A 171048-nucleotide genomic window follows, 5' to 3' on the forward strand; every position below is an offset into this window, starting at 1 on the left:
GTCGTCGCGGGAATTGTTGGGATAACGCACCAATGGAGCGTTTCTTTAGAAGTTTGAAATCTGAGTGGATACCCGCCAATGGTTATGGGAATTTTACAGAAGCAGATAAAGAGATCACAAATTACATCACTGGATATTACAGTGAGACCAGACCCCATCAATATAATGGTGGGTTAACGCCAAATGAGTCAGAACGTTTATATTGGAATGACTCTAAAATCGTGGCCAATTTTACTTGACCACTACAAACTCATGAAATAATATCTCTTCGTTATCCTATTGGGGATATAGTTGGAGGCTCTGATATACATTTTTGCCTACATCGGAGTGGCGGGAAAGCCATGTAGATGGTCTCCATATATACTACAACCCCTTTGCGGAAGTGCCGCTCGATAGAAAGTTGCTCAATACCATGCAAATAACCCAAAACAGCTACGATACAAAGGCTAACCACTCAATTCAAATCCATCATGATGGGTGTTTGGTTTCTAGGCAAGTTTACACAAACGACGGACAATAATTCGCCTAACACAGAATTATGAACAGCCTCTTAGACAATGAATTTCGCGCGCTGTTGGGTGCCCGTTAACAAACGAACTGGAAACTCGCGGCGTTTCCAGTCCCATTGAGGCGTGGTGGTTGTTGTGTTTGAGTTTGGGGGAATGCGTTGTCAGTCCCTTAGGCGAGAGTTAACCCATAGAAATTTTTATCCGAAATTCACCTGATACAGTCGACGTCCTGACACGCTTTTGTCCCAAAGCGTGCTGCGTAACGCTTTTAAATCTACAGATTACGCGAATGCACGAAAGGTGAGCCATGGTGATTTGTGAGACGACCGTCCGCCCCATGGACGGGGCGGTCGAGCATCCAAGGATGGACTGGCTGCGAGTCGACGAGCGAATGCCATGGCAAGCCTGTGCGAGTGGATACCCGTAAACGCTAAACTTCTAACAACTGAAATTACTGCTCCCCAAACACTACTTTTCAACACATTTCTGTCCCAAAGTATGTTGCGTATGTCTTTAAATCTACAGATTACGCGAATGCACGAAAGGTGATCCATGATGATTGGCGGACTTGAACAACATCCATGCTTAACTGCCAGTTCGCCCTCCATGGCTCTCGTTCATAAACTTAGAATCCCTAGGCTTCTATTCACCCTGTCGACGAGCAAATACGATGGCAAGCCAATATGAGTAGGTCAAACCAATAAGCGCTCCACGATTTAAAATGGCTGGCCTAATTTATTACCCATCATTTTATCTGTCATATTAATTAGTTTTTATTGGCAATATATATCTATTAAAGCTATATCATTTAGTTTTTCACTGAGTCGCTTGGGACACTAAAAAATGAATTCTGAAGTTTTGAAGTATGTGAACGAGCATCAGCTTTCGTCTGTAATGAATAAAACAAAGTGGTGCGAGCTTGAAAAGGCATTAAATGGATCTGAAGACTTTATTCCCTATGTGCGATACAAATTGATTTATGATGAAAACCCTAATGCAGGTTTTACTGCTGTGTGGTGGCACGAGTTACTTGAAATAGCAGAAACCATTGAGTGGTTAGAAGTTAATCCATTCAAAAGAGAATGGCTAGGCCGATTAGTGGCGGATCGAGTGACGGACTTTTCTGATGTTGTAAGCGCACAATTAGCCCAATATTCAATTCCTTATTCGATAGAAAATGGCATGTTTCGGATTTGGGGTTATCTGAGGAGGGATGAATCTCCAGAATTTATCTAACTGAAGAGTTATATCTCTGTAAGTCACTTATTTTAAAGCTAAAACTACTCAAAACTGAGACCTCAATACTGATTATTGAGATTGGGCATAGAGACAAAAGACAGTAAAAAAGTGCTTTATTTTTCAATAAAGCACTCATTTTAAGCGAGTCAAGCACTCGTTAACCTATTGATCATATTACCGATTAAAGTAGCGGTCAAAGTACTATGTAGAGTGGCCAGCCGAGAAGGCCGACGAGACCTTCCTTGTGTTCGAATCTTTCTAAGCGTTCGGGTGAAGCGTCGCTGAGTAATAGTTCGCGGTAGCTTTTCGCAAAGTGCAGGGTACGCAGTAGGGCGGGGACAAAGTTTTTACCGAGATCTTTACTGATGGTTTCAGCGAGTTCTGCGGGTAATTCTGCTAACGCTTTCTGGGTTTCCAATTCAATATGCTCACGGGTAAACCACTCCTCTTTTAAGGTGATTTTGCCGATACGCTTTTTCAAATCTTGTCTGACTTTGGCGCCATCAAACAACAATCGATACAGTACCGCTTCGGCTAATACACTCTCTAGATTGAGAAAATCTAGCGGATCATAGCTCGATTGCGCGTAAAACTGTGCCAATAGGGCCGCAATTGACTGTTGGCGTTGATGCTCAAGCAGGGCATCTTGATAGGCTTCATAGCCTAACCATTCTTCCGCATCGGGCGGGCTAGACACTTGTTCTAGCAAGAACTTGTCGACATCACCGTACAGTGACTTGCCGTTGATGAGTTTATGCTTGCTGACAGTGCTGAGCATGCTCCAGCCTTTTTGAAAGCATTTGACTACGCCATCTGCGGTGATCAACAGGCGTATCGCCTGCTGCGGGTTTTGGTTTGACAATTCCATCAAACCAAGACTCACCACACCAATGACATCGTGCGCCGCTTGTTCGAGCAGGTGCATTTTATACTTGTTGTAAAACTTATCGGCCAGTTTGAGGCTCATCAAAATGGCTTTGGATTTGATTTGTGACAGCTGTTCACCGCTCAGCGTTTCGTCTGCTTGGCCTTGGACCAATACCTTGCTCAGGTAGGGTCCTTGATCTACATCACGCAGTACCAGTTGCATCAAATAATTCCTTAATCCAAAAAGCTAAACATATCATCGACTTCAGCGTATTCATCCGTCACTTGGTTTTTCTCTTTGGCTTGAATAACCAGCTCGTTGACAAACTTGCTGATGATCATTTCCCAACCTGAGCTTTCGTTTCGCAGCAGACTCTTAATGGCTTTTTCAACATCGGGCGCGAGCTCGTGGATCAAGGCCATTAGGCTGCGTGGGTCGTCTATGCTGAGGCTGTGTGCATCTTCACTAGCGACGCGGCTGTCATAGCCGATGGTTTCAGTGTCTTCTTCGTCATCGTAGAGATCTGTGTAGCCGTCTTCATCTTCATGTTTTTCGCCTAACATCATTTCGATGAAAGGGATCGACAGGTAGAAGAGGCCCGCTGGATCTTCGGCGATACATTCTAAAATCGCAGTTTGCTTTTCTTCGCTATCTTGGATGCGAATTAAATAGGTTAAAAAATCAAAGGTATGCTGAATAAGTTCTTCGGCATTGTTTTTGATTTTTTCTTCCCAGTACAAAGGTTGCTGACAGACGATGTCGCGAATTTGTTCTGGGGTCATGAGTTCAGACATGATCGAAGGACAAGAGATATCATGATGACTGTTGATTTGGGTCAGCGTGACGATATCCATGTGTTCGATAACTTCGACTAATTGCTCATCGCTCATGGTATTTGCAATGATTTCAAAGCGTTTGCTCGCTTGTTTTGGCTCTACGTCCGCCAACTCTTTAATTTCGGCGACGGTAATCTCAATGAGACTAGTGTTCATTAGCGGTCCTCATCATCGTAGTGATCGTAGTAGCCATCTTCCTCTTCGCCTTCATCATCCTCGTCGTTATCTGAGGTGCCAACATAATCGTTGTCATCATCTTCATCGTCGTGATGCTTCGCTGCTGGCGTTGCTTTACCTTGAGTTTCAAGTAAATACAGTACGGCGCAGCTTTCAATCAGTAAGGTTTCCGAGTAACCACGCACGGCTAACACTAAAGGTAAATCAGCATTGTTAAAGCCAATCGTGACTTTAAACTCATCCCACTCGGGTTGAGTAGCCGTGTTTATCCAATGTGCCCACTTGAGTTTGGCTTCGGCGGGAAATTTAATTCGACCGTAAAGCGCGACAGGCAGGTACTCAGGCACAGTATCGAGCATCTTAGGATCGGCTTCTAACACCTTTTTGATTTGGCTAGTAAATTGCTCTAGCGCTTTAGGTGTATCGGGATCGTCGTAGGACTCGATATTGTCGTAGGCATTATTTTTAAGCTCATTAATGCGTGAGATATTCAGTTTTTTGACCATTTGACACTACTCTAGAAAACGCTCAAGGATAAAATTGATCCCACAGCTCGCGCATGGCGCTCGCGGGATCGGTCACTATGACGTTATTGAAATCTTTGATAAACGCGTTACGTCGCTTAGGATCGGACAACACATCATAAGCATTTTTAACGCGTTCAAGTTGTACGGCGGCTTGCTGCTTTTCCTCTTCCGAGGCGCCTAACAACTTGTCGGGATGATATTTGTTTGACAGCCGTCGATAGGCTTTTTTAATGTCGTCTTCTTTGGCACTGGGTTTTATACCAAGCACACTAAAGTGGTTAATCATACTTGTACCTGCAGGCGATGGGGCTGATATCGCGAGATAAAAAGGGTTTGACTCTGATTATCTTTAAATTCGTGGAATTATGATTAGTCAGCCGTGGATGATAGCAGAAATCCCCACTCAGCGGCAAACGCGCGAGCAGGAATTTGTGCTTTAGTGAAGGGTTAAAAATCCTTTAAACTTTAATCTGTTGTGGCGCATGGATTAAGTCTACCGCTATGCTGTTGAAATCCCATTATCAAGCCAGATTCACTGCTAACTTAACCTTGTTTTTAGGCGAGATAATGGCCCTCGATTAAGGGCAATATTTTAGCGCCGAACAGTGCCGAATCCTCGCTAAACGCATTCACACAGAGCTAACCCACACTCGGCTCGGCCACGTTAGGCTGAGCTAACGCCGTAACCGCTAAGTCAGACTAGACACTAAACGTAGGTTCATTCCAAGGGTGAGCATTTGTTTTTGTTCTCGCTGTAAATCTTTCATAAACAAGCTGATTTTCCGCTTATGGCTTGGTAGTACTAGCATGAGTCCATCGGGGATCACTTTAATATGATCTAAGGTCAGCGTCTTAGCGATACGGCCAAGATTGAGCAAGACAGCAAGCCTAAGCAGGCAGAGTAGGCGATTGAGTGTGAGCTTATGGTTGGGATCGAGCTCAGCCAGCATTAATTCGTTAGGCTTTTTTCTGTGATTGGTGATAAGCCGCGCTAAATCCAGCTGTAATGCTTCGCTAAACCCAGGTAAGTCACTGTTACTGATAATGTAACCGCCGTGTTTGTGCAGGGATTTTGAATTAATGTGTAATCCGATCTCATGTAAAGTCGCGCTATAGGCGAGCAAGCGCGCATGGGGCCTTAATTGCCATTCGTCGGCGACTTGTTCAAACAAGGCCATGGCAGTGTCGCGTACCTTAGCCGCGTGGGCCATATCGATATGATAAAGCTGGGCAATACTGTCGACGGTGCGGTGGCGAATATCCTGATATTGACCAATCTTGGCCAGTTCATAGAGTACGCCTTCACGCAGTGCACCTGGGCTAAACTCAAGTTTTTGAATCGGTAAGCGCCTAAAAAAGCTGATCAAAATGGCAAGTCCGGCGGGCACTAAAGGAATGCGTTTATCATCGACGTTGGCAAATTGGATTTGGCTAATATGGCCACATTTGATCAACTTGATTTTGAGCTGTTTGAGTCGTGATAGCGTGATGGTTTCATCGCCGTGCTCTTCTTGAATTGCTTCGCAGATGGCTTTTACTGTGCCTGAGCTACCCAAGGTGAGTTCCCAGCCGCCCGCGAAATATTCCTTTGAGAGCGACGCGAACTGCTTATCGGCCGCACTTTGGGCATCGCGAAATGAGGCAGGGGTGATGAGCCCATCAATAAAGAAACGCTCATTAAAACTCACACAACCGCAGCGCAGGCTAGATAACTGAGTTGGGGTATTTTTCTGGCCGATCACCACTTCGGTAGAACCACCACCGATGTCGATGACTAAATTACTTTTCCCTAGCACTTGGCTTTGTGCAATACCGTTATAAATCAAACGCGCTTCTTCATGGCCCGAAATGACCTCCACCGGATAGGGCATGATGGCGAGCGCTGCCTCGATAAACTGATCGCGGTTTTTGGCGATTCTCAGAGTGTGGGTGGCGACTAATCGTACTTGCGCTTGGTCGAGATTGGAAAATCGTTGGTTAAAATCCCGTAGGCAATTGAGCCCACGTTCTATGGCGTCATTGTCGAGAATATTTTGCGCATTGAGCCCTGTGGCGAGCTGAACCTGTTGTTTTTCTTTATGTAAAATCTGTAAACTGCCATCTTGCTCGCGGGCAATGACCAGATGAAAACTGTTCGACCCCATATCGATGGCGACAAAGTGGCGCGATTTAGAGTTTGCGAGTACATTGCTGGGCGTAGCGTGTGACTGTGTGTGCGAATATGTGGTTACCAATCGGATTATCCTTAGGCAATCAAAGCGATATAAAGCCAGCGATTAGCTGGCTTTGGCCCGTAACTCAGGTGTTATGTCAGGCTGAGTTTTCACTTCTCGCTCAGCGTCACCCTCATGGGTGGACATACGTAAGGCATTAAATTCTTGCAGTTGGCGCTTCTCATAATTAATCAGATATTGATAAATGGCAATTTGAGAACGCACTTTTCGTTTGTTACCGCGATTCCGATAAGGATTACTTTGTTCCTTGTTGATGACACGTGCTTTAGTGTTGTCATTGAACTGTAAGGATAAAATATCCATTATCATCTGTTTTAGGCGCAGATCATAAATCGGCACACTCACTTCAACGCGATTATCTATGTTGCGGCTCATCCAGTCGGCGGAGCAGATAAAGAGTTTGTTCTCTCCACCCGCGTGGAACAGCATCACCCGTGAGTGTTCGAGGAATCGGTCGACGATACTATAGACTTCGATGTTGTCGCTGATCCCCGGAATTTGCGGGATAAGCGAACACATGCCGCGAATAAGTAACTTGATTTTGACCCCAGCGGCTGAAGCCTCATAGAGTTTTTGGACCAAGGATTCATCGAGTAAGTTATTTAATTTTAAGGTAATCGCCGCCTTCATATGGCTCTGGGCATTAACGATTTCATTATCAATTAAGTGACTCAGTTTTTGTCTGGCATCGTAGGGCGACACAATTAAATGCTGGAAGTTATCGCGACGATACGGATGTTCAATCAAGTCAAACACTTGCTCCACTTCACGGGCAATTTCTTGATTGGCGGTGAACAGTGACAAGTCGGTGTAAACCCGCGCCGTGCCTTCGTTAAAGTTGCCTGAGCCAACGTGACAATAGAGTTTGATTTCACCTTGTTCTTCGCGGCCAATCAAGCACAACTTGGAATGCACTTTTAAACTGGTGATACCGTGGTGAACTTTGACGCCCGCTTCGGCCAAGATGCGGGTCCATTCGATGTTGGATTGCTCATCGAATCTGGCCCGCAGTTCAATGACTGCGGTGACTTGTTTGCCGTTTTTCACTGCATCGATAAGCGATTGCATCACATGGGATTTTTTCGCGACTCGATATAAGTTAATTCGAATAAAGCGCACCGCCGGATCGTAGGCCGCTTGGCGCACCATTTCGGTAAAGTGGGAAAACTTATGGTACGGATAATTGAGCATGATATCGCCCATCCGAATCGCATCGAAACTGTTGGCACTGCGGCCGAAACCTGCACTATTGAGCGCCGGTAGTTTTTCGTTTTCTAGGTAGTCGCGGCTCGGGTTGGGGAAGGCGATAAAGTCTTTAAAGCTGTGGTAACGCCCGCCTGGGATCAAACATTCGGTCGAGCTGATGTTCAGGTTTTCTTTGAGCATCACCAACATGTGTTCAGGCATTTCTTTGTCGTACACTAAGCGCACAGGCTCTGCGGTAAGACGTTTTTTCAATCCCTTGGTCATTTTCTCAAGCTGGGTTTGTTCAAGCTCGTCAGTGATATCAAAATCGGCATCGCGGGTTAACTTCATCGAATACACTTCGATAGCATCGTACTCGAAGAAGGGACCAAAGAGTTCATCTACGCAGTGGCGAATAATGTTATCTAATAAAATCAGATATTTTTTCGCTTTACTCTTTTCGGCTGGGAGTTCGATAAACCGCGGTACATTTTTAGTCGGCACTTCGACTAAGGCGTATTGGCGGCGAGCTTTAGTGAACAAACACACACACAAATAGGTGGCGTCGTCGTTGATTTGCTTGATCAGATCGCGATTATTATTGACCATAAGCGGCGCGATATGGCGTTTGAAATGGTCTCTAAAATGCTTTTTCAGCCAGTCGCTGTGGAACTCGCTTAATTGTTTCTCATTGATTAACAAAATATTACGACGTACAAGTTCGCGCATTAAATCCGTGTATATGCCATCGAACCTTTCTTGCAATGCCATCACTTTCGATTGGATCTTGGCCATTAAATGGCGGCTATTACTGCGACCTTCCTGCAGGGATGACAGCAAAATGGAGCGTCTGACCGCAGCCACTCGCACCCTAAAAAACTCATCCATGTTATTGGAAAATATCCCTAAAAAGCGGACTCGCTCCACTAAGGGAACATTGTGATCGCAGGCTTCTTGCAATACCCGCTCATTAAAAGACAACCAAGAGAGTTCTTTATCAATCGAAAGTTTATCGGTATTCGGGAACACTGCACAGCTCCTTTAAGCAAGCGTCATGGCGCAATATACAATAGCATTCATCCGCCGTTGTGCAATCAGATTTACTGCCGACAAGTGAAGGAATTTCAATGATAAATATTGCGTACACGCCAAAATCAGTCTGGGATTTATCTGGGATAAAGATACGAGGGAAATATGTCAACTTGATGACGAGTGTGACAGAAATATGACCTTATGATGATCATCTTGGATTGGACTGAAACACTGCCCGTGCAACTGCGCTTTACGCAATGAGCCCGCTATACGCGATGCCAGTTTGCGAGTAAAGCCTGCAGTGTTAACTCCTTGGGCATTATCGCAAACTATGTTATCTTGCTCGGCTTTTTTATCGCGGGAGTAAAAGGTATGTTTGTTGGATTTGATTATGGTAGTGCTAACTGCGCCGTAGGGATCATGCAGGGCGATGATGTGCAGTTATTGGCGTTATCAGAGCAATCAGCTTATTTACCTTCGACCTTATATGCGATGGACAGGGAGCTGATCGCCGAGGCGGTTTATCGTGGTCTTCCCACTGAGTTAAAAGCCGATTACGCCAAAAAGCGCGCCGCACAATTGAGCCGTGCCCGTATGGTGCGCCATGAGTTAGATCTCGATGCTGACGTTCAGGCCGTGTTTGTCGGTGAGCAGGCGGTAAGCGCGTATTTAGAGATGCCGGAGGAGGGATTCTATGTCCGTTCGCCAAAATCCTTTTTAGGTGCGACAGGGCTTAGACCCGAACAAGTGGCCCTGTTTGAAGACATAGTTACCCTGATGATGCAGCACATTAAAGTGCGCGCCGAATCTGTATTAGTGGAAAAGCAGCTTGCTAAACAAGGCGCTGCGGCAACGATCACCCATGCGATTATTGGTCGCCCGGTGAACTTTCAAGGCATAGGCGGTGAAGAGAGTAACCGTCAGGCCGAATCCATTTTGACCTTAGCGGCAAAACGCGCGGGTTTCGTCGACGTTGATTTTCTGTTCGAGCCATTAGCGGCGGGGATGGATTATGAAGCGACCTTGACCGATAACAAAACCGTGCTGGTTGTCGACGTGGGCGGCGGTACAACGGACTGCTCTGTGGTAAAAATGGGACCCGCCCATAAACAAAAAGCGGATCGCAGTGAAGATTTCCTCGGTCACAGCGGCCAGCGAATCGGCGGTAACGATCTTGATATCGCCCTTGCAATGAATGCCTTTATGCCGCACTTTGGTTTAGGCTCTTTAATGACCAATGGCAAACCTATGCCCAGTAAAGCTTTTTGGAATGCGGTGGCGGTAAATGATATTAGCGCCCAGCGAGAATTCAGTACCTTAAGCAGCCGTAAACTGATTGATGAATTGGTGAAAGAAGCCGAGCAGCCTCAGTTACTCAACCGACTGTTAAAAGTGCAACAACAGCAGCTAAGCTATCAGTTGGTCCGTCAAGCCGAACGCGCCAAAATTGCCCTGTCGGATGCCGAGAATACAGATATCAATCTCGATTTTATCGAAGCGGCGCTGCACGCGGGTGTGAGCCGCAATTTGTTTGAGAATGCTATCGAGCCTTCACTGACAAAAGTAGAAGCCCTGATGCATCAAGCACTTGCGCAAGCGGCAAAAACCTTAGCGGCTGACGGCTTAGCTCAAGACTCTGTGAATCACGAGAATGTATCTGCCGACAATGCTGCAGAATGCAAACCCGATGTGATTTATGTGACAGGTGGCACGGCACGAAGCCCGGCGATTTACGCGAAAATCGCCGGTATTTATCCCGATATTCCAGTGGTGGTCGGCGATCACTTTGGTTCTGTGACTGCAGGGCTAACTCGCTGGGCACAAAAGCTATTTGCTAAGCATTAACGTATAAGCATTAACAAAAAATCACTAACATATAAGCACTAATGTAAAAGGATGTATGAATGAAAACTCTGTTGAAGTGTGCGTTTGCGGCCTCTGTAGGTTTATTGCTTGCGGGTTGTGGTGACGATGTGGGTAAGGTGAGCTTAGGGCTTTTTACCACTAAAGATGTGATTATTGATGCTAAAAACGATCCTAAAATACCTGGGGTGACTTGCCATATCAGTCGTATCGAAGCCAATTTAGATTTTGCTGATCCGTCCGATATGGGGATCAGTTGCCGTCAAACGGGGCCAATTACTGCGGCCGATCTGGCGAAGATAGACATGGGAAAACACGGCGAAGTGATTTTCACCGAATCCCTGAGTATTTTATTTAAGTCATTAAAAGTGCGTAGAATTTACGATGCGCAAAATCAGACTCTGTTGTATTTGTCCTATTCGACGAAAGAGACCAATGGTAGCCATAAACATGCGCTCTCAACAGTGCCGCTTTATGGCTCTGCGGCTTGGGTCGATCCTGCATTAAGTATTGGAGCGAAAGCGAATTAATCGCTGTAGAGTTTATGGTTTAGCGGTTTATTTGCGATAAGCATAATGATATTGCAATAAAAATTCGTATTTGTATCAGTATCGATAAGAGAAGGGGCAGAATATTTATTCCGCCCCTTTTATATATATTCTGCTAGCACTTAGCACATTAAATATCGTTACTTAGCTTTGGCCGCCAATACAGCGTTAAAACGTTCAAACCCAGCACTGAGATCGGCGATTAAATCAGCGGGATCTTCTAAACCAATATGTAAACGGATCAAAGGTTTGCTCGCATCCCATTGAGTTGCTGAGCGGATTTTTTCAATACCGAAAATGCCGAGGATTAAACTCTCGTAGCCGCCCCAAGAAAAGCCCATCTTAAAGTGACTCATATTTTCAACCAGTGCGGTGACCGCATCGCCATCGCCCTGTTTTAAGATAAAGGAGAACAAGCCGTTGGAGGCACTAAAGTCGCGTTTAAAGAATTCGTGCCCAGGGCATGTATCAAACGCGGGATGACGTAGATGATCGACTTCTGGCCGGGTTTTCAACCAGTTGGCCACTTGCAGGGCATTTTTTTCATGTTGCGCCATACGCACGCCTAAGGTACGTAGGCCGCGGGCAGCAAGGTACACATCGTCTGGCGATGTGGTTTGTCCCATCAAATAGCTGTGTTCACGTAATTGTGGCCAGTATTTTTCGTTGGCCGTGGCCGTGCCTATCATCACATCCGAGTGACCGACGATATATTTGGTCGCCGCTTGAATTGAGATATCTACACCCATTTCAAAGGGTTTGCTATTGATGGGCGAGGCCCAAGTGTTGTCCAGCATAGTGATCAACCCATGTTCGTGGGCGATGCGGCACAAGGTCGGTACATCTTGCACTTCCATGGTGATGGAGCCCGGAGACTCTAAAAACAGAACCTTAGTATTGGGGCGAATGAGGTCGCGAATGCCTGCGCCAATCAGCGGATCGTAATAGGTGGTTTCGATACCAAAACCGCCGAGAATATGGGTGCACAGATCCCGCGTTGGCTCATACACGCTATCAACCATTAACAGGTGATCGCCCGTTTTTAAAAATGACAGTAGCGCCGCACTGATCGCCGCAGCGCCAGAAGGATACAGCGCCGTACCGACGCCACCTTCTAGTTCGGCAATCGCGGCCTGAAAGGCAAAATGGGTTGGGGTGCCACGGCGGCCATAAAACATCTCGCCATTGGTTTTATTTTTCGCGGCGTGGCGCATTTCATCCATGGTTTCGAAGACAATAGTCGAAGCGCGAAAGACGGGCGGATTGATCACGCCTTTGGTCCATTTTTTGTCTCGACCTAAGCTGACGATTTGGGTGGCTTGATGATGTTTATCTGTCATTGGATCATTACCTTGGCATTTAGGTTGAACGAATAGGTTGAACAATTTGGGAGAATAATTGGCGTTTCTTATCGATTGTTATGGCGGTCATCTTAGCATCTGCACGCATAAATGACAGGAGGCGCGTGATGAGTTTGGCTCATGTTATTGGCCTCCTGTATTTTAGCTGTTGAGATTATGACGCAGGGCTTAAAAGCTGTAACACGCTTAACTTAAAGGCCGTATGTTCTTAATTTAAAGGTAAGGTGACAAGGATATCCACACCATTATGTTCGCTGCGATTACGGGCAAGGATTTGTCCTTGGTGGAACTCGGCGACCAATCGCGCGATATACAGACCTAAGCCTAGGTGGGGTTTATCTTGGGCTTGATTAATCCGCACCGACACCATGGAATCGAAAATCTGCTCCGACATATCAATGGGCAGTTCAGGCCCTAAGTTACTGATAAGCAGAGTTGCTTGTTTACCCACTTGGGTGAGCGTGACTTCGATAGCACTGTCTTTATGGCAAAACTCAATGGCGTTGGCGATAAGTTTGTCCATTAACTGGGCGATATATTCTGGCACACCTTGCATCATCAGTGGTTGCTCGGGCACTTTCACACTAAAGCCTTGTTCTGGATAGGTCATTTGATAACCTTGCATACAACCGCTGACCACTTGAGAGAGTGGGAACTTAGTGATATCGGCCTGCGTTAAACTCTGCTCTAAGCGTGTTGCCTCGCTCATGTTATTTAAAATCATGCTTAAGCGGCTGACACCTTCTTGGGCTCGGTCGACATATTTTTGCGTGTCTTTATCTAAGGTTTGCAGGTTTAAATGCTCAAGGGATGAACGCACCACAGCCACGGGCGTACGTAATTCATGGGACAGGCGCGATGACATGTTCTCCAGATAATGGGTATATTGGCCGAGACGGCCGACTATGCTCGAGAAGCTACGGGACAGATCGCCAATTTCATCCCTAGCCTTCGACGGTTTGAGGTGATTACGCACACGGCCTTGGCTATCGATGGCATTTTCGGCTTCATCGCGTAATTTACGAATGCGGTTAGAAATACTCGAGGCGAAGAAGAACAGCGCCAAGGTGCCCATACTCATTATGGTCAAAATCACGTTAAAGAGTTTTTCCAGCGCTCGGTTACGTAGAGTTCGAATTCCGTGGGTGGTTTCTTCGGCGACGACGGCACCCATCACATTGTTATCAATCCAAATGGGGCTCGCGGCGGCGAGTACCACAGCTTTGTTGTCTGGAGTTAACCGCCAAGTCGAACTTTGCTGACCCGCGAGGGCTTTTTGGATATGACTGCCGTCAAGCTCGGTGGAATCTTGTAAGGAATCAATAAAGTCTTTGGGCGGTTTAGTGAGAATTTTATAGTACAGCGGATGCAGATAATCACGCTTGAAGGTATCCCACAGCGCGGTACTCTTTTCATCTTCTAAGGTGCGGGTCCATACACTGTCATTAGCGCGAATGTCGCCGGATTTTGCCAGTACGCGACCGTGTTTATCGACTACCCAAATACGTGAGCTATAGTGGCTCATACCTTTGATAATACTTTCAATTTCCGGTGATGGTACCAGCACAGTGCCGAGATTGTCGACCGTATCTAAGGCCGAGGTGCCGACAACTGCAGCGACATCACGGTATTTGCTGTCGTTGACATCGGCAATGGCAAATCCGAGTTTGCTGCCGACCATGTCTAAGGGAATACGCAGTTCGACATTGTAGCCCACATCTGTCGTCGCCCATTGTCCTTGGATGCGCACCTCAGGTGTAACAGGCACCGTTTGCTTAGGATTAGCGGGTAATTCGAAGGCGCTGATCCAGCCGGGTTGAGTCGTGGCAACGATATAGCGTTTGAATTTATTGTCGGGCGCGAGTGTTGCAATCGAGAGATGATCGTTTCTATCGACACTTAGAGCATTTTTACCCCGCAGTACCACGGTTGGATCAATGACTTGAAAAAAAGCATACAGATAACCATCGTATTGGCCGACCATGTGGGTAAAGCTTAAGGTCAGGGGGGCGTTCGGATCGGCACGCATAATTTGGTGCGCCTCACCGTATTGGATAAATCTGTGCTGATATTCCTGCCATTCGTTGAGTTTGCCGTCGAGTAGAATCGCCCCCGCCAGTGGATAGGCGTATAGATCGCGGCTTTTTTCCACTTGCTTTAAAAAACTCGCTTGCCCATCGAACAATTTTGGCCGCTCGTGCAGCGCGGTGGCCAGTGCTTGAGTAGTGCCTTCTAAGGTGCGTTCTTGGCCGTGGCGAAGATACTTTTCCATTTCCCACACATATTGGTACCCCAGCCAAGGTAGGCAGAGCAAGAACAGGCTAAGGCCGATGACTTTAGTGCGTAGACCAAAGGGGAAACGTGTCATAAGTTAGGGATCAGCATTAATGGGTTTAAAAGTTCATTCATCCAAGGTTATCTGGTTCAACGCCGCGCGCTTAAAGGTTGGTTAAGCCATAGATCAGGCCAAGCTGTCCCAGCGATAACCCATACCATAGACAGTATCAATACAATCAAACTCTGGCGCGGTAGCGATAAACTTTTTGCGAATGCGTTTCACATGGGAGGTGATAGTGCTGTCATCGACAAAGATTTTAGCCTCTTGCATTAATTCATGGCGACTGCGTACATGGCCTGGATGTTTGGCTAACGCATGCACCATCCAAAATTCGGTCACAGTAAGCTCGATTGGTAACTGGTTCCAATAGACTTGCATGCGGTTGGCATCAATGGTCAGTGGGCCACGTTCGAGCAGGTTTTCCTGCGCTGTTTGGCTGGCCGCAAGTTCAGAGCGTCGAAATAATGCGGCTAAGCGTGCGGTTAAATGGGGGAAACTCACTTCTTTGCTCAAGTAATCATCGGCGCCTAAACGCAGGCCACACACAGTATCAAAGTCACTGTCACGGGCGGTTAAAAAGATGATCGGCAGCGTGCTCGACATGGCGCGCAATGACTGACATAGCATAAAGCCGCCGTCAATTTCATTACCTAAGCCGATGTCGATAATGGCTAAATCTGGTAAACGGGTATTAAAGGCTAGCATTGCCGATGGTCTGTCGGCGTAGGTTTGCACGCTGTAACCGTGTTGTTGCAGCACGTCCTTGTAATTCTCGCGAATGGCCGCTTCATCTTCCACTATGGCGATACGCTTCATAGAGCCGTATTCCTATTGACTTGGGGGAGTAAGTTTTCGTGACTATACAGGATTTTACCCGAGAAAAAAGGCCACAAATGCAATTGCCATTTTGTTGCCACAATTGATAGTTGTATTGCCATTTTCCATCCCTGCTCATGCCATTCCACTTGTGTTTAATAGCCCCATTCAGTTTTGTACCCGTTTGACCTGATGTGGTGTTGAGTGGATTGCTTCAGGTACGAGTCCAAGCTCAGCTAATAATCAAAAAGGAATGAGATGATGAAAAAGACACTAATTAATCTATTGGTTTTGAGTTTATTAAGCGCACCTGTAGCCAGTGTGTCGGCGCGGGTTTCACTGCAAAATCAAGTGATAGGACAAGACCTCACCCTAGAAAATGATGCCTATGCAAGCGGTATAGCGATGGATGACGAATACGCAAGCGAGGATGAACAACCCGAAGCCCTCATTGGCCTCGGTGGTGGAGCCTTAGTAGGGGCGTTAGTCGGTGGTCCAGTGGGGGCCATTATTGGTGCGTTCACAGGCACCTTAATTGGCAAATCGGTCAGCGATACAGACACATTGCATGTTCAGCAAAGACAGATCCATTTGCAAGAGTCCCAGTTATCCGAGTGGAGTGTAAAACAGCAAGCCGCCGAAAAACGGGCGAGCGAATATACCAAGGCGCAGCAAGAGCTTGATGAGTTGCTGTCAGCGCAACGTCAATTGCTCAGTGAACTTGCTTTGGGGCTTAGCGTACAGTTTCGTACCGGTTCCTCTGAGGTTGAATCGCATTTTTTGCCCCAATTAGATGATGTGGCTGAGGTGATGAATTTGTCACCAGAACTCAATCTTGAGCTGAAGGGTTATGCCGACCGCCGTGGTGATGAGAGTTACAACCAAGCCCTTTCTGAGCAGCGTCTACTGGAGGTGCGTGGCTACCTGATTAAGCAAGGCGTCACTGCCGAGCGTATGACCACTCAAGCCTTTGGTGCTTTATCGCCTTTGCAAGCCGACCAAGACAGAGAATCGGATGTGTTCGACCGCCGCGTGACATTAACACTACAGCCTCATTTGGCCTTGACGGCCAGGCATGCTGCTGACTAGCGGTCAATTTAAGTAGTCCATTTTACGTCGTTCATATTAACGACGACCAACATCAGTTCATATTTGTTAATAGAGGAAGCCTTTGTGATGATCACAGGGAAAAGGGTAAAAGAAGTGAGTGAAGCGGTAGCGGTATTGCTGATCAGCGCCGCCGTGTGTTGGGGTTTGCCCTTTGTGGCATTGGCTTCGTCGAATAGTACCGGCACATTGTCTGCGCCACAGAATATGGCTTCGGCATTGGTCGGGCAACATAACACAGAGTCACACATCATTAATTACGATGATATTACGCAGGGGCTGTTGCTTTATCGCCAGCCGAGCGGTGCTTGGGTGCCATCTTTGCCGCTCGATACACAAGTGTCGATGCAAGTCTCTGGCTTAAGTAATCGCGTGAGCGTGAAACAGGTTTTTCGCAACAACACTGAATTTGTGTTGAATGGGCAATATTTGTTCCCGCTGCCCAATGAGGCTGCGGTGGATTCGTTGCGATTACATATAGGCAAGAGAGTGATCGAAGGGCAAATTCATCCTAAGGCCGATGCCAAGCAGATTTTTGAGCAAGCGAAAGCTGAAGGCAAACGTGCCAGCTTAGTGAGCCAAGAGCGCCCTAATATGTTTACGACCGAAGTCGCAAACCTAGCACCTCAAGAGGAGCTGATTGTAGAAATCAGCTATCAGGAGACCATTAAATATGAAGATGGTTTGTTTAGTTTACGTTTTCCGCTGGTGGTCGCGCCCCGTTATATTCCGGGATTAACATCGGATTCAAGTGCTAGCGATTCACATGATCCTATGGCACAGGTGCGCCAATCAAGCCGAGTGACAAGTTCGCAGGTGTTTGATGCTGACCGGATTGTGGCACCTGTGCGGGACGGCGCCAGTGGACGCGATCCTGTGCTGAAGGCAGACATTCAAGTCTTACTTGCAAAGGGGGTTGATAAAGCGTCCATTGAGAGTCCTTACCATGACATCAAACTCAAGCAAGACAACAGCGGCGCGGTCGATGTATCGCTGGCGCAACGTGTGCCCGCTAATCGTGATTTTGTGCTGCAATGGCGAGTAAAGCAGGGCACGAGCCCAATGGCTTGGGTGTTTAATCAGCAAGGTAAAACCCATAAGCTCGATGGCGAAAATTTGTCTCAGGATACACTTGAGACAAGTAAAACTAGCGGCGTAAATGATGATAGTTACAGTCTCGTCATGGTGTTGCCTCCTAAGGTTGAAAAGAGTACTCAGCCGAGTTTGTCCCGTGAATTAATTTTAGTGATTGATACTTCGGGCTCTATGGCGGGGGATTCTATCGTTCAAGCTAAAAATGCACTGTTATACGCGTTAAAAGGACTGAAGCCGGAGGACCGTTTTAACATTATCGAATTTAACTCCAGTTTATCTCAGTTCTCAGCAGTACCATTACCGGCGACTTCGTCGAATTTGTCACGGGCCCGTCAATTTGTGAGCCGTTTACAGGCCGATGGTGGCACTGAAATGGCGTTAGCACTGGACGCTGCCTTGCCAAAATCCTTGGGCAGTGTATCGCTTGATGCAACGCAGCCTTTGCGCCAAGTGATCTTTATGACCGACGGCTCTGTGGGCAATGAACAAGCGTTATTTGATTTGATCCGCTATCAAATTGGTGAGAGTCGCCTATTTACTGTCGGCATAGGTTCGGCGCCTAATTCTCACTTTATGCAAAGGGCGGCTGAACTCGGTCGTGGCACTTTTACCTATATTGGCAAAGTGGATGAAGTCGATGAGAAGATCAGCGCCTTACTCAGCAAAATTCAATATCCAGTGTTAACCGATATTCAAGTGCGTTTTGATGATGGCAGTGTGCCCGATTATTGGCCATCACCGATTGCCGATCTGTACCGCGGTGAGCCAGTGCTCGTGAGTCTAAAGCGCAGCGCCCGTGAGCCACAGGAGTTAGTGATTTCAGGACGCCAAGGGCATCAAAACTGGCAACAGTCGCTCTCGCTGCAGGACAACTCCGCAGGATTGATGACCCATCAAGGTGCGGGTTTAGATTTGCTGTGGGCGCGTAAACAGATTGGTGCATTGGAGTTGAGTAAAAATGGTGCGAATGATGACAAGGTCAAACAGCAAGTGACGGCCTTATCGATGAATTATCACTTAGTCAGCGCCTATACCAGTTTAGTGGCGGTGGACTTAACCCCAATTGATTCAACTGCAATGAGCCGTGATGCCGTGGTTCGTCAGCACTTGCCCTTAGGTTGGCAACCTTTTGGAGCCTTGCCGCAAACCGCGACGTCAAGCCGTTTGGATATGTTATTAGGTGCGCTGACCTTGCTACTCGCATTGATTCTTACGGGATCGATTCTTCGACAAAGACGGGAAGAGAAGGCGGCCTTGGTGGCGCTTACCTGTGAACGATGAGCGACGAGTTAAGCGCGATGAGCAAACGCAGAACACAGCGATTTTTAGTGGTGGGATTATTTTTAATTGGCGCAACATTGTTAGGAAAGGGACTCTATATGCAAGCTAAAGCACACTTTGCCCAGTATTTGATTGAACAGGCGTGGACTAAAACCTTGGCTGATGGTCAATCCCATAAGCCTTGGTCATGGGCGGATACCTATCCCGTGGCAAAGCTGTCTATTCATCGTGAGCAAGTGGCGGCGAACAACAATATTGAAGCAGAGCTTAATGACAGTTTATATGTTCTTGCGGGGGCTTCTGGGCGAAATTTGGCCTTTGGTCCGAGTCTGGTGTTGTCCAGTGCGCCAGCGGGGCAAAAAGGCAATACTGTGATTGCCGGCCACAGGGACACGCATTTTGCGATACTTAATGGCATGGCGGTGGGGCGTCGATTATCGTTACAAACGCTTAAAGGCAATCACATTATTTATGAAGTGGTGGCGACTCAGGTCGTAAATGAAACCGAAACTCAATTTATGGCGCCATCCGATGATAATCGCTTAACGTTAATTACGTGTTATCCCTTCGATTCACTTCAAGGTGGTGCTGAACTGCGGTTTGTGGTGCAGGCGATACCCGTCGAAAATGAGTCGATGGAAACACACGGTACGAATGTATCCGTTTCAATAGGGAGTGGCGTGCAAGGGAATATTGGAACTGTTTCTCGCAGTTTCAAACATTAATCTGAAATCTCATTTAAATCCTTCATGTAGCTTTCAAAAAAATGCTCCTTTGTTAATCATCTTAGCCTGAAGCTGAATTATCGGCTTCAGGCTAAGTTATAACCATCAGTTACTGATAGGCAGCACACGATTTCGTCCTAAGCGTTTGGCTTCATAAAGTAATTTGTCTGCTGCTTCAATCAATTGCATACCCGTTTGTTTTTCTTGCCATTGGGCGACGCCAAAGGAAGCACTGATATTATTGATGCGTTCGTCTTTGCGTCTGTCTTTTAAACTGAGTTTTTCGAGTCCACGGCGCATAGCTTCGGCCAGTTGCCTTGCGATACGTAGCTGACTTTTAGGGACAATAATCGCAAATTCTTCACCGCCAAAACGATACAGTTTCGTGCCATCGCGGCAGGATTCCTGTAGTCGTTTCGCCACGGCGCGTAACACTTGGTCGCCGAGCTGGTGGCCATAGGTGTCGTTAAACACTTTAAAATGGTCGATATCGGCCAAGATCACACAAGTGCCTAAGGGGGCTTGGGCTATCATTCCAGCAAAATCAGTGTCAAAGGCGCGGCGATTAAAGCAGCCCGTCAGTGCATCGTAGAGAACGTCTTTTTCTGTTTGTTCAAGTTTTTTCTTTAGTGCGTCTATTTCGGTTTGAGCCTTCTGCAGCTGACCGGTAAAGAACTCTGTGCTCGAGCGAATATTGTCCGACTCTTTCACTAAGCTGCGGACCAGATCGAGTACTTGTTCGACGCTAAAGCCTTCGTCTTCGATGCGATTGAGCTTTTCAAAATTACTTTCGATACGTGACTGGAAGTCATTGGCATCTAGATTGGTATCTTTGAGTGATTGGGAAAGCTCAGTCACCATAGCATCCAGATTTTGGCGCATTTCTCTGACATCGAGTTCAACTGGGTCGGCAACATATTGGCGATACAAGATTTCGCTACTGACAGGAGGGCAAGTATTGTATTGGGCAATAACAGTATCGAGTTGTTGATTTAATTCGGGATTTTGTTCACCAACATAAGTGTACCAAAGCGCATAGTTAACGGGGGTGGTCGGAATTTTATGTTTGAGCATCAGAGGCACTGCTTTTTTGAGGTTCAGTGCAGCGGCTTGTAATAACTCTAGCGACATATTGTTACCTTACTCAATGAAAATACACGGATATTTTAAAATTTCGCTATTTTTTATTCTGTTGCAGTCAGGTTTAGGTCAACGACAAGAATATCGGTCAGATGGAGACATGATTACCGTTTACTCTTGGATGCAGCGACTCCGTTTGCGCTAAGACTTCCATCATAAATTAAAGATGATATGGTAAAGTCTATCCTTAAAACCAAATAATGATAATAACTTGGGAGAAAGTTGTGAAAAATTTAATCATAACCACAAGTCTGTTGGCCACTATCTCATTACCTGTTTTTGCTGAAACGGCATTTGTGAAAAGTCTCGATCTCGTGCAATACCGAACCGATGTTAAAACCTTAGCGAGCGATGCTTTTGGGGGACGCGCGCCCTTATCTGAAGGAGAGACGTTAACTTTAGACTATTTAGTGACAGCATTTAAAGATATGGGTCTCAAACCCGGATTTGGCGATAGCTATTTACAGGCGGTTCCTTTGGCGCAAATTAGTGCCGATCAAAACATGCAGCTTGATATCGGCGGACTTAAATTTGCTAATGGCAGTGAATTTACCGCGAGAACCCAAAGAATCGCTGACACCGTGAGCCTGAATAAAAGCGATGTGGTATTTGTTGGCTATGGTATCAATGCACCCGAATATGGCTGGAATGATTATCAAGGGTTAGATGTAAAAGGCAAAACGGTCATCGTACTCGTGAATGACCCCGGCTTTGCGACCCAAGATCCAACAATATTTAAAGGCAATGCTATGACCTATTATGGTCGCTGGACTTATAAATATGAGGAAGCGGCGCGTCAAGGCGCTGAGGCCGTGTTTATTGTTCACGAAACAGCGCCTGCCGCCTATGGCTGGGGTGTGGTGCAAAACTCCAACACAGGGACTAAGTTTACTCTGGTCGATGCCAATAATAACCAAGGTCAAGTGGGCGTGATGGGCTGGGTTCAGCACGAAACCGCACAAAAAATCTTTGCCAAAGCGGGATTGGATTTTGATACCTTAAAACAGCAAGCAGCCAAGCCAAACTTTAAGGCTATCCCACTTAAGCTGAGCGCGCAGCTCACGTTAAACAATAAAATTGAACGCGCCGAGTCCCATAACGTCGCGGCTTTACTGCCCGGTAAAACGCGCCCCGAGGAAGTGGTGATGATGCATGCCCATTGGGATCACCTTGGCACTGTGATTGAAGACGGTAAGTCAGAGATTTTAAACGGAGCTGTCGATAATGCCAGCGGTGTGGCGGGGGTTTTAGCGTTAGCGCGTTACTTCAAACAGCAAGCTAGCACGGCGCCACTGGATCGCTCGGTGCTCTTCAGTGCCTTTACTGCAGAAGAAACGGGTCTGATTGGTGCACTGCATTTTGCTCAGCATCCCAGTGTGCCAACCAAAAATATCGTCGCCTTTTTAAATATCGATGGCATGAATGTAAATAAAGGCGTGGATTACATTTTGCGCTATGGGGAAGGGGTATCTGAGTTGGAGCAATACTTAGATAAAGCCGCCAAAGCCCAAGACCGTTCGGTAAAAGCGGATCCAAGACCACAGAATGGATTGATGTTTAGATCAGACCATTTTGCGCTGGCCCAGCAAGGTGTACCAGGATTGCTATTTATGAGTCTTGGGGATACAGATCCTGACTATATTGCGCATAAATATCACCAAGGAGCCGATGATTATGATCCAAATTGGACGTTGGAGGGCGTGAGTCAAGACCTAGACTTGATCGCCAGTATGATAACCACCTTAGCGAATGGTTCAGATTGGCCCCATTGGCTTGAATCATCAGACTTTAAAGCCAAACGTGAGCAGGATGGCCGTAAATAGGTTTAATGGGTTGGATCATGAGGGCGTCCAGTAGGCGCCCTTATTTTTTAGCACTAATTTGGGCTAGGGTTTGGGCAACGGTTTGAGCGAGAAGTGGTGTTTAATACAATATGGGAAGAGATTTTTTATAGAATTAAAATTAAAAGGAATAACTGATAGAAAGCATAGGGCCAATAAAATTGTAATAGATGTTGTAATCGGCGATTTGAGTATCTTTATTCGGCGAATTTTGGGCGATATCAACGTCAACTTTATAGTAGTTATAGGCCACGCTCATTCGCCAGTTTGGGGTGATTTGTGCATTAACCCCCACTTTAATATCAACCAGTTCGCCTTTGACATCATTGAGTTTGATGTAAAAATACTGTGCATGGCTGGTGATTTGCCAACCGGGAACAAATTCATACTGACCATATATGCCAATGTCGGGCAGTGGCGCAGTGACATTTTCGTCAACAATGCGCGGAATTGCTTGGCTACCGCAGACATTATTGAGTAATTCCGATGAAGCGCAAACACCAATCACCCCTTCAAAACCTGTCTTGATAAACATAGTATGTAAACCAAGTGATAGACCGACATCATAGTTACTGCCTTGAAATACATCATAGCCATAGCCGAAGCGCAGTACATCAATGTTTAAGGTTGAATTTAGATTACCGCCTGCTTTGATATCGTAAATGGTGTCGTTAATCTCGAGCTGGAAGGGTTTGGTTAAGGCTTGGGTTTCGGCGTTACGATGAAGCTGTTTCCAGTCTAGGTAGATATTGTGCCGTTCGTTAAAGTGATAATTTAACTCGATAAAGGGTAAAAATTCGTTTTCTGCAAGTTGTAGATCGGACTCATAATCTAAGGTGAAATTATTACCCGAAACAGGGTTAGTGACTTCCATATTGGTGTCTGATTGCGAATAAAAGCCGCCTAACTGAATAGTAAAATCATCGGCTTGCACTTGAGTGCTGAGCAGTGACGCTATGATTAGGGGTAATAGGCGTATCGACATGTTAAGGAGTGACTCCTGCATTATTCTTATTATGTTTAGCGATAAGGTCAGAATTTAGTGCCATAAAAAAACAACATTTGGAGTTTAACAGCAAATTTTTCAATGTGAACAAAATGTTTTAAAAAATGCAAAAAATTGTGATTCAAAACAAAAGTAGGGTTGGTTCTCGTGAGGTTGAATGAAATTTGAGTGAGCGATCACATCAATTGTGGATTGAAAGACTAAGGGTAAGTGTTTCCTTCCTGAACGGCTTTAGGATTGTTGCGTTGTTGATGGGGCGAGATACAAATGGATATAGACACAAACATGGTGGAGAATCATCGATATTGAGAATATCTAGCGGTACGATCCCGCTAGATATTGATATGTCCTAGTACTTCTATTTCGCCTCGATAGAGGACGATAGAGGTGACGGGGTAGAAGTCTCAGCCTCTACGCTATCAGTCACGATTTTTGGGCTACTTGGTTCATCTTTATTAAACATGCCTAAACGGATGCGAATAAAATGCAAAATTTGCGCGGCAATATCCACATTCAAACAGGACTCTAAGCCCTCAAACCCTGGAGATGAGTTAGCCTCACAAATTTTGTAATGGCCGTTATCAAACAATAAATCGATACCTGCAACATCAAGATCGAGGATATTGGCTGTTTGGGTGGCAAGCCATTCAATTTCAGGAGTGATCTGAAATGGACGCGCTGAACCACCGGCACTGACATTGGCTTTGAAGCTGTCTTCTTGACCACGTCTTTCATAGCAACCCGCCACACGACCACCAATAGTGAATACGCGTAGATCGCGCCCATGACTGTTAGCGATAAACTCTTGCAGAATGATGTTAGCGTTTTTATTGGTCGCTTCAATCAACTGCATTAAATCGTCAAATTCACGCGCCTTATGGGATAAAAACACACCACTGCCCTGTGAGCCTGAAAGTGTTTTTATCACCACAGGAAAACCGAGATGGCGTTCTACGAGGGCGATATCGACGGGGAATTTAACCAACATGGTTTTAGGCGTAGGCAGATTCTTCTCGGCCAACAATTGTTGGGAGAATAACTTGTCTTTAACGATTTCAATGGCTTTAGATGGATTGAGGCAATATACCCCTAATCTTTCTAAGTGACGAATAATGGCTAAAGCAAAGTAGGTTGTGCCTGAGCCCATTCGCGGAATGATAAAATCGGGCAGCTCGACGGCTTGCCCATTCAATAAAATACTCTTGTTATCTTCTCTGGTGACAGTCAGATCAAATTCATCAGGTGCGTAAACTTCCAACTCTATGTTATCGGCTTTTGCTGCCGCCAGTAGACGCTCAATTTCATACCATTCAGGTTTTAGCTGAGTCGCGGTTTCTTTATATAAAATCCAACCACGCATTTAGTAGCAAACCTTAATCTTCATTCTTTATCCTCGGGTTCAGGTTCATCCTGAACATCATCTTCAATATCAAATACAGCCTCAGCCTCTATTTCTATCTCGGGCTTGGTTGCAGGCAAATGCACTGTACCAACCACGGCATAAAAGGGTTTCCCCATGGCGAGCCTGCGATACTTTACCCAGATCTGCTCTAACAAGCTACTGGGGGCGATATTTCCTTTGGCGACTTCCACAAATTGGGCTTCATCAGAGGTGCAAGGCAGCGTTTTTCCTTCCGCTAAATTCTTCATCGCATGACCATGCAATTCAAGGAGTTCAGCTTCTTTATTGGTAAAATCACCGCTTCGCTTAAAGCCTTTGGGGAAATTAGCATCATCGTAGAAACGTTTTTGAGAGACAAAACTGGCAGCAACTGAGCCGTTAAACGTCTCAGAACCCTTGTTAGCGTTAAAAAAAGACTGTTCAGACATGGCAGATACCCTCTAGTTTTTGATATACAAAGATTTGCAACTGGAGTATTGGCTAGTATTATTGATTTATAAATCAAAAAAATTTGCCTATGTTGGTCAAGAATTTTTATGGATACCGATTTACTAAAAACCTTTCTCGAAGTCTCCCGTACTCGCCATTTTGGTAAAGCGGCTGAGAATCTTTATCTCACCCGAAGCGCTGTGAGCTTTAGGGTGAAACAGCTTGAGAGCATTTTGGGTGTCGCCTTATTTGAACGGCAACGTAATAATATTCAGCCCACGCCAGCAGGCGAACGTATGCTTGGCCATGCCGAGGCGGTGTTAACAGCATGGGAGCGGGCTAAGCAAGATGTTTCCCTCAGCCAGTTACAGACAACGCAGCTTGCCATCGGTGCAGGGCCGAATATTTGGGACGCTTACTTGCAAGGTTATTTACAGGGACTGCATGTCGGTTTACCCGGCGTGGCGTTGCGCACGGAAGTACTACCTGCGAATGCAATGACGCGTCAGCTAATGGACCGTACCCTCGATATTGCGATTTCATTCGATCCGCCAAAGCTTGATCAATTTGAGATAGTACAACTGGGGCAAATTAATTTGTTGTTGGTGTCGAGCTTAAAAGGTCAAACGGTAAAAGCGGTTGTGCCGGGGCAATATGTAAAAGTCGATTGGGGGACGGCGTTCAATATTGTTCACGCGCAGGAATATGCCTCACTGCCTGTGCCAACGCTGCACACGAGTTCAGCACGTATTGCGTTAGATTTCATCTTGAATAATGGCGGCTGCGCATTTTTACCTGAGCATCTAGTGCAACATGCATTGCGCGGCGGCGAATTGCATCTCGTCAGCGGCGCGAATGCCATTTCACGAAATGTGTATCTTGCGTATTGGGCTGAGAATGACCGCTTAGCCCAGATCAAACAAGCCATCGACTTTTTAAGGGACGATGGCTCAATGGTTGCTCATGCGACGGTTTAGAGACTAAGAATTAAAGCACTAGCGGTGTTAATACAACCAGCCAAGTTAATCCACAAAGCGCAAGACTCATAAAGACGGCAGCCGAGGCAATGTCCTTGGCTTGGCCACTTAACGGGTGTATTTCACTGCCGACACGGTCAACCACAGCTTCAATTGCCGAGTTTAATAGCTCAACAATCAACACGATAAACAACGTGAAAATCAGCATAAGGCGTTCAATAGTGCTGATATCAACCCATAAGGCTACGGGTAACATGACTATCGTCAAGATTAATTCCTGTCTGAAGGCGGCTTCGTGGATCCAAGCGGCCTTTAGGCCCTTCATCGAAAATCCCGTCGCTCTGAATATGCGCTTAATACCGTGATTATTGGCTGGTTTCATAGTGTTTCCAATTGACGTTAGCGACAAAGCGCTGAGGTTCTGCTCATTCAAAACAGGGGGGAATAAACCCTACTGTTGTCTTTGTTAACATTTGACTGAGTCATAAATTTGGCCGCAGTATAGCCTGAGATGAAAAGTGCATAAACAATTAACTGAGCAAATTTGATCATCAACATTCGTTGTTAACTTAGGGAGTTAGTGACTTTTGCGGTTATTTTAGTGCAACTTTAGCCGTGCGGCCTAAGCTTGATGAAGGATATATTGCAGCGTGGGCAAGGGAATGACTCATACAAACCCGTTACGAAATTTAACATTTAATCATTTCATCCGTTTTAGTGCTTTTAAGCTCAGCTTGCTCATACTTTGCGGTTTAGCTCTTTCGGTTAACGCACAAACCTCACCACCTGCGATACAACTTGCTACCGAGTTTGATGCGACTCGAACTTCGCAAGATATTAATATTCAAAATTTTTTGATTAGTGAGAAACTCGACGGGGTTCGAGGTTACTGGAATGGCAAGGAATTATTCACTCGGCAGGGAAATGCCATCGCTACACCTATTTGGTTTACTGTAAATTTTCCGAATTATCCTCTCGATGGTGAATTATGGCTTGGGCGGGGCCAGTTTGAAGCGATGTCGAGTTTAGTTCGACAAGCCTCAGCGAAGGATGATGATTGGCGCAAAGTGCGATTTATGGTGTTCGATGTCCCTAAGGCGAGTGGCGACTTTCAGCATCGCTATCAATTTGCGCTGACTGAACTGAGTGGCAAATCGAATTATCTTGAAGTCATAGTGCAGTTCCAAGTAGAAAGCCTTGAAGCCCTGTATCAAAAACTCGATGCCTTAGTTGCAAAAGGCGCCGAAGGCTTGATGCTGCATCGCAGTTCTGCGACTTATATCAGTGGCCGCAATCCTCATTTGATGAAGCTAAAACCTTATTATGATGCTGAAGCTACTGTTATCGCTTATATCCCTGGTAAAGGTCAATTTGCAGGGCAGATGGGCGCATTAAAAGTGCAAACCCCAGACGGCCGAATTTTTAGTATTGGCACAGGTTTTAGTCTCTCTGAGCGCCAACATCCCCCCGCAGTGGGCACTATCATTACCTATAAATATCTTGGTCTTACTGTCAATGGCTTACCCAGATTTGCCAGTTTCCTGCGGGCACGCAGTGATGTCGAGCCAAGTAATAAACCCACCGCAAAGTAAACATCATCATAACGTTATTCATAGATATAACTTTGCTTGCTGTTTATTAAGCCTGCCGCGAGGTGTGCTAATACTGTGGACAACAGCGATGGCCGAGTCGTGTTTGCACCGAGCGCTAATCGAACTCTTGTTCAAGCATCTGGATTGCATAACTTTGATGTAGGCTGTAGTGCTGATGACAATCGCGATTTTGTAAGGGATAAGGATAACAAACTGATGTTTCACCTGTGGCGGTTTGACAATGTGAAGCCACTGCCAAGATTAATTGAGGATGTGAAAGTTGAAAAACGGTAACCCGTTACGGGCGAGTTTGACTGTGCTCCATCAATGGAGGGGGGATTAAATTAGCAACATAGTATTTTAAGTGAGATTATCGGGACATCAACCAAAGTCAGTGGAAATCGCAGTATAGTTTGACTACAAACATCAATGGTTGTGGGCTGCTTGCCTTGCAAGGTTAAGTTGGTAAGATGTTGTTCATAAAGAAAATCAAATCGTTGTACATCTAGGACATATATGGAAATTTCATTACTTGCCGATAATCCCTCTGCGATAGACACGGTAGCTAGTTGGTATTTCAACGAATGGTGCCAAGACAATGGTAGTTATACCAAGGAGGAAGTCGTTGAAAAAGTCTCTGCATCAATAAATCGAGATACCGCGCCTATTCTGATCATTGGAAAAGTAAATGGTGTTCTTGCTGGCTCAGCAGAGCTAAAAATTCGAGAAATGGACATTTACCCAGAATTTGAATTTTGGCTTGGTGGTGTTTACGTCACTCAGCAGGCTAGGGGACAGGGTGTCGCCTCAAAACTTGTGAAAGAGATAATATCGCTAGCACATAAAATAGGCGTGAAAAAATTATATCTTCAAACAGAAGATTTAACTGGAGGTTTGTACTTACATCATGGGTTTAAGCCTATAGAACAAGTGAATTATAAAGGTATAAATGTATTGGTTATGGGCACAAACATCGGTGAATAACAAGTTTGTGAAGGTACTCTGCGGCTCAATTGTGGGAAGCAAGTGGAACGATATGATCATATTTCACAGGACTACCTAAGTAGGTCAAAGCATCCCCAAATGGCATCATTTTTAATCTTAGAGTTTTCGTCAGTACAAGAAAATAGATTTCCTGTTTCAACAGTAAGAACAAGTTGTGTTCTGTTTCAGTCAAAGTGTTTATAAAGTCATTAGCAAGGCCATATAATCAGATGCTGAGTGACTCTTTACAGAATCTAATGATGAAAATGAGTCGAAATCTTCCAAACTTTGACAGTTATTGTTGAATCAATGGCTACCAAATAAGAATAGGCCGCGCGTAGTTGCGACCGATTTTACGATCGCTTAGTTAGTTCCTGTCCACGCTTGGTCCTCGCAGACTTCAGATCAATGTTGAACTCTTGATATCACATTATGCTTTTTACCGCTGTTATCGTCGTGTCGTGCGGCGAGCTTTTTTACAAATAAAATAAACCTCCTGCCTCACGCTTGACAATAAGTGAAACGTAAACAATCTTTTAACATAGAATATTTTCAGAAGGTTACTTTTCTTTCTGCAGAATAGAATTATTTTCACTACGGGAACACAGGAGTGTTTAACCCTTCCACTGAGATAACTAGGTTTCATTTGAGGTGATCATCAATGAATAATCTAGACTCAAGGTATCGTGATAAAACGCAATCATGAAAAGGAATTTCAATGAAAGACGTTAATATTTATCCGTATCAATCAATCTGTTCAGACTGGCTCAGTAAGCCAGAGACTGCGATCAAAACAGCAAACTTCAATTTTAATATCGAAACCCATTTATTTGGATTTGGTTGAGGTCAAGTCTTGTACGCTATTTGTATCGTGCCATCACGCCTGCAGTGGCGGGTGTTGTGAAAGCCCTGATTTTAAGTCGTTAAAGAAAGTGGAGTTGTAACGTTTTAAGCATTGAATAAGTCCCAATAACAAGGAGAGTTAATTTCATGTCTATCAAATCTTTTCGCTATAGTGCGTTGTTCTTGTGTATGAGTGCGACCGTGCAAGCGGAATCGCCAGCCGTTACCAAAGCCGCCGCAAGTTTACCAACCTTAAGCCCGGTTATACCATTGGAAATCGCTGCAAAACCGCCTTTCTCTCTTGAGAGTTTGCAACATGATTTTGATGATTTTTCTTGGCAATCCTTTATTGCACTTAACTGGCCAGCAAATGCCGATGGCACACCCAATACTATGTCTACCATTGGGCAAAAAACTAACCAGCCAGTCGTGTGGCTGCATTGGAAGGAAAGCCGGGAGATTTTTTTACCCGATGGCGTAAAACCACCTGGGTGGGATCAGTCCAATAATGTGCCGGATGTTTGCAAAAGTATTGATCCAAAGTCCATTCCTGAAGGGACTATTTATTTAACGCAAGTAGGGAAGACCCCGAATGTGTTGGATGAAAGTGGTGAACCTTTTACAACGGGTCCATTGATTGATCAAAACGGGCTTTATACCCGTTATGAAATATTAACCAATGAAACCATGTTCAATTTTATTTTGGACAATAACCTCTACAGTAAAAAAGGTCAGAAACAGTTTAATGCCGATGTCGACTTTACCGCGAGCGACAGTAAAACCGGGCAGGTAGGTTCTATCATGCTTAAAGCCTCATGGATAAAAATGGGCGGCAAGTTTGATTCGACGAATTACTATACAACTTACGCGCTTGTTTATAACAATCCCGAAGAGCAACACGGGGTCAAGCCCGCGTGTGCGCTTGAACAAGTCGGTCTAGTGGGGTTTCATATTGCTCACAAAACCGCAGACGAACCACAATGGATTTGGTCTACCTTTGAGCATGTCGCTAACGCGCCAACCCAAGGTGAGTCAGCATCATTGTCGGCATATAATTTTTACGATGCTAAATGTACTGACTGCAAAGTGAATGAACCCCCTGCACGCCCGTGGGATCCGGCAAACCCGCACACTAAACCAACTCAAGTGGAACGCGTTATTCCTATCACAGCCGACGCTAAAGCCTTAAATGCTAGTTATCACGCAGCACTCGACGCTGTAGTGCCGGGATCGGTATGGAAGAACTACGAATTGATCAGTACGCAATGGCCTACCGATGCCAAAAATCCCACCGATCCAACGGGCGTGCCTGCTCCCTCATTTTTAGCGAACACCACGCTCGAAACTTATATCCAAGGTTCGGTAAAGCAAACATCAAGCAGCTGTATGGCTTGTCACAATAATGCGGCAACCACTAACGGTAATTTTGCTGATTTCACTTACTTGCTGCAACGCGCGCAATAATTTACGAAAGGAACTCATCATGACTGATATTACAGGCGCGACTGCCGATACTATGAATCATTTTATTGGTTTGAGCGCGGTATTAACCGGCTTTGCGACCAGTATTATTGCCCCGACATTGGATCCCGTGGATATTAAATCCGAATACTTAGCCGTGTTTACGCAAAAAATAACCGAAGAATCGAAGGACCTAACTTTAGTTACAACTATTCTGCAAAAATTTGCGGCGTTAAAAGCGCAGCAATTATCAGATCAACAAATTGGCACGCAAATGCTGGCACCAGACAACGGGGCTAATTTTGTGTTGGCCTGTCGTAAATTGATTTTTATGTGGTACTCAGGTGCATGGCCAACCATTATTCCCTCGACGGATACAGAGCCGGAAACCACGGTTAGCGATATGATTTCGGCAAAAAGTTATACCACAGGTTTAGTTTGGCAAGTTATGCAGGCTCATCCGATGGGGGATTCAAATTATCGCTATGGCTATTGGGCGAAACAGCCCGCTGCACTGTCGGCATATACGGGTCATCAAGGAGGTGCTGTATGAGCACTCAAACCAATTACGATGTCATTATTGTGGGATCAGGTATTGCCGGTTCTATCATGGCTTATCAACTGGGGATGGCGGGGAAAAAAGTATTAATCCTCGAAGCAGGGCAGGAAGTGCCGGTTGACCGCAGTGGTTACATGGAAACCTTCTTTAAAGCCAATGCTAAAACACCTGAGTCACCTTATCCTCCAACCACACAAAATCCAGCGGCATCGACGGCGGATAATCCACTCGGATTGCCTGATCCTGCGAAGGAGAATGTGCCGCGTTATACCGTGTTGCAAATTGGCGCATGGCGCAATCCAAAGCAATGTTATTTCGATTACACGCCGCAGCCTGAACATTTGAAACCTGACAGCCCTGAAGCAAAGTTTGCTTTTGCGAGTTCCTATGAGCGTATTGGCGGCGGCACAACTTGGCATTGGCTAGGAACCAGTTTGCATTTATTGCCCAATGATTTTGAGTTGCAAACCCAGTATAAGCAGGGCGTGGATTGGCCCGGTGGAAAACAATTTTATCAGGCGCTGGTTCCTTACTATGAACAGGCGACCAATGAGATTGGCGTCGCCGGTGACAAAGAGGCGATGGATCAGCTTTATCGCGGATTTAATGTTTCACCTGATGGTGTTTATGGGCCGAATTACGATTACCCAATGCCTGGCATTGTTTCATCTTTAGTTGATCAACAATATGAACAAGCTGTGAGCGATATGGTGTACGACAATATTCAATTGTCAGTCACGCCAACCCCTCAGGGGCGCAATTCATTACCGGGTGAACGCCGTCAATGTGCGGGGAATACAAATTGTATTCCTATTTGCCCTATCCAAGCCAAATACGATGCCACTGTGACGCTCGGGCGAGCATTGCAAACCGGCAATGTAGATGTGTTTTATCGTCACGTTGCGACAAATGTTCAAGTGGATGAAAATACAAAGGATGTTGTTGGTATTGATTATGTGACCTATCAAACTCACGGGGGGATAGCGACGGGCGGCGGTACCGTTACGGGTAAAAAATATGTGATTGCCGCTCACGCGATTGAGACGCCTAAATTATTGCTCATGTCTAAGCGTAATAAAGCTTGTCCGAACGGTGTCGCCAACTATAGCGATCAAGTGGGGCGTAATTTGATGGATCACATTATGTATTTGGCCTGGGGTCTGGCGAAAGATCCTGTCTATGGTTTTCGGGGGCCTTTATCTACTGCGGGTATTGAAAGTTTACGTGATGGCGCCTTTCGTAAAGACCGTGCCGCCTATCGTATTGAAATCGGCAATGAAGGTTGGCAGTGGGCAGCGAATGATCCATTCACGACCTTAGCTGATTTTGTATTTGGGCAAAATAATTCGCAATTAAATGGGGATTCTGTCAATCAGCAGGGGATTCCATTACGGTTTGATCCCGCCATGTCTGCGAATAGCGCCTTATTTGGTGCCTCACTGGTGAATACCTTGAATGGTATTTACACACGGCAAATTCGTATGGGCTATTTAATTGAACAATTACCTGATCCGGAAAACCGTGTCGAGTTGTCGGAGACGCTGAAAGATAACTTAGGTTTGCCGCGCCCCAAATTAACCTATCGTGTACGGGAGGATTATGTGCGCAATGCGTTCGTGTCGGCTAAAGATATTTCGACCAAACTCTTTGACGCCCTTGATGCGCGGGAATATACCAAGGCTCCGCCTGCGCCGGTATTTTATGGTGATAAGAGTCAAGTAACGTCGAATAATTTTGAATATCAGGGCCATAATTTTACGTTTTACGGTGCTGGACACATTGTGGGGACGTATCGAATGGGGGACTGCAGAGATACGTCGGTGGTGAATCCTCGTCAGCAATCTTGGGATCATAGCAATCTGTTTTTAGTCGGTAGCGGAGTGTTTCCAACGGTTGCAACGGGTAATCCAACCCTCACTTTGGCAGCGTTGGCATTCCAGGCTGCAGATCATGTTTTGGAAGACCTTAAAATAAGTTAAAAAAGTTGTAATTATTCATTAGCTTGCTGTTAATTCCCATTGAAAACCGCGTGCAAATTGGCGCGGTTTTTGGCTAACTGAATATACCTTCATATTACGCTAACTGGCATTTTCCTACTCACAATGCAGTTTATTGTCATCGTATTTAAAATCAAAATATTACAGTTTTTATGCTGATAATTGGTTTGAAAACTGTGCATGCGTGTGTTGTCGGATAGTATGTTTGATAGAAAACTGATAAGTTTCATTCAAACAATGCGTTAATTGGGCGTGCTTTGATAAGCCAATAAGTTTAACGTTCACAAATACTTATCAAAAGGTTAGCTGAACACATGACTACTAAGAAATATATCGTTGTCAATCCACATGAAAGTGAGTTTCCTAACCCCATTACGTTCAAAAAAGGTGATCCTCTTACCGTTGGAGAAAAATATGCAGGTCCTGAAGGCTGGGATCTCTGGTTCCTTTGCACTACGCCAGGGCAAGATGCTGGTTGGGTTCCTGGTCAAGTGATTCAGCGCCTAAAAAATTCCAACGGGCTGGCGCTTGAGGACTATACGGCAAGAGAACTTAATGTGCATGAAGGGGAACAACTCATTGGCACACGAATGTTGAATGGCTGGGTATGGTGTATAAAAGCTGTCAGTGAAGAATCAGGGTGGGTACCATTAGAAAACTTGAAAGAAGTGGTAGATTCATCCCGCGACTAAAGCACCTTTGCTGTGTAGTCAAACCCAAGATGGCTCCTTGGTGTATTGTGCCAAGAGGATGATGACTGGCGGATATTGAGAGCTTATATCAGGCACGCAGAAGTCATTGGCGTAAAAGTGTTTTTTAACGCGAAAGTTTCGTTTCAGATAATAAAAAAGCCAGTATATTCAATATACTGGCTTTAACTTTAAACATTGATGAATGAGCGCCATAAGCTGGAATATAAAAGTCATCAGCGTCTTGTCTTTAACGTCTTTAACAAACTATGCGCCTTATATTCCAAATGCAGAGTGACTAGTCGTTATGACGTTTGCCTGAACGTTTAAGTCTCTCTGCTGCCAATTTGGCTTCTTTCTCTGCTTCTTTTTCGGCCATGATACGGGCGACTTCAATCTTTTCAAGCTCTGCCATCGCAGGCGTTTCTAGCGAGAGTAAGCCTATTTTTCCCGAGCGATATTCATGCAGTAATAACTCTGATGCTTTGTGCATATCGATGCGACCACCGGGACGCAGTGCACCACGTTTACGGCCTATTTCCTCGAGAAGTGCGACATCATCCTTTGGTAATTCACTTAAGTTATAGCGCTCACAAATCTCTTTTGGATAAGCGGTTAAGAAATACTTAGCGGCGAACAGGGCCACATCTTCATATTCCATCGCCGTATCTTTAATCGCGCCAGTGACGGCAAGGCGATAGCTGCTCGCTTCATTATCTACTTTGGGCCACAAAATACCTGGGGTATCCGACAGCACGATACCGTTACGTAAATTGATCCGTTGCTGGGTTTTGGTTACCGCAGGTTCGTTACCGGTTTTGGCGATAACACGGCCAGCTAAGGTATTGATGATGGTAGATTTCCCAACATTGGGTATTCCCATGATCATAGTGCGAATGTCTTTTTCGGTTTTATCGCGACTTGGCACTAGCTTACGACAGAGATCAGGGATTTTTTTCACCATTGCCGCTTGCAGCGTTGTGATCGCCGTGGCTTTGACGCCTTGTTCACGCTCTAAGTATTCAATCCATTGTGCGGTGATCTCTGGATCGGCCAGATCAGATTTATTGAGCAGTTTGATACAAGGTTTGTCGCCTCGAAGCTGAGCCACCATGGGGTTTTCGCTACTGTAGGGAATACGCGCGTCCAGCACTTCGATAACAAGATCGACTTGAGGCATTGCCTCTTCAATCTCCTTGCGTGCCTTGTGCATATGCCCCGGATACCACTGAATTGCCATGATAACGCCTTGTCCTAAATAACTTAAAGAACGGCTATTCTACCTTGAAGGTGGCGAATGTCATAAAAAAAGCGCCCTAAGGCGCTTTAATCGCTTAATCCTTGACTGTCTCTTGCGATTGTTGCTTGGATTAATAGGCTGAATTAAGGCTTAGATCACCCCGAGTTCGCGCAATCTTTCCATCAGATAGCTGTCAGCGGTATAGCGATCCGATAGCACTACAGCAGGGTTTGGATGTAAAAATAACGGCAAAGAGATCCGCGACTTGGTTTTATCCGTACCTTCAGGATTGATGACGCGGTGTGACGTCGATGGGAAATAGCCGCCAGAGGCTTCCTGTAACATGTCACCGATATTGATAATAATGTTGCCAAAATCGCTGGGAACATCTAACCAAGTGCCATCTTTGGCTTTCACTTGCAATCCAGGCTCATTGGCTGCAGGTAACACTGTGATAAGGTTGATATCTTCATGTGCTGCGGCGCGAATGGCGCCCATTTCTTCACTGCCCGTCATCGGCGGGTAATGCAGAATGCGCAGCAAGGTTTTTTGGCTGTTGGCGATCATTTCTGGCAATGGCATCGAAAACTTGGCTTTTACTTCTTCTGGTGAGTAGGTTTCAATCCACTCTAAAAGCTCAGCGGCCAGCGCGTTGGCTTTGTCGTAATAGGCGAGAATATTGGCACGTAGTGAATCGGGGATACGGCCCCAAGGGTAGACGTGGTAGTACTCTTTAATGTCTTTGACTGTGTTGCCTTTGGCAGTTTCAGAAATCGACGCAGGGAAGAAACCGTCGTGGGTTTCTTTTTTAAACATATAATCGTTTTTAGCTTCTGAGTTAAAAAAGGCTTGCCACTCGGTGTAGATGTCTTCAACTAAGCGCTTATCAATCGGATGATTAGATAAAACACCAAAGCCAGTTTCCCGAAGTGATTCAACGAATTGCTGGGCACTGTTTTCAGCGCGGTAATCAATGGTTTCTAATTTCATTTTGGTTTCTACTTGTTATATTTAGTTGTAAATTGACCCGCAGCAAGTGTAGCCGTGCGCTGATGTGGGTGCAAATACTCAGCGACTGTGATCTGGATCAACTGCCGTATTTTCCGTCATTTATGCAGTCGCTTATATGAGTACTTAATATGAGCACTTATATTAGTACTTACTTGAGTGGTAAGATTTTAGTCACCAAATCCGTTAGTATGGGCATTAGATTTGTTGTGATTGGATTGATGTCAGCCGCATTTTGAAGCCGAGTGCAAGAAATCTTGCTTGGAGTGGGTCTTATGTTGGCTTCCTTATAAATCAGCTTCTTAATCAAAGAATATCGAAATACACAACGACGTGAGTCGAAAGGGCATTAATATGAATAAACTGACCGATTTTGAACGCTATGTTATCGAAGAGAAAGGCACTGAACGCCCCTTTAGTGGTGAGTATTATGAGCACGATGCTAAGGGTTTGTATTTATGCAAAAAATGCCATGCCCCCTTGTATCGCTCTGAGCATAAATTTAATGCCCATTGTGGCTGGCCTGCCTTCGATGATGAAATTGCCGGCGCTGTAACCCGCCATATAGACGCTGACGGCCGCAGAACCGAGATTGTTTGTAGCCAGTGCGGCGGTCACTTGGGGCATGTCTTTGAAGGTGAAATGTTAACACCTAACAATATCCGTCACTGTGTTAACTCCGTATCTATGGTGTTCAAAGGGATGGATGATGCTGTTGAACCAGCACCTAATCACTTTGCGACTTTTGGTGCTGGGTGTTTTTGGTGCGTCGAAGCGATTTTTAAAAGCCTAAAGGGCGTGGTGAATGTCACTTCAGGTTATGTCGGCGGCGAAGCCCATGATGCCGATTATAAATCTGTTTGCTCGGGCCAAACCGGCCATGCTGAGGTTGTGCATATCGAGTTCAACCCTGAGGAAATTGATTTTACGACGCTATTACAGGTCTTTTTTGAGAGCCATGATCCGACCACGCTTAATCGTCAAGGTAATGATAAGGGGCCACAATATCGTTCCGTGGTGTTTACCCATAATGCTGAGCAGATAGAGCAAACTACCGCTATGCTTGCTCAGTTAGCAGTAGCCAAGGTTTTTGATGCGCCGATAGTGACTCAGGTTTCAGCGTTTGATACTTTTTATCCCGCTGAAAATTATCACAATGACTACTTCGCTTTACACGGTGAGCAGCCCTATTGTCAGATGGTCGTGCGTCCTAAAGTGGAAAAAGTGAAAGCCTTGTTTGCAAGATTGCAGAAGGCTTAAGCGATTTAGCACAAGGTGTTAAATACAAAAACGCCACCGATAAAGGTGGCGTTTTTATGGGGTTTCTAAAGTGCAAAACCTAGTTGTTCTCTTAACAAGCCGCTTAGCTATCGATTTAACGATTAGCGTAACTTTTGATTCGCTACCGACGCAACTATCGGCTTTCAGTTAACCATTGGGCGTATTGTTTAGTGTAATAGCTGACAATCAAATCTGCACCCGCCCGCTTTAAGCCGATAAACGTTTCAGTCACCACCGCACGCTCATCCAACGCGCCCGCAAGGGCGGCAAATTTAATGCCCGCATATTCACCGCCGACTTGATAGGCGGCGAGTGGCAAGTGGGTTTCTTGTCTTAAACGGCTGAGCACATCTAAGTAGGGGGTGCCAGGTTTAACCATCAGGATATCGGCGCCTTCGGCTTCATCTAATGAGGCTTCTAACAGGGCTTGACGACCATTAGCATAATCCAGTTGATATCCCTTGCGATTTCCGCTGAGTTCACAATCAACCGCTGCTCTAAAAGGACCGTAAAAAGAAGAGGCGAATTTTGCCGAGTGGGCCAGAATCGCCACATGTTCAAAACCTGCGGCATCGAGCCCTTGGCGAATGGCTTTCACTTGACCGTCCATCATGGCCGATGGTGCTAACATATCAGCGCCCGCTTTGGCGGCTGTTATCGATTGCTTAACTAAATTTTCGACTGTGAGATCGTTGCAGACTTCATTATTGTGCACCACGCCGCAATGGCCGTGATCTGTGTATTCACAAAAACAAATGTCGGGGATCACCATCATCTCAGGCACGGTAGCTTTAATGGTGCGCACCATACGGGCGAGTAAACCATTGTCGTCCCATGTATCGCTGCCTTTATCATCTTTAGTGTGCGAAATCCCAAAGGGCATCACATAGCGGATCCCTAGGGTGTAAAGCTCGCGAACTTCATCCGCCAGTGCGCTCTCAGGTAAACGGCTGATGCCAGGTAGCGTGGAGATAGGCACGGCATGGGTGATGTGCTCTTCAATGAACAGGGGATGGATAAGATCGCTCAGCGAAATATGGGTTTCGCGCAGCAGATCGCGCATTGCTTCTGAATTACGTAAGCGTCTTAAGCGACGCAATGGAGGCGTGTTTAACATGAAATGTCCTTATCGAAGGCGGGTTAAAGCAATCGTACAATACTAAGGGAATGGCAAGGGATAAATTCGCCCCTTACTTTTCTGCTCTGACAATCAAAGTTGAAAAAGTTTCCCCAAGCGAGCTATATTCATTAATGAGTTTATTGATCATTGACTTAGATCACATAAATCCATCTCGTCCAGATTTGCGACTGAATATCATGCGAGCGCTATTTTAGCTGAGTTGCTTGCTTAGCCCTTTGTTTTCGGGCATTTGATGTTATTATTTGCGCCAGTTTTCTCATGGCATATTCGCGCAATACAGATTATGTAAATTTGATGCGAAATCTTGCCCGCTAATCCGGTTTTGAAATGACAATAACACACGAACACTCTGCTTGTATTCTTGCCTTAGACACTTGTACCGAATCCTGCTCAGCTGCGCTGCAATACCAAGGTCAGATGTATGCTGAACTTGCCGATGCACCGCGTGAACACAGTCAACGTCTGCTGCCTATGGTCGATTCAGTGCTCAAGCAAGCGGGCATTCGCTTAGATAAAGTGACTGCGATTGCTTACGGACGAGGCCCTGGCAGTTTTACGGGGATCCGCATCTGCACTAGCATGACGCAAGGTCTGGCACTGGGGTTAGATTTGCCTGTGATTGGTATTTCAACCTTAGCGGCAATGGCACAAATGGCGATTAGCGAGCATCAAGCCGAGCAAGTTTTGTGCACCATTGATGCGCGCATGGGCGAAGTGTACTGGGGCCAGTTTGTGGCCGTTGACGGTATTGCAACGCTTGTCGGTAAAGAAGTGGTCAGTTCACCTGCGGACGTACAACTTCAGCTCGATACTCAAGCGCCAATTGTGGGCTGCGGCACAGGTTTTGATGCTTATCCCGATTTGCTGGCACTCGGCAAGGGGATTTTAGCTCTCGAGGCCGTGAAATATCCCGATGCAAAGGCTATGCTGATATTGGCTGAAGCAGGCATAAAAGCTGGACTGACAACCTCGGTCGATGAGCTTGAACCTGTGTATTTACGTGATACAGTCACATGGAAAAAGTTACCCGGTCGTGAATAAGCTGTTCTTTGCCTGAGTATCTGCGATAGAATCTCAGGCGACTGATACTAAGCATTCTTTACGATGAATGGCTTAACGATGGATAGTGCAAACTTAAGGCTTCTTGATGCAAGTTAATGTGAATCAAATGAGTTTGACGAATGCTGTAGCGAGTAATAGACCCGCTATCGCTCAGGGGCTGACTGCGCCTGAATCGTCACGCCCAGTGATTGAGCAAGATGCCGTCGAAGCCCTTAGTTTAGAAACTCAGCCTAAAAGTAAAAGTGCAGCGGGAAATTTACAGTCAAGGCTCGGCGCCCACCTCGAGTATGAGCAAGATACTCGCGGCCATCAGGGGGCGATTGCCCAATATTTACAAACCCAACATGCCGCCAAACGCGATGAAATTCAGCAAATGGTGGGTGTTGACTTGTATGCTTGAGCATCAAAAAACGTCTTCTAGTTCAACCTCGCGATTTTCCTCTTCTAAACTGACAGGCTTAGCCACAAGTGGTGTGCCAAGCCGTGGTTTGTTTATTATCGAGCTAGTTTTAGCTTTATTGATAACTCGAATTCCCTATTTGAGCGTGCCGTTTAAATGGCTTGAAAGCTATTTTCATGAACTGTCCCATGGCATTGCAACGATTTTAAGCTCAGGCGTGGTCAGCCATATTCAGTTGTTTCCGAACGGCGCAGGATTTTGTTTTAGCCAAGGCGGCTCGCCGATGTTTATTGGCTTTGCAGGGTATTTTGGTGCGGCCTGTTGGGGATATTTAATCTATTTATTAGCGACTTGGCCAAAGGGGATCCGCGTGAGTTTTGCCTTGCTAGGTGCCTTAGTCGTGCTAAGCGGCTTGCTTTGGGGCAGGGATATTCTCACGTTAGCGATTTTAGCTGTGCTGACTATTATTTTGTTGTTACCGCTTAAACTCAGTCAAAACAAAATGTTGACTCAGTTTTTGCGTATTATTGGCTTGATGATCATGCTTAATGCGCTTGCGAGTCCGACAGTGTTGCTCGGGCTTGATGGTCAAGGTGATGCAGTGATGTTGGCCGAGCGTTCTTGGATCCCCGCGTGGATTTGGGTGGGATTATGGTTATTAACCAGTGCCTGCGCTTTGTATTTTGCGTGGCGCCGTGTCGATAACGCTGCGAGTCGTTAGTTCTCAAGCTTGTTTAAGGCCTCAGTCGTCTAGTGTTTTCCCCATCGTTTTTCTGCTTTGAACTTTGTTGATTTAGGTAAAGGTGATTTTGCTCATCACTTTGAGCTATAACCACTTATGTCGCTTAAAGCTTAGTTTTCCGACTTCTATTCCTTGGATTTTTGGCCATTGGCTGCTAGGTTAAGCCTTCGGTATCCATGGAGAATTACAATGAAAAAAGTCACCTTAGTTGCCAGTCTGCTGCTTGCTGGTTTATGTTCGAGTGTTACCTATGCCGATGAAAGCTTAGATAAAGTCTTAAAAAGCGATTTTCGTCAGGCTAAAAATGCCAGTCGTGACGTTTATCGTCATCCCGCTGAAACCTTAACTTTTTTTGGCATTACCCCAAAACAGACTGTGATTGAACTCTGGCCGGGTAATGGCTGGTACAGTGAAATATTAGGGCCTTATCTTGCTAAAGAGGGCCAATATATCGCAGCCAGTTTCGAAACGGCTCCTGCGATAGATACTCCCGGAAATCGTTATCGCGCTAACGCGGGTACTAAGTATGCTGCGTGGATGACGGCCAATAAAGACGTCATGGGCAATGCTAAGATTGTTACCTTCGATCCTCCACATAAGATGGATTTAGGCGCTGACGGTAGTGCTGATCTGGTATTAACCTTCCGAAATCTACATAACTGGGCATCAACAGATCAGTTGGAAAACGTGTTTGCCGCGTCTTATAAAGTGTTGAAGGACGGCGGTATCTTTGGCGTGGTAGAGCATAGAGCTAACGAAGGAATGAACTTCAGCACTGGCTATATGGATCAAGCGGCTATGGTTGCTTTAGCCAAAAAAGCAGGTTTTACCTTAGTTGAAAGTGCAGAAATCAATGCGAACCCCAAAGATACGAAAGATTACGCCAAAGGTGTTTGGACGCTACCGCCCTCTTTTGCCTTGGGTGATACCGATAAAGAAAAATACCAAGCGATCGGTGAAAGTGACCGTATGACACTTAAATTTGTCAAAAAATCATCTTAATTACCTGACATCAGAGGCATTATGTGGCAATCTTTCGCCCCCAAAAATCAAATCGAATTTGTATTACCTCATATTACGGTCGCGGGCCGATTATGGGGGGCGAAGGATAAACCTTTATTGCTTGCCTTACATGGTTGGTTAGATAATGCCAACAGTTTTGAACCCTTAGCAGCGCATTTACTTGATTATCAAGTGCTTGCCATTGATTGGCCAGGACACGGCTTTTCTGCACATAGGCCGGGACACTATCCACTGCATTGGATTGATTATTTGTATGATTTAGACGCGTTGTTAACGGCATTACCGCAAAAGCCAGCGGCAATGATTGGGCATTCGCTCGGCGGTATTATTGCCTCAGCTTATACGGCGACGTTTCCCGAAAAGGTTAACAAGCTGGTATTGATTGAAGCGTTAAGCCCCTTGTCTGAGTTGCCAACGCAAGCTAAGGCGCGATTGAAAAAAAGCTTCTATCAGCATGAGAAGTATTTAACTCAGAAACATGGGCAGGCAAAGATTTACGACAGTATAGATACTGCGGTGCGGGCGAGGGCACATTTAACAGGACTTGCCGAACCTTGGTGTCGTTTGTTGCTCGATCGTAATATGCAGCCCGAAGGTGATGGCATAGGTTGGCGTAGTGATCCTCGATTAAGATTAGATTCACCCCAACGATTAACCTTCGCCCAAGTTGATGCCTTGATGCAGGACATCAATGTCGAAACCTTATTAATTTGTGGCAAACAGGGATTTAGCCAGTTGCAGAGCGCGATACCTAAGGCCAGAACGTGGTTCAAGCATTTGTTTGAGCACATAATTGAGGGCGATCATCATGTGCATATGGACAATGCCGAAGGCGTTGCACGTTTGATCCGCAAATTCGTTTAATAGGTTGCTTATATGGGTATAAAAAAGACGCTAGGTTTTTTGTTTTTTTTATGTGATGATGATCAAAATTAAAACGCTCGTATGATTTATGACGAGTAAATCAATAACTATAAAATGTAAGCCGGTATTTTAACTCGGTATTTATCGAGTCTTGACGCTTGTATGGATATTGTTTCCGCAGTTGTGGGGATTTAGGAGAGAGTAGTGGATCAGCCTTGGATTAATCATTTGCCAGAAGATGTGCCTGCTGAAATTAATGTGGAACAATACTCATCGCTTGTCGACATGTTCGAGACAGCGGTGTCTAAGTATGAAGATCAACCTGCATTTATCAACATGGGTGCCACGCTAACCTATCGTAAATTGGAAGAACGCAGCCGAGCATTCGCTGCGTATTTACAAAATGAATTAAAGCTTGAAAAGGGCGACCGTGTCGCCTTGATGATGCCAAACCTGTTGCAGTATCCCATTGCACTGTTTGGTGTTTTGCGTGCAGGTATGGTGGTTGTTAACGTTAACCCACTTTATACACCGCGCGAACTTAAACATCAGTTGATTGACTCTGGCGCTAAAGCCATTGTGGTGGTGTCAAACTTCGCCCGCACTTTAGAAGAAGTGGTCGATCAAACTCCCGTTGAAAGCGTGATTATCACCAGTTTAGGTGATCAATTAAGTGCGCCAAAACGCACCTTAGTGAACTTTGTGGTGAAGTACATTAAGAAGTTAGTGCCAAAATACGATTTACCCCATGCTTTATCAATGCGCGATACCTTATCAACGGGTCGTCGCATGCAATACATCAAACCTGAAGTCACTAACGATGATTTAGCGTTTTTACAATACACAGGTGGCACCACTGGGGTCTCTAAAGGCGCTATGTTGACCCATGGCAATATTGTCGCAAACGTGTTGCAGGCCGATGGTGCATATTCTCCCGCTTTAAACGATGGCAGTGAGTTTGTCGTAACGGCCTTGCCGCTGTATCACATCTTCGCCTTGACCGTGAATTGCCTGCTGTTTTTGCACAAAGGTAGTCAGAATTTACTCATCACCAATCCTCGCGATATCCCAGGATTTGTGGCTGAGTTGAAAAAGTATCCTTTCACCGCATTAACTGGGGTAAATACCTTATTTAACGCTTTAGTGAACAGTGATGATTTTTCCCAGTTGGATTTCTCACGCTTAAAACTCTCTATCGGTGGCGGCATGGCGGTACAGAAAGCCGTGGCGGATAAATGGCAAACCATTACTAAAACCCGTTTACTTGAAGGTTATGGTCTGACGGAAGCCTCACCCTTATTAACCTGTTGTCCATATAACTTAGACGGTTATAACGGTTCAATTGGTTTTCCTGCACCTTCGACACTGATCCAAATCCGTAATGATGACGGCAAGGTATTAGCCCAAGGCGAAACCGGTGAACTGTTCGGTAAAGGTCCTCAGGTGATGAAAGGCTATTGGCAACGTCCTGAAGAAACCGCCAAAGTAATCGACACTGACGGCTGGTTAGCCACGGGTGATATTGGTTACATGGATGAGAAAGGTTTCTTCTATATTGTCGACCGTAAGAAAGACATGATCTTAGTCTCAGGATTTAATGTATTCCCTAACGAAGTCGAAGAAGTGGTCGCACTTCATCCCAAAGTGATTGAAGTGGCTGCCGTTGGTGTGCCAAACGACGCCAGTGGCGAGTTAGTGAAGGTATTTGTGGTGGCAAAAGATAAATCTTTAACCGCTGAAGACATCATTAAGCACTGCCGTATTCATTTAACGGGATATAAAGTGCCGAAGCTGGTAGAATTTAGGGACGAGTTACCTAAAACCAACGTGGGTAAAATCTTGCGACGAGAGCTTAGAGACGAAGCTAAGCGCGCGTAAGATTGAAGCCGGCATTTGCCGGCTTTTGTTTTTATGGACTGTGATTGACCCACAGGATCTGGAGAAGAATTTGTCAGCGTTTCAATATGTGAGTGATGAAGTAAGCCTTAATGCCCTCGTTGCCCAATATAAACAGAGTAAGATACTCGTGTTAGATACCGAGTTTGTTCGTACTCGTACTTATTATGCCAAGTTAGGTTTGATCCAAGCCTATGATGGTAAAACCTTAGCTTTGATTGATCCGGTGGCTTTACCTGATTTAGCCCAGTTTTGGGCGCTGTTATCGGACCCGAATATCGTTAAGCTAGTGCATTCCTGCAGTGAAGACTTAGAAGTTTTTGCGCACTACGGTAAATGTCAGCCTACGCCTTTGTTTGATAGCCAAATTGCCGCCTCTTTGTGTGGTATGGGTCATGGGGTGGGTTATGCCAAGTTAGTTGAAACTTGTCTTGGTGAAGTGATCGATAAAGGTGAGTCGCGTACAGATTGGATCCGTCGTCCTTTAACGGAAGCCCAGTTAAGCTACGCCGCCAATGACGTCCTGTATTTGTATCAGCTCTATCCTCAACTGGAAGCGAAACTTAGCGCCCAAGGGCGTTTAGCTTGGTTATACGAGGAAGGGGAAAGGATGACTCTGGGCAGGCTTGCCGATCCTGATCTCGATACAGCCTATTTGAAAGTGAAAAATGCTTTTCAACTCACTGAAATTCAATTGGCTTACCTTAAAGTGCTCGCCAAATGGCGCCTCGAAAAAGCCTTAGTTCGTGATTTAGCCTTAGGTTTTGTGATCAAAGATCATGGTCTTATTGCATTAGCGAAGAAGCAACCTAAAACTTCGGCTGACTTGTTTAAGCTCAATGACTTGACCGAACAGGAAAAACGCATTCACGGCAAAGATTTATTACGTGTGCTACAAACTGCGGATTTGGTGAATTTACCCGAGTTAGTGGATGTATTGGCGTTAAAATCAGGCTACAAATCGGCCTTTAAAGCGATTAAAAGCTGTTTGGTCGAATTATGCGAAAAGCATGATGTGCCGCAGGAAATGCTCGGTTCTAAACGTCATATCCATGAGTTTTTGCAATGGCGTTGGGATAAGCAACAAGGGGATTTACCGGCAGTGTTATGCGGTTGGCGAGGGGAATTAGCAACTGAGGCTTTAGCAAAGCTTCAGGTCTAGTGCTTAATATTTCGTACTTGAATCAATTGCTGAAAAACATCCACACCAAAATGTCATCTTCAATTGAAGATGACATTTTTTGTATCATCGACTTATCTGTCAGGCAAAGTGACGTTAAGCTCGAGTACCGACAGGTTGGCGTCGTTTTGATCTAACTGCACAGAAACTTGATCATCAGAAATCGGCACATATTTGCGAATAACGGCAATGATCTCTTGTTTCATCTGTGGGAAATAATCGGGAGTGTCCCTTTGTCCACGTTGATGAGCCACGATGATCTGTAGGCGCTCTTTTGCCATTACCGCAGTGCTAGGCTTTTTCTTGCTTTTGAAATAGTCGAGTAAAGACATAATTAGCTACCAAATATCCGTTGTAAGAAACCTTTCTTTTCTTCCGTAATAAAGCGTACTGGTACATCTTCACCCAGTAAGCGTGCGACTGTATCACTGTAGGCTAACCCCGCATCACTTTCTTGGTCGATAATCACAGGTACGCCTGAGTTAGAGGCTTTCAGTACAGATTGTGACTCAGGAATAACGCCGAGTAACTCAATGGCCAGAATTTCTTGAACATCGTCAACACTCAACATTTCGCCCGATTTTACACGGCTCGGTGAATAACGAGTCAAGAGTAAATATTCTTTTATCGGCTCTAGATTCAGTTCTGCGCGGCGTGATTTGCTTTGCAGCATACCTAAAATACGGTCTGAGTCGCGTACTGAGCTGACTTCTGGGTTCGTGGTCACAATAGCGATATCGGCAAAATACAGTGCCATCATAGCGCCTTGCTCAATCCCAGCGGGAGAGTCACACAGAATAAACTCAAAGTCTTTGGCCAAATCGTCTAAAACACGGCCAACACCTTCTTTGGTCAGTGCATCTTTATCACGGGTCTGTGAAGCGGGTAAAACGAATAACTTATCGCAGCGTTTATCTTTGATCAGCGCTTGATTTAAATTGGCTTCACCATTGATCACATTAACGAAGTCATAAACAACACGACGCTCGCAACCCATGATCAAGTCTAAGTTTCGTAAACCTATATCGAAATCAATAACGACTGTCTTGTGTCCTTGCATGGCAAGACCGGTCGCAATTGCAGCACTCGATGTGGTTTTACCTACGCCGCCTTTACCTGAAGTGACAACAATAATTTGTGCCATGTTTCTCTCTATCCTTTGTTCTGCCATTTAGAGGGGCAATGATTCAACCATAAGCGACTCACCGTTTAGGCGAATGCAGCCGCTTTTATCTGAGCTATGTTGTTGTAGATTTTCAGCGAGCCAATATTGCCCTGCTATTGAAACGAGTTCGGCCTCCAGAGAGTGGGCAATGATAACGGCGCTGGTATCGCCCGCGGCGCCTGCCATGGCTTTCCCTCGTAATGCGCCATAGATATGAATGCTACCATCTGCGATGACTTCTGCGCCATTGCCTACCGCACCAAATATGATTAAATCACCATTTTTTGCGTAGACTTGTTGGCCTGAACGAATATTTTGCTTCACTATTTTAGTTTGGCGCGGGGCCGGCGGCGGGGTACTGCTCTGTTTTCCCGCTTTGACTATGGCAAGGCCTAAGTCTTTTGCTTGTTTACTGAGTACGGTTGTCGCGCCCGTTATGCCAACAATCACTAATTGACGTGAGATCAGCAGATCCTTTAACGCACTTAAATTCAAGCTGTCGTGCTGAATGGCACTCAGATTGACGACTAAAGGAGCACCCAGAAAAAACTGAGGAGCCTGTGCCAATTTATGGTCTAATTCAGTCATGACAGCTTGTAAATCGCTGCTATTAATATGAAGCACTGAAAGAGTAAAAGAAGCGCCTTTTAACTCTAAGCTAGGTTTTGACATCCCGGCACTATTCTCCAGAAATCATCAGTCGGTTCGCTGATTTTACAATTAAATTACTAGGCGACCATGTTATAGTGTGCCCCATTGACTGGCAAGTTTGAACTATTGGATATTTGATTCTTATGCTATGTGCCGTTTATAAAAGTAGCCGAAAGGCTGATACTTATTTATTTGTGAAGAAAAGAGATTGTTTTGACGATGTTCCAGTGCCTTTGATGGAAATGTTTGGCGTGCCAAAGTTGGTGATGGTGTTTCCTATCGCTAAACGCGACGCGTTAGGAATGGCAGATATACATAAAGTCAGAGCAGCAATGGCAGAAAATGGCTTTTATTTACAAATTCCACCACCTCAGGTGAATTTATTGGCTGAGCATAAGCTGAGCCTTGGGATCAAAGATTAACCAGGTAGCATCAAGACGCTGCTAATGAGCTCAGGCGCGTCAAACCACACTCGTTAATCTCAGTGGCATTGCGTATCTGACGACAAATTAGTGTAAAATAGCCCGCATTGAGCGGGTTTTTTATTAAGAAGATATAGTTAATCATGGCATTTTGGCAGAGTAAAACATTAGCGCAGATGAGCACAACCGAGTGGGAATCCCTGTGTGACGGTTGTGGTAAATGTTGTTTAAACAAGTTGATAGATGATGAAACCGAAGACTTGTATTACACCAATGCAGCTTGCCTTTTGCTCGATCATCAAACGGCAGGCTGTCAGCATTACAGTGACCGTTTCACCCATGTCCCCCAATGTACAGTGATCACGATTGATAATATCCATGAGTTAACTTGGTTGCCCGACAGTTGTGCCTATCGCCGCCTAGCGGCAGGGCGTGAGCTACCGAGTTGGCATCCGCTGCTCACAGGCTCCAAAGAAGCGATGCATTTAGCGGGTATGTCGATCCAAGGCAAGGTGGTGGATGAAAGACGCGTGAAGGATATTGAAGATCATATCGTGCTATGGCCACTTAAAGACGTGGATTAACAGACGTGAATTCATTTTGCCGTAGCGTTATCGATTGAAAATTAACTTATTAATTGAAACGACACTTGTTGATTGGAACGTGACCGTCAGAATGAAAACAACAAGGGAGCGATTATCGCTCCCTTGTGCATTTTGGGTGTTAAGTGAATTTAAATTCCATCAAATAATGCGCAGCTAGATTTTTAATCCCACCATCAACTGATCCAGTTGCCCCGCAGTCGCTTGCAGCTCATCACAACCTGAAACCGACTGGTTGGCCGATTGCTCCACATCGTGTGATTGGTTGCGAATTTCCATTAAGTTAGTCGCAATCTCGTTGGCCACTGCCGATTGCTCTTCGGCCGAGGTCGCAATTAGCACACTCATTTCAAACACTTTGTTGCTGTGGTGGGCGATAAACTCTAAGTCTTTACCCGTTTGCAGTACGTGTTGTTTACCTTCATTGGCTTGATTCACAGTACGCGACATCACTTGTGTCAGATTGCGAGTACCCGATTGCAGTGATTCGATCATGGTTTTGATTTCAACCGTTGCGGCCTGAGTTCTCCCCGCTAAAGTACGTACTTCATCAGCCACCACGGCAAAGCCACGACCTTGTTCACCGGCGCGCGCCGCTTCAATTGCCGCGTTGAGGGCCAGTAGGTTGGTTTGCTGGGAAATCGCATTAATGGTTGACACCACTTCATCAATTTTACTGGCGTTGTCATTGAGTACACCTACCGCATTTGAGGCTGCGGAGATTTCATCCGATAACACATCGATGGCCTTAACTGTGGTTTCAATATCCTTCCCGCCCGCGCTAACCTGTTGATTGGCTTCTTGGGTTTCGGCTGAGGATTGTTCGGCATTGCGGGCAACTTCTTTCACTGCGGCGGTCATTTCTTCCATTGCCGTCGCTAAGGAGTCCAGATGTTGTCTCTGGTTTATCGCCAAGGATTGACCTTGCTGCGCAGTGCTACGAAACGATGATACAACTTCGCGTATTTTAGCGGTCGATTCTGCGATTTGCTTTACTAAGGTATGTTGACGTTCTACTAAGGTATCTATGCTGATGGCTAAGATACTGAACTCGTCCTTCACTTCGAAGAAGTTTAAACGCCCCGTTAAATCACCCGATGCGGCCCGTTTTAATGCCATCACCGTCGTATAAAGTGCGCCGCCTACGAAGGTTGAAATGTAATAGCTGAACAAAAATAGCACAAACAAGAGTGCCGCCATTAGGCCATAAACCAGCAGGTTATCGTTGGCGAGCAAGGCATCAATTTCTTTGCTGTCTAGGGGAATAATCGTGATCAGGTTTTGATCGTTAACTCGACTCACTGCTCTTGGTTGCTTACCGCTATCATCGATACCACCGCCACTGCGAGCGATGGATTGCGCTTTACTGTCGGCTTCATTTACCGAAACAATGCTGACATTACCTTCAATTTCGCGACTTATCTGGCTAAGGATAGTTTGGCGTTCTTGCTCTGGTAGTTTGTTATATAAGCTGCCAGTGACTTGGTTGATTTGTTGTGAAGCATTTTGCAGACTGTTGAGCTGTCCTTGAATTAAGGTTTGCTGGGATTGGTTATCTAGGAAAAGCGCCAGTCCAACAATCATCAACATAGGAACGATAGAGAGAATAGCGAATTTAGTTTTTAAGGTCATATGGATAAGATATTGATCTATCCAGCGAAATTTTACTTCTTTCATGAGTGCCTCGATAAAATGGGCTGTGAACCGAATGTATATCGGTTAGTTTGCCATAGACTTTATAGTTTTCTGTTTTGTAATGATTTATATGGTTAATGTAGTCTAATTGCAGTCATTATTGTGTTGTTTGCTGCAATTTTGGCAAGGTACAGGTGTGAGTTTACAGTTTAGTTACAAATGCTGCTAGTGGCTGAAAGCGGAAGTTGTTTACGTCAGAATCGAGGTTTGGGTTTCCCCTTGAGCAAAACTCAGGCTCTGAACTGGGGTAACACATGAATTTGCATGATAAAAACCCCCAATAAGCCCTAGTAATATGCCGCTCGCTCGCGTAAAATTTCTATCCTTTTATTTCGTTATAGCTAGCAAAGCGTCTGGCATTAACGCCCGATAACCTGAGCACCCAAATAGCCTGAAAGTTTGGCGCCCATAGCACTTGTTTATCAAGCGCGACTATGCAATGGAAGAGAAAATGCAGCAGTTAACTGAGATCGTAGAACAAGCCTTAGTCATTATTGACCAGGCCAGTGATCTAAAAGCACTGGATGATATCCGTGTCGATTACCTTGGTAAGAAAGGTAAGATCACCGACATGATGAAAATGATGGGTAGCTTAAGCCCTGAAGAAAAGCCAGCCTTTGGCCAAGCGGTCAATGATGCTAAACAGGCGATTCAACAAAAATTAACTGAGCGCATCGATGGTCTGAAGAGTTCGGAATTGGAAGCCAAATTAATCGCTGAAAAGATTGATGTGACTTTGCCAGGCCGCACCCAAGAGATCGGTGGCTTACATCCTGTGACTCGAACCATTGAGCGCATCGAAACCTTTTTCGGGGAATTAGGGTTCTCGGTAAAGCAGGGGCCTGAAATTGAAGATGATTTCCACAATTTCGACGCACTGAATATCTCTGAGCACCATCCTGCGCGTGCTGATCATGATACCTTTTATTTCAATCCTAAACTGATGCTGCGTACCCAAACTTCGGGCGTGCAAATCCGTACTATGGAAACTGAAAAGCCACCATTACGCATTATTTCTCCGGGCCGTGTTTATCGTAACGATTACGACCAAACTCACACGCCTATGTTCCACCAAGTGGAAGGGCTTTTGGTTGATGAGCATGTGAACTTTGCCGAATTGAAAGGCATTTTGCATGACTTCCTGCGTAACTTCTTCGAAGAAGATCTGCAAGTGCGTTTCCGTCCATCTTACTTCCCATTCACTGAACCTTCAGCGGAAGTGGACGTGATGGGCAAAAATGGTAAATGGCTAGAAGTGCTTGGCTGCGGTATGGTACATCCGAATGTGCTGCGCAGCGTTGGCATAGATCCAGAAAAATACTCTGGTTTTGCTTTTGGTATGGGTGTCGAGCGCTTAACTATGTTGCGTTACGGCGTAAACGATTTACGTGCGTTTTTCGAAAACGACCTACGTTTCCTGAAGCAATTTAAATAACGGAGCTGTAATAGCATGAAATTTAGCGAATCTTGGCTTCGTGAATGGGTAAACCCTTCAGTCAGCCGTGAAGCATTATCCCACCAGATCACTATGGCCGGTCTCGAAGTCGATGACGTTGAAGCCGTGGCTGCCGATTTTAGCGGTGTAGTGATTGGTGAAGTGGTTGAGTGTGGTCAGCATCCCGATGCCGATAAACTGCGCGTGACCAAAATCAACGTTGGTGGTAGTGAACTTATCGATATCGTCTGCGGTGCACCAAACTGCCGTCAGGGTCTTAAAGTGGCCGTGGCTATGGTTGGCGCCGTATTACCTGGCGATTTCAAAATCAAGAAAGCCAAGCTGCGTGGCATGCCATCAGAAGGCATGTTGTGCTCGTACAGTGAGCTTGGCATTAACGTCGAAAGCGATGGCATTATCGAATTGCCATTGGACGCGCCACTTGGCACTGACATCCGCGATTATCTGCAACTTAATGATGCCGTTATCGATGTGGATTTAACGGCTAACCGTGCCGATTGCTTAGGCATGGCAGGTCTTGCCCGTGAAGTAGGCGTGTTAAACCGCCAAACAGTGGTTGAGCCACAGTGGCAAGCCGTTACGCCAACGACAGATGCACAGGTCACGATTAACGTTAACGCGCCTGCAGCGTGTCCACGTTACTTAGGCCGTGTGGTTAAAAACGTTAATGTGAAAGCGCCTACGCCATTATGGATGCAGGAAAAACTGCGCCGTAGCGGTATTCGCTCTATCGATCCTATCGTAGACATCACTAACTTTGTGTTGATTGAATTCGGTCAACCTATGCACGCTTTCGATCTTGCCAAATTAACAGGCGATATCCAAGTGCGTTTAGGCACTGGCGAAGAGAAAATCACCCTGCTTGATGGCAGCGAAGTGACCATCCCAAGCGATACCTTAGTGATCGCCGATGATGTGCGTCCATTAGCCCTTGCTGGTGTGTTTGGCGGCGAATATTCAGGCGTGAGCGACACGACCCAAGACATACTGCTTGAATGTGCCTTCTTCGCGCCGCTTGCCATTATGGGTAAGTCACGTCGTTTAGGTTTGCACACAGATTCATCACACCGCTTTGAGCGTGGTGTTGACCCTGAGATGCAACACAAGGTTATCGACCGTGCTACGCGTTTAGTACTGGATATCTGTGGTGGTGAAGCTGGCCCTGTAGTGGAGGCTAAATCAGAGGCTGATTTACCCAAACCTGCACAAATCGTTTTACGTCGTAGCAAGTTAGATCGAATTTTAGGCCACCATGTACCAGACACAGATGTGGTCGAAATTCTACAACGTCTCGGCTTCAGTGTGGTTGTGGGCCAAGATAGTTGGCAGGTCACTACCGCGACTTATCGTTTTGATATGGCGATTGAAGAAGATTTGATCGAAGAAGTGGCCCGTATTTACGGTTATAACAATATCCCGAATACGGCGCCTGTTGCTGCGCTGCGTATGTCAGATCATAAAGAATCTGACTTAAGCCTAAAACGCGTGCGTGCCTTATTGGTCGCTCGTGGTTTCCAAGAAGCGGTAACCTACAGCTTTGTCGATCCAAAACTGCAAAATCTGGTTCATCCTGGTTTAGACGCTATGGTGTTACCAAACCCAATTTCCAGTGAAATGTCGGCCATGCGCCTGTCAATGTTCACCGGTTTATTGGCCGCCGTTGGCTACAACCAAAGTCGTCAACAGAGTCGCGTGAGACTTTTTGAAACTGGCCTGCGCTTTGTTCCTGATATCAATGCAGAATCCGGTGTAAGACAGCAAGCAATGCTCGCTTGTGTCATTACTGGGCTCCAAAATGATGAACATTGGGCTATGGAATCGAAAACTGTTGATTTTTTCGACCTTAAAGGTGATTTAGAAGCAATTATCGGCTTGACAGTTTCCGCATCAGAATTTAGCTTTAGAGGAGCGACGCATTCTGCTCTCCATCCGGGGCAATGTGCTGAAATATTGAGAAATGATCGAGTGATCGGTCATATAGGTGCAATCCATCCTAGTTTGGAGAAGCCTTTTGGACTCAATGGTAAAACCATCGTTTTTGAGTTGGAATTGGATGCTTTATTGCATACCAGTTTGCCGCTAGCCCAAGCTGTATCTAAGTTTCCAGCTAATCGTCGTGACATCGCAGTCGTAGTAGATGAGAGTGTATCTGCAGGTGATGTAATGAAATTGATAAGAAAAGTTGGCGAAAATCAGTTGGTTGGCATAAACTTGTTCGATGTATACTTAGGTAAAGGTGTTGAACCTGGCAAGAAGAGCCTGGCGATAGCACTTACATTACAAGACACTACTCGTACGCTTGAGGAAAAAGAGATTGCTGAGACCGTTGGTTCAGTCGTTTCTGCCCTTAAGTCCGAGTTCAACGCATCGTTGAGGGATTAAAGTATGGCACTTACCAAAGCCGAAATGGCAGAACATCTTTTTGAAACACTCGGAATGAACAAACGTGTCGCCAAAGAGATGGTTGAGTCGTTCTTTGAAGAGATTCGGGGCGCACTTGAAAGTGGTGAGCAGGTCAAGTTATCTGGCTTTGGCAACTTTGACCTTAGGGACAAGAATCAAAGACCGGGAAGGAACCCAAAAACAGGCGAAGATATCCCAATTTCTGCTCGTCGTGTCGTGACTTTCCGTCCCGGCCAAAAGCTGAAAACTCGTGTAGAAGCAGCAAACACGGGTAAGTAATTTCGTTTGTTTGATGGGAAAGCCACTCCTTAGAGAGTGGCTTTCCTGTTTATTTTTTCGTGCAATATCTCCATTGTTTTTATCCACTGTCTGAGGTGAATTCTTTGTCAAGACAGCCCAAACATTTTGACCGTCGTTTTAAACTCGCCTTATTACACCCTAGATACTGGGCCACTTGGTTAGTGATTGGTCTATTAGTGATTTTCGGACTCATGCCCGCATGGCTGCGTGATCCCATAGCAAGATTATTGGCAAAAATAGTGATGCCAATTGCCAAAAAGCCCATTAGCGTTGCCAGAGCCAACTTAAGGGCGTGCTTTCCTAATCAATCCACCGCCGAGATTGAAGTGTTAATCCGTGAGAACGTGCAAAACTTCGTTTTGGTATTGTTAGCACAGGGCGAATTGCTGGTGCGCTCAAAAGCGCATTTACGTCGTCGAGTTAATTTAATCGGCTTTGAACATGTGACTAAAGCGCAGGCTGCGGGGCAACCGATCATTTTTATCATGCCCCATGTGTGGCCAATCGATTATGCTGGTTTACGCCTTAACCTTGAGTTGCCTATGGTGACTATGGCCAAAGCCCATAAAAACGGGTTATTCAATTGGTTTAGTAATCGTGTACGCAGCAGTTGTGGTGGCCATGTGTATATGCGCGAGGCGGGCATTCGGGCGTTATTGGCTGAGCTTAAGCGCGGTAACAGTTTCTTTTATCTTCCCGATGAAGACTTAGGTCCTGAACAAAGTGTGTTTGCGCCTTTTTTAGGCACAATGAAGGCAACGCTACCTGTTGTTGGGCGTTTAGCGCAGGCGGGGAATGCCCAAGTGTTGCCAGTAAAGATTGGCTACAATCAAACGTCACGCCAATTTGACCTCACTGTGATGACGGCCGTTGCGCCTGAAGACATGGTGGGCAAAGAAAACGAGGCGTTGGCACTGAACAAAGTGGTCGAGCAAGTGATCTTAGCTTATCCAGAGCAGTATATGTGGTTCCTGCGGTTGCTCAAGACGCGCCCAGAGGGTGAGGCTTCTATCTACAGCTGATGTAGCATGACTGAAATAGTGTGGTTTAAAATGGCTTTGAGCTCTGTGTGCTCGAAGCCATTTTTGTGTTGAAGAGCGTTCTTTATTGATAGTATTCTTTATTTATAGAGCGTTTTATCAATAGCGTTGTCGTTAACAATGCGTATCGTGGATGATTAATCCTCGTTCTGCTCCATCTCAAGTTGCATCAGTAACATATCTTCGCCATCGAGTACGCGAGTACGAAAGCTTTGACATGCAGGGCAGACGACCGTGCGCTCACTCAGTACGGATTCAGTCTGGCAGTCTTGGCAAAGTATCACTAGCGGCTGAATTTGCATATTGAGTAGGGCTTCTTTGCAAATCCCATCAAGCTTGAACGTATCGAAGGCCGTTTGTAGCAGGCTAGGTTCAACCCCGCTCATGACTCCCAGTTTGATATCCACTCGGGTGATTTTATCGGCATGATTGGCCAGCGCGTGCTGTTCGCATTGCTCAATCAGGGCACTCACAATCGAATATTCGTGCATCAGCAAATCCTTGGCAGCAGTTCACCTTGGGGAAGATCGAGATAACGCTTAGTATTCCAAGGCGTTCTTAGTACGACTTTCCCCACTAAATCATCACTCACAGTGCCGATTATCGCTGCATGCTCACAGCGCCCAAAGCGTTGCATGATCTCGAGCGCGCCTAAGGCGATGTCGTTGGGAACAGCGAGGATGAAAGTGCCTTCGTTGGCAAGATCCATGGCTTCGAAACCATAGAGTTCGCACAGACCTTTGACTTCATCGCTAACGGGAATACTGGCTTCATTCACTGTGATGCCGACATTGGAGGCGACGGCCCATTCGTTGAGCACCGCCGATAAGCCGCCGCGAGTCGCATCGCGCATCGCATGAATGGGAATATTGGCGGCGATCAATTGCTCGACTATCGGCCAGAGCGTCGCGCAGTCACTTTGTAATGCTGATTCGAGCGTGAGTCCTTCACGCGCCATTAAAATCGCTGCACCGTGGCAGCCAATATCACGGGAGACAATAATGGCATCGCCCACGGTGACATTCGCCGCGGAAATATTGGGACGCAAGATGCGACCAATGCCTGAGGTATTAATAAATAAACCATCGGCGCACCCCTTGGGTACGACTTTAGTGTCGCCGCAGACAATCCGTGCACCACTGTGTTTTAATTCTTTCGCCATACTGCGGACAATCGTAGTTAACTCCTTGATAGAAAAGCCTTCTTCTATGATCACACTACAACTCAAATACTGAGGTTCTGCGCCCATCATAGCGAGATCGTTGACTGTGCCTGCGATGGCGAGCTTGCCGATATCACCGCCGGCAAAAAATAAAGGGGATACGGTGAAAGAGTCTGTGGTAAAGGCATTAGCACCGTGCAAATCGAGTTTAGCAGCGTCTTCTTCGCTGCGAAGGATTGGGTTATCAAACTCGGCAAAAAACAGATCACGGATCAGTTTATTCATTTCTTTGCCGCCACCGCCGTGGCTGAGTTGAATGGATTTATCTTTAAGCGTATCAGCCATGATGTGGTTCCTTGATATCGATACCTTGATAGCGGTAATAGGCATTGCAGGCACCTTCGGAGCTGACCATGCAACTGCCTAAGGGCGTTTCGGGATTGCAGCCGCGGCCAAAAACTTTACAGTCCTTTGGTTTAGCAAGCCCACGAAGTATATCGCCGCACTGGCAGGCTTTATGATCGTCAATTTCCTTCACAGGTAGGCGGTCTTTAAAGCGCAGTTCGGCGTCTCTGTGGGCATATTCGGGTTTAAGCTGCAGCGCTGAATTGGGGATTGGGCCTAGTCCACGCCAGCGAAATTGCGGTCTGACATTGAAGAATTGATTTACTTTGGCCTGCGCCGTGAGGTTGCCGTCCTCCGATACTGCGCGGCTGTATTGGATATCGAGCTCAGCTTTACCCGCGGCTTTTTGGCGCACAATCCGTAAAATCGACTCCATCACATCGACGGGCTCAAATCCTGCCACCACTACGGGCGTGCCATAGTTTTCGACTGTGCTGCGATAGATTTTTGCGCCACTGATCACGCTCACATGGGCTGGGCCGATAAAGGCGTTGACCCTCGCTTTTGGGTCGTGCATCACGGCATCAATTGCGGGTGGCACTAATACATGATTGATATGAAACAGTAGATTTTCGAGTTTTTCTTGTTCGGCCAGTTGTAACAAAATTGCTGTCATTGGGGTTGAGGTTTCAAAGCCAATAGCGAAGAACACTACGGTTTTATCGGGATTGTCGCGGGCAATTTTGAGCGTATCTAAGGGATCGTAAATTGGGCGAATATCGCAGCCCTTGGCCCTAAAACTGGCTAAAGAGCCTTGAGAACCAGGCACGCGGATCATATCGCCCAGCGTCACAAGAATAACATTTTCTTGGGAGGCAAGCGCCGCGGCTTGGTCAATGCGCTCTTTAGGCATAATGCACACTGGGCAGCCAGGACCATGGATAAATTCAATATTATCCGGCAGTAAATCTAGCAAGCCGTATTTCATAATCGTATGAGTATGGCCACCACAGACTTCCATGATATTGATTTGTTGCTTAACCAATTTAGCGGTTAACTGAATATCCCGTGCTAAATTGGCAATCGTTTGGGGATCGCGAAAGCCTTGATAGAGGTGTTTTAGTTCAAGCATGCTTTTTCCTCGGTGCACTCGATAGGGGTGCGCCTTGCGACTTAATCTTGCACTACTGATGGTCAGTGTATGGCTTCATTTTCAAGCTTAGTGACGATTTCTTTGTATAGTTCAATGCTTTGCTGCGCATCTTCCTTATCAATTTTGTTCATCACAAAACCAATATGGATCAACACATAGTCGCCAATTTCCAGTGGCTCATTCATTAAATGACTGCTGACATCGCGGCGCACGCCTAAGGTGTCGACGGTGACGCTCTGGCGCTCAATATCGACCGCCACCACTTGGGAAGGTATGGACAAGCACATTATTGTGCACCTCGAATGTTGTCTTTAAGCCAAGCGGCTACAGCCTGCATGGAGTCGCCGTCTTTAATTGAGACTTCAATAATTTGAGTTGCTGGATTGAGTTTTTTAAGCTGCGCTCTGGCTTCGTCTAGCTTGAAATCAAAATAGGGCAGTAGATCGCACTTAGTGATAAAAACTATATCGGCGCGGCGGAACATCACAGGATATTTTTCAATCTTATCATCACCTTCTGGCACTGATAGCAGCACGATATTTTTGTGAGTGCCCACATCATAACTGGCTGGGCAGACGAGATTACCGACGTTTTCGACAAAGCAAACATCGAGTCCTTCAAGCGGCAGATGATGTAGGGCACCGTGTACCATAAAGGCGTCGAGGTGACAGGCGCTGCCCGTTTGAATTTGATAGGCCTTAATGCCTTTAGCGATGAGGCGGTCGGCATCGCGGGAGGTTTCTAAGTCGCCCTCGATCACCGCATAGTTGAGCTGCGTGTATTCTTTGAGATTTTCTAATAGGGTGGTTTTGCCACTGCCCGGGCTACTCATGATGTTGAAGGCAGTAATGTTATGTGCCTCAAAGTGGGCGCGGTTATGACCTGCTTCGACATCATTTTTATCTAAAATTTTGTGGATGGCTGACAAGGTTTTTTTATCGTTTAACTGAGGATTTGTGTGTAACTCTTGATGGCTATGCTCATGAGTATGTGAATGGTCATGATTATGCTCATGGCTATGGGCATGCGCGCCTAGATGATCATGGTCGTGGCGGGTAAGGGAGCAGCCGCAGTCTTTACACATTTTACCTCTCCTTGTATCGGCAGAGTACGAGGACTTTGCCTGACAAATAATGATTGATGTACGAATCGTTAATTTGGTTACGCTAATGTTGAGTGTGATACAAATTGCGCTACGGATCTTTGATGTTCGTCAGGTTTATGGGGATAAAAATGGCGAGCGAACATCAGGGCTTATCAAATAAGTAAGGTTATTGACTCTGATGAATGCCATACCAAAGTTGGCCTAGGGCGATGCCGCCATCATTGATGGGTATCTGTTTACTGGATAACACTTTATTTCCTTGGGCGCTGAGCTTGCTCAGGCAGTATTCCAATAGATATTTATTTTGAAATACGCCACCGCAGAGCACGGTTGGGAGGTGTTGATACTGGGCAGCATAATCACAGATAGCATCACCTAATGTGTGTAGAAAGGCGCGGGCGATGGCATAGCATCTATTGTCTGTTAGCGGTTGTGCTGTAATCAATTCAACAATTTGCTTGAACATCTCACTGCTGCGCCACTGGTCGATGTCAAGAGGTAAGTTAAGCGAAATGACTTCAAGGGCTAATGCATCGGCGCGATTGGCCGCGGCTTCTATCGACATGCCCGCTTGACCTTCAAACAGTGTGGTTTCGATTAAGCCTAAGGCGCAGGCGAGGGCATCGAACAGTCGTCCGACAGAGGAGGTTTTTATCGCACTGCCGTTCTGCCAGATCTTATGTAAGTTAGTCAGAGTGTTTGGGCGCATGTTGTTTAATATAGGTAATTGCAATGCGAGTACAGCATCGAGACTCATTTGCTCGAATAATAATGCCAGTAACAACCTCACGGGTTGCTTAATGGCTTGCTCGCCGCCTAGCAGGGCTATAGGCTCAAAGTGCGCCAGTCGCTGCGCTTTATCGAGCGTAGTTAATAGCACTTCACCGCCCCATAAACTGCCATCGTCGCCAAGCCCAGTACCGTCAAAACTAAAGCCCAATACGGGATCTCGATATTGATTAACCGCCATTACGCTGAGCACATGGGCATGGTGGTGTTGCACCGATAAACATTGATTTTGACGGGTATCGCTGAGTTTTACACTCGAGTTTGAGTGCATTTCAGCCCAGCGTGAAGGGGCATAATCTGGGTGTTTATCGCAAATAATAAGATTTGGCGTAAAGTGATACAACCGAGCAAAAGTGGCTAAGGTGCGCTCAAAATACTGCTCGGCGCTGACACTGAACAGGTCGCCAATATGGGGACTTAAAAACACATTATTGCCAAAGCCTAAGGCGATGGCATTTTTTTGCTGTGCGCCCACGGCCAAAATCGATTGGGTCAGCGGTATCTCTAAGGGGAAACTTAACGGTGCATAGCCGCGGGCGAGGCGCAATACTTGCACCTCTGCGGAGGAATCAAGTTGCGGCTGGATCACTTGCACCACACTGTCATCACAGCCATTAATAATCGGCCGATTATGATCGACTATCGCATCCACCACATGGCTTAAGTGACTAATAAGCTCATCACAATCAGTGATGATAGGTTCACCGGAAACATTGGCGCTGGTTGCAACTAATGGCCCTTTGAAGAGACCTAATAGCAAATGATGTAGCGGTGTGTAGGGTAAAAATACCCCGAGTTTATTCAGATTGGGGGCGACAGCTAAGCTGAGATCATGTTCGGCTCGGCTGCTCATCAGCACTATGGGCCTTTCCTGCGAACTCAGCACTCGCCACTCGGCATCCGTCCCTGTGACATAGTGCTGCGCCATGGTGATATCCGCCATCATCACCGCTAGCGGCTTGGCTTGGCGCTGTTTTCGCAGCCGGAGTGCGTTGACGGCATTGTCACTTCGGGCATCACAGATTAAGTGAAATCCACCCAATCCTTTAATTGCCAGAATCTGCCCTTGGCGTAATCTGTCAGCCGCTGCTGTCAGTACCGCAAGGTCCGTACTCAATTCAGGTGTGCTGACATTTGAGGAACTGGGAAGGATGTATTCCCCTTGCGGTGTTTTTAAACTGAGTCTGGGGCCACAGGCGGGGCAGCTCACGGGCTGGGCATGGTAGCGGCGGTCGAGTGGGTTTTGATATTCTTTGGCGCACTCGGGACACATGTCAAAATCGGCCATGGCGGTGTTGTGTCTATCATAGGGTAAAGCATTGATAATCGTGTATCGAGGGCCACAGTTAGTGCAGTTGGTAAAGGCATAGCCAAAGTGGCGATCATCAGGATTATGCATGTCGTTCATGCAGTCTTGGCAGGTACTTTTATCTGCCGATACCGCCACCAGTGCACCTATCGGTGAACTTGGGTCATCGTCCTCATGGCTGTCGCTTTTTATAATCTCAAACGTGGTTTCGCTTAATAAAATCGGCAGTGGTATTTGACTGATATTGTCGATACGGGCAAGTGGCGGTGGAGTGGTATTGAGTACAGTGATAAAGCGAGTGAGGTTTTCATCATTACCTTGCAGCTCAATGGTCACGCCCTTGGCATTGTTGAGCACAGTGCCCGTCAGTTGAAACTCAAGGGCATAACGATAGACAAAGGGGCGAAATCCCACCCCTTGTACTATGCCAGTGACGTGCAGCTGACAACGCTTTAACGTGGCTCCTTTGTGGACAAGGTATTCCAATGCCAGCCTTCGTTTTATCTGCAGGTCACAGTGCTTTTTGTGGCGACTATTGTGCCTATGTGGCTTCATACGTTGTGACTTAACTTTTGGCCTCCTAATCATGGGCATTCAGTTGGCGCTGCTTAACGTAAAGTGCCCCAACGACTAAGTTATCGCCGTCTAAATCTAGGCTGCGATTGACCACTAAGGGGAAGTTTTTGCCTAAGCGTAAGCTGATGCGTTTGCACAGGGTTTCATTGATTAATTCATTGCCCGCTAAGGCTATATTGTGCACACCGATATTTAAATCGATATGCTCGATCCAGTTAGATAAATAGTCCGCCAGCGAGTCTTGCATCGCAAAGGCGAGCTGACTCGGATCGTCATTACCTGCAATACGAAAACTTAAGACAGTGCCTAAGGTTTTACACCAATTTAGGCTGCGGTGGGCTTCACCTTTGGTCAGCGGATAATCGATACGCGGTGCATTAGCACCGTGGTAGCGCATGGCGGCGGCCATGAGTGCATCGCTTAGCCTTGCTTGGCTTTGAGTCTCTTCTTGGGTATTGAGGCCAATTAATATGGCTGCAATCGCCCACAGGCTTTGTAAGTTGTCCCGTCTGCCGTGAAGCTTTAGGCTTAAAAGTTTTAGGTAATCTTCGGGAAACAGGCTCTTAAATTTTTGCGCTACGGCTTTTTGTGGACTGCTGTCCAGTTGATGGAAGATTTCGTAACCGTTATCGGGCAGCTCGGGCAGGGCGAAGAAAAGTTCAGTGTCGCCCTTATTATCGCAGGTGACAATTTGACTGGCGTGGGTATGGCTTAAGTAAATGACCGCAGCATTTTTTGCCTGTTTATGACTGGTAAACTTACCGTTGAGCAGCGCACTGAATAGCGCTGCGTCTGCAAGGGTGTGATTTTCTGTGTTGACTGTATTTTGATTATTATCGCTTAGCATACTGGTGCAATGAATATCACTGTCTTCACTTGACGGTACTTGAGTCAATACTGCCACACTCAGTTCGCCTTGGTGCGATCGTGAACGTTTCGCCGCTTGCCATTGGGCTTGATAACCGTGAAAACTGACTTTTTCCCTTAAGGGTTCTGGAGCGATAAAGTGCTTGGTTTGAACCTGTGTAGAGCTTAAATCGTGACTGGCGATTTGTGCCCAAGCACCATCGACCCACGCTAGCTTCGGCCTATTATGCGGCCCTTTAATGTAAACCCAATCGACCCCTTTTTGTCGTAATACTTCCCCGAGCACTAAGATCACTCGGCTGTAGGCAAAGCAAATGTCGTACAGCGGCGCGCTGAGTTTGTCGTGTTCTTGCGTGGGTCTCGCGCAGATAAGTGGCTTTTCAATACTCGAAAGCGCGAGCACCTGCGCATCGTTCAGACAAAAATGGGCGTTCAGCGTATTGGGATTACAAATTAACAGTTGTGGCCGCTCGCTTAAAGGCTGCTCAAACGGTGTCAGGCTGATTTGCAGATTATCGGCGGCCGCTAATATCAGTGGGCCTTGTGTCAGCAGTCCTTGTGCCATGGCTTTAATATCTGACAAGGTTAACGCTTTTTGTGCGGACGTTAATTGTGTTTCGCCCTTGCAGCAAGGGCAAATTAAATCGAGTGTGCCAAACTTAGCCGACTGATTATCGCCAATCAACGGATAACAATGCTGACAAAAAGGCACTATGGCTTGGTTGGATCCAGACTGTGGAAAGGGCAGTAAGGTTTTACTGCCTTGGGGCTCGTCGATGACTTTAATACTAGAGTCAATCAACCAAGCGGAAATCAAAAAGTCCGCGGCAATGGCATCGGCCAATTGTTCTAGTTGGTTTTGCTCGCCCTGAGCTTCAATAAAATAGCTTTGAGGGCCAAAGTCATGTTGGCCAGCACTATATTGACCTGAGCTATGTTGACCATCACAGCCTATGCTGATATTTAGCTCATCGTAATTTAGATATTGATTACATAAATGCGTGTACAAAGGCACCTGACGTGAGCAGGTAAAATCAAATCTGATGTTTTTCATCTTCTATATACTTTCACCAGTAGTAACGCCACGTTTATAAGAGTCAGGGATCAGCGAGTCGATACTATGCTCGGCAACACGCGTCGCAGTGAACCCAAGGGAGGCTAAGTGGGATAACAAGCTTGATTCCATTAAAGGTACCGCGGCGGCGACTTTAGGGGTCAAGCCTAGCACCATAGGTTCGAGCACGGTTGGGGTGACGCCCAGCACAAAGGTCTTAGGTCTGTCGCCAACCATTTCCATCATATTGAGGGTTTGCAGCATTTCGACTTCATGGGCGCTGCCTTGCCAGTCGATTTCCTTCGGCGCTTTATCAAAATCGAAGAAATAGACTTCGCCCGCTTCTACGCCATTGGCATTAACTGTATCGACCACGATTAAATAATCGTATTGGCAAATAATAGGGATAAGTCCCTGAGCCAAGGTGCCGCCATCGAGCAGCGTTAGCTGGTGGGACTCATGGGTAAACTGATAATTATCAGCTATATAATTGACAAAATGTACGCCGATGCCTTCATCGGCGTACAGGACATTGCCAATACCGAGTAGCAATATCTTCATTGGACTCCTAGTGGTGTGAGTCTGGCTTTGGGTAGTCATAGCCAGAGACAATCGAGTCAACTGAGTTATGTTTGAAGCGTATCCCTGACCAAACCGCCATATAGACGTGGATAACCACAAAGATAACAAATGCCCAAGTGAGGTAGTGATGCCAAATCCTAACTTGTGCTAGCCCACCCATTTGTGCCGTGATCCAAGCGGCGCTGCCCCAAAGCATGCCACCTAAACCTTGGTGATACACATTGGCGTACAACACCAGACCCGTTATACATATCACAAGAGCGACCAGTGAGATTGCTACATAAGTCACAAATTGCAGCGGTCCATAGACACCGGCTTTATGTAAGTGCCCCATCCATAAGTAAGATTTCAGTTGAGTGATCCAGCTTTTTACGCTCATGACATCGCGAAATGAGCGCCGCTCAATGTCGCTTCGGCTGAAAAAATACAGGTAGAAGCGCACTAAAGTGATTGCGGTTAGTACAAAACCGCAGATCAGATGAGCGAAGCGGATCCAGCCTTGTACGAGTACGTCCGTACTTTCAGGCGCCACCAGAAACGGCCAAGCAATATAGAATCCGGTGATCACTAGCACCAGAATTGATAGTGCCCTGAGCCAGTGAAAAATCCGTATTGCCGGACTAAAAATCAGTGTCCGAATGCGGGTTGCAGAATGGTTCATTTTGCGTTCCCTCCCTCGATTATTGACCATTGGGACTGACACGGAACTCGCTCAATGCTTGGCCTTTGAAATCCATTACGTGTACAGAACACGCCATGCAAGGGTCAAATGAGTGAATAATACGTATCACCTCAAGGGGCTTAGTAGGATCTTCCAGTTTCAAGCCAATTAAAGAGGCTTCATAGGGACCCATTTTTCCGTTGGCATCCACAGGACCTGCGTTCCAGGTCGTCGGTACCACGGCTTGATAGTTCTCAATCACTCCATTTTTAATGCGGATCCAGTGGCTTAACATGCCGCGTGGCGCCTCGATCATGGCGTGACCTACATACTCTTTATTTGGATCAATATTGGGTTTTACATAGGTAGATTCATCGGACTGGATATTCGTCAACAGCGCATCAAAGGTTTTTAACCCTTCTTGGGCGACGATGACTGTCTGTAACATACGGGCTGCAGTGCGACCTAAAGTGGTAAATAGAGCCGCTACGGGTAGACCTGTGCGAGCGAGCAGGCCATTGACCGAATCCACGACCACCTTGTTACCGCGGGCATAACTCACCAATAGGCAGGCGAGTGGACCCACTTCGACAGGTTCACCTTGATAACGGGGAGATTTCACCCATGAGTATTTGCCATCACCATCCAGTGTTGGCAATTTGCCGTAGACAGTGTCGCGTTCAACAAAACCCGTGTAATTAGGAATCGTTGTACCGTCATAGGGATGTTGCGGTGCATCGGCGCTATACCAAGCGTGGCTGACGTCTTCGGCAATCAGATCTGGATTCACATCACTGACGCCAGCAAGGTCGCCATTCATGATCACGCCTTGATTAAACATGTATTCGCCATTGGCTAACACAAAGTCATCGGTCGCCATGAAGTTTTTCACGTTTACGCCGCCCAACACGCTAGGCTCAGTACCAAAGGCTTCGGCCGCCATCACGATATCTGCTTGATAGGCACGCAGGATAAAGTCAGTCACGGTCGCATGTTTTTGCTTCCATTCCTGCAGGCGAGCAGGGCTGAGCATGTCGCGCACCGAAGTCACACCACCGACAACAACGGATTGTGGATGTGGTGATTTTCCACCAAAAATGGCTAGCATTTCTGCCGCAACACGTTGTACTTCAAGCGCTTTAAGGTAGTGAGATAGCGCGATAAGGTTTTGCTCTGGGGTAAATTTATAGGTGCCGTTGCCCCAATAAGCGTTGGCAAATGGACCTAATTTTCCCGTTTCTACAAAGCCTTTAACTCTTTCTTGTACCGCTTTTAAATCACCTTCACCCGCCGCTATGGGATGGTCTGTGTATTTCAGGGCAACTTGTGCCGCTTTAGCAGGATCGGCGCTCAGTGCAGAAACCACATCAACCCAATCTAAGCCGTGTAGATGGTAAAAATGGACAATATGGTCGTGCATGTATAAAGAGGTTTGCATTAATGAACGTAAGTATCTTGCGTTCAATGGAATTTGAATTCCTAACGCATTTTCAACCGCCTCAGTACCGCAGCGGTAGTGGGAATAGGTACATACGCCACAGATACGTTGCACAATAAGGCCAACATCCATAGGCGTGCGGCCTTTGAGAATGACTTCAATACCGCGCCAAAGTGTGGAGGATGACCAAGCCTTGTTGATGACGTTATTTTCATCAACTTCGACTTCGATACGTAAGTGACCCTCGATACGTGTGATAGGGTCGATAACAACGCGCTTGCTCATGGGTTATTCCTCCAGCGGTTTGGCAAAAATACTGGCAACGGCATGGGCTCCAATGCCCACCACAGTCGCGCCTAAAATCACCGCACCAATAGTATCTGCGGTCGCATCCAATCCATGGAGGAGTTGACGGCCAAGGGGTTTTTCAAAGTCAGCCATATCGTCCCAGAAGTTAGGTTCTGAGCAACCCATACAACCGTGTCCAGCGAGTACTGGCCAGCTAGTGTGATGGTTAAAGCGCTCGGTTGGGCAGTTGTTGTAGGTGTAAGGGCCTTTACAACCGACTTTATAAAGGCAGTAGCCTTCTTTCGCACCGTGATCGCCAAATTCTTCAACGAATTCACCTGCATCGAAGCGGCCGCGGCGTTCACAGTTATCGTGTACCCGTGCGCCGTAAGCCCATTTAGGTCTATTAAACATATCCAGCGCAGGTAATTTTCCGAACATGATGAAGTACATCAAAGTGCCGACTATGTTCTTTTCACTCGGTGGGCAACCGCCTAAGTTAATCACGGGTTTACTGACCACTTCATGCACGCCTTTAGCCCCTGTTGGGTTTGGATAAGCGGCTTGCACCCCACCAAACGCCGCACAAGTGCCAACAGAGATAATCGCGGCGGCGCCTTCTGCAGCATGCTTGATGATTTCTAACCCCGTGTGGCCTTTACAACCCACAGTTAAGAAACTGCCGTTATTTGCAGTCGGAATCGCCCCTTCAACGGCCAGTAAATAGCGGCCTTTGTAGGTTTCGAGTGCATGTTCGAGGTTTTCTTCGGCTTGCCAACCCGCTGCAGCCATTAAGGTTTCGTGATATTCCAAGGAAATATGATCGAAAATCAGTGAGTCTAGATTGGGGGTATCGGTACGAATTAAAGATTCGGAGCAGCCAGTACATTCGGCCATATGTAACCAGATTAAGGGTACACGATCGGCTAATTCGGCAGCTTCGGCCACTAAGTTACTAAAAGGGAGGGGTAATGCGAGCATGCTCGTCACCATGGCACTCCACTTCATAAAATCACGGCGACTAATGCCGTGCTGTTGCATTTTTTCAATCAGCGATTGTTGTTGACGGGGAGCGAATTGGCGTAACGCATCTAAGCGCGCCTTTCCCTGTTCATATAGGGCTGCATGTGTGTCCATGGGTCAACCTTTTTTGTTATTTAAATGTAAGTTGGTAAGGGTTTACATAATTGACAGTGTCAGTTTAGGCCGTTGGAGTGTAAAGATTATTGATGTATATCAAGAATTTTTAAGAGATGTGACCGAACTGATTTTGACATTTAATTAACATGACGCAGATCTGATTTCACTTTTTCTAATGGGACAAAATGTCTCACATTTGCCATTTTGGATGAAATCGGTCACTTAATCAGCACTCATGTGATTAAGGCGATGCTGATAATTATGGTTCATTCGCGTGGTGAGTCTGGGCGAGCAGGTTAATTAAACTTATATAAGCTTGTTTAAGAAAACCTTAAGATTCAGTTAATAGATTCGAACGTAATCGTTAATGCGGAATATGCTATGAAGAAAATATTATTGTTACTCAGTTTATTGGCCGCAGGCGTACAAGCCGCGCCATCGCTGGACTATCAAGTGTTTAACGCGCAAAACCAAGCCGTTTCCCTGAGTGAGTTTAAAGGCAAAGTCGTCTATGTCGATTTTTGGGCATCCTGGTGTGGCCCTTGCCGTAAATCGTTTCCTTGGATGAATGAAATACAAAAAAAGTATCAAGATCAGGGATTAGCTGTTGTGGCAATCAACCTAGATACAGATAACGAGTTAGCCCAGGAATTCTTAAAACAAGTCCCTGCCAATTTTTCAGTGCGTTTTAACCCCGAAGGTGATGTCGCTCGCAGTTTCGATTTGCTGGGCATGCCGAGCAGTTTTATGTTCAATCGACAAGGTCAGTTAGTACAGCATCATGTTGGCTTTTATGCCGATAAAACCGCTGAATACGAGCAAGAGCTCGTCAATTTACTAAAGGAGTAATTTATGCTTAAACCCGCATTAGTCGCAGTAACACTCATCATAGGTTTGAGTGGATGTTCAAGTTTAGGAGTGCAGCCGTGGGAGAAAGGCCAGTTGGCCCGCAGCGATATGGCGCTCGACAGTGAAAAGCTCGATCTTGCACTCGATGATCATATTTATTTTAGTAAAGAAGGCAGTAGCGGCGGTCGTGCATTTGCTGGTGGCGGATGTGGCTGTAACTAAACTCTCCGTTGGTGTTATTTGCCCTTAGATGTAACGAATAGATGTAACGCAAAGATGTACTAAAACAAATGTGACGAGCAGATGTTCTAAAATCTGGGGCGAAATCCCGCGGTATTGAATAGATTGAAGTGACCTACAGGTGTTGTCAGCTATGACTCAAAAAAAGAACCCAATAAATACAAGACAATCGAAGCAGATAGCGGGTGCTCTCGCATTAGCCAGTTGTGGACTGTTTGCAACAAGTGGCCATGCGACTGAATTATCTAAAAAAGCTGACGACTGGAAGATTGATGCTGCGTTAATGTATTACGGTGAGCAAGATAGAGTACAAGCCATCGAAGCCATAGGCACAGCGCAAAAAGCCTTTGGCGATGACAGTGTGCTGGATCTCAAACTCGTGGTTGACAGTCTAACGGGACCTTCAGCATCGGGCGCTGTGGCCCAAAGTACCAGCCAAACGTTTACTCGACCATCTGGTAATGGTCAATATCATGTTTCAGCGGGGGAAACGCCGTTAGATGACACCTTTCACGATACTCGCGTACAAGCCAATGTCGGTTGGAGTGAAGTGCTAACACCAGATTGGAAACTCAATGTTGGCGCATATGGTTCGAAAGAGTTTGATTATATGTCAATGGGCATCAATGCCGGAATTGAGCGAGGGTTTAATAAAGACAACACCACTTTATTTTTAGGTACGGCTTATAGTTTCGATGTGGTTGACCCCGTTGGCGGTCGTCCGGTGGATTTATCTTCGATGGTCATTCGCGATAACTTCACCAGTGAGGAAGCTTATCGAAGCGCATTCGATGCGACTCGTCAAGGTGGCAGTGATAATAAGCAGACCGCGGATGTGATGTTAGGTATCACCCAAGTGCTTAGTCAGCGCTGGTTGTTGCAGGCCAATTACGGCTTGTCGAGTGTGAATGGCTATTTAACGGATCCCTACAAGGTGCTCAGTGTGGTGGATAACAACGGCATTACTCAGGATTTATTGTATGAGAGCCGCCCCGATTCGCGCTTGAAGCACAGTTTTTACGTGATGACCAAAGGCGCATTAGATGCGGGTGTGGTGGATTTTTCCTACCGTTATAATACCGATGACTGGGACCTCACATCGCATACCTTAGAAACCCACTATCGGTATTACTTTACCGGCAACTTCTATGGACAATTACATCTGCGCTATTACCAACAAACTGCGGCTAACTTCTATCAACCTTTCTTGATGGCGGATACGCCACTGCCAGAGTTTGCCAGTGCTGATTATCGTATCGGTGATATGTCGGCTTATACGATTGGGGTTAAATTTGGCCATAGATTATCGGGCGGTCATGAAATGTCGTATCGCTTAGAGTATTACCAACAGGATCCGAAAAATAACGGCGCTACGATTCCTGGAGAGCTGCAAAACTTCGATCTATTTCCGACTCAGAAGGCAATTACAGCACAGTTTAGTTATTCTTTTTAATACGAAATAATGCTACTGGCTCAGATAGCAAGGCGTTAAACTGTATGGGTAGCTTAGCTACCCATACTCAATTTACCCCTGAACTTATTCAATCGGAATCCCAGTGGGATGCCATGTGAAGAGGTGATTTATGATGTCGACATCATCCCTAAAGACCGCACCTTATTCGTTGCAGCGCCGTGATTGGGGTTATGTGGGCGAATTTAGGGCCATGGCGAGTCCCTGTGAAATACTCATTGGGTGCGATCAATTTGATATTGCAGACGATATGTTGGATATGGCTGTCACTGAGGCGCTGCGTATCGAACATAAATACAGTCGCTTTATCGCGCAGAATTGTCTGTACCAATTAAACCATGCCAATGGTCATAAGCAGCTTATCGATGAAGAAACCTGGCAGTTATTGGCTTTTGCTAAACAATGTTTTCAGCTCAGTGATGGACTCTTTGATATTTCTGCTGGGCCGTTAATGGAACTGTGGCGCTTTGATCCCAAAGCCCAATTGCCCGAACATGGCCGCATACTTGCCGCGAAAGACTTAGTGGGGTTTGAGCGCATCGAGTTTGATTCGCGCCATATTGAGATGCCAACAGGTATGAAATTGGATTTTGGTGGTATCGCAAAAGAATATGCGGTCGACAGAGTCGCCTATGAGTTAGCCGAATGTTATCCAGACATTCCAGTGTTAGTGAATTTTGGCGGTGATATCGCTTGTCCCGTGTCTAAAGTGACGCCATGGCAAGTGGGAATTGAAGATCCACGACACCTTGACCACGCTGCGAGTGTACTGGCGATTAGTCAGGGTGCATTAGCGACCAGTGGCGATACGCGGCGATTTTTTGAAGTCGATGGAAAGCGTTACGGCCATATTGTCGACCCACGCACTGGCTATCCCGTTATCCATGCGCCGCGCTCTGTGACTGTGTTAGGGCCAAACTGCGTGACTGCAGGTATGCTCGCCACTATGGCTATGCTGCAGGGGCGAGACGCGGAAGATTTTTTACAGCAACAAGATGTTAAGTTCAGTATTTTCCGTTAGGGCTCAGTTAAGGACATTGAATGCGTATTATGTTGGTTGAAGACAATGAGTTATTAGCCCAAGGGATTTGCTTAAGTTTGGCAAAGCTGGGAATGCAAGTTGATCACCTTAATAGTTATCAGCAAGCCTTGCTGGGGGTTAAAAATGAAAGCTTCAGTGCCATAGTGCTCGATCTGGGATTGCCTGACGGTAATGGTAAAGAGTTACTTAAAGCTTGGCGCCAGCAGGGAGTGTCAATTCCCACAATAGTTCTGACCGCTAATACGGATTTTGACACTAAGCTCGAATGTTTAGACATGGGCGCCGATGATTATCTCGGTAAACCTTTTGATGTGCGTGAATTAGCCGCGCGTATTCGTGCTATCGTCAGACGTCAGTATGGGCTCGATCACAACATTTTGATTATTGGTGCTTTGTGTATCGATTTTAATACCCGTGAAGTGACCTTTCGCGATCAAAATGTGCTGCTTTCACGGCGTGAATTTCAATTACTGCTCGAGCTCGCTCAGTCGGCAGGGCGTGTATTGACCCGCAGTCAGTTAGAACAGTTAACCTATGGCTGGGATGAGGTCGGCAGTAATTCAATAGAAGTGCATATCCACCATCTGCGCAAAAAACTTGCCAATGAATTAATCAAAACCGTGCGTGGAATAGGCTATACCTTGATTGAAATAAATTAATTTGAAGAGTTAAATGACAAGCTCCACGTTTGTGGGTCCTGATAACGCAGTGATGACTTGAAGCATAGTCGTTAGGAAAAAGAAGTGATTCGATTAAAGGGGCTAGATGTGTATTCACTGCGTTTGGTACTGACATTATTAATTTTGTCAGGTATTTCAGTATCCGTCGCTGTGTCTAGCTGGTTGAGTACTCGGGATTCTAAGCATCAAATCGAAGAACTCTTCGATGCGCAAATGCTCCAAACCGCTAAAATGTTGGAGTTGTTCTATCATACTGAGCCCAATACAACAGCTCAGGATCTCGTCATACCCCAAGTGCTCCACGTTCCCGATAGCCAAATCAGTTCCTTTGCCGAAAAGGCCGATGCGCTGAAACTGGCCTATGAGCATAAATTGGCGTTTCAAATCTGGAGTGAGGCGGGTGAAGCCTTAGTTTTATCGGATAATATTGGTCATCAACCTATCAGTCGATTCGTACAGGGTTATCATAAGAAAGTGTTCGAAGGAGAACTCTGGCATGTGTTCAGTTTTTTTTCGGTTAAAAATCATGTTTGGATTGTCACTGCTCAACAGGATGAAGTACGCCAAGAGCTCGTATCGCAAATCATGCATAACGCCGTGATCGTGCCTTTAATGGTAGTGCCTTTAACATTAATTATTGTTAGCTTTTTGTTTTATCTCTTGTTTCGGCCATTAAAAACCTTTGAAAGAGAATTAATTGGACGTGCGCCCAACGATTTGACCCCGTTGACTATGTCATTGCCTAAAGAATTAGTCCCTGTTCGGCACGCATTGAACTTATATATCAATAGTATCGCGCGATTTATCGCCCGTGAGCGTCGTTTTAGCGCCGATGCGGCCCATGAGCTTAAAACGCCATTATCTGTGATTAAATTACATCAACATGGCTTAGAGAGTCTGATTGATGATGATCCGCAGCAGAAATTCCATTTAGCTGCGATAGATGCTGGCGTAGTGCACATGAGTCATACCGTTGAACAATTACTCGTATTAGCAAGGGTGGACTCGATTAATGAGCTTAATGTGTCATCCCACGCCATTTTGCCTATGGTCGAAGATGCGCTTAATCAATTAATGCCACAAATCACAGATTATGAATGGAATATCGATATCGCATCCAATCTAACGGTGACCTGTGATCGTTTTTATTTGCTACTTGTACTGAAGAATATTATCGAAAATGCCTGTAAATACAGTCCACAGGAATCGGAGATTTCAGTGTTGGCCCATGCTTTGGATGATGAAATCTGTATTTGTGTCGCGGATCGAGGCCAAGGCATGACAGAGCCGCAGATTGCCAATGCGACAGAACGTTTTTATCGTGTGAATGAAAATGAAGGCATAGGCGCGGGATTAGGTTTGTCTATCTGTTATCACATCATAGAATTGCACCAAGGTCGTTTAGTGATTGCGCCTAGGGATCAAGGTGGATTATCTGTGACACTTTTTCTGCCAAAATAGTTCAGGCAATGAAATGTTAAAATAGATCCGCAGTTTCAGTGACATCAGCTCAGTTGTTTTGATACATTTAAGCGGGTAAAATTTTGAATTTTCCTGCTGTCTTAGTGTTAATCCTTAGGCTTACTAACAGATTGATTCGCTTATTGTGATATTTCATCTAAGATCATCAACACTTAGTTGAGGCGTAAAAAGACTCATTTTACTTTCAATAATGTAGCATTTGGATCACTTAATTTGTTTTTGTAACTTTGAAAACAGAAATAAGCATGATAATGTTATTTTAATATTCATTTTTGGTATAAGCTTATTCTCAAATAGTATTGTGTAGAAGGGGTTAACTGCATCTTTATTTATGAGTTTTTTTCTCCTTCTGATATCTTTCGCGATATGTAAGCAACTGTTTTTTTTCATCCCTAAATCAGAGTGAAAAAAATTCACTGTATACATAAAAAACATTGATTTCTTAGTTTATTTTTTAGGTTACCTATCTATGGTTAGCTTGTTGCGTTGCCCATCGTCCAAACCTTATTCGTCACTCATATGTTCACTGACGCTAGGCGCTGTAGTCGCCCTGTCTTGTGTCGCGTACGCTGAAGAGACAAAACCCGCCGAGGCAGTTCCTGTGGTTACTCCACCGAAAGTGATTTCTCAGCCCAGTACAAAAAATCAAATCAGATTCACTAAGACAGGCGCTTTTGATAGCGAAACTGTCGTGAAGATTGCAAAACGTTTGGCAGCGAAACCTTATGTGACCCTCAAAGATCCTTTGCCAGCTGGCCTTGCTAAACTGTCATACGATGAATACAGAGATATTCGTTTTAACCCGACTGCGTCTATTTGGCGTGATCAGGGCGTGCCATTTCAAATGCAAATGTTCCACCGTGGTTTCTATTTTCAAGATCTGATCGAGATTGCGATTGTAGAAGGTCAGAATGCAACGCACTTAGCCTATGAGCCTAAATATTTCACCGCGGGTGAAGTGATTACTCAAGCGCTACCAAATGATGACATTGGCTACTCAGGATTCCGTATTCATAACCAACTGAATACGAACGGTGTATTTGACGAGCTTATGGTATTCCAAGGTGCGAGTTATTTCCGCGCTTTAGGTAAAGGTAACGCCTATGGCTTATCTTCCCGTGGTTTGGCGTTAAAAACGGCTGACGCTGAAGGGGAAGAATTCCCGATATTTCGCGCCTTCTGGGTTGAGCGTCCACACAATGACAGCAACTTGATTGTTGTGCATGCCTTGTTAGATAGCCCAAGCGTAGCAGGTGCCTATACTTTCTCTGTCCGTCCCGGTGATAACACCTTGATTGATGTAGAAGCGACACTGTTTCCTCGTGTTGAGCTGAGCAAAGTCGGTTTAGCACCAAGCACTAGCATGTTCTTACATTCACTCAATGGTCGTCACGACACCGATGATTTTAGACCTGAAGTACATGATTCTGATGGTTTATTGATGTTAAATGGTCGTGGTGAGCATTTATGGCGCCCATTAGCTAATCCACGTCAGTTACAAGTCAGTGCGTTTTCTGACAACTCGCCTCAGGGATTTGGTCTGATCCAACGTGAGCGTGACTATGCGTCATATCAAGATTTAGAAGCCCATTACGAACGTCGCCCAAGCCTATGGATTGAGCCTGTGGGTAATTGGGGGCAAGGTTCAGTGGTGTTGACTGAAATTCCGACAGAGTCTGAAATTCATGACAACATTGTTAGTTATTGGAAACCACGTCAGCCTATTCCTGCTGGCGGTGAATTTCATTTTGCCTATCGCATGAGTTGGGGTGAAGAACCTGCTGCGAAAGTCGGTGCCGTACATATTTCTCGCTCTGCCAGTGGTCGTGCCGATATTGCTAAGGCGACTCCAAGACGTTTATTTGTGGTCGACTATCAAGTTGAAGGGCCGATGACAGATGAAATGCCAGTCGCTAAAGTTGAAGCTTCTGGTGGTGTGGTCACGAACGTGGTGATTGCCCGTAATGCCGCTAAAAATGGCTATCGCTTAGCTTTTGAATTAGAGCCAGAAGATAAAGATCTTATCGAACTGCGCGCTGAACTTAAGTTCCCAACTCCTCGTCAGGTTGAAACCTGGCTCTATCGCTGGACGCTGTAAGGTTCATGACGGAGCAACATGATATGACTGTATCCGATAACTCGGTACTCGAGACGGAAGTCCTCGTGGGTGGTAGTGCTATGCCAAATGAACGGCCTGGCGCTATGGAACCCCAAAATTTAAGTAAGATGCCAGAGGGATTCCCTCGCCGTAGCACTGTGGCTGATGGGGTACGCTCGCGTACCTACCGTCGTGTGTTTGTGGTGGGTGGGGCTTTATTATTATCTTTGTTTGCTATCTATGAAATGGGGGCGGTATTTAGTATTGGCGGAATTACTCCTCTGGAATATTTAGTGCTAGTGCTGTTTGCGGTTAACTTCTGTTGGATTGCTTTGGCGTTTTGTAGTGGTATTGCAGGTTTTTTAATTTTACTGCGAAAACCGCGGGCAAAAGATTTGCAAGTGACTGAACTGCATACGCGCACCGCGATTTTGATGCCGACCTATAATGAATCTCCTGATAGGGTATTCTCGGCGGTTTCAGTGATGGCTGAAACCTTGTCGCAAACGGGTCATGGTCATGCTTTTGATTGGTTTATCTTAAGTGATACTACCGATCCCGATATTGCTTTGCTCGAAGAGCAGGCGTTTCTGGTGTTACGTCAAGAAACCCATAAGCATTCGCGGGTGTATTACCGTCGCCGTCGTAAAAACGTCGCCCGTAAAGCGGGTAACGTAGCCGATTTTTGCCGTCGTTGGGGGTCGCGTTATGATCACTTGTTAGTGCTTGATGCCGACAGTTTGATGGAGTCTTCAACCATCACTGGCTTAGCTCAGCGCATGCAGGCCGATCCTGATGCGGGCTTGATCCAAACGATTCCGTCGTTGATCAATGGCACCACTTTAATGGCCCGTTTACAGCAATTTGCGGCGCGTATTTATGGTCCCGTAATTGGTACCGGGTTAGGCTGGTGGGTACAAAAAGAAGGTAACTTCTGGGGCCACAACGCCATTATCCGCACCGAAGCATTTATGACCGCGGCGGGATTACCTAACCTTAAGGGTAAGCCACCTTTTGGTGGTCATATCATGAGCCATGACTTTGTTGAAGCTGCGCTGATCCGCCGTGCGGGCTGGAGTGTAGTCATTGCCTATGACTTACCGGGTTCATACGAAGAATGTCCACCGTCGATTATCGACTTAGCCGTGCGTGATCGTCGCTGGTGCCAAGGTAACTTGCAGCATTCGCGTATTTTGCCGACTAAAGGTTTGCACTGGGTAAGCCGTTTACATTTACTGACGGGTATCATGGCTTATTTGTCATCTCCTTTCTGGTTGATGTTGATTTTGACTGGTTTGATGTTAGCCCTGCAGGCACACTTTATTCGACCTGAATATTTCACCGATCAATTTTCACTGTTCCCGACTTGGCCCATCATGGACTCGGATAGGGCATTAAGATTGTTCTACATTACTATGGGGGTTTTGTTTGGCCCTAAAGTATTTGGTGTCTTGTTGCTGCTTAAAGACGGTGAGTTTGCTCGCAGTGTTGGTGGTCGAATTAAAGCGATATTCAGTGTGATCTTTGAGGTCATACTTTCAGCGCTGATTGCACCTATCATGATGTTTATCCATTGTGGTGCTGTGATGTCAATTCTGATGGGACGTGACAGTGGTTGGTCGCCGCAACGTCGTGATGACGGCAGTATGCCTTGGATGACGTTAATCTATCGTCACCGCTGGCATATGCTGGCAGGTGTGATGTTAGGTTATGCGGCTATTTTGGATTCTTTGACTTTGTTAGCTTGGATGAGTCCGGCGTTGATCGGTCTGTGGATTGCTGTGCCTATTTCGGCATGGACAGGTTCAGTTAAAATTGGCGAAGTGTTCAAGCGTGCTGGTATTCTTGCAACACCAGAAGAACGTAACCCTGCGCAAATTTGTCTGCAAGCGCAAGAGGCGCGCGCCGCTTACCAAAGACACATTGCTGAGCCTTGGACGTTAGCACAGGTACTTAAAGACCCTGCGTTGATGGAATTGCATTTAGCCATGGTGGATAAACAGCCTTTGCGTGCTGCGGGTACACCAATTGAAGCGATGGAAGCCATAGTGCATGTGAAGGTGCATGAAGCTCGTTGTCAACAGAGCGCATTAGCTTTACTCAATCGTCAAGAAATGGCGATGGTGTTGGCAAATCCTTTGATGTTACGTAGCCTACAGAAATTACCAGAGCAATTTGTCGAAGAAGATCTCGTGTCTTTTTGCTAACGAGCACTTGCTCAGCATATTTATGCGAGTTTGTTTGATATCAATGCCACTGACGACCTCAGTGGCATTTTTCTTTTCGTTATCTGGAGTTAACCCCTAGTAATTAATTGATCTCCATGGAATAGTCATATCATAGTGTTGTTGATTGATATAACCGCTGGCTCTCAGGTGACCTTAAAAATAGCTAAGGGAGTATTTATGATATTGAAAAAGATCATTCGCTATTTGCCCCCATCCATGCGTGTAACGCTAAACGTGAGAGAACTCAAATTGATAGAGCAGGAGTTCAACATCGCGAACTTGAAAGCATTGCAGATTAACCCGATGCCGACGAGGCGTAATCTAGCGCAACTATTACTCAGCCTTTTTTTCTGTATTCCAATAATTTTAGTGCCAAAGGTAGGTGCAGCTGATGGCGCTCAATCCTTGACATCAAATTCGAGTATTGCTGCGCAGCCAAATCTTGAGGGTGAAGCTGAAGATCTTACTGCTGTGCTGCCGCTTGCGGCCTTAGTGCCACAGGTGTTGCTATTGGATCTCGCAGGCGTTAATCCAGTATTTGGCCAGCATTATCGTGACTTAACACTTTCTCCTAATACCTTATCTACTGCTGATTTAGTACGAATCCAAGCTGATGTTACTGGTTACTGGCATTATGTGATGACATCCGCAGAATGTAACAACGCTGGAGCCCCAGAGACGGTTTCATCCGTTATTCCAGTGGATCCCCAATATCAAAGGGTTCTTAAGCAAATCGCCCATTTAGTGCAATTGGACACAATTGAACCATGGGAAACTTTAGTGCTAGATGAAAAGCTAACCTTAGGAATGAGTCATCAAATCGTTGATACCATAGCAAAGCGTGTGTGGATATTGGGAGACTTAGCCACTGAGCCTAGAGTGAATCAAGTTTATACCGAAGAACTTATGATTGGCATTAAGCGCTTTCAGCAAAAGCATGGGTTAAAACAGGACGGGGTGATAGGTAAGCAGACCTTATTTTGGGTGAACCAATCGCCAAGGGCGAGGGCGGTACTATTAGCTAAAAACACTATTCGACAAAGAGTGTTTGAACGTAAATTAGAGCCGAGTTATTTGCTGATTAATGTGCCCGCTTTTGAGATGACGTTGGTCGATAATGGTACGCCAGTGTTAAGTTCCAAGGTCATTGTGGGTAAATCTTCTCGGCAAACACCGATTTTGGACAGTCTGATTTCTAGCGTGGTGCTTAACCCTAGTTGGCGAGTGCCTAGCAGCATTTTACGGCGGGACATTCTGCCGCAAATTCAGCGAAATGGTCATTATCTTAATGAACGTCAATTTGATGTGTACGATTATAACGGTCAACGGGTGCAACGCATGCCAGAGGAATGGCAGGCATTAGCCAGCGCTTCGTTTCCCTATCAGCTTGTACAACGCCCTGGGGCGAAAAATGCATTAGGTAAATATAAGTTTCACTTTGATAACAGTTTCAGTGTCTATTTACATGGAACTTCTGAGCCAAGTCTCTTTAAAAAGGACGATAGGGCACTATCATCTGGCTGTATTCGTATTGAAAAAGCCTCTGAATTAGCCCAGTGGTTTAAAGAACATTTAGTGAAAGACAAACGTTTATGGGACAAGTTAGCCCCTGGTATTACTCAACCCCAGTGGTTTTCACTTTCCGAAAAGTTGCCCGTGCATCTGGTTTACTGGACTGCATGGTTAGACGATAGTGGGCAGGATCAATACCGTCGCGACATTTATGATTTGGAACCTGAGCTGACGAATGCTGTGCCTGCCACGGTTTTGGAACAACATTAACGTTTTTGTGCTGTAAAGCTGAGCAAGATAAGCATCTGAACTCGCTTGGCATTTTGAAATCCTGCTCAGAAGGGGGTTGGCAAAACTTGATCTTAGGGCTTATTCAGTATAATTTGCCTTACTAGTGACCAAAAAGCATACAAAAGGTGATCATGTGACTTTAATATGTCCTGCCCGTAGGCAGTTATTGTTAGGCCTTAGTGGTGTGGCATTATGTTCCTTTATTCCCTCAAAAGCGGTTGCCAGCCGTTCAACCAAAGGGATCCGCGAGTTAAGTTTGTTTAATCGTCATACTGGCGAGCGCGATGACGGTAGTTACTGGGTAGATGGTCATTATCAGAGCAAGGTGTTAGACAATTTTAATCATTTGCTGCGGGATCATCGTCAGAATGTGGCAGCACCTATGGATAAGCGCTTATTTGATTTACTCCACTCGCTCAAAACAACCTTGAATACCAACGATGAAATCCATGTGATTTCCGGTTATCGTTCACCCAAAACCAATGCCATGCTCGTGAGCCACAGTGGCGGAGTTGCTAAGAAGAGTTATCACATGCGCGGCATGGCGATGGACATAGCGATCCCTAGCGTTAAACTAAAAACCCTCAGAGAAGCGGCTTTATCCCTGAAACTCGGTGGTGTGGGTTATTATCCTAATTCTGGTTTTGTGCACGTCGATTGTGGTCCGGTAAGGCACTGGTAGCAATGATCTGTTGTTGGATCTGCTGATAAAAATCTTGTTCCAAAGCTTGCGATTCGATCAAGTAATGTCTGAGCAGCGGGATAAATTGTTGATTGAGTTTGTTCATTTCTCTATGTTGTTGCCAATCACAGATCAATAGGCTGAGACGTTGTGAAAATTGATATTGTCTTTGCCTCTGCGACTCAATATCGACGGACTCAATAATTTGCATAAGTAAGATCAAGCTGCGGTTTTTTTGTTGGGTGCAGGCAAGCAATTCTAAGAATTTTAATTCGAGGGTATTTTGCTGATAAGGAACAGTTTCGATAAGAGAGACGAGTTCACGGGCCAGTTGGCATGAAAGTCTATTTTCTTGTTGTAACTGGTATAGCGCATGACGCATTTTTTGACACAGCAGTTATCGAAATTTGCCCGAGCTTAACAGGCTTCTCAATTTCCCAGTGTGATCTAGATCTCGTGTTTTTTGTTTGAGATCAAAGCCTTTTCTCTGCCGTAACAGCCAAGATACAAGTTCCTCAATTTTATAAATAGCGGTCTGTTTTGCTAACGCTGACGCCGATAAATAGAGGGCTTGCGGTATTCTTGTGCGCTTTGGGTATCTATGTTAGTATTCGCGCGCTTTATATGAGCCGTCATTGGTCGAAAATGCCGGCAACTTTTTACTCTAAATTTAAGTGAGAAACACATGTCTTACACTATCCAAGCACAAACCCGCACTGAAATAGGGAAAGGTTCGAGCCGCCGCCTACGCCATGCTGGTAAAGTACCTGCTGTTATTTATGGCCAAGGCAAAGAGCCAGTTTCTATTGTTTTTGATCACAAAGATATCATTAACATTCAAGCGAATGCTGACTTCTACACTTCTACTCTGACTATCGTTGTTGATGGCAAAGAAGTGGGTGTTCGTGCACAAGCTATGCAACGCCACGTGTTCAAGCCAATCATTGAACATGTTGACTTCGTTTACGCTTAATTGTCGTAACTGAAGCAAAAAGCGCCTAAGGGCGCTTTTTTTGTGGCTAATTTTTAGTTGTTTGTATTTATGGGTAGACACTTAGGCTTTACCCAAACAACCTCAACATACTGTAACCCGTATTTTGAGATTGTTTGGCTAGAGTGATTGGATGCTAATTTTGTAGTGTCAATATCTTGGTATTCATATGGTTACTTGATATTGAAGTTGTAATAGATATCAAGTGATTGGCCTAAAGTGCCTGACACGGTTTCTAGATAGAGTTGTGAGAGCAAGTAATACCTGACGGTCATTTCGTAACCAGGGTTAAATACACCTACTCCGTATTTCACCATTAAGTTATCGCCGATAAAGCCACTGATCGCAACACGCCCTTCATCATTAGTGTCGAGTTGCACGTTAGAGAAACCAAACTCTTCAATGAGTCCTGTCGCGGTATTCCCTAGGTTGTTAATTGCGCCACCGCCCACTTGTGAGCCTAAACCGAGTGCCGCGCCCATCATCAGCGAGTTATTTTGCTCATTGTTGGCGCTGTTAAAGCCACTGCCTTTGATAATGTAAGACAAGATTTCGGCCTGCTCTTTGGCGGGATTGGAAAATAAGGTCACCACTGGGCGTGATGGCGTGCCTGTGACGCGTACACCTGCCACTAAGTCCTCAGTCTTAATTTCCCGTATCGCTTCAATATTCAGGTTTGGTAATGACGTTGGCCCCACAAATTGCACTTCACCAGTGCGGATTTTTAGGGTTTGGCCCATAAACTTGTAGCTACCTTGATTGACTTTGATATTACCGAAGAGCAAAGGAGGACGGAAAGCTTGCTGCTGTAGCTTTAAGGTCCCTTGGAGTTTACCTTTGAGACCCATACCATCAATTCTGAGTTCGTTCCCCACACTGATATTCAGATCTGCAACGATGGCGTAGGGGCTAGTTTTAGGCTGAGTGGCGGCAATGGAGTCGTCAAATACCACGTCTTCGGAGGCTGCGACACCGCCTTCCGCTAATGGCACAATTTTAATGTTGCCAGAAGGCACCGCTATTTTTCCTTTTACTGCCAGTTGCTTACTGTTGAAGGTTAAGTTGATCTCGGGGGAGACATCGAGAATAGCCAGTGGCGGTTGGATCACGGCGAGCTTATCGCCTTCGAGGGCTAACTCGCCACTAAATTGACCTTGGGGCCATTGCAGTTGACCATTCACTCTGCCTAAACCATTGCCCATCATCCAGCGTCCCTTAAGCTGCGCTTGTTGACCCGCAAATGACATCGACATGTCAATTTTGTCGATTAATGTTGGGTTTGCAGTTAGGGCTAAGGCGCCCTCAGTTAAGGCCATGCTCCCCGATACTTCGGGCGCATCTAGACTACCCGCAAAGTTAAGTTGACTCGTTAGCAAACCTTGCACTGTATTTAATTGAGGGAAAAACTCCCCAAGTGGCTGCAAGTTGATTTGCTTGATATTGGCATAACCTGACAGAGTGCGATCAGGTGTGACATTGACGTTAATCTCACTCTGCCAACTGGCCACGCCTTCTGATTCAAAATCTAAAACCGTCGCCAGCCGTTTTGCATCTAAGGTCGCTTTTAATGATAGGTTTTGGTAATTAATGGTGACTTCACGATTTTTATCCCGTTTGAGCATAATGCTGCCGGGAGCAAAATCAAAGTTCACATCGGCAGTAGGCTTACGGCCAGCAGCCCATGCAACATTGGCTAATAGCGATGCAGGGCCGTTCCAACGCATATTTGTTGGTAATATTGGGATAAGTAATTGCCCTGGATTACCTGAGTAGCTCACCTGTGCGCTGCCTTTTTTACCTATTGGTGTATTACTGTTTAGGCAGATACGGCTATTGGGATTCATGAGGCAAAAGGGCGTAATGCTGCCTTGATTCTTGATTTGGTCCCAAGCCAGATTAATGGTGTTATCGAGCTGCCATAGGCCTACGGGCGTGTTGAGATTTAAACGATCAACATCGAGCTGTAGTCGTGACTTCTTCACATCGTATTGGCTGCTCATCGTTGCATCGAGCCCAAGATCGCCCGTGGCGTTGAGAGTGAGTTTTTGAGCGTTAATGGTACCTTTCGCCCCGAGTGTCACTGTATCTAAATTTTGTTCTGCAATCTGCAAGGTTTTTGATTTTAGCGAGATAGCAAACTCATGTTGATCTAGCGGCTTGTAATAGGCCTTTAAATTAGATTCCTGCAGTTTAATGTTTTGATAGTAAAGTTCTGCCAGCTGCGCTGTAAGCTCGACCTGAGGATGTTTCTCGTCACCAGTGACATTGATCTGCGCTTGTAGTTGGCCGCTGGCCTTAGGTAACCATAGGCCAAAGTCGGGCACTTGTAATTCACCTTGGAGATCCCAATTGGCATTGGCTTCGCCTTTGAGTGCCAGAGTTGAACCTAGTACTTTGGCGTTCAGCCCCTTAGCACTGACATACAGGGAGTCATTCACACTGATATCCCCTGTAATATCGAAGGGATAACCTTGCAAAGTGCCAGTGAGCTCAGTATCGCTCAGGGATACTTGCCAACGGGGGTCTGCAAATGAGCCTTTAGTGCGTAATTTTCCTGAAATCAAACTGTCCGGTAAACCCGTTGTACTTTGCGCTGTATCCGTTTGTGGCAGCTGTATTTCTTGTAATTTGACGTCATTGATCCAGAGATTGGCGTTCCAGCTAATGGCTTTTTGATAATCGAATTCGCCTGTGAGTTTGACCTTACCAATCGCGCCCATTACATCAAGGTTATTGATGGTTAACTTAGCATCTTGATGTTGGATTTCAGTGTCTATGTCGAGCACTTTGTGAAAGGGTGTGATCAGTTGGCCAGTAAGACTCGCCTCTTGCCGATTGAGGTCACCTTGGCTATCGAGTGTGGCATCGCTTACCGAGTATTCAGGGTTCTTCAGTGGCCACTGTAGCCGTGTTTGTTCAAGTTTCACCTTGTAGGGCAGGCTAGGGTCTTGCAGTGTTATTTGGCCATCTAGCGTAAAGTCGGCATCGCCCTTGGCGACGGCATTCACCTGAAGTTGCCCTAAACTTTGGCTCAGCTTTAACGTTAATACTTGATGAGTGAGATCTGGCAATTCGACTAGTTGGTTAAGGGTGAGATTTGCCTCTAAATCGAGTGGATAATCTTTATCAAGTGTTAGGCTGCCTGTGATATCGACGCTGCCATCGGTGTGGCTGATGGCGAGATGGTCTAAGGTCAATTGGTATTCACGGAAACTGCCTTGTAGTTCTGCATGGCCAAAAACATCTTTACGATCGCCGATTTGCAGTGTGGTGTTGTCTAACGTTAGGGCATTGACTGTCACAGGGAAAGGCATAAATACTTGTGGCAATTGTGCTAAAGCCCATTCAGCCTCTTTTGTTAGCGACGGACTGGCCGATGGTGTAGGTGTAGTATTCGTAGCAGTGCTGGGATTTGCTGCATTCGTTACCGCTGCCGTGCTAGTTTGTGTTGCTACATCGGTTGATGCAGGGATCAGTATGAATAATCCTTCGCTGGATAGCTGTTTAACCGACAAACCTTCGGTAAACCATTGTGCTTCTGCGTTAAGACGATTAGCGGTAAATTGCATATCATCCACTTGGATATTAACGCCATTGAGTTCAGCAGAATCTAAAACAATATCAAAGGGTAATAGGAGCTCGCTGGGTTCTTCATCAAGTGGCGCGACTGGCGCTTCGTTTGAGTCTGCAGAAAGCGCTAGGGTATCAATAGTGACATTGACTTTAGCCGCAGATAAGCTATTCACGCATAAGCGTTTTTGTAGCAAACAGGCGGGTTGCCACAGTAAATGCAGATCCTCAAGTTGCACGTTCATTCCGGCCATAGACCAAGCCGCGTGAGATAGGGCTAAGTCTTTGTTAATGGAACCAGAGGTATAAGTCAGTTCAAGATCGGGTACAAATTGATCGGCTAAACCCACGGTAATGCGCGAGCCAAATTCAGTGCCGAGTAATAGGGCGATTAACACTAAAAGCCCTAATGGCACATAGATAATAATCCGAGTCCAGAGTTTGAACTGCCACCACAGTCTTTGAATGAATGACACCGATGGGGTGACAGAGGTCACTATGGTTTCAGTGGCCTCGGCTTCATTGACTTCAGTGATGGGATTATCAACGATATCTTGTTCGCTTGGCTTATTATGCTCTGGGGGCTGGCTCATAGATCTGTCCCCATGGTTAGGTGAATTCGCCATGATCTTTCAATGGTCTCAGTTTCTTTCAATCCGACCCCTAAATCTAATTTGATTGGACCAATCGGGGAGATCCAATGGATACCGCCACCGACAGAGACGACAGGTTCAAATTGATTATTATCGAAGGCGTTACCCGCATCGATAAATGTGCCGACCCGCCAAGTGGGGGTCACATAATATTGATATTCCAAACTACCAACCATTAAATAGCGGCCACCGATAACCTCGCGATTGGTTTTTCCATCGTCAGCAACATAGTCTAAATAGGGGCCGAGTTCTTGATAACCATAACCGCGGACACTCTGATCGCCACCGGCAAAATAGCGAAGTGATGGTGGGATAGAGGCAAGATCATTTTCGTTAGCTAAGTTGGCTGCTAAATCAATACGAGCGACGATTCTGTGGTTATCGAAGAAGGTATCAATCCATTTAAATTTAGCTTGCAAGCGGGCTAGGCGGGTTTGTGATCCTAAATAGGGATCGGCATAGTCTAGGCTGTAAATTTGTCTAAACCCGGATTTAGGATCCAGTGAGTTATCTCCCCGGCTAGTCCGAGAAAAGTTAATTCCTGCCAGATAAAACGACGGCATATAATCGACGTCAGACTGGGTATATTCTTCGCGTATGGCCTCCAACGAATAACTCATTAGCCATTGATTTTCTAGTCTTTGCTGACGTAATAGTCCCAGAAGGTACTTAGTCGACTCGAGCTGGCCTGTGTTACTAAAATCACGATTCTCGGCATCATATACTTGAGTCACACCGTATTTGTCCCGCAGTAAACCGAGGCGGATCTTCAATTGATCGTCTAAGGGATGTGTGAGCGGAATCGTATAAGTGGTTAATAACTTTGGTCTATCGGGCGACCATTCGAGACTGGTTTCTTGGGAATGCCCGTATTTATTGATTTGTGGTGTACGCCAAGTCACACGCACCCTCGGATCAAAGGCTTGATCTGTTTTGCCAATATCACCACCAAAACCGAGTTCAATTGCGTGACTTGCCTTAGGCGTTAATTCGACTCGCATTGGAATATGGTTATCTTCGACGTTATCGATTTGCGGGATCACTTTGATATTGGCGAAATAACCAGTATCTAATAACTGACGATTCAAGGCGCTTACACGGCGAGTTGAGTATGAAGCACCTTCTTTAAAGGGGATAAGATCCTCTAATATATCGGGTTCTAAGTTATGGCCATCGAAACTGACTTGGCCAAATCGGTAACGTTTACCTGAATCAAAATGCAAACTTACCTGTGCGGTATTAATATCGCGGTTAACTTTAATTTGTGATTCAGTAAATTCGCCATCGAAGTAACCTCGTGCCAAGGCTAAGGTGACGAGTTGCGATTTTACGTCGCTGTAAACACCGTGATTTAACACATCGCCGGGTTTAATGTTGACCTTTGCGAGCCATTGATCGAAGGCTCGGTCATCAAGCATTTCACCACTAAAATTAATATCGACCCACTGAACAATGGTTGGCTCGCCGGGGCTGATTTCAAGTTTTAATTCCCACGGTCCCTTGTCATGCTCAATCAGCTTCTCTTCTACTTCACCGTGATAGTAGCCCATGGATTCTAAGGCGGTGCTGATATTGTCATCGACATTAAACAAAAAGGCACGGCGCTGCACCTCAGATTCAGGTAAAGCGCCTAAGTGAGCAACTATGTTGCTTCGAAGCGCTTCATTCACGCCTGTAACAGATAATTTGATAAAATCATCTGCTGCCGCGACTGATGTGACTGAAATCAGACTCAGAAACAAGCAAAGACGAATGTAATGTGAGGTGATTTGCAAAAATGGCTGCACTTTATAGTCCCTGTGATTTGGCATCATTGTCGCCAGAATAAAACCAACAGGCAAGGAGATGATTGAAATTACACGATGAAATGGTTACAAAGGACGCTACTTTTTAAGGGGATGTAAAGAATGAAAACAAAATTAGCCACCTTTAGTTTAATTATTTCGGGCCTACTTTTTATGTCACATAACACCTTTGCCAATGATAAACCGTTCGCCATTGCGATCCATGGCGGTGCGGGGACGATTTCTAAAGCTAATCTCACCCCTGAACAACGCCAAGCCTACAAAGATAAGTTAAAGGAAGCGGTCGATAAAGGCTCAAAAGTCTTAGAGGAGGGCGGTGACAGCTTAGTGGCAGTACAAACCGCAATTAATATCCTTGAAAATAGTGCTCTGTTTAATGCTGGTATAGGCGCGGTTTATACCTATGACGGCGGACATGAATTAGATGCCGCCATTATGGATGGCAAAACCATGAATGCCGGCGCTGTCGCTGGAGTGCGTCATATTGCCAATCCAATTGACTTAGCCTTGGCCGTGATGAATAAATCTGAGCACGTGATGCTCTCGGGCGCAGGAGCAGAAGAATTTGCACTGACTCAAGGTTTTACTTTAGTGCCAAATCATCATTTTGATACAGACGAGCGTTATCAGCAATTACTCGATGCACGGCAAAAACTGCAAGCTGCGGCTAAATCTGAACAAGTTGCTAATGTTGAGATGAAGGACCTCGATTACAAATTTGGTACCGTTGGTGCTGTCGCCTTAGATAAAAAGGGTAACTTAGCTGCAGGTACATCGACCGGTGGTATGACGGCAAAACGCTTTGGTCGTATCGGTGACTCTCCTGTCATCGGTGCTGGCACTTATGCTGAAAACGGTGTTTGTGCCGTATCGGCAACGGGTCATGGTGAATTCTTTATCCGTTACCTCGTCGCGGGGGATATTTGTGCCAAGGTGAAATATCAGCAAAAATCTATCATTCAGGCTGCAGATGAAGTTATTAATCAACGTCTTATCACTGCTGGCGGTTCAGGGGGTGTGATTGCAGTCGATCAGCGTGGCAATATTGCTACGCCATTTAATACCGAAGGTATGTACCGCGCCACCCGTAGTAATGGTGAGCCAGCCCAAGTGCTGATTTGGCATGATCAATAATGTCATTGGTAGAAGTATCTAGGTTTATAACTGACATGACTTAGAAACGTTAAAACTTCGAAACCTTAAAAAGCGAGTGCCGCAAAAGTGGACTCGCTTTTATTTTTATATCTTAATTTTACTAATATCTTGAAAAGTAACTAGATAAATATCATTAAGCAGTATGGCTTATGATGTTTATCTGAGTGGTGCGGTTTGAGTTGGCCTAATAATTAGCGCTGTTTTAACCTTTGAAATTCAAATCTAGCAGTATAGAAGCCTAGATGTCCATATATCCAAATGATCTATTATTACCGTTTAATATATCAAATAGTTATTAATTCATTATCCATCGACCCATAAAGGCATAGAATCCGGCTCAGACAATGCATTAAATGGGAGTCATTGATGGAACAATTACCGATATTGAATTTAAGTGATTGGCATGCCGGTGGACAACGTCGTTACGCTTTTATTACTAAGCTTGCTGATGCTGCTAGAAGAATAGGGTTTTTCTATCTCACCGGCCACGGCATTGAGCTTGCTAGACAGCAGCAAGTACTTCAGTTAGCGGCAGATTTCTTTGCGCTGCCCGTCGTAGATAAACTTGCGGTGAAAATGGCTAATACACCGCATTTTCGCGGTTATACCCGTTTGCAAGGTGAATTGACCTTAGGGAAACCGGACTTGCGGGAACAGTTTGATATCATGCAAGAAGAAGTGGCTAACCCTCAGCAGTCTGATATGCCTATATGGTGGCAGCTACAGGGGCCTAATCAATGGCCGTCACAATTACCACAGATGAAATCGACTTTATTGGCATGGCAACAGGATTTAGCCGATATCAGTGTCACACTATTGAGGGCTTTAGCTGTTGCGCTAGAGCAGCCAGAAAGCGCCTTTGATGCCACGATTGAAGCGGGTCCTTATCAGCATATGAAGCTTATTCGCTATCCCGGCGCGGATGGACAGACTTCAGGCCAAGGCGTTGGGGCACACAAAGATCCTGGCTATTTGACCTTAGTGCTGCAAGATAAGCAATCCGGTTTAGAGGTTCAGACTGACAACGGTTGGTTAAGCATACCGCCATTAGAAGACGCCTTTGTGGTGAATATAGGTGAATTACTTGAGTTGGCTTCTAATGGGTATTTAAAGGCAACCAACCATAGGGTGGCAAGCCCGCCTGCTGGGGTCGAGCGCTACTCGTGCGCCTTTTTTATGGCGGCGCAGTTGAATGCGACAGTTCCTTTGTTACCTTTGCCAAAGCATCTGGCGAACAAAGCTCAAGGACCGGCAAGCGATCCATTAAATCCTCTTTTCCACCAAGTGGGCCAGAACGTATTAAAAGGGCGTTTGCGCTCTCATCCCGACGTTGCTCAAGCACATTACGCCTCATTCGCTCATGCCATTTAATGGTTATTAGGATCTATTATGCAATTTAAAACTAAATTACTTCACACCCATTATGCCGCTGATAACTCGACGGGCGCTCTTACAACTCCTATCTATCAAAGTAGCACCTTCGCCTACGGTAGTGCCGAGGATGGTCGAGCCCGTTTTGCAGGTGAGCAACCGGGCTTTATCTACAGTCGCATGGCGAATCCGACAGTGCAGGCGCTTGAATATCAATTAGCACAACTGGAAGGGGCTGATGAAGCACTCGTTGTTGCGAGTGGGATGGCGGCAATCAGCAGTATTTTCTATGCCTTAGCGAGTCAAGGTGATGAAATCGCATTTATCGACCCCGTATACGGTGGCACTGCGGCATTTTTAATCCAAACGTTAACCCGCGCGGGTATTACTGTGCGCCGTTATCAAGATGATGATCATTTATTGGCAGAGATTACCGCCGAAACAAAAATTATTTTATTTGAGCCCATCACCAATCCGACCTTAAAAGTCAGTGACTACCGTAGGGTTAAGCTTGCCGCCGAAAAAGTGGGCGCTATAACCATTTGTGATAATACGTTTTTAACCCCGTATTTATTCAAACCGCTGGAACATGGCATTGATATCGTGATGCACAGTGCCACTAAGTATTTAAGTGGCCATGGCGATTTGATCGCAGGTGTTGTCGCTGGACCTAAGGCATTAATGCAACCTATTCGCACTATAGCGCTTAAACATATCGGCGCCGCGATTGGGCCACAGGAAGCCTATTTATTACAGCGAGGCTTACGTACCTTAGCACTTAGAATGGATGCTCATCTTGCGGGCGCGGCTAAGGTCGCCGCTTTTCTTGCAACCCATCCGAGCGTTGCAAAAGTTTATTACCCAGGGCTAGCAGATGATCAAGGTCATCAAGTTCTGAGTGAAACCATCAACGCCTTTGGCGGTATGGTGAGTATTGAGCTCGAAGGCGGTTTTAACCGAGCGGCGCAGTTTTTAGATCATTTGAACTTGTTTACTCAAGCGGTCAGTTTAGGTGACTTAGAAAGCCTTGCCTGTCATCCAGCAAGTACCACCCATGCCGCTATGGATGCCGCGAGTCGGCTAGCTTCAGGGGTGAATGACAACCTGATTAGATTGAGCATTGGCGTCGAAGATCCTCAAGATTTGATTGCCGATCTTGAGCAAGCCTTAGCCATTTAAGCATATTGATACTAGCCATCCCCAGTTAAATTGATTGGGGATTTCAAAAGTATAATGTTATTAATTTCGTCGATCTAAAGTTAATCTCCGTATTTTTTTACGTTTTTTTTACGCGTCAGAATTGTTTTCGTCTGTTAAAGTGAAAATCTGTATGACATAACGACTTACATTTTGATGGACAAACTAAGTGTTTTTAAACTCTCTGTTAGGTTGAGCTTTATTTCTGAGTGCCTACTCGCTATTTGCTTATATCTACCATCTTGGAGGGTGTCATCTAAAGCATTCTTATTGTACTCCAACTCGTTGTCGTTATGATTACACTTCAATGTTGTTTTCAATATGCGTATATGGCTGCATTTTTTGAAGATATTCGTGTTCATTTTTTATTTAACGCTCCTTATTATTCCCTCCCAATGATAGATGTGGCTGTTTTTATCAATCTAATCACTTTTATTGTCATAGTGATTGTCGCGACGATAAGTCAACTTGCAGTCCACATTAGACGACAACAAAGAGTATTAGGGGAAGATCTATTTCGTAACCTAACTCTGTTATCGATTGCACATGATTTTAGAACAGGACATGAGCGCTCGTATTTTATGATACCTAATAAATTATTCATTAAGTCTTTCACGATAAATATCTAAAGGTGAGTTGGAATGATTGCAGTCAGTGGAATACAGAAATCTAGCTCTCGATTTCATACCATAATTCATCTATGTAGCTTTTTGATTGTCATATATAGCTTCACCATGTTGATGCCTATCGCTGTTGCATTATTTTATAAAGATGGATATATCACTCCATTTTTAATCACATTCCTTCTTTCGCTTTTTATTGGTGTGGTCGGTTGGAAGATGACAAGTGAGGAAAATAAAAATCTGCAAAAACGTGATGGCTTCATGGTCGCTTGTTTATTTTGGCTGATATTTTCCTTAATGAGTGCATTACCTTTTCTTCTTGATAGACGATTGGACTTGAGTTTAACCGATGCCATGTTTGAAGGTGTGTCTGGCATTACGACGACTGGAGCCTCGATTTTTTCAGATATTGATGAACTACCTAAATCGATTTTATTTTATCGAGCACAGCTTAATTTCCTCGGTGGGTTAGGGATAATTGTTTTGGCCGTTGCAATTATGCCATTTCTTGGTATTGGTGGCGCAAAATTATATCAGTCTGAGATGCCAGGTCCCATGAAAGAGGAAAAGATGACGCCTCGCCTTGCGGATACGGCTCGAAATTTATGGGGGCTTTATAGCGTACTTGCCTTAGGTTGTGCAGTTGCTTATAAACTTGCAGGAATGAATTGGTTTAATGCCATATGTCATAGTCTATCTACCGTTTCATTGGGTGGGTTTTCTACACATAGTGACAGCTTAGGATATTATAACAGTGCTGCAATTGAGCTTGTGGGTGGTGTGTTTTCAATACTTGCAGCAATCAATTTCGCCTTATACTACATAGTGTTAGTTCGGCGAAGCTTCAAGCCTATTTGGTATAATGCGGAGGTTCGATTTTTTATTCTCATATTATCTATCGTTGTTGGGATCGCTTGTTTAGAGCTGAATCGTACTCAAACTTTTGATATTAAAGATTCATTGGTACATGGATTTTTTCAAACAGTTTCAGTTATGACGGACAATGGATTAGGCTCTGCAGGTTATCCTAATTGGCCCAGTCATATTGTGCTTTTATTATTAGGTGCGAGCTTTTTTGGTGGATGCTTTGGTTCTACTTGTGGCGGTATTAAAGCTGTCAGATTTTTACTTTTGTACCGTCAAGGGATCCGAGAAATTCATCAATTGGTTCATCCTAATGCCATTTTAACGACAAAGATCAGTGGCCAAGTTGTTTCAGACAGAGTCATTCGTTCAGTATGGGGATTATTTTTCCTGTACATATTTTTTACTTGCGTTTTTGTATGGGGATTGGTCGCCATTGGACATGATTTTGCCACCGCCTTTGGAACCGTCGCCGCGTGCATTAATAATATGGGGATTGGTTATGGTGACACTGCATCTGGATTTGGCACGTTAAAAGATGCGGCTAAATGGCTGATGTGTGTCGCTATGCTTTTTGGGCGATTAGAAATATTTCCTGTACTCATTATTTTCTCACGGGCATTCTGGCGATTTTAATTTTAAGTGTATTTTATGGTTAATTTGTCGAATTGACTGGGAGGGGCAGTAAATGAAATGGTTATTGAGATGTATATTACTCATTATGCTAGTAGGGTGTCAGAAATCGCCAGTGTATACCAAGTTAGAAGGCCTTGCGCAGGGAACGAGTTGGCATGTGACATTTTGGAGTAAAGACAAGATAAATAGTACAGAGATAAACCGCGAGATTGAGCGGCAATTGGCAGAAATAGATCTTCATATGTCTACTTATCGTTCAGATTCGGTGATTTCTCGTTTTAATAGTATGCACTTAGCTATGGCGGTCGGAGATGATATTTTAGGGCTTATAGGGATAGCCAAGGAGGTCACTTCAAAAACGGAGGGTTGTTATGATTTGACCATTAAACCATTATTCGATTTGTGGGGATTTACCTATAATCAATTAACTATTCCTACAGAAAATGCACTTCAACAGACATTAACCTATGTTGGCTTACATCATTTAAGTATTGATAATCAAATGTTAACTAAAGATTTTCCAGAGGTACATCTTGATTTATCTTCGATTGGACAGGGATATAGCGTAGGCAAAGTTGCAGATGTGCTAAAGCGATACAATATCGATAATTATTTGGTAGAGATTGGCGGTGAAATGGTCGTACACGGCAGTAAGCTCGACGGTTCTGCTTGGAAAATCGCGATTGAAAAACCGCTGCCAGAACAGCGAATAATGCAAAAGGTTCTGCTTATTAATTTCCCTCAAGCTATCATGACATCGGGTACATATCGTCATTATTTTGATCATTTAGGGCAGCGCTATTCACATATTATTGATGCGCGAACCGGTAAACCCGTAACCCATAACACAGTATCTGTAACTGTATTGGCAACGGATCCGGCTAGAGCAGATGCTTGGTCTACAGCGCTATTATGTTTAGGAAGTCAAGAAGGATTAGTCGTTGCTAATCAGAATGATATAAAAGCATTATTTATTGATGACAATAAAGGTGTACTTAAAGAGATTAAGACTGATAGCTATAATAAAATGAAAAATATAGAGCTTAATTAATCTACAATATCATCGCTTGGTCATGTGTTAATGCCAGTTAGTATTTCTAGCTGGCATTTTTATTTTACTTTTATAGCTAATGCCATGGTTTATTGTGGCCTTATTTGCCACTGATTATGATGATTTTTACGTATTCTTTACGGGATTAGTCATTTGAACTCTAGAGACTTTACGCGGTTAATTCATATATTTGTCCTGTTACTCACTTTCTTAAGGACAAATTATATGGACTGGATATTTCTAATACTTTCCATAGCACTTTTCATCTACTTAGCAGTGGCAATGTTTGCCCCTAATAAGTTTTAGGAGTCGTTATGTTTGAAATTACCCTTATTTTTACTACTGCGCTTGGGCTCGCATGGCTGTTGGGATCCTATATGACAGGGGTTTTCTCTGGTCAGTCCCATTTTTCAGATCGTTTATTTAATCCCATTGAAAAGTGGATTTATCGGGCTATAGGCGTAAATGCCCATTCGGGGATGACATGGAAATCCTATGGTGCGGCGTTTCTTATCAGCAACTTGGTACTTGGCATTTTGGCGTTTCTTATCCTTAAATTCCAACATGTGTTACCGCTTAACCCCGATGGCATAGGACCATTATCTTGGGATCTGGCTTTGCACACTGCGGTGTCATTCCTCACCAATACCAATCAACAGCACTATTCCGGGCAGGCTCAGCTCAGTTATCTATCCCAAGGATTTGTAATTGTCACGCTGCAATTTGTCACTCCAGCCATGGCGCTGGCGGTTTGTGTGGCGATTTTGCGGGGAATGTTAGGCGGGTTGAATAATGACAGCGCCAAAGAGGGCGAGGCTCGAAATCTGGGTAACTATTATGTTGACCTAGTGCGCGGTGTACTCAGACTTATGCTGCCATTAGCCGCTATTGTTGCGCTGTTACTGACTTGGCAAGGCGTACCGAGTAGTTTTGACGGTGCGCAAAAAGTGAACACCTTAGATTCTGCATCACCTATCACTGAGCAGGTCGTTCCGATTGGCCCCGTTGCATCTATGGTGGCCATTAAGCAGTTAGGTACTAATGGCGGGGGCTGGTATGGCCCCAACAGTAGTAACCCGCTAGAAAACCCAACGCCAGTCAGTAATGCCATCGAAACCATAGCCTTAGTGCTGATCCCTATGGCCGTCGTCTTTATGGCTGGCGGAATGCTAAGACGCAAAAAATTTACCCTGATGGCTTTAGTTGCTATGGGTCTATTGAGCGTCAGTTTTCTGGGGGCGACTGTGTACAGCGAGTTGCAACCCAACGCTGCCTTTGCGGGATTAAGCGCCCAAGGGCCTAATATGGAGGGTAAAGAAGTTCGCTTTGGACCTGAGCTATCGGCGCTATGGGCTTCTTTTACCACACAAACCTCTAACGGTTCGGTCAATGCTATGCACGATTCCTTCAATCCAATCGGGGGATTGATGACGCGATCAGGCATGTTACTTAATGCGATATGGGGCGGTATTGGCTGCGGTTTTGTTAACTTTATCGTTTATGTGTGGATTGCTGTGTTCTTATCGGGATTGATGATTGGCCGTACGCCAGAGATATTTGGTCGTAAACTCGAAACCCGTGAAATCACCCTTTTGGGAAGTCTATTAGTTTTACCTACCTTGTGCGTCTTAGGTTTGACGGCGATCACTGTAGCTATCCCGAGTATTACGGGCAACAGCAACCCCGGCTTTCACGGAATTTCGCAAGTCTTTTACGAATATACCTCCGCTTTTGCTAATAACGGTTCGGGTTTTGAAGGCTTAGGTGATAACACGCCTTGGTGGAATATCAGCTGCGTTATCGCCTTACTGCTTGGTCGATACTTGCCACTGTTTTTACCGCTGGCGATTGCGGGGATGATGTCGAGCAAAAGAGTGAGCCCCGACAGTAACGCGAGCTTGAAGCTCGAGAGTCCCACCTTTTGTTTCACCCTTATTGCTGTGATTTTAATCATTAACTTCCTGTCTTTCTTACCTGCGGCGGTATTAGGGCCTATTGGCGAAGCTTTAGAACTTGCCACTATGAGTCTGGAGAAATAGTCATGCATAAACCTGCTCAAATATTAGATAGCGCCGGCGTGAAGCAAGCTGCCTTCGGTGCTGTAAAGAAAATGTCCTTAGTGAGTATGGCTGGCAACCCAGTGATGTTCGTGGTGATGGTGGGCGCTTTACTCGCCGCTTTGATCACAGGACAAAAGTTCTTCAATGGCGAGACTGTTGGTTTTGAGCTAGCCACGACCCTTATTCTTTTGCTTACCGTGTGGTTTTCTAACTTTGCGGAATCCGTGGCAGAGGCAAGGGGTCGCGGACAAGCGGCCAGCTTAAAGTCAGCGAAAGAGGCACTGCAGGCTCGGCGCATACGCCACGGTGAGTTGGAATCAGTATCCGCAACTTTGCTTGTCAAAGGCGATAAGGTGAAGGTTTTACAGGGGGATTATATTCCTGCCGATGGTGAAATCATTGAAGGGATAGCCACTATCAATGAATCGGCGATTACCGGTGAATCTGCGGCAGTGCTGCGTGAAGCGGGTACAGATCATTCCGGTGTGATTGGCGGCACTAAGGTACTTACGGGTGAAATTACCGTGCTGGTTGCCAACGATCCGGGGAATAGCTTTTTAGATCGTATGATAGGGCTGGTCGAAGGGGCGAAGCGTCAGAAAACACCGAACGAAACGGCGTTGACTGTGCTACTTGCATCATTGACTGCGGTTTTCCTTATCGTGGTGGTGACTTTGCCACCCATGGCGGGTTTCGTCGGTGCAAGCCTTGATTACACTATGTTAATTGCGCTGTTAGTGTGTTTGATCCCAACGACGATTGGTGGCTTGTTACCTGCCATTGGTATTGCAGGCATGAACCGCGCCTTAGCCGCCAATGTGGTCGCTAAATCGGGTAAAGCCGTGGAAGTTGCGGGGGATATCGATACGTTACTGCTGGATAAAACTGGCACTATCACTTTCGGTGATCGTCAAGCGACCGCATTTTTACCGGTGAAAGGCATTGCTGCTGAGATGTTGCGTGATGCGGCGGTGCTGTCTTCCCTCGATGACCCCACCCCAGAAGGGAAATCTGTACTCAAATTGGCCATAGATTTGGGCGCGGTGTTACCCGTCAAACCTACGGATGCGACTTTTATCCCATTTACACCGGAGACTCGGGTTTCTGGGGTTATTTTAACCGATGGTATTCAAGGCATTAAAGGCGCGGGCGATGCGATGCAGTTTTGGGCGCAGCAGCATCAAATTCACTGGCCTGAATCTGTTAACGCGCTTATCCGCAAAGTGGCTTTGCAGGGGGGCACTCCCTTAGTCGTCGCCAGTGGCACGCACATTTTAGGGGTTATAGCCTTAAGTGACGTGATTAAGCCAGGCGTTGCGGAGCGGTTTGCCCGTTTAAGAGCGCTCGGTGTGCGGACCATCATGGTGACTGGGGATAATCCGCTAACGGCTGGCGTGATTGCCGCCGAAGCTGGGGTCGATGATTTTGTAGCTGAAGCTAAACCTGAGGATAAACTTGCCCTTATTCGCGCAGAGCAGGCCAAAGGTCGATTAGTGGCTATGGTGGGGGATGGTACTAACGATGCGCCGGCATTAGCGCAGGCCGATGTAGGTCTTGCGATGAACTCAGGTACCCAAGCCGCTAAAGAAGCTGGCAATATGGTGGACTTGGATTCTGATCCCACTAAATTACTGGCTATCGTTGAAGTCGGGAAACAATTGCTGATCACCCGCGGCGCCTTGACTACATTTTCTCTCTCTAATGATGTGGCTAAGTATTTTGCCATTATTCCAGCGGTATTTGCGGGGGCTTTGCCTGCGATTGGTGCACTGGATCTGATGCAGCTTCACAGCCCAACCTCAGCCGTACTCGCAGCGCTCGTATTTAACGCTCTTATCATTCCGGCCTTAATTCCATTGGCATTAAAAGGCATCAAGCTCAGACCTATAAGTGCCGAAAAATTACTGCGAAATAATATGCTGATTTATGGCTTAGGTGGGGTGATTTTACCCTTTGTCGGCATTAAAGCACTCGACTCAATCATTGCACTTATGCTCTAGGAGACAGTAATGAATTCAATCGTATATACCACTAAAACCCAGCATGCCGTTATGGGATTGAGAGCCAGTCTCGCCCTGTTATTTGTGTGTGGCGTTGTCTATACCGGCACTGTGACTCAGCTCGGTGGCGCTTTATTTCCCGTACAAGCTAAGGGCAGTGTGATCCACAGGGATAATGTTGCTATGGGTTCTGAGTTCATCGCTCAGCCATTTGTTAATCCAGCCTATTTTTATAGTCGGCCAAGCGCTGTCGGTTACGATCCTATGGCGACAGGTGGTAGTAATCTTGCACCGAGTAACCCGGCGCTACGTGAACGTGTGATGGCAACAAGCCAAGAAATCCAAGCCAGAGAATCCGTTCAGGCCGCTGATATCCCTGTGGATTTACTCGCCACATCGGGGGCGGGAATGGATCCTCATATTTCACCCGCAGCAGCCAAACTGCAAGTCGCGCGTGTGGCTCAGGCTCGACAGTTAGCAGAAACACAAGTGTTGACCTTAGTGGCGCAATTTATCGAACCACCGCAGTGGGGCATTTTTGGGCAAGCGCGCGTCAATGTACTCAAGCTCAACCTCGCTCTCGACCAGATTGCTAAACACGCTCAATAAAACAATATTCTACTGAATTTAAGGATAAATTTTTATGTTACCGATTAAGTCAGCTCCTTGTTCGCACCTCTGTGCGGGTGTGATGATGGCATTATCTTCATTCTCTATGGGCGCGCTTGCCAGCACTGAGACTCATGGGGGCAATGCCTCTTGGCAGAGTCAAGGGAGTGTGATGCTCATCAGTGATTATGCGTTTCGCGGTATTTCTCAAACTGATGAAGGACCTGCAGTTCAAGCAGGGTATACCTTAAGTCATGATTCTGGCTGGTATGGCTCGCTTTGGGGCAGTAACATCGAATTTGGGGATGGAAGTTTAGAACTCGACTTGTCCGCTGGCTGGGCCAAGGATTGGGATAATGGATTAACAACGGACCTAGGCGTGATACGTTACCAATACTCGCAGGACGATACTGACCTGAGTTATAACGAAATTTATGCTGTGGTAAGCTACGCCGATGCTAAGTTAGGGCTGGTTTATTCTCCTGATTATTTTGGCGAGAATGTGGACGATTTTCAGTATGTTTACGCCAGTTATGAACCGCAGCTGTTCTCTAATGTAAGTCTAGTACTGCATCTTGGGAGCAATTTTTTTGCTTCTCAGCAAGATATGGCACTGTTTTTAGGTTCTATGGCCGCAAGCAATAGCCACTATTTAGATTGGCGAGTTGGGCTGAACCTCAATATGACTGAGCAGGATGTGTTGAGTGTCGGTTATGTCGATACGGATTTATCGCAGAGTCAGTGCCAGTCCCTGTGTGATGCGCGCTGGATAGTGAGTCTTTCAAGGAGTTTCTAATCGTGGTACCAATCAGTCAAACACAGCAAGCCAATGCGCTCTTAAGTCAGATACAGCAAAATGATAAAGGTAAACTGACGGTTTTTCTTGGGGCGGCACCTGGCGTGGGCAAGACCTATGCAATGCTCAGTGCGGCAAGGGAAATGGCCCAGCAAGGTGTCGATTTGCTGGTTGGACTGGTGGAAACCCATGGGCGTGCCGATACCGAGGCCATGGTAGCGGGTTTTGAGGTATTGGCACGTAAACCCATTGATTATCATCATAATCGTTTAACGGAATTCGATCTGGATGCGGCGCTGCTTCGTCGGCCTAAGCTTATCTTAGTCGATGAGTTGGCCCACACGAATGTCCCCGGTAGTCGCCATAAACGGCGCTATCAAGACGTCGCAGAATTATTAGCTGCGGGCATTGATGTCTATACCACAGTCAATATCCAACATTTGGTCAGTTTGAATGATCTGGTTTTGCAAATTACTCAAGTGCGGGTACGGGAAACCGTCCCCGATCGCTTCCTTGATGAAGCCCATGAAATTATATTTGTTGATTTACCGCCATCAACACTCATCGAACGCTTACAGCAAGGCAAAGTTTATCTGCCAGAGTATGCTCGCTCGGCTTTAGATGCTTTTTTTTCGGTCTCGAATTTGACTGCACTGCGCGAATTGGCAATGAAAAAAGTCATAGAGCGAGTCGATGCAAAACTGATTTGTGAACTCGATGCCAAAGCACAGGGAACGGATTTTGTTCTCAAAGACAGATTGCTGGTTTTAGTGAGTAACAGCAGTGATCATCAGTATTTGATCCGCATAGGTCGGCAGATTGCCGAGCGGCGGCAAATTCCTTGGTTAGTGCTTTGGGTCGATACCGGCAAAGCGCTGGGCCTTTATCAGCGGAAAAGGTTAAATGAGGCCTTTGCCTTAGCGAAGGAACTTGGCGCGCAGACTGAAGTATTACGCGATACGAGCAGTTATCAGGCCATTTTACCTTACATAGCCCTGCATCGAATTAACACAGTATTAGTCGGCGCAGGTGTGAAACGCACCTATCCTTGGTGGCGTAAAAGGCTGTATCAACGCTTGATTGAGTCTGGTTTACCTGTTGAGGTGAGTGTCTATCACGCACCCGAAAACCAAATGCAAGTACGAGATCCCATTACGCCTAAAGCCAGTTTTGGTGATCTTCGAGGCCATATTCTTGGGCTGATTGGCGTGGTGGTTATTTTTCCGCTGGTGGCATTTTTAGATACTTGGCTCAGTAATGGCAATCTGGTGTTGTTATATGTTTTCTTGATTGTCAGCATTGGTTTAACCTATGGCGCTAGGCCTGCCATGGCAACTGCGGTGTGGTCTTTTTTCAGCTTTAATTTCTTTCTTACTGATCCCAAATTTACTATGAATGTAAATAGTCAGGATGATATTGCCACTTTAATTTTTTTGATGTGTATAGGGCTTATCAGTGGACCGGCGGCATCTCGGATCCGAAATCAGTTTATTTTACTGCGCGAGTCTAATCGTTATGCTGAAACCTTAAAAGATGTTGCCCAAGAATTATCGGTTGCCGATGATGAAAAAGCCCTTTGGCAAACGATAGGGCGCAAGATTGCTGGTTCAGTGAATGCCGATTGTTATATTGTTTTGCAGCGTAAAGATGGTCAGCGATCCTATTTACCGCTGCTGAATACGCCATTTAACGACCTTGATTTAGCCGCAATCGATTGGACCTTGCGCCATGGGCAAGCGGCGGGGCGTTTGAGCGATACCTTGAGCGCATCGGGTGTGAGTGTGTTCCCCATTGAACTAGAAGGTACGACGATTGGCGCGGCGATTTTAGATTGGCAACCTACGGTCAACGAACTCAGTCCGTTTGATAGAGAGCTTATTCTGGCCATGTTACAGCAAGGCGCTAATACATGGCGGCGTATTCAGTTAGTGTCAGATCTTGAATCGGCACGGGTGAAAACAGAAATTGAGCAGTTACGTTCCGCATTATTATCGTCAGTGTCTCACGATCTAAAATCACCACTCTCAGCCATGATGGGGGCGGCGGAGAGCTTAAAATTATTGAATAAACAATTGCTAGAGGCTGACCGCAACGAGCTACTTGATACTATTTTGCAAGAAAGCCGTCGCTTGGACAGCTATATCCAAAATCTACTCGATATGACACGCCTGGGTCATGGCACTTTGAGCATAGAGCGTGATTGGGTTTCGGCAGATGACATTATTGGCAGCGTACTTGGCAGGCTTAAACGCTATTTCCCTAATGCAATCGTTGAATATCACAGAGAAAAAGAACCCCCACTCCTATTTGTGCATGCGGCGCTGATTGAGCAAGGATTATTTAACATTCTAGAGAATGCTGTTCGATTTTCACCACCAGAAGAGCCTATTTGTATTGAATTGACCATTTCTAATCACCGTTGCTGTATTGCCATTGAAGATAGAGGGCCAGGGATTCCCGCCAGCCATAGGGATCAAATTTTCGATATGTTTTATGTGGTTGCCGATGGCGATCAGAAAAAACAGAATACAGGTATGGGGCTGGCTATTTGCAAAGGCATGATAGCTGCACACGGCGGTAGTGTTCGCGTTACCGATTGCCTACAGGGGCAAGGTACTCGTTTTGAAGTTGAATTGCCGTTAGACTATCCCGTTCCTGGCTAATCATTTTTAGCCAAAATATCCTTAATAAACCACAGAATGGACTAGAGACGTGGCAATAAAAATCGTGGTTATCGATGATGAGACCCAAATACGCCGCATGCTGCGGATTGCACTCACCAGTGAGGGCTATGACGTTACCGAAGCTGAAAATGGTCAGCAAGGGCTCGCAGCTGTCGCTCGACAGCAACCTGAATTAGTTATTTTGGATTTAGGCTTGCCGGATATGGAAGGCCATCAAGTGCTACAGGAGTTACGGGGATGGTCCGATGTTGCTGTGATTGTATTGTCGGTTCGCAATCAAGATAAAGAAAAAGTCGCAGCATTAGATGCAGGCGCGCAGGATTATGTGACCAAACCTTTTAGTGTGGAAGAGTTACTGGCAAGGGTGCGGGCGATTTTAAGGGACCATATCAAACCTGAAAAATTACCCATATTAGATGACGGCAAGTTGCAGATTGATTTAAGTCGCAGGCTGGTTAAAGTTGATCATCAAATTGTTGAACTCACACCCAAGGAATACGCAGTATTGTCTAAATTGGCGTCGTCACCTAACTGCGTTGTCACTCAGACTCAGTTGCTCAAAGAAATTTGGGGACCCGCTCATACAGAAGACACACATTATCTACGAATTGTGGTCAGTCACTTAAGGCAAAAATTAGGCGACTCCCCGAGTGAACCTCAGTATGTGCGGACTGAGCCCGGTGTGGGTTATCGCTTTTATATCGACTTATAGCTTGTATCAATAGCGAATTTAAATGCGTTGGAATGACAAGTAAAATGATCACCGAAGACGGATGGTATTATCTGCCGCCATTGAAGCTCAATCGGATACTTGCCTGATTTCAGTTTGTAGTGTTCGCTTCAGTTAACTCTAAGTTGCTCTTTCTGGCTGCCTTTGTTGGCGCTATTTTTGTCCTGTTAGCTCTTGTTGACATTGGATTATACCAATCGTATTAAATATCTGTTCATTCAGCGGGAGTTCAACGCGCTTTAGACAAGGCGAAGGCTTGAAGGCATAGTGGTGCTCTGTCGAAAGCCTTAAACGCAGTATAAAGCGCGTTGAAACCCGCCCTTCGGGAGGCACACAGGCATCCCACTCCCGTGTTGCATAGACTTAAAAGGGAATAACCATTTCTGCGTCAATGCGCCTTGGATTGAGATGCCTGTGAGGCTCTGAACTGATTAGATATTTAATGTGATTGGTATTATGCACTAGATAAGCCCAATCGATATAAATCGCACATTCTTGCCGATATTTTGACTAGACTACAAACGTAGGGTTAATTCGAGGGAAAGACTATGGACTTAATTAAAATCCGCGACCATATGGATCGTCAGCCCGTGTTGCTGCGCGCTAATATGTCGCTTGCGACTGCGGTCGAAAAGCTGTTAGATAATAATAAAATGGGCGCAGCAGTGGTTGATGATACGGGCGATTTGGTGGGCTTTTTATCCCAGCAGGATTGTTTGGCTGTGATGATTAAAAGTAGCTATCACTGTGATATGACCTCAGTGGTGAAGGATTGCATGCGCACTGAAGTGCTGTTCGTTGGGCCAGATGACAGTATTTTGCAGCTCGCCGAACAAATGCTAGGGCCTAAACCTAAAGTGTATCCAGTGGTTGAACATGGCAAAGTAATTGGCACGATTAATCGCACCAATGTGCTCAAAGCCATGAATATCTATATGCAACAATGTTATCTGTCACCGGTTTAATTTAAGTCGAGCCAGTGCGAAACTGACACGCCATATACTGAGTGCAGAGTAAATTAGCAATACCATTACGCCACTTTCCTTGCTAGGATCGCCGTTTTTGATGCTAGCAATGGAATTTGGATTTGAACTCAGACAAACATCCGCTATCGAACGCCTTTCTTAATCTTTGTTATCAGAGCGACGCGTCGCGGATCCGTCGTCGTTTATTTAAGCTCAATAAAGAAGCCGACTCAGATAAAAAGACCCAAGTCTTAGCTCAGCTGAGCGAGCAAGCGCAGGCGGCGTTTGAGAAGGTTGAGCAGCGCCGTAACGCTCGCCCTAAAATCCACTATCCTGAAAACCTGCCTGTTTCCTTGATGCGCGATGATATTGCACGCGCGATTGCGGGCAATCAAGTGGTGATCATCGCCGGTGAAACGGGCTCGGGCAAAACGACCCAGTTACCTAAAATCTGTTTGGAATTAGGCCTAGGTTGCCGTGGCATGATAGGCCACACCCAGCCACGACGTTTAGCAGCCCGCAGTGTGGCGAGCCGAGTCGCAGAAGAATTACAAAGTCCGCTCGGTGAAGTGGTTGGCTTTAAAGTGCGTTTTGCCGATGCACTTAAGAGTGACTCTTATATCAAGTTAATGACCGACGGTATTTTACTGGCGGAATTAACCTCCGATCGCAATCTTGATCAATACGATACCATCATCATAGATGAGGCCCACGAGCGCAGCCTCAACATCGATTTTATTCTGGGCTACCTCAAACAAATTCTCAAAAGACGCCCCGATCTCAAAGTTATTATCACGTCGGCGACCATAGATGTTGAGCGTTTTTCTAAGCATTTCAACAATGCACCTATTATCGAAGTGTCGGGCCGTACCTTTCCGGTCGAAACCCGTTACCGACCCTTAGTACAAGATAGCGATGCCGATTTAGATCAAATCGAAGGTATTTTTGCCGCCGTCGATGAACTGGTGGCCGAAGGGCTGGGCGATATTCTGATCTTTATGAACGGCGAGCGGGAAATTCGCGATACGGCCGAGCAATTGAGTCGGCGTAATTACCGCGATACCGAAATTTTGCCGCTGTACGCGCGTTTATCTTACGGTGAGCAGTCTAAAGTCTTCAGTAGTCACAGAGGTCGGCGGATTGTACTCGCGACCAACGTGGCGGAAACCTCGTTGACAGTCCCCGGCATTCGCTACGTTATCGACCCAGGTACGGCGCGTATCAGCCGTTATAGCTATCGCACTAAGGTGCAACGTTTACCGATTGAACCTATCTCGCAGGCGAGCGCCAATCAACGTCAAGGCCGTTGTGGACGTGTAGGGCCGGGTATTTGTATTCGTTTGTACGATGAGGCGGATTTTAATAATCGTCCGGCGTTTACCGATCCTGAAATCTTGCGCACTAACTTGGCTTCGGTCATTTTGCAGATGCTCGCCATCGGTTTGGGTGATATCGCCGGTTTCCCCTTTATCGAGCCACCCGATCCACGCCATATCCGCGATGGTTTCCTGTTGCTCGAAGAATTACAAGCGGTTGAGAGCAAACACGGCAAGCTAGTGCTGACACCACTTGGGCGCAACTTGGCGCAAATTCCTGTGGATCCGCGTTTGGCGCGTATGGTGGTCGAGAGTCAGCAGTTAGGTTGTTTGAACGAAGTGTTAGTGATTGCCGCGGGCTTATCGATTCAAGATCCCCGCGAACGTCCGATGGAGAAGAAGCAAGCCAGTGATGAAGCCCATCGCCGTTTTGCCGATCCCAGTTCCGATTTCGTCAGTTGGATAAACCTGTGGCAGCACTTAAAAGATCAACAAAAAGAGTTATCTGCTAGTCAGTTCCGTAAAAAGTGCCGCGATGAATATTTGGCCTATTTGCGCGTTCGCGAGTGGCAGGATTTATACGCCCAGCTTAAACAAGCCGTGCACGATTTAAAGTGGCGCTTAAACGATACGCCAGCCAATTATGACAGCTTGCACCGCGCGCTCTTATCGGGCTTATTGAGTCATGTTGGTTTTAAAGATAACAATAACGAGTACTTAGGTGCCCGTAATCGTAAATTCTTTGTGTTTCCCGGTTCGCCACTGGCCAAAAAAGGCCCTAAGTGGATCATGGCGGCTGAGCTTACCGAAACCTCACGCCTATTCGCTCGCTGCTGCGCCAAAATCGAACCTGAATGGCTAGAGCCCTTAGCTGCTCATTTGATCAAGAAAAGCTATGTTGAGCCCCATTTTGAGGCAAAACCTGGCAGCGTTATCGCCCTTGAGAATCAAGTGCTCTACGGCTTGACGGTTGTGCACCGCCGCAAAGTGCAATACGGCCCCATCGATCCCGTTGAAGCGCGTGAGATTTTTATCCGCAGCGCTTTGGCAGAAGGGCAGTTACAGACCCAAGAAGCATTTTTTGTCGCTAACCAAAAGCTGCTCGAAGACATTGAATCCCTCGAGCATAAATCCCGTCGCCGCGATATTTTGGTGGACGAGCAAGTGTTGGTGGACTTTTACGAGCCGCGGATCCCGGAAGGGATTTACAACGCCCAGCTGTTTTTTGGCTGGTGGAAGAAGGCCAAGCGCGAGCAACCGGATTTACTCGATTTCAGCAAAGCGCTGTTAATGCAGCGCAATGCCGACCATATTTCGACCTTGGATTTCCCCGATACGTGGCACAAGGGCAATTTGCGCCTGCAGCTAAGTTATCACTTTGAACCCGCGGCGGCGGATGATGGTGTGTCGGTGCACATTCCGGTGGCGCTACTTAATCAAATCGACGATAGCGATTTCGATTGGCTAGTGGCAGGGCTAAGGGAAGAAAAGTGCATCGCACTGATCAAATCTCTGCCTAAGAGTTTACGACGCAACTTTGTGCCCGCGCCTGACTATGCCCGCGCTTGTGTGCAGGCCATGGTGCCTTTTAGTGCCAGTTTGCTTGAGGCCATGTGCAAGCAATTGCTGCGCATGAGTGGCACGCGTATATCGCCGGAAGATTTTGATTTAACGCAACTGCCTGCGCATTTGCAGATGAACTTTAAAATCGAAGATGATAAACACAACTTAGTGGCCGAAGGTCGGGTGCTCGATACCTTAAAAGCCGAGTTGCAGGGCGTGGTGGCTAAGGCCATTCGTCAGGTGGCGGATAAGGGCATAGAGAGAGAAGCGTTAACTGAGTGGTCCTTTGGCGATTTGCCACAGCAGTATCAGCAGCAAAAAGGCAATTACCAAGTGCGGGCGTTTCCGGCGCTGATCGATAAAAAAGACAGTGTTGCGATCAAATTATTTGATGATGAATTTGAAGCCTTAGATGCCCATCGCCAAGGTTTGCGACGGTTATTGCTGTTAAACATTCCATCACCAGTGAAACACTTACAGCAAGCTTTGCCGAATAAGGCAAAATTGGCGATGTATTTCAATCCCTTTGGTCAAGTACAAATCTTGATTGATGACATTATTGCCGCCGCTGTGCAGCAATTGTTGGATGAAAAAGCCCTCGATGTGCGTAATCAAGCCCAATTTGAGCAGGCAAAGGACTGGGTTCGCCAAGAACTCAACCCGACCGCCGAGCAAATTGCCTTGAAGGTTGAGCAGATTTTGACCTTATACCAGAGCATTAAAAAGCGTCTTAAGGGCAAAATTAGCTTAGATATTGCCTTTGCTATGAGTGATATTCAAAGCCAATTAGACAAGTTAGTGTTTAAAGGTTTTGTCGAATCCTGTGGCTGGAATCGGTTAGCCGATGTGGCGCGTTACTTAAAAGCGATTGAAATCCGTGTCGAGAAGTTGCCCGTTGATCCGACCCGTGACCGTTTGCATATGCAGAGCATCAACAAGGTTCAAGAAGCTTTAATCGCACAACTGGCTAAAGTACCGCGTTCTATGCCGACACCGCCTGCGTTAATCGAGGCGCGCTGGATGATTGAAGAGTACCGTGTCTCTTGTTTTGCACAGGTGTTAGGCACGGCTTATCCGATATCTGAAAAGCGCATTTTGAATCATATTCAACAGGTTTAATAGACTGATTTAAGGTCGAGCTGAGCGTCTTTGTCCGATTGATGTAACAATAACGCGATCAAAAAATGACTAAATAAACCGAGAAAACTAACTATTTTCTCGGTTTTTTATTTTCCCTATGCTTACTCTGCTCACGCGATATACCTCCAGTGATGCGCCATAAAATGAGCGCTTTTTTGGGTGGCAGCGATGCTTTTATGCCGAATATCTTTCTTTTGGGATCAAGTCGTTATCTCGCATGTTTTTACACCTTTCTACTGCCTACTCCTTTATGAATACTCAGGTTTTTTTGGCGGGTTTTCTGTTGTTTTCTCGTAGTGATTTATCCATTTCAGTCGTTTATTAATCATAAAATCAATTCAATCATCTAATTTGTAATTGTAAAAAACGTTTAAAAACTGAGATCTGACGAATACTCACATCAAATTGATGATCTGGATCAAGCATCATCCGCTTTACCAATTTGGAGGTATACATTTTGTTAACAACTAAAAGGTATGATCGCTTCGTGATCCAAAGATGCAATAGATATACATAAAACCTGCCGCTGGCGATTTTTTGCAGCGCATTCAAAGTGGCAGGAACACACCTCTTGGAGGATGCATGAGTGCTAGCACCGCAGAAGAAAAATCCTTAGAACTGAAAATCTTTATCTTTTTAACCGTGTTTCTCGCACCGTTATTGTCCGTACTACTGGTCAGTGGTCTGGGCTTTGCTATTTGGTTCAGCCAAATTTTGACGGGTCCACCGGGCGCTGGTTAAACGTAACATCATCAAATAGTTAAAAATAAGAGTGGAATGTCGGATGAGCAAAGAACTCCATATCACCAGTTTAGTGGTGCAGGTCTTACCGCAGAAAATGGCAGATGTTAGACAACAGATAATGACCATTGAAAATGCCGAACTTTCCGTCAACAACGAAGTGAAATTGGTCGTCGTGATCGAAGGCGAGACGCAACGCGCCTTGATGGACAGTATCGAAGCGATCAATGCCATTCCGGGCGTGTTATCAGCCACTATGGTTTACCACCAGAGTGAAGTGCTCGAAGAGGGTGAAGAATGAATATGAACAGACGTGACTTTATCAAGGCCAATGCGGTGATTGCCGCTGCAGGCGCCGCTGGTTTAGCCTTGCCCGCAGGCGCAAGCAACTTAATTACCAGCTCAGAACAAACCAAATTAGAGTGGAATAAAGCCCCATGCCGTTTTTGCGGCACGGGCTGCTCTGTGATTGTCGCAACTCGCGACGGCAAAGTGGTTGCCACCCATGGCGATGCCAACAGTGAAGTGAACCGTGGGCTCAACTGTATCAAGGGCTATTTTCTATCGAAAATCATGTATGGCAGCGATCGCTTAACCACGCCTATGTTGCGGATGACAGATGGCAAATACGACAAGCACGGTGAGTTTTCGCCCATCAGTTGGGACAGTGCTTTCGACATCATGGCGCAAAAATGGAAAGAAACCATTAAAGCCAAAGGGCCAACTGCTGTGGGCATGTTTGGCTCGGGCCAATGGACTGTGTGGGAAGGTTATGCTGCCGTTAAGTTGATGAAAGCGGGTTTTGGATCGAATAATATCGATCCGAATGCGCGTCACTGTATGGCGTCAGCTGTGGTCGGGTTTATGCGCACCTTTGGTATCGACGAACCTATGGGTTGCTATGACGATATGGAAGCCGCCGATGCCTTCGTCCTTTGGGGCTCGAATATGGCGGAGATGCACCCGATCCTCTGGAGTCGAGTGACTGACAGACGTCTCAGTGCCAGCCATGTAAAAGTGGCCGTGTTGTCGACGTTTGAACACAGATCCTTCGATTTGGCCGACTTGCCGATCGTGTTCACCCCGCAAACCGATTTAGCCATTTTAAACTACATAGCTAACTACATCATTCAGAATGATAAAGTGAACTGGGACTTCGTGAAGAAACACGTTAACTTCCGTCAGGGCACAACAGATATTGGTTATGGTTTACGTCCGACACATCCCCTTGAGAAAAAAGCGAAAAATGTTAAAACGGCGGGGGATTCAACCCCAATTGATTTTGAGACATTTAAAGCCTTCGTGGCGGATTATAGCGTCGAAAAAGTCAGTAAGTTGTCGGGCGTACCCGAGGATAAACTGATTGCGCTGGCCAAGCTGTATGCCGATCCCGACATCAAAGTGACCTCATTTTGGACCATGGGTTTTAACCAACATACCCGAGGTGTGTGGTGTAACAACCTGATTTATAACATTCATCTCTTGATGGGTAAAATTTCAACCCCAGGTAACAGTCCATTCTCTTTGACGGGTCAACCATCAGCCTGTGGCACGGCCCGTGAAGTGGGGACGTTTTCCCATCGTTTACCCGCCGATATGGTCGTGACCAATCCTGAGCACAGAAAGCATGCCGAAGACATTTGGAAGATCCCAAGCGGCATTATTCCACCTAAACCCGGTTATCACGCCGTCGAGCAAAACCGTCGTCTAAAAGATGGCGACTTAAATTGTTACTGGGTGCAAGTGAACAACAATATGCAGGCGGGCCCAAACATCAATGAAGAAGGTTTACCGGGTTACCGTAACCCTGCCAACTTTATCGTGGTGTCCGATGCCTATCCGACGGTTACAACTCAAGCGGCCGATTTGATATTGCCCACCGCTATGTGGGTGGAAAAAGAGGGCGCCTACGGTAACGCCGAGCGCCGTACTCAGTTCTGGCATCAAATGGTGCAGGCACCGGGTGAGTCCCATTCGGATCTGTGGCAATTGATGGAGTTTGCGAAACGTTTTACCACAGACGAAGTCTGGCCTAAGGATGTATTAGCGGCGAACCCTGAGTTCAAAGGGAAAACCCTATTCGAAGTCCTGTATCAGAACGGTAATGTTGATAAGTTCCCACTTGTGGATGCCGATCCTAAGTATTTGAACGATGAGGCTAAACACTTTGGCTTCTATGTCCAAAAAGGCTTATTTGAGGAATATGCGACCTTTGGCCGCGGCCATGGCCACGATCTCGCCCCATTTGATGTTTACCATGAGGCTCATGGCCTACGTTGGCCTGTGGTCGATGGTAAAGAAACTAAGTGGCGCTTCCGTGAAGGCACAGATCCTTATGTTAAAGCGGGTAAGGGCTTTGAGTTCTACGGTCATCCCGATGGTCGTGCGGTTATTTTCGCGCTGCCCTATGAACCTGCCGCAGAAGCGCCCGATGAAGAATATGATATCTGGTTGTCGACGGGTCGAGTATTGGAACACTGGCATTCGGGTTCTATGACCCAACGTGTGCCTGAGCTATATCGTGCCTTCCCCGATGCCGTATGTTTTATGCACCCTGAAGATGCGAAAAAACGCGGTCTGCGCCGTGGCGATGAAATTCGCGTTGTGTCCCGTCGCGGTGAAATTAAGACCCGAGTTGAAACCCGTGGCCGCAATAAACCGCCCGTGGGTTTAGTGTTCGTGCCTTGGTTTGATGCTAGCCAGCTCATTAATAAAGTTACTTTAGATGCGACAGATCCCTTGTCAAAACAAACTGACTTTAAAAAGTGTGCGGTGAAGATCGTCAAGGTTTAAGGAGAACACGATGAAAACCCTAAAATTAGTCTCAGCGATCGGTTTATTGGTATTTGGCTCATTCATCATGACAAGTGTGTCTGCCGCCAGTATTCCCGAAGATAAAATTGATACCCTGCGCCAAGCGCCTATCAATGTCGAGCCTACGCCACCTGCGATGCAAAGTGTGCGTAATACCGATGTGAAGGAAGTGCGCAGCTATCCTATGCAACCACCGGTGATCCCACACAAGATCGACGGCTATCAGCTTGATCTTAAAGTGAATAAGTGTATGGCTTGCCATGCTCGTAGCCGCATTGGGGACTCGCAAGCGCCTATGGTCAGCGTCACGCATTTTATGGACAGGGACAATAACTTCTTAGCCGAGTTATCGCCGCGCCGCTATTTCTGCACTCAGTGTCATGTGCCGCAGTTAGATGCCAAGTTACTGGTCGAAAACGACTTTGTGGATATGGAACATCTGATCAAAGCCAACACTGAGCAGAAAAAACACTAGGAGTTAGCATGTTAGATAAACTGAAAAAAATCTGGCAGGTACTCAATCGTCCGAGTGTGCATTACAGTTTAGGTTTTTTGACCTTAGGTGGTTTTGTGGCTGGGGTGATTTTCTGGGGCGGGTTTAACACTGCCCTAGAAGTGACCAACCAAGAAGCTTTCTGTATTGGTTGCCATGAGATGGAAAATAACGTCTATCAAGAGCTACAGACGACGATTCATTTCACTAACCGCAGTGGCGTGCGGGCGACGTGTCCTGATTGCCACGTACCGCATAACTGGACCGATAAAATTGCCCGTAAGATGCAGGCATCTAAGGAAGTGTGGGGTAAGGTTTTTGGGACGATTAATACCCGTGAGAAGTTTGAAGATAAGCGTCGTGAACTGGCAGAACATGAGTGGGCAAGGTTAAAGGCCAATGATTCGCTCGAGTGTCGTAACTGCCATAACTTCACTTACATGGACTTTACTCGCCAATCACCCAGAGCGGCGCAGATGCACTCAACGTCACTGGCAAGCGGCGAAAAGACCTGTATCGACTGCCACAAGGGGATTGCTCATCATCTCCCTGACATGGCCGGAGTGAAGGGGTTTTAATCTAGGGCGCAGTGTTTATCCGTGTGACTTAGCTTTGCTAAGTTAGACAACTCCAGCAAAAGGCCAAGCGTACTCCACGCTTGGCCTTTTTATTTGCACGTCACTTATTTCTTGGATGGATGCTTCAACTGGGTGTTATTCAGTCCGATTAGCGCGCTACAATCGGGCTGGGATAGTCTTGCTTGTATGAGAGGTGAAGAGATCATGATGGAAGAGCAACCGCAACTTGAAAAACTGTTAGAAGATATTTTATGTACCAGCCCTAGTCTGTTTGAAATAGTGCAGGGGGTGCGACAGGAGGTCAAAACTGCCGCTACCACATCGTCGCGGGCCATTACTGAAGCCGTTAAATACGGCGGTATACTCTTTAGCACCAAAGCCAGTTTTGGTGGTGTGTTTGCCTATAAACAGCATGTTTCATTGGAGTTTAGCTTAGGCGCGAATCTTAGCGATCCTCATCAGGTACTCGAAGGCAGTGGCAAATTTCGTCGCCATATTAAGTTGGTGTCAATCGATGATATTGCTGCCAAGCGAGTCGCGGAATATATTGCGCAGGCGTTGAGTCTGGCGGATTAATGGTTGTTTAGCCGCATGATGTGACTAAAACGGACGAACAAAAAAAGGAGCTGAATATTCAGCTCCTTTCGTTTTGCTAAGGCTTAATAGAGATGTCTTAGCTATGTAGTCCCAAGTTAAGGGAGATTAGAAGTTCGCAGTGCGCGGTGCACGTGGGAAAGGGATCACATCACGAATGTTGTTCACGCCCGTCACGTAAGACACTAAACGCTCAAACCCTAGACCAAAACCTGCATGTGGCACTGTGCCATAACGGCGCATATCACGGTACCACCAGTAATCTTCTTGGTTCAGATCCATTTCGGCTAGACGCATATCTAGCACGTCTAAACGCTCTTCACGTTGAGAGCCACCGATGATCTCACCGATACCTGGGGCTAACACGTCCATCGCGGCAACGGTTTTACCGTCATCGTTTAAGCGCATGTAGAAGGCCTTGATATCTTTTGGATAGTTCTTCACTACCACAGGGGCTTTGAAGTGTTCTTCGGCTAAGTAACGCTCATGCTCAGAAGATAAATCGATACCCCAAGACACAGGGAACTCGAAGGTTCTGCCACAGTTTTGCAGAATTTCAACCGCATCCGTGTAATCCACTTGAGCAAAATCGCTTGAAACGAAAGATTGCAGACGGTCGATCACTGTCTTATCAACGTGCTGGGCGAAGAAAGTTAAATCGTCCATACGCTCAGTCAAGACTGCATTGAATGCGTATTTCAACATAGCTTCGGCAAGGCCTGCGATGTCGTTTAAGTTAGCGAAGGCGACTTCAGGCTCAACCATCCAGAATTCCGCTAAGTGACGGCTGGTGTTTGAGTTTTCAGCACGGAAAGTCGGGCCAAAGGTATACACTTTTGACAGTGCACAGGCGTAGGTTTCAGCATTCAACTGGCCTGATACGGTCAGGAAAGCTTCTTTACCGAAGAAATCTTTATCGTAATCGACTTTACCCGCTTCGGTACGCGGCAGGTTTTCCATATCTAAGGTCGATACGCGGAACATCTCACCGGCGCCTTCACAATCTGATGCTGTGATAAGTGGGGTCGATACCCAAATAAAGCCTTCTTCGTGGTAGAAGCGGTGAATCGCTTGGGATAGACAGTTACGCACGCGGGCAACGGCACCAATAATGTTAGTGCGTGGGCGTAAGTGCGCTAATTCGCGTAAATGTTCAATTGAGTGACGCTTAGCGGCCATTGGGTAAGTGTCTGGATCATCAACCCAGCCAGCGACTTCAAGTTCAGTCACTTGCAGCTCAAATGCTTGGCCTGCACCAGGAGATTCCACCACGTCGCCCGTCATTACAACAGAGCAACCCGCAGTCAGCTTTAACACTTCGTTGTCGTAATTATCTAAGCTATTGGGCACGACACCTTGGATAGGATTAAAGCAAGAGCCGTCGTAAACAGCTAAAAAAGAGATGCCGGCTTTAGAGTCACGACGGGTTCTGACCCAGCCACGCACTGTGACTTTAGAACCGACGGCGTGCTCACCTTTAAATACAGATGCGACAGATGCAATGCTCATTGTTGCTTAATTCTCCAACGAAACGTTTTATATGAAAATTTTGGAGGTTTATATTACCTTGCTGGTGGCTTTTCTCAAGCTGAAAAAGGTATCCTGAGGTTAATAATATCGATATTGAGCGATATAGTGAGTTAAACGGCGGGAGGCGGTATGAGCAAGACTAGAATATTTCAAATTATCCTTGCGACCTTATCCATTTTAGGCTGGGCAATAGCCGTCTATGCGCTATTAGTGTTTAGTGATGCAAGGCCTGACCGTGAAGTTGGGGCCTATTTGACCCGTGGTGCGACATTTCGAGTCCATTGGGATCCACATGAAACCCAATTATTGCAGTATTTAATTTGGGTTTGTGGCGGTATTAGTTTGGTCAGTTTAGCGTTTAACTATTATGTCGCCCACCACAGTCGTATGGGTTATTGGTTTAATATTCCCATGTTGCTGTTAACGTCGATTGTCGCCGGTTTGTATATCCATTTGGTGGTTTAAGCTAGCCATTATTTGGCTAATTTAATAGTTTGGCTTTTTTAACGGTTTAGCAATGGCAAGTTAAGTCAGAGGATATCGGCAGGAATGCTTAATTGGCGGCACAGATGGTCGATAATCGCGGCAGTCGCACCCCAGATAAACCGTTGTTGATAGGGAATAAAATGCACGCTGTAATAGCGCCCTTGGCGTAAAAAGCGTTTTTGGTGGCGATTATTCGGTTCAATAAAAAAGCTTAATGGCACGGTAAAGCAATCGGCTACCTCACCGGGATCGAGTTTTAAATCAAATGCCTGCTTGATAATGCCTATCACAGGAGTGATTTCAAACCCTGTGAAGGTATTATGGGCTGGAAACGTGCCCACCACGTCGACGTTATGCCTTGAGAGTCCAATTTCCTCTTCTGCTTCCCTTAACGCGGCCGCAATCGCATCAATATCATAGGGCTCAATTTTACCGCCAGGGAAACTGATCTGCCCCGGATGGGCGCGCAGATGCATCGGTCTTTGGGTTAAAATCAGATTCAGCTCACCGTTAATCTCCAGCAGTGGGATCAACACCGCGGCTTTGCGCAGTCCAAGGTGAGGAAATGCCGCTGGATCTTGCCGCGCTAAAGGGTGCAGATTAAATCTGAGTCTAAATTCCGCTTGATCCATCGACGTTCTCGTGACTGTTTAGTATTAAAGCTTACGGCTTTTGTGACGCAGCGCCAAGCAAAGGTAAAATACGGCTGATCTTATCAAAGGTTTCTTGGTACTCGGCATCCACTTCAGAATCCGCCACTATACCGCCGCCAGCCCAGCAATAGAGTTTGCCCTGTTCGGCCACAATAGTGCGAATGGTGATACTGGTATCCATTTGACCGTCTTGGCTGATATAACCCATAGATCCACAATAAAGGCTGCGCCGTGAAGGTTCGAGCTCTTCGATAATTTCCATGGCACGAATTTTCGGTGCGCCGGTAATTGAGCCGCCGGGAAACGCAGCGCGCAGTAAATCACTTGCCGTGAATCGGCTATCAAGCTTGGCCGTCACCGTACTGACTAAGTGATGCACGGCAGGAAAGCTTTCAATCTCAAATAGATGCGGTACACGTACTGAGCCTGCCGCCGCCACTTTGCCGATATCATTACGCAGTAAATCGACAATCATGACATTTTCGGCGCGATCCTTTGGTGAGTTTGCCAGTGTATTGGCGGCTTTCACATCCAATGCGGGATCGGTATGACGCGGCAGTGTGCCTTTGATAGGTTTGGTTTGAATATCGTCACCGCGAAGCTGAATAAAGCGCTCGGGTGAAATCGATAAAATTGTGTTTTGCGGCAGACGCATAAAGGCCGAGAAGGGTGCTTTATTGGCATTGCGCAGTTGGCTATAGGCTGACCATTCATCGCCTTGATAATGGGCTTCGAATCTTTGGGTTAAATTTATTTGATAGCAATCACCGCTGTGTAAATAGGCTTGAACTGCTGCAAATTTGGCCGTGTATTGGGCTTTGTCTATTTGTGCTGCCCATGGGCTAGTGAGCATGAATGCGGCGGAATTTGGATTTTTGGTGATTTTATCTTGAATTTTATTCAATTCAATGTCGAGTGCCGCTTCACCTAAATAATGCAGTAAATGCCAACACTGGGTTTGGTAATCAAAAACTAACGCCCAGTCGTAAAAGCCGATGTTCATCTCTGGCAGTTGAATATCTTGCTTGGCCGTTATCGGCAGGGATTCAATTCTGCGGCCTAAATCGTAGCTAAAACTGCCCATTGCGCCACCACTAAAGGGCAGAACGCAATCAAAAGATTTTGAATACCAATGGGTTAATAAAGTGTTGAGTAACTCGAAGGGATCACGGTTTGAGTCTATTGCCTCGGGTAAGCTCAAGTTCGTATCGATGAGCTTTATATCGCTACGCTCGCCCTGAGTCACTAACGTTGCGATAGGATTGGCGCAAATGATGTCGAATCTGGCGTCTTGATGCGGCGCGTTCGCCGAATCTAACAGAATTGCCCAAGTGTCATTTGCAAAGTGTTCGAACAGTGCTGCGGTACTTAATGTCCAGTCAAGTTGGCGTGATGCAAGCTGTTTTGACGCCCTAATTGCCATCGATTAACCCTATTCAAAATGTGATGTAGCCCAAAAAGATGTGAAAGAGTATCATATTGGCCCAGAAAGAATTAAACAAAAACAAGTTAGGCCGCAAAGGCTGCTGGAGCGCTCCTACTATGTCATCTCACCATAAAATGTCTGAAACTTCTGTGATTAAACAAGCCGACTTTATTGAAAGTGTGGCGGATGCTTTGCAATACATTTCTTATTACCACCCGAAGGATTTTGTTGATGCCATGAGCCAAGCTTATGAGCGTGAACAAAGTGCGGCGGCGAAGGATGCGATTGCCCAGATCTTAATTAACTCGCGCATGTCGGCCGAAGGTAAGCGTCCTCTGTGTCAAGACACTGGGATTGTGACCACTTTCGTGAAAGTGGGTATGGGTGTCCAATGGGACAAAACTGATATGACGATCCAGGAAATGGTCGACGAAGGTGTTCGTCGTGCCTATACCAATCCTGATAACCCACTGCGCGCATCAATAGTGTCAGATCCTGCGGGCAGCCGTAAAAATACCAAAGATAACACTCCATCTGTGGTGCATATCGACATGGTGCCTGGCAACCACATCGAAGTGGCGATTGCAGCCAAAGGCGGCGGCAGTGAAAACAAAGCTAAGATGGTGATGTTAAACCCATCTGACGATATCGCTGCATGGGTAGAAAAAACGCTACCGACCATGGGCGCGGGCTGGTGTCCACCGGGTATGCTGGGTATAGGCATTGGCGGCACGGCAGAAAAAGCGGCCGTATTAGCCAAAGAAGCGCTGATGGAAAGCGTGGATATCCATGAGTTGATGGCTCGTGGCGCGCAAACGACCGAAGAAAAGCTGCGTTTAGACATTTTTGAGCGTGCGAATAATTTAGGCATAGGTGCGCAAGGTCTTGGCGGTTTAACCACAGTGTTAGACGTTAAAATCAAATCGGTGCCCACTCACGCGGCGTCAAAGCCTGTGGTGATGATCCCTAACTGCGCGGCTACACGCCACGTGCATTTCCATTTAGATGGCTCAGGTCCAGCTGAATTGACGCCACCATCATTGGCCGATTGGCCAGAAATCACCCGTGAAGTGGGTGATGATGTGCGCCGCGTTAACTTAGATACTGTCACTCAAGCGGATATCGAACAGTGGAAAAGCGGTGAAACCATTCTGCTGAGCGGTAAAATGTTGACTGGTCGTGATGCTGCCCATAAGCGCATTCAAAGCCTCATCGAAAGCGGTGAAGGTCTGCCAGAAGGCGTGGACTTTACGGGTAAGTTTATTTACTACGTTGGCCCAGTTGATCCTGTAGGCACTGAAGTTGTCGGTCCTGCGGGCCCAACCACAGCAACTCGTATGGATAAATTCACTGACTTAATGTTAGAGAAAACTGGCTTGATGGGCATGATAGGTAAAGCTGAGCGCGGCCCTGCGACAGTTGAATCGATCAAAAAACACAAAGCGGTATATCTAATGGCCGTTGGCGGCGCTGCGTATTTAGTGTCTAAAGCGATTAAACATTCTCGCGTCGTGGCCTTTGCTGATTTGGGCATGGAAGCGATTTACGAGTTTGATGTGCAAGATATGCCAGTGACTGTGGCTGTGGATTCACATGGCGTGAACGCCCATGAAACGGGTCCAGCAATTTGGAAAGTGAATATTGCCAACGCGAAAGCGTAAAGGTTGGGATGCAGCGGATTGAACTTGATGGCTTTTTAAGCAAAACAGCTTAAGTTTGAGTTCTGATATCAGTTCTTGAGGTAAAACGTTGCGCCACTGACATTTTGTCACAAAAAAATACGCTCAGGTTCGCCATTTGGCTTGCCTGAGCGTTTTTGTTTCGATAGTGTGGCAAGCTTATCTTCGAAAGATACGATCTCAGATCGTTTTTAACATTCGTGCGGTTGCAACTCAGTAGAACTATTGCAATTTCAATAGAACCCTTGCAATGATTGGCGCAACTATCGAACCAGTTTAACCAAAGACGGACATAACAATGAAAATAGCTCCTCTCCTATTGGCGCTCGGCGCTGCGGGACTGGCGTTATCAGCCCAAGCGGCCGATCCAACGCCTTTTACTGTGCAACAACTCATTAAACTCAATAAGATGCACTCTGCGACTGTGTCCCATGATGGCACTAAATTAGTTTATGGTCTTAAAACGGTAAACGATAAGGGAGAGGCCAGCTCGGATCTGTATCTATTAGATTTGATAGACACGAAGGCGAAACCACTACAATTGACCTCTGCAACGGGCACTGAGCACGACGTGAGCTTCGCCAATGACGACAAGTCGATTTATTTCCTTGCCAGTCGCAGTGGTTCAAGCCAGTTATTTCAACTGCCATTAACGGGCGGTGAAGCGGTACAAGTTTCTGATTTACCTTTGGATATTGATGGCTACAAATTATCAAATGACGGTAAACAAGTTGTACTTAGCATGCGTGTATTCCCCGAGTGTAAGGATTTAGCCTGCTCAAAGGATAAATTTACCGCCGAAGCTGAGCGTAAATCGACTGGCCGTGAATACAAGCAGTTAATGGTTCGCCATTGGGATACGTGGGAAGACCACGCCCGTAATCATTTATTTGTGGGTGCGGTAAACGGTGAGAAACTGACTAAAGTGGTTGATGTGACTCAAGGTTTAGACACTGAAACGCCGCCAAAACCTTTCTCGGGTATGGAAGAAGTGACCTTCACCCCAGATGGTAAGTTTGTGGTTTATAGCGCGAAAGCCCCCAGCAAAGATCAAGCTTGGACCACTAACTATGATTTGTGGCAAGTGCCAGTGACAGGCGGCACCGCAACCAACTTAACCAAAGACAATCTTGCATGGGATGCGCAGCCAACATTTTCGAGCGATGGTCGTTACATGGCCTATTTAGCAATGAAAAAACCGGGTTTTGAAGCAGATCGCTACGGCATTATGTTGCGCGATACTAGCACAGGCCAAACCAAAGAAGTGGCGCCATTATGGGATCGCAGCCCAAGCTCACTGATGTTTGCTCCTGACAATCGTACTTTGTATGTGACGGCACAAGACCTAGGTCAAGTCTCTATTTTCCAAGTGAATACCCAATTTGGCGATGTGCGTTCTGTCTACAGTGATGGCACGAACAGTTTAATTGCGGTCACTAACGAACAACTGATTTTCGATAGCAAAACCTTAGTTGAGCCGGGCGATCTCTATAGCATCACCACAGATGGTCAAGGCCTTAAGCGTCTGACCGAAGTGAATAAAGACAAATTGGCCGAGATCAAGTTTGGTAAGTTTGAACAGTTCAGCTTTAAAGGTTGGAATAACGAAGACGTTTACGGTTACTGGATCAAACCGGCGAACTTCCAAGAAGGGAAAAAATACCCAATTGCCTATCTCGTTCACGGTGGGCCGCAAGGTTCATTTGGTAATGCCTTCAGTGGTCGTTGGAATGCCCAATTATGGGCGGGTGCGGGTTATGGCGTCGTCATGGTGGATTTCCACGGCTCTACCGGTTACGGCCAAGCCTTTACGGATTCTATCAGCCAAGATTGGGGTGGTAAGCCATTAGAAGATCTGCAAAAAGGTCTAGCGGCGGTGAGCCAGCAACAAAAATGGCTCGACCCGCAAAACACCTGTGCGCTCGGCGGTTCTTACGGCGGCTACATGATGAACTGGATCCAAGGTAACTGGAACGACGGTTTCAAGTGCTTAGTTAACCACGCGGGTCTGTTCGATATGCGTTCTATGTATTACGTGACTGAAGAAGTGTGGTTCGCAGAGCATGAGTTTGGCGGCACTTATTCAGATAACAAAGCGTTATATGAGAAGTTTAACCCAGTGAATTATGTTGAAAACTGGAAAACACCCATGCTGGTTATCCACGGTGAGAAGGACTTCCGCGTCCCTTATGGTCAAGGTTTAGCGGCATTCAGTTTTATGCAGCGTAAAGGGATCCCATCAGAGTTATTGATTTTCCCTGATGAAAACCATTGGATCTTAAAACCTGAAAACTTAGAGCAATGGTATGCTAATGTCTTCGGTTGGATGGACCGCTGGACGAAATAACCTGAGCTCGGGATAAGCAGAGCCGCTGAATAGGCATCTTTTCGGGCCTCTCTGCGTTGCTCTGTCTAACCATAGCCCGCTATGGCGTACGACAGAGCGCCTTGATATGCGCAAAAATCTGCGCATTCAGTCAGCAAATAGATTTTTCGCTTTAAACGAATAATTTTATACCATTGATTTTATTCGTTAAATTTAGATTTTTCGACACTCGTTATCCCGAGTTCAGGTTAAATAATAACGGCCTATACGTCTATGGGGTTTGCACCGACGAAAGCCCATAGAAGCAAGGCTCGCCCTGATAGGATTATCATCGGCGAGTCATTTAATGCTCAACTGACAATCAAAGTATTTTTAGTCTGTATTTAAACTAAGCGTTTTCTGACCAAGTGTATTTTGATTAAGTGTCTTTTGATTCAGCATCTTAAAAAGCCAGACTTTGTTCTGGCTTTTTATTGTGTCATGAAATGTTTTTAATCAAGGAGTTAAGATGAACATTCGAGCCGCAACCTTAACTGACATCCCTGAAATAAGCGTATTACTCACTCAATTAACCCAAGAGTTTATTGCCCCAACTTGCACTGCAGAGGGCGCTGCAATCTTAATTAATGCCATGTCGATAGAGGCGATTGGTAGCTACTTTGCTATGGGTTATCAGTACCATGTCGCCATAACGGACTCGGGCCAACTCGCAGGCGTAGTGGGGATGAAGGCGAATAGCCACTTGTACCATCTGTTTGTCGCCTCCCATGCACAGGGGCAAGGCGTGGCGCGAATGTTGTGGGAACATGCCAAAGCTCAATGTTTAGCTCAAGGCAATTCGGGCATATTTACCGTGAACTCGGCGCTGAATGCGCAGGCTGTGTACTTAGGCTTTGGCTTTGTGCCCCTTGGACCCGAGCGAGAACGCGGCGGGATCCGTGATATTCCCATGCAGCTAGTGCTTTAGGTTGACTGTACTCATTTATCATCCAAACACGAGCACTATCATTCGACTGAATAGTAATTCAACGAAAAAGCTTGAGCGAAAAGAGTTTGAACGAAAGCACTAGAGTGCAAAGAACTTGAATAAAAAGAACTTTACCGAATAGAACTAAAAATAGAGGAATTATGGCAAATTTAACATTTTATCCCATCGGCACTATAGGCGAAAAATGGGGCGAGGCTGAAAAAGCTGCATGGCTTGCAAGCGCCAAAATAAAGCGTTCGTATCAGGACGATGTCGTGACGCCACTCAAGGCGATGGAAGCTGCACTCTTGGCACTTGGGCTTACCGTTGTGCAATATGGCGCCTTATCGATTAATGCCGATCGTTACCCATTATTTGCGGTAAAAAGCCAGCAGTTTGATCCACAAAAGCCAACCGTGCTCGTGACTGGTGGTGTGCACGGTTATGAGACCAGCGGTGTGCATGGCGCATTGGCCTTTTTAACGAATGAAGCGGCGAATTACGTGCAACGGGTGAATTTAGTGGTTGCCGTATGTGTGAGTCCTTGGGGTTACGAGACCATTAATCGCTGGAATCCAAAGGCTATCGATCCAAACCGTTCATTCTATGCCAACAGCCCCGCAGAGGAATCGGCGGCCTTGATGGCTCTAGTTGCATCCGTAGAGCAAGGTTTTGATCTGCATGTGGACTTACATGAAACCACGGATTCCGATGAATTAGAATTTCGTCCAGCACTTTGCGCCCGTGATGGAAAAGAGTACGTCAAAGGAACTATCCCAGATGGTTTTTATGCTGTGGGTGATACAGAGCACTCAATGGATGCCTTTCAGAAAGCCATTATTGATGGTGTGAGTAAAGTGACGCACATTGCTCCTGCCGATGAGAAAGGCGAGATCATTGGCTCGACTGTGGTGCAGCACGGGGTGATTAACTATCCGCTTAAGTCATTAGGGCTTTGCAGCAGTGTCACTGGCTGTATCTATAACACAACGACAGAAGTGTACCCAGATAGCCCAACGGCCACGCCTGCCGAATGTAATCTGGCGCAGGTTGCAGCCATCACCAGCGCCATTGATTATGTACTGGCACAGCGTTAGTCACAGTTTGTTGTGATGTTCAGCTTAGTGATCGTAAGTGAGTGATGCCCAGTTGAGTTAGCTGCTAGTGAAGTCATTTTGCGTGCGATCGATTAACGCATCGACTCCTTAATTAGGTCATTCACGGAACATCACGCAATAAAAAGCCCTCATTCGAGGGCTTCTTCATTTATGTCGCGCGGCTTTTATTAAGCACGAGCCTAGCATTGGCAGGCGATAACCTAGTTGTTGTCGCTATAGTCACGGCCATAATAGCTATCGAGGAACAGTTGTTTCAGCTCGTTAATCAATGGGTAACGTGGGTTGGCACCGGTACATTGATCATCGAACGCATCTTCGGCTAATTCATCTAACTTGGCGAGGAAGTCGGCTTCGTTGACACCGGCTTCTTGGATAGAAGCAGGAATGCCAATCGTCTTCTTGAGGTGTGTGATTTTCTCAAGCAATTTTTCGACTTTTTCTTCATCCGTCTTTCCGCCTAGTTTCAAGTGATCTGCGATGGCAGCATAACGGCACAGGGCTTTTGGCCTGTCGTATTGGCTAAAGGCCGCTTGCTTAGTGGGCAGATCCGTTGCGTTAAAGCGTATTACGTTGTTGATCAGCAGCGCATTGGCTAGGCCATGGGCGAGATGGAACTCGGCGCCCAGTTTGTGTGCCATTGAGTGGCAAATCCCAAGGAAAGCGTTAGCAAAGGCGATACCCGCAATAGTGGCGCCATTGTGGACCTTTTCACGGGCGACAGGTGATTGTGAACCCAAGTTGTAGGCATCGGGTAAATATTTGCACAGTAAGTCGAGGGCTTGTAGCGCTTGGCCATCACTGTACTCATTCGCCATCACGCTAACATAGGCTTCTAATGCATGGGTCACCGCATCTATGCCACCAAAGGCGGTGAGGGATTTAGGCATGTCCATCACAAGATTTGGATCAACAATCGCCATATTTGGCGTAAGTTGATAGTCGGCAATCGGGTATTTTTTACCTGTTATTTCGTCTGTCACTACCGCAAAAGGTGTGACTTCTGAACCTGTACCTGAGGTAGTTGGAATTGCCACCATCATGGCTTTGGTGCCCATTTTAGGGAATTTGTAGATACGTTTACGAATGTCCATAAAACGCAGCGCCAAATCGGCAAAATCCACATCTGGATGCTCGTACATCACCCAAATAATCTTAGCCGCATCCATTGGTGAGCCGCCGCCGAGCGCAATTATCACATCGGGTTTAAAGCTTTGAGCGACCTTAGCACCTTGACGCACTATGGCTAAGGTGGGGTCGGCTTCAACATCGTAAAAAATTTCGGTTTCAAGGCCTTGGGCTTTTAAAATCCGCATGGTTTCATCGCAATAACCGTGATTGAACAAAAATCTGTCTGTGATGATCAGCGCGCGTTTTTTATCGCTCAGTTCTTCGAGCGCGATGGGTAAACTGCCGCGGCGGAAATAGATAGATGCAGGAAGCTTGTGCCACAACATGTTTTCGGCCCTCTTAGCGACGGTTTTTTTGTTGATCAGATGGCTCGGGCCAACGTTTTCTGAAATCGAGTTGCCACCCCAAGAACCACAGCCTAACGTCAGCGAAGGCGCCAGTTTGAAGTTGTACAGATCGCCAATGCCGCCCTGTGAAGCTGGGGTGTTGATCAAAATACGTGCTGTTTTCATTCTAAAACCAAAGGCATGAACACGTTCGGTTTGGGTATCTTGGTCGGTATAAAGCCCTGATGTGTGGCCAATGCCGCCGAGTGCGACTAAAGCTTCAGCTTTATCCATGGCATCGTTAAAGTCGATGGCGCGGTACATACCAAGCAGTGGTGATAATTTTTCATGGGCGAAGGCTTCGCTGTCGCAAATGTCGGTGACTTCACCAATCAACACTTTTGTCCAGTGTGGCACTTCAAAGCCCGCCATTTTCGCGATACTGGCAGCACTTTGGCCAACGATATCAGCATTCAAACCGCCATTTTTTAAAATGACGTGCTGCATCGCCGCGGTTTCATCCTTCGATAGCATGTAGCCACCATGGGTTGTGAAACGCTCTTTAACCTGCTCATAAATACTGTCGACCACAATTACCGCTTGTTCTGACGCGCAAACGACGCCGTTATCGAAGGTTTTCGACATGAGAATCGAACTGACCGCGCGTTTGATGTCGGCGGTTTCATCGATAACAATAGGCGTGTTACCCGCACCTACGCCAATAGCAGGTTTACCGGAAGAGTAGGCGGCTTTCACCATGCCTGGGCCTCCCGTTGCGAGGATTAAATTGACCTTAGGGTGAGTCATTAATTGATTTGATAGTGCAACGCTGGGTTCATCAATCCAACCAATAATGTCTTTGGGTGCGCCCGCGGCTATGGCAGCATCAAGCACTAATTTTGCTGCAGTTGTGGTCGATATTTTGGCCCTAGGATGGGGCGAGAAGATGATCGCGTTACGAGTTTTAAGGCTGATTAAGGCTTTAAAAATGGCAGTCGATGTGGGGTTCGTGGTGGGGACTATGCCACAGATAATGCCTACGGGTTCAGCAATGGTAATAGTACCGAAGGTGACATCTTCAGATAAAATTCCGCAGGTTTTTTCATCTTTATATTTGTTATAAATGTATTCGGAGGCAAAGTGGTTTTTAATTACTTTGTCTTCAACGACACCCATGCGGGTTTCTGCGGCGGCCATTTTGGCCAGCGAGATACGCGCATCGGCAGCGGCGAGGGCCGCTGCACGGAAAATTTTATCGACTTGCGCTTGGCTGAATGTTGCATACTCGGCTTGTGCTTTGGCCACTCGCTCGACCATGAGATCCAGTTCTTGTGCATTGGTCACTGTCATGATTAATACTCCTAAAAAGATTTAGTGAATCAAGGCATTCACTAAATCCTCTTTATGGTAGAAAATTACACCTAAAGCCGCGTTGAAAGTGTGATATCAACGACAATATCGTGCTTTTATGTAATAAAACTACACTTAGGGTAACTTGTTTGTTTAAAATTGCGCTGAAAATGCATCGGCTTCGATAACTAAATATTATTCGAAGTTGTGATTTAACCTCAAAAATCTCATTTTTCAGTCAATAGCGCTTGAGATACTATACTTGCCCTCAAGCTTATTTTGATGAAGACGGCGTGACACGCACATAAGGATAGTCCCTTGGAGTTAACTCTTTACGTTAAATTTTTTCTTGGCCTCGTTGCCATCATTAATCCGGTTGGCTTGTTGCCTGTGTTTGTGAGCTTAACGAGCCATCAAACGGAGGCTGAGCGGAATCACACGGGTAAAGTAGCGAACTTTGCGGTTGTGGTGATCCTCTTAGTCACGATTGTGGCGGGGCAGCACATTCTGAATATGTTCAGCATTTCGTTATCTGCCTTTAGAATTGCTGGTGGCAGCCTGATTGCCATTATTGCGATGTCAATGTTGCAAGGTAAGTTAGGTGAAGTGAAGCGTAACCAAGAGGAAGACCGCGAATCCTCGGCGATGGAATCTGTGGCGGTTGTGCCTTTGGCTTTGCCACTGATGGCGGGACCTGGCGCTATCAGTTCGGTGATTGTCTTTGCCGCTGAGCATAATTCATTGTCGAACATTATTGCGATGTTCATTACTGTGATAGTGTTTGGTTTAGTAAGTTTTGGCCTGTTTAGAATGGCATCTATCATTTATAAGATCCTCGGCAAAACGGGTATTAACGTGATTACCCGTCTCATGGGACTCTTGATGTTATCTATTGGTATCGAAGTCATTGCGGCTGGTGTGAAGGGATTATTCCCACAGCTTTTCAGTTAGAGTCATCTTCAGTCACAGTATTAAGTGTTCCTTTCTCTAGAAAAACGCATTGGAATTTTCAATGCGTTTTTTATTTCTATCTGATCCTTGTTTGACGTTTCTTAAATTTGCTCTGCGATTAGCAAAATCTAAGCTATTGATGGAATATGGGGGAAATCCTCGTTTATCAGGATATTAGCTTGCGCAATTTCCATAAACCTTAGTCGTCCTACGGTTGATATTATGCTATACCTAGTGTTCGGTGTTCGGTGTTTGGATCTAAAACTAAGTTTAAAAGGATATTTCTATGAAATGGCAATGGATTGGTAATCTCAGTCTAAAACAAAAATTATTAATGGTTGTCTTGCCTCCACTGTTAGCCTGTTTTTTATGTGGCACGCTTTACCTCATTGAAAAATATGAATATAGAAAAGATTTAACCTTAGTAGTGCAATTAAGCGAGCTGGCCGTCACCAACAGTAATTTAGTGCATGAGTTACAAAAAGAGCGCGGCATGAGTGCTGGATTTATTGGCTCAGCAGGAAAAGCGTTTGCGGGTAAAATTCCTGGTCAAAGACAATTAACGGATACGCAGCTCGGCCTCTATCAGCAATTTATCACTGAGAACCATCTGCCGGAGATATTTGCCCCAAAACTTAGAGAGCTAAACGCTCAACTCGTGCGTTTAAATGCAATCCGCTCGCAGGTGGATAGTTTAAGTATCAGTGTCGCCGATGAAGTTGCCTATTACACTGAGTTAAATAAGTTATTACTGACAATAGTTGATGAAACCGCAAAAACGGGTGCTAATCAAGAAATCGCCATTAAAGCGACGGCTTTTAGTGCTTTTTTGCAATTAAAGGAAAGGGCGGGGATTGAAAGGGCGGTACTCAGCTCAACTTTTGGCCAAGCTGGATTTAAGCCTAAGGTTTATGCCAAATTTATTACTTTGGTTTCGGAGCAAAATACCTATCAAGAGCGTTTTTTAGCGCTAGCAAATTCTGATTTATTATCCTCGTTTAACCGTTTACAGAGTTCAGCTGCAATGCATGACGTTGAGTTGTTACGTCAAATCGCATTCGAGCAAGATAATCAAAAAATCCTGCAACAAAGTCCTGAAGAGTGGTTCAGTAAATCGACCGCGCGGATTGAGCTATTACGTGAGTTTGAACAGCAAGTCTCGGCAGATTTACTTAATACCACCCATGAAAGATTAACATTAGCGAATGAGAAAATGTTCTTAGTGCTCGCGACCTTAATCTCAGTATTGGCGATAGTCTTGATATTGAGTCTATCTGTTATCCGTTATTTGCATGACAGTGTGCATCACTTATATTCGACCATCACGCAAGCCCGTAAACATTACGACTTAAGTGTGCGTCTGACTCACTCTAGCTCCGATGAATTCGGTGAACTCGCCATCGCCTTTAACGACATGATGAGTGATTTTGAAAAAGTGATCCTACATGTACGTTCCAGTGGCGCTAAATTGCAACAAGCTGTTGCGCAAATGGATCTCTGTACCCATGCCATGGAGCAAGATGTGATGGCGGGCCACAGTGAGGCAGAACAAGTGGCCTCCGCTATGACAGAAATGAGTGCAACAGTGGCCGAGATTGCCAGCAATGCAGTGCAAGCATCCGAAGCGTCTTCCGCCGCCAATATAGAGGCTAAAGAAGGCAACCTCGAAGTCGGCCGAACCAGCAAAGCGATCAAAGCGTTAGCCGACGATATTAGTGGAGCTTCTAAAGCCATTAACGATTTAGATCGTGAAATTCACGGCATAGTGGTAGTGCTTGAAGTGATCAGCAGTATTGCTGAGCAAACTAATTTACTCGCGCTTAATGCCGCCATTGAAGCTGCCCGCGCAGGGGAAATGGGCCGCGGTTTTGCTGTAGTTGCAGACGAAGTCCGAAGTTTAGCGCAGCGCTCACAAACCTCGACCTCTGACATTAAAAATATGACAGATAGATTGAAGGCGGGAGCGAGCATTGCAGTAAAAGCCATGGACAGAGGGTTAGCTCAGGCTAATAGCAGTGTCCATGAAGCCGAACAGGCTGGTATCGAATTGAAACGTATTGTGGAGCAAGTAGACATTATTGACCGCATGAACGAGCAAATTGCCACAGCAACCCATGAGCAATCGGCGGTATCCGAAGACGTAAACCGTAATGCACTGAAGATCAGTGAGATTTACCTTAATACTCAAAGGATCTCCGATGAGCTTAGGGAGCTGACCAAAGCCCTGACGTTTGACGCGAATTCAATGTCAAAAGAAGTACACAAATTTACCGTCAATTAACGGTATAAAACGGTGAAAAGATTCAAGAAATCACGGCGGTTTGTTTAGCAATTGTGCAACCGCCTGAAACTGAGTCTTTTTTACTTGACCCCCTTTAGGCTTTTGCGTACAGTACCGCTCCGTTAACGATGAAAGCCTCTCGGCAAGGCTATACGAAATCGTTAGTGATTCTTAAACGTGAAAGATTAACCACGCTAACATAAATCGAGATATGGTGAGGTGTCCGAGTGGCCGAAGGAGCACGCCTGGAAAGTGTGTATACGGTAACGTATCGAGGGTTCGACTCCCTCTCTCACCGCCAAATTAAAACAAAGGGAATCAGTATCTTACTGGTTCCCTTTGTTGCTTTGGGGCATTTTTGGGGCAGAATTGACGCTTTCTAGTCCGCTTAAGTCCTCGTATTGACCGACCATTTCCGTGATGCGATCAGCCATACGTTGCGAGTCTTTTGGTATCCATTTCCCATAGTGTTTCTTGATCATAGTGGTGTCACTATGACCTAGTTGCCGAGCAACCCACTCAAGCGGAACGTAGTTAGAAAGCAGCTGACTTGCAAAGGTGTGGCGACACTGATTCGGTCCCCGATGGCGTAACTTGGCGCGTTTAAGAATCCCAGTGAACCAGCGGCGAACGGAGTGATCATACCAAGGCTCGCCGCTTTTACCGTTCAGGAAAACCAAACGAATACTTTCTTGTTTGCTGGTGATATTGTCCCTTTGCTGCACTGTGTATTCAGTTGTTTGCAGCATGAATGTAAGGGCTAATTGACGTTGTAGCCAAACTTTAGCCTGTCCGATTAGCTCAATAACCCTAATGCGCCCACGTTCTTTAGGCACTTTGTACTGATTAAGCACCTTGGCGCGCTGCACTTTTACGGTCCACGTTTCTGTATCAATATCCTCCCATGCAAGTGCGATGATCTCCGATAGTGATAACCCTGACCAACACCAAAACATGATCATGTTGATATCGCCTTGACGGATTGTGTTGATGTTCTCAATCCTTAGCAGTTCTTCGCGTGTAAACGGATCGGCGGTTTCCTCTAAGTTATCGCGCTCAATATTTCTTAACCGATCTAGCGGGTTAGTCTTAATCATTCCATCGTGAAATGCTTCGGACCAGACGCCCCGAACGATGGTAAAAATGTCATTCACCGTTTTGGGTGATAAGCCACCTTTAAGCAGCTCTGATTGGAAGATTTCCATTTGTGACTTAGTGATATCCGCTAGCTTTCTGTTGCCCCATTTTTTGGTGACATGCTGAGCCTTTACCTTGTAGTTTTTAAAGGTACTTTTAGCTTTTGTCGCTTCTTGAACTGATAGCCATTGTTTAACGGCATCAGTAACTGAACGTTTTTGCAGATTTAACCCAGCAAATTGCGCGGCTTTTGCTGAGTCAGGAAAGTGGGCGAGATAGTCGAATCGATTCTCGGCTATCTCAGTCAGAATAGTTGTACGCTTATTTTCAGCATACTTAATCGTAGACTTAGTGATCTTGTAATGGCCTGCCAATGGTTCACGGCATCTTTCACCGTTGAACATAAATACAATACGCACAGTAACGCCGTGTAACTCAACGCCACGCGGCATTGTAGTTATGCCCTTAGGTAAAGCTTTCATTATGCAGCTCCTTCCATCCAATGCTCAATTTCAGGGATGTTATAGACGACGCGGCCAATAGGGTCATAGCGCCATTGACGACCTTCTAACCATACGCCACGCTCGCGGTATTTGCGCGCGGCCTCGGAGGTGATGCCGAATACACTTGGCATTAAATTGCCGCGGATCCACTTAGCTGGATTAACATTTTCTACAATTTTCTTAGCCATCATGCACCTGCCTTTTCAATTAAATGCAAATCACTATCTAACAGCTCGCACCAAATAACTCCGACTTCGCCTTTAAGCTCAAATTGATGCCAGCTGCCGTAGTCACCAACATAAATAATCTGTTCACGACCACCTTTAAATTGGTACGTATCGCCTAGAATCAGAGCCATCATGTACCTGCCTTATTGCTACGTTCGTCAACGGTAATCACTCGGGTTTTATCGTCTAGCACTAACACCTTGCAGGTTTTAGTGATTGCGAATACTGAAAACCAAGATGAACTAAAACAGATTCCCCAAATGAACATGGAGATAAGCGGCGGTGTATCGGTGTAATAGTTAAATACCCCGACGATAATCAGCGTCATTAACAGTGATACAACCAAGCAGGTAAGCACTGCGGTTATTGTGGTTTTCATCACTCACCATCCTTAATCATTGCATATTGCTCATCATCTAATGGGCTACTGCACCCTTCTTCAGACTCTATATCTGACTGGTGACAGCTATCGCACTTAACAAACCCTCTTGGAGAATTGTCGCTAATCCAGCCTAAATGCCCACGGCAGGATCTGCACCTTAGTTCTTCCATCACTCACCACCCTTAGCAGCTTGGCGATGTTCAGCCGCCAGAAAGTTAAAAGCATCCTTAATATCTTGATAGTCAAAATCACCGCTGAGCGTTGTGTGTCGCAAAGCTATTGAAACAAAGTTAACAGGGTCAATTGATTCGATAGCCTTGGCGCTCAGCTCATTTAATGCATTACGCGCTGTTGTTGCGTCATCGTCATCCCATGGCTGTGTGTCATAGCCATAGTTAGCTTTAAGGTGGTAACGTGCCAACTGATAAACGTCATAAACGGTTAGTTCAGCAGTGACGGTGCCACTTAGATAAACATCACGGGGTAATTCAGCAAAGTTCATTACTGCCTTGGCACGGACATGGTTAAGGCATTGTTTTGGAGTGACTTCAAATAATTCCCACAAAGAACATGGGATTGGGTCATCATCCGAATCATCTGCATCAACACTAAGATCAGCCATTGTTTTATTAAAGCGTTCAACATACTCCGCTAGCTGGTCGCGTTCTGCGGTGATTGCTTCGAGCTTTTCACAGGCCGAAACCAGTGCATCTAGCGTTTTGTCGAATAAAGCTGGCAGCTTTTCGGTATTGGCCTCTTTCTTAAGCTGTGCGGCTTTAGCCTGCGCGATCAGCATATCTAAAGTGAAATCTTCCATATCTAAGCTCATGCCGCACCTCGTAAACCTTGCTGATTAAAATAATGGTGAAGGTGAGCGATGCACAGCTCAACCATGTCGTTGTAGTTAGGTAATTTGATACAGCGCATGCAGTTATGCTCGCGGTCGTAGCCTGTGGGCACTCCATGATCAAGCCACCACTGGCGCGCGAGCTGGTAGGCTTCGCGCGCTTCAGGTGTGTCAATGTAGAATGTGCGGCTATCCATTTTGATTAGCTTTTGACGGGCCAAATACCGTAAGCGGAATAGCAACTGAGACTTGCAGATCACGCTAGTTAAATGTTCGCGGTTAAATAACTTCATTGATGAAGCATATAAAAACTCGGTATCACACTTTTCACCGCTGACTGCGTATTCATCCCCTACATAACGAGTTAGCACGCCCGTAGTCACTTTGCGTAACTGCATTTGCCAAATACACTGCATGAGTTCTTCATCGGTGATTTTCATAACAACCCCCTAGCGTCGAGCACTGAGTAAATCATTATTAGAAATAGCGTTATTGCGAGACAAACCATTGCCCACGTTCCGCGAGATTCCTCGCTGTCGTCATCTTTCATGCTGCCTCCTTATTCGATTTCTTATTCAAGAATTGCTCAGCTAAAACCTGAATGCGGCTCTTATCGCTAAACTTGGTTTCGAGTTGCTTGCCTGGGTCGATGATTCCTGTGGATTGGAACTGCTTCACCCCAAGCACTTCAACCATTGGAGGGTCTGAACCTTCATTGGTATTCAGGTAAATGGCGGTGATCTGCTCTTGCTGTCCTTCGCGGTGAAGTCGCCCAATGATTTGCTCATGGACCTTCGGCGACCAATCAAGCTCACCAAAGACAACTGTCGAGCAGCGGTATTGCAAACCGTCTAGTCCTGCGCCACTTCGTAGCGACATAATGAATAAGTTGGTTTCACCAGAGACAAAGCGCTGCACAGAATCGTTTTTCTGCTTCTCACTTTCAGAACCGGTATACATTACGGGTTTTAAATCGGCGAGCTCGTCTAGCCAAATCTCATACACGTCACGATGCCAACCCATTAGCAGCACTGGGATATCATTTTCGAGTAGGATGCGAATATAACGGGCCACGCCGAGCGCTTTAGATACTCCTGTTGTATGGCGCATCATTAAGTCGAGCTCACGGCCTGCTTGACCTCGGCTAAAGTAGTCGCCAGTGGTTGCTTTAATTGCCAACTGTTTAGCGAGTTCTTCTACCGACTTAAGGGCTTTTTGGTCAGCTTCTATATGTTCAACGATGGTATTTATCGGTGGCATTTGCTGACCAACATCGCGTTTAGTCCGGCGCAACATGAGATTTTGTTCACGCAGATATGAGCCCAATGCATCAGGGTCTTTTACTCGGCGATCATCGATACACCACTCTCGGAGAAAGTCGTAAAAACTGCCCAGCGCGAGATCATCTAAATATTGCATGATGTTCCAGATTTCAGAGCCGTAGTTGTAAATGGGTGTCGCTGATAAGCCGAGTTTATAAATTGCGGCGTTAGCTAATACTTTTGCCGCTTGACCTTTGCCGCTGTCAGTTCCTCGGCGAAGTTCTTGTATTTCATCAAAAGCAACTGCCTTGAAGAATCCATCCCCAAAAGTGTCAATCCAGCCAAGTAGCTGGCTGTACTTGAATAAATACACATCGGCAGCGGGGAGGTTATAAGGCTTGGTGCCTTTTATTTTGTGGACCGTTAAGTGAGTAAAGCTTTCAATCTTTTCTTGCCATTGAGCCTGCAAGTGAGTTTGCATAACGACAGCAGCAGGCAAGGCTTGCTGATTGAGGAATAGACCTGCAGCGGTATAGGTTTTACCTAAACCAACATCATCACCGAGCAATAAGGCATAGCGAGCTAGCACCAAGTCAATTGCCTGACCTTGATATTGGCGTACCTTCTGGCCCTCTTTCAATCCATTCAGTACTGATGGAATGTATTCAGGCCGCAAGATATCTTCCATGCGTGATTGCTCTGCTTCATAACCTTTGCGCCCAGACTCAAGCGTGTTGACTTGCGCCTGAGCCATATCCATTGGGTAACGCTGTAAGAACCAAGATAGATCAGCGCAATGCTGTTTATCATTTGGAAATTCGAACGTGCCAATTTGATGTTTGGGTACTCTTGGGAATAGCTGCTTTAATCTGATAGCAACATGAGGCGGTATATTCTGTAACTGCCACTTGTTATCGATAAGCGTAAGTTGGCCGTAAGTGCGGATCATAACCATGCTTCTCCAAGTGAAATGACTGCTGCGGGTTTATTTTCGATTAATGCGGGTAGGTTCATTGCAGTGCCAGTCAATAGCACTACAGCGGCGACTTCATCATGCTTTGCATAGCGACATAGCTGACGATAGATAGACATGCGCTGAGCTTTGATTTTTAACTCAATAGCAACTAATCCAGTGTCGGTATGCACAACAAAATCAACAATATCCCTATCTGATAATCGATACTCACGCTCAAACTTAAAGCTGCTGTTGGTTAGCCCACGCTCAAGCTCAGACTGGGCTTGTTTCTCAACAACGGCATTAAGTCGGCATTGAGAAATCAATAGAAGGATTTGATTTATCATGCTGACTCCCTTATGCACGCAGTTGAGCTGCAGCTACTTCAGCTAAATCTTTTGGAGTTAGCCGGCTATTGGCAATATTCTTTGCCAGCGTTTTTATGCGCTCGTCCTGCTCAGGTGCTTTAGCTATTTCCTCATTGATATCGACTTTAATATCTTCAATGATTTTAATAACTTGTTTGTCAACTTTGATTTGTGCCGCCGCTGCAATCATGTCAAGCATCACTTGGCCGTCGCGTAGCAGATCATCGCGGTTGATGTAGCTCATGCGCTCACCGCGCCACGTTTTATCAAAAATGGCGATAGCGCAGGCAAACCCAGCGCTTGAGGCTTCCTGCGTTTTGTTGGCGGGTACAAACCATTCGGGCAGATCAAAGCTGATACGCCCACGAATGAAGCAAACATGATCAGCATCTTCCGGCCACCACACCTCTGAGGTCGCAGACTTAATCAAGTAAACAAACTGAGCGCCTTTGTCGCGTTCCTCTATGGATTTAGCGATGATGTTGCGCATGCCTGTAATGGCTTGCTTATCTTCGTAACTGGCGCGGGAATATGGCGGGTTTGCGTAGGCTTTGCCGCCGGCTAAGTCCTTGGTCCAATCTTGGGTGAGGGCATTATCTTCAACCGTGTAATAGCGTGGGCATTTGGCATTATCGCCGTCGCTGAATAGGTCCAGCACAAAGGGCCCAAACTTGGCGAATATGCCCCAGTAAAGTGCCGGTGGCGTTTGCCATTGGTCGCCCACTTCTTTTAAGAGGTGAACAGGTTTAGCTTTTTGCGCGCGCAAAGCGTTAGCGTATGTGCAGTTATTGCTCATAGTGAAAGTTCTCAAAGTTTATGTGTGGGCGAAAAGCGAAGGTGAAAGAGTTGCTATTTTTTATCGGTTAACTGAGCTTGGGTGATTGAATAAACGCTTCTAGTTCGGCGATGCGCTCATGGGCTGCTGCAAGTTTGGCAAGATGCTTTTCCCAGTCGATTTCTTTGATTGCTTCGACAATTGCGGCGCGTTCTTCTAGCGATTCCATCGCACGGCTGACGTTGCCTGCTTTGGTATCGTTAGTTATGGCAGCGGTGCCGGACCTTACGCCTTTAACGTAATAATCAAAGAGCGCGGCGCTGATTTGTTCAGATTCAATCTTGGTCAGTTTTAGCAATAGCTCAAAGCGCTGGGCAGATTCGCCGCCTTGGATGAGGTGGTTCATGCTGCACCGCCTGTGGTACTAATCACCCTGAACTCGATAACCCAAACCCAAGGATTTGATTGCCAAGATTGTTCGCCGTAGATTGACTGCCAAGCTTCGCAAAACTCGGAGTAACCGTTTTTACCACCGGTCACATCATCGTCGTAACCGTCAAACCCTTCTGCCCATGCGTCACGCTCGCTTATGTCTTGTACACGCTCTACACGAATATCTGTTACTTCTAGGATGATGCGAGCAGCAGAACGGGGCATATGGATGGATGGTTTCCATTTGCTATCACCGTTATCATGTGACGCTTTGAATAACACAGTGCCATTAGAAGGGCATGAGCAAGGTGATTCACTGCAACCACATTCATCAGATGAATTGAATAATCTCCAAGTCTCACGCACATAAAGCTGATCACCGAATTCACCAAACTGACAAAACTGACGATAGTAGCCCATGCTTTTAGGGTTGATGTCATCATCAAGATAGTGACATTCACCAATGGAAGCAGCGCACTTAAACAGGCTTAACTGTTTGTCAGTAATAGCTCTGCGCGTTTGAGTTTTACGGCCATCAAGAATGGCTTGCACCATTTCGGTGTTGAAGATAATAGGGCGCTGTTTCATGCTTCCCCCTGACAAATCTGAATGATCCGCTCACACTGGGCCGTATCTGACCAGCCGATGTGACACTTGGAGCGTTCAATGCCGAGTTTATTTGCTAGCCAGACATAGCCTTCTTTTCTGCTCATGCCGCATGTTTGCCAGTGTCTGTTAAAGGCTTTTTTGGCTTTTGAGCGTGCTTTACGGGTTTCGCCATCGGCCAGCGTGCCCAGCGGCAGGTTGGTAAATGGGTGCATGCCGACGTATGCGTCGCAGTCATTGCAGGCGTAAACCCAAGGCCATTCACCGTATTGCTTGCCGCTGTATATAACTTGGTGATGGGTGATAATCACTAACCCTAGGCAATAAGGGCAGACGCAGGGGATTTCCACTCTGTCTTTCACCAGTTTTAACGCTCTACGGCTTGGGTTCCACGGCGTTTTTCCGTGGGTATCAGTAGGCGTTAATGGTTCGACGCGGCGTTTAAGGTTATGCCTCATAAACTGCCCACTCCATTTTAGGCTTGCGTGTTTTAGGGTTTATCTTGCCCTCTTTGCGATGCATGATGAATAGCCGAGCTTCTTCTTTAATCAGCTTCATGTATTCGCGGCAAATATTAGGGGTGAATAAATCGTGGCTGAGCTGCTTAGGCTTGGCGGTGCGCATCTGATTGGCTATTTCATCAGCTAAGGCTTGTTGATATTCAAGCTCGGTGAGTTCAACACTTTTTTTACCCACCTTTTTAACGCGCTTAACCTTACGCTTTGCCAGTGCTTCAGCTTGAGAGCGGGTCACTCCGAATACTCGAAACATGACTCACCCCCTAACCAACATGCGGTCAATGCGCTTTGCGTGTTCGATTGCGCGTGATTTGTTGCTCGTAAAACGTGAGCCGATGAGTGCCCAACCGTGTTTAAAAGCTTTTACTGTGGCTTGGCCTACTAAGATATCGCCACGTTTGCAGCCTTCGGATTTTGGCGCTTCGATGGCATCGCCGCCGATACCGCGATTAATGTTTCTACCTCGTCCCATTTTTCTTCTCCTAAAAAGAAGCCTATCGCGGCCTAAGCCGCGCATTGTGTTAGCTTAGGATGTTGATACTTGCCCTAAGTCCTTGCTGTACTGAGTGTATTTCTCGACCTTTGCCACTTTGGCAGTAATCGCTGCTATATCCGGCTTGAGGTCAATACCTCGGCTAGCAAGAACCTGCACAGTGCCTAGCAAGTCATTCCATTCAGCTTGGATTCGTTCACGGTTACTCGTTGGCAAATCACGCTGTTCATCAATGCCAAATCTGATTGCTTTCGATACTTGGTTTTGCAGCTTTAATAACTCAGCCGCGACCTCTACAAGTTCTTCTGCAAAAACGAGTAATGCATTTTGTTCTTCGGTCATAAATGCCTCAGCTAGTAGTTGATAACCATCGCGCCAAGCTTGTTATCCATGGCTGCAACAGTAATGGCCCTTGCGAGTTCTTTGCTTGCGCCAAGCACGACAAGGTGCTGCATAATGTCTTTATTGACTGCTCGGCGATGATTTTCGTTATTTGCTTTGCGGTTGGCTTCTTGCTGGTCTAGAAGGGCTTGAGCTTGTTGTTCTTCGGCTTGGGTTAGCGTATTAAATCGCGCTTGTGCGGCTGAAAATATCGTGTCGTAAACATCAAGGGCGCGACTAGCTTCATTCCCCAGTAGTTGTACTGAAACTTCAATAAGTGAAATATCATTGCAATGCTGCTTAGCTTGCACTGCACTGGTCGCACTATTAATTCGCTCGTTCCAACTTTTTAGTGACTGAATAGCAGACTCAGCACGTTGCTTATTTGCTGCATCCTGTTGCGCCTGCTGTTCACGTAAACGCTGATCAGCTGCTGCATCGTCAATCACTTTTTGCGCGGCAGCATTTGCGGCATCAATTTGCTCTTGAGCTGCAGCTTCCGCGTCCGCTTTGGCTTTCGCCGCTGCTTCATCGGCAATCTGTTTTTCATGGGCTAAGCGTTCTTGCTCTGCTAGTGCATCGGCCTTGCGCTGATTATCTGATTCAATCAGCGCGGCTTGATACGCGAGTGTCATCTTGCCGATGATTTCGGCTTTAGCTGCTGTACCAGCCTCTATCATGGCCTCAAAGTCGTCGCCCACTGGCTCGGCTTTAATGTCCTCAAGCACCGCTTTGATGAAGTCTGCGCGTTCATGCAAGTTGCCTGGCATGTTCTCAAGCATGCTTTGGTATTCTTCACCGAAGTAATCAACCTTTGCTTGCAGGCGTTGGCGGGTTGCTTCTTGATCCGCTTCCCACTTGGTTAACGGTTCGCGGGTTTTATCGCGCAGATCGTCGCAGTCATCGACAAACTCTTTAATGTTTTGCTCGACTGGCTTAACCACAGCTTTTAGATATTTAAGATAAGCGCGACAAGGTTTTTCGACGACTCCCTTACTACGGCTAACACTGGCAGCAAGCGAGGCTATGCGGTCGCGGCCTTTGGCCGTTGTCAGGTCTGGCACTTCGTTAACGCTTGCTTTGATGTGCTCAAAGTAGGGCTTTAACGCGCCTGCTTGGGTATAAAGCAAGGGACCAAGTTCAACTGCCTTAGTTTCGTTGATTTCTTCAAACGGGACGGGCAGTGTATTTGTTTGCTCTGGTGCGGCTTCTTCAACTTTTTTAGGGGATTTTGCGGCCATGATGTGGATCCTCAGTTTATTTAGATAAAGCAAAGCCACAGCGCCAGCATTGTGGCGCCGTGAATAATTGTTTGTGGTGGTTAGTTAGGCGGCTTTATTCGCGCCAAGTACGATGGCTTTGTAAACTTCAAAGCAAGCTTTGGTATCTGCCATTGCGTTGTGAGCGTTTTCCAGCTTTTTACCAGTAAAAAATTCGTAGGCTTCTTCTAATTTCGGCGACTTAAAGCCAAAGCGGGTTTTAGGCAGCATCTTTATGATTGGCTTAGCCATTTGCATGGTGCATTCAAAGTTATCTTTATTATCCCAAGCATCTTGCGTTGCCTCATCGCTATAGCGCTTAGTGGCAATGCGAATGATGCGATGATCAAAGTTTTTGTTGTGGGCAACACGCAGCGCACCTTGTGACATTTCGAGCAGCTGCGCTAAGGCTTCTTGCTCTGGAATACCTTCATCCATTGCGCGCTCGGTGGTAATGCCGTGGATTGCGGCCACTTCGTCTGGGATAATCCAACCGTCTGGCTTAATGATCACATCAAGCTCTTTAACGATTTCAAACTTATCGTTAACCAGCAGTGCGGCTAACTGTACTAAGTGAGGTTGGTGATCTGCTTCGCTGGGGGATTTCCAGTCTGGCAAACCTGTTGTTTCGGTGTCGAAGGGTAGAATTAAAGACATGACGATTCCTTTGGCGGCTATGGCACCGCCATATTGAGTGTTAACAAAGGGAGTAAAGAGGGGTTAGGCGACTTCGCCTGTTTCTGTATTGACTGCGGTAAAGTCGCGCTGCAGCTTGGAGAACAGCTTGCCAAGGTACTGGCGTTGTCCTGCGTCGATTTGACTTGTTCCCACTGCTTTTTTAATGGCTTCACCAACTTCTAACAGTTCGTCAAGATTGCCGCAGTCACGCAGCGACATTTCCAGTTTTTCGCTTAGATTAGGCAGCGCGGCTTGTACTGGTTGCTCAACCGTTTGCGCTTGCTCAGTGACTACAGTTGCACTGTTTAGCACTTGGTTTAAGCGTGAGTCGGCGCGCTTCTCAGGCTGTGGGGTAATGTCGCGCTCTGGCGGCAAGTCTTGCGCTTCAACATCGAGCCAGATACCACGCAAGCGGTCGGCGTAGGCATCGCGGCCAGCAAATCCCAGTGCGCGCCATTGTTGCATGCGCTTGGTGTACTGTGTCCAAGGGCCTTGCTTACCGAACAATCCGGCTTGCTTGGCATCTTCAAGACTAAATGAGCCGTTAAACTCCACAACAGCGCCAGACGCTAACTGGCGTTTAATGTGACAGTGCGCCGTATCGTTTTCGTACCACTCTTTAAACTCGACTAAATCTCGTGCCCCGATAATTAGCGCGCGGAACGCATCACCCCAAACAGATGGCCGACCGTTGATAACCGCAATATTTTGCAGTGATTGCAGTGGCTGAAAGCCAAGTTCAGCGCCCATTGCCATAGCGATAACAATGTCATTAGGCTTGCGCTGGTAGTTTTTAGGCACCATTTCAGATTGAGACAGCATTTCAGCAATTTGAAAGGCTTCTTGAAAGTTTGCCGGAACTAGAAAGCGGTTAGGCTGTTCTTGCTCCACTTTTTTAAGCTGAGTGTTGCTGTTCATAATGCTGTTGCCTCTGTGGTGTTAATAAACTTCACGCGATGTACGTTGATGCTTCCTAACTGGCCATCATCTTTTAGGAAAATAACCACGCTGAAAGGAACTGCGCCATTTTCAAATTCTTCGTAGTCAGTACCGAAACTAAGGAAAGTAGCTTCAAACACTTCATCACTTCGATACTCAGTTACTACAACGCGATTAGCAAATGGCAACACCATACCAACCGCAGCAGCGCCAAATTCACCATTGAAAAGCGTAATTTTTTCTTGTGCTTGTTTGGCGTCCATCAAGTAGGACTCAAAACATATTTGCTGGCCATCGCCGCGCCCGTCACGCTCAAACACTGGCGTGAACATGGGAAAAACTAGTTTGTTACTCATGCTGCGCGCTCCATTGAGTCGGTGAGTTCGTTTTCGAGCGCTTCTAAATCTTGTTGCTCGAAATGGTTAAGGCCTACAGTTACCGCTAGGTCGGTGTAAGCTGGCCAGACGTTGTGCTCCATGCAGCGCTTAAGCTCGCGCATGGCTTTGCGGTACTTGAGATAACCGAGGCGCTTAACATCGGCATCGAGTATCACCGGCGCGGTGATCACAAACGGGCGGCTTGACTCGACAACGAGGAAAGCAAATTCATCAGCCTGCGCTACATCGGTGTAAAGTGCATCTTGAATGTGGTAGCCGAGCTTTTTGGCTTTAGGGCCAAAGAAGCGCGGATCAGCACTGGCGTCACTTTTTAAATCGATTATCAACTTGCCGATCATGTAGTCGGGTCGGCATTTGATAATCAGGCCCGTTTCAACGTCGCGGGTGAAGATGCTGCGTTCTGCTACGCCATGGTGAGTTAGTGCCTTAGCTTTGGCGTTAGACTCAAGTGATTGGCGCAGTATCGGCATGTCATCCCATTGGGCTTGCGTTAGCACGACTTGCCCTGCGGCATCTGCCTTCTCTTTAAACGCATACCAAACCTTACTACTGCGGATTTTGATTTCTTCTGGCTGGCACACATAGCTTGATTCGAACAACCAAGGCTGTAAGAAAACCGTGTGAATAGCTTTACCAAAATCAAAGTAGGCTTTTTCCGCATCATGGATGATTTTTGCGATGTACTTGGCGTAATACTTTTGCGGACACTCAATAAACAGCTTGAGCTTGCTTGAGCTAACGCCGATTGCGCCGTGATAAATGTCATCTGGCAAGTCGTCGATAATGAGGCGTTCACCTGGCGCCAATTGTTCAAGACGCACATTAAGCGTTTCGATGGTCCACGGTTTTGGCGCGAACGCAGCAAACGGGTCGTCGTCATCTGTGGTTAGCGCGCTTGACTCAGAGCTGCTAACTGGCTCAGGGCTGAGTGCATCAGCATATAAGCCTTTATCGTGGTCAATTAAATCGTCATATTTGACCGCTTCAACCGTATCAACAACCGCTTGCGACACAACCAGCGTGCAATGGCTTTCGATATTGCGGCGAAAGTGGCGGCGGTTGTAACCCTCGGCGGCAAGGTTGGCTTCAGCTTGGCGTTCTGCTGCAGCGAGGCTATCAACCTCAATGCAGTAAGTAATACTGCAAGTGCCTTTGGGCGCGCTAGCCATAGGGTTAAAGGTCATTTTAAAGAGCTTGCTCATGCTGCATCCTCCATGCTATCCAAGTGCGCTTGAACTAAGTCAGGTGCTATCGCATTGGCTAAGCGGGTAATTTCGGCATCGACTAACACGTTGATGCTTTGCGGGTTGCCATACAGATAAGCGATTTTCAAGGCTTCTTTAATGCCATCGCTATCGAGTACAGTTTCAATGATTGATTCCAGATCATGTCCTTCCACGGGAGTTCCTAGTTGTAGTAGGTATTCAATCCATTCAGCTTTAGCTGTAACAGCTTCGGCCTTGGCGCTATCGAGCGCGATTGAGTTTGAAAGTTTGGCGGTCATGTGATCGCCTATTGAGTTTGCATCAAGCACGGTATGGCGCTCCTTATGTCAATTCGGTGAATACCGCGCAGCAATTCTTTACGCTCAATGTATTGCTCGGTGCGGTCGGTGGTTTGGATGATGTGGCAAATTGCCGGACCTATACGGTAAGTCCGAGCGCGGCCAAATCGGTCAATGCGCAATGTGGCTACGGCTTGGCGCTTATCACCAACAAGGTGGTAAAGGTAGCCGGTGAAATCGCAGAAACTAACGTCAAACTGAAAGCTAGGCTTACCCGTTAAGTAGTGCTGTTCGATAGTTTCGAGGCAGTTTTTAACGGCTGGGTGTTCCATGGTATTGCGACCCAGTGGGCTAGCAAGAAGCGCCACGGTCAGCGCGTATAGCAGTTGGTTTTCATAAACCGTATAGCGGTCGTCCATATATCCTCCTTGATAGGCTTTAGCAAAGCCTCTCAGTGAAAGTAAAAAACTTTGATAAAGCATTGATGCCGGTTACGTCATCCGGCGCCCTAGTGCCGTCGTTCTGTCGCGTTATGCCGCTAATAACAGGTGTGCATCCTCTAGGTGTATGCACTGCTTTACCTGCATTACTTTGTTGTTAACCCTGACCAGTGAATGACTCTGGCTAGCAACACTTGTGCTACTCGGGGCATCTCTTACGGGTTGCTCGCTAATTGACCGCTTCTAACGGCTGGTTAGTCACATGGGCTTATCCTCTGTTGGTATGCCTGCTAGTGCCGCAGGCTGGCGTGATTAGTGTGATTTCAAAACCGCTAATTGTTTTGCAAGCAATAAGCGATTGACGCTTTCAATCTGTTCCTTTGTGCCTTCCCAGGCATCTAGCAGTGCTTGGCCTGCTTTTCTAAATTCCGCACCTAGCTCGCGGCGATGAATACACAGTCTTTGTGCGTCACCACGGCTGATATTGAATACAGGGACAACCAGCTCAAGCAGGTTATCTTCGGCAATTTCTAATGAACTTCTGCCATAAGTTTTCATGGCGTTCTCCTTGTTGTTCGCATTAGTGAAGCAGTTTGTGTACGGCCTTCCGAGCTTTCGCCGTAACTCAGCACGTTGCGCACCGCGCTATTTAACCGATTGTGCAAACTGCTTCCCAATGCACCCTCGCTTGCTGTTTATTGCTAAGAGAAGCAAGGTGCATGGTGTTCTTACCTAACCGCCAGAACGGGGCGGGGTTGTGCGCTTAACGGGTCATGCTCGCAGAACGTGAACAATTCACTTAGCCGCCGCGGGGTATTCCCGCGTTTTATCCCTTATCTGGGGGATCTGCTATCCGGTCGCCGCAAGAGGCGCACAAGTCTGTTTACGCGGATTACTATCCTCCGCCGCGTGATCCTCGGAGTAACCTAGTCCGCTCTAGGCGGGTTTAGTTGTTCATGGGCCAGATTGTTAAAGAGCGTTTAGGCATTCGCCTTGTGTATTTAATTACACACCATGTGTATAACTGCGTCAAGGAAAATACACTAAATGTGTAAAATATTTTTATGAGTGTTTTTTCTTGGTTTGATTTTGTTAGTGATGGGTTAGATTTATTTAGGCAGGGACAATAAAAAAGCCCATAGCGATGGCAATGGGCTTAGAGGATTTAGACCGTGTTCAGTGATTTTTAGTCTATTACATGGCTAGCTGATTAATCAACTCTCTGATTTTAGCGTCTGCATTGATAAATTTACTTGTTGAAAATGCGGAATTAGTCGAATCATAGGTTGCTTGGCCTATATTTTTTTGTCCGTTAATATCAGTCATCCATATGTTAGCGAATGCCATGTAACTTGCTAAGTCCCAACGCCAATTCGCTACATAAAACATTAATGCATCACATTGTGCTGTTTTTGCTTCATTAATTAACCATTGAGGTTGCCATACATTATGTCGCTGAGTATAACGCCCTTGAATTACTGCGGTTTTGTATCCTTTAAATTGCAGCTCTGAGGTGATCGCTGTAAGGACACCTTCTTTTACTGCGTCGTGTTTTACCACACAAATGCTAGTAGGCTTTTCACTTAGTCTGGTAATTTGTTGCACCGGAGCAGCACAACCTGATAAAGCTAAGGAACTGATAGTAAATACTATTATTTTGTACATTTTTCATCCTTGAGTTGTGTGCATTTTGGGTAAATTACTTTTTATAAAAGCCGTAGGCATATACAGCTGATGACACTATAGCTATTGACCAAGCTAATATTAAAGAGCTCTCAATAAGGACTGATAACGTAACTCCACACAAAATCCAAAGCACAATGAACATCTGTGTTCTGTCGTTTTTATTCTTATCTCTTAGCTTTATTAATTCTTTTATTTTATCATTTGAAACCTCGGCTAGATCTCCGTCACTTGATTTAGTCTTATCCTGCCAAAAATTTATTTCCTTTTCTATTTCAGTGTCTTTCATACAAATCCTTATGCATTTTATTTTGTTATTTGAATTTTCTAATAGCCTCCCTAACAACACCGATTACAGTGTAACCATCTAATGATACTGTAGGATACTGTGGGTTATTAGGCTTTAAATAATATAAACCAGCGTCTTTAACCAATTGCTTAAAGGTGGCTTCGCCATCGCCGTTCTTAGCTATAACGTAATCGTTCACCGCATAATCTATTTCTGGCTCAATTACCAGAATAGTACCTTCAGTAAACATTGGCATCATGCTGTCACCCTGAACCCTTAATGCGTAAGTATTTCTTCGTACTTGGCAAGTGGTCTGAACCCATTCGTTTATATCGTTATCATCAATTGCTAGTTGCGCGTTCCCCGCTTGTACCCAAGATAACACTGGCACCTCTCCCTTTCCGTGTGGGGCTGGTTCAACATTCGTTACATGCCCCGTTTTGCTAAGCAATTTATCAACGCTAACGCCTAACTTGTCTGCAATGTTTTTGTATTCAGCCGAAGGTACGCCTCTGGTTTTCCAGTTGGTTAACTTTTGAGGAGTAGATCCGATCATGTCTGCTACATCCATCTTTTTTGTTACACCCTTCATAGCTGCTATAGCCATGATGTTTTTATAAACACTGTCCATTAATCCTCCGTTCTATAAACAATAAGTGTAAATAATAGGGCGCTACAGGTCATCAACCGTGTTGTGTAAAAATCGCATTGCGTAAATACACATCATGTGTAAAAATGAAATGCAAATAATTAGGAGGTTGTATGAACTACAACGATTTTTGTAAGAAGTTAGGCTTTGACCGTTCCAAGCCCACTGAAATAGGACGCTTATTTGATGTGAGTCCTCAGGTTGTCCATAACTGGAAAATGCGTAATAGCGTACCCGCTAATATCATTCTGAAAGCTATGGAAAAAAACCTAATTTCGAGTGAATCACTTATGAATAATCCTGCTGCGTAAGGTGGATTATATGTTTTTCAGCAAAACAAACATGCGAAAACCGTCGGCAGTTTCTACAGATCCACTTGCAGCTGCTGCATCACTGACGGATGACCACAACATTTCAGAGGTGGCTAGGTTATTGGGTAAGAGCCCTAAAACCTTGCTGGCCAAGCTGAACAACGATAGCGACTTTCATCAACTGCATTTAGGCGAAGCGGTGGCAATTACCCACATCACACAGGATGCGCGCATTTTAAGCGCGTCGCCAAGCGCGAGCGGACGGCATTATCACCGATGCTGAGTATTCAGATATTCGCAAAGCCACGATTTCAGTCGTTGAGTTGCTGTTCCAAGTTGATAGCACCATTCAGCAACAGGTGCGGGAGTAGCGACATGGCACKRATAAGAACGGTTAARCCCTTAGAAGGAGCTTCGAAGGGGCTTGCAAGGGGCTTATTAAGGGGTGTGTTAACCCCTTGTGAAGGGGTGTTTTATGCGTGAATACAGCGTGGTTAAGCCTCACTTCTGGATTGGTAAAACTGGCAAAGAATTACGCGGAAAACCTGAGGCACAACTCATTGCCATGTACCTTATGACCAGTCCACACAGTACGATGATTGGCGTTTTTCATTGTCCAATCATGTATATAGCTTACGAGACTGGGTTAACTATTGAAGGKGCTTCGAAGGGGCTTGCAAGCCTCTTGGAAGGGGGCTTTTGCACCTTCGACGCAGCCACTGACACAGTGTTTGTTAAGAACATGCTTAAGTTTCAGGTTGGTGACAACTTAAACCCGAAAGATAACCGAGTAAAAGCAATTAAAAGGGCTTTTGGTGAGCTACCAGAAAGCAAAGCAAAACAAGAGTTTGCCGAGTTTTATTGGGAGGTGTTAGGGCTAGAAAAACCCGTGAAAAACACAAGCCCCTCCGAAGCCCCTTATGAGCCCCTTCGAAGCCAAGATCAGGATCAGGAACAGGAACAGGAACAGGAACAAACAGCAGCGCAAATCGCAAAAAGCGCGATTGGCTTACCGCTGATGAATAATGGCTTTTTCGCGATCAAGCCTGAACAGCTTGAGAAATTAAAAACGCTATACCCCGATATCGATTGTGAGCAAGAACTCAGGAACATGATCGGCTGGTTTGACGCTAACCCTGAAAAGCTCAAACCGCGCACAGCGATTATGCAGTTTGTTAATTCGTGGCTGGCTAATCGCCAGACGGATTATCACAACTCAAATCGTGCAGACGATTTAGATCTGGATGATACCAGCTGGGCTGAAGGGTTAGTGCTCTATCAATCGGAGCAAGCGCAATGAGCGGCCCATTAGCGTTAAACCAACTGCAAAGCCGAGCGATTGAGTATATCGAGACTGCGCAGGAGCAAGCACCAGCGATGCTTGGCCCTAATAGCCCTGCTGCGCAAATTGTTAACGAAACCCTTAAGCAACTGATAGCGGCTAAGCCTGCGTACAAGCAAGCGCTGAACGCTAAGGGCGCTGTCGCTGATTGGAAGCGATCATGGACACAAGCGTTTGCATTGCACGGCATTCGCACACTTGAACAAATCGAACTCGGCATTAAGCGCGCGCAGTTGGACCCAAGCCCGTTTATGCCGAGTATCGGCCAGTTTATCCAATGGTGTAATCCGGTTGAGTTAACCGAAGTCGAAATGCTGGAAGCGTTCACTCGCATGATTGATCGCCAACAGCCACTTACCGATGTTGAGTATGCGACTCGGCTCAAGTGTGGTTTTGAATGCCGTGGACGTTTGCCACAAGACAAAGCGCTGGCGCTGTTCTGCGCGCACATGAAAGCGTTAAGCGCAAAACAGCTAAGAGGCGAGTTTATCCCAAGTCGCAACACAAAGTTACTTGAGCGCAAAGGCGAACCGCGCAAATTCAATCAGAACTTTGAACAGCAAATCACTCAGCGTGTGCCACGCACTGCGCCAGAAATTCGCATGCTCAAAATTCAATTAAAAGCCAAGCGCCGTGCTGCATTTGAGCAGCGCAAAGCCAATAGCCGATTGCGCCAGGTGATGAATCATGGCTAGGCCAATCATCAAGCCTTTGCCTGAAAATGCGCCTGATATGTATGCGTTTGCTAAGCAAGCATCGAATGATGCAAAGCCGGATTACAAAGCGTTAGCAAAACAAGTTGAGCACATTAGGCCAATACGACAATACCCGATTTGGTATCACTGCCGTGGTGGTGATTCGGATAAGAACTTTGTGTTAAGCCGCATGCACTGGATACCTGACAGCCTAAAGCACTGGGTATCACTTGAGTTCGAGCGGTTGTTTTTAGCTGGAGGTCGTGAAGGACGCTATAACGCCAAAAAGTTTTTACATGAGTTAGCTAGCAGTTACAGAAACGAGGGAAAGTGAAATGTCATTGACAATCGGAATAGACCCAGATTTAAAAGCGAGCGGCGTCGCCATTGTGGTACGCAACAAGATTTCTGAATTAAAAAATATGCCATTCCCTGAACTCATTGAGTACATCACGGCACTGGCGGCTGATAACGAAATCACGGTCAAGCTTGAGGATGTAAACGCATGGTCAAGTGTAAAACATCGCGCAGGAACTGGGCCAGCAGCAATGCGCAAGATTAGCCAGAACGTGGGCCAAGTTAAAGCGGTGGCCACGCTCATTAAGCAGTCTCTGAATAGCAAGGGTATTGAAGTTCACTTGGTTAAACCGCTTCGCGGTGAAGTGAAGATGCAGGCCAAGAAGAACAGCGCCTATTTTAACAAGCTGACTGGCTGGACCGGCCGCAGCAATGAAGATAACCGCGATGCAGCACTCATCGCGCTACATGGGTAAGGGGATAAGAGCATGGGTAAACGCGGAGTTAACAAAGTCATTTTAGTGGGCAACTTAGGGCAAGACCCTGATGTGCGCTATATGCCAAACGGAAACGCGGTGGCTAACGTGAGTATCGCGACTAGCGAATCGTGGAAGGACCAACAAGGCCAAGAGCAAGAGCGCACCGAATGGCATCGCGTGGTTTTCTTTGGAAAGCTAGCGGAGATTGTCGGCGAGTATCTGCGCAAAGGCTCACAGATTTACGTCGAGGGCAAGTTGCAAACCCGCAAATGGCAAGACAACGACGGTAAGGACCATTACAGCACTGAGGTTATCGTCGATCAAAGCGGAACGATGCAAATGCTCGGCAGCAGACAGCAGTCAAGTAACAGCCCTGCAAATCAATCTACGCCGCAATCACAAGCGCCAGCATATCAACCTAAGCCGCAGCAAAACCAAGGCACGCAAAACGCTTACGCGCCTAAATCAGACCACGGCGCGCCAGTAAATCAGCGCCATGCACCACAGCAAAGGCCAGCGCCAACACCTCAGCAGAATTTCACCCCTGATTTAGACGATGGCTGGGATGACGATATTCCGTTTTAATTTACAGTAAAGCATTGATTTAAAGGTGTTTTGTTTTTAGTTGGAAAGTGGCGCACGATTCTGCGCTAGTGGATATAGGTAGATTAGCGAGGATTGGCGCATGATTTCACTGGAAAGATTGTTTTGTCTTACATCACAGCAAGCGATAAGCGTTGAACCTCGCGCTGGAGGCCGTGGCGTGTTTAGTCGTGAAGATGCTGCGGGTGTGATTGCGATGGCTCAACACGTTCACCCTGTCGGCGTGAAAATATTGGAGGCTAAGATTGGCGGCAATCAACACAGCTCAGCTGAACTTAAGCAGGCGCTGACCAGTGTTTTCGAAAGTCGCAACGTTAATCCGGTTAATGCTAAGGCGCTGGCGACAATGGCTGTGAGCGAAGTGTGCGGCACCAAGACTTGCACCTCTTGCGGCGGCGTTGGTTTTAAAGATCCGCGCTATGCCTGTCGTGAGTGCAAAGGCTCAGGCATTGCCAACATTAAATCAGTTAATGCGCTGGCTTATCGCATGTCGACGCTGACTAACTGCCAAATCAGTGACGTCCAGTTCAGTCAGATTTATTACGACGTTTACATGGACGCTATTGACGAGCTGTATCAGCACGAAAGTGAAGCTGCTAAGTATGCCGCCAGTGTGTTGCGTTTGGTTCAACAGGAGATTGAGTATGAAAACTAATGCTATTGAAATTAAGCATGCTGCTAGATCATTGGCTGCCGAACGCAAACGCTTGGGAGTTGGCGCGCCAGCTTGCGCGCTTCCACCAAACACCACGGACGACCTGACAGAATCCAAGGAGGAACGCGAGGCGTTCGAATTATTGGATGAAAAGCAGCAAATATCGGCCATGGTTGCGATTGCGCGCGAATGCCCGACGACCAGCTTAACGGGGATTTGTACCAGATTATTCAAAGCTGGATGCCGAATGAATCAATAACCCCAGCTCACTTAACTGATAATTTTTGAAGGTGATTTATGACTAACGAAGAATGGTTTGAATTGTTTGATGCACGTTTAAATGAAATAAAAAGCGCAATTTCAGGTTTGAATCTCGCTGACTTTACTACTGCACAATGTGACGCTGCTGCTAGAGAAATCATTGGCATTCATCTTGATGCTAACGGTTTTAATATGATAACAGTAGCTTCCTGTATGTATGGACGCTTATGTCGTGGAACGATGGCCCTCGACGAGGCAGTCACTCTCCTTAACAATCTTCCGCTTGGCCTGCACATCGCCGACATGCAACGCGCCGAAGTGTACAGCGAAGAACCAGAGTTACAGCTTTCATTGGAAGGGGATAGCACTAAATCACTCGAGCAGCTTTGCGACGAGTATGAAGAAAGCGTATGCACAGGCAAACAATCTATTGAAGCTCAGGCCTATATCATGGCCCTAGAAGATTTGGTGTCTGAAATGCAAGGCAAGTCGTTTGCGGATAGCTCAAGGATAGGGCAGTTGGAAGCTGAGAACGCAGTGCTTAAGTACCGCCCTAGTACAGCAGAATATATTCAGCTAGGAAACGACATGGACGCATTGTATGGCTTCAAGCGTTAAACCCTGTTGACATAGAATCCAATTCACATATTATTTCCCCATAGTGCAATAAAGCACACCAGCAAAAGCCATCCTTCGGGGTGGCTTTTGTGTTTCTGCGCTTTACATTCCCAAGCCCTAGCATTAGCTGGGGCTTTTTGTTTTAGGACTCTGAGGACTCCAACTATGAGTGAAACAGCGGTTAGTTTAAGTCAATGTATTAAACATAAGGCTATGAGTAAAGTTCGCATGGCGCGTTATGGTTGCCATAAAGAGGTTCACGCCTTGCCGCTGACTCGTGGCGCTTATAACAACGCCCGTGATTGGGTTATACCAGAAAACGAAAACCCAGCCGACGAAGGTTACTTGGTGGTTTATAACCTTGGCACTGCCGACGAATACGTGAGCTGGTCGCCAAAGCATATCTTTGATGATGGATATTCTGCGCTTTACATTCCCAAGCCATAGCATTAGCTGTGGCTTTTTGTTTTATGACTCTGAGGACTCCGATAATGATTAAGACCGTTACCTCCGCAATGATTGAGGCGCTGCTCGCCACTGTCGAATGTAAAACCCACATTGTCGAAGGAACGACGACAACCGTAGCAGTTTCCATGCTGCCCATCGGTGAGACTTTGTTCACGTTATCTACAGCTATTAGCGGCTGCGCAGATCCGCGCAAGTTTAACGCTGACCTTGGCGCTAAGTACGCGATTGAAAAGGTGATGGCTCAATCCGAAGAAAAGCTTTGGGAGCTAGAAGGTTATTGCCTTGCTAAAGAAATTAACGGCGTAGCTCCGGTAATTGACCATATCGACCGCGTGATCATTGAGCACAACGAGCTAATGACGAAGCTGGTTAAGCTGAATGAGTTTATCGAAGGCGACAAATTTAAGTCGCTAGATAGTCGCGCTCGATTAATGTTGAGTCGTCAATCTGCCGCAATGGAAGATTATGCCGAGTGTTTGCATGACCGCCTCAAAGATTTCGGCTGCATCCAATTCACTGGCGCTAATTGGCCTGATCTGGTTGAAAAATTTGGTGATGGTGAGCTTGTCGGCGGTCAATTCGTAACGCCTGCCGGTGATTCGTTTGCTGTTGGTATGTGGGTCAAATAATGTCAAAAATCCGCGCCTTCCTTATCGCTGCTGGCTTTTCTGGTGCAGTAGTGACGGGAGGCGTTTTTGTTGCTGAGCATGAGGGATTAGTGCTTGGTACTTACGTTGATCCGGTTGGTATTTTGTCGGCCTGCTTCGGCCAGACTGGGCCAGAGTTAGCACTAGGGCAGCGCTTTAGCGAGCAAGAATGCCTGGCGATGTTAGCCGATGATCTGGAAGTGTTCGACCGCCAGTTAACCAATCTAGTGCGCGTTCCGCTGACTGATAGCGAGCGCGCAGCCTACCTCAGTTTTATGTACAACGTCGGCTCACAGAATTTCAGTGATTCAACACTGCGTAAGAAGTTGCTGCGTGGCGACCGTGTTGGCGCGTGCAATGAGCTAAGCCGCTGGGTTTATGCTAAGGGCAAGAAATTACAAGGGCTTGTTAACCGCCGTGAAGCAGAACGGCAACTGTGCTTAAAGGAGCTTAGCCATGTTTCAAACCATTAAAGACAAATTAAGTGCTGGCGTGATCATCATGCTAGCCGTGACATTGCTGTTGCTCGGCTTGATGCTGAACGTAACCAAAGCTGATTTGGCAACAACTAAAGCTAACTTTGAAAAGTCGCAAATGGCTTTGTTGACACTTCAAACCGATTTGGACAACGCGACTGTGCAGCTTAAAGCGGCTGAGATTGAAAAGGAACGATTGCGGCTGGATGCTGCGCTCACTGCTAAAACGCTTAACGTTCGCGAGCAGGGACGCAACACTATTGATGCGGAGCTAGTGGATACCAAGGCCAAAGCTAAGGTTGTGATGGAGAGTTCGACCAATGAATCGGATAAATCGTGGACTGTTGCTGCTGTGCCTGATGAGCTTAATCGGTTGCTCGAGCAGCGTTCCTATTGTGCGAACAGTGACAACGACCAAGACAGTGTATGTGTTGCCGGACGAGTCACTTCTGAGCAAGTGCCCAATACCCATTTATTCAGGCCGAACCAATCCAGATCTCTATAACTACTCACTGTCACTCTTAGCAGCGCTAGAACGGTGCAACACCGACTGGCAAGCACTGCATGACTGGCGAGAGGTAAAGGCTAATGAACACAGACAATAACTTAAGTAGCTTAAGCGATTACTTCATTCAGAAATTGTTGTCGATGTTCGCCTACTTTTCATCATTCGTAAGTGCGCTAGGGGGATTTTTATCTGTGGATAAATTCGCGGTGATCCTTGGCATGGCGCTGGCTATTGCGACTTACTGGGCTAACAAAACTTACACTATTAATAAAGAAAAGCGCGAGGCGAAATTAGCCGAACAGCAAGAGCGAATCAATAAGCTTAATGAAGAAATAGCACTGCGTCAGCTAGATAAGTTGAATGAAAATGGATAAGCCAGCTAAAGCCAAGTTCGATTGGAGCCAGCATAGATACACAGACTTAGAGCGGCGCTTCATTTCTGAATACCTGATTGATCACAATAAAGCAGCTGCAGCCATACGCGCAGGTTCTACCGCAAAGGAACCCGCTAAAGTCGGCTGGAACATGTACCAGAAAGAGCATGTTAAAGCCGCGATTGATTGGCACATAGAGCAGCTATTCGACATTAATAACGTTACGGTTGAGCGTATTGTGCGTGAGACTGCAATGGTCGCCTTTGCTGATATGGCGCCAATCTATAACGATGATGGCAGCGTTAAACCGTTTCCTGAATGGCCTGAACATTGCCGCCGTGCAGCTGCTGGGCTAGACATTGATGAGTTGTTTGAAGGTGTGGGCGACGACCGCGAACAAGTGGGTTTTACCAAGAAGTTTAGACAGTGGGACAAGATGAAAGCCCTTGAGCTGCTTGGTAAGTACCGCAAGATGTGGACTGACAAAGTTGAAATTAGTGAGCGGCCTAAGGTTGTCGTGCGCAAATTAACAGGCAGAAATAAGGCTAAGGCACAGGAGTGATAACAGTGTGTCAGAGCAAACAACTTATGAATTCCATGTCGCGGCTCAGGGTGATGTGCTTGAGCAGTATATTGATGCTCGAGGCCGCAATACCTTCATTATGGGGCCTATCGGTTCGGGTAAGACCTACGGCAGCGCCATGCGCGTTTTCGACCAAATGTGTGAACAAGAGCCGAATAGTTTTGGCGTGCGTAAGTCGCGTTGGGTAGCGGTTCGTAACACCTATCCTGACCTTAAAGGCACCACAATCAAAGACTGGTGCGACTTATACAACAACGAAAACTGCAACCTAGGCAAGTTTAACCAAGACTTCCCGCCGACCCATTATCTCGACTTTGATTTAGAAGATGGTACCCGCGTTAAGGCAGAGTTAGTTTTCTTGGCGCTAGATAGACCCGAAGCGGTGCGTAAGTTAAGGGGTATGCAGGTAACTGGGTTCTGGTTAAACGAAGTTAAGGAGCTGGCTAAGCCCATTGTCGATATGTGCGATGGCCGACATGGACGTTACCCCAGTGCTGCCGAAGGTGGACCAAGCTGGCATGGCATGATTGGAGATACCAACGCGCCAGACGATGATCACTGGTACTACGAATTAGCAGAAGAAAGCCACCCAGATGAGTGGCTTTTTTTACGTCAGCCTGGCGGCGTTATCGAGAAGGTGATCGGCACTGGTCAAAACGCCACGGTTAAATGGGTTCCTAATCTCGACGCTGAAAACCTCGCTAACCTGCCAGAAGGTTATTACATCAAGCAGGTGCAGGGTAAAGCAGACGATTGGATCCGCATTAACTTAGCGAACCAATACGGCACGGTTGCTACAGGGATGGCGATTTATAAGGGCCAGTGGAACGACGTACTCCATACCAACGCCAACAAACTGTTACCGATTAAAGCCCATGGCAACTTGCTTATGGGCTTTGACTTTGGGCGCACGCCTGCAGCGATTGTCGGGCAGTTAACGCCGCTCGGTAAATTGCGGGTTATCAAGGAGTACGTTAGCGAAAACATGGGCGTTCGTAGCTTTATGGACTTCTTAGTTCCTGAGTTAAAGCGCACGTTCCCTGCATTCACCAAGGCTGATTATGTCGCATTCTGCGACCCGTCAGGCTGGGGTAAGTCGGGTAATGATGAAAACAGTCCGATTGAAATCATCAACATGGAATACGGCATTACTGCTTACTCAACCAGCAGTAACAAGCCGGAACATCGCTGGGAGGCAGTGCGCTTCTTCTTAACCAAGCGAATCGATAACCAATGTGCATTTGAACTCAGCGCCGATTGTAAGGTGCTGCGCAAAGGCTTTAACGGTGGTTATCAGTTGCGGCGCATTCAAGTGGCTGGCGATGCCAGATACACCACAGCAGCAGATAAAAACAAGTATTCACATCCTCACGATGCCATTCAGTACCTAGCCCAAGGTGCACAGGGCGAAATCGATTACGACAGAACCGACAAGCTTAGACAGACCGCAGCGCAAACCGCTGTGGCTGACTCGTTAACAGGCTACTAGCAGGAAGATAAACAATGTCAGATGAACCGAAAGGCGGAAAGCCCAAGGAATATGAGCATCAGTATGATCCAAATTCTAACTTGGATTCTCTGGCCCAAGAACTTGAGCGCAAGCTATCTGACACTATCTATCAGCGCGGCAATATCGATGTGCGCATGGTGGAGGATTTACGCAACTATCACGGCATGTATGACACGGCCACGCTTAAAGCGATGGAAGCAAGCGAGACAGCTAAAGTCTTTATCAAACTCACTCGCGCTAAAACCAATGCCGGTGAGTCGCAATTAGTTGATCTGCTATTCCCCAATGACGATAAGAACTGGGGCATCAAGCCAACGCCAGTTCCGCAGCTGGTTGACATGCTGGCCGACAAAGAAACGCCATTTAAGTTGGGTGACACTCAGTATCAAGATGAGCAAGGTAATGTGGTCACCAACGCTGATGTGGCCGAGCGTAAGCAAGAACAGATAAGCAATGCCTGCGACAAGATGGATAAGCTGATTGCTGATCAACTCATTGAAACAAAATACAACGCTAAATGCCGTGAAGTGATACACGATGCCTGTGTTGTTGGCACCGGCATTATTAAAGGCCCAGTAGTTTTAGGTAAGACTGACCGCGCTTATGTGCATGATAAAGAAAGCGGCGATTTCGTTACCGTTATCAAGCAAGTATTTCAGCCAGGTTGTGAAGTCGTAAGGCCATGGGATTTTTACCCTGATATGTCGGCATCAAGCATTGAAGAAGCGGAGTTTGTTTTCGAGCGCCGCTTTATGAGTAAGAAGCAGATCCGTGGCTTAGTCAATCGCAAAGGGTTTGATAAAGCGCGTGTTGCTAAAGTGCTGCAAATGACGTCTACACAAACCCAGCATCGCAGCACTTATATGGATGATGTGCGCATTCTTGCAGGGCTGAGTGATTCGCTCAATGATACACGCTATGAAACATGGGAGTATCACGGCCCAATCACTCGCCAAGTGTTGGAAGAACTCAAGATATTAGAGCCGGTTGAGGAAGGTGAAGAAGATGCACAGGACGAATATGATGCCGTGGTGTTCTACTGTGGCGGCATAGTCCTTGGTGCAAAACTGGCGTTAATGGATTACAGCCAAGATATGCCGTATCGCTGTTATAACTGGGAGTTGGACGACTCCAGCATTTTTGGCTACGGCATACCGCGCATGGTGCGCGACGAACAAGCCATTATCAACAGTACTTGGCGCATGATTTTAGATAATGGCGCGATCACCTCTGGCCCTCAAATCGGTGTTAACAAAAAACTTGTATCGCCTCAAGATGGTAACTGGAATTTCAGACCGCGTAAGTTCTGGAATGTCGAAGGTAGCGTAACGGATATCAATCAAGCCTTTACTACATTTGAATTTGAATCACACATAACAGATTTAAGCCAAATCTATCAAACGGCGCGCGTACTGTTCGATGAGGTATCGGGCGTGCCTATGTTGCAACAAGGCGAACAAGGCCAATCGACGCAAACGCTTGGCGGTATGTCGATGTTGATGAATGCAGCTAACACAGTGCGCCGCAATCAGGTTAAGCAGTGGGATGACTTTATTACATCACCACTCATTAGCGACTTCTATCACTTCAACATGATGCACTCGGACGATAACGAGGTGAAAGGCGATTATCAGGTTGATGCGCGCGGAACCTCGGCACTGCTGATAAAAGAACAGGTTGGCCAAGCCTTAACTAACTTCCTAAACATCGCTGGCAATAGCCCGATATTCGCTCCAGTGCTGCAACTAAAATCAGTCGAAATTCTCAAGCAATGGGTGAAAACTCAATCATTACCGTCTGAAATTATCCCCACTGATGATGAGCTTAAGCAGTACCAGCAGCAGATAGATGAACAGCAGAATAACGGGCCGCAAGACCCTGCTATGCAACTTGAACAATTACGTATGCAGCAGGCACAAGTTAAAGCCGATATGGATATGAAGCTAGCGCAGTTTAATGCACAGCAGCGCATGACAGAGAAACAAGCTGATCTGCAAATAAAGCAGCAGCAAATCGCCGCCGATATGCAGCGCCAAGAGTCGCAAGAACGCATTGAACTGATGAAGTTGGCGCAAAACGACAAGATGAACACTGAAAAACTGACTGTTGAGCTGCAGAAGGTGCAAAGTCGCGCCGCGCTCGAGTGGGATAAGTTTATGGCTGAAAGCAATTTAAAGCTATCCCAAGGATTAACCGCTAACTATGGGTTGGAATAATCATGCTGCACGTTAATGGTGAGTCATGGAAGGCGGTTGTTAATCAACTGGACAAAGACCGTAAAGCGTTACTAGAAGCGCTGATTGTTGATGCTGACGCTGTGAGAACCGCAAGGCTACGCGGCAAAATAGAAATGATTGATGAAATCATTACTACCTACCCGCGAGAATTAACCAAACAAGCAGAGGCCGCAGATTAGTGGCCTTTTTTATATTTGTTTTTCACAACCCGCTCCGGCGGGTTTTTTTATGACTGCAACTTAATAAGGCACTCTAAAAATGGACCCAAAAGAGCAAGACGAACTTAATTCACAACAAGATCAAGGCCAAGGCCAAGACGATGAAGTGGATGCTATCAGCTTATTTAACGAACTCACCAAGGACTCTGATAAAGACTCTGCAAGTGAAAAGGTTGATGAGCTGGATCACGAGCATGATTTGTTGCAACAGCACGAAGCAAAAGACCAGCAAGACGAGCAGGGCACAGATGCAGGCCAAGGCCAAGCCGCAACTGATGATCCTTGGTCCTCTGCGCCAGAGCCTCTGCGCAACGAATATCAAACGCTCAAACAACAGTACCAACAGCTTGATGCGAATCATCGCGCCAATTCAGGCCGTGTTTCTGCGTTAACCAAAAAGCTCAATGAGTTAACTGCAGGCATGCAAGCCAATGAAAAAGCCAATGGTACTGATGCGAACAGCAACAAAGGGTTACCTACTTCCGATGACTTGAAAGGCAAAAACTTTGCCGAAGTCGAGGAAGAATTCCCCGAAATTGCCGCCTTTGTTCGCAACCAGGTTGAAAGTGCACAGCAAGCATTTAGCCAGCAACTAACGCCGTTAAATGAATTGCGTCAACAGCAGGAGCAAGCCAGACAGCAGGTTGAATTGCAAAGCCAATTTCAAGCCTTGCAGACTGTGCACCCTGACTATATGCAGATATCGCAAGACCCAACGTTTCACCAGTGGGTGGCTACTCAGCCAACCTCAGTGCAAGCCATGGCTCAGAGCGATTATGCCGACGACAACATAGCGTTGCTCAACTTGTACAAAGGCTCACGCCCAGCGCCTAGCGCGTCAGCGGCAAAGCCTAAACCAAAAACCACGTTATCAGATCACGCCGAAATTCCGCGCAAAGGCGCAGGTAAAGCAGCTGCTGACACTGACGACGTTGATCCAGTTGATTACTTCAATCAAATCACTCGTAAGAATTAAGGAGTTACATCATGTCTAATGGCTATGGTGATATTGGCTCGCGCGTTGGCGTGCATGCCGAAGTAAAAATGCTTGAACATGCTGAGCCCATTCTTGTGCTCAACAAACTGGGTGATCACAAACCTATGCCTAAAAACAAAGGTGAAGTGATTAAGTTCCGTCGTCCAGTGCCGCTTGCACCTGCGCTTACTCCATTAACTGAAGGTGTTCGCCCAGCGGCTACAAACTTCCGTTATGCAGACGTAAACGCGACTTTGCAACAGCATGGCGCATGGATGGAGCTTACCGACAAAGTTGCTGACTTGCATGAGGATCCTGTGGGTTCCGATATGGCGATGATGGCAGGCGAACAGGCCGCAGAAACTATCGAGTTAGTGACTTACGGCAAGCTGATTGCTGGTACTAACGTCGTTTATGCCAACGGTGCAGCCCGTAACGCGGTCAATACTCCACTATCAATCAAGGTTCAACGACTTGCGGTTCGTGCCTTAATGGGCCAGCGCGCCAAGCGTATCACCTCGATTCTGTCTGGTAGCACTAACTATGCAACTAAGCCAATCGAAGCGGCGTTCGTGGCAGTGTGTCATACCGATGTGGTATCAAGCGTACGTAAGATGCCTGGCTTTACCCCTGTGGCCGAGTATGGCAGTCGTCAACCAATCTGCGCCGAAGAAGTAGGCAGCGTAGAAGATGTGCGTTATATCGCTTCACCATTGTTTAACCCTTGGGTTAACGCTGGCGGCGCGCATGGCAGCACTGCGGTAACGACTGGCGGAACCAGTGCAGACGTTTACCCTGTGTTATACATGGGTGCTAAAGCGTTCGGTTGTATCCCATTGAAGGGCAGCAAGGAAGCTGGCGGGGCGATCAAGCCAATGGTGCGTCAACCTGGCACGCCAAGCCATGGTGATGAACTCGGTCAGTCAGGCTCAGTTGCATGGAAAACGTGGTATACCGCGCTGATCCTCAATGACGCATGGCTTGTACGCGGTGAAGTCGCAGCCTCAGTTGACCCAACCTAATTAGGTTGGCGCAGCTAAATCAGTAAGCAGTAAATCAAAAGCCTCCACTCAAATGTGGGGGCTTTTTTATTCCTATAGTTGGAGCATGAAACCATGAAATTTACCAGCAAAGACAGCACTGATAAGTTAATTAAGTATGCAGCTGAAACCCTTGGTCTAGACCTATCTGGCAAAGAGCGCCAAGAAGTGATTGCGGAAATGAAAAAGGCTGATGCTTCTTTATTTCCTGCTGACAAACCTAAAGCTCAGGCCGCAGCGACTGCAGCTGCAAATGACACTGTCAATAATGAAACTGACGCTGATCAAGATGATTTAGATGCAGATCTTGACAGTGACTTGGAAGAATTAGAACTCACTGACGAAGTACTTGATTCAACACCTAAAGGTAAAGAGCTGGTCGCTGTCACTCTAAATATCCATGATGATAGTGGTGATGAAGAAACAGAAGTTGATAACTTTGTGCAAGTCGGCGTTAACGGCGTGATGCACCAAGTGCAAAAAGGTATAGATGTAAAAGTCAGCGCGGGTGTTTATGAAGTGCTCAATAACGCGATTGAAAAACGCTTTAAAACAGTGACCGATGCTGCTACCAAAATGAAATCGCTTAAAGAAACCCAAGTTAAGCGCTGGCCTTTCAGTGTGATCCAAAAGCACTACGCATAAGGCGGCGCTATGACTTACCTAGAGCTATGCGTGTGCGTGCGCGAGGAATCCGGCGTTTCTGGAACTGGTCCAGCGTCAACAATCAATCAGATAGGCGTGCTGGCTAAAATTGTCGGCTGGGTGCGTGATGCAGACCTTGATATTCAGCGCTTGAAAACCGATTGGAAATTCCTATGGCGTCGCACGCAATCAGCTTTAGTGCTTGGTCAGCAAAGCTACACAGCTATTGATCTGTCATTAAGCGATTTAAAGGATTTAAGCCGCTTTTGGGTGAATGATCAGCCAATGCGTATTGTGGATTGGGATGAATGGGTTAACAGATACGAACCACAAGGAACGGGGCAGGGACTGCCGCAAGTGGTCACCATTGCGCCAGACGGCAGCTTTATGTTTTACCCTGTGCCTGATAGTGCCTACAGCACGCGCACCGACTACTTCAAAATGCCCGTCGCGTTAAGTGGCGATAGTAATGTGTCGGCAATCCCCGCTGCATACCATGATTGCATAGTGCAAAAAGCACTGATTTATTATGGCAAGTTCGAAGAAGATCAAAACTTGATTCAGTTGGCATCGCTTGAGTATGAGCAAAAGCTAAGTGAGCTTTGCCGAGATTACCTTCCTAAGATGGGCTTTGCGCGGGGGCCGTACTAATGTCGTTTACCCCTGCAGCACTGTCATTGCGTGGCGGCTTAAATCTTGCCGATAGCGACAGCGATATGAAGCCAGGTGAATGCCGCGAGCTGGTTAACTACGAGGTGAATACTTCCGGTCGTTATCAGCGCGTGACAGGGTATGAGCGTTTCGACGGCAGACCGTCGCCCTCTGCTGTGCGGATCCCCGATTTATCCGGCTTCCCATTTGATACTGACGACGAAGCATTAGCCGCGTTAGATATTGAAGTTGAAGCGCGTAGGGCTGCTATTCAAGCAGTGCCTGGCACTGGTCCGATTATTGGCGTGTTTATGTTTGCAGGAATCGTTTATGCGATGCGCAATATCGCCGACGGTACTGCAGCAAAACTTTACCGCGCCACGGTAGCCGGTTGGGTAGAGGTCACAACGCCAGTGCTTGCGCCCAATGGCAGACTATTTACGCGGCAAACTAACTTTACTGGCAGCGCTGGCACACTTGAGATTATCGGCGTTGATGGCAAAAACAAGGCGTTCCGCTTTAACGGTAGTACCTTTACCCAAATAACTGGCCCAATCACACCGGATGCACCAACCGTGCTCGAGGTTTTACCAAGCCAAGTATTATTACTCGGTTATCGTGGCGGCTCGTTTGTGTTTAGTGCTATTGGTGACCCAACTAAGTTCAGTTCTGTGGATGGTGGCGGTGAAATCGCTGTGGCCGATGAAATCACAGAAATGCAGGTGCAGGCAGATAACACTTGCGCAATTGGTTGTCGCAACCGTGTTTACATGCTGTACGGCACAGGCAAAGAAGATTTTCAGCTTAAGAGCTTGAGCACTAAGGTTGGCATGCGCACAGCAACCGCACAGAGCTTAAGCGATACCCTGTTTTTAGATGACCGCGGCTTAACAATGTTGGCGCGGGTGCAGCAGTTTGGTGACTTTGCTCAGGCAAGCATCAGCCAAAAGGTGCAGCCGTTGCTTGATCAATACGCTGGCCGCGATATGTGCAGCGTCACAATTAAAACCAAAAACCAATATCGATTATTTTTCACCGATGGTAGCGCCTTGTTTATCACACTAGCGCCAGACGGAACGCCGCAATTTACCCAAGTTAATTATCAAATGCCGATCCGCTGCGCCTTTAGTGGAGAGGATTTGAGCGGCATTGAGTCGGTATTTGTTGGCGCTGAAAACGGCTTTATCTATCAGCTAGACCGTGGCTACAGCTTTGACGGCGCAGAGTATGAGAGTTATCTGCTCACAGGATTTATGCACTTTGGTAGCCCTGAAACCCGCAAGAAATGGCACAAGCTGGTGATTGAGTGCGACAGCGTTACCGAAGTATTGATGCACACTATCGCTTACTTTGATTTTATGAGCCCTGACACGCCAGATAGTGAGCTTATTATCGACTCTGGCAGTAAGTGGGATTTATCAGAATGGGATAACGCAACGTGGGGCAGTGGCACAACTAACTGGGCCGATATGTATATCGCTGGCGTATCGCGCAATATTGCCCTGCACCTAAGCAACACTTCAAAGCAGTTACCACCGCACATCATTTCAAACCTGTACTTGCACAGTAAGCCCGTTAGCCGCAGGCGCTAAGGATCACCATGACTCAATTAAGCTATTGGCAAGATACCAGTCCATTCGTTAATGGCACAACGATTCGCGCTACACCGATGAACACTAAAATGGGTGGGATATCGGCAAGCTTGCAGGCGATTACCGCGCAGATCAATGGCTTTGTAGTTAAGTTACCGCCTAACTTTGTCGGTAATACTGAGATAGCAAATCAGTCATATACCGACACGCTGTTGTATATCAACAAGCAAGGCAACATGGACCTGTTGCCAGCAGCGCAATTAATCCTGAATGCCAGTCATGAACTTACCTTCATCACAAACTCAACCAATGCAATGAGCGTGAATGGTGATAGTCACAACCAGTTTATCACCTGCAACTACGTCATGCCTGAAAGCCCAACAGAAGCACAAAGCAAAGTGTTAGTGACTGTAGGGAGAAGCATTAGAACGGTGAACGGGGATCCGGTTGTTGCGACTGGTAGCATTATCTTTTTTGCTGCCAGTACTGAGGCTGAGCTTTGGCTAGTGCCTGACACTGCTCAAGGCGTAACGATTCTATCGAGCGGAACGCTTCGGGCCTACGGTCAAAACTCGGCTATTGCGCTAATCAGCTTAAATGAAACCGTGTGGCTAATGGTTGGCGACATTTACCCGAGCGATGTGGTGCTGTAATGGCAGAGCCCACCAAGCTAACCCAAGCACAAGCATTGTTTGCTGTACTGGCAGGCGCAGCACAATCAAGACGGGAGCGGGTTTATTACAGGGATTGGGTTTTAAGAACGACGCTATACAACCCAATCAATATATTTGACGATACAGCAGTTATGTATCATGTGGCTTATGTAGAAACCATAACAGGTAAAGTATTTGATTTATCAGATGTAGCTGCAATGAGCTATAGAATGGAGATAGATGTATCTTATCCATTAGACCCTAAAGACAGTGATACTGCATCTATGACTTATTCTACACAAGTCATAACTACAGGAGCAATTAAATTTATTCTAAGCGATACAGCCTCTGTGAGTCATGATCTAGCTGTAATATCTTATATGGCCGTGTCATTTGCTTTAAGCGATACAGCTTCTTGTTCTCATTCAATACAGGTAATAACATTATGAGCGAATTAAATATAGCCGCTAAGTTATATGGTAAATTTAAGTTTGTAATTACGCATGCAAATGGAAGTAAAACAGAATCAAATGAGTTTGATAATCTTATTCTTAATAACGCATTTAACAATTCACAAGCTAACAACTTTGGTATATGTGCGGTAGGCACTGGAACTACAGCGCCAGATGTCACAGATACAGCACTAGTTAACCAAGTAGGCTCAGTGTCTGCTATAGGAACAAGTGCGGCAGTTGCTACTACTTGGGTCGGCACCTTAGCAACAGTTGGAAGAAAGAATACCTACTCTTTCACAGCTGGCGCTATTGTAGGCAATATCTCAGAAGTTGCTATCTATGACACTAGCGTCAGTACAGCACGTATATTAGTTAGAACCTTAGTTAAAGATTTAAGCGGTGACCCAACAACCATTCCTTTAACTGCGGGGGATCAATTAAGTGTAGAGTATACTTTATTTGTAGAGATTGAAACTAGACCAGCTCCACAAATACTAACTATAAATGGTGTAGATTACTCAGCTCAAACGATTGTAGCTTACCCAGAAGCATACGCTACAATAACATCCAGAATCAGCCCCAGTAATTATCCTTACTTAAATGCTACAGGTGGCGGAGTGTCACTAAATGACACTATAAATATACCTGCTAATGGAGTAACACAGAGATTAGATACTACTTTAGGTAACAGAGTAAATCTTACAGCAACTTACGCAAGTAACAGAACTGTAGTTGGAGAGTACACAGAAACATTTTCAGCTACTATCCCAACAAGTACTCAGTTACCTTCAACAGCCCCAATAAAAGCTGTGTTTTTTCGTAACTCAGATAACTTCTGCAATATAGCAGTAGTATTTACGCCATCGTTACCAAAGAATAATACCGTGGGCTATACATTTAAATTTGCGTGTAAAATTAAGAGAGCCTAAGGTGGAGTAATTACATATGATTCCTGAAACTGGATGGAGTGATGATACACAGCTAAAAGAGTATGCGACTTACGGTATAGCTAAACCTCAGTACTCCTCAGACAATCCTTTTAAGCTTGAATTAGGTCCTGAACAATTAAATACCAGTGGCGGTAACATTAAAGCAGCATGGTGGTTATTTGAATTCAACGGCAGCGAAGTGACAGCTAGTAAATATAATGGCAATGATTTTGAGCTTGGCTCAGTAGTATTTTCAGTGACTAATATTAAAAGATTATCTGCTACTTTCGACCAACTTGGTCGGCCGATGGTATTTTATGAAACTAACAGTAATGAGTTAAAACTATTCTGGTTTGACCCTGTGCTTGTTCAAAATATTATTACTGAGTTCGGAGTGGGTAATTATCCATTTGCTACATTCGATATTCGTTGGGACACTTCAAATCCACGTAGTGATGTAATGCTGTTTTATATGCGCTCAGGGGCTATTTATTACCGGATGCAGCGTGATCGATACTCAATCGAATATGCAACACCAGTTGTAGCCGATGCAGTATTTATAAAAGAAGCAGATATGGCTGTAGATTACCATTTGCAGCTGCTTTATCGCTATATTGATACTGGCTATAACCCGCCACAGCCAGTGCAGCCGGAAATCCCTCCTGTTGTTGGTAGTTTCGGCTATAAACTCAGTGGTTACCAGAGCGCAATAGAGACAAGAAGAACGAATATGTTCACTCTTGGTAAAGACAATAGTATTGCATTTTATCTTGATGAAATTGATTTTGATAAGCCTGAAATAGCGCTATTCAGTCAAAACCAAGATCCTAATGCTGGTGCGTTTGCCTTAAGTTTTACAGGGAGCCGTTACACGGCAGTGCGCGTGGCATACGGTAGAACAGAGTACATTTCGACGGCACCTTTCCCTTTGCAAGCTGGGCACTGGATTATTGATGTGATTGATGCTCATTCAACTGGTAAATTTGACACATTGAGATTACGCTGCAAACCGCTTGGTGCAGAGGAATATCTAACGCACAGCATCGATGTACGAGCTAGTGCTATGCGTACAGAGATTACCGCGCAGTTCTTGATCGGCGCAGTCAGTGGCTATGTTGGGAACTTGCTGTACTGCTTACGGGCCGTTATCCGCGATATCCAAATTAATGCAACGGCATTAAATGAACATGGGCTGATTGACCAAAATCTACCGGTTGAATTGCTTAAATTACCCATGATTAAATCGCAGGCTGGTTCACAGCTCTTTGTTAACTCAATGGATGTTCCGGTTCTAATGAATAGCGCGATTATTAAAGATTACCGCGCCGCAAACTGGGTATTCATTGAGGGCTAGTCAAGAAAAGCTAAACCGATTGCAATAGCGCATAAAACGCTTATTATTTCCCCATAGTGCCAGTAAGCACACCTTTCTCGCTCAAATCCGTTCAGCTCACTTATCTGATAACAAATCTCATTAATTCGAGGTTCATTTGCCATGCAACAAATAAAGCCAGTGCAGACTATTCAGCCTGTAGGCCAACTGCCTGCGCCTGAAAAACCAACTAACAAAAGCATTTATCCTGTTAATCAAACACCACCAGTAAATAAGCAAGCGGATACTGGAACGCAGTACCAAGGACAGCAAGCCACAATGACGGGTAATGTTGATCAAGAAGGTTTTGGTTTACTCGGTAAAGCGCAGCGTTATAGCAAGAACGGTACTGAGCCCATTTATAATATTGGTCCTAAAAATGCGAATGCTGTATCTGATGCACCAAATCCTGTGCCGCCAATGCCTGGCGCTCCGCAAACGGGTGGTAAGGAAGGTTCTGCATGGGGAACACCAAAACCAACGGCCAACCAAACAACGAGTCCTGCTACGCCAGCGTCACCCGCCAATGATGCAAACGCTCAATATCAAGTTGCCTCGCCACCTGCGGTGCAGAATAACTATGTTCCATCACAGTATCAGTCTGTAACTGGTGATGCTGTGGCTAATGCGCCTAAGGCTAATATTAAGGACAACACGTTTACCGCAAAAGAATATCAAAACGTGGGCACAAATGGCGTAACCAGCGATAAGCAGTACCAGTATGAYCCGCGCAATGAGTCATTAGTACAGAACCAAATTACCGGCTTACTTGACCCGAATAGCGAGATTATGCGCAAGGCCCAAGCGCAGGCACAGGGCTACAATGCGGCTCGTGGATTGCAGTCTAGTTCAATCGGTAACGAAGTCGCCTTATCGTCGATGATTGACAAGGCACTGCCTATCGCCCAGCAAGACGCGCAAACCTATAAYCAAGCACAAAGCCAACAGTGGCAAACACAGGCACAGCTTGACCAAACCAATCTTAAAAACCAGCAAGACGCATCAATGGCTGATAAGCAGGGTGCTATCAATAACCAACTGCAAAATAATCAAATGGATTGGCAGACTGGTGAGAAAAACACTGATCGCCAATTCCAAGCAGAGCTTGAGGACCTTAAATACAAGCAATCACTTGGCACGCTCGACGCTCAAGGGAAACAGCGCTTACAAGAGTTGAATGCGCAGCAGTCTTGGCAGACTGGTGAGAACAATGTTAACCGTGAGTTCCAGACTCAGCTTGAAGATTTAAAGTACAAGCAGCAGCTTGGCACGCTCGATAAACAACAGTCATTGCAACTTGCACAGATGGAACGTAGCGCGCAAATCCAAACAGACCGCGATGCGATTCTGCAAAATTATCAAGTGCAACTTAATGATCTGCAAAACGACCAGCGCTGGAAAGAGCTTACCGCTCAAATTGGCTCGCAAATGGAAATGCAAGTGCGTGGCTTTAGTCAACAAGCAAAAATGGAGTATGGCAATGCACAGGGGCAAGCCGTTAATGCGGCTATGCAAGCCATTGGCATGGCAATGTCAAACCCAAACATGACAGCTGAACAGCAAAAGGCCGCCATCACTAACATCATGGGTTCGCTACAAAGCCAAGCAAATATGCTGGCAGTGATTTATGGCGCCAGTGACGGCCAATTACCACCGACTGCAACACCACCGCCTTTAGTTACACCGCCACCTAGTTCAGGTAGCACTGGTTCGACAGGTGGATCAGGTGGCGGCACCGGAACCGTTAACCCTCAAGCTAAGACGGGTACTTACCCAGGCGCTGGCTATATCGGTGGTGATGTAGGCTTGCGTCAACAGCAAAGGTAGGTAAGCCATGATTAGAACAGCTACTCACGCAGACCTAAAGCGGATACTTGAAATAGGTAGGCAAACTCTCGCAAAAGCGCCTAGTTACCCCGTTGAAATGGACGATACCAAAGCTAGCTATATGGTGCGTCGCTGTATTGCAGATCGAGGCATGGAGGCATTTGTTGCTGTAGTCAATGGCGAGGTAGTGGGTTTTTTGCTGGCAATGCAAGAGGAACACTGGTTTAGCAAAGACTGCTACGCAACTGACTTAACCTTTTGCGTACTGCCAGAACATGCAGATCAAGCCGTGTGGTTACTGCGTCGCTTCATTCGCTGGGCTAAAACCTTTCCAAAAGTAAAAAGCGTTTTACTTGGTGTTAGCAGCGGTCTTGATGCTGACGGACGCATAGGTCAGTTATACGAAAAGCACGGGTTCACATTAGTTGGCGGTTTTTACAATCGCATCCTTTAATCAATCAAATTATTTGATAGGAGGCAGTATGAGTGCTGTCGGCAAAGCCTTTAAAAAGGTTTGGAAAGGTGTAAAAAGTATTGCCAAAAAGGTATGGAAAGTTATTAAACCCATTGTGAAAGTGGTCGCAATAGCTGCAATCATTTACTTTGGAGGTGCGGCCCTGATTGGGGCCATGAGCGCAGGCGGGACGGCTGCAGGGGGGATAGCTTCCGCTTGGTCAGGGGTCACTGGGGCTGGAACCGCGTTAGCCTCTGGCAATGTTGCCGCCGCAGGTTCGTCACTGGCCTCGTAAAACTTTGCTATCAACCATGGTGCCAGCAGGTTCAACAGCTTCGACAACTGGAATGACGATGGCGCAGTTAGGCACCGCCGCTACTGGTGCAGCTAATGGGACCGTTCCAACAGCCTTAATCAATGCTACTGGTGTAGGCGCTGGAACTGCTGGAGTCACAGGAAGTGCGGTTGGTGGTGCAGGTGCGGTTGGCGGTATTGGTGGCGCATCTGAACTAGCATCTGTCGCTGACTTAGCAGCAACAACGCCAGCAGTAGCGCCGACAACGGGTGGGCTGCTTGGAGGAATGAGTGCTGGCGAAGGCATGATGTGGTCAGCAGGTATTAATGCTGGAACACAGTTAATCGGCGGTGCAATGCAGGGCCGTGCAGCGGAAAAAGAAGCTGAGGAAGCTCGTAAGCGTATGACTTACTGGGGAGTTGATGGTGATGGGAATAAAACCGATTTAAATATCGGCGGGCTTATGGGTAAGGTTAACTTGTCTCCTATGGCTAGTATTCCAAAAGCAGGGGAATACCAACCGTGGCAACCCACTACGCTAGACGACTTAACTAAAACGGTGGGCTAACTGATGGCTAAAGTAAACGGTATCAACCAAATGGGTGCAGCTGCAGCCAATGCAAACGATGAAGAAAACTTAACACCAGAGGAAGAAA

167 protein-coding genes and 1 tRNA gene are annotated in these 171048 nt (G+C 46.2%); 102 read left to right on the forward strand and 66 right to left on the reverse strand.

What is annotated here, in order from left to right; translation table 11 throughout:
* Together L5M28_RS06715 and L5M28_RS06720 are read left to right on the forward strand one after the other, a co-directional pair.
* The coding region (locus L5M28_RS06715) for an integrase core domain-containing protein (RefSeq protein ID WP_263148774.1) at positions 1-239 on the forward strand (239 nt) is incomplete at its 5' end.
* Between the two features lie 1113 nt (positions 240-1352).
* Positions 1353-1745 (forward strand): DUF6678 family protein, encoded by a 393-nt coding sequence (locus L5M28_RS06720; RefSeq protein WP_263197008.1) that lies wholly within the window; start codon positions 1353-1355, stop codon positions 1743-1745.
* 196 nt (positions 1746-1941) lie between these two features.
* On the opposite strand, the gene atcC is transcribed toward L5M28_RS06720, so the two are convergent.
* The 6 genes from atcC to ppk1 all read right to left on the reverse strand — a co-directional run bounded on the left by atcC (position 1942) and on the right by ppk1 (position 8604).
* Positions 1942-2838, reverse strand: coding sequence for a cold adaptation protein AtcC (atcC, locus tag L5M28_RS06725; protein WP_263197009.1), 897 nt, complete (start codon positions 2836-2838; stop codon positions 1942-1944).
* Positions 2839-2849: 11 nt separating this feature from the next.
* A complete protein-coding gene (gene atcB, locus L5M28_RS06730) occupies positions 2850-3608 on the reverse strand; it encodes a cold adaptation protein AtcB (protein WP_006086363.1) in 759 nt (252 codons plus the stop codon).
* Positions 3608-4135, reverse strand: coding sequence for a cold adaptation protein AtcA (atcA, locus tag L5M28_RS06735; RefSeq protein WP_263197011.1), 528 nt, complete (start codon positions 4133-4135; stop codon positions 3608-3610). The genes atcB and atcA overlap by 1 nt, the downstream gene beginning before the upstream one ends.
* Positions 4136-4157: 22 nt before the next feature.
* A complete protein-coding gene (locus L5M28_RS06740; protein ID WP_006081330.1) occupies positions 4158-4442 on the reverse strand; it encodes a J domain-containing protein in 285 nt (94 codons plus the stop codon).
* Between the two features lie 403 nt (positions 4443-4845).
* Complete coding sequence (gene ppx / locus L5M28_RS06745) at positions 4846-6390, reverse strand: exopolyphosphatase (RefSeq protein WP_263197013.1); 1545 nt, start codon at positions 6388-6390, stop codon at positions 4846-4848.
* A gap of 42 nt (positions 6391-6432) precedes the next feature.
* A complete protein-coding gene (gene ppk1, locus L5M28_RS06750; RefSeq protein WP_263202828.1) occupies positions 6433-8604 on the reverse strand; it encodes a polyphosphate kinase 1 in 2172 nt (723 codons plus the stop codon).
* A 375-nt stretch (positions 8605-8979) separates the two neighbouring features.
* Here ppk1 and yegD point away from each other — a divergent pair, with 375 nt between their 5' ends.
* Together yegD and L5M28_RS06760 are read left to right on the forward strand one after the other, a co-directional pair.
* A complete protein-coding gene (yegD, locus tag L5M28_RS06755; RefSeq protein ID WP_263197014.1) occupies positions 8980-10452 on the forward strand; it encodes a molecular chaperone in 1473 nt (490 codons plus the stop codon).
* 59 nt (positions 10453-10511) lie between these two features.
* Entirely contained in the window at positions 10512-11000 is a 489-nt protein-coding gene (locus L5M28_RS06760) for a CreA family protein (RefSeq protein ID WP_173496577.1), read from the forward strand.
* Between the two features lie 158 nt (positions 11001-11158).
* Here the strand turns inward: L5M28_RS06760 and L5M28_RS06765 are convergent, their stop codons facing one another.
* From L5M28_RS06765 to pdsR, 3 genes are all read right to left on the reverse strand, one after another.
* The gene (locus L5M28_RS06765) at positions 11159-12358 is read right to left on the reverse strand and encodes a cystathionine beta-lyase (protein ID WP_028760270.1); all 1200 of its coding nucleotides are present in this window, start codon (positions 12356-12358) and stop codon (positions 11159-11161) included.
* 229 nt (positions 12359-12587) lie between these two features.
* Positions 12588-14747: a proteobacterial dedicated sortase system histidine kinase gene (gene pdsS / locus L5M28_RS06770; protein ID WP_028760269.1), complete on the reverse strand. Its 2160-nt coding sequence runs from the start codon at positions 14745-14747 to the stop codon at positions 12588-12590.
* A 93-nt stretch (positions 14748-14840) separates the two neighbouring features.
* Entirely contained in the window at positions 14841-15533 is a 693-nt protein-coding gene (gene pdsR, locus L5M28_RS06775) for a proteobacterial dedicated sortase system response regulator (RefSeq protein WP_006081337.1), read from the reverse strand.
* A 258-nt stretch (positions 15534-15791) separates the two neighbouring features.
* On the opposite strand from pdsR, the gene pdsO reads away from it, so the two are divergent.
* The 3 genes from pdsO (at position 15792) to L5M28_RS06790 (ending at position 19741) form a co-directional block, all read left to right on the forward strand.
* A complete protein-coding gene (gene pdsO / locus L5M28_RS06780; protein WP_263163079.1) occupies positions 15792-16622 on the forward strand; it encodes a sortase-associated OmpA-like protein PdsO in 831 nt (276 codons plus the stop codon).
* Positions 16623-16709: 87 nt separating this feature from the next.
* Positions 16710-19016: a marine proteobacterial sortase target protein gene (locus tag L5M28_RS06785; protein WP_263197018.1), complete on the forward strand. Its 2307-nt coding sequence runs from the start codon at positions 16710-16712 to the stop codon at positions 19014-19016.
* 17 nt (positions 19017-19033) lie between these two features.
* A complete protein-coding gene (locus L5M28_RS06790) occupies positions 19034-19741 on the forward strand; it encodes a class GN sortase (protein WP_263197019.1) in 708 nt (235 codons plus the stop codon).
* A gap of 105 nt (positions 19742-19846) precedes the next feature.
* On the opposite strand, the gene L5M28_RS06795 is transcribed toward L5M28_RS06790, so the two are convergent.
* Positions 19847-20872, reverse strand: a complete 1026-nt coding sequence (locus L5M28_RS06795) for a GGDEF domain-containing protein (protein ID WP_028760265.1) — start codon at positions 20870-20872, stop codon at positions 19847-19849.
* Positions 20873-21081: 209 nt separating this feature from the next.
* On the opposite strand from L5M28_RS06795, the gene L5M28_RS06800 reads away from it, so the two are divergent.
* On the forward strand, positions 21082-22704 hold the full coding sequence (locus L5M28_RS06800) for a M28 family metallopeptidase (protein ID WP_263197020.1): 1623 nt from the start codon (positions 21082-21084) through the stop codon (positions 22702-22704).
* A 139-nt stretch (positions 22705-22843) separates the two neighbouring features.
* Here L5M28_RS06800 and L5M28_RS06805 read toward each other — a convergent pair whose 3' ends face one another.
* From L5M28_RS06805 to L5M28_RS06815, 3 genes are all read right to left on the reverse strand, one after another.
* The gene (locus L5M28_RS06805) at positions 22844-23707 is read right to left on the reverse strand and encodes a hypothetical protein (RefSeq protein WP_212599818.1); all 864 of its coding nucleotides are present in this window, start codon (positions 23705-23707) and stop codon (positions 22844-22846) included.
* A gap of 379 nt (positions 23708-24086) precedes the next feature.
* A complete protein-coding gene (locus tag L5M28_RS06810) occupies positions 24087-25088 on the reverse strand; it encodes a RimK family alpha-L-glutamate ligase (protein ID WP_263197022.1) in 1002 nt (333 codons plus the stop codon).
* Positions 25089-25108: 20 nt separating this feature from the next.
* The gene (locus L5M28_RS06815; protein ID WP_028760261.1) at positions 25109-25558 is read right to left on the reverse strand and encodes a DUF413 domain-containing protein; all 450 of its coding nucleotides are present in this window, start codon (positions 25556-25558) and stop codon (positions 25109-25111) included.
* A 108-nt stretch (positions 25559-25666) separates the two neighbouring features.
* Between L5M28_RS06815 and hdfR the strand changes: the two genes are divergently transcribed.
* Positions 25667-26536, forward strand: a complete 870-nt coding sequence (hdfR, locus tag L5M28_RS06820; RefSeq protein ID WP_263197023.1) for an HTH-type transcriptional regulator HdfR — start codon at positions 25667-25669, stop codon at positions 26534-26536.
* Positions 26537-26546: 10 nt separating this feature from the next.
* Here hdfR and L5M28_RS06825 read toward each other — a convergent pair whose 3' ends face one another.
* Entirely contained in the window at positions 26547-26918 is a 372-nt protein-coding gene (locus tag L5M28_RS06825) for a diacylglycerol kinase (RefSeq protein ID WP_028760259.1), read from the reverse strand.
* Between the two features lie 280 nt (positions 26919-27198).
* Here L5M28_RS06825 and L5M28_RS06830 point away from each other — a divergent pair, with 280 nt between their 5' ends.
* From L5M28_RS06830 to L5M28_RS06860, 7 genes are all read left to right on the forward strand, one after another.
* Entirely contained in the window at positions 27199-28128 is a 930-nt protein-coding gene (locus L5M28_RS06830) for a DNA ligase (protein WP_263197025.1), read from the forward strand.
* Positions 28129-28203: 75 nt separating this feature from the next.
* Complete coding sequence (locus L5M28_RS06835; RefSeq protein WP_263197027.1) at positions 28204-28422, forward strand: hypothetical protein; 219 nt, start codon at positions 28204-28206, stop codon at positions 28420-28422.
* A 222-nt stretch (positions 28423-28644) separates the two neighbouring features.
* Positions 28645-29112, forward strand: a complete 468-nt coding sequence (locus L5M28_RS06840) for a GNAT family N-acetyltransferase (RefSeq protein ID WP_028760209.1) — start codon at positions 28645-28647, stop codon at positions 29110-29112.
* A 990-nt stretch (positions 29113-30102) separates the two neighbouring features.
* The gene (locus tag L5M28_RS06845) at positions 30103-31419 is read left to right on the forward strand and encodes a hypothetical protein (RefSeq protein WP_263202829.1); all 1317 of its coding nucleotides are present in this window, start codon (positions 30103-30105) and stop codon (positions 31417-31419) included.
* 19 nt (positions 31420-31438) lie between these two features.
* Positions 31439-31969 carry a hypothetical protein gene (locus L5M28_RS06850; protein WP_263202831.1) on the forward strand — a complete coding sequence of 177 codons (531 nt, stop codon included), beginning with the start codon at positions 31439-31441 and terminating at the stop codon, positions 31967-31969.
* A complete protein-coding gene (locus tag L5M28_RS06855; protein WP_263202833.1) occupies positions 31966-33954 on the forward strand; it encodes a GMC family oxidoreductase in 1989 nt (662 codons plus the stop codon). Before L5M28_RS06850 ends, L5M28_RS06855 begins: the two co-directional genes overlap by 4 nt.
* A gap of 332 nt (positions 33955-34286) precedes the next feature.
* On the forward strand, positions 34287-34664 hold the full coding sequence (locus L5M28_RS06860) for an SH3 domain-containing protein (protein ID WP_263202834.1): 378 nt from the start codon (positions 34287-34289) through the stop codon (positions 34662-34664).
* A gap of 295 nt (positions 34665-34959) precedes the next feature.
* Here L5M28_RS06860 and ylqF read toward each other — a convergent pair whose 3' ends face one another.
* Positions 34960-35901: a ribosome biogenesis GTPase YlqF gene (ylqF, locus tag L5M28_RS06865; RefSeq protein WP_011919190.1), complete on the reverse strand. Its 942-nt coding sequence runs from the start codon at positions 35899-35901 to the stop codon at positions 34960-34962.
* A 150-nt stretch (positions 35902-36051) separates the two neighbouring features.
* The gene (locus tag L5M28_RS06870; protein WP_263178601.1) at positions 36052-36891 is read right to left on the reverse strand and encodes an isopenicillin N synthase family dioxygenase; all 840 of its coding nucleotides are present in this window, start codon (positions 36889-36891) and stop codon (positions 36052-36054) included.
* Positions 36892-37263: 372 nt separating this feature from the next.
* Here L5M28_RS06870 and L5M28_RS06875 point away from each other — a divergent pair, with 372 nt between their 5' ends.
* Positions 37264-38169 carry a bifunctional methionine sulfoxide reductase B/A protein gene (locus L5M28_RS06875; RefSeq protein ID WP_263181840.1) on the forward strand — a complete coding sequence of 302 codons (906 nt, stop codon included), beginning with the start codon at positions 37264-37266 and terminating at the stop codon, positions 38167-38169.
* Between the two features lie 154 nt (positions 38170-38323).
* Here L5M28_RS06875 and hemB read toward each other — a convergent pair whose 3' ends face one another.
* Entirely contained in the window at positions 38324-39307 is a 984-nt protein-coding gene (gene hemB / locus L5M28_RS06880) for a porphobilinogen synthase (protein WP_263202835.1), read from the reverse strand.
* 351 nt (positions 39308-39658) lie between these two features.
* Here hemB and tsaB point away from each other — a divergent pair, with 351 nt between their 5' ends.
* From tsaB to rnd, 7 genes are all read left to right on the forward strand, one after another.
* Positions 39659-40372 (forward strand): tRNA (adenosine(37)-N6)-threonylcarbamoyltransferase complex dimerization subunit type 1 TsaB, encoded by a 714-nt coding sequence (gene tsaB, locus L5M28_RS06885; RefSeq protein WP_263202837.1) that lies wholly within the window; start codon positions 39659-39661, stop codon positions 40370-40372.
* 106 nt (positions 40373-40478) lie between these two features.
* On the forward strand, positions 40479-40793 hold the full coding sequence (locus L5M28_RS06890; protein ID WP_006081355.1) for a hypothetical protein: 315 nt from the start codon (positions 40479-40481) through the stop codon (positions 40791-40793).
* Positions 40786-41514, forward strand: coding sequence for a M50 family metallopeptidase (locus tag L5M28_RS06895; protein WP_219233714.1), 729 nt, complete (start codon positions 40786-40788; stop codon positions 41512-41514). Before L5M28_RS06890 ends, L5M28_RS06895 begins: the two co-directional genes overlap by 8 nt.
* 210 nt (positions 41515-41724) lie before the next feature.
* On the forward strand, positions 41725-42537 hold the full coding sequence (locus L5M28_RS06900; RefSeq protein WP_263202838.1) for a class I SAM-dependent methyltransferase: 813 nt from the start codon (positions 41725-41727) through the stop codon (positions 42535-42537).
* A 21-nt stretch (positions 42538-42558) separates the two neighbouring features.
* The gene (locus L5M28_RS06905; RefSeq protein ID WP_263202840.1) at positions 42559-43422 is read left to right on the forward strand and encodes an alpha/beta fold hydrolase; all 864 of its coding nucleotides are present in this window, start codon (positions 42559-42561) and stop codon (positions 43420-43422) included.
* 204 nt (positions 43423-43626) lie between these two features.
* Positions 43627-45300, forward strand: coding sequence for a long-chain-fatty-acid--CoA ligase FadD (fadD, locus tag L5M28_RS06910; RefSeq protein WP_263202842.1), 1674 nt, complete (start codon positions 43627-43629; stop codon positions 45298-45300).
* A gap of 70 nt (positions 45301-45370) precedes the next feature.
* The gene (gene rnd / locus L5M28_RS06915) at positions 45371-46480 is read left to right on the forward strand and encodes a ribonuclease D (RefSeq protein WP_263202843.1); all 1110 of its coding nucleotides are present in this window, start codon (positions 45371-45373) and stop codon (positions 46478-46480) included.
* A 92-nt stretch (positions 46481-46572) separates the two neighbouring features.
* On the opposite strand, the gene minE is transcribed toward rnd, so the two are convergent.
* The 3 genes from minE to minC are packed head-to-tail and all read right to left on the reverse strand — an operon-like array spanning position 46573 to position 48335.
* The gene (gene minE / locus L5M28_RS06920; protein ID WP_028760193.1) at positions 46573-46830 is read right to left on the reverse strand and encodes a cell division topological specificity factor MinE; all 258 of its coding nucleotides are present in this window, start codon (positions 46828-46830) and stop codon (positions 46573-46575) included.
* Between the two features lie 2 nt (positions 46831-46832).
* Positions 46833-47642 carry a septum site-determining protein MinD gene (gene minD / locus L5M28_RS06925; RefSeq protein ID WP_006086391.1) on the reverse strand — a complete coding sequence of 270 codons (810 nt, stop codon included), beginning with the start codon at positions 47640-47642 and terminating at the stop codon, positions 46833-46835.
* A 27-nt stretch (positions 47643-47669) separates the two neighbouring features.
* Positions 47670-48335, reverse strand: coding sequence for a septum site-determining protein MinC (minC, locus tag L5M28_RS06930; protein WP_006086392.1), 666 nt, complete (start codon positions 48333-48335; stop codon positions 47670-47672).
* Positions 48336-48457: 122 nt separating this feature from the next.
* Here minC and L5M28_RS06935 point away from each other — a divergent pair, with 122 nt between their 5' ends.
* Complete coding sequence (locus L5M28_RS06935; protein WP_028760191.1) at positions 48458-48736, forward strand: YcgL domain-containing protein; 279 nt, start codon at positions 48458-48460, stop codon at positions 48734-48736.
* 143 nt (positions 48737-48879) lie between these two features.
* On the forward strand, positions 48880-49320 hold the full coding sequence (locus L5M28_RS06940; RefSeq protein ID WP_131525467.1) for a YcgN family cysteine cluster protein: 441 nt from the start codon (positions 48880-48882) through the stop codon (positions 49318-49320).
* 174 nt (positions 49321-49494) lie between these two features.
* Here L5M28_RS06940 and L5M28_RS06945 read toward each other — a convergent pair whose 3' ends face one another.
* Positions 49495-51015 (reverse strand): methyl-accepting chemotaxis protein, encoded by a 1521-nt coding sequence (locus tag L5M28_RS06945; protein ID WP_263202844.1) that lies wholly within the window; start codon positions 51013-51015, stop codon positions 49495-49497.
* A gap of 469 nt (positions 51016-51484) precedes the next feature.
* On the opposite strand from L5M28_RS06945, the gene pheS reads away from it, so the two are divergent.
* The 4 genes from pheS (at position 51485) to lpxM (ending at position 56214) form a co-directional block, all read left to right on the forward strand.
* Entirely contained in the window at positions 51485-52468 is a 984-nt protein-coding gene (gene pheS, locus L5M28_RS06950; RefSeq protein WP_006081368.1) for a phenylalanine--tRNA ligase subunit alpha, read from the forward strand.
* A gap of 15 nt (positions 52469-52483) precedes the next feature.
* Entirely contained in the window at positions 52484-54871 is a 2388-nt protein-coding gene (gene pheT / locus L5M28_RS06955; protein ID WP_263202845.1) for a phenylalanine--tRNA ligase subunit beta, read from the forward strand.
* 3 nt (positions 54872-54874) lie between these two features.
* Positions 54875-55171, forward strand: a complete 297-nt coding sequence (ihfA, locus tag L5M28_RS06960) for an integration host factor subunit alpha (RefSeq protein ID WP_006081370.1) — start codon at positions 54875-54877, stop codon at positions 55169-55171.
* A 104-nt stretch (positions 55172-55275) separates the two neighbouring features.
* Complete coding sequence (gene lpxM / locus L5M28_RS06965) at positions 55276-56214, forward strand: lauroyl-Kdo(2)-lipid IV(A) myristoyltransferase (protein ID WP_263202847.1); 939 nt, start codon at positions 55276-55278, stop codon at positions 56212-56214.
* A 155-nt stretch (positions 56215-56369) separates the two neighbouring features.
* On the opposite strand, the gene hypA is transcribed toward lpxM, so the two are convergent.
* The 11 genes from hypA to hyaA all read right to left on the reverse strand — a co-directional run bounded on the left by hypA (position 56370) and on the right by hyaA (position 68698).
* Positions 56370-56723, reverse strand: a complete 354-nt coding sequence (gene hypA / locus L5M28_RS06970; protein WP_028760186.1) for a hydrogenase maturation nickel metallochaperone HypA — start codon at positions 56721-56723, stop codon at positions 56370-56372.
* Positions 56723-57739, reverse strand: a complete 1017-nt coding sequence (gene hypE, locus L5M28_RS06975) for a hydrogenase expression/formation protein HypE (protein WP_263197049.1) — start codon at positions 57737-57739, stop codon at positions 56723-56725. The genes hypA and hypE overlap by 1 nt, the downstream gene beginning before the upstream one ends.
* Positions 57732-58871 carry a hydrogenase formation protein HypD gene (gene hypD, locus L5M28_RS06980; RefSeq protein WP_131525472.1) on the reverse strand — a complete coding sequence of 380 codons (1140 nt, stop codon included), beginning with the start codon at positions 58869-58871 and terminating at the stop codon, positions 57732-57734. The genes hypE and hypD overlap by 8 nt, the downstream gene beginning before the upstream one ends.
* 62 nt (positions 58872-58933) lie before the next feature.
* Positions 58934-59179, reverse strand: coding sequence for a HypC/HybG/HupF family hydrogenase formation chaperone (locus tag L5M28_RS06985; protein ID WP_113939526.1), 246 nt, complete (start codon positions 59177-59179; stop codon positions 58934-58936).
* A complete protein-coding gene (hypB, locus tag L5M28_RS06990; RefSeq protein WP_263197051.1) occupies positions 59179-59976 on the reverse strand; it encodes a hydrogenase nickel incorporation protein HypB in 798 nt (265 codons plus the stop codon). The genes L5M28_RS06985 and hypB overlap by 1 nt, the downstream gene beginning before the upstream one ends.
* 187 nt (positions 59977-60163) lie before the next feature.
* Positions 60164-62683, reverse strand: coding sequence for a carbamoyltransferase HypF (gene hypF / locus L5M28_RS06995; protein WP_411569174.1), 2520 nt, complete (start codon positions 62681-62683; stop codon positions 60164-60166).
* Positions 62676-64592 carry a NiFe hydrogenase gene (locus tag L5M28_RS07000; protein ID WP_263197054.1) on the reverse strand — a complete coding sequence of 639 codons (1917 nt, stop codon included), beginning with the start codon at positions 64590-64592 and terminating at the stop codon, positions 62676-62678. Before L5M28_RS07000 ends, hypF begins: the two co-directional genes overlap by 8 nt.
* Positions 64593-64595: 3 nt before the next feature.
* Entirely contained in the window at positions 64596-65153 is a 558-nt protein-coding gene (locus L5M28_RS07005; RefSeq protein WP_105252281.1) for a HyaD/HybD family hydrogenase maturation endopeptidase, read from the reverse strand.
* A gap of 7 nt (positions 65154-65160) precedes the next feature.
* Positions 65161-65835 (reverse strand): Ni/Fe-hydrogenase, b-type cytochrome subunit, encoded by a 675-nt coding sequence (cybH, locus tag L5M28_RS07010; RefSeq protein ID WP_028760178.1) that lies wholly within the window; start codon positions 65833-65835, stop codon positions 65161-65163.
* A 19-nt stretch (positions 65836-65854) separates the two neighbouring features.
* Complete coding sequence (hyaB, locus tag L5M28_RS07015; protein ID WP_028760177.1) at positions 65855-67558, reverse strand: nickel-dependent hydrogenase large subunit; 1704 nt, start codon at positions 67556-67558, stop codon at positions 65855-65857.
* Between the two features lie 3 nt (positions 67559-67561).
* Positions 67562-68698 (reverse strand): nickel-dependent hydrogenase small subunit, encoded by a 1137-nt coding sequence (gene hyaA, locus L5M28_RS07020; RefSeq protein WP_028760176.1) that lies wholly within the window; start codon positions 68696-68698, stop codon positions 67562-67564.
* Between the two features lie 384 nt (positions 68699-69082).
* Here hyaA and L5M28_RS07025 point away from each other — a divergent pair, with 384 nt between their 5' ends.
* From L5M28_RS07025 to L5M28_RS07070, 10 genes are all read left to right on the forward strand, one after another.
* A complete protein-coding gene (locus tag L5M28_RS07025) occupies positions 69083-69550 on the forward strand; it encodes a TlpA disulfide reductase family protein (RefSeq protein ID WP_028760175.1) in 468 nt (155 codons plus the stop codon).
* Positions 69551-69553: 3 nt separating this feature from the next.
* Entirely contained in the window at positions 69554-69772 is a 219-nt protein-coding gene (locus L5M28_RS07030; RefSeq protein ID WP_028760174.1) for a DUF4266 domain-containing protein, read from the forward strand.
* A 151-nt stretch (positions 69773-69923) separates the two neighbouring features.
* Positions 69924-71243, forward strand: a complete 1320-nt coding sequence (locus tag L5M28_RS07035; RefSeq protein WP_173496597.1) for a DUF3570 domain-containing protein — start codon at positions 69924-69926, stop codon at positions 71241-71243.
* Positions 71244-71373: 130 nt separating this feature from the next.
* The gene (locus tag L5M28_RS07040) at positions 71374-72282 is read left to right on the forward strand and encodes an FAD:protein FMN transferase (protein WP_219250500.1); all 909 of its coding nucleotides are present in this window, start codon (positions 71374-71376) and stop codon (positions 72280-72282) included.
* A gap of 20 nt (positions 72283-72302) precedes the next feature.
* Positions 72303-72962, forward strand: coding sequence for a response regulator transcription factor (locus L5M28_RS07045; protein WP_263202849.1), 660 nt, complete (start codon positions 72303-72305; stop codon positions 72960-72962).
* An 84-nt stretch (positions 72963-73046) separates the two neighbouring features.
* Positions 73047-74444 carry an ATP-binding protein gene (locus tag L5M28_RS07050; RefSeq protein ID WP_263202851.1) on the forward strand — a complete coding sequence of 466 codons (1398 nt, stop codon included), beginning with the start codon at positions 73047-73049 and terminating at the stop codon, positions 74442-74444.
* Positions 74445-74934: 490 nt separating this feature from the next.
* Positions 74935-76563, forward strand: coding sequence for a glucan biosynthesis protein G (locus L5M28_RS07055; RefSeq protein ID WP_263202852.1), 1629 nt, complete (start codon positions 74935-74937; stop codon positions 76561-76563).
* A gap of 23 nt (positions 76564-76586) precedes the next feature.
* Positions 76587-78770, forward strand: a complete 2184-nt coding sequence (gene mdoH / locus L5M28_RS07060) for a glucans biosynthesis glucosyltransferase MdoH (protein ID WP_105252289.1) — start codon at positions 76587-76589, stop codon at positions 78768-78770.
* 324 nt (positions 78771-79094) lie between these two features.
* Positions 79095-80573, forward strand: coding sequence for a L,D-transpeptidase family protein (locus L5M28_RS07065; RefSeq protein WP_411569175.1), 1479 nt, complete (start codon positions 79095-79097; stop codon positions 80571-80573).
* Between the two features lie 154 nt (positions 80574-80727).
* Positions 80728-81276, forward strand: a complete 549-nt coding sequence (locus tag L5M28_RS07070) for a DUF882 domain-containing protein (RefSeq protein ID WP_028760165.1) — start codon at positions 80728-80730, stop codon at positions 81274-81276.
* On the opposite strand, the gene L5M28_RS07075 is transcribed toward L5M28_RS07070, so the two are convergent.
* A complete protein-coding gene (locus tag L5M28_RS07075; protein WP_028760164.1) occupies positions 81227-81658 on the reverse strand; it encodes a hypothetical protein in 432 nt (143 codons plus the stop codon). The two genes, L5M28_RS07070 and L5M28_RS07075, sit on opposite strands and share 50 nt — an antisense overlap.
* A gap of 303 nt (positions 81659-81961) precedes the next feature.
* Between L5M28_RS07075 and rplY the strand changes: the two genes are divergently transcribed.
* Positions 81962-82249: a 50S ribosomal protein L25 gene (gene rplY, locus L5M28_RS07080; protein ID WP_028760163.1), complete on the forward strand. Its 288-nt coding sequence runs from the start codon at positions 81962-81964 to the stop codon at positions 82247-82249.
* 191 nt (positions 82250-82440) lie between these two features.
* Here rplY and L5M28_RS07085 read toward each other — a convergent pair whose 3' ends face one another.
* Entirely contained in the window at positions 82441-86430 is a 3990-nt protein-coding gene (locus L5M28_RS07085; protein WP_263202856.1) for a translocation/assembly module TamB domain-containing protein, read from the reverse strand.
* A complete protein-coding gene (locus L5M28_RS07090) occupies positions 86427-88277 on the reverse strand; it encodes an autotransporter assembly complex protein TamA (RefSeq protein WP_263202857.1) in 1851 nt (616 codons plus the stop codon). Before L5M28_RS07090 ends, L5M28_RS07085 begins: the two co-directional genes overlap by 4 nt.
* Before the next feature lie 120 nt (positions 88278-88397).
* Here L5M28_RS07090 and L5M28_RS07095 point away from each other — a divergent pair, with 120 nt between their 5' ends.
* From L5M28_RS07095 to L5M28_RS07145, 13 genes are all read left to right on the forward strand, one after another.
* Positions 88398-89429, forward strand: a complete 1032-nt coding sequence (locus tag L5M28_RS07095; protein WP_263202859.1) for an isoaspartyl peptidase/L-asparaginase family protein — start codon at positions 88398-88400, stop codon at positions 89427-89429.
* Positions 89430-89816: 387 nt separating this feature from the next.
* On the forward strand, positions 89817-90821 hold the full coding sequence (locus tag L5M28_RS07100) for an isopenicillin N synthase family dioxygenase (protein WP_263202861.1): 1005 nt from the start codon (positions 89817-89819) through the stop codon (positions 90819-90821).
* An 18-nt stretch (positions 90822-90839) separates the two neighbouring features.
* Positions 90840-92000 carry a trans-sulfuration enzyme family protein gene (locus L5M28_RS07105; RefSeq protein WP_263202863.1) on the forward strand — a complete coding sequence of 387 codons (1161 nt, stop codon included), beginning with the start codon at positions 90840-90842 and terminating at the stop codon, positions 91998-92000.
* A 287-nt stretch (positions 92001-92287) separates the two neighbouring features.
* Positions 92288-92647: a DUF4118 domain-containing protein gene (locus L5M28_RS24205; RefSeq protein ID WP_411569176.1), complete on the forward strand. Its 360-nt coding sequence runs from the start codon at positions 92288-92290 to the stop codon at positions 92645-92647.
* A 12-nt stretch (positions 92648-92659) separates the two neighbouring features.
* Entirely contained in the window at positions 92660-94141 is a 1482-nt protein-coding gene (locus tag L5M28_RS07110) for a TrkH family potassium uptake protein (protein WP_049821715.1), read from the forward strand.
* Positions 94142-94193: 52 nt separating this feature from the next.
* The gene (locus L5M28_RS07115; RefSeq protein WP_263202864.1) at positions 94194-95192 is read left to right on the forward strand and encodes an FAD:protein FMN transferase; all 999 of its coding nucleotides are present in this window, start codon (positions 94194-94196) and stop codon (positions 95190-95192) included.
* Positions 95193-95417: 225 nt separating this feature from the next.
* Entirely contained in the window at positions 95418-95498 is an 81-nt protein-coding gene (locus L5M28_RS24210; RefSeq protein WP_105252297.1) for a potassium-transporting ATPase subunit F, read from the forward strand.
* Between the two features lie 8 nt (positions 95499-95506).
* Entirely contained in the window at positions 95507-97231 is a 1725-nt protein-coding gene (gene kdpA / locus L5M28_RS07120) for a potassium-transporting ATPase subunit KdpA (protein ID WP_131525162.1), read from the forward strand.
* Positions 97232-97233: 2 nt separating this feature from the next.
* On the forward strand, positions 97234-99252 hold the full coding sequence (gene kdpB, locus L5M28_RS07125) for a potassium-transporting ATPase subunit KdpB (protein WP_131525163.1): 2019 nt from the start codon (positions 97234-97236) through the stop codon (positions 99250-99252).
* Between the two features lie 9 nt (positions 99253-99261).
* Positions 99262-99861 (forward strand): potassium-transporting ATPase subunit KdpC, encoded by a 600-nt coding sequence (kdpC, locus tag L5M28_RS07130; protein ID WP_263202866.1) that lies wholly within the window; start codon positions 99262-99264, stop codon positions 99859-99861.
* A 34-nt stretch (positions 99862-99895) separates the two neighbouring features.
* The gene (locus L5M28_RS07135) at positions 99896-100657 is read left to right on the forward strand and encodes a TorF family putative porin (protein ID WP_263202868.1); all 762 of its coding nucleotides are present in this window, start codon (positions 99896-99898) and stop codon (positions 100655-100657) included.
* A gap of 2 nt (positions 100658-100659) precedes the next feature.
* Entirely contained in the window at positions 100660-103320 is a 2661-nt protein-coding gene (locus L5M28_RS07140) for a sensor histidine kinase (protein WP_113939544.1), read from the forward strand.
* Between the two features lie 49 nt (positions 103321-103369).
* Positions 103370-104053, forward strand: a complete 684-nt coding sequence (locus L5M28_RS07145; RefSeq protein WP_028760150.1) for a response regulator — start codon at positions 103370-103372, stop codon at positions 104051-104053.
* Between the two features lie 171 nt (positions 104054-104224).
* Here L5M28_RS07145 and L5M28_RS07150 read toward each other — a convergent pair whose 3' ends face one another.
* A complete protein-coding gene (locus L5M28_RS07150; protein ID WP_081729037.1) occupies positions 104225-104404 on the reverse strand; it encodes a hypothetical protein in 180 nt (59 codons plus the stop codon).
* Between the two features lie 215 nt (positions 104405-104619).
* On the opposite strand from L5M28_RS07150, the gene L5M28_RS07155 reads away from it, so the two are divergent.
* From L5M28_RS07155 to L5M28_RS07190, 8 genes are all read left to right on the forward strand, one after another.
* A complete protein-coding gene (locus L5M28_RS07155) occupies positions 104620-105036 on the forward strand; it encodes a CBS domain-containing protein (RefSeq protein ID WP_028760149.1) in 417 nt (138 codons plus the stop codon).
* Between the two features lie 122 nt (positions 105037-105158).
* On the forward strand, positions 105159-109034 hold the full coding sequence (hrpA, locus tag L5M28_RS07160) for an ATP-dependent RNA helicase HrpA (RefSeq protein WP_411569173.1): 3876 nt from the start codon (positions 105159-105161) through the stop codon (positions 109032-109034).
* A gap of 603 nt (positions 109035-109637) precedes the next feature.
* A complete protein-coding gene (locus tag L5M28_RS07165; protein ID WP_028760147.1) occupies positions 109638-109796 on the forward strand; it encodes a nitrate reductase in 159 nt (52 codons plus the stop codon).
* A 43-nt stretch (positions 109797-109839) separates the two neighbouring features.
* Positions 109840-110097 (forward strand): chaperone NapD, encoded by a 258-nt coding sequence (locus L5M28_RS07170; RefSeq protein WP_028760146.1) that lies wholly within the window; start codon positions 109840-109842, stop codon positions 110095-110097.
* 2 nt (positions 110098-110099) lie between these two features.
* Positions 110100-112589: a nitrate reductase catalytic subunit NapA gene (gene napA / locus L5M28_RS07175; protein ID WP_263202966.1), complete on the forward strand. Its 2490-nt coding sequence runs from the start codon at positions 110100-110102 to the stop codon at positions 112587-112589.
* A 10-nt stretch (positions 112590-112599) separates the two neighbouring features.
* Entirely contained in the window at positions 112600-113085 is a 486-nt protein-coding gene (locus tag L5M28_RS07180) for a nitrate reductase cytochrome c-type subunit (RefSeq protein ID WP_028760144.1), read from the forward strand.
* An 8-nt stretch (positions 113086-113093) separates the two neighbouring features.
* On the forward strand, positions 113094-113681 hold the full coding sequence (locus L5M28_RS07185; protein WP_028760143.1) for a cytochrome c3 family protein: 588 nt from the start codon (positions 113094-113096) through the stop codon (positions 113679-113681).
* A 132-nt stretch (positions 113682-113813) separates the two neighbouring features.
* The gene (locus L5M28_RS07190; protein ID WP_263202870.1) at positions 113814-114257 is read left to right on the forward strand and encodes a DUF1801 domain-containing protein; all 444 of its coding nucleotides are present in this window, start codon (positions 113814-113816) and stop codon (positions 114255-114257) included.
* Between the two features lie 126 nt (positions 114258-114383).
* Here the strand turns inward: L5M28_RS07190 and asnS are convergent, their stop codons facing one another.
* Complete coding sequence (gene asnS, locus L5M28_RS07195; RefSeq protein WP_105252305.1) at positions 114384-115784, reverse strand: asparagine--tRNA ligase; 1401 nt, start codon at positions 115782-115784, stop codon at positions 114384-114386.
* A gap of 150 nt (positions 115785-115934) precedes the next feature.
* Here asnS and L5M28_RS07200 point away from each other — a divergent pair, with 150 nt between their 5' ends.
* On the forward strand, positions 115935-116270 hold the full coding sequence (locus L5M28_RS07200) for a hypothetical protein (RefSeq protein ID WP_113939548.1): 336 nt from the start codon (positions 115935-115937) through the stop codon (positions 116268-116270).
* 65 nt (positions 116271-116335) lie between these two features.
* Here L5M28_RS07200 and L5M28_RS07205 read toward each other — a convergent pair whose 3' ends face one another.
* Together L5M28_RS07205 and pabB are read right to left on the reverse strand one after the other, a co-directional pair.
* Positions 116336-116923: a CoA pyrophosphatase gene (locus tag L5M28_RS07205; protein ID WP_219233693.1), complete on the reverse strand. Its 588-nt coding sequence runs from the start codon at positions 116921-116923 to the stop codon at positions 116336-116338.
* 31 nt (positions 116924-116954) lie between these two features.
* Positions 116955-118367 (reverse strand): aminodeoxychorismate synthase component I, encoded by a 1413-nt coding sequence (gene pabB / locus L5M28_RS07210; RefSeq protein WP_263202871.1) that lies wholly within the window; start codon positions 118365-118367, stop codon positions 116955-116957.
* Positions 118368-118486: 119 nt separating this feature from the next.
* On the opposite strand from pabB, the gene L5M28_RS07215 reads away from it, so the two are divergent.
* The 4 genes from L5M28_RS07215 (at position 118487) to L5M28_RS07230 (ending at position 124439) form a co-directional block, all read left to right on the forward strand.
* Entirely contained in the window at positions 118487-120031 is a 1545-nt protein-coding gene (locus L5M28_RS07215) for a fumarate hydratase (RefSeq protein WP_263202873.1), read from the forward strand.
* 316 nt (positions 120032-120347) lie between these two features.
* Positions 120348-122396: an alpha/beta hydrolase family protein gene (locus L5M28_RS07220; RefSeq protein ID WP_263202875.1), complete on the forward strand. Its 2049-nt coding sequence runs from the start codon at positions 120348-120350 to the stop codon at positions 122394-122396.
* A gap of 487 nt (positions 122397-122883) precedes the next feature.
* Positions 122884-123342: a GNAT family N-acetyltransferase gene (locus L5M28_RS07225; protein ID WP_263202876.1), complete on the forward strand. Its 459-nt coding sequence runs from the start codon at positions 122884-122886 to the stop codon at positions 123340-123342.
* A gap of 161 nt (positions 123343-123503) precedes the next feature.
* Positions 123504-124439, forward strand: coding sequence for a M14 family metallocarboxypeptidase (locus L5M28_RS07230; RefSeq protein ID WP_263202878.1), 936 nt, complete (start codon positions 123504-123506; stop codon positions 124437-124439).
* A gap of 221 nt (positions 124440-124660) precedes the next feature.
* Here the strand turns inward: L5M28_RS07230 and adhE are convergent, their stop codons facing one another.
* On the reverse strand, positions 124661-127264 hold the full coding sequence (gene adhE / locus L5M28_RS07235; RefSeq protein WP_263202879.1) for a bifunctional acetaldehyde-CoA/alcohol dehydrogenase: 2604 nt from the start codon (positions 127262-127264) through the stop codon (positions 124661-124663).
* A 318-nt stretch (positions 127265-127582) separates the two neighbouring features.
* Between adhE and L5M28_RS07240 the strand changes: the two genes are divergently transcribed.
* The 3 genes from L5M28_RS07240 to L5M28_RS07250 all read left to right on the forward strand — a co-directional run bounded on the left by L5M28_RS07240 (position 127583) and on the right by L5M28_RS07250 (position 130797).
* Entirely contained in the window at positions 127583-128215 is a 633-nt protein-coding gene (locus L5M28_RS07240) for a YchE family NAAT transporter (RefSeq protein ID WP_006081420.1), read from the forward strand.
* Positions 128216-128501: 286 nt separating this feature from the next.
* Positions 128502-130496: a methyl-accepting chemotaxis protein gene (locus tag L5M28_RS07245; RefSeq protein WP_263198621.1), complete on the forward strand. Its 1995-nt coding sequence runs from the start codon at positions 128502-128504 to the stop codon at positions 130494-130496.
* A 213-nt stretch (positions 130497-130709) separates the two neighbouring features.
* Positions 130710-130797: transfer RNA gene (locus tag L5M28_RS07250), tRNA-Ser, on the forward strand.
* Positions 130798-130822: 25 nt separating this feature from the next.
* Here the strand turns inward: L5M28_RS07250 and L5M28_RS07255 are convergent.
* The 26 genes from L5M28_RS07255 to L5M28_RS07380 all read right to left on the reverse strand — a co-directional run bounded on the left by L5M28_RS07255 (position 130823) and on the right by L5M28_RS07380 (position 147203).
* Complete coding sequence (locus L5M28_RS07255) at positions 130823-132115, reverse strand: Arm DNA-binding domain-containing protein (protein WP_263202880.1); 1293 nt, start codon at positions 132113-132115, stop codon at positions 130823-130825.
* Positions 132115-132324 (reverse strand): excisionase family protein, encoded by a 210-nt coding sequence (xisR, locus tag L5M28_RS07260; protein WP_263202881.1) that lies wholly within the window; start codon positions 132322-132324, stop codon positions 132115-132117. The genes L5M28_RS07255 and xisR overlap by 1 nt, the downstream gene beginning before the upstream one ends.
* Entirely contained in the window at positions 132324-132497 is a 174-nt protein-coding gene (locus L5M28_RS07265) for a hypothetical protein (protein ID WP_263198994.1), read from the reverse strand. The genes xisR and L5M28_RS07265 overlap by 1 nt, the downstream gene beginning before the upstream one ends.
* The gene (locus L5M28_RS07270; protein WP_263202883.1) at positions 132494-132742 is read right to left on the reverse strand and encodes a hypothetical protein; all 249 of its coding nucleotides are present in this window, start codon (positions 132740-132742) and stop codon (positions 132494-132496) included. The genes L5M28_RS07265 and L5M28_RS07270 overlap by 4 nt, the downstream gene beginning before the upstream one ends.
* A 172-nt stretch (positions 132743-132914) precedes the next feature.
* The gene (locus tag L5M28_RS07275) at positions 132915-133574 is read right to left on the reverse strand and encodes a hypothetical protein (RefSeq protein WP_263202884.1); all 660 of its coding nucleotides are present in this window, start codon (positions 133572-133574) and stop codon (positions 132915-132917) included.
* Positions 133571-134032, reverse strand: coding sequence for a hypothetical protein (locus tag L5M28_RS07280; RefSeq protein ID WP_263202886.1), 462 nt, complete (start codon positions 134030-134032; stop codon positions 133571-133573). Before L5M28_RS07280 ends, L5M28_RS07275 begins: the two co-directional genes overlap by 4 nt.
* A gap of 106 nt (positions 134033-134138) precedes the next feature.
* Positions 134139-135803 carry a DEAD/DEAH box helicase gene (locus tag L5M28_RS07285; protein WP_263202887.1) on the reverse strand — a complete coding sequence of 555 codons (1665 nt, stop codon included), beginning with the start codon at positions 135801-135803 and terminating at the stop codon, positions 134139-134141.
* Positions 135800-136156, reverse strand: coding sequence for a hypothetical protein (locus L5M28_RS07290; RefSeq protein WP_263202889.1), 357 nt, complete (start codon positions 136154-136156; stop codon positions 135800-135802). Before L5M28_RS07290 ends, L5M28_RS07285 begins: the two co-directional genes overlap by 4 nt.
* A 10-nt stretch (positions 136157-136166) precedes the next feature.
* Positions 136167-136973, reverse strand: a complete 807-nt coding sequence (locus L5M28_RS07295) for a phage N-6-adenine-methyltransferase (RefSeq protein ID WP_263202890.1) — start codon at positions 136971-136973, stop codon at positions 136167-136169.
* 67 nt (positions 136974-137040) lie between these two features.
* Positions 137041-137358, reverse strand: coding sequence for a hypothetical protein (locus tag L5M28_RS07300; protein ID WP_263202892.1), 318 nt, complete (start codon positions 137356-137358; stop codon positions 137041-137043).
* Positions 137355-137972, reverse strand: a complete 618-nt coding sequence (locus L5M28_RS07305) for a hypothetical protein (protein ID WP_263202893.1) — start codon at positions 137970-137972, stop codon at positions 137355-137357. Before L5M28_RS07305 ends, L5M28_RS07300 begins: the two co-directional genes overlap by 4 nt.
* A complete protein-coding gene (locus tag L5M28_RS07310; RefSeq protein ID WP_263202894.1) occupies positions 137969-138448 on the reverse strand; it encodes a DUF3268 family zinc-finger domain-containing protein in 480 nt (159 codons plus the stop codon). The genes L5M28_RS07305 and L5M28_RS07310 overlap by 4 nt, the downstream gene beginning before the upstream one ends.
* Entirely contained in the window at positions 138438-138761 is a 324-nt protein-coding gene (locus tag L5M28_RS07315; protein WP_263202895.1) for a hypothetical protein, read from the reverse strand. The genes L5M28_RS07310 and L5M28_RS07315 overlap by 11 nt, the downstream gene beginning before the upstream one ends.
* A 3-nt stretch (positions 138762-138764) precedes the next feature.
* Positions 138765-138980, reverse strand: coding sequence for a hypothetical protein (locus L5M28_RS07320; protein ID WP_263198982.1), 216 nt, complete (start codon positions 138978-138980; stop codon positions 138765-138767).
* A 54-nt stretch (positions 138981-139034) separates the two neighbouring features.
* Positions 139035-139343 (reverse strand): hypothetical protein, encoded by a 309-nt coding sequence (locus tag L5M28_RS07325; protein WP_263202896.1) that lies wholly within the window; start codon positions 139341-139343, stop codon positions 139035-139037.
* Between the two features lie 11 nt (positions 139344-139354).
* A complete protein-coding gene (locus L5M28_RS07330; protein WP_263202898.1) occupies positions 139355-140623 on the reverse strand; it encodes a hypothetical protein in 1269 nt (422 codons plus the stop codon).
* A gap of 84 nt (positions 140624-140707) precedes the next feature.
* Positions 140708-141298 (reverse strand): 3'-5' exonuclease, encoded by a 591-nt coding sequence (locus L5M28_RS07335; RefSeq protein ID WP_263202899.1) that lies wholly within the window; start codon positions 141296-141298, stop codon positions 140708-140710.
* A 63-nt stretch (positions 141299-141361) separates the two neighbouring features.
* The gene (locus tag L5M28_RS07340; RefSeq protein ID WP_263202900.1) at positions 141362-142237 is read right to left on the reverse strand and encodes a hypothetical protein; all 876 of its coding nucleotides are present in this window, start codon (positions 142235-142237) and stop codon (positions 141362-141364) included.
* Positions 142234-142614: a hypothetical protein gene (locus L5M28_RS07345; protein WP_263202902.1), complete on the reverse strand. Its 381-nt coding sequence runs from the start codon at positions 142612-142614 to the stop codon at positions 142234-142236. Before L5M28_RS07345 ends, L5M28_RS07340 begins: the two co-directional genes overlap by 4 nt.
* Complete coding sequence (locus tag L5M28_RS07350) at positions 142611-143858, reverse strand: PD-(D/E)XK nuclease-like domain-containing protein (RefSeq protein ID WP_263202904.1); 1248 nt, start codon at positions 143856-143858, stop codon at positions 142611-142613. The genes L5M28_RS07345 and L5M28_RS07350 overlap by 4 nt, the downstream gene beginning before the upstream one ends.
* The gene (locus tag L5M28_RS07355) at positions 143855-144160 is read right to left on the reverse strand and encodes a hypothetical protein (protein ID WP_263202906.1); all 306 of its coding nucleotides are present in this window, start codon (positions 144158-144160) and stop codon (positions 143855-143857) included. The genes L5M28_RS07350 and L5M28_RS07355 overlap by 4 nt, the downstream gene beginning before the upstream one ends.
* A gap of 8 nt (positions 144161-144168) precedes the next feature.
* Positions 144169-144579 (reverse strand): hypothetical protein, encoded by a 411-nt coding sequence (locus tag L5M28_RS07360; RefSeq protein WP_263202908.1) that lies wholly within the window; start codon positions 144577-144579, stop codon positions 144169-144171.
* Positions 144580-144912: 333 nt separating this feature from the next.
* Positions 144913-145158, reverse strand: coding sequence for a hypothetical protein (locus L5M28_RS07365; protein ID WP_263202910.1), 246 nt, complete (start codon positions 145156-145158; stop codon positions 144913-144915).
* Between the two features lie 636 nt (positions 145159-145794).
* A complete protein-coding gene (locus L5M28_RS07370; protein ID WP_263202911.1) occupies positions 145795-146265 on the reverse strand; it encodes an Sbal_3080 family lipoprotein in 471 nt (156 codons plus the stop codon).
* A 34-nt stretch (positions 146266-146299) separates the two neighbouring features.
* Positions 146300-146572 (reverse strand): hypothetical protein, encoded by a 273-nt coding sequence (locus L5M28_RS07375; protein WP_263202913.1) that lies wholly within the window; start codon positions 146570-146572, stop codon positions 146300-146302.
* A gap of 25 nt (positions 146573-146597) precedes the next feature.
* The gene (locus tag L5M28_RS07380; protein WP_263202915.1) at positions 146598-147203 is read right to left on the reverse strand and encodes a LexA family protein; all 606 of its coding nucleotides are present in this window, start codon (positions 147201-147203) and stop codon (positions 146598-146600) included.
* A 131-nt stretch (positions 147204-147334) separates the two neighbouring features.
* Between L5M28_RS07380 and L5M28_RS07385 the strand changes: the two genes are divergently transcribed.
* The 32 genes from L5M28_RS07385 (at position 147335) to L5M28_RS07540 (ending at position 170960) form a co-directional block, all read left to right on the forward strand.
* Positions 147335-147532 carry a hypothetical protein gene (locus tag L5M28_RS07385; RefSeq protein ID WP_263198957.1) on the forward strand — a complete coding sequence of 66 codons (198 nt, stop codon included), beginning with the start codon at positions 147335-147337 and terminating at the stop codon, positions 147530-147532.
* Between the two features lie 10 nt (positions 147533-147542).
* Complete coding sequence (locus L5M28_RS07390; RefSeq protein ID WP_263202917.1) at positions 147543-147815, forward strand: phage regulatory CII family protein; 273 nt, start codon at positions 147543-147545, stop codon at positions 147813-147815.
* A gap of 192 nt (positions 147816-148007) precedes the next feature.
* Positions 148008-148832, forward strand: a complete 825-nt coding sequence (locus tag L5M28_RS07395) for a hypothetical protein (RefSeq protein WP_263202919.1) — start codon at positions 148008-148010, stop codon at positions 148830-148832.
* Positions 148829-149569: a replication protein P gene (locus L5M28_RS07400; protein ID WP_263202921.1), complete on the forward strand. Its 741-nt coding sequence runs from the start codon at positions 148829-148831 to the stop codon at positions 149567-149569. Before L5M28_RS07395 ends, L5M28_RS07400 begins: the two co-directional genes overlap by 4 nt.
* Positions 149562-149903 (forward strand): hypothetical protein, encoded by a 342-nt coding sequence (locus L5M28_RS07405; RefSeq protein ID WP_263202923.1) that lies wholly within the window; start codon positions 149562-149564, stop codon positions 149901-149903. The genes L5M28_RS07400 and L5M28_RS07405 overlap by 8 nt, the downstream gene beginning before the upstream one ends.
* Before the next feature lies 1 nt (position 149904).
* Positions 149905-150342: a hypothetical protein gene (locus L5M28_RS07410; RefSeq protein ID WP_263202924.1), complete on the forward strand. Its 438-nt coding sequence runs from the start codon at positions 149905-149907 to the stop codon at positions 150340-150342.
* Positions 150343-150354: 12 nt separating this feature from the next.
* Positions 150355-150930, forward strand: a complete 576-nt coding sequence (ssb, locus tag L5M28_RS07415) for a single-stranded DNA-binding protein (protein WP_263202927.1) — start codon at positions 150355-150357, stop codon at positions 150928-150930.
* 100 nt (positions 150931-151030) lie between these two features.
* Complete coding sequence (locus tag L5M28_RS07420; protein ID WP_263202928.1) at positions 151031-151603, forward strand: hypothetical protein; 573 nt, start codon at positions 151031-151033, stop codon at positions 151601-151603.
* Positions 151593-151862, forward strand: coding sequence for a hypothetical protein (locus L5M28_RS07425; RefSeq protein ID WP_263202929.1), 270 nt, complete (start codon positions 151593-151595; stop codon positions 151860-151862). The genes L5M28_RS07420 and L5M28_RS07425 overlap by 11 nt, the downstream gene beginning before the upstream one ends.
* A gap of 38 nt (positions 151863-151900) precedes the next feature.
* Entirely contained in the window at positions 151901-152482 is a 582-nt protein-coding gene (locus L5M28_RS07430; protein WP_263202931.1) for a hypothetical protein, read from the forward strand.
* Between the two features lie 165 nt (positions 152483-152647).
* On the forward strand, positions 152648-152929 hold the full coding sequence (locus L5M28_RS07435; RefSeq protein WP_263202933.1) for a hypothetical protein: 282 nt from the start codon (positions 152648-152650) through the stop codon (positions 152927-152929).
* Between the two features lie 44 nt (positions 152930-152973).
* Positions 152974-153579, forward strand: a complete 606-nt coding sequence (locus L5M28_RS07440; RefSeq protein WP_263202935.1) for a Gp49 family protein — start codon at positions 152974-152976, stop codon at positions 153577-153579.
* Positions 153579-154070 carry a lysozyme gene (locus L5M28_RS07445; protein WP_263202937.1) on the forward strand — a complete coding sequence of 164 codons (492 nt, stop codon included), beginning with the start codon at positions 153579-153581 and terminating at the stop codon, positions 154068-154070. Before L5M28_RS07440 ends, L5M28_RS07445 begins: the two co-directional genes overlap by 1 nt.
* A 362-nt stretch (positions 154071-154432) precedes the next feature.
* Positions 154433-154678 carry a hypothetical protein gene (locus L5M28_RS24215; protein WP_411569319.1) on the forward strand — a complete coding sequence of 82 codons (246 nt, stop codon included), beginning with the start codon at positions 154433-154435 and terminating at the stop codon, positions 154676-154678.
* A complete protein-coding gene (locus L5M28_RS07455; protein WP_263202939.1) occupies positions 154662-154955 on the forward strand; it encodes a phage holin family protein in 294 nt (97 codons plus the stop codon). The genes L5M28_RS24215 and L5M28_RS07455 overlap by 17 nt, the downstream gene beginning before the upstream one ends.
* Positions 154948-155517, forward strand: a complete 570-nt coding sequence (locus L5M28_RS07460; protein WP_263202941.1) for a terminase small subunit — start codon at positions 154948-154950, stop codon at positions 155515-155517. The genes L5M28_RS07455 and L5M28_RS07460 overlap by 8 nt, the downstream gene beginning before the upstream one ends.
* Before the next feature lie 7 nt (positions 155518-155524).
* Positions 155525-157027: a terminase large subunit domain-containing protein gene (locus tag L5M28_RS07465; protein ID WP_263202942.1), complete on the forward strand. Its 1503-nt coding sequence runs from the start codon at positions 155525-155527 to the stop codon at positions 157025-157027.
* Positions 157028-157041: 14 nt separating this feature from the next.
* Positions 157042-159264: a hypothetical protein gene (locus tag L5M28_RS07470; RefSeq protein ID WP_263202944.1), complete on the forward strand. Its 2223-nt coding sequence runs from the start codon at positions 157042-157044 to the stop codon at positions 159262-159264.
* A 2-nt stretch (positions 159265-159266) separates the two neighbouring features.
* Positions 159267-159464 carry a hypothetical protein gene (locus L5M28_RS07475; RefSeq protein WP_263202946.1) on the forward strand — a complete coding sequence of 66 codons (198 nt, stop codon included), beginning with the start codon at positions 159267-159269 and terminating at the stop codon, positions 159462-159464.
* 79 nt (positions 159465-159543) lie between these two features.
* Positions 159544-160479, forward strand: coding sequence for a hypothetical protein (locus L5M28_RS07480; protein WP_263202947.1), 936 nt, complete (start codon positions 159544-159546; stop codon positions 160477-160479).
* Between the two features lie 11 nt (positions 160480-160490).
* Positions 160491-161501, forward strand: coding sequence for a N4-gp56 family major capsid protein (locus L5M28_RS07485; RefSeq protein ID WP_263202949.1), 1011 nt, complete (start codon positions 160491-160493; stop codon positions 161499-161501).
* 93 nt (positions 161502-161594) lie between these two features.
* On the forward strand, positions 161595-162164 hold the full coding sequence (locus L5M28_RS07490; RefSeq protein ID WP_263202951.1) for a hypothetical protein: 570 nt from the start codon (positions 161595-161597) through the stop codon (positions 162162-162164).
* Positions 162165-162173: 9 nt separating this feature from the next.
* Positions 162174-162815 carry a hypothetical protein gene (locus tag L5M28_RS07495; RefSeq protein ID WP_263202953.1) on the forward strand — a complete coding sequence of 214 codons (642 nt, stop codon included), beginning with the start codon at positions 162174-162176 and terminating at the stop codon, positions 162813-162815.
* Positions 162815-164407 carry a hypothetical protein gene (locus tag L5M28_RS07500; protein WP_263202954.1) on the forward strand — a complete coding sequence of 531 codons (1593 nt, stop codon included), beginning with the start codon at positions 162815-162817 and terminating at the stop codon, positions 164405-164407. Before L5M28_RS07495 ends, L5M28_RS07500 begins: the two co-directional genes overlap by 1 nt.
* An 8-nt stretch (positions 164408-164415) precedes the next feature.
* Positions 164416-165060 (forward strand): hypothetical protein, encoded by a 645-nt coding sequence (locus L5M28_RS07505; protein WP_263202956.1) that lies wholly within the window; start codon positions 164416-164418, stop codon positions 165058-165060.
* Positions 165060-165509 (forward strand): hypothetical protein, encoded by a 450-nt coding sequence (locus tag L5M28_RS07510; protein WP_263202958.1) that lies wholly within the window; start codon positions 165060-165062, stop codon positions 165507-165509. The genes L5M28_RS07505 and L5M28_RS07510 overlap by 1 nt, the downstream gene beginning before the upstream one ends.
* On the forward strand, positions 165506-166444 hold the full coding sequence (locus L5M28_RS07515; RefSeq protein ID WP_263202959.1) for a hypothetical protein: 939 nt from the start codon (positions 165506-165508) through the stop codon (positions 166442-166444). Before L5M28_RS07510 ends, L5M28_RS07515 begins: the two co-directional genes overlap by 4 nt.
* Before the next feature lie 16 nt (positions 166445-166460).
* The gene (locus L5M28_RS07520; protein ID WP_263202960.1) at positions 166461-167798 is read left to right on the forward strand and encodes a hypothetical protein; all 1338 of its coding nucleotides are present in this window, start codon (positions 166461-166463) and stop codon (positions 167796-167798) included.
* Between the two features lie 141 nt (positions 167799-167939).
* Positions 167940-169643, forward strand: coding sequence for a hypothetical protein (locus L5M28_RS07525; RefSeq protein WP_263202961.1), 1704 nt, complete (start codon positions 167940-167942; stop codon positions 169641-169643).
* 7 nt (positions 169644-169650) lie between these two features.
* Positions 169651-170097, forward strand: a complete 447-nt coding sequence (locus L5M28_RS07530) for a GNAT family N-acetyltransferase (protein WP_263202963.1) — start codon at positions 169651-169653, stop codon at positions 170095-170097.
* A 28-nt stretch (positions 170098-170125) separates the two neighbouring features.
* Complete coding sequence (locus L5M28_RS07535) at positions 170126-170392, forward strand: hypothetical protein (protein ID WP_263202964.1); 267 nt, start codon at positions 170126-170128, stop codon at positions 170390-170392.
* 58 nt (positions 170393-170450) lie between these two features.
* Entirely contained in the window at positions 170451-170960 is a 510-nt protein-coding gene (locus tag L5M28_RS07540; RefSeq protein ID WP_263202965.1) for a hypothetical protein, read from the forward strand.
* Positions 170961-171048: the final 88 nt, after the last annotated feature.

The organism is Shewanella sp. SW32 (genome assembly GCF_025653365.1).
GTDB lineage: Bacteria > Pseudomonadota > Gammaproteobacteria > Enterobacterales > Shewanellaceae > Shewanella > Shewanella oncorhynchi.

Bases quoted from the DNA above. Each gene is read 5' to 3' on its own strand.
- L5M28_RS07000 (WP_263197054.1), bottom strand. From the start codon at position 64,592: ATGAAAAACATCAGATTTGATTTTACCTGCTCACGTCAGGTGCCTTTG.
- L5M28_RS06765 (WP_028760270.1), bottom strand. From the start codon at position 12,358: ATGACAGATAAACATCATCAAGCCACCCAAATCGTCAGCTTAGGTCGA.
- ssb (WP_263202927.1), top strand. From the start codon at position 150,355: ATGGGTAAACGCGGAGTTAACAAAGTCATTTTAGTGGGCAACTTAGGG.
- L5M28_RS07315 (WP_263202895.1), bottom strand. From the start codon at position 138,761: ATGTTTCGAGTATTCGGAGTGACCCGCTCTCAAGCTGAAGCACTGGCA.
- pdsR (WP_006081337.1), bottom strand. From the start codon at position 15,533: ATGAAGCGTATCGCCATAGTGGAAGATGAAGCGGCCATTCGCGAGAAT.
- hypD (WP_131525472.1), bottom strand. From the start codon at position 58,871: ATGCTTGAACTAAAACACCTCTATCAAGGCTTTCGCGATCCCCAAACG.
- hypB (WP_263197051.1), bottom strand. From the start codon at position 59,976: ATGTGTAAAGACTGCGGCTGCTCCCTTACCCGCCACGACCATGATCAT.
- L5M28_RS07320 (WP_263198982.1), bottom strand. From the start codon at position 138,980: ATGGGACGAGGTAGAAACATTAATCGCGGTATCGGCGGCGATGCCATC.
- L5M28_RS07295 (WP_263202890.1), bottom strand. From the start codon at position 136,973: ATGAGCAATAACTGCACATACGCTAACGCTTTGCGCGCGCAAAAAGCT.
- L5M28_RS07180 (WP_028760144.1), top strand. From the start codon at position 112,600: ATGAAAACCCTAAAATTAGTCTCAGCGATCGGTTTATTGGTATTTGGC.
- L5M28_RS06830 (WP_263197025.1), top strand. From the start codon at position 27,199: ATGACTCATACAAACCCGTTACGAAATTTAACATTTAATCATTTCATC.
- L5M28_RS07115 (WP_263202864.1), top strand. From the start codon at position 94,194: ATGAAATGGTTATTGAGATGTATATTACTCATTATGCTAGTAGGGTGT.
- L5M28_RS07085 (WP_263202856.1), bottom strand. From the start codon at position 86,430: ATGAGCCAGCCCCCAGAGCATAATAAGCCAAGCGAACAAGATATCGTT.
- L5M28_RS07385 (WP_263198957.1), top strand. From the start codon at position 147,335: ATGAACTACAACGATTTTTGTAAGAAGTTAGGCTTTGACCGTTCCAAG.
- L5M28_RS07310 (WP_263202894.1), bottom strand. From the start codon at position 138,448: ATGAGGCATAACCTTAAACGCCGCGTCGAACCATTAACGCCTACTGAT.
- L5M28_RS07110 (WP_049821715.1), top strand. From the start codon at position 92,660: ATGATTGCAGTCAGTGGAATACAGAAATCTAGCTCTCGATTTCATACC.
- L5M28_RS06870 (WP_263178601.1), bottom strand. From the start codon at position 36,891: ATGAAATTAGAAACCATTGATTACCGCGCTGAAAACAGTGCCCAGCAA.
- L5M28_RS07460 (WP_263202941.1), top strand. From the start codon at position 154,948: ATGGATAAGCCAGCTAAAGCCAAGTTCGATTGGAGCCAGCATAGATAC.
- L5M28_RS06805 (WP_212599818.1), bottom strand. From the start codon at position 23,707: ATGTCGATACGCCTATTACCCCTAATCATAGCGTCACTGCTCAGCACT.
- tsaB (WP_263202837.1), top strand. From the start codon at position 39,659: ATGACAATAACACACGAACACTCTGCTTGTATTCTTGCCTTAGACACT.
- L5M28_RS07030 (WP_028760174.1), top strand. From the start codon at position 69,554: ATGCTTAAACCCGCATTAGTCGCAGTAACACTCATCATAGGTTTGAGT.
- L5M28_RS06895 (WP_219233714.1), top strand. From the start codon at position 40,786: ATGCTTGAGCATCAAAAAACGTCTTCTAGTTCAACCTCGCGATTTTCC.
- L5M28_RS06740 (WP_006081330.1), bottom strand. From the start codon at position 4,442: ATGATTAACCACTTTAGTGTGCTTGGTATAAAACCCAGTGCCAAAGAA.
- L5M28_RS07490 (WP_263202951.1), top strand. From the start codon at position 161,595: ATGAAATTTACCAGCAAAGACAGCACTGATAAGTTAATTAAGTATGCA.
- L5M28_RS06785 (WP_263197018.1), top strand. From the start codon at position 16,710: ATGATCACAGGGAAAAGGGTAAAAGAAGTGAGTGAAGCGGTAGCGGTA.
- L5M28_RS07165 (WP_028760147.1), top strand. From the start codon at position 109,638: ATGAGTGCTAGCACCGCAGAAGAAAAATCCTTAGAACTGAAAATCTTT.
- L5M28_RS07025 (WP_028760175.1), top strand. From the start codon at position 69,083: ATGAAGAAAATATTATTGTTACTCAGTTTATTGGCCGCAGGCGTACAA.
- L5M28_RS07410 (WP_263202924.1), top strand. From the start codon at position 149,905: ATGTCATTGACAATCGGAATAGACCCAGATTTAAAAGCGAGCGGCGTC.
- L5M28_RS07440 (WP_263202935.1), top strand. From the start codon at position 152,974: ATGATTAAGACCGTTACCTCCGCAATGATTGAGGCGCTGCTCGCCACT.
- ylqF (WP_011919190.1), bottom strand. From the start codon at position 35,901: ATGGCAATTCAGTGGTATCCGGGGCATATGCACAAGGCACGCAAGGAG.
- L5M28_RS06760 (WP_173496577.1), top strand. From the start codon at position 10,512: ATGAAAACTCTGTTGAAGTGTGCGTTTGCGGCCTCTGTAGGTTTATTG.
- L5M28_RS07340 (WP_263202900.1), bottom strand. From the start codon at position 142,237: ATGAACAGCAACACTCAGCTTAAAAAAGTGGAGCAAGAACAGCCTAAC.
- L5M28_RS07105 (WP_263202863.1), top strand. From the start codon at position 90,840: ATGCAATTTAAAACTAAATTACTTCACACCCATTATGCCGCTGATAAC.
- L5M28_RS07455 (WP_263202939.1), top strand. From the start codon at position 154,662: ATGAACACAGACAATAACTTAAGTAGCTTAAGCGATTACTTCATTCAG.
- L5M28_RS07470 (WP_263202944.1), top strand. From the start codon at position 157,042: ATGTCAGATGAACCGAAAGGCGGAAAGCCCAAGGAATATGAGCATCAG.
- napA (WP_263202966.1), top strand. From the start codon at position 110,100: ATGAACAGACGTGACTTTATCAAGGCCAATGCGGTGATTGCCGCTGCA.
- hypE (WP_263197049.1), bottom strand. From the start codon at position 57,739: ATGGCTGATACGCTTAAAGATAAATCCATTCAACTCAGCCACGGCGGT.
- L5M28_RS07275 (WP_263202884.1), bottom strand. From the start codon at position 133,574: ATGAGCTTAGATATGGAAGATTTCACTTTAGATATGCTGATCGCGCAG.
- L5M28_RS24215 (WP_411569319.1), top strand. From the start codon at position 154,433: ATGAGCTTAATCGGTTGCTCGAGCAGCGTTCCTATTGTGCGAACAGTG.
- L5M28_RS07480 (WP_263202947.1), top strand. From the start codon at position 159,544: ATGGACCCAAAAGAGCAAGACGAACTTAATTCACAACAAGATCAAGGC.
- L5M28_RS07445 (WP_263202937.1), top strand. From the start codon at position 153,579: ATGTCAAAAATCCGCGCCTTCCTTATCGCTGCTGGCTTTTCTGGTGCA.
- L5M28_RS06855 (WP_263202833.1), top strand. From the start codon at position 31,966: ATGAGCACTCAAACCAATTACGATGTCATTATTGTGGGATCAGGTATT.
- L5M28_RS07475 (WP_263202946.1), top strand. From the start codon at position 159,267: ATGCTGCACGTTAATGGTGAGTCATGGAAGGCGGTTGTTAATCAACTG.
- L5M28_RS06890 (WP_006081355.1), top strand. From the start codon at position 40,479: ATGCAAGTTAATGTGAATCAAATGAGTTTGACGAATGCTGTAGCGAGT.
- L5M28_RS07170 (WP_028760146.1), top strand. From the start codon at position 109,840: ATGAGCAAAGAACTCCATATCACCAGTTTAGTGGTGCAGGTCTTACCG.
- L5M28_RS07360 (WP_263202908.1), bottom strand. From the start codon at position 144,579: ATGGACGACCGCTATACGGTTTATGAAAACCAACTGCTATACGCGCTG.
- mdoH (WP_105252289.1), top strand. From the start codon at position 76,587: ATGACTGTATCCGATAACTCGGTACTCGAGACGGAAGTCCTCGTGGGT.
- L5M28_RS07505 (WP_263202956.1), top strand. From the start codon at position 164,416: ATGACTCAATTAAGCTATTGGCAAGATACCAGTCCATTCGTTAATGGC.
- L5M28_RS06795 (WP_028760265.1), bottom strand. From the start codon at position 20,872: ATGTCGCTAGAGTTATTACAAGCCGCTGCACTGAACCTCAAAAAAGCA.
- L5M28_RS07300 (WP_263202892.1), bottom strand. From the start codon at position 137,358: ATGAACCACCTCATCCAAGGCGGCGAATCTGCCCAGCGCTTTGAGCTA.
- L5M28_RS06945 (WP_263202844.1), bottom strand. From the start codon at position 51,015: ATGAAAGAAGTAAAATTTCGCTGGATAGATCAATATCTTATCCATATG.
- L5M28_RS07365 (WP_263202910.1), bottom strand. From the start codon at position 145,158: ATGAAAACTTATGGCAGAAGTTCATTAGAAATTGCCGAAGATAACCTG.
- pheT (WP_263202845.1), top strand. From the start codon at position 52,484: ATGAAATTTAGCGAATCTTGGCTTCGTGAATGGGTAAACCCTTCAGTC.
- pdsO (WP_263163079.1), top strand. From the start codon at position 15,792: ATGATGAAAAAGACACTAATTAATCTATTGGTTTTGAGTTTATTAAGC.
- minE (WP_028760193.1), bottom strand. From the start codon at position 46,830: ATGTCTTTACTCGACTATTTCAAAAGCAAGAAAAAGCCTAGCACTGCG.
- L5M28_RS07430 (WP_263202931.1), top strand. From the start codon at position 151,901: ATGACTAACGAAGAATGGTTTGAATTGTTTGATGCACGTTTAAATGAA.
- atcC (WP_263197009.1), bottom strand. From the start codon at position 2,838: ATGCAACTGGTACTGCGTGATGTAGATCAAGGACCCTACCTGAGCAAG.
- pdsS (WP_028760269.1), bottom strand. From the start codon at position 14,747: ATGACACGTTTCCCCTTTGGTCTACGCACTAAAGTCATCGGCCTTAGC.
- L5M28_RS07400 (WP_263202921.1), top strand. From the start codon at position 148,829: ATGAGCGGCCCATTAGCGTTAAACCAACTGCAAAGCCGAGCGATTGAG.
- kdpB (WP_131525163.1), top strand. From the start codon at position 97,234: ATGCATAAACCTGCTCAAATATTAGATAGCGCCGGCGTGAAGCAAGCT.
- hyaA (WP_028760176.1), bottom strand. From the start codon at position 68,698: ATGGACACACATGCAGCCCTATATGAACAGGGAAAGGCGCGCTTAGAT.
- adhE (WP_263202879.1), bottom strand. From the start codon at position 127,264: ATGACAGTGACCAATGCACAAGAACTGGATCTCATGGTCGAGCGAGTG.
- L5M28_RS07405 (WP_263202923.1), top strand. From the start codon at position 149,562: ATGGCTAGGCCAATCATCAAGCCTTTGCCTGAAAATGCGCCTGATATG.
- L5M28_RS06810 (WP_263197022.1), bottom strand. From the start codon at position 25,088: ATGCGTGGTTGGATTTTATATAAAGAAACCGCGACTCAGCTAAAACCT.
- L5M28_RS07075 (WP_028760164.1), bottom strand. From the start codon at position 81,658: ATGCGTCATGCGCTATACCAGTTACAACAAGAAAATAGACTTTCATGC.
- L5M28_RS07335 (WP_263202899.1), bottom strand. From the start codon at position 141,298: ATGTCTTTAATTCTACCCTTCGACACCGAAACAACAGGTTTGCCAGAC.
- L5M28_RS07305 (WP_263202893.1), bottom strand. From the start codon at position 137,972: ATGAAACAGCGCCCTATTATCTTCAACACCGAAATGGTGCAAGCCATT.
- L5M28_RS07100 (WP_263202861.1), top strand. From the start codon at position 89,817: ATGGAACAATTACCGATATTGAATTTAAGTGATTGGCATGCCGGTGGA.
- hemB (WP_263202835.1), bottom strand. From the start codon at position 39,307: ATGTTAAACACGCCTCCATTGCGTCGCTTAAGACGCTTACGTAATTCA.
- hypA (WP_028760186.1), bottom strand. From the start codon at position 56,723: ATGCACGAATATTCGATTGTGAGTGCCCTGATTGAGCAATGCGAACAG.
- L5M28_RS07540 (WP_263202965.1), top strand. From the start codon at position 170,451: ATGGCGCAGTTAGGCACCGCCGCTACTGGTGCAGCTAATGGGACCGTT.
- L5M28_RS07325 (WP_263202896.1), bottom strand. From the start codon at position 139,343: ATGACCGAAGAACAAAATGCATTACTCGTTTTTGCAGAAGAACTTGTA.
- L5M28_RS07040 (WP_219250500.1), top strand. From the start codon at position 71,374: ATGATGTCGACATCATCCCTAAAGACCGCACCTTATTCGTTGCAGCGC.
- L5M28_RS07535 (WP_263202964.1), top strand. From the start codon at position 170,126: ATGAGTGCTGTCGGCAAAGCCTTTAAAAAGGTTTGGAAAGGTGTAAAA.
- yegD (WP_263197014.1), top strand. From the start codon at position 8,980: ATGTTTGTTGGATTTGATTATGGTAGTGCTAACTGCGCCGTAGGGATC.
- pheS (WP_006081368.1), top strand. From the start codon at position 51,485: ATGCAGCAGTTAACTGAGATCGTAGAACAAGCCTTAGTCATTATTGAC.
- L5M28_RS07200 (WP_113939548.1), top strand. From the start codon at position 115,935: ATGAGCAAGACTAGAATATTTCAAATTATCCTTGCGACCTTATCCATT.
- L5M28_RS06850 (WP_263202831.1), top strand. From the start codon at position 31,439: ATGACTGATATTACAGGCGCGACTGCCGATACTATGAATCATTTTATT.
- L5M28_RS07350 (WP_263202904.1), bottom strand. From the start codon at position 143,858: ATGAGCAAGCTCTTTAAAATGACCTTTAACCCTATGGCTAGCGCGCCC.
- hypF (WP_411569174.1), bottom strand. From the start codon at position 62,683: ATGATTAGGAGGCCAAAAGTTAAGTCACAACGTATGAAGCCACATAGG.
- L5M28_RS06845 (WP_263202829.1), top strand. From the start codon at position 30,103: ATGTCTATCAAATCTTTTCGCTATAGTGCGTTGTTCTTGTGTATGAGT.
- L5M28_RS07370 (WP_263202911.1), bottom strand. From the start codon at position 146,265: ATGTACAAAATAATAGTATTTACTATCAGTTCCTTAGCTTTATCAGGT.
- hdfR (WP_263197023.1), top strand. From the start codon at position 25,667: ATGGATACCGATTTACTAAAAACCTTTCTCGAAGTCTCCCGTACTCGC.
- L5M28_RS07185 (WP_028760143.1), top strand. From the start codon at position 113,094: ATGTTAGATAAACTGAAAAAAATCTGGCAGGTACTCAATCGTCCGAGT.
- L5M28_RS07420 (WP_263202928.1), top strand. From the start codon at position 151,031: ATGATTTCACTGGAAAGATTGTTTTGTCTTACATCACAGCAAGCGATA.
- L5M28_RS07245 (WP_263198621.1), top strand. From the start codon at position 128,502: ATGAAATGGCAATGGATTGGTAATCTCAGTCTAAAACAAAAATTATTA.
- L5M28_RS07435 (WP_263202933.1), top strand. From the start codon at position 152,648: ATGAGTGAAACAGCGGTTAGTTTAAGTCAATGTATTAAACATAAGGCT.
- L5M28_RS07425 (WP_263202929.1), top strand. From the start codon at position 151,593: ATGAAAACTAATGCTATTGAAATTAAGCATGCTGCTAGATCATTGGCT.
- L5M28_RS07515 (WP_263202959.1), top strand. From the start codon at position 165,506: ATGAGCGAATTAAATATAGCCGCTAAGTTATATGGTAAATTTAAGTTT.
- L5M28_RS07005 (WP_105252281.1), bottom strand. From the start codon at position 65,153: ATGAAGATATTGCTACTCGGTATTGGCAATGTCCTGTACGCCGATGAA.
- minC (WP_006086392.1), bottom strand. From the start codon at position 48,335: ATGTCAAAACCTAGCTTAGAGTTAAAAGGCGCTTCTTTTACTCTTTCA.
- L5M28_RS06815 (WP_028760261.1), bottom strand. From the start codon at position 25,558: ATGTCTGAACAGTCTTTTTTTAACGCTAACAAGGGTTCTGAGACGTTT.
- L5M28_RS07485 (WP_263202949.1), top strand. From the start codon at position 160,491: ATGTCTAATGGCTATGGTGATATTGGCTCGCGCGTTGGCGTGCATGCC.
- L5M28_RS06905 (WP_263202840.1), top strand. From the start codon at position 42,559: ATGTGGCAATCTTTCGCCCCCAAAAATCAAATCGAATTTGTATTACCT.
- L5M28_RS24210 (WP_105252297.1), top strand. From the start codon at position 95,418: ATGGACTGGATATTTCTAATACTTTCCATAGCACTTTTCATCTACTTA.
- L5M28_RS06720 (WP_263197008.1), top strand. From the start codon at position 1,353: ATGAATTCTGAAGTTTTGAAGTATGTGAACGAGCATCAGCTTTCGTCT.
- xisR (WP_263202881.1), bottom strand. From the start codon at position 132,324: ATGGCTAAGAAAATTGTAGAAAATGTTAATCCAGCTAAGTGGATCCGC.
- L5M28_RS07495 (WP_263202953.1), top strand. From the start codon at position 162,174: ATGACTTACCTAGAGCTATGCGTGTGCGTGCGCGAGGAATCCGGCGTT.
- L5M28_RS07065 (WP_411569175.1), top strand. From the start codon at position 79,095: ATGCCGACGAGGCGTAATCTAGCGCAACTATTACTCAGCCTTTTTTTC.
- L5M28_RS07055 (WP_263202852.1), top strand. From the start codon at position 74,935: ATGGTTAGCTTGTTGCGTTGCCCATCGTCCAAACCTTATTCGTCACTC.
- L5M28_RS07380 (WP_263202915.1), bottom strand. From the start codon at position 147,203: ATGGACAGTGTTTATAAAAACATCATGGCTATAGCAGCTATGAAGGGT.
- L5M28_RS06940 (WP_131525467.1), top strand. From the start codon at position 48,880: ATGGCATTTTGGCAGAGTAAAACATTAGCGCAGATGAGCACAACCGAG.
- L5M28_RS07530 (WP_263202963.1), top strand. From the start codon at position 169,651: ATGATTAGAACAGCTACTCACGCAGACCTAAAGCGGATACTTGAAATA.
- L5M28_RS06935 (WP_028760191.1), top strand. From the start codon at position 48,458: ATGCTATGTGCCGTTTATAAAAGTAGCCGAAAGGCTGATACTTATTTA.
- cybH (WP_028760178.1), bottom strand. From the start codon at position 65,835: ATGAACCATTCTGCAACCCGCATTCGGACACTGATTTTTAGTCCGGCA.
- kdpC (WP_263202866.1), top strand. From the start codon at position 99,262: ATGAATTCAATCGTATATACCACTAAAACCCAGCATGCCGTTATGGGA.
- L5M28_RS07225 (WP_263202876.1), top strand. From the start codon at position 122,884: ATGAACATTCGAGCCGCAACCTTAACTGACATCCCTGAAATAAGCGTA.
- L5M28_RS07045 (WP_263202849.1), top strand. From the start codon at position 72,303: ATGCGTATTATGTTGGTTGAAGACAATGAGTTATTAGCCCAAGGGATT.
- L5M28_RS07520 (WP_263202960.1), top strand. From the start codon at position 166,461: ATGATTCCTGAAACTGGATGGAGTGATGATACACAGCTAAAAGAGTAT.
- L5M28_RS06840 (WP_028760209.1), top strand. From the start codon at position 28,645: ATGGAAATTTCATTACTTGCCGATAATCCCTCTGCGATAGACACGGTA.
- L5M28_RS07035 (WP_173496597.1), top strand. From the start codon at position 69,924: ATGACTCAAAAAAAGAACCCAATAAATACAAGACAATCGAAGCAGATA.
- L5M28_RS06790 (WP_263197019.1), top strand. From the start codon at position 19,034: ATGAGCAAACGCAGAACACAGCGATTTTTAGTGGTGGGATTATTTTTA.
- atcB (WP_006086363.1), bottom strand. From the start codon at position 3,608: ATGAACACTAGTCTCATTGAGATTACCGTCGCCGAAATTAAAGAGTTG.
- L5M28_RS06900 (WP_263202838.1), top strand. From the start codon at position 41,725: ATGAAAAAAGTCACCTTAGTTGCCAGTCTGCTGCTTGCTGGTTTATGT.
- L5M28_RS06875 (WP_263181840.1), top strand. From the start codon at position 37,264: ATGAATAAACTGACCGATTTTGAACGCTATGTTATCGAAGAGAAAGGC.
- L5M28_RS07390 (WP_263202917.1), top strand. From the start codon at position 147,543: ATGTTTTTCAGCAAAACAAACATGCGAAAACCGTCGGCAGTTTCTACA.
- L5M28_RS07215 (WP_263202873.1), top strand. From the start codon at position 118,487: ATGTCATCTCACCATAAAATGTCTGAAACTTCTGTGATTAAACAAGCC.
- minD (WP_006086391.1), bottom strand. From the start codon at position 47,642: ATGGCACAAATTATTGTTGTCACTTCAGGTAAAGGCGGCGTAGGTAAA.
- L5M28_RS07510 (WP_263202958.1), top strand. From the start codon at position 165,060: ATGGCAGAGCCCACCAAGCTAACCCAAGCACAAGCATTGTTTGCTGTA.
- L5M28_RS07330 (WP_263202898.1), bottom strand. From the start codon at position 140,623: ATGGCCGCAAAATCCCCTAAAAAAGTTGAAGAAGCCGCACCAGAGCAA.
- L5M28_RS07135 (WP_263202868.1), top strand. From the start codon at position 99,896: ATGTTACCGATTAAGTCAGCTCCTTGTTCGCACCTCTGTGCGGGTGTG.
- L5M28_RS07270 (WP_263202883.1), bottom strand. From the start codon at position 132,742: ATGAAAACCACAATAACCGCAGTGCTTACCTGCTTGGTTGTATCACTG.
- L5M28_RS07205 (WP_219233693.1), bottom strand. From the start codon at position 116,923: ATGGATCAAGCGGAATTTAGACTCAGATTTAATCTGCACCCTTTAGCG.
- asnS (WP_105252305.1), bottom strand. From the start codon at position 115,784: ATGAGCATTGCATCTGTCGCATCTGTATTTAAAGGTGAGCACGCCGTC.
- L5M28_RS07290 (WP_263202889.1), bottom strand. From the start codon at position 136,156: ATGATAAATCAAATCCTTCTATTGATTTCTCAATGCCGACTTAATGCC.
- pabB (WP_263202871.1), bottom strand. From the start codon at position 118,367: ATGGCAATTAGGGCGTCAAAACAGCTTGCATCACGCCAACTTGACTGG.
- L5M28_RS06825 (WP_028760259.1), bottom strand. From the start codon at position 26,918: ATGAAACCAGCCAATAATCACGGTATTAAGCGCATATTCAGAGCGACG.
- ihfA (WP_006081370.1), top strand. From the start codon at position 54,875: ATGGCACTTACCAAAGCCGAAATGGCAGAACATCTTTTTGAAACACTC.
- L5M28_RS07345 (WP_263202902.1), bottom strand. From the start codon at position 142,614: ATGAGTAACAAACTAGTTTTTCCCATGTTCACGCCAGTGTTTGAGCGT.
- L5M28_RS07500 (WP_263202954.1), top strand. From the start codon at position 162,815: ATGTCGTTTACCCCTGCAGCACTGTCATTGCGTGGCGGCTTAAATCTT.
- L5M28_RS07280 (WP_263202886.1), bottom strand. From the start codon at position 134,032: ATGAAAATCACCGATGAAGAACTCATGCAGTGTATTTGGCAAATGCAG.
- L5M28_RS07220 (WP_263202875.1), top strand. From the start codon at position 120,348: ATGAAAATAGCTCCTCTCCTATTGGCGCTCGGCGCTGCGGGACTGGCG.
- L5M28_RS07255 (WP_263202880.1), bottom strand. From the start codon at position 132,115: ATGAAAGCTTTACCTAAGGGCATAACTACAATGCCGCGTGGCGTTGAG.
- L5M28_RS07375 (WP_263202913.1), bottom strand. From the start codon at position 146,572: ATGAAAGACACTGAAATAGAAAAGGAAATAAATTTTTGGCAGGATAAG.
- rplY (WP_028760163.1), top strand. From the start codon at position 81,962: ATGTCTTACACTATCCAAGCACAAACCCGCACTGAAATAGGGAAAGGT.
- L5M28_RS06985 (WP_113939526.1), bottom strand. From the start codon at position 59,179: ATGTGCTTGTCCATACCTTCCCAAGTGGTGGCGGTCGATATTGAGCGC.
- atcA (WP_263197011.1), bottom strand. From the start codon at position 4,135: ATGGTCAAAAAACTGAATATCTCACGCATTAATGAGCTTAAAAATAAT.
- L5M28_RS07355 (WP_263202906.1), bottom strand. From the start codon at position 144,160: ATGACCGCCAAACTTTCAAACTCAATCGCGCTCGATAGCGCCAAGGCC.
- L5M28_RS06860 (WP_263202834.1), top strand. From the start codon at position 34,287: ATGACTACTAAGAAATATATCGTTGTCAATCCACATGAAAGTGAGTTT.
- L5M28_RS07155 (WP_028760149.1), top strand. From the start codon at position 104,620: ATGGACTTAATTAAAATCCGCGACCATATGGATCGTCAGCCCGTGTTG.
- L5M28_RS07285 (WP_263202887.1), bottom strand. From the start codon at position 135,803: ATGATCCGCACTTACGGCCAACTTACGCTTATCGATAACAAGTGGCAG.
- hyaB (WP_028760177.1), bottom strand. From the start codon at position 67,558: ATGAGCAAGCGCGTTGTTATCGACCCTATCACACGTATCGAGGGTCAC.
- L5M28_RS06800 (WP_263197020.1), top strand. From the start codon at position 21,082: ATGATAATAACTTGGGAGAAAGTTGTGAAAAATTTAATCATAACCACA.
- kdpA (WP_131525162.1), top strand. From the start codon at position 95,507: ATGTTTGAAATTACCCTTATTTTTACTACTGCGCTTGGGCTCGCATGG.
- L5M28_RS07265 (WP_263198994.1), bottom strand. From the start codon at position 132,497: ATGATGGCTCTGATTCTAGGCGATACGTACCAATTTAAAGGTGGTCGT.
- L5M28_RS07095 (WP_263202859.1), top strand. From the start codon at position 88,398: ATGAAAACAAAATTAGCCACCTTTAGTTTAATTATTTCGGGCCTACTT.
- L5M28_RS07230 (WP_263202878.1), top strand. From the start codon at position 123,504: ATGGCAAATTTAACATTTTATCCCATCGGCACTATAGGCGAAAAATGG.